We start from the raw sequence: 230,686 nt of genomic DNA on the forward strand, positions 1-230,686 counted from the left end.
CTCCTTGGGTATCAATTAAGGGTCCTTTTCGCTGATCAGCTTTGGACACCTCGTATCATACCAAGGGGGCTCTTTTTTGTTCAAACCCCAAATTTCTTTCTTACAGGAATGCTCCTTTTTCTGTTTTAATGTGTAATCTGGATATGCTGTATCATACAGAATAAAATCGCCCAATCCGGACGATTTTATTCTTTTGTCTTTTAATTTAGTCGTGTCTTAAAGTACGGCTTGTCCAGGCTTCCAGTTTGCCGGGCAAAGACCGCCTGTCTGAAGAGCCTGCAGAACACGGAGAGTCTCGTCAACGTCGCGTCCAATATTGTTGTGGTTCACGACAGAGTACATTAGCTCGCCTTCCGGGCTGATGATAAACAATCCTCTGAGAGCTACGCCTTCTTCTTCAATAAGGACACCATAATCGCGGGCTACCGCGTGATTTGTATCTGCTGCAAGAGGATAATTTAAATCACCCAGTCCGTTGTCATCACGGTCTGTATTGATCCATGCAAGGTGAGTGTGCACGGTATCAGTAGAGACACCGATTACTTCTGTATCTAAGTCTTCAAACTCATCAAATCTGTCACTGAGAGACGTAATTTCTGTCGGGCATACAAATGTGAAATCCATTGGGTAAAAGTAGAGGACTGTCCACTTGTCATTCTTCATGTTTTCTTCTAAAGAAACTTTTTTAAACTCTTTATCTGGCATTACGGCATCCATTTCAAATCTTGGAGCCTGTTTAGCAACCATACGCTTGTCTGACATAATAAAATCTCTCCTTGTTTTTAATAATAATTATTACTTTGTACAAATTCTATTTTACATGAATGAAAATTCATGTCAAGTGAAATTATTCACTTTGAATTTCATCCAAAAACTATTATAAATAAAGAGGTGATCAGAGGGCAAGTGAAATGCTTAGCCATATCTATTCTCAATAAACATAATAAATTCTCACTTGCTTAAAAACTTATGATTTACCCATCCAATAAGCTTTTCTTTACTGATTTCAGGGTTTTCCAATTGTTTTATATCTACCTCAAGAAGAATTTCTTTGAAATACGGGCCGGGCTTGAGGCCCAGTTTTTTCAAATCATTGCCGTCAACTTTTCTTGTTAGCTTTTCCCGAGTGAGCAGATAGTTAAATAGCTTTTCATTCTGACCTGGAAATTTTATCGCAAAGTAGCCAAATAAAGGTTCAGGTTTCATGGTTGCAAGGTTTACATGGATATCCCTGATTGGTAAAGAAGGATCAATGGAACGGGACTGATGGCTGATCAGCAAATTATAAAGATCGTTCAGCGTTTTGACATCTTCTTTAGTCAGGCAAAACCCTTCGAGACCTACTTCACCGTTTACCCTTCCTGTCGTTAAAGAAAACATGTAGGCCATCCAGATAGAACGGTTTACAGCAATGCCCTGCTCTTTAAAAACTGAATGCCAGTAGTAGATGCAATCAATACGCTTCTGTACAGGTTCGTCATCACCCGGACTTGTAAGCAGGTACTTAATAAGGGTAAGTCCCCGCATTCTCTTTACGCCTTCGGAGGCGTTTTCTTCAGTGAAAAGTCTGATTAACTCACTTGATAATCTCGGTTTAGAAACTGACAGAAGATTATTGGCAGACTGAACAGCAAGTCTTTCAGTTTGTTCATCCATGGAGAAATTAAACCGGCTTTCAAACCTGACGGCCCTTAAGATTCTCGTGGGATCTTCTACAAAACTTAAGTTATAAAGAACTCTCAGCTTTTCTTTGTTAAGGTCTTCGTATCCATGGAAATAATCAAGTAATTCTCCGAATTCCTCCTGATTAAGGCAAATCCCCATCGCGTTAATTGTAAAATCCCTTCTGAAAAGGTCCTCTTTAATCGTAGAGAGTTCTACTTTTGGCAGAGCGGCCGGGAAATCATAGTATTCTGTACGGGCACTTGTTAAATCGACTTTAAAACCCGACGGATGTTTCCAGGTGGCAGTACGGAATTCATCGTGTTTACGCACTTTTCCTCCGTAAAGCTTCTGTAAATGAAGGGCAAGTGATATACCGTCCCCTTCCACTACAATATCCATATCCTCATTATCTCTTTGAAGCATCAGATCGCGAACCATTCCCCCTATAAGGTAAGCTCTCATAGACAGATACCCGGCTTCTTCACCTATTAGTTCTAAAAGCTGGAAGATAGTCGGCGAAAGGTATTTTCTCATCGTTTCAGTCATCTGGCGCTTCAGAGGCAGAGCGGAACGGGAGGAATAGGAAAGGTTGACTCCGGTCTTGCCGTGCATAGCTTGAATAACGTCTGTACGGGAGACTATTCCTACGAGCTCACCATTGTCTATTACAGGGAGCCTGCCAACATGGTCTTCAATCATTAACTCACGAATTGTTTCAATTTTCTCATGAAGTCCAATAGCAATAGGGTTATGGCTCATATATCCTTTAACAGGCGCGTGGCCGAGCTTGTGGTGAAGCGCCTTGTCCACGTCCCGGCGTGAAATAATCCCTCTCAGCTTCTCATCTTCTACAACAGGAAACCCTGTATGCCCGTACCGGTAAAGCATTTTAGAAACTGTTTCAATGCTTGTTTCGGGCGCAACGACCCTAACCGGACTTGACATCATATCTTTCGCTGTAAGCGATGGCCGGACGATAAGAGAGAGGTTTTCTTTAATTGTTTGAACAGTTTCACTGGAGGACTGCTTATTGATCGTAGCTGAAGCTGCCTTTTCATGTCCGCCGCCATGGAACATGTGAATAACAGGCAGTGCGTTAATTCGTTCACTCACCACTCTGGCAGTTACAAACGTCTTTTTACCCATTTCAGCTACGGAGAAAGCGGCATCTGCTCCGGTAACCTGGAGAAGTTTCCGGGTTACCTGTGCTAAGTGGCCGGTATAATCAGGCTGCCTGTGTGAGGCTATCAATATATCTACTCCATCTACTGAAATGATTTCACTGTTGTCGAGCAGCTTTTGAAAGAGCTGCTGCTGGACTTCTGTTAAAGAAGATTCACGGAATTGGTCAATTACTTTTAAGTTGGCTCCCTGCTCAAGAAAGAAAGCAGCAGCTGATAAATCCCGTGCGGTCGTATGGTCATATGTAAAGGCGCCGGTATCAGAATATACCCCTAAAGAAAAAACAGTGGCTTCGAAAGGCGAAACTGGCAAGTTTTTTTCTTTAATAAGTTCAGAAAGAATAGTGACCGCAGCGCCTGTTTTTTCAATCTTTCCTTCGTGAAACTGTACCGTTTCTTCTGTTTCAGGGTGATGGTCATAGACGGCGTATTTTACAGCATGGGGCAGGTGCTGACGGATATCCCCAAGCCTGCTGGGCGAATTTGTATCTACCATGATGACTTCCTCAACACGTTCCCAGTCTGTATCTTTGAGACGTTTAAAGGGAAAGGTGTCTTTATAGATAGCAAGGAAGTGATTGACTTCGGAAGAGACTTTGGATGGCATGATAATTTCGGCTTCCGGATACAGTTTTTTAGCAGCGATCATGGAAGCGAGCCCGTCAAAGTCTAAATTTGTATGAGATACTATCACTTGCATAGTGTTCATCCTCCATCATTATAAGTTATACCTTTTAATGTTAAAATTCGTCTCCCTTGGGAGGAAGACGAATGATTTTACACCTTTTTTACCCTGAAATGACTGATCATAAGCAGAGATAATGTTAAAATAATAAACATCATGACAGGAGGGGCCGTTACTTTAAATAAATAGCTTAATGTCAAAAGACAGCCGGCTGCTGTGATGGGCAGTCCGATAAAGAAACCGCTTTGCTCACTGATATTAAAGCGGGCAAGTCTGATGGCGCCGCAGGCAATAAATATAATAACAGCCATTGAACCGGGCATCCCGAAATCCTGGAGGGTGGAATGATAGACCAGGAGGGCGGGGGCTACACCGAAAGAAATCATATCACATAATGAATCCAGCTGTTTGCCAACATCCGATTCGATGTTCATTTTTCTGGCAACTTTTCCGTCGAGAAAGTCTAAAATGGCGGCTAGACAAATAAATGCAACAGTTAAACCGAGCTGGCCTTCCAGAACAAAGAGAATGGCAAAACCTCCGAAACCGAGGTTGGTAATTGTTAACACATTTGCAGCCTGGGTACGAAAGCACTTAACTGTATTATCAACAAGGTGCTGAAAAAGGATCATGAGATCACTCCCTATGTTCTTTTAAAAAGGCCAAAATACTTCAATAGAGATAAATTATACCATATTTTGTGGTATGAAACTATACGGGGGCAAAGCATATGAAAGGAAGGATGGACAATATGAAAAAAGAATTTTACCGGCTTATGCTTGGATTAACTAATAATTCTTTTTATAATTCAATTATTAAAGAGTTTACTAATAAGAGAGTGAGCAAGATTCTGATCCCGTCTTTTTCTAAAACTTTTGGAATTAATGCAGAAGAACTGGCACGGCCATATTCCGATTATAAATCGCTAAGTGATTTCTTCAGCCGGGAATTAAAAGAGGGCGCCCGGCAGCTGTCCGAAATGGAAAATGATGTGGTGAGTCCTGTTGATGGAGTAATCTCGGAAGCAGGCACTGTCACTGAAGATATGTCTTTCCCTGTTAAAGGGAAGAAGCATTCATTGAAAACGATGCTTGGTTTGGAGGAGGCAGTTAACCGTTATGCAGGCGGAGAGTATTGCGTTTTTTATTTGTCGCCGAAAGATTATCACAGAATTCACGCCCCTTATTATGGAACTGTTTTAAGGCGCTGGGCTCTCGGTAAGTATTCTGAACCTGTAAACGCCTTAGGGTTTCACTTTGGGAAAGAACCTTTAGCAACAAATTACAGACTGGTTACCGAAATGAAGCACGATGGGGGACGAATGGCTATAGTAAAGGTAGGGGCTCTAAACGTCAACAGCATTCATCCGGTTCACGTAGACAAAGCAGTTGTTGAAAAAGGCAGAGAGATGGCCTACTTTTCTTTTGGTTCAAGTGTGGTGCTCCTTTTCGAACCGGGTACTGTGGCAATAAAGGAAGAATTAAAAGGTAAAGTCACACCGGTAAAACAGGGAGAAACAATTGGTGTGTGGAGGGGCTGACGAACGATGAAATTACTGTCATCACTCGCACAAAGAATTGTCCAAGAGGTGACTGGCATTGTCAACGAAGAAGTGATTGTAACAGATGATAAGGGAATCATTATTGCGGCAAGTGATATCCATAGAATTGGAAAGTTTCATGAAGGAGCACAGATAGCCGTATCTAATCAAGAACAGTTTATTATTACTAAAGAGGATGTCATAAGGCTTGAAGGTGTTAAAGCCGGGTTAAACCTTCCAATAATTATAGACAAACATGCCATTGGAGTGATAGGTATAACGGGCGAGCCTGAAAAAGTGGTCAGAATGGGGCAGCTTATCCAACGGATGACTGAGCTGATTATTCAGGAAGCTTATTCGAGTGAAAGGCTGGAATCTGAATCACGCGGCCTTGAAACGTTTGTTTACGAATGGGTGCACTCTGAACATCTTGACAATGACTTTATGGAGCGGGGAGAAATTCTCGGGATCTCCATCTTTGATGAGAGATTTTGTGTATTATTTGAATTGGATCATACACAAACGGATAAGCGGCGAATTCAAATGCTTGAAAGTGAAATGATGGATGAGATAAAGGGCCAGTTTTCCAGAGGCAGGGATAATATAATCGTCCGATGGGGGAATGGCAGATTTGCCTTATTAAAACATATCGGGCCGGGATTTTCATTAAACACTTTTAAAACAGAGCTTTTGGAATTCCAGCGCCGGCTGCTGCGCGAAAGGAAAGCAAACATTTACATAGGAGCAGGGAAAATGAGCAAAGACCCAGCGCGGCTGTATAAATCTTATCAAGGGGCGAAAAAGGCTCTCAGAGTTTCAAAAAAACAGCATACAGTTACTTTTTATGATGAAATGCCCTTGGATATGGCGCTTGCTGAAATAACAGATGATACGAGAAAAGAGTTAATTGAAGAAGTATTAGGGCCAATTATTCATGATAAAGAGCTGATGGAAACGTTAATGTATTATCTTTCCCATAATATGAGCATAAAAGAAACAGCAGAAGCCCAGCATATCCATATAAATACCCTTCATTACAGGCTTAGAAGAATTTACCAATTAACCGGAAAATCGGTGAAAGAGGCCGATTCACTGGTTTCTATGTATATGGCTTTGTCTTTTTATCAGGAAATTAAATGATCATACAAATTAGTAACGTTTACAGCTTATAGATTTGTATAAATCTACATAGCTGTAAACGTTTTATTTTTTTATAATAAAGTTATTACAACAATAAGGGGAGAATGTGATGTTAAATAAGGAAGTCAAGGGTAAACTTGAGAAAATCGTAGGGCAGGAAAACCTGTTGGATTCACAGCAGGATTTAATTGTTTATTCTTACGATGCGACACCCGATTATCAGGCTCTGCCTGATGCCGTGATCAAGCCCAGGCATAAAGAGGATGTAGCGGAAATCGTTAAAGTGTGCAACGAATATAAAGTGCCTATTGTTCCTAGAGGATCGGCGACGAATTTGTGTGCCGGCACGACTCCTCTGGAAGGCGGTCTTGTGATGCTCTTTAATTATATGAAAGATATCATTGAAATTGATGAAGAAAACCTTACAGTGACTGTCCAGCCGGGGGTTATTACACTGGATATGATAAAAGCCGTCGAAGAAAAAGGTCTGTTTTATCCGCCGGATCCTTCTTCTATGAAGATTTCAACTATCGGAGGCAATATTAATGAATGTTCAGGCGGGCTAAGGGGACTGAAATATGGGGTCACCCGTGATTATGTGATTGGGATTGAATTCGTGATGCCTGATGGAAGTATCGTAAAAACCGGCGGTAAGCTGGCCAAAGACGTGGCAGGCTATGATTTAACCCGATTAATGGTAGGTTCGGAAGGGACGCTGGGAATTATCACTGAAGCGACTTTGAAACTTATCCCGGTCCCTGAAACTAAAAAGACAATGCTTGCTTTATATGACAGTTTGGAAGCAGCTGGAAACACCGTTTCAAAAATTATTTCAAACAGGATCATTCCCGCCACTCTTGAATTTTTGGATCAGCCTACAATCCAGGTGGTTGAGGACTTTGCCAATATAGGTCTGCCTACTGAAGCAGGTGCGATCCTGCTCATAGAACAAGATGGACCGGAGGAAGTAGTAGAGAGGGACATTCAGAGGATGGCGGAGATTTGCGAAGAAACTAATGCGCTTTCTGTACAAATAGCTCAATCTCCGGAAGAAGGCGAGGCTCTGACTTCTGCCAGAAGGTCTGCCTTGTCAGCTCTGGCAAGGCTGAAACCTACTACTATTTTGGAAGATGCGACAGTGCCGCGTTCTAAAATTTCAGAAATGGTTAAAGCCATTGAAGAGATAGCGGATAAATATAACGTTAAAATTTGTACATTTGGGCATGCCGGTGATGGAAACCTTCATCCGACATGTATGACTGATGCGAGAAACCGAGATGAAATGCAGCGTGTGGAACAGGCGTTTGAAGATATTTTCGCAAAAGCAATTGATATGGGAGGCACAATTACCGGGGAGCATGGAGTCGGTGTCATGAAATCCCCATATCTTTCCTGGAAAGTAGGAGAGGCTGGGGTAGAAGCGATGCGCGCCATAAAAGAGGCCTTTGACCCAAACAACATCATGAACCCTGGCAAAGTGTTTGCCAAGGATGCACGTAAACGGGTGGTGGTACAGAGATGAGTGTAGAGGAAAGTAAGCGGAAGACTCAAATTGTTCAGGACTTCCAGTCAAAAATGGATTATGATGAGCTGTTAAATTGTATGAGGTGCGGCTTTTGCCTGCCTTCATGTCCGACGTATATTGAAACAGGAGGGAATGAGGCGGCCTCCCCAAGGGGAAGAATTGCTCTTATGAAAGCTGTGGTGGACGGAAAAATGGAGCCTGATAAAGATTTCGAAGATCAATTAAGCCTCTGTTTAGGATGCAGGGCCTGTGAGCCGGCCTGTCCATCAGGTGTTAAATACGGCCACCTCCTTGAAGAAGCACGTGATATTCTTCAAGCAAAGAAGAAGCATTCTCTACCTGTGAAATTTGTAAGAAGGTTCTTTTTTGATCAGGTTTTCCCTCATCAGAACAGAATGAGGACCCTCAACAGCCTGATGTGGTTCTATCAGAAGAGCGGCGTACAAAAGCTGGCGAGAGCGACAAATATGACGAGAATAGCAGGGAAAAACATGAGTACAATGGAAAAAGTGCTGCCCGCTATTCCATCTCCTTCAAAAATGAAGAACCGGCCGGAGCGGATAGAAGCGGAAAGCGCAGTGAAAAAGAAAGTGGCTTTCTTTTCGGGCTGTCTAATGGATACGATGTTTATGGAAACCAACGATGCCACCCTCTATTTATTAAAGAAAGCTAATTGCGAAGTGGTGATTCCTCAAACACAGAACTGCTGCGGGGCGTTGCATGCCCACAGCGGAGAGAAAGATACTGCCAAAGAACTCGCTAAGAAAAACATCGAAGCATTTGAAGAAGGGGATTTTGATTATATCATTTCTAATGCCGGAGGATGCGGAGCCCTCCTCGTGGAATATGACTATTTACTAAAAGACGAACCTGAATGGAAAGAAAGAGCAAAAGCCTTTTCGGATAAAGTAATGGATATTACTGAAATCCTGTATGATGCCGGGCTTCCGGATATGGAGCTTGACCCGCAGATAGTGACTTATCAGGATTCGTGTCATTTAAGGAATGTGATGAGGACGGCAGCTGCACCGAGAAAGCTTCTGCAATCGATTAAAGGTGTCACCTATATGGAAATGAAAGAAGCTGACCAGTGCTGCGGATCAGCAGGCACCTATAATATTATTGAACAGGAAATGTCGATGCAGATTTTAGACCATAAAATGGCTAATGTAGAGAAGACAGAAGCGGCAACTATTGTAACAGCCAATCCGGGCTGCCTGCTCCAAATGAAAGCAGGAGTTGAAAGAGAGGGGAAACGTGACAGCATGAGGGCGGTTCATATCGTGGACTTGCTTGCTGAAGCGGTAAAATACGGAGAAAAGTCTTTACAAAAAGCTTAACAGGGGACAACCTCACATAAAAAAGGCTCTCACCAAATGGTGAGGGCCTTTCTTTTTAACCTGATTAAGTCCAGGCGTCTAAATTTATTTAGAGCGTGACTTCAGTTTTTTTTCAGCTTCCGCAAGGTCGTCCTGTATGCTTTTATCCCACATTTTGACCTTGACGTTATACGCCGAGCGCGCAATCATAAATGCGGCAACAGGAGCAGTCAGAAACACAAAAACGATGGTTAACAGAAGTTTTCCGACAAACAGCCCGTGATAAAAGAGAAAGTAGAGAAAAACTCCGAGTATTATCGAAATAACTCCCAGTGTGGCACTTTTAGTAGCAGCGTGAAGCCGGCCGTAAACGTCAGGCAAGCGGACTATGCCAATAGAGCCAAGTACACTTAACCCGCCTCCCATTAAAAGCAAAATGCTAATGACGATCTCTGTCAAGAACCACACCTCCTTCAATAAACTTCGCAATGGCTACTGATCCTATAAAGGCTAGAATTCCAAGTACCAGTACAACTTCCGTATAAGCGACAGTATCCTGGACCAGCAGCAATATAGCAGTAAAGCCAATTAAGTTAATTCCGATCGTATCCAATGCCACCAGGCGGTCTGACATACTGGGACCGAGAATGGCACGCACGGTACAGACCAGGATGGAGAGAGCCATTAATATTAAAACGATAAGAGCCACTGTAGTTAACATTAATGAGTCACCTCCATAATTGCTTTCTCAAAAGATTCGTGGATTTCTTTTATTGCCTTTTCCTTATCAGGGACGTGAATTGAATGCACGTACAATGTTCTGCCATCTTCAGAGAAATTCATAGTCAAAGTTCCAGGTGTCAGGGAAATCAGGTTGGCAAGTAAAGTTATTTCCCAGTCAGTCCGCAATTTTGTCGGAACCGCAATGATTCCCGGCTGGATATCCATTTTAGGACTAAGAATAATCATTGTCATATCGATGTTCGATAAAATAAGTTTGTAGAAAAACAGCAAAATCAGTTTGATAAAAGCCGTAATTCTGCGGAAATAAAAATCAAAATGAAGAAAACGCCTCAAAACAAACAAAAGGCCGAGCCCTACGATGTAACCAATTATAAACTCTAAGACGGTGTATTCAGCTCTTAACAGCATCCAGATCAGAGCTAATCCGATGTTTAATAAAATTTGAAAGGCCATGGCAACTACTCCTTATTAAGCACAGAATTAATATATTCGGATGGATCCATGAGCTGCTCAGCAAGTTCTAAAGAAAACTGCATAAATGGTTCCGCAGCCACCCCTAACAGAATAGTTAAAGCGACGAGCGGAAGGATAGGGATCAGTAATGACCCAACCTTTTTATCCTTCGCCTGAGGGTCAGGCATTTTTACTTCTCCCCAGAACGAGGTCATAAATATTTTCATCATTGAAAACAGGGTTAATACGCCAGTAGCTAAACTGACAGCAATGACGAAATAATTTCCGGCATCAAAACCAGCTATAATTAAAGCAAATTTACCAAAAAACCCGCTTAATGGCGGAATTCCCGCTAATGACAGGGCAGTAATCAGGAAAAGCCATCCCACGTAAGGGTGTGTTTTAAGTAAACCGCTCATCTGTTTCAGATGCGAGGTACCGGTGATTTTCTCCGCTACGCCTGCAAACAGGAACAGGGCTGATTTAACGATAATGTTATGGGCAAGAAAGTAGAATGTCCCGGCAATAGCCAAAGGAGTGAAGATTCCTATACCCATAATCATATAGCCGACCTGACTGACTATATGAACAGCTAGAATCCGCTTGAAATCAAATTGGGATACTGCTCCAAGTACACCAATAAACATTGTCAGCCCGCCGAAAATTAACAAAATCTGAAAGACAGTCTGATCATGCGGGAAGATAAGTGTATACGTCCGCATAATCGTGTATACCCCTACTTTAGTCAACAGCCCCCCGAATAAGGCAGCGATAGCCGCCGGCGGAGCAAAGTAGGAATGGGGAAGCCAGTAATAAAGCGGGAATATAGCACTTTTAGTTCCGAAGACAAACAGGAATAATACAGCGATGACAGAGATCACACCTGTCTGTTCCAGTTCGCCGATTTTAACGGCCAGGTCAGCCATATTTAACGTGCCTGTCACTCCGTATATATAGGCAATGGCAGCGACGAAAAACATGGATGAGACTGTATTAATTATAACGTATTTTAAAGATTCACGAAGCTGATACTGCTTGCTTCCCATTGAAATCAGAATAAAGGAGGAAATAAGCATTACTTCAAAAAAGACGAACAGGTTAAATAAATCCCCTGTTAAAAACGAGCCGTTAACCCCGACCATCAGGAACAGGAAAAACGGATGGAAAAAGTTTCTTTCCCTCTCAGCCGAAAAAGTCTGGTATGCGAAAAACAAGCAGACAAGTGAGAGAAGACTCGACAGGGCCACCAGTGAACTTGACAGCAAGTCCGCTACAAGGACAATTCCAAACGGGGCAGGCCAGTCCCCTAATTCGGTAGTCTGAATACCTTCTGTATAAACAATATACGTCAGGTAAGCAGATACAGCGATCATCAGTCCGACACTGATGACACTCACTGTACGTTGAACACTTTTAGAGTCCTTGAAGAAGATTAGTATGACACCCATGAGTAATGGTATGAGTATTGGCAGAATGACTAAATTATTCATCTTCAGTTCCCCTTAATTCATCTAAGTTATCTGTTTTGTGTGCTTTGTATGTCCGATAGGCCAGAACGAGCATAAAAGCAGTGATACCGAATCCAATAACAATTGCTGTCAGAATCAGTGCCTGCGGCAGCGGATCAGTATAGGCAGACGCCTCTTCTCCCAATAAAGGAGGAGCTCCCTGTTTAAGACCTGACAAAGTCAGAAAGAGCAAGTGAGCTCCGTGTGACAAAATAACAACCCCAATGATAACTCTGAGCATACTTTTAGAAAGTATCATATACGTTGCCACAGTAAAGAGGACGCCGACTGTTAAGATCATTAAAATTTCCATCAGCTATCATCCTCCGCAACTGTAAGAATTACGAGCAGTGTAAATCCAACTACGACCAGATAAATCCCGAGATCGAAGGGAAGGGCCGATGCAGCGTGTGTTTCTCCCAAAAGAGGGATATGATAATACTCATCAAACTGTGTGAGAAACGGAAAGCCGAAAAGCATCCCGACAATCCCGGTAAGAATCGCAATGAGCAGACCGGCCCCGATTATTTTTGAATAATTAAACGGAATCACGCGTTTAATAGTTTTTAAATCAAAACTTAAATAGAGCAGGACGAGGGCAGCAGCAGTCATCAGACCTCCGATAAACCCTCCTCCTGGATTATTATGGCCTGCAAAGAAAAGGAAGACAGAGAAAGCCAGAATGATAAACGCAACGATTCGGGTAATTACATGCAGTTGAACCGGTGTATTCTTCATACGTCTTCCCCTTTCTTAGCTTTAAATTTAATTAAGACAACAACGGCGAGACCGACAATCCCGAGAACAAGTACTTCCAGTAAGGTATCCAGTCCACGGAAGTCAACAAGAATAACGTTTACGATGTTATTCCCGCCGGCCAGCGCATAAGCATTCTCAACGAAATAATCTGATATTGGACTGATTGGGTTTTCATAGCTCAATGCATGGGCACTCAATGCAGTTAATGTCACTACAAGACCTACACCAATTGAAATCACAAAATTTGTAAGCCTGAAAGCAGGTTTAAAAGTTTCTTTCTTTAATTCAGGCAGATGATAGAAAACAAGCAGGAACAGAACAACCATGACTGTTTCCACTAACAGCTGCGTTAAAGCAAGGTCAGGCGCCCTGAAAACTACGAAAAGTAAAGCAACGAGAAAACCTATGACACCCATTAGTACAATTGCAGAAATACGGCTTGAGACAAAAGGAATGACCACTGTGGCAAGTACAAGTGACAAAGTAATAATGTACATGTAAATGGAAATGTCCGCTGTATTAGCCATATCGACAGCTAAAGCGCCTGTATTCCAGAGCATATATCCCATTCCAAGAACGAGAAAGATGAACATATAAGTGAAATAGTCTCTTAACCGTCCGGTCATCTGTACATCATTAACTACAGTAGAACCTTTTATTAAACCTACAAGCCCGCTGTCATAGAACCAGTTGAGCGGGTCTCTTTCTTTGAGATAAAAGGTTGTTTCCTGCCATTTTCTATGATTCAGGAAAATCATAGACCCAAAGAAGACCACTCCCATAGTCATAAACAATTCTGTATTGAGGCCGTGCCAATGATAAATGTTTACATAGAATTGTTCACCTGGCTCGAGCAGTCCAGGTAATATAGATTGCATGGCAGGATCTATAATAGTATACGCTAATAAATTCGGGAAAAAGCCGAATATAATTACTAACGAAGCGAGAATAACAGGAGAAATAAGCATTCCTGCAGGTGCTTCGTGAGCTTCTTTTTCAAGCCTCTCAGGATGGTGCTTCCCGGTAAATGTCTTAAAAAGCATAATCATGCAGTAAACAAACGTAAAGATACTTGCTATCCAGGCGACAGCAGGAAAGATAACGCCGAGAGTCTGGACATTAAAAATATCTAACGTTGCGCTGTTAAGCGTTCCTGTGAAGAACATCTCTTTACTTAAGAAACCGTTAAATGGCGGCAAACCGGCCATTGACGCTATACCAATTAAAGAAATGGTGAAAGTAACCGGCATAATAGTCATAAGACCGCCAAGTTTGCGGATGTCCCTTGTTCCTGTTTCATGGTCAATGATTCCGACTACCATAAATAAACTTCCTTTAAAGGTAGCATGGTTAATAAGATGCAGCACGGCTGCCAGCACTGCGACAGTGTACAGGGACTGTCCATCCACCACGTCGAAGTGAACGGCAGCGGAACCTAAACCGAGGAGGCTCATAATTAAACCAAGTTGACTCACGGTAGAAAAAGCAAGTATTCCTTTTAAGTCTTTTTGTCTTACAGCAGAGACAGACCCCCACAATAATGTGAAAAGACCAAAACCCGTTACGATCCAAAACCATTCAGGCGCACCGCCGAAGACCGGGGTGAACCGGGCTACTAAATAAATCCCTGCTTTTACCATCGTGGCAGAGTGTAAATAAGCACTTACAGGTGTAGGAGCTTCCATCGCATCCGGCAGCCAGATATGGAATGGGAACTGCGCGGATTTAGTAAAGGCTCCCAGCAAGATTAAAATCATAGCAGGCAAAAATAGCGGACTGGTAACTATCGCATCGCCATAAGTAATGATTTCACGGATACTGAATGTTCCTGTCATCATATAAAGCAAAGAAAAACCAGCAAGCATAGCAAAACCGCCTGTTACCGTAATCAGCATGGATTTCTGAGCTCCGTAGCGGGATTTTTCTTTATGGAACCAGTAAGCGATTAACAAGGATGAAGCCAGGCTTGTTAATTCCCAGAAAACATAGATGACAATGAGGTTATCGGACAGGACGACACCTAACATCGCACCCATAAACATCATCAAATATACGTAGAAATTGTTTAAAGGCTCTTCTTTCTTATTAGCTATATAATAAATGGAATATAGCACCACCAATGTTCCAATACCGGTGATTAAAAGAGCAAACAGTAAACTTAAACCATCCAGAAAGACTGTAAAGTGAATATCTAATGATGGCACCCATGGAACAGATCTTTCCACTGTTTCCATTGGGCCTCCTCCAAGAGGTAAATATTGAATCAGATAAATAAACAGGATAAGCGGCAATGGTAAAATAAACCATCCTGTATGAATATGACGAAATTTAAAATAAAAGAAAGGGATAAAGATCGCCATTATAAATGGTGCTAAAGCAACTAAGTGAAGCGTTGACAAGTGATTAACCTCCTTTTATATGTGGTTATGAAACAGGGCGTTTGCTGATTTTTTACAGATACACAAATATTCATCCAGTCCCGTGTATGAAACCAAATAAAATTATAATATAAAATAGCTACCCTTGCATCCTTTAGGCGAAACGCGTCCTGGTTTTATTTTGAATACTTAAATATGAAAGAACTAAACAAAAAGTGTTAAAAATTTTTTTTAATCTGAATGACGTCTGCCTGTAAACGGCTAACCGCTCTCTTCTGAATCGTATTACGCATGATATAAAAGGTATAAAAAAAAAGCATCCGTACCAACCTGTTAGTAAGAAAGGAGGCTGGGCGGATGAAAAATAAAACAAAGTATGTAATTCTTTCAAGTATCTTTCTTGTTATATTTGCAGGAGGCGCTGCCGGGCATGTTATTGTGACAAAGGAGATAGTTGAAAGGCAGACCATTATGGAAGATGTCAGAGGAGCGGGGGCTCAAACCTTTACTGAAGACCGCAGGTTCCTGCCGCGCCAGTATATTAAGGTTATTTCTGAAAAAGGAAGAGAGCAGAATGATTGAAATCGAAAAACTGTAATCATCCTGCTCTACAAATCGATCTTTTTGTTAAATATAGAGCGGCGGTCTATTTCCATCTCTATTAAAAGAAGGAAATCACTTGCTAAGTTTAAAGTTTTTGCCTTTTCATATGTTTCTACCAGCAAATCATCCGACAAATCACTTAATGCTCCGTACCTTTTCATTAATATTACCTCCTCTTAATAAACGCTACTTCGTTTTTTATAACCCGGGTCTGTTAAAGATAAGAGTTTTTTTATGATACACTCGCTTGCAGCATAATAATAGCAGGCTTATCTGCCGGTTCACTTTCAATGGGTGGAATCGCTGATCCTCCGGCTATCCCCGCCTTCCTTTACGGGAAAATCGTGCTTTTATAAATTCGCAGTATGTGTTTATATTTAATAGGATGACTTTAATAGTTGAATAGATATTACCATGATCTGTAAATCATCTCAAATTCTGTTTTATCCACATTTGTGGTGGGTATCTTGTGGATATACTGTTTATATATGATGTTTTTTAATGGCAGGTAAGAGGGGAAAATGTGAATAAACTTATCCACATTTTGAAGGAGTGTAAGTTTCTGTCGAAATTTATTTGCCGATTTTCTTGTACTGTTTGAAATCCCTGATAAAATACAGGTATTATAAGGTAGGAATCTAAGCTAACTGCTTTAAGAAATGAGGGACATGTGTGTTAAAACAATTTATTCCTGATCAATATGTTCAATCAGTTTATGATATCTCTATTGAAAAATTGAAAGAGAAAGGGGTTAAGGGGATTATAACCGACCTCGATAATACTCTCGTCGAATGGGACAGAGCTGAAGCTACAAAAGAGCTGACTGCATGGTTTAAGAAACTGAGGGATCATGATTTTCAAATTGTAATTGTATCCAATAATAATGAGGCAAGGGTTAAAAAGTTCGCTTCGCCTCATAACATCACTTTTATTTACAGGGCAAGGAAGCCGTCGAGCCGGGCTTTTAAGACAGCCTGTAACTTAATGAATTTAAAAAGAGAAGAAACGGTAGTGGTGGGAGACCAGCTGCTGACAGATATTCTTGGGGGGAACCGTGGAGGTTTTCAAACCATCCTGGTCGTTCCCGTAGCAGAGAATGACGGGTTTTTTACTAAATTCAACCGAAGGATAGAACGCCGGGTGTTTCAGGCGATGAAGAGAAAGGGGTTAATTGAATGGGAGAAATCGGACGGGAGCAGCTGATCTGCTCAGGTTGCGGAGTAAAGATTCAAACAGAGAACAAAGGGGAATTAGGCTATGCGCCTCCTTCCTCCTTAAGCAGAGAAGTGATCATCTGCCAGAGATGCTACAGATTAAAACATTATAATGAAGTGCAGGATGTCTCATTAACAGATGATGACTTTTTGAAAATATTAACTGAATTAGGAAAAAAAGAGGCATTGATCGTAAAAATAGTTGATATTTTTGATTTTGAAGGCAGCTGGCTGCCGGGTTTACATCGTTTCGCAGGGAAAAACCCGGTACTTCTTGTTGGAAATAAAGCAGACCTCTTGCCGAAATCAGTGAAAAGCTCTAAAGTCATTCAATGGATGAAAAAAGCAGCTAAAGATTATGGTTTAAAACCAGCAGATGTTCATCTAATGAGTGCTAAAACAGGAGATTCAATTATGGAGGTCGCTAACCTTATTGAAGAGCACAGAGATGGACGGGATGTGTATGTAGTTGGGAGTACGAATACCGGAAAATCAAGCTTTATCAACCGTTTATTAAAGGAATTCGGTGCTGAGGAAGATATGTTAATTACGACATCCAACATCCCAGGCACAACTTTGGATATGATCGATGTACCGCTTGATGACGGATCTTTTCTTTACGACACTCCCGGAATAATCAATCACCACCAAATAGCCCATTTACTGGATAAAAACGAATTAAAAGTGATTTCCCCTAAAAAAGAGGTAAAACCAAAAGTTTTTCAGCTTAATGAGGCCCAGACATTATTTTTTGGCGGTTTAGGGCGTGTTGACTTTATAAGCGGCGAACCCCAGTCATTTATAGTGTATATGTCAAATGATCTGACTATCCACCGTACCAAAACAGAAAAAGCAGCCGAGCTGTACGAACAGCATCTTGGGGATATGCTGTCCCCGCCTTTTGAAAAAAACAAAGAGAGCTTTCCCGAACTCGTGAAAAAAGAGTGGAAGGTTGAACCGGGCAAATATGATCTTATTTTTTCCGGGCTTGGATGGGTGACAATCAGCGGGTCGGGAAGTGTGATTCGGACATTTGCTCCTAAAGGTGTCAACGTCAATATAAGGTCGTCCATATTTTAAAAGACGGGGCGCTTAAACAGGAAAGTAAAATACAGTTTAATTAGGAAGGGATAACAGTGAAGCAAATATACGGAGTCATAGGAAACCCTGTTGGTCACAGTCTTTCGCCCGATATGCATGAAGAAGCATTTCGGGAACTAAATATAAACGCTTCATACCATGCTTTCTTAGTTCCTGATGGCCGTCTGCAGCAAGCGGTTGACGGAATAAGAGGGCTCGGGATAAGAGGCGTGAACGTGACGCTTCCTCATAAAGTAGAGGTTATGAATTATTTAGACGAAATCCATCCGTTAGCTGAAGAAATAGGCGCCGTTAATACCATCGTTAATGAAAATGGAAAGCTTACTGGATATAATACTGATGGCGAGGGATATGTGCATGGTTTAATGCCGATCCTGCCGAAAGAATTAAAGAATATACGGGCTTTAATAATTGGCTCAGGAGGAGCTGCAAAAGCAGCTGCCGTTACTCTGGCTAAATACAATATTCATGGGCTTGTCATTGCTAACCGGACTGTTGAAAAGGCTTATGCACTGGCAAAAATATGTGAGGAGTGGACGGAATCTTCCGCTATTAATTTAGGCAGAGCTCAGGCCAGGCTGACTGAATTTGATTTAATTATTAATACAACCTCCATAGGAATGAGCCCGGATACAGGTAAAATGCCGCTATCTCTTGAAACTCTGTCTGAGGGGACCGTAGTCAGCGATTTAATTTATACGCCGGCTAAAACGAGGTGGCTTCAGGATGCTGAAGCCCGGGGGGCAATTATTCAAAACGGCCTGGATATGTTTATAAATCAGGGCGCACTTGCATTTGAAAAATGGACGGGCCAGGAAGCGCCGAGGGAAATCATGAAAAAGAAAGTTATAGGAAAACTGGGAGGTAAATAATGCTTACTGGAAAACAAAAACGCTTTTTAAGAAGTGAAGCACACCATTTAAAACCGATTTTTCAAGTTGGAAAAGCCGGAGTCAATCCGAATCTTATTAAACAAGTCGACGATGCTCTTGAAGCAAGAGAATTGATTAAAGTGAGTATTCTTCAAAACTGTGCGGAAGATAAAGATGACGCCGCCCGGGAAATAGCCTCAGGGGCAAAAGCTGATGTGGTACAAGTCATTGGGAATACTATTATTTTATATAAAGAATCGGAAGAAAATAAAAAGATAGAGCTTCCTGATTAATCTGGGGGTTATTATGAAGAAAGTTGGTCTGCTGGGGGGGACTTTTGACCCTCCGCATCTTGGACATTTGATTATGGCTGAGGAAGCCAGATTAAAGAAAAAGCTTGATGAAATCTGGTGGATGCCGAATCATATTCCTCCACATAAAAAGCTGGCGTCCGGTATTTCTGAACAAGACCGGATTAAGCTTGTTGCCAAGGCGGCAGAACTGCATCCGGCATACAGGCTTTGCACATTAGAAATGGAAAGGTCAGGTCCCTCTTATACGGTTGACACCGTCAGGCTCCTTCAAAAGGAATATTCTAATAAACAATTTTATTTTATTATGGGAGGAGACAGTTTAAATAATTTCCACAAGTGGTATAAATATGACCAATTAAAAGAAATGATCCCTTTTATTGTTATCTCACGGCCGGGCTTTTTAATATCTGATGCAGACGCACCTTCCCGCATGACTGTGCTGGATGATGTGAGTGTGGAATTATCCTCAACTTATATCAGAAAGAGTTTAAAAGAAGGGGCCATCAACCGGTTTGTGTTGCCAGAAGGAGTTTACGAATATATAAAGGAGAATCATTTATATGAATGAAGCGCAGGCGTTTGAAATTGTCCGAAAGGCTTTAAAGCCGCGGAGGTTCGAGCATACAGAACGCGTGGTCTCAGAAGCTTCCAAGTTAGCTGAAAGATTTGGCGGAAATTTGGAGAAAATAAGGCTTGCAGCTATCCTGCATGACTATGCGAAATATCGTTCTTATGATGAAATGAGATCGACTGTGTTAAATAACAGGCATCTGCCGAACAGACTTCTTGAATACGGTAATGAACTGCTTCATTCTTTTGTGGGAGCCGTGTATGTTCAGGAAGAATTGAAAGTGAATGATGATATTATATTATCTGCAATCCGGTATCATACGACGGGAAGAGCTGGCATGACAATAGAAGAAAAGATTGTTTTTTTAGCTGATTATATTGAACCTGGAAGAACCTTTCCTGAAGCCGGTCAAGTAAGAGAAACAGCCGGAACCGATTTGGATAAAGGCTGTCTTGAAGCTTTGAGGAATACGATTGTTTTTCTTTCAGAAAAGTCATTGCCTGTGTATCCTGACACGTTTGAAGCTTATAATGAGTTTGCAATAAATATGAGAAAGTATGGAGGGTAATACTTTATGGAACCAAAAGATAAACTGGACCTTGCTGTAAGAGCAGTTGATGATAAAAACGCCCATCAAATTACTGCACTGAACATGCAGGAAGTTTCCCTGATGGCTGATTATTTTGTTATCTGTCATGGTAATTCAGAGACACAGGTGGAAGCAATTGCAAGAGAAGTAAAAGACCGGGCTAATATTGCAGGACTTGATGTAAAAAGACTTGAAGGTCTCGAAGATGCCAGATGGGTTCTGATTGACCTGAATGATGTCATTGTGCACGTTTTTCATAAAGATGAGAGACCGTATTATAATCTGGAAAAACTTTGGGGCGACGCTCCTGTAATGGAGCTTGAAAACATTATTCAGCCGTAAGGCGTGATGCTGGAAAGAGAGTGATGAAATGACCCTTGAGCACTTTGCGTCCCTGTATGATGCTCTTATGGAAGATGCACCTTATGAATCCTGGATGACCTATGCCAGCAGGCATTTAAAAGAAGGCGGAAACGTAGTCGATGTAGCCTGCGGGACAGGAACGTTTACACTCATGATGGCAGAGCATGGTTTTAATATGGCAGGAGCAGATCTATCCCAGGATATGCTGACAGTAGCTGAAGATAAAGTCCGCCAAAGTTCGCAAAATATTCCTTTATATTTACAGGATATGTGTGAGTTGAGCGGTTTTACTGAATTGGACGGCGTTACTTTATTCTGTGACGGCATCAATTATCTTAATAAGGAAGAAGATGTAAAGAAAACCTTCCGAAAAATTGCCCTCGCTTTAAAGCCGGGAGGGGTTTTTCTGTTTGATGCCCATTCTCCTTATAAAATGGAACATATTTTTGACAATCAGCTCTATGGGGAAAATGAAGAATCATTATCATACATGTGGTTTTGTGAACCGGAAAATGAACCATTAAGTGTCCGCCATTCGCTTACTTTTTTTATGAAAAATAAAGAAGGTACTTATGAACGCCTGGACGAAGAGCATTACCAGCGTACGTTCCTTCCGCGGGAATATTTAAACTGGCTGAAAGAAGCAGGTTTTGATCACATAGAAATAACCGGCGGGTTTGGCGAAGAAGAACTTAAAGATGACGACGATAGAGTCTTTTTTAAAGCTGTAAAAAAGTAGTTAGCAATTTTAATAAGGTGAGGTATAATAAAAGAAGCTGGTTCAGACCAGCTTCTTTTATCTTCGCATTTTCTTCTGAATGCCTTTACGGTCTTCCTGATACTTCTTTTCTGTTTCCCTGAACAGCTTGTGAAACATATCCCCTGTTTCATTGTTTAATACTTTTAAACCCACACCGGTTACACCACCTGGCACGGTAACTCTTTTTTGTAAAGAGGACAAATCAAAATAATTTTGCTTCATCAGTTCTCCGTACCCTATAAGCATGGATTCCGCAATAGCGGTGGCAGTTTTCTCATCAATGTTCCTCTCTTCGACAGCCCCTTTAATCATTCGCTCCACAAGAAAACTTATAAATGCAGGACCGCAGCTGGCTATATCGGAAGCAACCCGTGTAACAGAAGGATCTATTAACACAGGTGTTGATATGGTTGAAAATAAGTCTCTCAAATCATTACGCATACCTTCTGTACATCTTTCACTGAATGTAATCAAAGAAGGTCCCGTAAGAGAAAGATTCACAATACTTGGAATAAATCTGGCGACCGGAATTTCCTGATTATTAACAAGTAATTCTGTTTCTTCTACTTGTAAAGGGCTGGTAATAGTGATAATAACCTGGCCTGGCTTGATGTGAGCTGATAACTTATCCAGCACGGTCACCATTTCCAATGGCTTGGTGCATATAAACAGCCATTCGGCCTCTTTTGCAATTGACAAAGCATCCTGATGAATGTGTATACCCCGGTATTTTTCCTGGAGCGCCTTTGCTTTGTGAAGACTGCGGTTTGTCACATGGAAATGATCTTCTGGTGCTCCAGCTTTTATAAATGCTTCAATTAACAGGCTCCCCATGCTTCCTGTACCGATAAAACCTAATTTTTTCACCACTATCACTCCTTATAGTCCATCTTTAAAAGATATGAAATAAAAGATATTTAATGATAAGAAAGGGGGAAAAAGATGAATGTTCTTAAAGACCTGCTTCCTCAAAAAGGCTTATTCATGGTTATCGGAGGTGCAGTCTCAGTTGCATTATTTCTAATTTTCTTTTTGCCGGCGGGTGAAAAGGGAGAAAGTGAGAAGGAGCAGCATGCGGTGTTTCCATGGGAAGAGGAAACCGGTGAAGAGGAGGTTTCTGAAAGTCAGGAAGCTTTTAAGCAGGAAACCTTCATAGTTGACATAAAAGGAGAAGTTGTAAACACAGGAATATATACCGTGGAAGAAGGTGAAAGGGTGCAGGATGCGATCTTAAAAGCTGGCGGGTTCACAGGAAATGCAAATGATAAACTAATTAATTTAGCAGAACGCTGTTATGACGAGATGGTTATTTACGTACCGTCTATGGATGAAGAATATGAAAATATCCTCCCTGCAAGTCCTGCCCAGGCGGGAACTTCTTCTCAACAGGAAGGTATCTTAATTAACTCAGCATCTGCTGAAGAACTGACTGCACTGCCGGGTATTGGTCCTGCTAAAGCTGACGCCATTATAAATTACAGAGATGAAAACGGACCGTTTAAGAGTGGGGAGGAGTTAAAAGAAGTGCCGGGCATAGGCGAAAAAACATTGGAAAATATCGTTGATAAAATAATTATCAGATAAAATGGTTAAGTGGCGTTGACGCCAGCCCTGTAACTTGTCTACACTTGTTTAAGACCTGAAGCGTGTCTTTAAAATTAATCATCCAGGAGGTTTAAATATAATGGAAAGAATTTCATGGCACCAGTATTTTATGGCGCAGAGCCATCTGCTTGCTTTAAGGAGCACCTGTACGAGGTTAATGGTAGGAGCCACCATAGTCAGAGATAAACGGATCATCGCTGGCGGGTATAATGGGTCTATTTCGGGCGGTAAACACTGTATTGATGAAGGGTGTTTTTTAATAGATAATCATTGTGTCCGTACGATTCACGCTGAAATAAATGCTTTGCTTCAGTGTGCCAAATTTGGTGTGCCTGCCGAAGGTGCAGAAATTTATGTTACTCATTTCCCATGTTTAAATTGCTGTAAATCTATTATTCAGGCAGGGATTAAGAAAGTGTATTACGCTGAAGATTATAAAAATCACGATTTTGCAGTGGAGCTTTTTGAGCAGGCTGGTGTGGCCGTGGAACAAGTGGAGCTGGAGGAGATGATTCTCGATACAAAAAACAGGGAAAAGCTCTCTTTTACAGCCCGGTTATTAAAGCAACTGGAGGAACGTGGAGCGGAGAACGAAGAAATAGCCAAATTAAAGGAAGAGGCAAACCGTCTTTATACATCTTCTACATAACAAAGGGGGAAGCAGCCAGCTTTCCCTGTCTCCTTCCCTTAAAACTGTTTTCAGGAGGCAGTCATGAAACCAAGGTTCTATTGCACCGTTTATTTTGCTGTAAGCGGATTGGCATTCTCACTCCTCGGCCTGAACTTCTGGTCCATTACTTTTATTATCTTCGGTCTTCTCCCTCACTTAAAATATATTACCCGCAGACAGACAGGCTGGACACTGGCCATATATTCTCTTACAGCCCTTTTATTCTTTACTTACGGAAGTATGTATACAAGTAAAATCGAAACGAATCTGACAGGACACGAAACAAATTTTCAAGGAGTTATTAAGTCAGTTCCCAGGCTGACTTCCTCAGAATTAAACTGGTCATTTCAGCTGAAACTGGATACTGGAGAATTCATTCAAGTCTATCTGCCTGATGAAATGGATTCTTCTGAACCTTCCCTTTATGAGACGTGCTACTTTAAAGGCAAGCTTGAGCAGCCCTCCCCTCGTAAAAATCCCTACACATTTGACTACAAAAAATATTTATATGAGCAAAAAATTCATTGGCTTGTAAAGGTTCAGTCCTCTCATGTTTATTGTGAAGAGCCGAAAGTGCCGCTGTTAAAAAACCTGGGCAGCTGGCGAAGCCGAAAAATCTCCCGTATGGCTCAAGAGGATGAGAAAGAAATTGCAGCTTTAATAACTGCTCTCGTTTTCGGAGACAGATCCTTTATAGATAAGGAAAAAATTGATTTTTATCGCCGGTTCGGTATTTTGCACCTACTCGCTGTTTCGGGCCTTCATGTAGGCCTTATTACTTTTGCTGCTTACTATCTGTTATACAGAGCAGGTTTTACAAGGGAAACGGCAGGTACAATTGTGTTATTGCTGCTGCCTGTTTATATTGTGATTGCAGGAGGAGCACCTTCTGTTATTCGTGCCTCACTAATGTGTATGTTAGTTATACTTTCGTTCAAAATGAAACTGAAAATATCAATTCTCGATATTATTTCTGCTGTGTGCCTGGCATTATTAATTTATAATCCGCTTTATTTATTTCACTTAGGCTTTCAGCTTTCCTTTCTCACCACTTTCTCTCTTCTGCTGTCTAAATCTATTCTTACTGACAGTTCCCGTCTTATTCTCCTGGCTAAAACTTCTACTATAGCCCAAATGATTTCTTTTCCACTGACTCTTTATCATTTCTATGAGTTTCCTGTCCTTTTTCTGCCCATGAATTTGCTGTTTATTCCGTTCATATCTTTTTGGATCTTACCCCTTTCATTTTTAACGGTGCTCTTACAGCCGGTTTCCGGGAAATTATCGGATTTGCTGCTCTCTATTGGTTCTGCAAGTATTCATTTGATTGACAGGCTTACTCTGTATTTTTCAGAAGTACCCTGGACTGTTGCCGTCTTAGGCCAGCCTTCTGACTTTATGCTCTGGTTAATGATAATAACAGTCGTTATAAGCCTTCTCCTGTTTGAAAGTCAGCGGATAAGCTTAAGAGTAATGGGATGCAGTCTGGTAGCTGGGATCGTCTTTCTGCAGGCTTTTATGCCATATTTTAAAGAGGAAGGGTCTGTAACTATGCTTGATGTCGGGCAGGGTGATGCTTTTGTAATTGAGTTGCCGTATAGAAAGGGGGTTTATCTGATAGATACAGGAGGCATCATGCCTTGGGATAATGGGCAAACGCTTAACAGGAATGAATCGACAGGGCCTGGGATGTATGTAATTGAACCTTTTTTAAAGGCAAAAGGAATTAAAAGAATTGACAAGCTTATTCTCACACACGGGCATTTTGACCATATTGGTGAAACATGTTATCTGACTGATAAATTTACGATAGCAGAGGCTTATTATCCCAAATCGCAATCGATACCTGAGGAAGCCAAGAATAGCCTTGAATGCCTTGTGGAAGACCGTATACCTCTTATATTTGCTGAAAAAGGAATGGGGTGGACGGAAGGAAAAGACTGGTTTTATATTCTCCATCCTGAAGGCGATGAGGATAAGGAAAATGCCCGGTCAATTGTCATTTTGGCATCAGTTAACAACGTCACATTATTATTTACAGGAGATCTGGAAGAAGAAGGAGAGAATAGGCTTTTAAGGAATTTTCCAGACTTAAAAGCAGACATCTTAAAAGTGGCTCATCACGGCAGTTTATCTTCTTCACAGGAGGAATTTCTGGCACAGGTAAGCCCGCATGCCGGCTTGATTTCCGCAGGAGAGAACAATCGTTACGGCCATCCCCATACTGAGGTCACAAATTTGATGGACAGTAAAGAAATACTTATTTTCAGAACTGATAAACACGGAGCGGTGACGGTGAAATTAAAGGATGGCGATTATACAATTACTCCTTTTTTATTAGAAGAGCAGTAAGCGGGCACTTTAAATCTTATTAAGAGCGTAACGTAAAAAATCTGTTTGGAAAACAAATAAAAAACACACCCTTAAAAAAGAGTGTGCTGTTTATAGGTTTTATGTAGCCTTAAAACTTATGTTAAAAGATCAATTACCTGGGCGATAATGAAAATCGTTGCAAAGAAACCGAAAACAACTACGAATCCTACCGCACTGTCAATAAAATCATTTCTTTTTGTCTGGACATCTTTTTCGAATTCGTTCATTCTTTATCCCTCCTGTCACTTAAATAGTATAGTCGATTCCTAAAAAAAAATCCAGATATGAAATTAAGTCAGCATGTGATTTTAACCAAGGAAAATGTGTTCCACTTTTCCTAATAGTTGTCACCTATATAATTGGCTGGCATAGGATAAGATATCATTACAAAAGAATGTAAGTTGATTATCGTCACCGGTGATTATCCTAGGTGTTTCACTGGAGGCGTTTATCATAAATGGGGAGCGGTTTTATAACCGTTTCCCTTTTTCCTTTCCTTTTGCCGGTATGGTAAAATACATTGAAGAAAGTAAGAGGAGGAGGGACAGTTGTGTCTTATGTCCAAATGTTAAAAGAGTTAAATAAAGGGGATTTGGCTCCTTTGTATTTATTATACGGATCAGAAACATACTTAATTGAAGATATTTTAAACAGGATTGTTTCCAAAGCATTATCTCCGGAAGAACAGGAATTTAATTTATCGCGTTTTGATATGAATGAACACTCCGTGGATCTGGCTGTGGAAGAGGCCTACACCTTTCCTTTCATGGGAGGGCGCCGTGTTGTCTTACTTAAGGATGCCTATTTTTTTTCCACACAAAAACAAACGGATAAAGTGGAGCATAATCTAAAAGCACTGCTCGCTTACATAGAAGAACCTGCTATGGAAACAACAATGATTGTACACGTGCCTTATGAAAAGCTTGATGAAAGAAAAAAACTTGTTAAAACACTTAAAAAACAAGGTAAGGTTATGGAAGGAAGGCCGTTGGAAGAACGGGAGCTGAGGCAATGGATTACTGAAAAGGCAAAAGAGTTCCACGTCCAGTTTGATCAGGAGGCTCAGGACAGTCTTCTCATTCTAACCGGTGCAGACTTAATGGTGATGGCTTCTGAAATTAATAAGCTTGCGATTTACGCTGGCGAAGGAGAGACAATTCAAAAAAAGCATGTAGAAGACCTTGTCGCCAGGTCGCTTGAGCAGGATATATTCAGCCTGGTAGACGCTGTCGTAAAAGCCCGGGTCCCACAAGCTTTAAAAATTTATAAGGATCTCCTTAAGCAGAAGGAAGCGCCTCTTAAAATAATGGCTTTAATGGTCAGACAGTTCCGTATTCTTTACCAGGTGAAACAGCTCAACAAACAAGGGTACAGTGAAAAAGTCATGGCCTCCCAGCTGAAACTTCACCCTTATGCAGTCAAGCTGGCAGCAAGACAGGTTCAGCGTTTCAGGGAGGATGAATTACTGCAGTTAATTAATCAGCTGGCGGATCTGGATTACCGTATAAAAACAGGACAGATCAATGATCAGTTAGGGGTTGAGCTGTTTTTGCTTAAAAGGCAAGCAGGGAGAAAACAGCCGATTTAGATATTGGGAAGCCGAATGCAAGCAGAGAGGCTGGACAAAAAATAATAGTCATCAAAGGAATCCGAACAAGTAGCCGGTATTTGTTCGGATTTTTGCTTTTGTACATAAAGAAGATTAATTCTGACACAGACAAAAGTAACATCTGAGTCCGCCAGGTAAACGCTTGCTCAATAAATAACGAGACGCCTGAAGGAAAAAGCACTCTCGACAGGAATTGTCGGTGAGCCAAGTTTTTTTATGGAGAATTTTTATTTAAATTGAGCAAAATAAAAAGGCATATCACTAACATAAGTGACTGCCTTTTACTGTTACGCAGAAAGTTCGTTTAAACGCTTTTGTAAACGTGACTTCTGGCGGTTTGCTGCGTTTTTATGGAAAATACCTCTGTTTGCAGCTTTATCAATTTTCTTAGTAGCTGTAAGGAATGCTTCTTTAGCACCCTCTACATCTTTTTGATCAGCTTTTGTGTTAAAAACTTTGATTGATCTACGAAGGTCGGATTTAAATGAAGCATTCTGAGCTCGTTGCTTTTCAATAGTTCGACCACGTTTGATAGCAGATTTAATGTTTGCCATCTGTTTCACCTCCTCGATGCAACCGTAATAACGTTTCGTTTTGCGTGCAACAATAAGGATTGTACCAAAATGAAATTTAATTTGCAATAACATTTTCCAATGTTAGCAAGACATCAGTATTCTCAATAAGAAAGGGTTGAAGCAAATGCCGGATTTGGATTTATCCCAATATCAGGTCAGAACAGATTTAGCTGTAGAAGCTCATTCATTGGCAAAGGAAAAAAAAGAGAGACAGGAACCGGCTGAACAGACAGGAGTAGACATTCATGAAAAAGAGGTGGATGGCGTAAGTATTACGTATGTAACGATAGACGAGACTGTTTCTGAACAATTAGGGAAAAAAGCAGGAAAGTATATTACTTTGCAGATTGACGGGATCAGACAGAAAGACACTGAACTTCAGAGAAAGGCACAGGAGGTTTTTGCACGGGAGTTTGCCGGGTTTCTAACCTCATTGGGTATAGAGCCTCACCATACGTGTCTTGTCGTCGGACTGGGAAACTGGAATGTGACTCCGGATGCACTTGGTCCGCTTGTGACTGAAAACCTTTTAGTGACAAAGCATCTGTTTGAACTGCAACCGGAAAACGTTCAAGAAGGTTTTAGGCCGGTTAGCGCGATTTCACCGGGAGTCATGGGGCTGACAGGCGTGGAAACAAGCGATATCATTTTGGGGGTCGCCGGTAAAGTCAAACCGGATTTTATTATTGCGCTTGATGCATTAGCTGCGAGGTCTATTGAAAGAGTGAACACAACGATTCAGATTTCAGACTCTGGTATACATCCGGGCTCTGGTGTCGGCAATAAAAGAAAAGAAATTTCAAAAGAAGTTCTGGGTGTCCCGGTTATAGCCATCGGTGTCCCGACAGTTGTAGATGCTGTGTCTATAACAAGTGACACTATTGACTTTCTGTTAAAACATTTTGGCAGGGAGATAAGAGAAGGAAACCAGCCGAAGCGTGCCCTCGCCCCTCCCGGCATGACATTTGGTGAAAAACGAAAGCTTACTGAAGATGATTTGCCGGGGGAAAAAGAAAGAGAGCTTTATATGGGAATAGTGGGAGGGCTGGAAGACCAGGAAAAGAGGCAGCTGATTCAGGAAGTGTTAGCTCCACTCGGTCACAATTTAATGGTTACCCCAAAAGAAGTAGATGAATTTATAGAAGACATGGCCAATTTACTGGCGCAAGGTTTAAATGATGCTTTGCATAATAATGTTACAAATCAAAATTCCGGCTCTTACACCCATTAAAAATAGGTTCTTCATCCTCTCTTAAAGCATAGTATAGAGTAAGGACAGGCTATAAGAGAGGGTGGGAACGTTGAAAAAGCCTTATACATATGGAAGGCGTCCCGTCAACAGACACTGGAAAAGGACAAGCTTTCAAAAAACATTCGTCTCACTTGTGTTAGGCGTTATTTTTATTTTTTTTACAACAGCTACTTTAACAGCTCTGGGACCCGGCTACACGATGACATCAGCCTCAGTTAACAAAATGAGTGAACATATACCTCTTGAAACTCTCGTCTATGTTTTAGGGAGGGAAAACCGTTATTTTCAGCAGGCGCTTTCGGAAGGTCATGAACCGCCTTCCATGACTCCTGTGTTCTTTGAACTGGCGACTAACCTCAACCCTGATGATCCAAGAAGTCTTCTTGGGAGGGAATTGCCGGGTTTTTCATTATTTGACGGTAGAATCATTACAGCTGGGGAGGGGGTTGATTACACAAATATGCCGATTGAATCGTCTCCTCCAATGGAAGTCCTTTTGGCCGAAAGAGAGGCGTCTACGGAGAGAATAGAAGAACTGGCTGATTTAAAACAGTCAGTAGCTGAGACGGAGAGTGTAGATGACCTCCCTGTCACTGTTCATATTGTTCATTCGCATAACCGTGAGTCTTATCTCCCTGAATTACAGGATGCTTCAGACCCGTTCCATGACACTGTAAATATTACACTTGTCGGCGAAAGACTGGGCATAGAGCTGGCTAAACACGGCATTCGGGCGGAAGTGGATACGACCGATATTGGTGCCAAACTGAATGAACGGAATTGGCATTTCAGCCAATCCTATGAGGTCTCCCGTGAAATAGTGGAAGAAGCGGTGAGCACAGATGAAGATATCCAATTCTTTTTTGACTTACACCGTGATTCACAGCCAAGAGAAGTCACAACAGTGGAAATGAACGGGGAAAAATACGCAAAAACATTATTTGTAATAGGCGAAAACAATCCGAACTATGAAAAAAATGAAGCATTGGCGCTTAAGCTGCATCAGAAATTGCAGAACCAGTATTACGGATTAAGCAGAGGAATATTCGCCCCGCCTGTAAGCGCAAGTGGCCGTAACGGTGTGTACAATCAGGATCTCTCCTCCAACTCTCTGCTCGTGGAGTTTGGCGGAGTTGAAAATACACTGGAAGAAGTATACAGATCAGTGGAATTATTTGCTGAAGTATTCAGCGAATTGTACTGGGAGCAGCAAACTGAAGAATAAATGACAGGGGGTGGTGGTATGAGCCAGATATTCGTACGGGGGATTATGTTGTCAGCTGTTCTGATGTTTGGATTTATACTTGGTGTTATTTATTCCGACCAGGAGACAGACTTTACAGCTGACCGGTTTAATGTCATTAAAACAGAAGAAAAACCAGAACCGGAACAGGAAGGAAAAAAGGTTAAATTCAAAGTGAAGGAAAACAGCCCTAATATTATTGAAATGGAAGAAAGTGAAGGTCTTGTAGTTTATAAGAATAACAGCCACGAAGAGATTCAGGACCTTTTGGATGAGCCCATGCCTCTTTATGTCGAAAAATCAGACACCGATTATCCAAAGAGAGAGCCAAGCCCGTTATTTTCCGAGTTAGGTATAAAAACAGCTGAGGCATTCGAGCAGGCATTCAGCAAAATGTTTTCCCTGATTGACTAATAGGTAATTCCCCTGTTCATTCGATTGATTATATGTAAAGTTGAACGTTTGCTGTCATTCTTGCTATAATAAAAGATAGTGCATTTATCGGAGTATGGTAGGAGTGATAGTGAAATGAAACCTCAAGATAGAATACAAAGACGGGATAAAATTAGAAACTTCTCGATTATTGCTCACATTGACCATGGCAAATCAACGTTAGCTGATCGTATATTAGAAAAAACAAGTGCGCTTACCCAGCGTGAAATGAAGGATCAGATGCTTGATGCGATGGACCTGGAGCGGGAGCGGGGAATTACTATTAAATTAAACGCTGTCCAGCTGACTTACAAAGCTAATGATGGCGAAGAATACATTTTTCATCTGATAGATACACCGGGACACGTAGATTTTGCTTATGAAGTCTCCCGCAGTTTAGCTGCTTGTGAGGGCGCGCTCCTTATAGTGGACGCAGCCCAGGGAATTGAAGCGCAGACACTTGCCAATGTTTATTTAGCGCTGGATAACGATCTGGAAATTCTTCCGGTTATTAATAAAATAGATTTACCAAGTGCGGAACCGGACCGGGTAAAACAGGAAGTAGAGGATGTTATCGGTTTGCCTATGGATGACTGCCTTCTTGCTTCAGCTAAAAATGGAATAGGTATTGAAGATATTCTTGAATCTGTTGTTAAACATGTTCCTGCACCTGACGGGGACCCTGAAGCGCCTCTTAAGGCTATGATCTTTGATTCACTTTATGACCCTTACCGGGGAGTAATTGTCTACATGCGTATTGTAGAAGGAACGGTTAAACCGGGAGAAAAGATTAAAATGATGGCCACTGGAAAAGAGTTCGAGGTTCAGGAAATTGGTGTCTTTACACCAAAGCCGGTATCAAAAGAAGAACTGACTGTTGGTGATGTTGGCTTTATGATAGCTTCCATAAAAAATGTCAGCGACAGCCGGGTAGGGGATACTGTTACTCACGCTGAAAAACCGACAGCGGAGCCTCTGCCGGGTTACCGAAGACTCAATCCAATGGTTTTCTGCGGTCTTTACCCTGTTGATACAAATGACTATAACGGGTTGCGGGAAGCTTTGGAAAAGCTTGAACTTAATGATGCCGCCCTGCAATTTGAGGCTGAAACATCCCAGGCACTTGGCTTTGGCTTCCGCTGCGGATTTTTAGGTTTGCTTCATATGGAAATTATCCAGGAGCGTATTGAGCGTGAATTTGATATTGACCTTATAACCACCGCGCCAAGCGTGGTGTATGAAGTACAATTAACGGATGGCGAATCAGTCAGAATAGACAATCCTGCTGAAATGCCTGATGCCCAGAAAGTGGAGAGTGTCCAGGAACCTTATGTTAAAGCGGAAGTAATGGTCCCTAACGACTTCGTCGGGCCGGTAATGGAATTGTGCCAAAAAAAACGCGGGGACTATGTAGATATGAAATATCTTGATGCCAACCGTGTAAACATCGTCTATGAACTTCCGTTATCGGAAATTGTTTATGACTTTTTTGATACATTAAAATCAAGTACAAAAGGATATGCTTCTTTCGATTATGAATTAATCGGTTATAAAGAAAGCCGGCTTGTGAAAATGGATATACTGCTAAATGGAGAAAAAATTGATGCCCTGTCGGTGATTGTCCATAGGGATACGGCGTATGATAGAGGTAAAAACATCGTTGAGAAATTGAAGCAACTGATCCCGCGCCAGCAGTTTGAAGTGCCTGTCCAGGCCAGTATTGGACAAAAAATCATCGCCCGATCTACCATAAAAGCGATGCGTAAAAATGTTCTTGCTAAATGTTACGGGGGCGACATTTCCCGTAAACGGAAGCTTCTTGAAAAGCAGAAAGAAGGAAAGAAGCGGATGAAGAATGTCGGGAACGTGGAAGTTCCTCAGGAAGCGTTTATGTCCGTTCTGAGTATGGATGAAAATAAGTAGACACGCCCAGACCGCAGAATCTCTGCGGTCTGTCCGTTTTGTTTAAAGTGAGGTGAATAACAGTGCCAAAGTCTCTATATGTTCATGTGCCTTTCTGTGAACAGATTTGCCACTACTGTGATTTTAATAAGTTTTACCTTAAAAATCAGCCTGTTGATGAATACCTTGAGCTTTGCAGACAGGAGATGGAGCATACAATCAGCACATTTCCCTCCGGACCTGTATCTACTATTTATGTGGGCGGGGGAACTCCTACCTCTTTAAGCACTGAGCAGCTGAAGTTTCTTCTTGAATCAATCAAAAATACTTTTCCTTTAGAAGCTGACCCTGAATGGACAGTTGAAGTGAACCCGGGGAGTGCAGAGGAAGAAAAACTGGCAATGATGCAGGAAATAGGGGTTAACCGGCTGAGTATAGGGGCGCAGACATTTGATAAAGATTTGCTAAAAACGATTAACCGCGACCACCAGCCAGGGGATATCGAAACAACGGTAGAGTTAAGCCATAAAGCAGGGATACACAACTTGTCTGTAGATATGATGTTCGGTCTTCCAAACCAGACAATGGAACAGTGGACAGATTCGCTGCTTGAGATCACACGTCTTCCTATTCAGCATATAAGTGCGTATTCGCTTAAGGTGGAAGAAAAAACGGTGTTTTATCAGTTATTAAGAAAGGGTAAACTTCCATTGCCTGGAGAAGAGTCAGAAGCCGCTATGTATGAATATATGCAGGAAAAATTGCAAGAACACCAGTTTGTTCATTATGAGATCAGCAACTTTGCAAAGGAAGGTTATGAGAGCCGCCATAATCTGACGTACTGGAACAATCAGGAATATTACGGAGCAGGGGCTGGTGCACACAGCTACACGGAAGGTGTCAGACGGGTCAATCATGGGCCTCTCCCTAAATATATGAAAGCTGTATCTGAAAAGAGACTTCCTTATCTTGAAGAGCACCCCGTCTCGATTAAGGAACAAATGGAAGAACAGATGTTCATGGGACTTCGAAAGTTGGAAGGCGTCTCATTAAAAGAGTTTCACAACAGGTTTGGCAGACAGGTTACAGACGTTTTTGAAGGTCCCGTTCAAAATCTGATTAACCGCGGCCTGCTGGAAATAAGCGGGGGCAGAATAAAACTGACTAAAAACGGTCTTCTCCTTGGAAATGAGGTGTTTGAACAGTTTCTTCTAACTGACTGAGTTGTTTTTTTCTTAAGAATGAACTCTCTCCGTTGACAACAGGAATCCTTCTTTGGTAACTTATATTATAGATTTAGCACTCGGCATCCAAGAGTGCTAACAGGGGGGATTTAAATGTTGACAGAGCGTCAGTTGATGATCCTTAAAGCGATCGTAAATGACTATATTACGAATGCGGAACCTGTAGGCTCAAGAAGTGTTTCAAAACGGGAAGATATTAATTATAGTCCCGCCACCATCAGAAATGAGATGTCTGACCTTGAAGAACTTGGTTTTTTGGAGAAACCGCACAGTTCTGCAGGGAGAATACCTTCTCAAAAGGGATACCGTTATTATGTTGACCATCTATTATCTCCGTCCAAGCTGAGTAAGAGAGATATGTCAGATATTCAAACGATGTTAACAAACCGGTTTAATGAATTTGAGCAGGTTATTCAGCAGGCAGCAAAAGTACTGTCCAACTTAACGAGTTATACGTCTATCGTGTTGGGCCCTGAAGTATTTGAGTCTACTTTAAGGCAGATTCAGCTCATTCCAATTTCTGACAATCAGGCTGTTGTTATCATTGTGACGGATACAGGGCATGTGGAAAACCAGACTGTGCATTTTCCGGGTACTCTTGAAAGTTCTGAACTCGAAAAAGTAGTTAATATATTAAATAAACGTCTGAGAGGCGTCCCGCTGGTACAATTAAAAGAAAAGCTTACAGAAGAAATTTCAAGTATTTTAAAACAGTACATCAACCAGTACGAATCTACGGTTGAGATGCTTCTTGAAGTCTTCCGGACACACCAGAATGAAAAAGTTTTCTACGGCGGGAAAACCAATATATTAAGCCAGCCTGAATTTCATGACGTAGAACGAGTAAGGAATATCCTTAACATTTTTGAAGAGGATGCTCTCGTTTCTAAGCTTTTCCGTTCTGATGACCACGGACTGACAATTAAGATTGGAGAAGAAAACCATTTTGAGCCGTTTGCTGACTGCACAATTATTACCGCAACCTATTCCTTGGACGGTAAGCATATGGGTACTGTTGGTATTTTAGGGCCTACCAGAATGGAATACCCCCGAGTAATAAGTATTATGGATTATTTGTCCAAAGATATGACTAAGCTGTTAACAGCATGGTATCAGAAAAACAGTTAATGACCTCAAAATGAGCGGCTCCTTCCTCATAAAGATGAAGGGGCTCTTACAGTGATTAATTAAGGAGGTGAGAACCTTGGGTAACGAAACTAACCGTGAATTTGATGATGTTACTTATGAAGAAAAACAGACACATGAAGAGGTGTCTCAGAAAACCTCTGAAGAAGAAGGTTCAGAGGAAGAGTTGAAACAGGACGAACAGCATCAGGAAGAAGTGGATTCTGCTGAAGAATCTCAGGATTCTGAAGTGAAGCAGCTTGAACAGAAGCTTGAAGAAGCGACAAACAGAATGTTACGTATTCAGGCAGACTATGATAATTTCCGGCGCCGTACGAAACAGGAGAAAGAATCGGCTGCTAAATATAAATCGCAAAGCCTGGCGGAGAAACTCCTGCCTGCTTTGGATAACTTTGAAAGAGGAATGGCAATCACTCCTCAGGAAGAAGAAACAAAGAGTTTATTAAAAGGAATGGACATGGTTTACCGTCAGATTAAGAATGCATTAGAAGAAGAAGGCATTACTGAGATTGACGCTGTTGGTGAGCCATTTGACCCTCACTACCATCAGGCGGTGATGCAAGTCGAAACGGATGAGTATGATTCAAATATCGTCGTAGAAGAAATGCAGAAAGGCTATCAGCTTAAAGACCGTGTCATCCGGCCAGCTATGGTAAAAGTTAATGCATAACTACATATGCAATGAATAGGAGGAATTTTTAATGAGTAAAGTAATTGGAATTGATTTAGGAACAACTAACTCTTGTGTGGCTGTAATGGAAGGTGGAGAATCTACTGTTATTGCCAACGCAGAAGGTGCGAGAACGACCCCGTCTGTCGTTTCATTTAAAGACGGTGAGCGTCAGGTTGGGGAAGTAGCTAAGCGTCAAATGATTACCAACCCTAACACGATTACTTCTATTAAGCGTCATATGGGCTCTGATTACAAAGTGGAGGCTGAAGGAAAAGAATACACACCACAGGAGATTTCGGCAATTATTCTTCAAAAATTAAAAAGTGATGCTGAAGCTTACTTAGGGGAAACTGTTTCAAAAGCTGTTATTACAGTTCCTGCTTACTTCAATGATTCCCAGCGTCAGGCAACGAAGGACGCGGGTAAAATCGCCGGTCTGGAAGTAGAAAGAATCGTTAATGAGCCAACAGCAGCAGCATTAGCTTACGGCCTTGATAAAGAAGAAGACCAGACGATCCTCGTTTATGACCTTGGCGGTGGAACGTTTGACGTTTCAATTCTTGAACTTGGGGACGGCTTCTTCGAAGTAAAAGCAACCTCCGGAGACAACAAATTAGGCGGAGACGACTTTGACCAGGTTATTATTGACCACCTTGTCGAAGAGTTCAAAAAAGACAACGGTATCGACCTTTCACAGGACAAAATGGCTCTTCAGCGTCTTAAAGATGCGGCTGAAAAAGCGAAGAAAGATTTATCCGGTGTTTCCCAGACTCAAATCAGTCTGCCATTTATTACTGCGGACCAATCCGGACCTAAACACCTGGAACTTAATTTGACACGCGCCAAGTTTGAAGAACTCTCTTCCCAACTTGTTGAAAGAACAATGGGACCAACACGCCGTGCTTTACAAGATGCCGGACTATCTGCTGGAGAGGTAGATAAAGTGGTTCTAGTCGGTGGTTCTACACGTATTCCTGCTGTTCAGGAAGCAATTAAGAAAGTAGCCGGCAAAGACCCTCATAAAGGGGTGAACCCTGATGAAGTGGTCGCGCTAGGTGCGGCTATTCAGGCAGGTGTTCTCACAGGGGATGTAAAAGACGTTGTTTTATTAGATGTTACGCCGCTTTCTCTTGGAATTGAAACTATGGGAGGCGTCTTTACAAAACTGATTGAAAGAAATACAACCATCCCTACAAGTAAATCGCAAACTTTTTCAACTGCAGCTGATAATCAGCCATCTGTAGATATCCATGTGCTTCAGGGTGAACGTGAAATGGCTGCAAATAATAAAACTCTTGGCCGTTTCCAATTAACAGATATCCCGCCGGCACCTCGAGGCGTGCCTCAGATTGAAGTAACATTCGATATCGATGCGAACGGTATTGTTAATGTCCGGGCGAAAGACCTTGGAACTAACAAAGAACAGTCTATTACTATTACCTCTTCTTCCGGTCTGTCAGACGAAGAAGTAGAACAAATGGTTAAAGACGCTGAAGAAAACGCTGAAGCCGATAAGAAACGCCGTGAAGAGGTAGATCTTCGCAATGAGGCTGACCAGCTTGTCTTCACTACTGAAAAAACATTAAAGGATCTTGGAGAAGACAATGTAGATCCTGCTGATAAAGAGAAGGCTGAGGCTGCCAAAGAAAAAGTGAAAGAAGCTCTTCAAGGTGAAGATATTGAAGCGATCCGATCAGCAAAAGACGAGCTTCAGGAAGTCGTTACACAGCTTTCCACAAAACTTTACGAGCAGGCTGCACAGCAGGCTCAGGAACAGCAAGGTGGAGAAGGACAAGAAGAGAGCGCTGACGATAACGTAGTCGATGCAGATTATGAAGAAGTTAATGAAGACGACAAAAAACAGTAATTTCTAACGAAGCAGAGTGAAAAGTCAAAGTCAGGAGTTCCTTGGCTTTGACTTTTTTCACGACTGGAGGGCAGGAAGAAGTCTGTCTGATCTCTTGCCTGTTTGACTGGTGAATGATAAGATATTCGTTATGGATTAAACTCGGGAGTGAGAAGCATGAGCAAGCGAGATTTTTATGATGTTCTTGGGGTTGATCAAGGAGCATCCGATGCAGAAATAAAGAAAGCGTACCGGAAGCTGGCTCGGAAATACCACCCGGACGTTAATAAAGAAGCAGACGCGGAAGATAAATTCAAGGAAGTTAAAGAAGCTTATGATACATTAAGTGATTCGCAAAAACGTGCCCACTACGACCAGTTTGGACATACAGATCCAAACCAGGGATTCGGTGGAGCAGGCGCAGGGGATTTCGGCGGATTTAGTGATATATTCGATATGTTCTTCGGCGGAGGAGGAAGAAGAGACCCGAATGCGCCTCGCCAGGGAGCGGATATGCAGTATACTATGACCTTGGAGTTTAAAGAGGCAGTATTCGGCAAAGAAACAGATATTGAGATTCCGCGTGAAGAAACATGCGAAACATGTGATGGATCCGGTGCAAAAGAAGGCACCTCTCCGGAAACCTGTCAGCATTGCGGGGGATCCGGACAGATGAACGTGGAGCAGAACACTCCTTTCGGCCGTGTCGTTAACCGCCGTGTATGTCACCACTGCAGCGGTACAGGCCAATTTATTAAACATAAATGCCGTACGTGCGGCGGTCAAGGGAAAGTGAAAAAACGAAAGAAAATACATGTTAAAATTCCTGCCGGCGTGGACACAGGCCAGCAAATACGTGTCGCAGGACAAGGCGAGGGTGGAGTAAACGGAGGTCCTCCTGGAGACCTGTTTGTTGTCTTTAACGTTAAATCGCACGAATTCTTCAAACGGGACGGCGACGACATTTTCTGTGAAATGCCAATTACTTTCGTGCAGGCAGCGCTTGGCGACGAGATTGAAGTGCCTACCTTGAAAGGGAAAGTTAAATTAAAAGTACCTGCAGGTACCCAAACAGGCACAAATTTCCGTCTGCGCGGAAAAGGCGTGCCGAATGTCAGAGGAATGGGGCAGGGTGATCAGCATATCCAAATGAAAATTATCACCCCTAAGAATCTTACTGAACGCCAGAAAGAGCTTCTTCGCGAGTTTTCTGACATAAGCGGAAATGAAGCACCAGATGAACAGAACCATAATTTTTTTGAGAAAGTAAAAAGAGCTTTTAAAAGCTTCGGATAATTAATAGACAGAGAGGGCTGGTTTGATGAAATGGTCTGAAATATGCATTCATACAACCCAGGAAGCGGTGGAACCTGTGAGCCATATTCTCCATGAGGCTGGAGCAAGCGGAGTGGTCATTGAGGATCCGGACGACCTTAACCGCGATTGGGAAACAACATATGGAGAAATTTATGAGCTGTCACCAGATGATTACCCTGAAGAGGGGGTATTACTCAAAGCTTACCTTCCTGTGAACAGTTTCTTAGGTGAAGCTGTGGAAGAAATTAAAGAGGCCATTAACCAGCTCCTCGTCTATGATATTGATTTAGGAAACAATAAAGTGACTCTAAGCGAGGTAAACGAGGAAGAATGGGCCACAGCCTGGAAGAAATATTATAAACCTGTTAAAGTTTCTGATCATATTACGATCACTCCTACATGGGAGGACTATTCGCCGGTTCAGGACAGTGAAATTATTATTGAACTGGACCCTGGAATGGCTTTTGGAACAGGAACTCACCCGACGACAGTACTTTGCATTCAAGCGCTGGAACGCCACTTAAATCAAGGCGACACGGTTCTGGATGTAGGAACCGGTACAGGTGTCCTCAGTATTGCCGCAGCAAAACTGGGAGCCTCCCAGGTTGATGCCCTTGATCTGGATGAAGTAGCGGTTAAATCAGCTAAAATTAATACTAAACTTAATAAAGTGCACGATAAAGTGAGCGTCAGACAAAACAATTTACTTGAAAACACTGACCATTCCCCCGATTTAATTGTTGCCAATATCCTGGCAGAAGTCATCAGAGGGATGAGCGGGGAAGCTTTCACTTCGTTAAAACCAGGTGGGAAGCTTATTACTTCCGGCATTATTCAGACGAAAAGGGAAATGGTGAGAGAGGCACTGCAATCTTCAGGTTTTTATATTGAAGAAATTATTGAAATGGAAGACTGGCTTTCTTTCACGGCCAAAAAACCGGAGTAGATCGTATGCAAAGGTATTTTTTAAGTAATCAGCATTTTAATGATGAATATGTTATGATTGATGGCGATGAAGCCAGGCATATCAGCCGGGTAATGAGAATGCGGGCAGGCGATCAAGTTATATGCTGTAACGGGGAAGGTGTCTGTTTTGTCTGCAGCCTTGAAGAGGTCTCTATCGAAAAGGTAAGAGCATCTCTAGTTAAAAGGATTGAACACTCAGCAGAACTTCCTGTCCACGTTAGTCTTGCTCATGGTCTGCCTAAAGGTGACAAACTGGAGCTTGTTATTCAGAAAGGGACCGAACTGGGAGCAGGCGGAATCATTCCGTTTGAAGCAGAACGGTCTGTAGTTAAATGGGATAAGAAAAAAGAGAAGAAGAAACTGGAACGATGGAACAAAATTGCTAAGGAAGCGAGTGAACAGTCCCACCGCAGTCTTGTGCCGCATGTAGAATCTGTTCATTCTTTCAAGGAACTTCTTAACCGCTTTGCTTCATATTCTTATGTCATAATCGCCTATGAAGAAGATGCGAAGACTGATGAGAAAAGCCAATTCCGTCAAATGCTGGAACTAGTAAAGCCGGGGGACCGTCTTTTGCTTGTTACCGGCCCTGAAGGGGGTTTTTCTGATCGGGAAGTACAAGTGATGAAAGAAGCAGGGGCAATCAGCTGTGCTTTTGGCCCGCGCATACTGAGGAGTGAGACAGCTCCATTTTACGGCTTATCAGCCATATCTTATCATTTAGAATTATCGGGGTGAGTTTAATGCCAAGTGTCGCTTTCCATACATTAGGATGTAAAGTTAATCATTATGAAACAGAGGCTATCTGGCAGCTGTTCCATAAGGCAGGTTATGAAAAAACTGAATACGAGCAAATTGCAGACGTATACGTGATCAATACGTGTACGGTGACTAATACCGGAGATAAAAAAAGCCGTCAGGTTATTAGACGGGCAATCCGCAAAAACCCGGATGCGGTAGTATGTGTGACAGGATGCTATGCACAAACCTCCCCGGCTGAGGTTATGGCTATTCCCGGCGTTGATATTGTTGTCGGCACGCAGGACCGTCATAAGCTCATTGATTATATTGAGGAGTACCGTGTCAGCAGGGAGCCGATTAATGGCGTAGGGAACATAATGAAGGCAAGGGTGTACGAAGAACTGGACGTGCCTTCTTTTACCGACAGAACAAGGGCTTCCCTGAAAATTCAGGAAGGGTGCAATAACTTTTGCACATTCTGCATTATTCCTTGGGCGAGAGGCCTGATGCGCTCAAGACAGCCTCAAGATGTCCTTGAGCAGGCTGAACAGCTTGTGCATGCAGGATACAAAGAAATTGTACTGACTGGCATTCATACCGGCGGCTACGGGGAAGACATGAAAGATTACAGTCTTGCTGATTTATTAGCCGACCTGGAGAAGGTGGAGGGCTTGAAAAGGATCCGTATTTCTTCAATTGAAGCCAGCCAGATAACTGATGATGTTATACAAGTTATAAATGACTCAAACAAAATTGTACGCCATCTCCACGTCCCGCTTCAGTCAGGGTCGGATACTGTATTAAAACGTATGCGCCGTAAATACACGGCAGAATTCTATAAAGAGCGAGTTGACAGACTGAAGAAAGCTTTGCCGGGGCTTGCTGTAACATCTGATGTCATCGTTGGTTTTCCTGGGGAAACGGATAAGGAATTTAACGAAACAGCTGATTTCATCAGAAAAATCGGTTTCTCGGAACTTCACGTCTTTCCTTATTCAAAACGTACCGGCACGCCTGCTGCACGAATGGAAGATCAAGTAGATGACCAGGTAAAGAATGAGCGGGTCCATTACTTAATCGAGCTGTCTAATCAGCAGGCGAAAGAATACGCTTCTCTTTACGAGGGGCACGTTCTGGAAATGATTCCAGAAGAAAAGGACAAAGAAAACCCGGATTATCTAACAGGTTACACAGATAATTATATGAAAGTAAAAGTACCTTTGGATACCTCAATGATTGGTAAAATTGTAAAGGTTAAAATCGATCGTGCAGGCTACCCTTATAACATAGGTTCTTTTGTCAAAGCAGAAAAAGATTTACGCGCAACCGTGAATAGTTAATAGTCAGGCAGGAGCTGTCCCAAAAGTATCACTTTTGAGGATGGCTCTTTCAATTATATTAACAGCCCATTTTGACGGTCCGGCGAGGAGTCAGCAACGGGTATCGGCAGCACCTGCAATTGAGGAAACGGTTGATCTCATTTTAAAATAGAAAAACGGACTGATAAGTTAACGAATATGGCCGTGTATTTTTTGAACGATATACGCAAGATGTCCGGCAAACGGCAGAAAAAGCAGCGAGCTGGCGGCATTAAAAAGGAAAGCAGCATGTGCGAGCTGCTGAGCAGGAGAAGGGCTTGTCAATGAGACAATCGCCGAAAACCAGTCAATGAACGGCAAAATGAGAAGGACGCCAATAATATTTACCCATATATGCGCATATGCTGTGAGCTTTGCTTCTTTTGATCCTCCAAAGCTTGCAAACCAGGCGGTGATGCAGGTGCCGATATTAGCGCCGAGCATAATAGATATGGCAGCAGGAAGCCCTAAGATGTGTTCATTCATAAAACTCATCGCCATAGCAGTGACGACGGAGCTTGATTGAACAACACTGCTTAAAATGATGCCGGCTAAAATACCGATATGTGAATTGTCACTTGTTGAAGTGAACCAGTTATAAACAGAAGGAATGGATGACAGCGGATAAGCCAGACTTTCAAATCCTTGCATAGCGATGATCATTGTGGCAAAACCAAAAAAAAGACAGCCGAGAGCAAAATTATTCTCTGTCTTGGAAAATAACATAATAACACCAATCACTAAACACGGCATTATAAAAGATGACAGATCATAAGCGAGAATTTCAAGCGTCGCTACAGTACCTATATTAGCCCCAAGCATAATTCCAACAGAATGCTTAAAAGACAATATGCCTGCCGCTACGAGCCCTACAGTTATAACCATAACTGCTGAACTGCTCTGGACCACTGTAGCAACAAGCGTCCCGGCAATTAAGCCTTTCCACGGCCGGTCTACAAACCTTGTTAGAATTTCCGGCAGAGAAGACCTGAAGCGGACCATTAATCCGTGTCTGAGTACTGTCATACCGAATAAAAAAAGAGCAAGATATATTGCAAATAAGGTGATCCATTCATTCATTTTCTCTCCCCCTCAAAACCACTATATGGGGAAAGGTGGACAAGGATGACTAATCACTTATTTTAAATTTTTAACATCTATTTAGTGCTCATAAGTTGACCATAAGTTCCCATTCGTATATAATCAACAAAGACATGCTAATTTCGCATGTTTCGATTGGTTGTTCGGAGGGAGGGATACAGAATGGCAGAAACTCGTGTACGTAAAAATGAGTCTATCGATGCTGCTCTTCGTCGCTTTAAGAAAACGATGTCTAAGGAAGGTACGATGGCGGAAGTTAAGAAGCGAAAGCATTATGAAAAACCGAGCATTAAGCGTAAGAAAAAGTCTGAAGCAGCTCGTAAACGTAAGTTCTAATGAGAGGGTGTCAGTTCTTTGACTATTCTTGATCAGCTTAACGAAGATATGAAAGAAGCGATGCGGAATAAAGAGAAGCAACGCCTCTTGGTTATTCGTTCGGTGAAATCTTCTATACAGAATGAATCAATTAATAAGGGAAAAGAACTTACTGAGGATGAAATCTTAACGGTTCTTAATCGTGAGATGAAACAACGTAAAGAATCCCTCCATGAATTTGAACAAGCAAACCGTCAGGATCTTGCTGATAAAACCAATGCTGAAATTCAGATATTAACTGAATATATGCCGTCACAGCTGACTGAAGAGGAGCTCCAGCAAGTGGTTAATGAAACTATTGAAGAAGTTGGGGCTGAATCGAAAGCAGATATGGGAAAAGTGATGGGCGCTATTATGCCTAAAGTAAAAGGCCGCGCAGATGGTTCAAAAGTAAAAGAGCTTGTCCAACAGTCTTTATCATAATGTACGAAACGCCTTGTAATATACAGGGCGTTTTTATTTTTGGGTAACTGCAGTGGATAGTTCATCACAATCCCCAAATCCATAAATGAATTTTTCAGGTGTCATAGCGGGCATCTTTTAATAACGGTGGAAGCAAGATGAATATTTTTTGCCAATTAAGGGTATCTACATCTATGACTTATGATGAAGGAGGATACCAATGGCTAAAAAGTTATTTTACGTAGCTTGGCATGGTGGAAGCTATATCAGACTTCAACCGGTAAAAACTGATACAAGAACTGTCCAGTATGAAGTTGAGGCAGATGAACAGGAAAAACAGCAACTGGAACAGTTAATAGCTCAGGTGAACAAGAACGATGTGATACAGGAGCATATTTTTGTAAGGCCGTTTGATGAGTATCAGGATGACATGGATAAAAATGAATTTCAAGATGAAGTAAGAGAGTTATTCCAGTTGATTTACGAGCTGGGGACAGAAAAAACGAGAGACTATTTAAAAAATCTTGATGATGCCAATTAATTACACAAGAAGCTGGCCGCTGCGTCAGTTTCTTTTTTTTAGGCCTTCCCGAGCCGTCCTCTGATTATTCAACTGGATTATTTGTTTGTAAAATGAAGCTTTAAGAGTATGTTTAAGCCCTGTTGATGATTGGCAGTTTGTCACTGAAAACGAGCGGGGCGACACAGGGTGAAATAATTATAAAATACATCATATTATTTTTAATTTAAAGACAAAATAGGTAAAATAACAGAAAGAGACAGATGTTTCTTAAAAAATGAAACTTTAAATAATACTGGTACGTAAATGTATCATTATATCTTTATTAAGGACATCTCTAAAAAGGGGGGAGTCAAATGATGAACTTTCGAATCTTCGTTTACGCGGCTTTGATTATCTCAGCTTTTGCTTTGTTTATTAGTGGACCATTAAGTGCGGAAAGCGGAGGAGAAGGGGAGCTTGTTTATTTTATTCCGGTTGAGAAAGAAGTGGAGCGGGGACTGGAAGCTTTTTTAAACCGTTCAATCCAAACTGCGGAGGAAGAAGGAGCAGATCATATAGTTTTTGAAGTTCATACACCGGGCGGTTTTGTAGATGCGGCTGGTAATATTGCATCTTTAGTAAGGAATGCAGAAACACCGACGACCGCTTTTATAGTGGGGGATGCTTTGTCTGCAGGCGCTTATATTTCTCTGAATGCCGATGAGATAGTTATGGCTCCTGGAACGAGGATGGGTGCAGCTGCTGTTATTGATGGAACAGGAAGTGCGGCTGATGAAAAAGCGCAGTCGGCTTGGCTGGCCAGCATGAGAGAAGCGGCAGAATTAAATGACAGAGACCCTGAATTTGCGCTCGCCATGGCTGATTCCAGAATAGATCTCCCGGAGTATGGCGCGGGCGAAGGAGAACTCTTAACGTTGACACCAGGCCAGGCTCTCGAAGCAGGCTATGCAGAAGCAACAGCAGAGAACCGCGAAGAGCTTCTTGATTACCTTGGCATGGAAAATGCGGAAATTAAAGAAACGGAAGTAAGTTTTGCTGAGCAGCTTGCCCGATTTGTGACTCATCCTGTGGTCATACCTATCCTGCTCTCTATTGGAAGCTTAGGTCTTGTGCTTGAGCTGTATTCTCCCGGTTTTGGCATCCCGGGTATTATGGGGGCATCTGCTTTATTTCTATTTTTCTTTGGTCATCTTGTAGCAGGTTTTGCCGGCTGGGAAGCCGTCATTTTATTTGGGATCGGAGTCATCCTGATACTCGTGGAAATATTCTCGCCGAGCTTCGGAATCTTTGGCATTCTTGGAATAGGAGGCGTGGTGGGAAGTTTAGTTCTTAGCTCCTATTCCACTGTAAATATTATGATTTCAGTCACGATCGCGTTAATTATAACAGTGATAGCCTCAGTTATTTTCTTTAAATATGCAAGTTACAAGGGGCCATTCAGAAGAGTAATTTTAAGTGATCAGACGAAAACTGAACTCGGGTATGTCTCTAACGAAAACAGAGAAGAAATTATAGGGCAGACAGGAGAAGCTTTAACTGTCCTTCGACCTTCAGGAACTGCGATTATTAATGACGAACGACTTGACGTTGTATCCGAGGGAGGATATATTGAACAAGGAAGGAAAGTTAAGGTTATTTCTATGGCAGGATCACGTATAGTTGTCCGGGAAATTTCCGAAAAAAATGATGAGTCGAATGAGAAGAAGGAGGAAAACACATGATTACACAAGAAATAGGGATCTGGATAGGGCTCGCCCTTATCATTGTTGCTTTTGCAGTACTATTTACTTTTGTACCTGTGGCTTTATGGATCTCAGCATGGGCAGCAGGAGTAAAAGTTGGTATTTTCCAGCTGGTTGGGATGAGGCTCCGCCGTGTTATCCCGCACAGGGTTGTCAACCCATTAATCAAGGCGGTTAAAGCCGGACTTGATATTAGTACGAATAAACTGGAAGGCCATTACCTGGCCGGAGGTAACGTGGACAGGGTCGTAAATGCATTAATTGCAGCCCAAAGAGCCAATATTGATTTAACATTTGAACGATGTGCTGCCATTGACCTGGCAGGGCGGGATGTCCTTGAGGCCGTTCAAATGAGCGTTAACCCAAAAGTAATCGAAACACCGTTTATTGCAGGTGTGGCAATGGATGGTATTGAAGTGAAAGCTAAAGCACGTATTACGGTCCGTGCGAATATAGACCGTCTCGTCGGTGGTGCCGGTGAAGAAACAATTATTGCCCGTGTAGGTGAAGGTATTGTCTCGACAATTGGTTCGGCTACTAATCATAAAGAAGTTCTTGAAAACCCGGATATGATTTCACAGACTGTCTTGAAAAAAGGCCTTGATGCGGGTACAGCATTTGAAATCTTATCAATTGATATTGCGGATATTGATATTGGTAAAAATATCGGAGCCGGTCTTCAAACAGACCAGGCAGAAGCAGATAAGAAAATTGCCCAGGCTAAAGCCGAAGAGAGACGCGCAATGGCTGTGGCTCAAGAGCAGGAAATGAAAGCCAGAGTTGAAGAAATGCGCGCCAAAGTTGTAGAAGCTGAAGCTGAAGTACCTATGGCAATGTCTGAAGCGTTACGGTCCGGTAACCTTGGTGTTATGGATTACATGAACTTTAACAATATTAAAGCCGATACAGATATGAGAGACTCAATCGGTAAAGCGACTGATGATGGTGAGGACGAAGAAGGGACAAACCCTGTAGACCGCCGCCGCCGTTAATCACGTTTGGCACTCCCCTTTTGGTCCTTTAAGGAAAGGAGCGTTATAAATGGAAGGATTATTTAATCTGCTGCTGGAATCACCGCTCCTTCTCTTTTTCATAATCGCCGCTATTTTGAGTTTTATTCAAGGACGCGGGAGAAGTGAAGAAGAAGAAAAAAAGGGGCCGCGACGGCCTCAGCAGCAAAGAGACCAGTCATCACCTGAATCGGCTCCTTCCAGGAGAGAAAACGAAGTAGACTGGAAAGACATTTTCAGGCAGGAAGAGCGGCCTACTCAGCCTCAGCCGACGGTCACCCGCGGAGGAGAAGAAAATAAAAGAGAGGCGGAGAGAAGGGTGTCTTCCCTTCCGAGAGATGCTGAAAAAGAGCTCAGCAGATCTAACCGCGAACTGCACGAAAGGTATGAAAGAATACAAAGCCGTAAAAAACGTGCATCAGAGCAAACTGATAAAATTGAAAATTCACCGATTTTTGAGGGTGATTTAACGCGCGGGAAAGAGAAAGTCCGGCTGGACTTCAGTAATGTTTCACGTGAAGAAGCAATAAAAGGTGTTATATGGGCAGAAATTTTAGGGAAACCTAAAGCCCGAAGAAAATAAACAATTTATTAAAAGGGACTTGTACTGGCTAATCAGTGCAAGTCTCTTTTTTAGTTTGGTTTTGTAAAAGGTAAACCAGTGCCTGTCCTCTGAAAAGGGAGCATCTCGGAGCAAAAATTAACAATAGAGTTTACCGCCATTAATTTAAATAACGCTAAACTTTATAAAGGGTTTAAAGGTGAAATTAAAACCTCCTGAGGCGGGGACAAAAGAATAGTTACCATAAAGAAAGCCGAACAAAATTAGAAAATTTTGTTCGGCTGTTCTTTTTTGAGAAAAGAAGTGATTTCAGCCGCCAGGCGGACTCTTGCCCAGGGGCTCGTCTTTAGCTAAATTCAAGTCAGCCTGGAGCTTCGTTGAATTGGATCTTCAGCTTGCGCTTACTCCCTTGGGCGTCGCCACCTTCTGTCCTTCAATCAATAAAGCTGAGCCTATTTAATATTGGTAAAGTGACCCACGTTATAAAATGTCTAATAAAAGTTTTGTCCCATTCTCTTGTTATTTCACCGTATTATTTCAGTCAGGCTTGTGCCCTTATTTTACCCAATATTTTAGGTGATAGCTTACCAGACACAGTCATACATATGAGTGAAGGGGAGGTTCAGCATGAAAAAATTCCAAACATGGATTAAAAAATGGATGGTAGACCAAATGGACCTGCCTGCCGATGTAGTAATGGATTTACCAAGGCTGACAATGGTAGGTCATCTTCATGTTTACATTGAGAATCACCAGGGCGTCATTCGGTTTACAGATAAAGAACTGAGACTGGCTATGACTGAAGGGCAAATTATTATTCAAGGCGAGGGATTTATTATTAAATCGATTTTACCTGAAGAAATTTTGCTTGAAGGAGTTATTAATCATATTCATTATTCAGATAAGCCTAATTGAATTTTTCTGAAGCGGAGGTAATTATGAGAAACGAATGGGTGCACCGAGCTGCAGGTTATATGAAAATCAGAGTATCCGGTACAACAGCTGAATCATTTATTAATGAGTGTACAGAACGCGGTGTAATAATATGGGGAATTCAGTTTGAGACTGACAGCATGTTTACTGCTAATGTTATGTTAGCAGATCTTTCCAAACTTAAAAAATTGGCCAAGCACTTCCCTTGTAAGATTTATTTTATAGAGAAAAGAGGCGCCCCTTTTATACTCAAAAGAATTACAAAGCGAAAAGGGATGCTGGCAGGTCTGGCTGCTTTTATTTTCGCTCTTATTCTGCTTTCAAATATGGTGTGGAGTATAACGATAGACGGGGCAGAGCCGCATCTGGAACATGAATTAAGATCAGCCATAAGTGATATGGGTATTAAGAAAGGAAAACTGCACTATTTTCTCCCGCCCCCTGAAAAAATCCAGGAAAATATTATGAATGAACTTGATAAAGTGACATGGGTGGGAGTCACTAAACAAGGCTCTGCCCTTCATTTTCAAGTAGTGGAGCGGGAAATTGTAGAGGAAAAGCAGCGATCGGGACCAGCGCACCTCGTAGCAGCACGTAAAGCTGTTATTCATGATTTATTTGTAGAAAAAGGAAAGCCGATGGTGGAACCTAATCAGTTTGTGGAAAAAGGGGACATCCTTGTCTCAGGCTTAATTGGAAAAGAAGACAACTACAAACGGGTGGCTGCAGAAGGAAGGGTCAGGGGAGAGTCGTGGTATAAAATAAATGTTAAGGTGCCGCTTAACTTAGCAGTAGAAACTGTAACAGGTGAAATACAACGGAAACATGCCTTAAAACTGTGGGACGTGAGAATCCCATTTTGGGGTTTTAAAGGACTTAAATCGGATAATATATATGAAGACACACTTGTAAAAAAGTGGGAGCCTTTTGGAATCAGTCTTCCGCTTGCTTACGAGATCCGTAATCAGTATGATTTGCTGGAAGTAGAGGAGCGGAGGGCAAAAGAAAAAGCAGCCGATATTGCTAAAGAAGAAGCTGTTAAAACCCTTCTTCAGCGTTTATCTGAAGAAGCAGAAATCAAAGATGAAAAAGTTTTGCACCAGACCGTAGAGGGTGGTAAAGTAAAAGTATTATTACACTTTCGGGTAATAGATGATATTGCGGTTAAACAGCCGGTTATTCAAGGAGACTGAGACGATTGAAAGATACTAATTTAACTATTGAATTACCATTACAAGAAGCGAATGAAGTACAAGCGTTATTCGGACCGAATGATAAACACTTAAAAAGGCTGGAAGAAACTTTTTCAGTCTCTATTTTAACACGCGGCGAAGAAGTGACCATTTACGGTGAGAATGATGCCATTGAAAAAGTGAAAAATATCCTGAAAATGCTGTTAAAACTGATCCGAAACGGAATATCCGTAAAAGAACGCGATGTAGCTTATGCTGCCCAGCTTGAAGACAGGGGCATGCTGGATGAAATGGCTGATTTATATGAAGATAAAATAACTCTTACGGCAAAAGGGAAACCTATTTTAGCAAAAACGCTTGGGCAAAGGCATTATGTCGCTGCTATTCGTAAAAATGATGTCGTTTTCGGAATAGGTCCTGCCGGAACAGGAAAAACCTATTTAGCTGTTGTCCTGGCTGTCCACGCTTTAAAAGAAGGGCAGGTCAAACGTATCGTGCTGACACGTCCGGCAGTGGAGGCAGGGGAAAGCTTAGGATTCCTGCCAGGAGATCTTAAAGAGAAAGTAGACCCTTATTTGCGCCCTTTGTATGACGCCCTGCATGATTTATTGGGAGCAGAGCATACAGAGAGGTTAATTGAAAGAGGAACAATAGAAATTGCTCCATTAGCTTATATGAGAGGAAGAACACTTGACGATTCATTTGTTATACTGGATGAGGCCCAAAACACTACTTCAGAACAAATTAAAATGTTTTTAACACGACTAGGCTTTGGTTCGAAAATGGTGATCACAGGAGATTTGACTCAAATTGATCTTCCTAAAGGAAAAATGTCGGGATTAAAAACGGCATTAAATATCCTTAAAAACGTGGACGGTCTTTCTTTTATTCATCTTGAGTCTTCTGATGTGGTCCGTCATTCACTCGTTCAAAAAATTATAGATGCTTATGAAGAAGAGGATGAAGGATGAAAATATGAATAAATAAATATATTTCACAGGTGTCTCTGGCTATTCAGCAGGCACCTTGCGCTTTTTAAGTCAATTGGCGGTTAAAGGTGAGCCTGTAAAAAAGCTGTTGGTAAGCTGGGAAATCATACTAAATACCGAAATGTATCAGCTCAGTCCATAGGCAAGTCTGGACAAGACGTGCAGGCTGGTCTGAAAGCAGGAAGGACTGTTAAACTAAGGGACAGACTGGAGCCGGCTAGCCTTTGGAAAGGAAAAACAGGAGGGGCTTGGCGTCTTATTAAAAATGTTTACACAGGGGCTAAGAGAAAAGTGGGTGGGAATGATGGCTAAAAGGTTTTCCATTGATCATCAAGGCTGGTGGAGGAATTTAAAAAAACACCGGTATATTCGGATTTTTTTATTTGTTTTATTAGGTATGCTTACATATGGATTGTTAGTGAGTAATGTAATGCCGGAAACTCTGGAAGTGGAGCAAGGGGCAATTTCAGAGCAGGATATACGTTCTCCTCTCACAATAGAAAATAAACAGGAAACCGAACGGCTGCAACAGGAAGCATATGATGCTGTAGACCCTGTTTATTCAACTAAAACAAGGTATGCTCAGAATCAAATAGAGCGAATACAGGATATTTTCAGCTCAGTAGAACAAGTTCAGCTTCAAGCTGCCGGCAGTGAAGACGAGTTTAACGAGGAAACGATAAATGAGAATGAGCCGGACTCTGTAACTGAAGATATGTCACTTGAAGAACAGCTGGATAGATTAAAGGAAATGCTTCCTGGAGAAACGGTCAACAATCTTTCTGATACTGCCCTGTTATCGCTGTTAGATGCTTCACCTGAAGATCTGCAAATGGCTCAGGAAACGACTGCCAGTGCTGTCTATGATGTTATGAATGATGAAGTGCAGATGGATGAAGTTGATGAAGCAAGAGACAGAGCAGAAAGAAAAGTTGATATTTCAGCAGTTGATCCCCAGCTTTTAAGAGCCATGGCAGAAATTGCCCGGTTTGGCATCACCGCCAATTATATGCTGGATGAAGAAGCCACAGAGGACGCAAGGCACACAGCGGCAGAAGTGGTTGAACCAGTTATTATCAGGGAAGGGGAGCTCCTGGTTGAGGAAGGCCAGGTTATTACGGCAGAGATATATCAAAAGCTCTCGTTAGTAGGATTAACCGAAGAAGTGCCGATGGTTTACCCATATATTGGATTGGGAATTATTATAGTATTATTAATATCTATGCTTGCTTTTTATTTAAATGATGCTAAAACGACTCTCCAGTCTAATAATACTCATTTACTGATGTATGGAGTTATTTATGCGCTGACTTTGGTAATTTTAAAAGTGATTAGTCTTATGCATGGAACGGATGTCCACGGACTTACGTTTATAGCACCTGTAGCGATGGGCACGATGCTTATTACGACGCTCCTTCAGTCCAGGGTGGCGTTATTTTCGAGTATTATCTTTGCTATAATCGCCAGCATTATGTTTAATCAGGAAGCGGCAGGTGTGGTAAATTTTACTCACGGCATATATATCTTTTTCAGCGGGGTCGCAGGTGTTTTCTTTTTAGGCAAGTCCCAGCGTATAATCAGAATGCTGCAGACCGGCTTCTTTGTAGCTGTTATTAACATTTTGGTAGTGACTTCCATTTTGATGCTTAAAAATGCTCAATACAGCTGGATGGAAATCAGCTCTAACCTGGGCTTCGCTGCCTTAGCCGGGTTTTTATCGGTGGTCCTGGCGCTTGGTCTCCTGCCTTTTTTTGAAACGGGTTTCGGCATTTTATCTACGACTAAATTAATTGAACTGTCAAATCCTAACCATCCTCTTTTAAGAAAAATCCTGCTGGAAGCTCCAGGAACTTACCATCACAGCGTCATAGTTGCAAATTTGGCCGAGGCTGCTTGTGAATCAGTTGGGGCGAATGGTTTACTTGCAAGAGTGGGAGCCTATTACCATGATATAGGAAAAACAAGACGTCCTCATTTCTTTATAGAAAACCAAATGAAAATTGAAAACCCACATGATAAAATATCACCGCAGCTAAGCAAGACGATCATTATTTCTCATCCGTATGATGGTTCGGAAATGCTAAAACAATACAAACTTCCTAAAGAAATTATTGACATTGCTGAACAGCATCACGGTACGACGTTATTAAAATATTTCTACCATAAAGCTGCCAAGGAGTCTGAAGATAAAGTTAAAGAAGAAGATTTCAGATATCCCGGGCCTAAAGCCCAAACGAAAGTAGCAGCTATTGTAGGTCTTGCAGATTGTGTGGAAGCGGCAGTCCGTTCCATGCCGAATCCGACAAAAGAAAAAATCGAAGGACTGGTTAAAAAAATTATGCTGGACCGGCTGGAAGATGGGCAGTTTGATGAGTGTGATGTTACCTTTAAAGAGCTGAAAACAGCTGCTGCTACTATGTGTGAAACATTGCAGGGGACGTTTCATTCACGAATTGAATATCCGGTTGACGATCTGGAGGAAAAGGAGGCCAATTCATGAACGAGTATGTTATTGATATGATCGATGAAACGGAGCTATTATCAGAGGAAGAACAAAAATTGGTTCAAAGTGTTTTGGAAACCGCCCTTAATTATGAAAGTATAGGCCGGAATACAGAAATTTCAGTTACTTTCGTCTCCGATGAAAGGATTCAGGTGCTTAATAAAGAATACCGTGACAAAGACCGTCCTACGGACGTGCTGTCGTTTGCTTTGGATGAAGGAGATGAAACTTTAGACCATCCGGAAGCACCCAATCTTTTGGGGGATATTATTATTTCTTTGCCGCGCGCTAAAGCTCAGGCTGCGGAATATGGCCACCAATTCGAAAGAGAACTTTGTTTTTTGGCTGTTCACGGGTTTTTGCATTTAATTGGATATGAGCATGAATCAGAAGAACAGGAAAAACAAATGTTTACTAAACAAGAGGATATTCTTCAAAAACATGGCCTCAAAAAATAACAGGCCTTTTGTCTCCTGGACGCGGCTGAAAAAAAGCTTTTATTATGCGTGTAAAGGAATACAGCATACATGGAAGCACGAACAAAACTTTCGTATTCACGTACTGGTTGCTGCCGCAGTTTTTATATCAGCTCAATTACTGCAAATACCAATAGAGCAGCAGGCTGTTTTAGCTGTGGTTATTGGGGCGGTCATTGGCCTGGAGCTTATAAACACTGCTGTAGAGCATTTAGTGGACCTGATTGTACAAACTTATGATGAGCGGGCAAAAGTTATTAAAGATGCAGCAGCAGGCGCCGTTTTTGTTTTTGCTTTAACTGCTGTGGCAACCGGGGCTATGATCTTTATCCCTCACATCATTAAACTGTTTTTTTAGCGTATTAAATATTAATTGAGGTGATAGCTATGAATAAAGAACAATTATTATCAGAAGCGGTCGAATCAAGAAAACAAGCTTATGTGCCATATTCACGTTTCCAGGTAGGAGCAGCACTGCTTTCAAAAGACGGGACGGTGTACAGGGGCTGCAATATAGAAAATGCTGCATACAGTATGTGTAACTGTGCAGAAAGAACAGCTATTTTTAAAGCTGTTTCTGAAGGGGTCCGCGAGTTTGATGCTATTGCTGTTGCAGCTGATACAGATGGACCCGTCTCTCCGTGCGGGGCGTGCCGCCAGGTGATGTCTGAGCTCTTGCAGCCTCATACAAAAGTTTTTCTCACTAACTTAAAAGGAAACACGGCAGAATGGACAGTAGAAGATTTACTGCCGGGGGCTTTTTCACCGGAGGATCTGCATGACTAATCAGTCTCTGACACAAAAATCAGGGTTTGCTGCGTTAGTCGGGCGGCCTAATGTAGGTAAATCAACCTTGTTAAATCAGGTTTTAGGACAGAAGATTGCTATAATGAGCGATAAGCCCCAAACAACAAGAAACAGAATTCAAGGGGTTTATACGGAGGAAAGAGGACAAATAGTATTCATTGATACGCCTGGGATCCATAAACCTAAACACCGTTTAGGAGACTTTATGACACGTGTAGCTCAAAACACTTTTCGGGAAGTGGATGTCGTTTTATTCCTTGTTGATGCCAAAGAGGGGAAAGGGCGCGGAGACGAATTTATTATTGAGCGCCTTAAAAACATTGACACGCCGGTTTTTCTCATTATCAATAAAATTGATGAAATCCACCCGGATCAGCTTCTCCCGCTTATTGAGGAATATATGAGCTTATTTCCATTTAAAGAAGTAATCCCTGTTTCTGCGTTACAAGGGAATAATGTTCCAGCATTGCTGGAGCAGGTTTATGCTTATCTTGAAGAAGGTCCGCAGTTTTACCCGGAAGATCAGGTTACCGATCATCCGGAAAGGTTTCTAATGTCTGAAATGATTCGTGAGAAAGTGCTTCATCTGACTCATGAGGAAATCCCGCATTCTATTGCTGTTGAAATTGAGCAGATAAAGAGAAGAGAAAACAGTGAAACCGTGTATGTGGGGGCTGTTATTGTAGTGGAAAGATCCTCACAGAAAGGTATTATTATCGGAAAACAAGGCAAAATGCTGAAAGAAATAGGCAAGCTGGCGAGAGAAGATATTCAAAATATTCTCGGTTCCAAAATATTTCTGGAACTGTGGGTGAAGGTAGAAAAAGACTGGAGAAACAAACCGAAGTATTTAAAGAATTTTGGCTATGATGAAGAAGAATACTAAGGTCTGCTACTCTCAAAAATATACCTCAAACCAGAAATTAAAACTGTCAATATTTCCTTGACATTAAAAAAAGCGCAGCAGGTCATCATAACAGGTAAACAATTACGTCTGTACAAAGAAAGGTGGAGCATTCCTATGCGGCAGTTATCCTGGCATGTATTCTCCAAAACAGGCAACGTGGAATCTTATCTGTTATATAAAGAAATGTCCCAAGAGGGGGACGAAAGCGCATTACCGGAAGATGAGATTTATTCTGAAGAGAATGAGTCACTCATTCATTAATGACCTTTGCTCACCTAGAAATGGCAGGTGGCGGATTTGTTAAAAAAAATAGAAGGAATAATAATAAGAACGAACGATTACGGCGAGACAAATAAAATTCTTACTGTCTATTCAAGGGAAAACGGAAAGACAGCACTAATGGCCAGAGGAGCAAAGCGGCCGAAAAGCCGCTTTGCTTCTGTCTCGCAGCTTTTTGTGTATGGCACTTTTATTTACCAGAAGTCAAAAGGTATTGGCACGTTGAATCAGGCTGATATTATAGATTCATTCAGAGATGTGCGAAGCGACCTCATGGTAACAGCATATGGCGCAGTGATGGTCGAACTGATAGACAGGCTTACTGAAGATCAGGATAAAAACCCTTATCTCTTCGAATTGCTTTATCAGCTGTTACATCACCTGAACGAAGGCGATGACGGGGAAATTCTGCTTCGGATTTTAGAAACAAAAATGCTCACTTATTCAGGCTCTTCACCCACCCTTCATGAGTGTGCCAATTGCGGAAATACAGATTTGCCTTTTATGTTTTCTTTAAGGTTTGGCGGAGCCCTTTGTACACAATGTCTCGCTAATGATGACTATCATTTGAGAGTTTCGCCAGCTGTTATGAAGCTATTAAGGCTGTTTCAGCAAATAAACCCCGCAAGGATCGGGCAAATTTCTGTTAAAGAGCAGACAAAAAAACAGCTTAAAGAAGTTCTGGAGTTATATTATCAGGAATACGTGGGTATTAAACTTAAATCTAAACGGTTTTTAGATCAAATGACGCGATTTTCGCAGCCGGACGTTGACAGTTAAGCGGTTTTTGAGTAAGATTTGTAAATAAGCAAATCAGATAATAATTAATGCGTTGAAGGAGAGTAGTACTTATCCCCTCAATATAACTGGTTAAGCGAGCTCAGGACGGTGGAAGCTGAGCATATTGATGATAAGGAAGGCGTTCCGGAGCATAGTATTAAAGCGGCACTTACAGATCTGTCAGTGCAAATAGGGTGGAACCGCGGGTAACTCTCGTCCCTATATCCTTTAAGGGTATAGAGACGGGAGTTTTTTATTTATGTGTGCTAATAGCAATACGGAGTTTAAAAACTGATTAATAACATGGAGGGAAGCAAATGAATGTTCAAGAGATGATTCTCACATTACAAAAGTTTTGGGGAGAACAAAATTGCTTAATTTTACAGCCTTATGATGTTGAAAAGGGAGCAGGGACGATGAATCCCATGACCTTCCTGCGGAGTATTGGGCCTGAACCTTGGAATGTAGCCTATGTGGAACCGTCCAGAAGACCGACTGATGGAAGATACGGGGAAAACCCAAACAGGCTATATCAGCATCACCAGTTTCAAGTCATCATGAAACCTTCACCGGATAATATCCAGAAGTTATATTTAGAAAGCTTAAAACAATTGGGCATTAAACCTGAAGAGCATGATATACGTTTTGTAGAAGACAACTGGGAAGCCCCTACGCTGGCTGCCTGGGGACTGGGTTGGGAAGTCTGGCTAGATGGTATGGAGATTACCCAATTTACATACTTCCAGCAGGTTGGAGGCCTTGATGCGAATCCGGTCTCTGTTGAAATAACTTACGGGCTTGAAAGGCTCGCTTCTTATATTCAAGATAAAGAGAATGTGTATGATCTTGAGTGGGTTAATGGATTCACTTACGGCGATGTCTTTTTGCAGAATGAATATGAACAATCTAAATATTCTTTTGAAACAGCTGATGCAGCTATGCTGTTCCAATTGTTTAACATGTATGAAAAAGAAGCTCAAAGAGCACTGGATGACAAACTGGTTATTCCGTCTTACGATTATGTACTTAAGTGTTCCCATGTCTTTAACTTACTTGATGCTCAAGGGGCTATTTCAGTAACTGAAAGAACGGGCTATATTGGCAGAGTCAGAAATTTGGCCAGAAATTGCGCCAGACAGTATTACAGCATAAGAGAAGATCTTGGATTTCCAATGTTAAAAGTAAAGGAGGCCGATTTGAATGAATAACCGATCAATGCTCGTCGAAATAGGTCTTGAAGAAATGCCTGCAAGATTTGTAACAAAAGCTTTAAACGAATTTCAGGAGCGGACAGAACAGTGGCTTAACCAATCCCGTCTGAGCTTTGATAAAGTAGAAACCTTCGCTACACCGAGAAGGTTGGCGGTTCTTATCCACGCTTTAGTAGAAAAGCAGGAAGATAGTGAAGAAGAGGCAAAAGGACCTTCCAAAAAAATAGCACTGGATGAAGCAGGAGAATGGTCTAAAGCAGCCCACGGGTTTGCAAGAGGCCAGGGAGTGACTGTAGAGGACCTTTATTTTAAAGAGGTTAAAGGCGAAGACTATGTGCATGTGAAAAAGTTTACAGCAGGAGAACCTGTACAAAATCTCCTTCCTGAATTAAAAGATGTCATTTTAAGCATTCCATTTCCGAAGAATATGAAGTGGGGTACTAATGAGCTTAGGTTTGTACGCCCGATCAAATGGCTTGTAGCCTTATACGGAAATGAAGTGATTCCTTTTGAGATCACGAATGTTAAAACCGGAAATACGACGTACGGGCATCGTTTTCTTGGTTCAAAAGTGGAACTGCAAGAAGCGTCCGACTACAGCCGTCAATTATTGCAGGAACACGTTATCGTTCAGCCCGAAGAAAGAAAACAGGCGATCCGCACGCAAATAGAACGGCTTGCAGATGATGAAGGATGGACCATTCCAATTGATGAAGAGTTACTTGAAGAAGTTAATAATTTAGTTGAATACCCGACTGCTCTATACGGGGCATTTGATGAAAGGTTTTTGAAAGTACCTGACGATGTCCTCATCACTTCAATGAGGGAGCATCAGCGTTATTTTCCGGTGAAAAATGATGCAGGAGATCTTCTTCCTTATTTTGTAACTGTCAGAAACGGGGACCACCGTCACTTGGAAAATGTCCAAAAAGGAAATGAGAAAGTTTTGCGTGCCCGCCTCGCAGACTCAGAATTTTTCTACCAGGAAGATTTAAAAAAGCCGTTTGATTCATATTTTCCGCGTCTTGAATCGATCGTCTATCACGAAGAGTTAGGATCGGTTGCTGATAAAGTAAGAAGAATTGAAATTCTTGCAGTAAAAATAGCAGAGAAAGCCGGTGCGAATAAAGAGGAGCTCGAATATACAAGGCGTGCTGCCCACTTATCGAAAGTTGATTTAGTGACTCATATGGTCAATGAGTTCCCTGAACTGGAAGGGAGAATGGGTGAAGAATATGCTCTTAAATCAGAAGAACCTGAAGAAGTAGCTGCCGCTATTCGTGAACATTATCTGCCTAAACAATCAGGAGACAGAACCCCTTCTCATTCAATAGGGGCTTACGTCAGTGCAGCTGATAAAGTGGATACTCTTGTAACGAGTTTTGGTATAGGAAATATTCCAACCGGGTCACAGGACCCTCATGGTCTGAGACGCCAGACTGCAGCCGTATTACAGGTTTTTCTCGATCAGAGTTGGGAAACTGATTTACTTGGGTTTATGGAAGAAGCTTTAGACCTTGCTTCCGGGCTGGGTATCATTAAACGTCCTAAAGACGACGTACTGAAGGATCTGCTTGAATTCGTGAAATTAAGATACAAAAATCTATTACAGGATAAAGGCATACGATATGACGTTGTAGACGCCGTCTTAAAAAGTAATGCCGGAAGAGTAGATACAATCGTTCAAAAAGGCCAGTTTTTAATGGAAACCTTGGCTTCGGAGACGTTTAAAAAAGATGTGGAAGCTTTCAGCAGAGTAACAAACATATCCAAAAAAGCAGCTGGCCAAAAAACAGCTGTAGATTCTTCACTTTTAACAGAGAGTCAGGAAAAAACGCTTTATGATCTTGCTGAAAATAAAAAAGGATCTATAAGCGGTTTGTTAGAGGAAGGCAAAGTAGAAGAAGCATATGAAGAATTACAGGAATTTGCCCCGGTCATTCATAATTATTTTGACCATATAATGGTAATGACCAGCAATGAAGAACTAAAACAAAATCGTTTAGCCCAAATGGCAATGGTTTCTGACATCATTACATCATTTGCCGACTTCAATGCGATCGTATTTCACTCGGAAAGTTAGAACCGTTTTCGAAATGTTACCGGTTAAGGTATAATAAAACATACCAGGTTATTAATAAGTTTGCCTTAATGTAGAGGACGGTGAAGGCATTGGAACTGAATGAAAGACAGGAACAGATTTTAGAAATTGTAAAAGAAAGCGGGCCGATTACAGGAGAGCAGATTGCAGAAAGGCTCTCCCTCACCCGGGCTACACTCAGACCTGATCTTGCTATCTTAACGATGTCAGGGTTCCTGGATGCGAGACCGCGTGTAGGCTATTATTATACAGGGAAAACAGGTGGTCAGCTTTTTAATGAGCGTATGAAAAAACTGACGGTGAAAGAATTTCAGTCTATTCCAGTAGTAGTGAATGAATCAGCTTCTGTCTATGATGCAATATGTACGATGTTTCTTGAAGACGTGGGTACTTTATTTGTTGTTAACAAACAAGCGCACCTTGTTGGAATCCTCTCCCGAAAAGATTTGTTGAGAGCAAGTATGGGTAAGCAGGATCTGGAATCCGTGCCGATCAGTATTATTATGACCAGGATGCCGAACGTGACGACTTGTAAACCGTCTGATTCTATGCTGGAAGTGGCTAATAAACTGATAAACAAACAGATTGACGGACTTCCCGTGGTCCGGGAAGTAGAAGATAACGGCACAGTTAATCACGAAGTCATAGGGAGATTAACTAAAACGAATGTAACAAAAGCTTTCGTTTATATTGCGAACGATGATATCCATACTTAAAGAACGAAACTTTATATAGCAGGAGGCTGGATGATGAATTCACTAAACCATTCTATCGTGTATGTTATTTCAGATTCAGTTGGGGAAACTGCTGAACTGGTAGTTAAAGCCGCTCTGAGCCAATTTGATGAAGATAAGACTGTCATTCGCCGCATTCCTTATGTAGAGGACCTGAGTACAGTGGATGACGTAATTGCCCAGGCGAAAGACAATAAAGGAGTCATCGCCTTCACAGTTGTTTTGCCTGAAGTGAAGAATCATTTAATTAAACAAGCAGACAAAAATAATATACCTGTCTATGATATTTTATCTCCGCTTATTAATATCATGCAGGAGCGGCTGAATGATGCCCCTAAAAATGAATCCGGATTGATGCATACGTTGGATGAGGATTATTTCCGCAAAGTGGAAGCGATCGAATTTGCTGTTAAATATGATGATGGAAGGGATCCTCGCGGTATCTTAAGAGCGGATGTTGTGCTCATAGGAGTTTCCAGAACATCTAAAACACCTTTATCCCAATATTTAGCTCATAAAAGGCTTAAAGTGGCGAATGTTCCGCTTGTACCGGAAGTGGAACCGCCGGAGGAATTATTTTCAATATCTGCTGAAAAAGTTATCGGCCTGAAAATCAGTCCCGAGAAATTAAATGGGATTCGGACAGAAAGGCTAAAAGCACTGGGATTAAAAGAGAAGGCTAATTATGCTGCCATAAGCAGAATTGAAGAAGAATTGAGATACTCTGAGAAAATTATGGAAGATATCGGCTGTCAGGTAATTGATGTTTCTGCGAAAGCGGTGGAAGAAACGGCTAACCTTATTTATCAGCTGGTCCACAAAAACAATAATAATTAGTTAATGGAAAAAGCCATGGTAAAAAAGTAACCTTCAAGGCTAGGCTGGGACAAAAAATAGAAATCATAAGAAAGCCGGACAAATCAGATAATTTTGTTCGGTTTTTCGCTTTTGTACTTAAATATTATAAATAGTAATGGCAGTAATTTCAGTCCGCCAGGCGGACGCTTGCCCAGGGGCTTGGAGACAAGTCCCGGGTAAAGAAAATACAGCGAACTTCCACACGGATGTGGTTACTTTGGCGTTTTCACAGGACGTGAAACGGCATATAAAAAAACTCCCTATGGAATCCCTGCCTTCTTTCCAGTATTTTAAAATTTCGCCTATCAAATTAATTTTAAACAAATTTATAGCGTAAAAAGCAATTTTCCTTTATAATGAAGTATTGTGACTTGATAATTTTATAAAATTACTAACATAAACCCCATGAGAACGAATAAATTGTAAAAGTCAAGACTTTTTTTGATTTTTTTGGTAAAGATAGTAAGGGCAGGTATTGGGAAACAAGAAGTTATATAAAAAGTAAGCAGAAAAGAAGGATTATTGAAAAGGGTGTAGAATTATCAATTGATGCACACAAAAAATAACAAGATTTTTGTCGATGGAGACGGATGTCCTGTAACGTCAGAAATTTTATCCAGTGCAATGGCGTACGATATTAACGTAGTATTTGTTTCTTCTTACGCCCATTCCAGAAAGAAGTCTTTCCCGCCAAATGTAAAAGAAGTAGTCACGGATCCGGACAGGGAAGCAGTAGACCTGGTTATTTCTAATCAAGTGAGCCCGGGCGATATAGTGGTCACTCAGGATCTGGGCTTAGCAGGGCTGCTTCTCGCTAAACAGGTAACTGTCCTTACTCCGAGAGGGACAAGGGTCTCTGACCTTGAGATTGACTTTTTACTGGATAGAAGGCACGCCGATGCAAAAAGAAGAAGGGCGGGGAAAAAAACGAAAGGCCCTAAAAAGATGCTGAAGGAAGATAGGGAATTTTTTCAGTTCCAACTCGAAAAAATTTTATCTGACCGGCAGGAAATTTGATTGGGGAGGCGAAAGGATATACGCCATCCTTTAAATAAAAGGGAAGAAAGTTGGTGAGAAATGTGACTCAACGTATTCCCGAAGAAAAAATCGAAGAAATTCGCCAGGCATTAGATATAGTAGACGTCGTTAGCGAATATGTTCAATTGAAAAAGCAGGGGAGAAACTTTGTGGGTCTGTGCCCTTTTCATGGTGAAAAAACGCCTTCTTTCTCTGTGTCACCTGATAAACAGTTATATCACTGTTTCGGCTGCGGAGCCGGGGGCAATGCATTCTCTTTCATTATGGAAACAGAGGGGATCAGCTTTATAGAAGCGGTAGAAAAGTTAGCATCACAAACAAATGTGTCCTTGCCTGTACTTGAGACGGAAGCCGGGCGCAAGCCGGAACTTTCTGACAAAATGAAGCACTGGTATGAGGGCCACAAATTTGCGGCTAAACTTTATCACCATATCCTTACGGTTTCAGATGAAGGGAGAGAAGCACGTGAATATTTAAGGAAAAGAGGGTTTACCAAGGAAATGATTGATCATTTCCAGATTGGTTATGCTCCGAATTCATGGGATTTTCTTTCTCAATTCTTAAAAAAACGGTCTTTTAAAATGGAGGAAATGGCTGAATGCGGCCTCGTAGGTTTGCGGGAATCGGATGGTCAGCCTTACGACCGGTTCAGAGACAGAATTATGTTTCCGATCTGGGACCGCCGTGGTAATATGATCGCTTTTGGCGGAAGGGTGTTAAACGAAGGCCACCCTAAGTATTTAAACAGTCCCGAATCGGAAGTTTTTAATAAGAGTGACAATTTATATTTTTTTCATCAGGCCAGGCCTTCGATCAGAAAGAAAAATGAAGCAGTGCTTTTCGAAGGGTATGTCGATGTTATATCCTCCTGGCGAGCGGGTATAGACAACGGCATAGGAGGTTTGGGGACTGCTTTGACAGAGAACCAGGCCAAAATGATTCGCAGAAATGCTGACAGAGTGATTCTCTGTTACGATTCTGATGAGGCAGGGATGAATGCGACTTATAAAAATGCCCGGATTTTACAAAATACCGGAGCAGAAGTGGTTATAGCCAGTCTTCCTGAAGGATATGATCCGGATGACTACATTCAGAAACATGGGCCAAAAAGATTTTTGCAGGATGTCATTTCAAATTACATGACATTTACAGCATTTAAATTCAGGTATTACCGGCGGGGTAAAAATCTTCAAAATGAAGGAGACCGTCTGAATTATATAGAACAAATGGTTAATGCTGTAAGTCAGCTCCCGCGTGCTGTTGAAAGAGACTATTATTTAAGGCAGCTTGCAGATGAGTTTTCTCTATCTCTTGAAGCTCTGAAGCAGGAGCAGACTGAAGTTATTAAATCACAGCAAAAAAAGCAAAAGCGTCAGGTTTACCAGGCCGTGCAGACGAAAAGCCTTAACGTGGCCAAAAAAATGCTTTCCGCCCATGAGAATGCTGAAAGGGAACTTATCGCCCTTATGCTTCAGTCCCGGTCAATTGCGGACCAGGTACAGAAGGAAGTGGGCGGCGAATTTCATTACGATGCTTATCAGGCTATTGCTGCACTTATCTATAGTTATTATGGAGAAGGCTATGAACCTGATCCCTCTCATTTTATAGAACGTATAGAGGATAAACATCTACGGAAAATAACCACTGAACTTGCAATGAAGAAGGTTAATATTGACCTTTCTGAGCAGGAGCTGAACGATTACTTAAAACAACTCCGTCAATTTCCGAAAAGAAAAGAAATTGAGCAGTTAAAAATAAAGCAAAAAAAAGCTGAAGAAGTCGCAGAATATAAGGAAGCAGCTTTGATTGCAATGGAAATAGTCAAAATCAATAAAGAGTTGAAGGAACAGTAATAGACATTTCGGACATTGTTGTGAACTTTAGGAAGGAGGGGTCGTATGGCTGAGAAACCAATTCGCCCGATGGCGGAAGGTGATTTAACCATCGATCAAGTTAAGGACCAGTTAGTAGAATCAGGGAAAAAGAGGGGGACCTTAACCTACGCAGAAATCACCGAGAGGTTAGGTGCATTTGATCAGGATTCAGATCAAATGGATGAGTTCTTTGAATACCTTGGAGAGCAAGGTGTAGAAATATTGAATGATAATGAGACGGTGCCAAGTCTCCAGCAGGTCGAAAAGGAAGAAGCTTTTGATTTAAATGATTTAAGCGTGCCTCCAGGAATAAAAATTAATGATCCGGTGCGTATGTACCTTAAAGAAATAGGGCGTGTCCCTTTGCTTTCTGCTTCTGAAGAGATTGAGCTGGCGAAGAGGATTGAAGATGGGGACGAAGAAGCTAAACGACGCTTAGCAGAGGCAAACTTACGTCTTGTTGTTAGTATTGCTAAACGCTACGTTGGCCGTGGAATGCTCTTCCTGGATTTAATTCAGGAAGGAAACATGGGACTGATTAAAGCGGTGGAAAAATTCGATTATAATAAAGGATACAAATTCAGTACCTATGCAACCTGGTGGATCCGTCAGGCGATCACGCGTGCGATTGCCGACCAGGCGAGAACAATCCGGATCCCTGTTCATATGGTGGAAACGATTAATAAATTAATCAGAGTCCAGCGCCAGCTCTTACAGGATCTGGGAAGGGAGCCGACACCAGAAGAAGTATCTAAAGAAATGGAATTGACCCCTGATAAAGTAAGGGAAATATTGAAAATAGCCCAGGAGCCGGTTTCTTTGGAGACACCAATTGGTGAAGAAGACGACTCTCACTTAGGGGATTTTATCGAAGATCAGGAAGCTCTTGCCCCTTCAGATGCAGCGGCATACGAATTACTGAAAGAGCAGCTTGAGGACGTACTTGACACACTGACAGACCGTGAAGAGAACGTTTTGCGTCTCCGGTTCGGATTAGATGATGGGAGAACCCGGACCCTTGAAGAAGTAGGAAAAGTATTCGGAGTAACGAGGGAACGGATTCGCCAGATTGAAGCTAAGGCGTTAAGAAAGCTGCGCCATCCGAGCAGAAGCAAACGTTTAAAAGACTTTTTGGAATAAACGCTTAAATGCCACAATATCGTCATCGGACAGGCGGCTGTTAACTCATTATTTGTGCTATGCTCAAGTCAGATAATATAATAGTGAGGCTTGGAGAAAAGGAGAAAGCCATAAAAGCTTAGCGGGGATACTTGCCTCTTAAGCTTTTATGGCTTTTATTTTATTTGTTATGTTCATTCATTCACAAATCGCTTCTCTATTAGCTTTCAGGGGGGATCAGAGTGAGGGAAAAATTCGAAACAGAAGTGGTAATTATAGGAGGCGGCATGACAGGCACCGGGCTCCTTCGTGATCTGGCATTAAGGGGAATTAAAACCATTCTTGTTGAACAATTTGATTTGGGCCACGGAACTTCTACAAGAAATCATGGGCTTTTGCATTCAGGGGGAAGATATGCTGTTAAAGATAAAGAGGCAGCAATAGAATGCTACCGGGAAAATATTATTCTTAAGAAGACAGTGCCGGGTTCTATTGAACATACTGGAGGTCTATTTGTAAAAATCCCTGAAGATCCCGATGATTATGTCAATAAATGGGTGAATTTGTGCAAAGAAACAGGTATTCCTGTTGAAGAGGTCTCTTTAGAAGAGGCTTTCAGGCAGGAACCATATTTAAATAAAAGAGCAGAAGCTGTCTACAGAGTGCCTGACGCTTCTGTAGACCCTTTTACTATGCTGACAGATGTAGCCGCTGATGCTTTAAATAGGGGAGCAGGTTTACTGACTTATCATACCGTCAGCCGAATTGAAACTAAGAATGCAGAGGTATCTTATATTGTGGCCAGAGACCGTTATACAGGCGTGGAGAAAGAAATCCATGCGCCTATTATTGTAAATGCCTCAGGCCCATGGGGGGCGGAAATTGCAAAACTTGCCCAGATTCCTTTAAAAGTGATTAACAATAAAGGAATGCTTACTGTTTTAAATCACAGGATAAATAAGCAAGTTATAAACAGGCTGCGTATGCCGGGTGATGCTGATATTTTTGTGCCGGCCCATGACGTCACCATTTTTGGAACAACAGGCCGAAATGTGGAGAAACCTGATGACACCTCACTAGAAAGAGAAGAATTTGAACAGATGGTGGAAGAAGGAAAGGCATTGGTTCCAAATCTTCCTGACATACGGTCGATCAGAGCATTCAGCGGCAGCAGGCCGCTGTTCGAGGAAGAAGGAGAAAAGGACTTAAGCGGGCGTAACGTGACGAGGGGAATGGCTTTGCTTGATCATGAGAAGCGTGAAGGTCTAAAAGGGTTTATTACAATTACCGGGGGAAAATTAACTACTTTTCGGTATATGGCTGAAAAAACGGCGGATTTAATTTGTGAAAAAATTGGACTGCACCAAGGCTGTCTCACTCATGAAATTGCCGTCCCCCCACGTCAATCCAAAGAATTTCTTAAGCATCCGAGTTTACCGGCTCTTGCTAAACAGAAACTCTGTTCATGGGCAGGAATTAACAGCAGCCAGATTCACTCTAACTTAGAAGAGGATAACAGAGTAGTCTGTGAATGCGAGCAAGTCACGTGGGCCGAAATACAGGTATACCTTAATCAAAGTAACCATTTTAACCTGGAAGACCTTCGGCGCAGAACGAGACTGGGAATGGGTCCATGCCAAGGGAGCTACTGCTACCACAGGACAGCGGCTCTCGCAGTGGAAAAAGAGGCCACTTCCAGGAAGGAAGCGGCAGAAGCTTTAACAGATGGAATGGATAAAAGAAAAAAGGGAATGAATGTGGTTGCGGACGGGGCGACAGACAGGCAGTTAAAAATGATGGAAGGTGTAACTGCTGTGTCTCTTGGTATTAAGAAAGGCGGGAAAGCTCATGTATGATGTCGTCGTCATTGGTCAAGGGCTGGCAGGACTGCTGACAGCAATACGCGCTAAAGAGAATAATTATCATGTAGCTGTGGTCTCCAAAGGGAGCGGCAAAATCATTCAGTCCACCGCATTTATGGATTTGCTTCCGGGCAGATCTGAAAACCTCACAGGTGCCCGGCTATTTTTCGAAAATGAACAAATTTCTGATTCGCTAATGTCAGAAGCGGCTGACTGGTTCAAAGCGTTGACTGGCAAATTAGGCATTCCTTATAGAGGTTCTATTGATAAACTTACACCTGTAGTAACAGGGGCTGGGTTTATAAAAGAAACTGCCCTCTATCCGCATACAGTCAGCAAAATACCTGAAGAAGGAGACGTAATTATAGCGGGGATAAAAGAGATCATCGATTTTCAGCCTCGCTACGTCAAAGAGAATCTGCTCACAGAGTATCCCGGTTTGTCAATTTCATCTCTTACTGCAGATTTAGGCCTGAAAGCCGGGAGAGTACTTTCCCAGGCAGATGTGGCCAGACAGCTTGACGAAGCTTCAGGAAGAGCGGTCTTAATATCTGCCCTTAAGAAAGAAATGAAAAAAAAGAATGTTAAGTCGTGCGATGTGATGGTTTTTCCATCCTGTCTTGGAATCAAAAACTCCCAGCTCGTTATGCAGGAGCTGGAGGAGGCATTTAGCTGCATTGTAACAGAGGCGCCCGGGCTTCCTCCTAATGCGGCGGCTGTCCGTTTATATTCCGCTTTAAAAAAATATGCGGTAACCCAAGGGATTCGATTTATAGAGAATAAGACCAGCCATTCAGTCCACGTGAAAAATGACAAAGTGACAGAACTATTTACAGAAGGTGCAAACGATGGGATCAAGCTGAAAAAACTTGTTATAGCTACAGGAGGGGTCATTGGGGGCGGACTGGAACTGACAACTGACGGGCTTAGAGATACGACTATAAATCAGCCGGTAAATAAAGATGGAACAAGTAAACATAAATTAAGAAATGTATATTATGCAGGAGGGACAAAAAAGGTTCCTTGGACAGATACTTGGATAGCAGGAGGAATCTATACGATTTGTACAAGCTATTCAGTTCCTTTATCAAAAAAGACGCCAGGAGGGGAAAAGCATGCCGGAATGGAGCGTAATAGATAATTCTTTCGATAAGTGTCTTAAATGTAATGCCTGTACGGTAAATTGTCCGGTTTCCGGTGTTTCATTGGATTTTGGAGGGCCGAAGCATCTGGGACCTGAATTTAAACGGTTAACTGATAATCAAATAACTGTAAACGAACCGTCAATTGAGCTGTGTACTCTTTGCGGAACATGTGACAGGTCATGTCCGGAGGGAGTCCATGTCTCTTTGTTAACGGCATACGGCAAAGCGGCACACGCTGAAAATTCGGGTATGAATTTACGTGATTTAACACTGAGCAGGGCCGAGCTTGTAGGAAAGCTTGCTTCGGCATTTGCCCCTGTAACAAATAAAGTGATGAAAATAAAACCTGCGAGAAAGCTGATGGAGTGGACTATGCACATTCCCGCTGAAAGACAATTTCCTGAATACAGATATAATCATTTTAAAAAGAAATATAAAAAGAAAGTAGCAACGACGGAGAGAAAAGTGGCTTTTTTTTCAGGATGTTACACCACATATAATGCTCCCCACGTTGGAGAAGCTTTTATAAAAGTGATGGAGTACAACGGTATAGAGGTTGCTTTGCCGGAACAGAAATGCTGCGGAGTTCCTATGTTTGCGAACGGCCAGATGAAGCAGGGGCTGAAAAATGCCTTTAGCAATACAGATTCTTTACTATCATACGTTAAAGAAGGTTATGATATCGTCACAACATGCTCAAGCTGTGCCAGCTCGTTAAAAAAAGATTACCCTGCGTTCCTAAAAACAGAAGAAGCTGTCAAAGTTTCTAAGAATATTTACGGTTCTGAAGAGTATCTGAGAAAGCTTTATGAAGAAGGAGAACTGAACATGTCATTAGCTTCTCTGAATGAGAAAGCCGGTTATTTTTCTCCTTGCCATATGAAAGGCCAGGGAGTGGGCAGCCCTGCTATGGATGTACTGGAGCTTATTCCGGATTTCAAGATTGAAGATATGGATGCCGGGTGCTGCGGGCAGTGCGGCACATTTGGTTTTAAGAAAGAAAAGTACCCATTGTCTATGAGAATAGGAAACGAAATGAGGCAGACTATTTCAGAAAGCACAAAAGATTATATTGTAACTGAATGCGGAATGTGTAAGAACCAGCTTAATCAGCTGGCTGTTGATAAAGTAAAACACCCCATTGAGATTATAAAAAAATCATATGAATCAGTTTAAGTAAAAGACCGCTGTGGCGGGTCTTTTTTTTTTACTGTACCTCTATATTGCGATATGGATTGTCACCGGTTGGCGTTTCCGTTACCATTATTTATATACAGCCGGCAGGAGAGGGGTCTTTTATATACCGCTCTGACCCTAACCGGTATATAAAGCGGGAGGACGAGGAGAATAAGAATGAAAATTATTGCCCACCGGGGAAACAAACGTTATACCCCTGAAAATACAATGGCAGCTTTTATTTCGGCATCGACTTACCCTATAGACGGCATTGAATTTGATTTGCAATGGACAAAAGACAAGGTTCCGGTTGTTATTCATGATCCTGCAATTGACCGGACGACAAATGGACGCGGGCCGGTTAGAGATTTTACTTTAAAAGAATTAAAACAATTTGACGCAGGAAGTTTTTTTCATGAGCAGTTCCGTGGAGAGAAGATCCCTTCTTTTACTGAAGTACTTGAGTGGGCCGCAAATTTTAGTTTTGATTTACACGTGGAGCTGAAACAGCAGACTGCCTTGCCGGAACACTTTGTTAAAAGCTGTTTAACAGAAATTGAAAACTTCAAAGTCGCTCACAGGATAATCATTTCTTCTTTTCACCATTCTTACTTAAGTGAGGTTAAAAGGCAGAACCCTGAAATTCAAACAGCTTTCCTTACAAAAGTCCCTATTTTCAGGGTAGCATCCTATGCAAAAAAAGTCCAGGCGGACGCAATCCATATCCGGCATAGTTTTCAAGCGTCGAGGTATTACCGTAAATGGACTAAAAAGGGCCTGCCTGTGCGCGCTTATAACGTACACAGGGAAAGAGATGCTAAAAGGTGTGCCCGCTTAAATGCGGATGGGATCATAACAAATGATCCCAGGTTAATGACTGAGCTTTTTAAAAATAAATAAAAAAAGAACAGCTGAAACCGCATATATTTTCCTTTTCTATTAAATGATTTTCATATACAATGTAATAGAGCTTTAAAATACGTTGGGGATACCATCTAGAGAAATGATAAGGGAGGTACATAAAGATGAGAGGAAAACCCCTTTACCCTTTTGCTCTAACGGCCATCTTGGGGATTGGCCTGATTATCATTTTATCCTTTGTCGGTGTTAATATTGGTCCAGACACCGCTACAGAGAATGGGGAAGAGAATGAGGAAGAGCAGGAGTTTGACGATCCTATTGAATTAGGGGAAAGCGTCTATCAGCAAAATTGTGCATCTTGTCACGGCGGTGATCTAGAAGGTGCATCCGGGCCCGCTTTAGATGACGGAGGATATTCAGAAGAGGATATTCTGACGGCTATTTCAGAAGGACCTGGAAGTATGCCTGCTGATCTGGCGACAGGCGAAGATGCCGAAGCTGTAGCAGAGTATATATTATCAGAAAACCAATAATACTTACGAAGAGAAGGATCGTGTATCCTTCTCTTTCTAATATATTGAAATAGAAATTCAGGTGAAAACGATGAAAAAAGATAAATTGTCAAAACGATTAGAAAAAGTGAGTCATTTTATAAAAGAAGGAGCGATAGTGGCGGATATAGGATCTGACCATGCTTATTTGCCTGTTTATTTAGCAGACACTGGGAAGAGCCCTTTTGTGATAGCAGGTGATGTCAATGAGGGGCCCCTCTCATCAGCACAGGACCAAATAACAAAACACAACTTAAAAGATAAAATTAAGGCAAAACTGGGGAGCGGGTTATCTGTCCTGGAGGGAGAGAGTGTTGACACAGTAGTGATCGCCGGGATGGGCGGCCCTTTAATAGCTTCCATCCTTGATAATGACAAAGAGCAGCTGGAAGGAGTGAACAGGCTGGTTTTGCAGCCGAATGTCGCTTCTGATCATGTCCGAAAATGGCTCTTTGACAACGGTTGGAACCTGGTTGACGAAGCGATACTTGAAGAGGATGACCATGTTTATGAAATTGCAGTTGCCGAGAAAGGGAACGCTCGTCAAAATTACAGCTCAATGCTGGAAAAGGAACTGTGGATGGGGCCTTTTCTGTTAAAAAATAAAAACTCTGCTTTTGAAAAGAAGTGGAAAAGGGAATTAGCTCAACTAGAGAAAATTGATAAACAATTGGCAACAGCGGCAGACCGGCCGGGATTAAAAGATAAAAAGCAGGAAATCAGATTAAAAATAAAGTGGCTGAAGGAGGAATTAGCTTGATGAAACCAGCAAACGGACAAACGATTATACAGTCTTTTGAACAGTTTTCTCCTAAGTCTTATGCGGTTGAGGGAGATAAAATCGGCTTACAGATAGGAACTTTAAATAAAAAAGTGAGTAAAGTGATGGTAGCACTGGATGTGCTGGAGCCGGTGGTTGATGAAGCTGTAGAAAAAGAGGTTGATTTAATTATCGCCCACCATCCGATTATTTTTAAACCGCTAAAAGCGTTAAGAACAGACTCGGCTTACGGCCGTACAATTGAAAAACTGATTAAACATGATATAACTGTATATGCTGCCCATACGAACCTGGATGTCACTCCGGGAGGGGTAAATGACATGATGGCAGAAGCTATCGGTCTGCAGGATGTTGACGTACTGGTAGAGACGGTGAATGACCCTCTAAAAAAGCTCGTTGTCTTTGTTCCTGAGGACCAGGCAGGAGAAGTCCGGGAAGCAATAGGAGAAGCAGGGGCGGGCCATATTGGAAATTACAGTCATTGCAGTTTCAATTCAAAAGGAATGGGTGCTTTTAAGCCTGGAGATGGTGCGGATCCATTTATTGGGGCGCAAGGTGAAATGGAATACGTGGATGAAGTGAAAATCGAGAGTGTTTTTCATGAAAGTATAGAAAAGAAAGTCCTGAACGCTATGAAAAAAGCTCATCCTTATGAAGAAGTTGCGTATGATCTTTATGAAATGGCCTCTCCGGGTAAAGTGCATGGTTTAGGAAGAATTGGTTACCTGGATCAAGCTCTTTCACTCGATGACTTTGTACAAAGAATAAAAAAAGCCTTTGACGTTAAAGGTGTGCGCGTAGTTGGAGAAGGAGACCGCCAGGTGAAAAAAGTAGCGGTTCTTGGAGGAGACGGTAATAAATATACCTCTGCTGCGCTCTTTAAAGGAGCAGATGTATATGTGACGGGCGACTTATATTATCATGTGGCTCATGATGCTATGATGGAAGGGTTGGCAATGGTTGACCCGGGGCATAACGTTGAAAAAATAATGAAAGAAGGCGTCCGAAGAAAAATTAAAGAGTTTGTCGATAAAAACAATTACAGTACAGAGGTTCTTGTTTCAACTGTTCATACTGACCCGTTCCGATTTATGTAAAGAAGCTGGCTTTCTAAAGAAATCAACAATTTTTTATTTGCAAATGATATAAGATGAGGCTGGAAATAAATATGGCAAAAAAGAATGGCTCTCCTCTGAGGGCCATTCTTTTTTGTTAGCTAGTCGGGGAACAGTCCGGCTAGCTGAAGCTCTTGTTCTCCGTTTTTTTCTTTTTAACTTTCGGGAGAATCTTTGTCAGTTTCACACTGCTTGTAGTATCCCACGTATGCGGGTCATCTTCATCAAATTTTTCTAAGAAAGCGATAACTTCTTTTGTAACAATAGTAGGTGTGCTTGCGCCTGAAGTGACCGCTACTTTATTGATGCCTTTCAGCCATTCCAGGTTTAATTCATTAACATTGCTTATACGGTACGCTGGTGTACCTGTGATTTCTTTAGAGACCTGCGCCAGCCGGTTAGAGTTATTACTTTTAGGATCCCCTACAACAATCAGAAGGTCAGCTTCTCCGGCCTGTTCGGCTACCGCTTCCTGACGCACTTGTGTAGCCATGCAAATCTCATTATGAACTTCTGCTTTAGGGTATTTTTTTAAAGCTGCATTAATTATATGGGAAACGTCCCATTGACTCATTGTGGTCTGATTCGTAATGAGTATTTTATCGCTTTTAAGTTTCAGGCTGTCAACATCTTTTTCGGACTCTACAAGATGAACAATATCAGGAGCAACGCCAATAGCCCCTTCAGGTTCAGGATGTCCACTTTTGCCCACATAGATAAATTCATATCCTTCATCTTTTTTGTCCCTGATCAGGTCATGGGTCACATTTACATCAGGGCACGTGGCATCGACTGTGGTAAGTCCTTTTTCTTTTGCAAGCGCCCTGACTTCAGGTGAGACACCGTGAGCTGTAAAAATCACTGTCCCTTTATCAACTTGTTTAAGAATTTCCAGTCTGTTTTGCCCGTCAAGTGTAATGATGCCTTCTTCTTCAAAAGCATCTGTGACATGTTTGTTATGAACGATCATGCCTAATATATATATTGGGCGGGGCAATTCAAGGTTGGCAGCTGCCTGCTTAGCCATAACCATTGCGTCTACAACCCCATAACAATATCCTCTTGGTGAAATCTTCATTACTTCCATGGAATCCTCCTTGGTAAACGAATAAGCCTCATACAGTGTCTTAACCTTTATTCTGCTTACTCTCACATGAGACACATATTTATTATAAAGGCTATAGCCGCCTGTGACAAACAAATGAACAGCCTTCGGTATAAATGTCATCTATGCACGCAAAAACGGATACCCTTAAAGGCATCCGCAGTATTTGACGGCTGTTTATGTAGCCTCAGCATGCTCATCGATAAAGCTCAAAGCTTCATCTTCTGACATCTCTTTAACTAACATAAGTTCACTGATAATAAATTGTTTTGCACGGTCTAAATTTTTCCTGTCTTCCATATGGAGACCGTTATTTCTGGCTCCTTTTTTTGAAGTCAGGTTAGCGATCACACTGCAGGCATCCAAAATGCATCCTGTTTTCAGCAGTGTTTCATTTTCTTTAGAGTATGGTCTTGCTGCTTCTTTTTTAACGGGTGCTTCGCAGGCTTTGAGAGCATTTGCTACCTCTTCCAGCTGCTCCATGGCAATTGTTTTACGCAGTCCGGATTCCCCGATTCGGTTTTCAGGAAGCATTAAAGTGACGTGGTTCAAAGGAAAATAAACAACATAATACGTCATTTTTTTACCTAATATATCTTTTTCTTCCATATCCTTTATTTTGCCAGCCCCGTGGTACGGGTAAACAACAGTGTCTCCCACATTAAACATGGCCATCCCTCCAAAGTAATATTATACCCAGTATAGCACAAATGGAAATAAATTTAAAATTTTACTACGATATGAGAAAATAGTCAATGGAAATGAGAGAAAAACCTCTTGATAATTAGAGGTTTTTATTCAAATATATAACTTTGGTTTAGGAATATTATCTGCTCCCTCCTCTTTTTTTATCCGTCTTTTTTTAGAGGGAGGCTGATTTCCGGAAGAGCGGGCTGCTTTTTTTCTTTTGGTTTTAGGGGCGGTCTCGGGTTCAGTTGTTTTTTTAGAGGAAGAAGCAGGGCTGTTATCCCGTTCTGTCTCTGGCTCCTCCTTTTTTATCTCTGAGTTCTGTTCTTCGTTTACTGAGCTATTTTCCTCACTTTTTTCTTCATCTGTAATTTCAGATGAATTGTCATCTTCAGGACTGTCATTCTCAGCACTGGCAGTGTTGGCGGTACTGCTTTCACTCGCTCTTAAAATTTGCATTAACTGGGGAAGAGACTTAATTAAAGGACCATACTGCTGAACGATAGGACCGACCGTCTGGACAGTCTGGATCACTTTTTGCGCATTTTGAACCATACCAAGCATTTGACCTAAATTTATTCCCTGTCCTGAAGATAAACCGTTTACAGCAGATGTAACATTATTAACAGCAGCATTTCCGCCGAAAAGTTTTGATAATAAGCCTCCGCTTTGCCCAGGTGCAGGAAATGGATACTGGCCCATCCCTTGAGGCGGCGGCCCGGATGGAAATGATGAAAAAGGCGGAGGCTGCATGGTATTCGGCGGAAAAGGACGCGGACCGAACATATGATGATCATCCTTTCAAACATGACCTTCTCTTCTTAGTGATATGCAAAGCTCAAAAAATTGTATGGGCGCTTATCATGGAAGGCAAGCTAAATAAACTGGCAAAAGATACATTTTTCATGATAAAATGAATAATTAGCGTCAACCATCATTAAAAATAATGGAAGACTCAAGACAGAAAGTAGGAAAAAGAATGAAACATAATTTTGATCGTTTTCAATTAAAACCATTTCTAATTCAAACGTTAGAACAGCAAGGTATTTCTTTGCCGACAGAAATCCAGGAACGTCTTATTCCGTCAATTAGAAACGGACAGGACGTAATTGGCCGTTCACAGACAGGGACGGGAAAAACTCTGGCCTTTTTACTCCCAATTTTAGACAGGGTGGAGACAGAAAAGAAATCAACCCAGTTTGTTATTACTGCTCCGACAAGAGAGCTGGCTCTCCAGCTTTATGAAGTGTTTAAAATATATGCTGAACAAAGTGATGATTCCATTACTGCACAGCTGGTAGTAGGCGGTACTGACAGACTCCGAATGATCGAGAAAGCTCAGCAGCAGCCGCATATCGTTATAGGAACGCCGGGGCGAATACTTGATATGCTTAACGAGCAGGCGTTAAGGCCGGCTTCAGTAAAGGCGTTCGTTGTTGATGAGGCTGATCAGATGCTGGACATGGGATTTCTGGAAGAAGTGGACAAGATTGCCTCGCGGATGAGCGACGAGTTGCAGCTACTTGTTTTTTCAGCAACTATTCCTGAAAAACTTAAGCCGTTTCTAAGGAAATACATGAAAAATCCAAAACAAGTAGAAGTAGAAGCACCGGGAGCCTCGCCTGAAAATATCGCCCACTTTCTTGTTCCTGACAGAGACAGGGATCGAAAAGACATTCTTCTAAAAATCACCTCCTCTCTCCAGCCGTTCCTTGCGATAGTGTTTGTTAATACTAAAGAAACAGCCGATGAGATTCATGAAGTTATGAGGGCAGAAGGAATGAACGTCGACTGTATCCATGGTGATATGCCTCCGCGCCACAGGAAAAAAGTGCTTAAAAAGCTTCAGGATGCGGAGATTCAGTACCTTGTTGCGACTGACCTCATAGCGAGAGGGATCGACGTTAAAGGTGTCAGCCATATAATTAATTATGAGATTCCTAAAGAACTGGAGTATTATGTGCATCGTGTAGGGAGAACGGCTCGTGCCGGGTGGGATGGGACAGCCATCACAATTTACGGCCGTTCAGATCAGACAAGCATTGAAAAACTTGAAAAACAGGGCATCGCATTTGAATACAAAGAAGTGAAAAAGGGAGAATGGGTTACAGTTGAAAAGCGGAACTTCCAACAGCGAAAGACATCTTCTGACCAAACCGTGAAAACGGGAAATATTAAAAAACCGAAAAAAGTAAAACCGGGGTATAAGAAAAAATTTAAGCAGAAAATGGAAGAACAGGCGAAAAGGCAAAGAAGAATAAACCGCCGTAAAGGCTAGCTGCCAGAGGGAAAGGGGAAAGTGGTATGTTATTAGGATCACACGTATCTATGAGCGGAAAGAAAATGCTTCTTGCTGCCAGTGAAGAAGCGGCTTCCTACGGTGCATCTACATTTATGATTTATACAGGTGCTCCGCAAAATACACGCAGAAAAGCAATCGAGGATTTAAATATTGAAGCTGGACATGAACATATGAAAGCACATGGTATTTCAAATATGGTCGTCCATGCTCCCTATATAATTAACATAGCTAATACGACCAAACCGGAAACTTTTAAGCTTGGTGTAGATTTTTTAAAAAGTGAAATTGACCGGACAGAAGCTCTTGGCTCTAAGCAAATAGTTCTTCACCCGGGGGCTCATGTAAGTGCAGGAGCCGAAAAAGGAATCAGTAAAATTATTGAAGGGTTAAACGAAGTGCTGGACCCTGAACAGGATGTCCAGATTGCCCTTGAAACAATGGCAGGTAAAGGCTCTGAATGCGGCAGGACATTTGAGGAACTGGCCGCTATTATAGATGGCGTGACACATAATCATAAGCTTTCCCTCTGTTTTGATACTTGCCACGTTCACGACTCAGGTTATGACATTATAAATAATCTCGATGGGGTCTTGGAAGAGTTTGATAAAATTATTGGGTTGGACCGCATTAAAGTTCTTCATGTAAATGACAGCAAGAATGAGTGCGGAGCGAAAAAAGACCGCCATGAAAATATAGGCTTTGGACATATCGGTTTTGAAGCCATTGACAGGATTCTTTATCATGACGTATTCTCGACTGTTCCAAAAATTTTGGAGACCCCTTATGTAGGCACAGATCAAAAGAACAAGAAGCCTCCTTATAAAAAAGAGATCAGTATGTTGAAGGAACGTCAATTCAATCCGTCGTTAAAAGAAGAATTACTGGGCCAGCCAGCAGAATAACAAAAAGGGTGTCTCAAGTCTGACTTGGGACACCTTTTTTGTTTACCTTAATAGGAGCGGGAATTCTCCAGCTTAATGCTCTTCCTGGAAAAGGAGAGCTGCCGGGTGAGGCGCGGCAAATCACATTTATACTCCTATAATTAATCTAAATAATGTTCATATTGCTTGAACAGGGCCAAGGCTGACTGAGAATGTTTAGGAAATTCTTTTTGAAGCTTTTGTTTCAGTTCTTCCACTTTCTTTTTATCTGAAATGTCAAAAGGCTGTTGATGGATAATCTCCAGCACTTTTTTTCCTTCTTTTACTGTAAGCGGAATTCCTTCCTGATGGCTCAGTCTTATAAGGTCTTTTAAAGTCAGGGAATTAACTTTCTTATTAATAAGGTCTTTTATCACAGGGTTCAAAGGACAGCCTCCTTATTGTAATAATTTATGGCAGCATCTTTTTAATTTATGATTTTGGGGGAAATTTGTTCCTTCTTGATGTATAATAATGGATGGATTATTAAAGTCTGAGAATTTGTTCCAATTTAAATATATAATTAATCACAAGGGGAGCTTTTACGTGAAGAAAGTCAACGAAGGTTCACTCAATAAAGAAATTTATCAGGCAATCATTCATTTATCTTCAGATTTTAGCCTTATATTGAATGAAACGCTGGAAACTGAAGATGTTGTCTTGCAGGATAGCAGCCTTCTGAAGTTGATTTCCGAGCCTTATCAAAATTTTTTTCCCCGCGGGAAATTTGAGGAATTCATTTTCACTATTGATAAAGAAGAAAAACCGGCAAAAGAGATATTTTCCCTGTTTACCAGTGATCAAGAGATACTTGTGGAGTGCAAAGGGATAAAAATAAAAGGGAAAATAATAATAGTTGGCAATAAACGTACGTCACTTGTTAAAAGACGGATAGACCTGATGGAAAAAGTACCGATTCCGGCCTTGCTTCTGGATGATAAAGGCTATATTGTCACATGTAACACCCACTATAAAAAGCTGCACACACAACTGGGTCTGCCGGCGAAAATCTGCCCATCTGTTGAAGCTGGAAAAGAGCTTCATCCAGTTTATTATATTTATGAAAGAATGTTAAAAGAACTTGTCAACACGAAGAGGGACGTGACTAAGGAGTACCGGAGGGAAGAAGTCCGGCTGGTCATTCAAGGTGTGGTGGACGGGGACCATTATATTATTATGCTTAAAGATGAAAGTTTTCAAAAACGCTTTGAACAGCTTTTGACATATCAGCAGCAGATGCAGGCGGTCTCTCAAATAGCGGCCGGAGTGGCGCATGAATTAAGAAATCCACTTTCAGTAATTAAAGGTTTTATCCAGCTGTCCAAACTGTCAAACAGCTTGACCACTTATTATGATACGATTTATTCAGAAATTAACAGGATGAACCAGATCATCGAAGATTTCCTGTCTATTTCCCGGAAAAAAATTGATAAACGCTATATTCAGCCAGAGGACCTGATTGAGTCTATGTTAATGATTTTCCGTTCGGAATGTACACTTCATGACGTGGAGTTTACTTATCATATTCAGGAAAGTTCCCATTATCTGTACGTGAATGAGCAAATGATAAAACAGGTATTGATTAATGTAATGAGAAACGCGATTGAGGCATACGAAGGTCAAACAAAGAACAGATCGTTCCTTTTAACGACATTTATAATTAAAGAAAGTTATTTCATTCAGCTTAAAGATGAAGGGCCGGGTATTCCGGCGGATCTCATTGACAAAATTAACGAGCCCTTTTTTACAACAAAAGATAAAGGGACAGGGATCGGCATTCCTCTTGGGAAACAGATATTGGAAGAGCATAAGGGAGAATTTATTATTAATAGTGAACTTGGCAAAGGGACAGTCATTACCCTCCAGCTTCCGCTTTTCTCTTATAAAGATAATCACGAGTAAGGAATAGATCCGGCTCCCGCCTAAGGCGGGGGCTATTTTTATGCCTTGGTAATCCCCCGGTTACTCTGCTCATATTTTCTTAAGAAGCGAATTTACTGTAACAAAAATGCCGGACTTCAGATGAGTAAGATTGAAAGATACAGAAACTTCATTTATAATTATTACTAAGCAAAAAGTTTACCTAGGGAAAGTTTTTAAATTAGACACAACTTTTTCATCGGGTTGCACAATAATTGTGCGTAAGCATATATTAGAATGACCTTTTCCTATTCAGATTTGAACGTAAGGTGTTATTGAAGGAGGAAACAGAATGGCAGATGAACGATCGATAAAAGTTGACCGGCTGTCTGTTCATTATCATGGGCAGACAGCTATCCGGGATATAACATTTACCGTCTCTAAAGGAATGATTGTAGGGGTTATCGGACCGAATGGCGCAGGAAAATCTACTTTAATGAAAGCTATGCTTGGGCTTGAGAAAAGCAAAGGCGAAGTTTTATTCTTCGGGAAGAAAATCAATGCCATAAGAAAACAAGTGGCCTATGTGCCGCAGAGAAATTCCATAGACTGGGATTTCCCGGTCCGTGTAGAAGATGTAGTGCTGATGGGAAGGTTCATGCACATTCCTTGGTATAAAAAAACAAGCAGGGAAGACCGAAGCCGTGCCCGTGAAGCCCTCGAACAAGTCGGGATGCAGGACTATTCAAACCGGCAGATAGGAGAGCTTTCAGGGGGGCAGCAGCAGCGTGTCTTTATTGCGAGAGCCCTGGCCCAGGATGCGGATCTGTTTTTCCTTGATGAACCGTTTGTCGGAATTGATATTGAATCGGAGAAAATAATCGTTGAACTTCTGCATCAATTAAGTAAAGAAGAGAAAACAATATTTATTATTCACCACGATTTAAGCAAGGTGGAGAAATACTTTGATGAGCTCGTATTGCTCAATCAGACGCTTATTCAAGCAGGAAACGTAAAAGAGGTATACAAACCGTCATTTTTGAAAGAAGCTTACAGAGGGAGTGCTGCTGTCATTAACGAAGGTAATGAAATGGTGGTGGTCGGACCTTGATTGAAAATATAAATTCATTTATTTTTCAGCTCATGAATTATCCATATTTACAAAATGCCTTGTTCGCTGCTGTGTTAGTAGGCATAATATGCGGTGTGATTGGCTGCTTTATTATCCTTAGAGGAATGGCTTTAATGGGGGATGCCATCTCCCATGCTGTTCTGCCCGGTGTAGTCATTGCTTATATGCTCGGCGCGAGCTTTTTTGTGGGAGCAGTCATTACCGGTGTACTAACAGCTTTGGCAATTGGCTTTATCTCCCAGAACAGCCGTATAAAAGAAGATTCTGCTATTGGAATTATGTTTACGGCTATGTTCGCCGCAGGGGTAGTACTGATTACCGCTCTTCAAGGGACGAGCGTGGATTTATGGCATATTTTGTTCGGAAATGTATTGGCTGTATCCAGAACAGATTTATATTTTACTTTAGGAATCGGTATTTTTGTTTTAGGGACCATTGTTATTTTCTACCGTCCTCTTTTATTAAGTACTTTTGATGAGACAATGGCTAAAGCAACGGGTCTTCCTGTAAAGTGGATTCATTATATGCTTATGCTTTTGCTGTCCTTCGTTACGGTAGCTTCCTTGCAGACAGTTGGAATTATTCTCGTTGTCGCTATGCTTATCACCCCCGGGGCGACTGCTTATCTCTTAACAGAAAGGTTCTCAGTGATGCTTTTCCTTTCTGCTTTTTTCGGAGTTTTCTCAGCCGTTACCGGACTGTTTTTTTCAGTTATTTACGATGTCTCTTCAGGGGCGTCCATTGTACTGGTTGCTTCAGTTCTGTTCGCCATTGCATTTTTCTTCGCACCAAAGCAGGGCCTGGTTTTCAAAATGCTCAAGAAACCTAAAAATGAAACTGTAGCGCCTTAAATAAGGGTTATATGAAAAAGTCTTTACTAGATGATGGTAAAGACTTTTTCTTTTTAGGTTTATAATTTGCAAGAAGAGGTTATATGAGGTATGATGCTGTCTTGTACATGAGAGGTGTACAGTTTAAAAAGGAGGGACAATCAGATGCGTATAAGAACGCTTATAATGATTGTTGCCATTGCTGCCCTTGCAGGCTCCTCTATAGTCTTAGCAAATGAATATAGGCAAACAAAAGAAAAAATAAAAGATTTAGAGGTGGCTAAGGAAGAGCAAAGGAAACAGCAGGCACGAGATTTGGAAATTGAGCGCATGAAACGCTATGCAGGCCAACTGCCCGAGGATTATGAAGTGAGCGGGTATGAGAACTGGAATGAAGCAAAACAAGTCGCCGATTACCTTTACGAAGACAGTGGCGGACTGTTTAAAGAAGAGTGGGGGCTTTTTCTGGCCCTTGAAGCCCAAAAAAAAGAAATCAATCCTTTTCTTGTTTATGAATTACTTAAAGTAGAAACAGGAGGGCAGTTCGACCCTGAAATGGTCGGCCCCGAAACAAAATATGGACATGCTTACGGAATGGCTCAGTTTATGAAGAACACCGGTCCGTGGATTGCAGAAATGGCCGGTCTCCAGTATGAAGATGATATGCTGTTCGATCCGCACTATTCTATTCAATTATCTATCGTATATTTAGATTATCTTTATGAACAATATGGAGACTGGGACCATGCCTTGACTGCTTACCATCGGGGGATGTACGGGCTTGAGCAGTATATTAAGGATAACGGCGACGCAAAGAGCTGGTATGCTGTTGAAATTCAGGAAAATGCTCAGGAATTTGATTTAGTTGCCTATGAGAATTAGGAATAAAAAAAACTCTCACCTCTGGTGAGAGTTTTTTCAGGCTTTTGAGAAAGTATTCCCAACAGCCTTTTTTGAAAGAAAAGTAAGATATCTCACGATTTCATCACTACCGGCGGTCGCTTTCCCTGGGGCTTGTCTTCAACTAATTCTGACTCAGCGAGGCATCGTCAGAATAAATTTTCAGACTGTGCTCCTGCGGTTACTCGTCGCAGGGAAAAGATCGCTGCTCCCACCGGAGTCGCCGCCTTTCGTTCTTCAATTACCGTTCCAATTCACTTTTTATTTATAGGCCGGTACGACTGGTTCTGATTAGATCAGTTATCTTCAAAAAACATAGCAGCCTGCTGTGAGAAAATTTCCTGGCTCTGGATAATAGTATCGCCTTCATCCCTGGTTACATAAGTATATTTTCCATCAGACTGCTGAACGCGAGCTTTTACATTATCCTGCAGAGTGATCGTAAGAACGTTTTTTATCCGGTCTTTTATGTGAGGCGAGTGAATAGGGAACAGGATCTCAATTCTTTTTTCCATATTTCTCGTCATCCAGTCTGCAGAAGAGAGATATGTCTTTTCTGCCCCGTTGTGGTAAAAATAAAAAATTCTGCTGTGCTCAAGAAAACGGTCTATAATACTTGTTACCGTAATATTCTCGCTTACTCCTGGTATACCAGCTTTAAGGCAGCAGATGCCTCTGATAACTAAATCGATTTTTACGCCTGCCCTGCTTGCTTCATACAGTTTTAAAATGATCGGTTTATCAGTTAAAGAATTCATTTTAGCTATGATGTGCCCGTTGTTATACTTTTGCTGATAACTGATTTCGTTATCTATGAGATGAATAAAAGATTCTCTCATTTCAAAAGGAGAAGTGGCAATTTCTTTCCAATTAGGTTTTCTTCTGTAACCGCTAAGGTGGTTAAAAAAGTTAGTGGCATCTATGCCAAAAGTTTCAGCTGATGTTAAAAGCCCCATATCCGTATATAATTTAGCTGTGCTATCATTGTAGTTTCCTGTGCCGAGGTGTACGTATCTCTGAATGTGTTCACCTTCTTGACGGATAATGAGTGTAATCTTACTGTGAGTTTTAAGCCCGGTAATACCGTATATAACATGCACCCCGGCTTTTTCCAGCTTTTTGGCCCACTGAATATTTTTTTCTTCATCAAACCGCGCTTTCAATTCCACGAGAACCGTCACTTGTTTGCCCGCTTCAGCAGCGGTAGCCAGAGCTTTAATAACGGGGGAGTCCCCGCTTACCCGGTATAAGGTCTGCTTTATGGCCAGAACATTCTCATCTTCCGCTGCTCTGGAGATCAGTTCCACCACAGGCTGGAAAGATTCATAAGGGTGATGGAGGAAGATATCGTTTTCCCTTATCGCTTTAAACAAGTCTTCTTTATTCCACAAATCCGCAGGAGGCTGCGGGATAACTGTTTCATTTACAAGGTGTTCAAAATCATGGGCTGCTTCACTGTAAAAAGCTGAGAAAAAGGATAAATCCAAAGGTCCTGCTACCTCATATAGATCGTGATCTTTTAATTCGAGAACGTCAGTTAAAAAAGATAATACCTTTTCATCCATACGGTTTTTTTGCATTTCCAAACGGACAGCTGCGCCCCATTTCCTTTTCTTAAGTTCTTTTTCTATTTCCCTCAGTAAATCCCTCGATGCTTCTTCATGAATTGTCAGGTCAGCATTTCGGGTAATTCTGAACGGAGAAACAGATTTAACTTTATTACCTTTAAACAACTTGCCTATAAAATGGCTAAGAAGATCCTCCATCAGGATATATTCCTTGGAAAGTTTCGATGCAGGCAACGGCAGCGTTCGTTTTAACACTCCTGGGACCTGCACGATAGCCAGTTTATGATGAGGATCATCTTCCTCATTTTCAAGTACTACTGCTAAATTTATACTTTTGTTAAGCAGCATAGGAAAAGGCCTGTAAGCATCGATAGCCATCGGTGTCAAAACCGGCAGGATAAAGTTATTAAAGTGACGTGATATATAGTTATACTGGCTTTCACTTAATTCATCCACCTTCAGGAATTTAATGCCTTTTTCTTCCAGCTGAGGTTCTATTGAAGAACGGAACAGCTCATCCTGTAAATGAACCAGCCTGTGAGTTTCTTCAGAAATCTTCGAAAGCTGTTTTTTCGGGGTGAGACCAGCTTTATTTTCGGGTTTGTTATAACCAGCCTTCACCTGATCTTTCAAGCCTGCCACCCTGACCATGAAAAATTCATCAAGGTTGGAACTGAATATAGCTAAAAATTTCAGCCTTTCCAATAAGGGATTGCGTTCATCAAATGCTTCCTGTAAAACACGTTCGTTAAACCCCAGCCAGCTCAGTTCTCTATTATTATAAAAAGAAGGGTCATGCAAATTAATATCTATACCGTTATGAGTCAATTAGTTTCCCTCCATAAAAGCAAATATTTTTAGCCTGATTTGTAACTGCCGGTTAATTCCTGTCAGACCATTCATTTATAAGTCATGACATCCAATAATGGCTGAAACTCTCCCATTATTGGATGTCCGGGGAGACACCAAGTACTTCACTCAGACGAGGAACCTATTGTTATTTTCATATAAGAGTTTAACAAATGAGTATTAATTTTTTGTAAATGTTTAATGGCTATCTGTAAAGTTCAAAGTAATTGACTTCTTAAGACTTCTCTCCAGATGTTTTTTATACTTATTTGCATGAAAGGATTCGAAATATGGATCACCTTCATATGAGATATTCACTTTAAGGGATTTACTTCCGGAAGTACTCAGTTCCACTTTTTTAACAATACCTCTCTGAGAAATATCCAAGCCGTAACAGAGTTTAATAATTGCACCCATAAGTTCAAATTTATTTAACTCGTCTTCAGTAACCCAGTGTCTGAAAGGCTTTATATATTGTTTAAGCTGAGACTTGGACTTAAACGAAGATATAAAAGCAACAGACAGACGGTCTAAATGTCCAAGGCCGTCAATCGACTGGTTAGTAAGTAAGTAAAAAGTATGCTGGCTTTGTGACTCAGGATGGATCGCACTTCCCAGGTAAAAAAGCTGTGAGCTCCATTGAAGCAGCTTTAATTCTTTGTTAGTTATATAAGTTTCTTCAAGCTTGTTCAGTTCGTTTACGAAATAAGATGATAAAATGGCGATCCGTCGCTGGTGTTCTTCGTCATCCTGGTAAGTTTTAACTAACTGGTAAATACTTTCCTGAGTGACGTCAGGGAAATGGGTAATTTCTATATTATTTAAAAACTTTTCGTAAAATAAGCCGTCCCTGAGTCCTTTGTTGCTGACAATAAAGGAAGACGTGTTGACATGAGCAATAAGTTCTTCAATCGCGGCGGCTGCTGGTAAAATAATGTCCGCTCTGTCTTTAGATAATCCATCTACTTTTTCTCTTTTTTTCATGGGCAATGAGGCTAATTTATTTTGAATGGCCCATACATCTTTGTTTGTCATTTCATACTGGTGCAAACCTGAAAGAGGATAATCGATCTCGTTTTGGTGTACAAGCGCTAAGTTACGAGCTGATCCTCCTATTCCAATGACAGGGGCGTTTTTTTCTTTCAGCCAGGGAAGGGAGGCATAATTTTCCCTGAGAAAAGCCCGCAGTTCTTTCCATTCTGCTTCAGTAGGGGTATCGTTTTTGACAAACTGTTTTTTTAGCGTAAGGGCTCCGAAAGGGAAACTGAAGGAATGCACAAGGCGGCGGTCTTTAAAATAAGTCACTTCTGTACTTCCTCCGCCAATATCAATAGTGACACCTTCATTATAATTAGTAGAATTAGTAATAGCTAAATACCCGTAATAAGCTTCTTCCTGCTCTGAGAGGATCTGAATTTTAAATGCTCCGTGTGTATTAATGGCTTCAAGGATTTCTTTGCGGTTGCCAGCATTTCTGACAGCGGCAGTCGCAACGCCTCGTACGTCGTCAATACCAAATTTATCGGCCACTTTTTTAAATTTTGTTAAAGTATTAAGGATTACTTCTATTCCTTCACTTGTCATATGGCCTTCTGTATTAATATATGTACTTAGGCGTGCAATTACTTTTAAGTTTTGAACTTCCTTATAACAGGCATGGCGGTCGACCTCATAAATGACAAAACGTACAGAGTTTGACCCCATATCAATGATACCTATTTTTTGAGGTTCCATTTATCATCACTCCTTAAGAGGACTTTTCCCTATTATATAGTTCATAATCCGGATAATCGAGTCATACTGCTGGGAAACTGAATGATTTACAAAAGAATATAGCTCATGTATACTACGATGAGGTATTAAATCGGAATCATTCTTATAAATTTTTAATGAGGGATCAATTATGAACACCCATACAAACACACCAGCTGTAGAAATAGAAAACCTTTCATTTGCTTACAGAAACCAGAACGTTTTAGAAGACATCAGCCTGAAGGTTCCCCATGGCTCTTTTCTTGGGCTGGTAGGCCCCAACGGTTCGGGGAAATCTACTCTTATTAAGTGTGTATTAGGGCTTCTTACGCCGGATAAAGGAGAAGTTAAACTAAATGGCGTTCCGGTAAAGAAATTTGACAAATGGAGTGAGATTGGTTTTGTCTCACAAAAGGCAAACAGTTTTAACAGCGGATTCCCGGCTACTGTTTTTGAAGTAGTCTCAATGGGGCTTTATGGAAAAGTAGGACTCTTTCGTTTTTTAAGAAAGCAGCATAAGGAAAAGGTTAGGGAAGCGATTGCCCAAGTCGGTATGGAAAAGTATGCTCAGGCAAATATCGGACAGCTGTCGGGAGGGCAGCAGCAGCGGGTATTTATTGCGAGGGCGTTAGTCAGCGACCCTGCTATCCTTATCCTGGACGAGCCTACGGTCGGTGTCGATGCAAAATCAGTGAACAACTTTTATACCATGCTTAGAGAGCTTAACAATGAGAAGGGAATGACCCTGATTCTTGTTACGCATGATATCGGTGCAATGTCTGAATATGTGACAGATGTTGCCTGCCTGAATAAGTGCCTGCACTTCCATGGCGATAAGCAGGTGTTTGAAGACAATAAAGAGGAAATGATGACAGCTATGTATGGCCATGAAGTAAATCTTCTCGAGCATAATCATGACCATGGACACCACCATCACCACCATGATCATGACGACGCAGGGAGAGAACAGGCATGATAGACGTTTTTTTCCAATATGATTTTTTACGTTATTCTCTATTTACAGGCTTAATGATTGGATTTCTCGCTCCTTTTTTAGGTGTATTTCTTGTGGTCCGGCGATTGTCCCTTATGGCTGATGCTTTATCCCATATTACATTAACAGGAATTGCTTTCAGCATGCTGCTTGGGAGACATGTGACGTTTTTTACAGCTTTAAACCCGGTCTACATGGGAATGGTCTTTTCAGTCGCCGGCTCACTTCTTATTGAAAGATTAAGGTTTGTGTACAGGTTTTACAAAGAACTGGCTATTCCAATCATTTTATCAGCCGGAATAGGGTTGGGGGTAGTTTTTATCTCTCTTGCCGACGGCTTTAATAATGACCTGTTTAATTATTTATTTGGAAGTGTCGTCGCTATAAACCAGACAGATTTTTACGTTGTAGTTAGTTTAACAGCCGTGGTCACCGGACTGATTATACTCTTTTATAAAGAACTGTTTTTTTTGAGTTTTGATGAAGAACAGGCTGTGATCGCAGGGATTCCTAAAATGCCTCTTCATTTTCTCTTTATGGTTATGGTTGCTCTTGTCATAGGCATTTCCATGCAGATAGTCGGTATCCTTCTCGTATCTGCTTTAATGACATTGCCGGTTGCATGTGCAATGAGACTTGCAAGGGGATTTAAGCAACTGTTCTTTTACGCTGTACTGTTTGGAGAAATTTCTGTCGTTACAGGGCTGGTAAGTGCCTTCCACCTTGATCTTGCGCCGGGAGGTACGATTGTAATGGCAAATATTCTTTTGTTAATCGGAACAATCATTTTGACGAAAAAGCAGTCTTTGTGACAAAGAATTAGGTGGGAAAAATGATAGAATTATTGCAGCAGTTAACATTTTTGGAAAGAGGGGTCATAGCCGGTTTTATTATTGGTTTGATCTGCCCTGTCATTGGATCATTCCTTCTCGTAAGAAGGATGACCATCATTTCCGAAGGGTTGTCCCATATTACGTTAACAGGTATCGCAGCCGGTGTTTTTTTAAGCCAGAGTGTTGTTTATCTGGGATTTATAAACCCCTTGTATACCGGGCTTATATTCTCTTTAGCAGGTTCTCTTCTTGTTGAAAAATTAAGGCAAATATATAAGCATTTTCAGGAGCTCGCCATTCCGATTATTTTATCTTCGGGGATCGGATTAAGTGCCATTTTGATTAGTGTCACCCCGAGTAATACGACAGAATGGTTCAATTTTTTATTCGGAAGCATCGTGACAGTATCCCTTTCAGATTTAGGTTTTATTTTTTCGACGGGAGTTATAATGCTTGTGCTCCTGGGGATGTTTTATAAGGAAATGCTGTCCATTTCATTTGATCAGGAATTCGCAGCCACCTCAGGAATTTCAGTCAGAAAGATGAATTTTTTATTTGCGGTTTTAATAGCACTGGTGATATCAATGTCTATGAAGGTCATTGGGATTTTGTTAGTAGGAGCCATGGTGACTCTTCCAGTGGCTGCCAGCATTCAGTTTGCGAAGAGCTTTCGCCAAGTCGTGCTAATTGGTATTCTTATAGGTGAACTGTCAGTTCTCGGAGGAGTTATGTTATCCATTTATTTCAACATAGCAACCGGAGGAATGATTGTTGTCACGGGTGTCTTTTTATTAATTTTGACCATGCTTATAAAAAAAATAACACGATATGCCTCAGGATTTCGTCTAAGCCAGTCTTAGGAGGGACTAATTATGAATGTGGACAAGGCAATGGAAAAACTGAAAGAGGAAGGGTACAAGTATACAGACAAACGGATGGATATGCTTCAGCTTTTTAAAGATGAGAGCAGATATTTAGCCGCAAAGGATGTGCTTGAAGCGCTCAAAGATAAATATAAAGGTTTAAGCTTCGATACCATTTACCGAAACCTCTCTCTTTTCTCTGATTTGGGAATATTAGAAACGACAGAGCTTGCCGGTGAGAAGAAATTCCGGTTTACATGTTCAACAGATCACCATCATCATCATTTAATTTGTCTTGAATGCGGGAAGACGAGACATATAGATGAATGTCCGATGGATGTATCACCTGTTTCAGCAGAAGGATTTGCTGTTACAGGCCATAAATTTGAAGTTTACGGATATTGTAATGAATGCCAGGAATCATAAGTTAAAAATAAGAGGCTGGAACAATCCAGTAAACAAAAATGGCTCTCACCTTAATGAGAGCCATTTTTATTTTCCAAACTTTTGATTCAGCAGCCTGAGGCTTTTAAAACAGCTTTTCTACAATTTGTTTAGCATGATTCCAATGGGAAGCCCGGTAAACATTATCAGGAACGGGCGCCTGATTGTATGGCGTATCCATTAGGATAACCGGAATACGGGCGTCTTCTGCTATATTACACGCATTGTCATGTTTATCTTCAAAAAAAAGATCGAGCTGATGTTTTTTTACGGCTTCCAGTTTATTGTGCTGTCCCAGAAGTTCTATATGGTCGTAAGGGACTGTGTTTTCATGAAACCAGTTAATTGTCAGTTCGTGGACATGCTTTGGCCTGGCGCTAATATAAAACAGCTCGTACTGTTTTTTCCATTCTTCCAATATTTCTTTCACAAACTTGGCGAGGTCAGCCTGTTTGTAAATAGAAGGCTCATGTACCTGCATCCATTTCCACAGTTCTTTTTCACTGACTCCTAAAACACCAGTTAAGTCGTATTCTACGATATCCTCGATCGTTAAATCCTTATTAAAATGTTTATTTAAATATGGAAGGAAAGTGGCAGGATCTGTCACTGTTCCGTCGATATCAATCCCAAACCTGTATTTTCCCATTATTTATTCACACCTTTTACCAAATGTTTAATGTTTCCTCTTATGCTTTTATTGTCTCATACTCATACTATTTGTACAGCCTTGTATTAGAAGGAGAGGGTTTAAAATGAACGACGACAGACATAACTACAATGATGACCGCTCGTTTCAGGGAGCGGAAGAGAATCCGTTTGCCCGCGAAGATGACAATGAATTCCGGGAAGAAACGTCCGCAGAATTCACTCCAAACCCGGGTCTGGCAGGAGGACGGGGTCCAATTGAAGTCACTTCAGACAGGACAAGAGAAATTGAAAGCGAGCCTCATACGGAAAGAGAGACTGGTGAGGAAGAAGAAACCCAAACTCAAGGAAGAGGAGTCGGATCACTCGGAATCGCATTTTCACTTGTCTCACTATTCTTCCTGCCTCTGATTTTTTCAGTTACAGGGATTATTTTAGGAGCTGTTGCAGTAAGAAGGGAGCAGCGCGGGCTGGGTTATACCGCAATTGCCATCGGAGCTTTTACTTTAGTGATGAGTGTATTCTTTGCTCCATTTGTCTCATGAAAAAGCGAAGGGGAATGCCCCTTCGCTTTTTATACTTTTTCCTGCTCCTGCTTTTGTTTTTCTTCATGTTCAGCAGCAAGTTTGTCAATTTCTTTTTTCAGCTCTTCAACCATTGATTCCTCAGGTACTTTACGGATTGTTTTGCCTTTCCTGAAGAGAAGGCCTTCTCCCCGGGCACCTGCGATACCTATGTCGGCTTCTTTTGCCTCTCCTGGTCCATTTACTGCACATCCCAGAACTGACACTTTTATTGGTGCATTAATCTTTTGAATATACTCTTCCACTTCATTCGCAATGCTGATCAGGTCAATCTCAATTCTTCCGCACGTTGGGCAGGAGATCAATGTAGCAGCATTTGCAGCCAGTCCAAAAGTTTTCAGCAGTTCTTTGGCTACTTTCACTTCTTCTACCGGATCAGCGCTTAAAGAGATTCTGACTGTATTTCCGATGCCTTTATCAAGCAGAATACCGAGTCCGGCAGAACTTTTAATAGTACCGGCAAATAAGGTGCCTGACTCAGTTATTCCGAGATGCAGAGGATAATCGAAAGCTTGAGAAGCTTTTTCATAAGCTTCTACTGCTAAGCGGACATCTGACGCTTTCATAGAGACAATAATGTCATGGAAATCAAGATCTTCTAATATTTTTATATGATGTAAGGCACTTTCCACCATCCCATCAGCTGTAGGATATCCGTACTTGTCCAATATACGCTTTTCAAGTGAACCGGCATTGACTCCTATTCGGATTGGAATGCCTTTTTCCTTGGCTGCATTAACAACTGCTTCTACTTTTTCCCGGCGGCCGATATTGCCTGGGTTAATCCTGATTTTGTCTGCGCCGCCTTCAATTGCTTTTAGAGCCAGTTTATAGTCAAAGTGAATGTCAACAACCAGCGGGATATTAATCTGCTTTTTAATTTCAGAAATCGCTTCAGCATCCTTCATTTCAGGGCATGCTACGCGTACAATCTGGCAGCCGGCCTCTTCCAGCCGGTTAATTTCTTTAACAGTTGCTTCAACATCATGCGTTTTGGACATTGTCATACTCTGGATAATGACCTCGTCATTTCCGCCTATTGTTATTGGCCCTACTTTAACAGGCCGTGTATCTTTTCTATGAGTTCCCTGGGTCACCATTAATCGCCCCTTTAGTCAGCTTTGATTTTACTTGTCTCAATTAACCTTCACGATGGTTTCTTTCATCGTATTACATTGTAACAATCAGGGGACAATTGTGGCAAGGACTATTAACTATTCGGGGTTTTCGTTTCGTAAAGAGGGAATTTATATGTTTCGCCAGCCAGTAAGTGGTGCGGTGAGATGTCGGGATTTAAAGCTTCAAAATCTTCTAAAACTTCATGGAGGGGAATGTTGAATAGTTCCTCCCCGTGCAGTCTCTGGACAACCCCGTAAACTGTCTGGCCGGGTTCCACAATAACTTCCTGATAAGGAAGAGGGGAAGAGGGTTCTTCCGGTTCTTCCGGTTCTTCCGGCGGATCCGAATATTTATCGTTCATCTCTCCCGTTTCCTCCATACCGGCTGATTGCTGGAATGGGATGGTTCCTGAAGTCAAATCAATTCTGACACTGACTATAACTATAATTAGTATAACTAACAATACTATAGGCCGCATATCTATTCCCCGTTTCTATTATTGTCTACTTTACTATATGTTTGTCTACTAGCGTATATGACACATTTACGAGGGAGAGGAGAAAGTCTCTTGAATAATTACAAGGGAAAAGTAATGGCAATCGGTTCGTTAACTTTTATAATGATCTTTGGCAACTCCATGTTTGTGCCTGTCCTGCCCGATATGCAAATTCAATGGGACCTTTCCTCTGGACAAGCTGGGTTGATATTGACTGCTTTTTCTTTAGCGGCAGCTGCTGTCATTCCTTTAACCGGCTATGCTGCAAATCTGTTGGGAAAAAAACGTCTTGCTTTTGCTGCTTTGATGTTTGTCAGTTTCGGCTGTGTCCTTGCTGTCCTTTCCAGTTTGGAGTTTTTTTCAAATTATGCCTTTTTCGTGCTCATGGCAGGAAGAGTATGCCAGGGGGTGGGAGCAGGGCTTATTTCCCCGCTTCCTTTTATGTTTACAAGTGATATATTCTCTAAAGAGCTTCGTCCGGGAGTGCTGAGCCTTATTGAAGTATTTAACGGACTGGCTAAAGCAGCGAGCCCTTTTGCAGCCATTCTTGCTGTTCAGCTGGGCGGAAACTGGCTGTTTTTCATCTATTTAGGTCTGGGAGCCTTGTCAGCTTTGCTCATAACGCTCAATATTCGAGGGCAAAAAAGAATGAAAAGGAACCTGGGTGTCAGAGGATTGAACGGAACCAGCCGAAGAGTTTTTACAGCATTCAGGAAAGTCTTCCCTTACCTGGTATTAGGAGGAGTTACGATGTGCCTTCTGTTTGGAATGCTGACATATTTTTCATATAAATTAGAATGGATCTACGGAATTGATGGGATAGTTAAAGCCGTATTATTTTCTCTGCCTCTCATTGCTATGACCGCCGCTTCATGGCTGACAGGAAAATACTTGAAAGGCAGACTTTTCGGCAGCTCTTTACTGATTAACGTGAGCACCGTGCTCTCGGTTTCTGTTCTGACTGGAGGCTTACTTAACCAATCACTGACAGCTTTAGTCACTATAATGGTACTCTTTTCAATATCGTCAGGGATATTTTTAGTTTGCTGTAACCTTTTAATAACTGAAAACGTCTTAAAGAAAGATAGAGATCTCATTCTTTCTTTTTACAGTATGATTCGTTTTACGGGCGTGGCAGCTGGGCCTCCGTTGTTTGCAATCTGGATGTATGAAGAGGGACTGATGTTTGCGTTTTCAATTTTGGCAGTGGCAGGGGTGAGAGTCATCTTATTAAAGAATGAAATAAAGAAAAACACGATATGGCAGGGTGAACCCGGAAGATAAATTTAGCTCTTTTGTCCCTTTCTTTTTTTCTCATAATAGTGTTTTCTGTTAATGTAGTTCTGCAATTTAGAAATGAAAAGAGGTAGGAAGATGAAAAACTTATATAAATTATCAATAGCCACCTTGGCAGCGTGGATGCTTCTTGTATCAGTCAGTTTTGCAGATGCGGCCCCAGGTGATGAAATTGTTACATTAGGGGAGGACTTATCTCCGCAGCAGCGCGAATCTCTCTTAAATGAAATGAATGTGGATGAAGATGATGTTCTTATTGTCACGGTAACAAATGAAGAAGAGCACGAGTATCTTGGCGACTATATTAGTGCAGCAGTCATTGGCAGCAATGCTTTGTCTTCTTCTAAGATCACGATATTGGAAGAAGGGCGCGGCATCGATGTAGAAACAAATAAGATTACCTGGGTTTCTGAAGGAATGTATGCAAATGCTTTAATAACAGCTGGGGTGAAAGATGCAGATATTTATGTAACTGCTCCTTTTGAAGTTTCCGGAACGGGAGCTCTTACCGGTTTAATAAAAGCTTATGAAGCGTCAACAGATGAGGTTATTCCTGAAGAGCAGAAGCAGGTAGCGAATGAAGAACTTGTTAAGACAGCTGAACTTGGGGAGGAATATGGTGTTGAACAGGCAACAGAGCTGATGGCCCGGATTAAGGAGGCCATCTCTGAAGAAAACGTTGAGACAGAAGAAGATTTACGCAGCTTAATTCAACGGGTGGCCAATGAGCTGGGTATGACCCTGACAGATGAAGAATTAAATGGACTGGTTTCTTTATTTGAACGGATGAAAAACCTGAATATAGACTGGGACCAGGTACAAAACCAGATCAGCCACATCCGCGATAATATCGGTGACTTTTTAAATAGTGAAGAAGGGCAGGGATTAATTCAGTCAATCCTTGATTTCTTTAACAGTTTAATTGATAGTTTACGCGGATGGTTCAGTTCCTCGAATTAATTAACAGAAAAGGAAAAGTTTAGAGGTTGGGACAAAACTAAAGACAAGTATGTAATAGACGAAGCTCAGCCCCCTGGGCAAGCGTCTGCAGGGCGGACTAAAACCACTCATTTTTTTAAAAATAACAGCCGAACAAAGCTTAAAATTTTGTTCGGCTTTGTTTATGATTATTATTCTTTTGTAACAGTCGTTATTTTCGTACTTTTTTTGAAACTTTTTAAAAACTGCCGCGTAAATAAACACATAAGAAAATATTTGCTATAATAAAGAAAACTGAGGTGTCCGGAGAGGAGTGAATATCTCATGGAATTTTTAGATTATCCGGTTTTTGGATTTTTTGTTGTATTTATAGCTACCCTGTTTATATTTGGCGAGGTAATGGTAAGAGTTAAAGGGGTATTTGGAATTATTGGGATAGTCATTATGGCTATTTATTTTTCTTACCATTTAACAGCCGCTGACAGTTTATGGGTAGTCGTATTATATTTAATCGGCTTGTCTCTTATTATTTTTGATGGAAAAGTAACGACAGACGGAACGATTGCTGCAATCGGTATTCTGTTTATGGTGCTGGGTCTCGCACTTCCTGCGCCAGGAATTACTTATGGGGTACTGGTAGCCATGGCTTTTATTCTCGCAGCGCCGGCTTCCTACTTATTCACCAAGGTTTTCCCAAAAAGAAATATGTGGGATAAAATGCTGCTTAAGGATAAACTATCTTCGGAGCATGGTTATAATTCCATGAATGAGACTTACCAGGACTTAGTGGGGAAAACAGGTCTTACTAAAACGCCTTTTCGGCCGATCGGAACAATTGAAGTGGATGGGAAGCTGTACAGTGCGACAGCTGACAATCAGTGGCTTAAAGAAGACACAAAGGTAAAAGTTATCTCGGTGGATGGAACCCGCATCGTGGTCGTGCCTGAGCAGTAAATAGAATTAACCAGCCGGTTTAATTTACGGCTGGTTTTTAATATATTTTAAAGATGTCGAAAGAACACGCCAAAATAAGGCTTTAGAAGTGTTTTGAATATGTTGACAATTTTCATCACAAAAATACACTAATAAAATTCTATAATAAAGTTGTCTTAGTTCTTTAGATAGACTAATTAGTCGTCCGGACTGGTTTCTTCTAGTCAAAGGCAAATTTATTGAAAAATAAAGACGCAAAGTTACAGATCTAAGGGGAGTGAAGGTTTATTCACCCCTATGATGGCTGAGCTGCCTAGCAGGCTTTGATTGGTTTTTACGGGAGGGGGCTCAAATGTTCAATATGGATAACAGCCATACGAATAAGGATGATTACAATGATTGGGTGGAACTTATGAAAACAGCAAGAGAATCAGGTCTGACTGTAAAGCAGGTAAGAGAGTTTCTGGCAAAGAAAAAAGCAATGTTTAGTACATAAGAGAAAGCTTCTTCAATTTATTTGAAGAAGCTTTCTCTTATAGATTTATACGGTAAAGGTATTACATTTTAAGGAGAATTCTTTTTTTTTTAGGGTGTCTTCGGCAGCCGTCTCCTGGTAAAACAATGGAGTAAGTGGAAGATCCAATGTGAGAAATATTCTTTTCACAATCTCAATAGACGGGTTCTTTTTCATATTCCTTTCTAAATAGCTTAAATAAGACTTGGACACTCCAGTTTTCCTTGAAAGTTCTGACAAAGTGAGCCCCTTTTCTTTTCTCCTGTGCCGTATCATATCTCCAAGCATACCTACCTCCTCCTTCATCAATAAATGAACCCATTTCGTTCATTATAACGCACAAAAACATTTTTGGAAAAAACAAAAAATGAAGATAAATTGAGTATATACGATATATAGAACGTATTTTGTTCATTTAATAGGAGAAACAGCTAATTTTAAGGGTTTTATTGCTAATTAGCTGGTATTTACTCTTATTTTGTTTCGCTACTTAGATTTTCACTGGGATGAATAGCATTAGTTTGCATAAGCAGAGGCAGAGATTTAATTTCCTTGAGTGCATATGACAGGTAAGACAAAAAATAAACGTTGCCTCCTGCCTCCACCACTTTTAGTAAATGGTGAAGGCAGTAGAGAGGCAACGTTTATTTCTGCTGTATTTTCCACTTGTTAAATTCAAGAAATTCTTTAAATTCTTCTTTAGAAACCCCCGATTCCATTGCTTCTTTTACAAGGGATTGCCATTCATCGTCCAGCTGGTTATATGAATTATCTGATCCGCTGGATTGGTCGTTTAACAGTTGGTCCATATTTACTTTCAGTACTTGGGCAATTTTTTCAAGAAACTGGATAGACGGGTTTGTCTGTATGTTTCTTTCCAGAGCGCTCAGGTAGGATTTTGCAACACCTGCTCTGTCAGCAAGCTCGGTCAATGACATACCTGCATCTTTTCTATATTTTTTCACTCGTTCTCCAATCATCGCGGGTATCCTCCTCTGCGGAACAAAAGTGCATTAGCGTATAATACACTCTTCATCAAGCTGTGTTCGTTATAACGCTATATAAATAATATATCACAATTTTTCTGCTTAAACCCTAATTTCAAAAAATTTGTGACTATTTACAGGTAAAGCGATAATTCCGTTAAAAGAGAATTGCCGCTTGGAACAGCCGGATAAATTAATTGGTTTCTTCAGCTGCCTGCCTCGGTGCAGGAATGTTTTTTAATACAAGATTCATCATTACAATAGCTATTACCCAGTAAATAGCAAAAGAGAAAGGCAGGTTAAAGCCGATTCCTTCAATAACTGCAAACAGAACAGTTGGAAGCGTTACTGCATAAGCCGATAGAATCCAGCCTTGTTTGTAAGTCAGCTGGTCAGCAACCTTTCGTTTCAGTAAAAGTGTGATCACTGACAGTGTAAATATACCAAGAAACTTTAAAGCAGTCGTAAATAAATACATTATCAGAATAACCACCGTAATAATTAACGGCATTAAGTCGCCAACTGTATTGACGAGGTCATTCAATTGGTCTTTAGTAAGGTCAAGACCGAATTCCTGGTAACCGAAAGTCTGAGGGAATCCATCTGTATTCAGGACGGCTTCCCGTTCTAAAAGAGCAAACGCATTATCAAACTGGGCTGTATCTGCAGGTGTATACTCTCCTGTTGGATCGAATATAAGAGTGGTATCCTGATCATCAATAATGACGGGTTCATCTGTTTCTGACTGCAGGACACCGTTCTGTATATGGAAGTCAGGAAAAGATTCTGTTAAATGGGTATCAACGTCCTGGTAAATATTATTTAAGTTGCTTCCAATCACCACAGCCATTGGAATAGAAGTAATGAGCATAAGAAAAAAAACATAAAGAATTGTTTTGCCTATTTTTTGGAAGCGAAATTTTGCAATTGTTTCCGGTGAATGTAAACTTTTAATAAATTGTTTGACGATATTCATTTCTCCACTCCTTGGTTCCATTGTTTTTTTGTTTTAATGAATTTTATTCCAATATTAATTGTAAATGAACAGAGGAAACGGAACAAGGATATCCAAATGTTAATAATTAATTCTTTTTGTGAACGGTTTTTTAAAAACTTAATAAAATCTTTACAATACATTAACAAATAATTAATAATGGAAGCGTACGATGGGGAACGGTGATACATATTATCGAATTTTAAAAGAATCAGGGGGACGAAGGCTTGGAACTGGAATTAAGAGATCTGCTGTTTATGTTCTTTGGCGGACTGGCCATTTTTCTTTTTGGAATTAAGTATATGGGGGATGGCCTGCAGAAAGTAGCAGGCGACAAACTGAGAGATATTCTTGATAAATTTACGAGTAATCCCATCATGGGGGTGCTTGCCGGCGTGGTCGTTACCGTACTCCTCCAGACGAGTACAGGAACCACCGTTTTGGCTATTGGGCTGGTTAATGCCGGTTTTATGACTTTGCGTCAATCTATAGGAGTGATAATGGGCGCAAATATTGGTACTACGATAACTGCATTTATTATCGGTTTGAAAATATCTGATTATGCCTTGCCGATTATTGCTATTGGTACATTTTTAATCTTTTTCCTGAAAAATAAAAAAGCAAATAACATTGGGCAGGTGTTCTTTGGTTTCGGGGCTCTTTTCTACGGATTGAACCTTATGGGAGAAGGGCTTTATCCATTAAGGGAACTTGAAGCATTTGCTGAATTAACTGTCAGTATGAGCCAGAATCCGCTGCTCGGTGTTTTGATTGGAACCATTTTCACAGTGAGTGTGCAGAGTTCCTCCGCCGCTATCGGTTTGCTTCAGCAGCTGTTTGCCCAGGGAGCCCTTGACCTTAGTGCAGCGCTTCCCGTTTTATTTGGTGACAATATTGGTACAACTATAACAGCTGTACTGGCAGCTTTAGGTGCCTCAATTGCAGCTAAACGTGCCGCTTTAACTCACGTGATCTTTAACCTGGTAGGTACGATTTTAGTATTAATTGTCATCCAGCCTTATATTTCCATGATGGCTTATTTACAACAGGCGATGAATTTAAATGCGGAAATGACTATAGCGGTAGCTCACGGTATTTTTAACTTTACGAACGTTGTTATTCAATTGCCTTTTGTTGCTGTTCTCGCTCTCATAGTGACAAAGCTTATACCTGGTAAAGAAACAGTTATTGAATATAAAGCCCAGCACCTGGACCCTGTGTTAATTACCCAGTCTTCGTCCATTGCGCTAGGCCAGGCTAAGAAAGAGACACTCAGGATGGCAGAGTTGTCTAAACAAGGTCTTGAAGAAGCGTCTAAGTTTGTAGAAACAAAGCAGAAAAAACACGCTGAATTATGTTACCAGTTTGAAGACGCTGTAAATAATCTTGACAGAAAGATAACTGATTACTTAGTTAGGATTTCAACAAACTCATTAACTTCAGCGGACTCCCGCCTCCATTCCATGCTGATGGGTACTGTCAGGGATATTGAAAGAGTTGGGGATCATATGGAAAATATAATTGAGTTGACAGAATACCAAGTGACGAATAAAGTTAAAATGTCTGAAATGGCTATGGAAGATTTAAGAGAAATGTTTAACCTGACGGTGGACACTCTTAACCAGGCTGTCAAAGCACTTGAAGAAGATGATATGATAGCAGCACGGTCAGTCGTATTAAAAGAAGAACAAATAGATAAAATGGAAAGACAGCTGCGGAAAAAACACATTCTGCGTTTGAATGAAGGCAAATGTGAAGGCTCTGCAGGAATTGTCTTTGCTGATATGGTCAGTAACCTGGAAAGGATCGGCGACCACTCCGTTAATATTGCGGAAGCGATCATTGGTGAAGATTGATTTTGCTGAAAATATATACCAGGGTGTAAAGCATTTACTCCCTGGTAAAATATTTTTGCAGAAAAATAAAAATCTGTATTGACTTATGATCTTATATCATGCTAAGATAGTCATTGTCTTTGAGAAAAGGTTAAACGAAATGGCGGTGTAGCTCAGCTGGCTAGAGCGTACGGTTCATACCCGTGAGGTCGGGGGTTCGATCCCCTCCGCCGCTACCATAAATATTTTCTTATATTAAAACATGGACCCTTAGCTCAGTTGGTTAGAGCAACGAGCATAGCTTCCTGAAAAGACAGCGAGTTGTCCCGACGGATGATCTCCGAAGCAGAGCTGGAAGAGGAAGGGACAGACGGGGACGTCCACTGCAAGAAAAATTATAAAAAATGATTTTAAACATGGACCCTTAGCTCAGTTGGTTAGAGCAGACGGCTCATAACCGTCCGGTCGTAGGTTCGAGTCCTACAGGGTCCACCATGTTATACGGAGGAGTACCCAAGTCCGGCTGAAGGGATCGGTCTTGAAAACCGACAGGGGCTTTGCGGCCCGCGGGGGTTCGAATCCCTCCTCCTCCGCCATAATTTTAACGTTCACACTCACTGGTAAATTTGCCAGTGAGTTTTTTTGTATTCTGGTATGTTAAAATACGCGTAGATATCACTGAATAAAACTTTTTAAGGTTTGTTAGGAGTGTGGAAATGATACTTGAAGTTACAAAAAGAGCGCAAAATAAATTAGAAGAACTGGGCTTCAAACCAAATGAAAGTGTTTTATTAATTATATATGAAACAGACGGATGCGGATGTGCGGTCAACGGAGTAAGCAGACTGCAGGAAGTTAAACCAGAGACACTCACAGAAGAGGAAAAAATGGTAGAGACAGAATCTTCACCTTACCGTACTGCTATTCAAAAGAGAGCAGAGTGGGCGTATGATGAGAAATTAAAAATTGATTTCTCTCTGTCTGCAAATACTTTTCAATTAAAGAGTCCGAACGAAATGCTGAACCCAAGAATGAGTTATCAGCCTTCAGTATAAAATTATTATGAGGCGAACTTAACATTTCAAAAAGAGAGGCTCAAAGCTTTATTAAACAGAGATAGATGGGAGGGTGAGCGCTCCTTTTTTGACGAGGGTGTAATAGAATTACCCGAACAAACTTAGTGATTTTTTAAAATTCAAAGGTTTATCGTTTGAAAGGAAAGGGTAAATTTGATAATGTAAAAATTGTACAGGATAAAACCTTTTCCAATAGTGGAAAAGGTAGTATCTGTGTGGGATGATTTTCCGTTCATCGGGGAATCACAGTCCTACATAAATTAACCAAGGAGGAGATATGAATGGCATTTTCTTTACCAGAACTACCGTACTCACACGACGCACTTACACCTCACATTGACGAAGAAACAATGAAAATTCACCATGGCAAGCACCATAATACGTATGTAACAAAGTTAAACGCTGCACTTGAAGGTCACAGTGACCTTGAAGGAAAAAGTTTAGAAGACTTACTTACTAACCTGGATGCACTTCCTGAAAGCATTCGCGGTGCTGTAAGAAACAATGGTGGAGGACATTATAACCACACATTATTCTGGCAAATCATGTCTCCGGATGGCGGCGGAGCCCCTACTGGCGAGCTTGCCGATGCAATTAACGAAACTTTCGGAAGCTTTGAGAAGTTCAAAGAAGAATTTAAAAATGCTGCTTTAACCCGCTTTGGTTCAGGCTGGGCATGGCTTGCCGTTAACAATGGCAAACTGGAAGTTACAAGCACATTAAACCAGGACACTCCTATTATGGAAGGTAAAACTGGAATTCTTGGTGTAGATGTTTGGGAGCATGCTTACTACTTGAAGTATCAGAACAAGCGTCCTGAATATGTTGACGCGTTTTTCAATGTTATTAACTGGGAAGAAGTTTCCAAGCGTTACGCTGAAGCAAAATAAGTTGAAAAAGGTACCGCCAACTGTTAAGTTGTGCGGTGCCTTTTTTATGTATGCAGCTAAAAAATGCAGTACAGATTCCCTATTGCCTTAAAAGAAGCGAATATCCTTTTACTCTCGTGACACACTACGTTATGGGAAGGTAAAAGGAGAGTTAGCATATGAAAAAATGGGTCCAGACGATGGTCGGAGATGTAGAACTGAATAAAGATATCCAATTGCTGCTTGTTATAGGCGGCTTGTATGCTTTGAGCATAGCCTTATCAAATACATTTGTTAATGTCTATTTATGGAAGCAGTCCGAAGAGTTTGTCAAGTTAGCGGTTTATAATTTGTTTATAGTTATTATGCAGCCGCTGACTTTCATACTTGCCGGGAAATGGGCGAAGAAAATAGACCGGATAATTGTACTCCGCCTGGGTGTTATATTCCTCTCAGGTTTTTTCTTAACTGTCTTAATGATGGGGGAGAATGCGGGAAAATATTTAATCATTCTTGGTATCTTACTAGGAATTGGCTATGGGTTTTACTGGCTGTCTTTTAATGTTTTAACGTTCGAAATTACAGAACCTGAGACAAGAGATTTTTTTAACGGATTTTTAGGACTGCTGACTTCCTTTGCGGGCATGATTGGTCCAATTTTCGCAGGGACGGTTATTACATATATGGATAAGCTGACTGGATATAATGTTATTTTCTCCATATCTCTTGGCTTATTTGTATTGGCAGTGATTTTAAGTTTTTTCCTTAAACGCCGTTCCGCTCAGGGAAGTTACCATTTAAAAGATGTGTTTAACCTCCGGGAAGAATACAAACCGTGGAAAAATGTACTGAGGGCAAATTTCTTTCAGGGGTTAAGAGAAGGAAGTTTTATATTTGTAATTGTCGTATGGGTGTTTGTCACCACAGGCAGTGAACTGGCTCTCGGAACTTACGGTTTAATTGCCTCAGGGACCGCGTTTATTTGTTATTATCTTGTCGGAAGATTTTTAAATAAAAAATTCAGGAAAAGAGCGATTCTTATAGGTGGAATTATCCTTTACGCTGCTGTTTTCCTGATCGTGTTTGAGCTTAGTTTTGCAAGGCTGATCACTTACGGAATATTTGTTTCTCTGGCCTATCCTTTACTGCTTGTCCCTTATCTGTCTTTAACATATGACGTGATCGGGAGCGGCTGGAAAGCCGGTGAAATGCGGATTGAATATATTGTTATCAGAGAGCTTTACTTGAATGCGGGGAGAATTGTTTCCATACTTTTTTTATTGGCAGCTATTTATCTTCTCGGGGAGAAAAATGGCATCCCTGCCGCATTAGCCGTATTAGGCGCAGGCCATTTATGCATTTACGGATGGATCAGATCTATAGAGCTTCCTTCGGCAAAGGAACAAGAGACCTTTACAGCTTTGAAAAAAAGATAAATTATTGTCTGTTACTGCTTTAATAATCAACTCTCCCTATGATATAATAAATCTAAATTAAAGATGCCTGCGGTGTTGGTGAACTTCGAGTTTAATTCGAACCGAACACCAATTCACTTGGGAGCCTTAAATTAAAACACCGACAGCATGCCTGTAAGGTTCAGGAAGCTGAAAGTGTTTTTGCGGGCACCCACCTGCCTAAGGCGGGTTCGTGAAATCTGGAAGATAACCGCACATGCGGGCACACTTTTAGGCACCTTATTCTTTAAGATAAGGTGCCTATTCTTGAGCCTGAAGCTTAAAGCGAACGTGCTATTTTATATAGAGAGGGTCATATTATGAACGATAAAAAACATCAGAAACCTCATTTGCCTGTCAGGTTAAACATCCTTTTCTTCCTTGTTTTTCTGCTGTTTTCAGCCTTGATTTTGCGGCTGGGGGTTGTCCAGATTGTGCAAGGTGAGGAGTACCAGGAAGAGTTGGAAAGAACAGTAAACATCAGCCAGCCGGTCGATGCGCCGCGAGGGCTAATGTATGACCGTTACGGCAATCTGTTAGTAGATAATGACTTAAATTTGACTGTTACATATACTAACCGGAACACTCCGCAGGATGAAATGATTGAGGTTGCAAGCCGTTTAAATCAATTTATTACGCTTGAGTATGAAGGAGACCTGGAAGGGCGCTTTATAAGAGACAGACGTGAATACTGGGCGCTTTTAAACGAGGAAGAGTTTCTGGACCTTCTTACTGTCGAAGAAGCGAATGAAAAAGGGCTGAGCGATTCAGAGGCACATGTTGAAAGGCTTGAGCAGATAAGTGAAGAAGATTTAGGACAGCTTTCACAGGAAGAAATAGAAGTATTTTTTATATGGCGGGAGTTTAATTCAGGCTATAACAATCTTCCTCATAAAGTTAAACAGGGGATCGAGTATGAGGAAGCAGCCCAAATAATGGAGCATATGGAAGATCTGCCAGGCGTCGATATTATCCGTGATTCCGCCAGAAAATATGTCTACGGTGATACGTTGCGCTCTTTATTCGGAGGAGTAGGAGCTATCCCCAGAGATAACTTAGCGGACTTTTTATCAAGAGGGTATGAGCGGAATGAAGAAGTGGGCCGGAGCTATTTGGAAGCCCAGTATGAACAAGTATTGAGAGGCAAAAAAGGCCAGATAGATAACTTTATGGATCAAAGCGGGAATCTGTTAAGAAATCCGGAACAAAAAGAGGGCAGCAGAGGAAACGACCTGGTTTTAACGATCGATATGGAACTTCAGCAGAGAGTACACGAAGTTATTGAAGACGAGTTGTCCAGCACGAGTTCGAGATTTATAGAAGAAGAAGACGCCTTCGTCGTTTTAAAAGATCCAAATAACGGTGATATCTTTGCCATGGCAGGTTATAACAGTGATCTTGGAACTTTCACTCAGGCGTATGAAGTCGGGTCTGCCATGAAAGGGGCTACCGTGCTGGCTGGGTTTGATACAGGAGTCATGTCGCCCGGGCAGGGTGTGTATGACCGTCCTTACTCTTTGCCCGGCTCGCCGGATATCAGGTCAGTCAGACCGCTTGGCTACGTGGATGATCTGTCAGCTCTTGAACGCTCTTCAAATATTTATATGGTCGAAGTTGCGATGAGGCTCGTAGGCTATACGTACGGTATTTCAGGATCAAACTGGGGTGACGTGACACCTGGCTTAAATACTTTGCGTTCCTATTACAGACAGTTCGGTTTAGGTGTAGAAACGGGCATTGATCTACCAAACGAAATGGAAGGGATAGAAGGAAGGTTGCTCTCTGGTGAAGTCGGCCCTTACCTTTTCTTATCATTTGGGCAGTTTGATACGTATACGACGTTACAGCTGGCCCAATATGCGTCTACGATAGCAAATGACGGGTACCGGATTGCTCCGCGTCTAGTGAGAGAAATACGTGACCCTAACGAAAATAAAGAAGAACTGGGAGCTTTATCCCAGCAGTTTGAACCGAAAATATTAAATTATCTCGATGTGGATGAAAATTATATGAAAAGGGTTCAGCAAGGTTTTCACAGAGTTGTTAACGGCAGTCAGGGAACAGCTAGAAGCTATTTTCAGGATATTGATTATGAAGTAGCTGGAAAAACAGGTACGGCCCAGGTTAGTGTTAACGGAACCGATGCGAATAACCAGACATTTGCTGGTTACGCGCCTTACGATAACCCTGAGGTAGCCGTGGCTGTCGTAGTGCCCGGCACAGAAAGAGAAGATAGTGCGGGTGTTGCGAACCGTATCGCTGAAGGTGCTCTTGAAGCCTATTTCGAATTAAAAGAAAAACGCGACGGGCCTGCCCTTCCTGATGACGGGGCGGAAGTAGATGAACTGGAGAATGAACTTTCAGACTAAGGTTTTAAACTAAAAAGGCGTAAGACAAGGGATTCCTTGCTTACGCTTTTTTTAATGGTCGTAACCTGCAGTCAATATAGCCCCCAGGAAGGCAAAAACTACAATTAATATGAGCAGGAATTTAGGAAAGTAAAACATTTGCAGCAACGGCAAAACCGCTATGTAATGAATGGGGATGATTAAAAAAGCAAAAGTGACCAGGAGTATTAAACCGAATGTTTTCAAATTACCCCCCCTTTTACAGTAAACTTAGGGGTAGTTTATCCATGGACGCTAAAATTCATTCTATCAGCTTTTACTCAGCTGATTATAACCGCTTTTGTTCAGCGATCCCGGTTCAGTTTGCCAGTAAATCTTCTATATGCTCCGTATCTTTTTCTGTCATAACAGCAATATCTTCTATTGAATAACCCTCTTCATACATAGATAAAACAACATCCCGGGTGACGGTGTACGGGGCTCTGGCTGCTGTTTGTGCCTCGGGTCCTGTCCTCTCAGCCTCAATCATAAATTCTTCTTCCAGGAGTTTCGTTTTTTTCTTTAAATAGTAGATCTCCTGCATCATCTGTATCGACGTATTTTCAATTTGTTTTTCCAGTTCTTTATAAGGTTCCTGCTTAAAAAAAGATAAAATAAATAATATGGCAGCCAGGCTGAATAAACCTGTAATAACCCATTCCATCTCGTTTCCCCCTAACCTTTGTAAAAATCAGCTTATATTATATTACCAGAAACTAGATTACTTTTGGTAAATAGTTATTATAAATGCAATGATATAGGCAAATCATGATCATAAATTCACAACAAATATTAACAATAATATAATAAGAAAATTGTCTAATAGAAGGAAGTTAAGGAGAAAGGTACAGGTTTACACCCTTAAAAGTTAATTTTCAGGAAAAATTAATTAAACGTTTCCCTGCTAATTCAGAGCTTTACAAATAGTGACAAAATAACCACCTTGTTCAAATTGATATTCCCTTATACGATAGGTTTAGAGTAACAATAAGAGAAGGGGAGTTTTTAATGGGACATTTAAAACATGAAGGAAGGCCATTTGTTAACGAATACCTGCTTACTGGTCTGTCAGACAGCTTACTGACTTTAAAGCCGTCTGGCAGTGATCACTTTTTGGAAAATTATACGACGGGTGTTGAAATAAAATGGATTCATTTACCCGGGCATGCAGAAGGGACAAGGCTTCATAAGCTTTTATTCCGGAATTTAACGCCGTTAACTGCTCACATACAAGTAAGAATTCATTATAATGTCTTAGATTATCAAAGTGTGCCTTTTGTATATTTTTCCCCTCACAATGAAGCAATGATGCTGTGCCATGATAAATCTTATTACTTAATTGGAGGATTAGGGCCTTCCGGAGGACCTTTACAGTATCAGACGAATGAGACTGATTTAAATAACAGTTTGAAGTGTTCTCCTCCTCACACTTTTTTTCAGCCTGTTTCTCAAGAAAGCTCTGCATGGGGAATGATGTATGAGATTCAACTCGATCCTTACGGATATGCTCATTTATATGACTGGGAAGTTTCCCATGATAATCTTTGTGCATTAGAGACAAGCCACGAATCACTGAGAAATTTATTAGGGAAGAAAAAGGCTCCAGTTAAAGAAGTTTTAAAAAGATAGCAGTGACTTGACTGTTCCTCTTGAATGTCTTTGCAAACTCTGCTATTATTTTTAAGGTATGAGTAAGTATAGAGTTTGGAGGGGAAAATATGCGTGTACAAGTCACTTTAGCTTGCACTGAGACAGGCGACCGTAACTACATTACGACAAAAAATAAACGTACTAACCCGGACCGTATGGAGCTGAAAAAATACAGCCCGCGTCTAGGCCGTCACACGTTGCACCGTGAGACAAAGTAATAAGAGTAAGAGCGACCGGAAACCGTCTTAATACGTGTTCCAGGTCGCTCTTTTATTTTTTGGGTCCCGGACAGGATTAATAAGCAAAAAATTATAACCGCCCTTCATTTAAACAATGTCTTTATACACGCCATTTGTTAAAATATAAAGGGTGCATTAAGTTAGATAATACTTCAGGGGAAGGGAATGTAATATGGATAAGAAAGTATGGCGGAAAGAAATGAAAGAAACTCTTGGCAGCCTGGATCCATCAGTTAAAAGAGAGGCCATGTCCCGTATTTACTCTTCTCTCTTTTCTTTGGAAATTTGGAAGCAAAGCAAAACGATAGGGATTACTGTGAGTGTAGGAGACGAGATAGATACGTGGCCAATCATAAAAGAAACGTGGGAGCAAGGAAAACAAGCAGCTGTGCCCAAATGCGTCCCTAATCAAAAAGAATTATCATTTTACATACTGAATGATATAAGTCAGCTCGAAAACAGTTTTTACGGTTTGAAAGAACCTGATCCAACCAAATGTGAGCTTTTTGACAACAGGAAAATCGATTTACTGATTGTTCCCGGCCTTGTTTTTGATAGGAAAGGCTACAGGGTTGGCCATGGCGGCGGCTATTATGACCGGTTTCTGGCATCCAATCCACTTGAAACCGTTTCTCTCTGTTATGATTTTCAGGTGGTTAATGAACTGCCTGCAGAAACGCATGATATTCCAGTTAAGTGGCTTGTCACACCAACAGAACTAATTTATGCCGACTGTCATAACAGCCCGGAAAAGTTATTTGGAGAGCTGGGAGAATATGAGTGATTTTTTTCTTTTGTCAGGCGTTTTGTTATTGGCATTTGCCGCCTGGAAAGCACACTCCCTGACCCCAGGGGGTGCAGCGGCCAGTGCAGTTATTGGGGCAGTAATAACCTTAGCCTTTTCCATAAATGGTCTGTTGCTTCTTGCAGGTTTTTTCATTTCCTCTACATGGTTAGGAAGATATTATTCGGGTAAATCTACATCGAAAGAAGATTTTGAGGATAAAGGAGAAAAAAGAGATGCCAGCCAGGTACTGGCCAATGGCGGATGGGCAGCCGCGGCGGCTTTAATGTTTATTTTAACTGAGCAGTCCTATTGGATCGCTGCGTACATAGGTTCACTGGCAGCTGCTAACAGCGACACATGGGCTTCCTCAATCGGAAAAAGCAGTCCGGTTCAGCCGGTTATGGTCATTACGCGGAAGCCTGTATTTCCTGGGCAGTCAGGAGGAACTTCTGCAAAGGGGACTATAGGAGCATTAGCTGGAAGTTTATTTATTGTTTTGCTGGCTTATATTCTTTTCGGATTAGCAGATTCTTTTGCTGCCATGTGGCTAATTTGGCCATTTCTTTTATTAACAGGATTTATTAGTCAGTGGCTTGACGCGTTTACTGGTGCTTTTTTTCAGGTATTATTTAAGTGTGACCGATGCGGGATACTAACTGAAAAGCCGTACCACTGCCAGCAGCGGACGAGGACAGTAAAAGGGTGGAAATGGATAACTAACGATACTGTCAATCATATTTGCACGTTCTCCGGTATGATTTTAGGAGGAGTGTCAGGTGCGATTTTTTACGTGTAGAAAGGAGAAAACTGGATGGAAGAAATGTGGGGACGTTATTCACGACAGATGCTTTTTAATCCAATTGGGGAAGAAGGACAGAAAAAATTAGCTGAATCAAAAGTGCTTATTATCGGAATGGGGGCGTTAGGGACAGTGGCTGCCAACCATCTGGCCCGCGCTGGAGTCGGACACCTTGTCTTTTGTGACAGGGATTACGTAGAATTAAGCAATTTGCAGAGGCAGACACTATTTGATGAAGATGACGTTGAAAACTATCTTCCTAAAGCAGTTGCAGCAGAAAACAAACTAAAAAAACTAAACAGTAATATCACAGTGGAAGGACATGTCACTGATATCTCTTCTAATAACCTGGAAGAGTTTATAGACGGAGTGAACGTCATTGTGGATGGAACAGATAATTTTGCGACTAGATATTTAATTAATGATGCAGCCTATAAATACAACATTCCGTTTATATACGGGGGAGCCGTTAGTTCAAGGGGAATGGGCGCGGTTTTTATTCCAGGCAAAACGTGTTGTCTCCGCTGCCTGTTCCCTGCTCATGATGCCGCTGGACAGACATGTGATACGATAGGTGTTCTCTCACCGGTGGTGGACATTGTAGCAAGTCTGGAAACCCTTGCCTGCATAAAACTTCTGACAGGAAACAGCCATGAGATTCCGGAAGAACTGACTACTTTTGATGTTTGGAAAAACCATCATTTTTCAATGAAACTTGGGAAAGCTAATGAAAAGTGTCCAACTTGCCAGTTAAAAGAATTTCCGTCATTAAACCAGCCTGAAAGCGATCAGGTAACCACATTATGCGGCAGGGAGACTACGCAAATCATCAACCCTTCTTCTTATAACCTGGAAGAATGGGCAGAAAAGCTTCGCCCCAGGGCCGAAACTATTAAGAAAACTCCCTTTCTGCTCAGAGTACAGGTGGAGGAAGGCGAAACACTCGTTCTGTTCCCTGATGGACGGACGCTGGTGCAAGGGACGGAAGATCCATCCCGTGCAAAAACGATTTTTTCGCGTTATATAGGGATGTAAATCTAAACACTGTGATAATGTAACAAAATTGACAATCTGTATTCGCTTTCAGAGGTTTTAATACGTTTGAATTACTGTACAATTGGAAACAGATCACATATTATTAGATATTCATTTGAAAGGTGGCAATATTTTATGTACGGATCAAAAACGTCTCGAGTAGTTATTATTGGAACTGGTTTTGTAGGCTCAAGCTATGCCTTTTCACTAATAAACCAGAATATTACTGATGAAATGGTGCTTATTGATTTAAATAAAGAAAAAACTGAAGGGGACGCCATGGACCTGAATCACGGCATTCCGTTTGGTTCCCCAACTAAAATCTGGGCCGGAGACTATTCAGATTGTAAAGAAGCAGATATTGTTGTTATAACAGCAGGAGCAAACCAGAGGCCCGGGGAAACAAGACTCGATTTAATCGGCAAAAACGTAAAAATATTTAAAAACATTGTTGGTTCTGTTATGAACAGCGGATTTAACGGAATCTTTATTGTAGCTACCAACCCTGTAGATGTTCTTTCTTATGCTACATGGAAATTTTCCGGTCTTCCTATGGAGCGGGTTATCGGTTCAGGAACAATACTGGATACAGCTCGTTTCCGATTCCTGCTAAGCGAGTACTTTGATATTGATGTACGAAACATTCATGGATATATTATGGGTGAGCACGGCGATACAGAGCTGCCAGTTTGGAGCCAGACACGAATAGGCTCAGAACCAATAAAGCGCTACATGTCTAAATATAAACCGGAAGGTAAAGACGAAGACCTGGATGAAATTTTTATAAATGTACGTGATGCGGCTTATCACATTATTGAGAGAAAAGGCGCCACTCATTACGCAATTGCAATGGGACTTGCCCGGCTCACAAAAGCGGTGCTAAGAAATGAACATTCTATTTTAACAGTATCCACCCTTATGAAAGGTGAATACGGGTTAGAAGATCTTTACATCGGCGTTCCCGCCATCGTTTCCGAACGAGGAGTGGAGAGAACTGTGGAGATTGATTTGTCTGAAAAAGAAATGGAACAGCTTCACCATTCTGCTGAAGTTTTAAAAGAAGCGATGAAACCGGTTTTTGACGAAAGTTAACGGTTTGAATAAGTATTAATCAAGAGCATTTTAAAGGTTTTCCTTTACCTTTAAAATGCTCTTTAGTTTTTGGATAAGGAGTCTCTTTTTGTCTCATTCTAACTATTAAGGAGTGATGACAAAATGAAGTGGTTAATGTATCTTGTTGTTATTTTTTTAGCAGGGATGCTGATCAGAAGAAGGTACCGTGTAATTAATAGACTTTTATCCAATCGGTGGATCCGAAAATGGGGTGTCTCTATGGTCATGAGAATTCCAGCTGTAAGGGAAAGAATGATTTATGAAACCTTCCGGTAATGGGACGGTTTAAGGTAATAAAAGTAATGGATTTTCTTCTTATCCGGGAAGGAAATATCATTGCTTTTTATTTTTGGGTTTGTTTGCTCTTATACAAGGAAGGGAATCATGTTAAATACAGGTTTTATAACCAATTTGATATAATAAATTCCGGGGTGAATTGGCAGATGGATTGGAAAGCCGTTACTTTTGATTTAGACAATACATTATTCAGCCATGAAGAAGCATTTAAAAAGGCAATAAAAGAATGTTTCAAGACATTTAGCGATAAATATATAAATGAGGCGCACGAAATTACTTATGAACAATTTTTTCCGGTATTTAAACTGAACTGCGACAGATACTGGGACAAATATGAAAGCGGGGAAGTGGACGGTAAAACGTATCGGCGTATCCGATTTAACGAAACAATGAAAGACCTGGCTCTTCCTTATGGAAATAATTACGCTGATTTTTTCCATGATCATTATTACAGCATTGTAGATGAGTACAGTGAGCCTTTTGAGGGTGTACACGAGCTGTTTGAAGTACTAACAGAGCATGGGGTTAGAATTGCAATTGTATCTAATGGGTCTGCAGACACCCAATATAATAAAGTGAAAAAATTAGGCATCAATAAATGGGTCTCCGAAGAACATATTTTTATCTCTGAAGAAGCAGGGGTTTCTAAGCCTGATAAAGAAATATTCAAACTGGTGGAAAAAAAACTGAATCTTCCTTCTCATGAGATTGTATTTGTAGGAGACTCCTGGGCCCATGATGTAGCCGGTCCTATAGACGCCGGGTGGGAGGCTATTTTTCTTAATACGCGTAAGGAAGGTAAACCTACTGAACATCAGCCTGCCGCAGAATTTGAAGAATTTACCCATTTAAAGGACGAACTGATAAAAATGGTCAGGGAAAGGAGGGCCTTATGAATGCGTTGACCCAATCAATCAGGTTTTGGGAAACCCTTCACCATTTAATTAACCGGGAAGGGATGAGACTTGTTCACCTTAATGAACGTGAAGAAACAGCCTGGATCGAAGATGACCGTCAAAAACCTTATCATTTGATTAGGCTGGCTCTAAAAAACTATGACTGGAGCAACCAGCTGCAAAGGGATATAGAAAAAATTAAAGAAAGAGCACAGCAAGTGAGGAAGCGCCTTGGTTTAAGACAGGCTAACGTCACAAATGTTATCTTATCAGCTTATCTGCCTGTAGATGATTATGAACGGTACACGAATGAAGCACTTCCTTTTACGGCCGGCGGAAAGAAGCAGTTTCGCACCCTGATTCTCCCATTGGGTGATTTAAAGAACCGCTTCTTCCCTATTGCTACAGAGTGGAAACTTAAGGAAATGCCACCTTATTTGCCTGAAAGTTATATTGAAGACAGCGAGCAGGAAGAACATTTACTCAGGACACTTAAATACAATGTGAAACAATCGTTACGAAAACAGGAGGAAAAAGAAAAAGGCGTTTTTCTTTTCGGGAAGCCATATTTTACTTTCCTTTTATTAAGCATTATTTTAGTTATTTTTGGTCTTGTGGAAATGGCAGGCTCGACAACCAGTACTCTGAGTTTGATACAATTCGGTGCCAAGTTTGACCCTCTTATATTAGAAGGGGAATGGTGGCGGTTTTTCAGTGCGATGTTTTTACATATAGGTTTCTTGCATTTATTTATGAATTCCCTTGCTTTATTTTACTTAGGAGGGGCAGTGGAACGAATCTTTGGAACGAGCCGTTTTATCATAATTTATTTTTTAGCAGGGTTTATAGGATCTGTTTCAAGTTTTGTATTTAATGATAATGTATCAGCAGGGGCGAGCGGCGCCATTTTTGGCTGTTTTGGGGCTCTCCTGTATTTTGGCCTGATTCATAAGCGTCTTTTTTTCCGTACGATGGGGATGAATGTAATCGTTATTCTCGTTATTAATCTTGCCTTTGGTTTTTTAGTGCCGATGGTGGATAACGGCGCCCATATTGGGGGATTAATCGGCGGGTTTGCAGGTTCGGCTATAGTCGGGCTGCCTGGACAAAAAGGAGCCAGGTCTAAAATGCTTGCACTTCTGGCAGCGGTCACAGGTTCGGTCATTCTGCTGTTTGCCGGGTACACCCAGGATGCGGAATCGGAGAGGATATATGTCATTTACTACCAGATGGCCCGTGAAGCTGCAGAAGCTGGAGACTATGACACAGCTCTTCACTATCTTAATCAATTCGAAGAAGGCACTCAGTATATAACGGATGACAGAATCATGAGAGATGCAGCTTTTTTACTATCGTATACACAAATTCAAACGGGAGAGATTGATGAAGCTAAAGGTAATCTTGAACAACTGGTCAACGATTATCCGGAGTTTCATGAAGCTCAATATAATCTCGCTTTAATTTACTATGAGGAAGGATCATACGAAGAAGCTTTAGAGAGGGTAGAACAGGCCCTGGAGGCCGATCCTGGCAATAATGACTACCAGGATCTAAAATCTGAACTTGAAGATCTTAATCAATCATCCTGATCAGATGCAGGTTCTTCTTTTAGTATCATCTGCAGAAGCTGCTGACGGGACCCATCTTTTGTTTCATAAAGAACTAAAAGGTGGGTTCCTTCTTTATGAAGTAAAATATGAGGAATACTGTTGCCCTCGGGGGAGTAACTTTCCTCAGTAAATGTATTGATTCCTAAAATATAGTACCTGTATAAGCCTTCCCATAAGCGTCCCAGTACGGCGAAAGTCTCTTTTTCTGTTAAACCTGGAAGGGGGGTATTTAAATAATCCGGTAAATCGAGCAGGGTAAACAGGTGATAATCTTCTGCAGAAATCTGAAACTCTTCCAATAAGCCCTCCAGTACATAGCCCATTTGCTGGTCAATGATCGAATCCAAAATTTTCTTGCTCTGGGCATCTTCTTCAGTTTCCGCTTCTTTAAATGAATATAATGGAGTCAGCGGGGAATCAATCACATAAAGCTGGTCTTTACTCCATGTATGTTTGCTTTTATAAATGTCTTCAGGGTAATGAAGTTCAGCATGATGAAATGTTACGGCATTATACCTTCCGCTGTCTTCACCTTCAAAAGTGCCCGCCTCTTCTATAAACAGCTGATCTTTTAATGACTGTTTTCTCGCCCCTGCAAATACTCCATTGTCAAAGAGTATAGACATATCTTTCCTTAGAAAAGCAGGCTTATTTGTTTCAGAGGCGAACGACCATTTGAGTGTGTATTCGTCATCATCCTTTTTGCTTAGCAAGTCTAATTCAGTTTTGGCTTCCCTGAAAAAAACCTGCTCATCTTCAGGGAAAAAAATAAATACTTCATTCATAAATGGCCATTGGGAAAAGGATGTAAAAGAAAGAATGACGGCAGCCGTGAATGATAAGAAAAAAATTTTATAAAAATGTTTGTTCATTTTTTTAAACATAAATTATCCTCCTTGCAGACAAGCACATCTATTTTTTTATATGCTTCAGGAGAATCATTTATGTCTTTCACCATTGGTGGTTCGGTATAATGATGGATTGTTTTTAGGGAAATAAAAAGAGAACCCTTTGAGGGTCCTCGCTTTTTTGAATTAATCGCCCATATCATCCTTATAAAGATCGTCAATGATAAACATATGATCTTCATTATTAACGGCTGAACGTTCTGATGCCAGAACAATCCCTAAAGGGGAATTTTGCCCATCATTCACAATAGTAAAAGGAATGGAATTTTTATTAGCTGCCTGGATATATTTACTGTAATACTGGTAATTAAGGCCCCCGTTAATAAATAAATGGGCGTCTTTTTTCGTTTGCATCGTCTGTTCAGCTTTTGCATAAATTACTCTATGTCTGACTTGGGATTTAGTTAGTGCTAAATAAACTCTTTCTGAATACGTGCTTAAAAACAGTTTTTTCTCATCAGGCCGTATTTGGGGTGAGCCATAGATGCCTTGTTTAAGAATATCTTCTAATTTCTGTTGAGACATAATTTGTTCCCTCTTTCTCTCTATTAGACTTCCTGTATGTTCAAACAGTATATCAAGTGAAAACCCTTTCTATCAAATGAAATGACAGTCCTTAATTAACCTTTTAGGACATACATTAGAAATTAAGGAGGGTTTGTGCTATGTTACAATTTTTTGGAGAAATATTTACCATTTTTTTAGCGTGCTTCATTATTGGTATGCTTCCGGCTGCAAAAGGGAGGTCCCCATTCCCTGTGTTAATGGTTATTACAGGATGTATTTCAATACTTCCTTTAATATTCGGGTTGGTCATTGGAGCCGCATTTTTTTTCTGGCTCCCTGTGCTGTTATTTAAGATTTTACTGTTTGTCATGTGTTTTGTGATAATTTTACTTCTTTTCAGTCTGCATCACCCGTCCTACGGATACCTTCCTTACAAGAAGCATATCCATTTAATCGTAATCGGGGTATTTTTTTTCCTGTTAGGGATGGAATTCGCCGCTTTTGGTTTTTCTGCCTGGTTTATTTTACTGCTTGTTCCTTTAGGAGTGGCTGGAATGATCGCTGGCTTCCTGTTAATGATTAAACTGTTTATTTCATTCAAATACGTTGCTTTTATTCATTTTCTGCCTCTTATCCTTTTATTATTATTAGCCGTTCTAAAACTGTTATAATAAGTAAAGCGGCCGGGAAAATTCCCTGTTAATGAATGAACGGTTAGGAGCCTTTAATATGACTTATTTTGAACTTATCCAGCATATAAGAACATACCGTGGATATATTTATACAGGCGATAAGGAAGCCGATCTGGACCTGATTGAAGAAGAAGTGCAGGAATTATATCGGCTTGGTCTGGTTGATGCCCGGTTTTACAGGGACGCAAAACTTGTCATAATAAAAGAACGGTCACACGGAAAAGACCAATAAATGTTTAATAAATGTTCACCACATACAGGGTGGCGTGCAGGAAGCCATGGTACAATAGAGCCGTAGAAAAAGTTGAGAAGGATGATATGACAATGAAAAAACCTTTATTTATTGGTGTTGATATTGGCGGAACAACTGTAAAATTAGCTTTCATCACAGATGAAGGGAACATTACAGACAAATGGGAAATTACCACTAACCGAACAGACAATGGAAAATATATTATTAAGGAAATCGCAGAATCAATTCACCACAGGGCTGAAGTTCTCGGCTTTACTCCTGAGCAACTGACTGCGGCGGGTGTCGGAGCACCAGGCTACATAGATGTAGAGAATGGAGTAATTATTGAAGCAGTGAATTTAGGGTGGAAAAATTACGGAATAAAGAGCGAACTTGAAACACTGTTACATATACCGGTAATCGTGGATAATGACGCTAATTTAGCTGCTGGAGGAGAGAAATGGAAAGGGGCTGGCGAAGGAGCTGACAATCTGCTTGCGGTTACACTTGGTACTGGTGTTGGAGGAGGAATTATTGCCGGTGGTGAGATCATTCATGGCGAAAGCGGGTTAGCCGGGGAAATCGGGCATATAACTGCAGTTAAAAGCGAAGGTGCCCCGTGTAATTGCGGAAAAAAAGGCTGTCTTGAAACTGTGTCTTCTGCTACCGGAATTGCAAGACTCGGGCGAGAAGCTGCGGAAGAATCTAAAACAGGATATTTAAATGATGTTTTAACTGAATCAGGAACAGTGACGGCAAAAGACGTGTTTGACGGAGCTAAAAAAGGCGATGAAACAGCTCTTAAAGTAGTGAAAGAGTCAAGTACACATTTAGGTTTTGCACTGGCCAATCTTGCCAATGCCCTAAACCCTGAAACGATTGTCCTGGGAGGAGGCGTCTCCAAAGCCGGCTCCATTTTAACTGATAATGTGATAGAAGCGTTTAAACAGTTCTCAATTCCGAAGATAGCAGCTGAGACAAACATAAACATTGCCACTCTTGGGAACGATGCCGGAGTCATAGGTGCAGCATGGCTGGCCAGACAAAAAACCACATCTTTATAAATGTCAGGAGAGGATTGGAGCGGGTTTTCAATTCTCTCTTTATTTTATATACGATTGATTTAATGAAGGGGTGTCTAGCTTATGGGTTCTCCTATACCTGTTTTAAAAGCGTCAAACGTCCAATCGGACTTTCTGAGAAACATTGATTTTAAAGTGTCGGAAGGTGAGATCATTACTTTAATCGGTCCTTCCGGTGCAGGTAAAAGCAGCTTGCTTAAGCTATTAAACCGTCTTGCGGATCCTGAATCCGGCCAGATTTTTTTCTATAATAAAAATATAAAAGAATACAAAATTGAACAGCTTCGCAAACGGATAGGGATGGTTTTTCAGTCGTCGTCTTTGTTTGAAGGAACAGTAGAAGACAACTTAAAATTCGGGCCTTCCTTATTCAATGAATGGAAACATGAAGAGGGAGAAAAACTGTTGGAAATCGTGAAATTACCTTCTGACTTTCTGTCTAAAGACGTGAGAGAATTGTCTGGAGGGGAGCAGCAAAGAGTAGCATTCGCAAGAACCCTTGCCAACCGGCCTGAAGTCCTGCTGTTAGACGAAGTGACAAGTGCCCTTGATGTTAAAAACGTGGAAGTCATTGAACAATTTATAAAAGGTATTGTTTCCAGAGAAGTAAAAGCTGTTTTAATGGTAACTCATGATATAAAACAAGCGAAAAGGCTGGGAGACCGTACATTTTTCATGTGTAACAGGGAGATTGTGGAACAAGGTGATACAAGGCGTCTGTTGACTGACCCGCAAAGCAGACGTCTTCAAGCGTTTTTAAAGGAGTGAATAAAGTCTGATGGCACCGGAAATTTCTAACCTGTCCATGTTTTTTCTAATATTTTTTGTTCTGATTCCAGTTTCTCTCTCTTACTTATATTCGTTAGGATTAAGTGGATCCATCCTTTGGTCTTCCTTCAGAGGGATCGTTCAGCTGTTTCTTATTGGTTATATTCTTACATATTTATTTTCATTGGAGCCCCTGACTGGTATTACCATTATGCTGACTGTTATGATACTCGTCGCAGCTTTTCATGCAAGTAAAAAAGGGGCTGGCATTCCTTATGTCAGGCCCATCACCCTATGCATTATTGTTATTATTGAAATATTCGTGCTTGCGATTTGGCTCGGTTTTCAGATGATTTCATTTCAGCCTGATCAGGTTATTCCAATGAGCGGGATGGTGCTCGGCAACAGTATGGTGGCAATAGGGCTGGCATTGGAAAGAATGAAAAGTGAATTCAAAGAGGGAGAAGGTAAGATTACGGCCGCCCTTGCTCTCGGGGCTAAACCGGAACAAGCTTCTAAAATACTTGTAAGGAAAATTGTTAAAGCTTCGATGATACCAAACGTGGATGGCCTTAAGACAATTGGCCTCGTTCAATTGCCTGGAATGATGACAGGCCTTATACTTGGAGGGGTGGCGCCTATTGAGGCCATAAGGTTTCAAATTGTTATATCATTAAGCATATTCGCTTCAGTTTCTCTAAGCGCCATGTTCGTAACTATTATTTTTTACCGGTTTTTCTTTAATGAAAACCAGCAGATGATAAAGATTGAGGAAAATTAAAGGAGTTTTTTAATTATGAAAGAAAATAAGATTGTTCTATTGCTACCTTTCTCAGTTATGATAGGTTTATTTATTTTCGGTTATTTAAGCCTTGGCGGGACAGAGACAACCTCAAATGAGAATTTAAAAAACGCTGTCTCTATTCATATGGAAAAAGTGGAGGAAGACACGGTTAAAGTCGACTGGAAATGGAATGATTTTCCGGAAGACGGGCTTCATGGCAATGATTATATTGAACTTGTATTCGAGGACGGTAACAACGAAGTAATCCATTCGGAAACGACTCTTTCTCAAGGGGATGCTCATGTATATGAAGGAGAAGAGTGGTTTTTTTCAGCGGAAGGCGCAGTTGCTGTTTTTCCAAATGAAATGCAGGATAACAGAATGCTGGGACCAGCTGGAACTGTCACGTTTCAATTTTCCGAGCCTGTAACGGATGACGTTGTCGTGAGGTATTACCACACGTGGACTGAGCACGAATTGGCAGGGGACGAGACCTCTCGTCTGAAGGATCATTTCGAAGAGGAGCAGATTCAAAGCTACTGGGTATTGGAAATTGAAGGATAAGGAGGCACGCATTTATGGTAAAAGGCCTCTCCTTTCAAAAAGGCATTATATTTATTGGGAGAAAATACGCAGCTTGTTCATACAATGACAATGGAATAGAGCGGCTGTGGATAAAACCGGTTACTCCGAAAAATATGCTCTATACAGGAAAGTTAGTCTTTTTATCGATGCCTTTATGGTTTCATCTCATTTTAGGTGTTTTAGTTTTATTAATCACCCTTCCATTTATTTTTAATCTTTTTGGAAGAACGCCGGGTGTCAGCCTCCCATGGTATGTGCTTGTTTATTTTCTGTTCGGGACTCATTTCTGGTTTCCTAAAGAATTGAGGAAATACCACGGAGCCGAACACAAAGTTTTCAGTTATAAAGATAAAGTATCGGTCAGGCACCTTAAAGAGATTAAAAAGGCGAATATTACTAACCGTTATTGTTCTACAAACGTGATCATCCTTTTTTTTATACTCGCGGCTGCGCTCACATTATTATTCTTCCTGTATGGGGTGGAGTGGGGCGTCTCAGTGGAAAGGGCGACTTACGGAGCGCTGTTGATGCTCCCTTTTATGACTTACTGGCTTCACAGGACAAAAGAAACAATCGTCCATAAATGGCTCATTGCTTTGTCAGGCTATTTACAAAAACAGGTGACGACTTCTGAACCTGACGACCTGCATGTGAAGACCGCCATAAGGGCTTACCGGAAACTGGCATTAAAAGAGTTTCCGTATAAAATCAGAAAAACAAGACGAAAGAGAGAGGTGAAACATATGGCTATTGCCGATATTACTATTATGCCGCTTGGTTCAGCATCTACAAGTGTATCTGAAGTAGTGACAGAGGTGCACCGGATGTTAAAAGAAACCAAGCTGCCTGTAACTTATGAACTCACACCTATGAGTACAATTATTGAGGGTGATATTAAGGATTTATATGAATTAATGAAAGAAATCCAGGAAGTCCCCTTTAAGCTGGGCCATAAGAGGGTAGCAACAAATATACGGATCGATGACAGAAGGGACAAACCTTCTTCCATGAAAGCAAAAATGGAGACGGTAAATAAAAATTTGGAGATAAATAAAGAATAAATAAAAAAAACCTGTCCGGAGATCCGGACAGGTTTTTTTTATAAACCCGGCTTAACCGACAGTTCCGCCGCCTCCGTAAAGAATGACAGCTAATAACGTACGGATAGAAAACCAGCCAAACACAGCTACTGAAACGGCCGCAAAGCCTACTCCAAAGAAGTTTTTGCGTTTTAATTCAACATACCCGCCAAGTAAAGATAAAATTGTGACTAACAGTGTGATGATCCCCAATATCATCTCATTTACCTCCTTTAAATAAATACTGTGACAGTTTATGTAGTTTATTTTCATTTCTGCCACAGTATAACCTGATCTGCAAGCATAAGTTCATTCCTTATTTTACTTTTTTTTTTCATTTTTGTCGAGCGAATGAATGAAAAATATATTCAGTTATAACTGCCTTTGAAAATTTTACTCTTTCCATAGTACAATAAAAGCAGACAAGGAGGGGATAAATATGAAATGGAAACGATTATCTTTAGGTCCATTGCAAACAAACGGGTTTGTTATATATAACGAATCAAACAAGGCTTTAATGGTCGACCCTGGAGGGGATGATGAGAAGCTGCTGAAATGGCTGCAAAGTGAGGGGCTTTCCGTAGCGGCTGTCATTTTAACTCATGCTCATTTTGATCATATTGGAGCTGTAGAAGCAGTCAGACAAACGTTTGATTGTCCGGTGTACATACATAGGGCTGAAGCAGAATGGCTTACAAAACCGGAACTGAACGGTTCGGGTCTTTTCATGGGAATAGAGCCGATTTCCTGCCGTCCGGCTGACTTTTATTATGAAAAAGAAGGTGCCGTGGAAATAGAAGGTTTTGAGTGCGAACTGTATGAAACCCCGGGCCACTCCCCGGGAAGTGTGTCTTTTTATTTTCCGGACAATAAAGTCGTTTTTTCCGGCGATGTGCTTTTCAGGGGAGGAGTTGGGCGAACCGATCTTCCAGGAGGGGACCAGGAAACACTTATGAATACGATTCATAATGTGATGCTGAATCTGCCGGATGATACAATTGTCGCCAATGGGCATGGCCCGGAAACAACGATAGGTGAAGAAAAAGAAACAAATCCGTTTATCAACGGTTTTGGCTGGTAAGCTTCCTGTTTTTCTATGAATATTCCTAATTAAATGATTCACAATAGGAATATAAAAGGAACAGGAGGCAGGATAATGAACCATGTTCAGCTGCTCGCGTCTATGACTGTGCAAGCATGGGTATTATTAATAACTATGCTTAGCTTGTCGGGGGCTGCCATACTGATGTTTGTCTGGGGCAAACGGACCGGCCAGTTTAATAATACGGAAGACATTTCAAGAAAAATTTTAGAAATTGAAGAAGAAGAAGAGAGTTATTAAGCAGGTTTATTGCTGTTGTATCATTTCCTATTTTTGAAGAAGTGATATGACAGCAATTACTGTTTTTTGACAAAAAAATGACCTTCCATGGGGAACATAGAAGGCCGTTTGGGGAGTTAATCAAGTATCAATGAACTTTGAGGGGGGAGGGGGAACTCCCGAAGATCATTGTTCTACTGACATTTTCATTATAATTCGACATTAACACTATGTCAACAGTGTTAAAATAATTTTTTTGGGGGAGAAAAGCTGCATGAATGAGTTGATAGCTAAGCTTAAAGAGAAATCGACACCGCCTTGGAATTTTGCATTTTTTATGAATACAGCTCTTTATGATCCGGAGGCTGGTTATTATACTAACAACCGTTTAAAACTTGGAAAAGAAGGAGATTTTTATACCAGTAACCATGTTCATCCCGTCTTTGCTGAAACGTTTGCCCGTTTTTTTTCAGATGTGTTTGTTAAAGAAAAGATCCAGACCGCCATATGTGAACAAGGGGCAGGGGATGGGGCGTTCGCTTATCATACACTTTCATACTTAAATCGAGAGAAACCTCATGTATTTAAAGACCTGCGTTACTATATAATTGAATCCAGCCCCTATCACCAACGGATACTTTTAAACCGTCTGGACGAATTTAAAGAGCGTGTCGAAATCTATGCTTCTCTCGGTGATTTAAAAGAGAAAGTTACTCATTTTGACGGAATTTTCTTCAGTAATGAGCTGCTTGACGCATTTCCTGTACATATTGTTGAACAGAGTGAAGAGGGACTGAAAGAAGTTTATGTTGAACCCGTAAACAGTTCCCTTCATGAAAAGGTTTTACCGTGCAGAAACGAAGAAGTTATTAATTGGATCACCACGTTTGGGCCTGATCTTCCTCCCGGTTTTCGTACAGAAGTGAGCTTAGAAATGGAGAACTGGATTAGGGAAACAGCCGGGTGGATTGATAAAGGAATGCTGGTCACTGTGGACTATGGGTACAGGAACGAGGAATTAATACGGCCTGAAAGGAAAGAAGGGTCGATACGGGGGTACTATAAACACGAGATGGTTAACGACCCTTTAAAAAGGCCGGGAGAAATGGATCTTACCTCACATATTCCTTGGGACGCTTATGAGAAAATCGTTTCGGAGGAAGGGTTAAACTTCGTCTGCCATGAGCGGCAGGACCATTTTTTATTAAAAGCAGGATTGTTTTCTTTTTTAAAAGAGCCGTCTGAAATGAATCCTTTTTCAGAAGAATTCAAAAAAAACAGGGCGATACAGTCTTTAGTTCATCCCGGCGGCATCAGTTCATCCTTTCAGGTAAATATTTATGGAAGGAACCTGAAGGAAGCAGAAAATTACAGCTTATTCCATGAAGATCCTTATCAGATTAAAAAACCTTGACTTTTAAAAGTCAAGGTTTCAGTGAGGTCTTTAATGTCCGCCAATTTCAGGCACCATAATAAATGTGGTGTAATACGTAAACCCAACAAAAAATAACGTTAAATAAGCACCAAAAATATAGACATATACGCGCTCTGAAAGCTTTAAGTAACTGAGTGCAATAAACATTCCTGTTTGACCGAAGAATAATATTGCTGCTGCATGCATATCCCCAACCATAAACAATACAGCGAAAATCCCGGTCCAGAACCCGAGCACTCTAAACATGCGATCCACGACTTACCCCTCCTTTATATGTAGCGTAACAAAAAATATGAACGTAAGTCAGTTCACCTTATTATAAATCGAATAAGCAACTTTGTAAACAAAGAGCAGGAAAGCTCTGTCAGTAGAAATATTATATATCACCACCTAAGCCTTCGGACAAGAGCAGTTCTGGTGATAATAATAAATATTAATTTGAGGTGACAGAGCCCGTCCTGTTAATATAGAGAGGAATTCAAAGTAAATCGTATTAAGTCTGGCTGTTAAGTACGACTGTTGTATACGTACAGGCCATTTCATTTTTCTCAAACATATTGGATTGTTCCTGCAGATTCACGTCATCGAAGAAGAAACGGAAAATCCCTTTTATAAGAGCATGGTGCATATGGCAAACGCCTTGATTTGAGGGAGCAATTTCCTTAAAAGTGCAATTGAAAATACGGAAAATGACTTCGTTTTTTTCTTCATCGTAATGAATCTCCGGGTTAAGCCCCTGGTTTAAAGCGATTTTCTCAATAAATTTAATTTTTTCTGCGACTGCCATATCATCAGGGTTTTGACCGAGGGATGAGACAAAATCTTTGGCAGATTCATATCCGAACCGGTCTCCTGTCTGAACGAGGGCTTCTTTTCCTGCTTCCCCGAGGGAACTTAATGTCTGAATGGCAATTTCAGAAAGTCGCTGATAATCCCGGTAAGGGAACTGAAGACTTACGACTTCATTTGATAATCTGTAAAATCTGCTTGGTCTGCCGCCTTTTCCGGTTTTTTTTGTATCTGAAACTAACATGTCCACATCCTCAAGCTTTGACAAATGAAGGCGGGCCACGTTTGCATGAATCCTGAATGTATCAGCTATTTCCTGAACAGTCACATCCCGGTGCTGCCTGCTCACATACTGGTAAATTGAAAATCGTGTTGGATCTGATAAAACGCCGGTGATCTTTAAAGTTTGCTGTTCCATACCGATTCACTCCCAAGTTCTAGTCTATATTTATTATATTACAGCAATATGTATAAATAAATGTATTTTCAAGCTAATAATGTGACTAAACTGGTAAAATGTAATAAATACTGAGAATAAGGAAAAGGAAAAATTTTCACGTTTTATTTTTTTGAAAAGAAGGAATAAGTTTAACAGCGTAGAAAAAGTACATATTACCAAATTGAAGGAGGATGTTTTAAATGAGTAAAATGGATACAAAAGATTTTATTATAGGAGCAGTGGTAGGTTCCATTGTTGGAGCTTCAACTGCCATGTTATTTGCACCTAAGTCTGGTAAAGAACTTCGTACAGACATTAATTCAAAGGCTAATGAAGCCAGAGATAAGACAGTGGAAGTGACAACTGCTGCTAAAGAAAAAGGAACTGAATACAGCCAGTTGGCAAAAGAAAAAGGAACTGAATATAGCCAGCTTGCAAAGGATAAATCAGATGAGTGGTCTAAGCTGGCAAAAGACCAGTGGGGCAAAGTATCTGAAAGAACTGGTAAAATTACCAATAAAGCGACAGAAATGGGAGAAGATCTTGCTTCTGATGTGAAAGATCTAATGGATACTGAGAAAGCTGAAGGCGAAGAACTTGCTGAGCAGGTAGTAAAAGAAATTGAAGAAACAAAAGAAAAGCTTAGAGATGATGTTGAAGAGCTTAAAAATAAATAATCAAGAGGCTGTCTCGTAAGAGGCAGCCTTTTCTATATGTGATAAGGATCGAAGAGGTTTGGCAGTGAGAGGAAGGCCTGTGACAAAAATAGTCTAAGACATGTTAAAGATATCCGTACAGGTTTTTTGGACGCCTGCCCAGGGTTTTGTTTTCAGCTGACTTTTTCATAAGGATTGCTTCGGGATGCTGATCCCCCTTGGTGTCCTCGCTTCTTTCACCCGAAGAATTTACTTTTTATGGTTTGCGGCCCCGTGCATAATTTTAAATTTATTTTTAATATAAAGAAGGAATTTAGCTGCAAGTGTCGAATGTATGTTCTGTACGTAATTTTAATTAAGGTGGTGGTAGATGAAAATGGACGTCATAACCAAAACAAAAAAAATTGTAATGGAAGGTTTGTACTGCGGAGCGTCAGATATCCATCTTATTCCTCAGGAGAAAGGCTCTTTCGTCCGGTTTAGAGTGGACGGCAGGCTGATTGTGATGGAGCGTGTGCCGCAAATAATGATGAAAAAGCTCATTTCGCATCTGAAGTTTATTTCAGGAATGGACATTGGAGAAAGACGCAGACCGCAAAACAAAGGACTTGAAATGAAATTTGAAAGAAAAAGAGTTTTTATGAGAATTTCCACTTTTCCTTCGCCTTTATCAGAATCCCTCGTAATCAGACTTTTTCCGCAGAAGTCATCCGGAAGTCTGAATTCCCTTTCCTTATTTCCTGCCCAATCTGAACAGCTTGAAAAGCTGATGAATAATACAGCAGGGCTGATTATCGTTTGCGGCCCTACAGGAGCAGGTAAAACAACAACTCTGTATTCCCTTTTAAAACAAAGAAAAGAAGCCAGGCATGAAAATATCATTACTATTGAAGACCCTGTAGAACAGAGGGAACCTCATTTTTTACAAATGGAGATTAATGAAAAAGCTGGCATCACTTATGCGGCCGGCCTGAAAAGTTTGCTTCGCCATGATCCCGATTTAATTATGCTGGGGGAAGTGCGGGACAGTGAAACCGCTGAAATGGCTGTAAGGGCAGCTTTAACCGGCCATTTGGTTCTAACCACGTTACATAGTGCTTCTGCCCAGGGAGCTTTAAAAAGACTGAATGATTTAGGGATTTCCAAGTCTGATTTAATGGAAGTCGTTCGTGGCATCGCTGCCCAGAGGCTTATTGATCTTTTATGTCCTTATTGCGGGGAAGACTGCAGCCTGTACTGCCGAAAAAGAAGAGCCCGGCGAAGAGTTGCGATATTTGAAATTTTGAAAGAGGAGGAGCTGAAGAAATGTATTTATAATTTGGATTTACCCATCGGGAGCCAGTATCCTGCTTATTCTCTGAACAGAGGTTTAAAGAAGGCTGCAGCTTTAGGCTATATCCCTTTTAAAGAAATAGAACGTTTTGGAAAGGGAGGCTGGTAATAGGATGAAGCGTTTATTCAGACATGACGGGTCACGCAGTGATTTTTTGCATCAGCTGGCCTCTTTGCTGGAAGAAGGGTATACATTGTCGGAAGCTGTACAAATGTATATGGGCTTCACTGAGGGTCATAAGAAGAAATGGGTAAGTGAAATATTCGAAGAGCTAAATGCAGGTAATCCTTTTGCTGAACAGCTAACAGGAGGAGATTTCCCAAAAGAACTTGTGAGCTACTTATCGTTCAATGAAAAATACGGGGATCTTAAGCAAAGTTTACGGCAGGCTTCGGATATTCTGAAAAAGCGTTACGAGTTGAAAGTAAAGCTGAGGAAAATAATTCATTACCCTTTATTTTTACTTATGGGTTTGATTATTATGGGTTCCGTTATGATCGAAGGTGTGCTGCCGCAGTTTAACCAGTTTTTCAAGGCGATGGGGCAGGATTTGCCGTGGATCACAAGAATGATGCTCGGATTTTCCCAGTGGCTGAGGCTTCCTGTTTTACTGGCTGTCTTTGCGGGTGCTCTTTTCTTTTTATTATGGTTTAAGCGAAAACCTGTGTTCGAGCAGGTTAACTTATTACTTAGATTTCCATATATTAATGTTTACCTCCGCTACCTTCTCACCTATTATTTCACTTCACAAGTAGCCCCTTTACTTAAAAATGGCTTCTCCTTATATGATACGCTGCAAGCTGTGGAAGAAGATTCCCTGCTTTTATTTTTTCAGACTGACGCTGCCGGTTTAAAAGAAGGCTTAAGGGCAGGAAATGACTTGTCAGAATTATTAAGGGAGAGAAAACACTATTTGCCGCAATTAGCTTCAGTTATTGCATTAGGAGAATCAAAAGGAAAATTAGGAGAGGAGCTTGATCGTTTTTCTGTGTATTTGTTTCAGCGCATGTATGAAAGCATCTACCGGATTATGAGCGCCTTTCAGCCTGCCTTTTTGTGTGTTACAGGATTTTTTATTCTAATACTGTTTCTGTCTATGATGCTGCCAGTATTTTCTATTCTTGATGCCTGGTGAATAAAGACAGACTTACCTTTCAGCCTCGTATGACTTTCCGCATGTTTCTGAAGCTTCTTTTTTACTTAGCCATATTACGAGTTCACGTTCTTTGTTATCTAAAAGCCGTCCCAGTTCTATTGTCAATTTTCTCATTCTGGACTTTGTGGTTTGGCTGTCTGATGATATCAAAAAATTACCCCCCTGCATAAATTCTCTCTGTATATTAAAAACTTCATTACCATTATAAAGGAAAATTGCACCCAATAACAGGAAATTTGGAGGGGAAGAATTCTGGAAGCTATTAAAGGAGGATAAAAATATGAATAAATTAAAAAAGCTATTAAAGGGAAAATCCGGGTTCACACTAATTGAGATGATGATCGTACTCGTCATTATATCGATACTGCTGTTAATTGTAGTGCCTAACTTAACTAAAAATCAGGAAGTCGCTTCAGACAAAGGATGCGAAGCAACTATTGAAATGATAAAGACTCAGGTTATCGCATATCAGGTAGAGCATAATAAACTCCCTGCTACCATAGATGATCTGAAAGGCGAATATGTAGAATCCACTGTATGTCCAGATGGGACGGCATTGCGTCTGTCTGGTGATAAAGTTCTAAAGGTAACGCCGTGAGTGTCAATGAGGAGGCTGAAAGGTCTTCTAAAGGTTATTCATATATTGAATTGATGATTACTTTGCTTGTTTTATCAATTGTTCTTATGATAAGCATACCTTCCTTTCAGACCTCTGCAGAAAAAATGGAATACAGGCATTTTCTGAAAGATTTGGAACAGGACCTTTACTATTATCAGATGTATGCGATCTCTAACGGCAGAAGCGTAAGAGTGATATTTTCGGCCAGCAAGCCTTCTTATGTTGTTTTGGAAGGTGTTAAGGTGATCCATGAAAGAGAAGGCCCGCAAGGAGTCGAGTTTGTTCCGGGTACATTGGCTTTAAACGAATTAAGATTTCTTCCATCCGGAGGTGTACAGAAATCCGGTACTATCAGAATTTCGCATGGAGAGGAACGATGCTGGCTTGTTTTTCACTTTTTAAGGGGGCGGTTTTATTTTGACTAATTCAGAAAAAGGCTTCTTCCTTTATGAAACTGTATTATCGTTACTTGTTTTATCAATTATTATGACTGCCATGTTTCCTGTAATTATACAGGTTCAAACTGAAAGGATGATGATAAGGGAGCAGAGAGAAGCTGTTATGCTCGTCCGGAAGGAGATGCTTAAGCAGTATGAAGATCCTCAGTCTGATTTTCCTGAAAAGCTGGAAGGAGAGGAGCAAATATATCCTCTTACAGTAAATAACAAAGGGGCACATGTGCTGGAATATTGCCTTAACTGGGAAGGGAGGAATTCCCGTGCTCAAACATACTGTCTCTCGTTATATCTGCCGTAATGAGCAAGGGGTCACTCTTCTTGAACTAATGATTGGCATCGTTATCTTCCTTTATATGACATCTGTGTTTTCATTTATGTTCCATTACTGGACAGCAGCAGGCGGTAAATACAATGATTTTTCCTATGAAGAGTTATTGCTTTTTGTAAACCATTTGCAAACGGAATTCAATGGAACAGAGCTTTACTGGACTGATAAGCATAAGCTCTACCTCCTGAAGCCGGAAGATCAGTCGATTGTCCACTATGAGCACTATAATGATAAAGTCAGGCGTCAAGTAGGGGGAAGAGGGCATGAAGTTTTTCTTCAAAGGGTAGAGACATTTCATGTATATGAAAAGCCTTATGGAATTGATATTGTAGTATCAAGCAATAAACAAACTTGGGAGAAGTCGCTGATCCATCCCTCTTTCTCTATAGGCAATGGTAGAACTGAGGAGGAGAGACAGTGAATCAGCAGGGATTTACTTTATTTATTGTATTATTACTCCTTCTGTTTTTTTCCATGTTCACTATTCATCTTGTAGGATTATACAAATTTGAGAAGCAGTTTTCAGCCCTTGAATTTGAGCAATATAAGCTTGAACAGCTAATGTTGAACGGAAAAATTGAAGTCACTGATATCATTGAAAATAATTCTATCGGCAGCCGCCTGTCCGGCAGCTCTGTATATTATGAGGGGACGGTGTTCTATGAAATAGAACAACCGTCACCTGAAATGGTTTCTGTTTCTTTAAGAGCCCAAACCCATACTGCCTATGCAAAGTCAGTTACTTTCATTTATAATACAGAATCAAAGACATTCGAACAGTGGACTGAATTGGGAGGATAATATGGCTGGTAAAAATATTTATTTAATTGGATTTATGGGAGCTGGAAAAACGACAGTAGGGAAAGAACTGGCAAAAAAGACAGGCTACGTTTTTATAGACCTTGACGAGTATATTGTTGAAAAGACCGGAGAAACCATTCCGGCTATTTTTGAAAAACATGGAGAAGAAGAATTTCGCAGGTTAGAAAAGGTGTCGCTTGCTGAATTGACGGAGTCAGGATGTATTATTGCTACCGGAGGAGGGATTGTTGAAAGTCAAGAGTCGGTATCTTTGATGAAAGAAAAAGGCTTTACAGTTTATCTTGAATCCCCGTTTAATACGCTTTATGACAGAATTAAGGAAGACACTAACAGGCCGCTTACAGCCCAGGGGGCAGCCGCTTTGTCTGCACGGTTCAACCACCGTCTTCCGCTATATGAGCAGGCTGAATATACAGTACATACTGAAAAGCTGGGGGTAGACGAAATTGTCGAGATGATATGCAGACGATACGATGGTTAGTTTGTCCCGTATATGGTTATACTATTTGTTAAACAACGTTTAGCGCAGGTGATAAGAGTGAAAACAAATGATTACGTAAAATTCATGACAGAGCAGTTTGTTTCGTATGTAGATCAGCCGGCAGAAGAGAGAAAGGCAAGAAGAGAAAAAAAGAAACAATACAGGCCTCCGGTTTCGTACAGGTTATTCGGGATGATCCCATTTGCGGTTGAACTGTTCTTCAACAAAAAAAGTAACTGACTTTTCAACAAAGGGACTGCCTGAAAAATCTTATAATTAAGCCATGAGAGCTTTAAAAACAGCTGGAAAATGGCATGCAAAAAATCACCTCCTTAGTGTTTGCTATAGGATAAGGTGATTTTTTGTGCTATATATATTTTTTAAAAGTTCCACAGTGGGGGGAGGGTTAAGCTATAAAGTTCTGACCGGCCTCTTTTTATTCCTCTAAGGAAAAGCCTGTTAACGGGTGATTGTGCAAATGAAAAATGCCTCCATTAATAATTTCCAACTGGATTGAAGGAGCATAAAGCCCGGTAATTGATGCTTTTTCTTTTTCATATGAAGGAGGTTTCTCGGCAGTCCCTGCATAAAACCTTTCCAGGAGTGCAAGTTCTTTATCCATTTTACACATTGCTTCTTCAGCCCATTGATGGTTCTCTTTCTCGATCGTATGAAACAGATACTTGTGGATGCGCTCAATGCCGGAGACCGGTTTTATCAAAGGAGTTAAAGTAAAACAAAAATCCGGAATAGATACTTTTAAAGAGCCGCCTTTAACAAGAGAATGAAATTCTTTTAACATTTCCCCGGTTATCAGACTGAGTCCAATCGAAAAAATTTCTTCTTTTTTCTGATGGCAATGATAAACAATTTTTCCATTGAGACATAGCCAGGGTTTTAAAGGCACTGTATTTCCTTCAGGAGGGACAGGTTCAAAAAATTGGCCGAACCTGCCTTTTTCAATGACATAGGAAAAAATTTTATGAAGCCGGGGAGAGCCGAAATGGATTAATTCTCCCTCTTCTTCATTTGGATCTGTTTTTAAGCTTAATGTGGAGAGGTTTGGCTGACCTCCCATTTTTTCTATATAGTGCCAGTAGAAAGGCCTGTTCATAAGCGCTTTATCAAGTTCTTCTGTCAGCTGGACCTGAATCGAATATGGAGAAGTCTCAGTGATTGCACAGCCGTTTTCAGAGAAAAAAACTTTCAGGAATTTGCATATTTCAGTTTGTTGCATGGGTAGCCTCCTCGTTTTCTTCTTCTAATACGATTGAACTCAGGTGATCCAGTTTTATTCGCATCTCCCCTTCAGACTCAGACTGGGAAAATATCGATGATAAATGGCTTTGAATATGGTTTGAACCGAATTTTTCTAAAATATGGTCAAGTTCACCTATTACCCCTTCAAACAAACCTATTTTTTTATAAAGGAGTTTAAGAATGTGGTCCTCTATCGTATTTTCTACTGCAAGATGATAAATATTGACGTCTTTCTCCTGTCCAAGACGGTGAAGCCGGCCAATCCGCTGCTCAATCCTCATTGGATTCCAAGGTAAGTCATAATTTATAATACGGTGGCAGAATTGCAGGTTTATTCCTTCCCCGCCTGCCTCTGTCGCTATAAGAACCTGTGCCTGGTTTTGAAAAAGCTGTCTCATCCAGTCTTTTTTACTTCTTTTAAATCCTCCTCTGAAAGGCACTGATCGAATACCGTGCTGTCCTAAAAACCATTGCAGATAGAGCTGGGTAGCCCGGTACTCTGTAAAGATGACGACTTTCTCATCTTTTTCCCATGAATTTATCAGGTCCAGGACCTTATCGGCTTTAGGATGGGAAGGGAGGTGATTTAATGATGTCATCATATTAAGAAATTCCTGGTTCATCTGTTCAGATGGCATCTCCCTTTTTTCAACCGCATTTTTTAAAGTCATAAACACAGCTTCTCTGCTCGAGCAAAATTCTCTTTGCAAGGTCAATACAAGAAAACCTGATTGGGGAGATAGGTACTCTTCTTTCATTTTCTGCTTTAACTGGCAGATTTGCTGATATACAGAATGATAGTCAGAAGAGAAACGGACAGGAACTGTCTGGACGATCCTCTTTGGCCAATCCATTTCTGTTTCATCACGTCTGTTCCTGATCATCACTTTTTTAATAAGTTCCTGAAGCTCCCCGTAATGCTCACCTCGTTGAAAATAGTCATTAAAAGCTTCTTCGTCTCCCAGGTAGCCTGGTTTCAGTAAAGAAATTAAATGAAACAGCTCCGATAATTTGTTTTGCACAGGTGTAGCTGTTAACAGAAGACAGAACTTTTTTTTAACTTCCCGGACGAATTGGTAGTTTTTAGTTTTTTTATTTTTTAATTTATGAGCTTCATCAATAATGACCATATCATAGTCAATGTTTTTAATTATTTCAGCGTGATTCCCGCGTTTAGCTGTATCAATTGAAGTAACCATAATATCAACCGTTTCCCACTGCGGTTTTTTTCGCTGTTCCACGGCCGGGATATAAAATTTGGAATTAAGTTCAGCACACCACTGAGTTACGAGGGAAGCAGGGGCTAATATTAAAACTTTTTTGACAAGGCCCCGAATCATGTATTCTTTTAAAATTAAACCCGCTTCAATTGTTTTACCAAGCCCTACTTCATCCGCTAAAATAGCTCTGCCGTTCATTTCATTTAGTGCTTTACGGGCTGCATCGTACTGGTAATCGTGGAAAGTTAATTGAGGAAGCTGTTTAGGGGCTTCCAGCGTTTGAAAATCTGAAATCATATTTTTCTGCGCCGTTTCAAAAGCCATATTATACTGTTTCCAGCTGGACAAAGATTTTTGAAGGTTAAGTGCCTCTGTAAATTCTTCAATCCATTTATTATCGGTTAAAATAGGAGGCTGCAAAGCAATCTTCCTTTCTTTGTAGACTTAATATTACCGGACTGGCCTTGCCTTTATAACGTTTTACGCCATTTTTAAAATTGCCCATCACTATTAATAGAGCTTAATAGTAAAAAAATCTGAGTAAATGAATTTTCTGTAAAGTGACAAAAATGAAAACTTGGTTATTGCTTTAAAAAAAAGAAAGATGGTAACATAAGAGTAGTCAAAGATGCTTTAAGTAGTATGTGCACTTTTTTAAGATTTACTATATATCTGAAAATATTTATCTGTGCGAATGATAATAAGGGGAGAGAACGTTTGATTTGATAAGGTTTCAAATGAAACGTCGCCGAAGGAGCAAGCGCATGACGTGAATCTCTCAGGCAAAAAGACTCTTATTGGACGCGGCTCTGGAAAGTATCTGCTTTCAGCAGAACACCCATGGGGACACCTGAACTGCAGGGCTTTCAATTTTTGCGGCCTGCCCTGCATGTTAAGGGAAACTCTCAGGTACTCAAGACAGGGATATGCCAGTTTAAAGGCATATCCCTGTCTTTTTTTGGTTATGGTGTTGGATAACAGTGTATAAAAAGCATCTTTTTGTTGTTTTAATGAAGTACATATTAATGTGGAGGTGGAGTCATTGGCAGGTAAGCAGACACCATTATATGAGGTTTACGCAGAGTCAAATGGCAAGACAATTGATTTTGGGGGATGGGATCTTCCAGTCCAGTTCTCTGGAATTAAACAAGAGCATGAAGCAGTAAGGACGAAAGCAGGTTTATTCGATGTCTCTCATATGGGAGAAATTGAAGTTAAAGGCAAAGGCACCCTTTCTTTTCTTCAAAAGGTTCTAACAAATAATGTTCTTAAAGCAAAAAACGGTGCATGTCAATATACAGCAATGTGTTATGAAGACGGCGGGACAATTGACGACCTTGTACTCTATAAACGTGCAGATGATAATGTTCTTCTTGTCGTCAATGCCTCCAATATTGAAAAAGACTTTAAATGGTTAAAAGAGCACGCCACTGAAGATGTAGAGGTGGTAAATGTTTCTGAGGCGTATGCTCAATTATCTGTTCAGGGGCCGAAAGCTGAAGAGATTTCCCAGAGACTGACTAATGAAGACCTCTCTGAGATTACCTTTTTTAAATTCAGAGAAGGAGTGTCGTTCGCTGGAAAAGATGTCCTCGTTTCCCGAACAGGCTATACGGGAGAAGATGGATTTGAAATTTACTGCAAGCCTGAAGATGCTGTTCATTTATGGCGCAGCATCCTGGAAGAAGGGGAATCAGACGGGCTTTTGCCATGCGGACTGGGAGCCAGGGATACCCTCAGGTTTGAAGCTAAGCTTGCTTTATACGGCCAGGAGCTTTCTAAAGATATTACCCCGATTGAAGCCGGTATCGGGTTTGCAGTAAAAACGGATAAAGAAGAAGATTTTATTGGAAAAGAAGTCCTTAAAAAACAGAAAGAAGAAGGTGCACCACGGAAACTTTCAGGTCTGGAAATGATTGATAAGGGAATTCCTCGTACAGATTATGAAGTATTCAAAGATGGGGAAAAAATAGGTTTTGTAACGACGGGCACCCAATCCCCTACTCTGAAAAAGAATGTAGGGTTAGCTATGATTGATTCAGAGCATGCGGAACTTGGGAATATTGTGGAGGTACAAGTCAGGAAACGGCGTTTAAAAGCTGAAATTGTTAAAACACCTTTCTATAAAAGAGGCTAAGGGGGAAAGAGATATGGATAAATTTCGTTATCTGCCAATGACTGAAAAAGACCAGCAGGAGATGCTGGACACCATTGGGGTCAGCCATTTAGAAGAGCTTTTTGAAGATATTCCTAATGAGATTCGGTTTAAGGGAGATCTTAATATTGAAAAAGCGCTGGATGAAACAAGTCTCGTAAAGGAAATGACGAGACTTGCAGAAAAGAACCGCCACTTGAAAGAGTATCCATCTTTTTTAGGGGCTGGTGTATACGAGCATTATATTCCGTCTGTGGTGAACCATATGCTTTTAAGATCTGAGTTTTATACTGCTTACACACCTTATCAGCCTGAAATTTCACAAGGTGAGCTGCAGGGAATTTTTGAATTCCAGACTATGATCTGTGAGCTGACAGGTATGGAGATTGCCAACTCATCAATGTACGATGGACCTACGGCTCTTGCAGAAGCAGCTATGATGAGTGCAGGCCAGACTAAAAAGAAAACCATTCTTGTTTCCAAGACTGTTCATCCTGAGGCACGGCAAGTCTTAAAGACAAGTGCCAAAGGGCAGAACCTGACGGTAATAGAAATTGATGAAAAAGACGGTGTGACCGACTTAGATCACCTTAAGTCAGAGTATAACGATGATACGGCGAGTGTCATCTTGCAATACCCTAATTTCTTTGGACAAATTGAAGACCTTGAGGCCGCTGAAAAAATTGCTCATCAAGGGAAATCATTGTTTGTTGTTTCTTCGAATCCATTAAGCCTTGGAGTTCTTCAACCGCCTGGAGAGTACGGGGCAGATGTTGTGGTAGGGGATGCTCAGCCGTTTGGAATTCCAACCCAGCTTGGCGGGCCTCACTGCGGCTATTTTGCTGTGACGAAAAAACTGATGCGCAAGGTGCCGGGCAGGCTGGTCGGACAGACGACAGACGATCATGGCCAGCGGGGATTTGTCCTGACCCTTCAGGCAAGGGAGCAGCACATCCGCAGGGATAAAGCGACGAGTAATATATGCTCTAACCAGGCATTGAATGCACTTGGTGCTTCAATCGCAATGAGCGCACTCGGGAAGAATGGCCTGCGCGAGATGGCTGAGCAAAACGTTCAAAAAGCTCATTATGCCAGAAAACAACTGGAAAAGAACGGAGTAGAAGTGGTCACTGAAAAACCTTTCTTCAATGAATTTGTTGTCCGGCTTCCGAAACCTGTAAAAGAAGTAAACGAGAAGCTTATGGCCGAAGGAATTATTGGCGGATTGGACCTTTCCAGGTTTTACGAAAATAAAGAGAATGACATGCTCGTAGCAGTGACTGAATTAAGAACTAAAGACGAAATCGATAAATTTGCTTCAGTATTGGGGGGAGTCCAATGAATGAAAAAAACCAGGCCTTAATTTTTGAACTGAGTAAAGAAGGGCGTACCGGGCACAGTCTGCCTGAGCTGGATATTGAAGAAATGGATATGGATGAATTAATTCCTTCACAGCACAGAAGAAAAGAAGAACCAGAGCTTCCTGAAGTATCTGAGCTGCAAATTGTCCGCCACTACACCGCACTTTCAAGACGGAACCACGGTGTGGATTCAGGATTTTACCCGCTCGGTTCATGTACGATGAAATACAATCCTAAAATAAATGAAGATATGGCGCGCCTGTCTGGATTTGCTCATTTGCATCCATACCAGGAAGAGTCAACAATACAAGGGGCTCTTGAGCTTATGTATAAACTCCAGCGTGCTCTTGAAGAAATAACCGGGATGGACCAGGTGACACTCCAGCCAGCTGCCGGAGCTCATGGAGAATGGACTGGTCTGATGCTTATAAGGGCTTACCATGAGGCGAACGGCGACCATCAGCGGACAAAAGTAATAGTTCCTGACTCGGCTCATGGAACAAATCCAGCGTCTGCTGTGGTAGCTGGGTTTGAATCAGTTACCGTAAGATCGAATGAGCGTGGGCTGGTGGACCTTGATCACCTTCGGGAAATAGCGGGAGAGGATACAGCGGCTCTAATGCTGACTAATCCGAATACCCTGGGGTTATTTGAAGAGCAAATAGTAGAGATGGCAGAAATTATACACGAAGCCGGAGGCAAGCTTTATTATGATGGAGCTAACTCAAACGCGATTCTGGGTATTACCAGACCAGGAGACATGGGCTTTGATGTCGTCCATTTAAATCTTCATAAAACCTTTACCACACCTCACGGGGGAGGTGGACCGGGGTCCGGCCCTGTCGGAGTCAAACAGGATCTTGTACCATATTTGCCGGCTCCATTAATCATTCAGGACAAGGATAAGTACCGATTTGATTATCACATTCCTGAGTCAATCGGCCGGGTTAAACCGTTTTACGGAAATTTCGGCATTAATGTAAGAGCGTACACTTACATCAGAACAATGGGACCTGGAGGGTTGCGTAAAGTTTCTGAGTATGCGGTGCTGAATGCCAACTATATGCTCCGTCGCCTTGAACCGTATTTTGACGCTCCTTACACCCAGCATTGTAAGCATGAGTTTGTACTGTCCGGCAAGAGACAGAAGAAACTGGGAGTCCGGACCCTTGATATGGCCAAAAGGCTGCTTGATTTCGGCTATCATCCGCCTACTATTTACTTCCCAATTAACGTGGAAGAATGTTTAATGGTGGAACCTACTGAAACGGAATCCAAAGAAACGCTTGATGAGTTTTGTGATGCAATGATCCAAATTGCTAAAGAAGCTGAAGAATCTCCTGAAGTGGTCCAGGAGGCGCCTCATCATACAGTCATTGACCGTCTGGATGAGACCACAGCAGCCCGTAAGCCGGTTCTCCGCTATCAAAAAGAAGCATAGGGAAGATTGACACAAAAAAGGCCTTGTCTGCAAAATAAATTGCAGATAAGGCCCCTTTTATTTTAAAAATAATTTAACTCTGTTAAATTTAAGGCTTTCGCCTGAACATGATGTTTATTTTTTTATTTTTCCGGTCCATTTACGAAATCCGCCTTTTAGCTGGTTTAAATCTTCGGCGTTTCGTTTCTTCTTTAGAATTCTTGCTGCCTGTACCGTTCTCGTGCCATTCTGGCAATAGAGATAAACAGGCTTATCCGGCCTGATTTCGGTCGCACGCTGTCTTAACTGAGATAAAGGAATGTTTCTGGCGCCAAGGATATGGCCAGTCTTAAACTCCTTTTCTTCCCTCACATCAATCAGCTGAGCTTTGCGGTAATTCTGTTTAAACTCTTCCTGTGTGAGAGTGGTTAAATATTTCGGCTTTTTCATCCGGAGCACAAGAACGACAACAAGTGCTGCAGTTAAAATGATTAATAACCATGTACTCATATGGCCCCTCCTTTAAACATCTGCATTTAAAAACCCGGCTGCAAAGCCGGAGCTTTTCTGTCCCATATAAATGATAAACTGAAAAGGTTAAGTTGGCAACGGTTGATATTTATTGTTTTGAGTTTGAACGATGAATTCGGTATGATATACAAATGGAAAATATAATACGGACAGGAGAGATAGAATGGAAACCTGGTATTTTATTGATTCAAAAGACCAGTCGCCCGCCTATAATATGGCACTGGATGAGAAGCTGATGGACTGGCACAGAGAAGGGACTATTCCTCCGGTGGTCAGGTTTTACGGCTGGAATCCGCCGACATTATCAGTTGGCTATTTCCAGCATATAGAGAAAGAAATAAATATGGAGGCAGTTAAAGCCCATGGTCTCGGTTTTGTCAGACGGCCAACAGGAGGAAGAGGCGTTCTTCATGATGATGAACTGACATACAGTGTGATTGTCTCTGAATCCCAAAATGCTATGCCTGACACAGTAACAGAAGCTTACCGTGTTATTTCCCAGGGTCTTCTTGAGGGTTTCAGAAACTTGAACCTTCAGGCTGAATTCTCGATTCCCAGATCAAAGGAAGAGAAAGACAGACTAAAGCGCCCTCGTTCTGCTGTCTGCTTTGACGCTCCATCATGGTATGAAATGATAGTAGAAGGCAGGAAAGTCGCAGGAAGTGCACAGACAAGACAAAAAGGGGTCATTTTACAACACGGGTCGATCATCAGGTCAGTAGACGTTGATAAATTATTTGATTTGTTTCTTTACAAGAGTGACAGGGCGAGGGAACGGATGCAAAAAGGGTTTCATAAAAAAGCGGCAGCTATTAATGAATTAACTGAGGCCCCTGTCTCAATGAATGATATAAAACAGGCGTTCCGGAAAGGTTTTGAGAAAGGTCTCGATATCCACTTGAAAGAGTATGCTCTTGAAGCCGGCCAGAAGGAGCAGGTAAAAGACCTGATGGAAAAGAAATATGACAGCGAGGCATGGAATTTTAAGTGGTAACATCGATTTTATTATTGTTGCCGGGTAAAAAAACTGGTAATATATTTTCTTGTGCAGAGTAACTTAAAAAGACTGCAAAAGTTGTCGATATTTCTTATTGGGCAGCAAATGCCTCTATAAAGGTCTTTTTATTCCATGAATCCTGCAACTGACAAAATTCGCCGATTTGTATGTTTTTAATAGCGAAATAAAGGTTATTCTTAACTATACTGTCTTTTACAGCAATTTTTAAAGTTGACAATTTCATATTTTTTTGTCCAATAATCAATATATAGTATGTAAAACATTTTCATGAGCACTATATATTGAATATTGGAGATCGCTATGATATATTGAAACAAGCATAGACGAAGCTTTATTCATAGAAATAAAGCTTCGTCTTTTAAATCAAAACAAACAACAAGAAGTATAGCATTCAATGAATTTTATACAAAGGAGCGGAAGCCAGTGACCACCTTTATGTCAGAAAAGGGAATAAATATTGAGCAGCTCAACCGTGATATTGAAGAGTTCCCTCAAGTTTTTCCCGTCACACCAGACATGAACCGCAAGCAAAGCGGCGTGTCCCGGCTAGTTATGCTGGATCGTTACACGTTTAAAGACACTGAAAAAAAGACGCTTAAAAAAGGGGACTTTGTTGTACTGACAGTTAAAGCAGACCCTAAATTCCCGGCAAGAGGCTATGGCTTTGTTACAGACCTTGACTGGGATGAAGGCAAGGCCAAAATTCAAGTAGAAGAAGAATTTCTTGCAGTCCTTGACGATCCCGAGGAGAAAAAAACAGGTATTGTTGAGCGTACGCTGGACACGATTGATAAACCGCTTGAAGTCTATTATGAACAAATAGCAAAGAGAAATGCCAGAGGTCTGGCGGAAGTGGAAACTGATCCTGAAAAGCGGGAAGAATCGTTTGAAAAGTTTTACCATGAATTAGTTAATATGAATTTCGTTCCAGCCGGCAGGGTGCTGTATGGAGCAGGGGCAGACACAGATGTGACGTATTTTAACTGTTATGTTATGCCGTTCGTGGAAGATTCGAGAGAAGGTATTTCAGAACACCGTAAACAAGTCATGGAAATCATGAGCCGCGGTGGCGGTGTGGGAACTAACGGGTCTACACTGCGCCCGAGAAACACGCTTGCCAGAGGTGTAAACGGAAAGTCTTCAGGCTCTGTTTCCTGGCTGGATGACATCGCAAAGCTTACCCACCTCGTTGAGCAAGGGGGATCCAGAAGGGGAGCTCAGATGATTATGCTTGCGGACTGGCACCCGGATGTATTGGAATTTATTATTTCTAAAATGCAGAATCCGCGTATTCTCCGTTATCTTTCTGAAAACACAGAGGATACACAAATTAAACGGCTGATTCAGGAAAAATTAAAGTTTACTCCTTTAAGTGAACTGGAAGAAGCAATGTATCAAAGTATTGTGAATTATAAAAGTATCGAGGGCCAAGGCGGCTTTGACCCTAAAGTCATTGTAGAAGCTGAAGACAAACTGCGTACAGGCGGCACTTATTCTGTAAATAATCCCGATTTCTTAACAGGCGCCAATATTTCGGTCTGCATTACGAAAGAATTTATGGAAGCTGTCGAAAACCAGTCATACTATGAACTCCGTTTTCCTGATGTTGAAAATTATACTGCTGAAGAGATGGAAGCATATAATCGGGAATGGCAGCAGTACGGAGATGTACGTGAATGGGAAGAAATGGGTTTCGGTGTCAGAACATACAGAAAGATTAAAGCTGAAGAACTTTGGAATTTAATTAATATATGTGCGACGTATTCGGCAGAACCAGGCATTTTCTTTATTGATAACGCAAATGAAATGACAAATGCGTCGGCTTATGACCAAAAAGTCGTAGCAACAAATCCATGTTTCCACCCAAATACGCGCATATCAACAGAATTTGGCTTGATGAAAATTGAAGATTTATATAATAAAGTCGGTAATCAATCATTTATGACTGCCACTGATAACCGACTCACAAATCAGTTGCAACTTGTTAATGGTAGATATTACGAAAAGCCAGGTCTAACACATCGAAAAGCAACTGTATTTCCAACTGGGGAAAAACAAACGCTGCTCCTTTCTCTTAAAAACGGAATGGAATTAAATGTGACACCTGATCATCGTATTTTTACTCAACGAGGATGGGTTGAAGCAAAAGATATTGATCGGAATGATCTGATATATATTCAGTCTGGAGAAGGTGCTTTCGCTTCTGAGGATAGCATTGGAGAGAACGCAGCAATGTTCTTAGGCTGGTTAACTGGTGACGGCTGGGTTGCAAAGGACGGACGCATCGGCATGGTCTTCGGTAAAGATGACAAGGAAGTTATACCTGAAATGATTAAAGCGGGTGAATCTCTCAGCGGTTTAAAGGCGAAGGTTTTTGAACGCGAAAATGGAACGTTCCAGATTAGTTATAATAGAGCAGCATTCACTGAAAAAATTAAGCAATTAGGAATGGATTCAAAAAGGTCCTTTGAAAAGCGTGTCCCTGAATCGATCTTTACAGGTACTAAAGAGACTGTTACTACCTATTTACAAGCTTTGTTCTCCGCAGATGGAACGATATATACTAAAGATAAAAATCACCGTTCTGCGCGATTGGCTTCCTCTTCAAAAGAACTTTTGCAAGATGTTCAATTGCTTTTGCTGAACTATGGAATTCACGGTAAAATTTACGCACGGCCTAAAACAAATCAGGCAAAATTCAATTATATAACAATTAATGGTGAACATAAATCATACGAAAGTAAATTATTCTATGAGCTGATTCTGTCAGGAACGAATTTATCTCAGTTTAAGGAGAAAATTGGGTTCAGGTTTATAGAACGAAAAGAAAGAGCTCTTGATCTTGTCCCTGAATCTTCTAGAAAAAAAGAGAAATTTATTACTCAATTAGATACTGTAAGTCATGGTGAAACCGTAACTGTTTATGACATTACTGAACCAGAGACACATTCACTTATTGCCAATGGTTGTGTTGTTCATAACTGTGGTGAACAACCTCTTGCACCATATAGTGTCTGTAATTTAGCAGCAGTAAATCTCGCTGAAATGGCAGATAAAGAGAATAAAGTCGTTGATTTTGATAAGCTTGAAAGAACAGTAGCAACCGGTGTGCGTATGCAGGACAATGTCATTGATGCCACTCCGTATTTCTTAAAAGAGAACACTGATCAGGCTCTCGGGGAACGGCGTGTCGGCCTTGGTGTAATGGGTCTTCATGACCTCCTTATCCACACTGAAACCGTATATGGTTCAGATGAGGGTAATGAACTTGTAGATCAAGTCTTTGAAACCATTGCTACGACTGCTTACAGGACAAGCATTGAACTGGCTAAAGAAAAGGGAAGCTTTCCGTATCTTACAGGTTCAAACGACAACGAAACTAATCATCTGAGAGAAAAATTCACGCAAACAGGATATATGGAAAAAATGCCTGAAGATATTCTTGAAGGGATAAAAGAGAACGGAATTAGAAACTCTCACCTTCTTACCGTGGCGCCAACAGGCTCCACAGGAACAATGGTAGGCGTCTCAACAGGGCTGGAACCATACTTTTCTTTCTCTTACTTCAGAAGTGGCAGGTTAGGGAAGTTTATCGAAGTAAAAGCGGAGATTCTTCAGGATTACTTGAACAAGCATCCGGAAACAGATCCGAATAACCTGCCTGAATGGTTTATTTCAAGCATGGATCTGACTCCTGAAGCTCACGCTGATGTCCAGTGCGTTATTCAAAGATGGGTAGACAGCTCTTTAAGTAAAACAGTAAATGCCCCTAAAGGGTATACAGTTGACCAGGTAAAGAGTGTTTATGAACGCCTCTATAAAGGCGGGGCAAAAGGCGGAACTGTTTACGTAGATGGAAGCCGTGATTCGCAGGTATTGACGCTGAAAGCTGAAGAAAACGATGAGTATGCAGTTGACCTTACGGGTGGAGAAGCAAAGGATGAGCAGAAAAGTAAAGTGGTCCTAGTTGATACAATTGCAGACCTCAGATCTACTTCTGTTACTTACGGGAGTGAAGTCGGTGATACGTGTCCTGTCTGCCGTAAAGGGACAGTTGAAGATATTGGCGGATGTAACACTTGTACTAATTGTAACGCCCAGTTAAAGTGCGGTTTATAAAATGAGTCTTGTTCCTGAGGACTTTTAATTGAACGGGTCATTCATAAGGAACAATTTGATTTATAACAGTTAGACAAACGAATAAAAGCAGTATAAAGCACCTCCAATTTTAGACAGGTTCTAAAATCAGGAGGTGCTTTTACTACACGCGGAGTGTACCGTGTACCGGCAGATAGTAAATAAACTCAGCCTAAGTTAATAAGGTCTCTCCATCTGAATCAAGATATTTTTTGCATAGCCACTTTCAGGCCTGCTTAAGGAAGATTATTCTATTGTTTTTCCTGCCCTGGTAGAGAGTAAAGGTTTTTTATAGTATAATTCTAACTGCACTGCACACTATTAATCACTATATGCCGAATTGATTTTCTGGAGGGGACTCTCATGCCTACACCTAGTATGGAAGACTATTTAGAACGTATTTATATGTTAATTGAAGAAAAAGGATACGCCAGGGTTTCCGATATAGCTGATGCCCTTGAAGTGCATCCGTCCTCTGTTACTAAAATGGTTCAGAAACTCGATGCAAAAGAGTATTTGATATATGAAAAGTATCGCGGACTTGTTCTAACTGCTAAAGGAAAGAAAATTGGTAAAAGACTTGTTTACAGGCATGAATTACTGGAAGAATTCATGAAGATTATAGGAGTAAATGAGGAAGGTATTTATGAAGATGTTGAGGGAATTGAACATCATTTAAGCTGGGATGCGATTGACCGCATCGGGGATTTAGTTCAGTATTTTGAAGAAAACCCGAAAAGAGTTGAAGATCTCAGGCTTGTCCAAAAACAAAATGATGAGCTGAATGAATAAAGCCGGCCGCATTGAATCAGACCGATTCAGTGTGGCCGGTATTTTTTTGTTAAAAATAAATACACATGAATAAGAGAAGGAGGGGTTTGATGAAAGTGGACGCTGTGTTTGCGGGGGGCGGGGTTAAAGCTTTGGCTTTTACCGGGGCAATGGAAGCCATGTCGTCAAAAGGCATTTCCATAGAAAGGGCAGCCGGGACGAGCGCAGGTGCTATTACTGCCGCTTTTATTAAATCAGGCTATAAAGCAGATGAAATTTACAATTTGTTTAATGAAATAGATGTTAAACAGTTCCTCGATCCGGGCCCTGTCGGGACAATTTTTCCTTTTTTAAGGTGGCTTCGTTTATACAGTCAAATGGGCCTTTATAAAGGGGAAGCATTCGAAGAGTGGCTGCAGGACGCCTTAGCTAATAAAGGAGTCAGAACGTTTGGAGATTTGCCTGAAGGCTGTTTAAAAATGGTAGCTTCGGACATCACCAATGGCCGGTTTATTATCCTCCCGGACGACTTGCCGAAATATGGAATTGACAGCGGTAGTTTTTCTGTAGCGAAAGCAGTCAGAATGAGCTCCAGCCTTCCTTTTTTCTTCGAACCGGTAAAAATAAAAAACCAGAAAGGAAACGAAGCTGTTATAGTGGACGGCGGTGTCCTCAGTAATTTTCCGATCTGGCTGTTTATAAGAAAAGGAGAAATAAAAAGAAAAAGGCCTGTATTAGGCCTGCGGCTGTCTCCGGAATATGAAGAGACACCTCATAATAAAATAACGAACAGCCTCTCATTGCTTCACTCCATGTTTGATACAATGAGAACTGCCCATGACCAGCGGTACGTCGCGAAAGTCCATGCTGAAAATATCATTTTTATTCCGGTAAAAGGGGTTTCCACCACTCAATTTCAAATGACTGAGCAAGAAAGAAAAGACTTAATTAACCTTGGCAAAAAATCTGCAATGAATTTTCTCTCTAAATGGAGTTATTAGCCAAGCCGTTAAAAGATTTCACGGCTTTTTCCCTGCTGTTCATATACTTTAGTTACGAGCAGGAGCAGAGGTACGAAAAAGGTCAGCCAAAGGCCTGCAAATATGCCGGCGACCAAGGTCATAAATGGAAAATTGAAAGGCCCGAATGAATAAATTAAATATCCCATTACAAGGCCAAAACCGCCTAATAATAATGAAAGCAGTTTAGCCGTCATATTCCCCGGCTTGATTTTGGCACGAACTTTGAACTGCTCTAAAGTGACTCCTGTCCCTGCTCCTAATAGGATTCCAGGGAGCAGGAGAAAGCCTGTTTCAGGATAGATTAATCCTCCAAGGAATAATGGAAGAATAATTGAAAAAGCAAATAAATAAGGTTCCGGCATAGCGCCCATCCAGTCAAGGCTCCGGTAATACATATAACTTATAAAACCGCCAATCAGTATACCTCCAACAATTGAAAAAACCGGCGTATTCTGGATAAACAGATAACTCACACTGATTACAAGGGGCGGGAAAAGGCAAAGCATCACTTCTACCCGTCTTTTAACTAATGGAATGAAAAAAGAAAAAAGAGTCATGGAAGCCTGTATATGCGGGTGAGTTAAAGGCAAGAGCTGCTCTTCAGTATATAAGTAGGGAAAATACATAGTAATAATAAACCCGAAAGAAAGTGAGAGAACGGTTAAATAAAGCACTTGAAAGCCTAAGCGTTTACTGAGTGTCCAGTAAATAACCCCTGTAATGATCATAAAACTCAGTAAAAGCCACTCCGACCATACCCCTTGTGTTAAATAGGGGCTTGCCATATCGCTCAGCATACACTCACTCCTTTCGTTCAGTAAAATGGTATTTTATACGGCAGAAGGAAAGAAAAAAACCAAGCGTTTAAAACAATGCTCGGCTCTTTTTCTTCTGTTTGTTCTTTTTACCCTCAATTACCGTAAGTTTAACATCTGACTGTCGTTTAACAAGGGGCCGGTTGATTGACTTCTTCTTCTCTTTCTTTTTGTTTGAAAAGGAGATGGGTTTCTTTTTCTTCGGCTGTCCCTGGTAAGCATGCATGCCCTGCTGGTGGGCAAACGATGCTTGGCGACGCATTAGTCTGGGCATTATAAAACTTTTAAACAACAGAAGAATTAAAGCGACTATTCCGACAGTGACAAGAATCTGTGTGACAAATGCCCCCGGATTAGTAAAAAGCCTGAATCCGATCCCAATCACTGCCAGACCCATGATTGTTAAAATCACAGGGTGGTAAGAATTACGAAACATATCCACACACCTCCAATCGTTAATATGACTAACTTTCTAACAAGTATGTGCTTTATAAGTTTTTTTATTTAAAAACATGAGTGAAATTATAACATCTGTACCCTAACTACTTAATACTATTCTACATAAAAAGGTTCAATCCCTCTATTTAAATAAACCCGTTATATTACTATTCCCCTATCTCTAATGGTTTACACCTGACATTTGAACCCCATAATAAATTTATACTTTCTGGACATAATGTATATGAGGTGAGATTAAATGGAAAAAAAGACTGATAATTATTCAAATGAAAACACGTCATTCAATTCTGCAGTTGCTGTCACCGGGTTTGCTGGGGGAATAATATGGAGTGTGATCGGCTACATTGCCTATTTTTTTAATTTTATTTCTTTTGGGCCTGCAATTGTACTGATGCCTTGGGCCTTGGGAGAATGGAAAACAGGCCCGTTAGGCCAATGGATAGGGATTGTAATTATAGGTGTTTTATCAATCGGTTTAGCATTTTTGTATCGTTTGTTATTTGCAAAAATAAACAAATTCTGGCCTGGTCTCCTGTTTGGAGGCGCCTTGTGGCTGCTGGTTTTTTTTATAATGAACCCCTTATTTAAAGGAATAAACTTTATACCTGTGCTGGATTTTAACACTTTAGTAACCTCATTATCACTATATCTTATTTACGGGCTTTTTATCGGTTACTCTATATCATTTGACTATTACGAGAGGTCCAGGCAAAACGAGGCAACTGTTCAAGAGTAAGGACGTGTGATAGAATGTTCTGTGGAACATTCTTCTTTTTTATTCTTTTTAGAAAATTAAAACTTAAGGCTTTTGTCATGGACTGACGGAGTTTCTGAGGTTTAAAAATCTTTCACAGTAACAAAACTGCAGCTAAAAGAGTATGATCGGAGGAAAGTGCCATGGATATCCTCATATTAAACGGTCCAAACCTGAACCGTCTGGGGAAAAGAGAACCGGATATTTACGGAACAGTAACATTAAAAGACATAGAGGAAAAAACAGCAGATTACGGAAGCAAAAAAGGAATAACAGTAACATGCAAACAGTCTAACTGGGAAGGGCAGCTGATCGACTGGATTCATGAAGCTGCTGAAAAAATGGACGGGATTATTATTAATCCGGGAGCGTTTACCCATTACAGTTATGCTATCAGAGATGCTGCGGCAAGTATAGACATTCCTGTAATAGAAGTCCACATTTCTAATATCCATGCCAGAGAAGATTTTAGAAAGAACTCAGTTATAGCCCCTGTTACTGGAGGTCAAATCAGCGGATTCGGCCCTGCAGGCTATGAAATGGCTATTGATTATTTGGTGAGGAGGAAAAATATATGACACGTTTAAACGATTTACGCCAGCAGTTTAAGAAAAATAAAATTGACGGTATGCTTGTAACAAGCCAGTATAACCGCAGGTATTTAACAAATTTCACAGGAACTGCAGGAGTAGCTTTAGTATCAGAGAAAGAAGCTAAATTTATTACTGATTTTCGTTATGTTGAGCAGGCTGAAGCCCAGACAGAAGGATTTGAAATTGTAGAGCATACCTCTCCTATTCATGAAGAAGTGGCAAGGCAAGCGAAAAAAATGGGAATAGCCTATCTCGGATTTGAAAAAGATTATCTTACATACAGTCAATATGATGTCTATCAAAATACTTTAAAAGCAGAGTTTGTCCCAGTGAGCGGTCTTGTGGAAAATATGAGACTTATTAAAACCCCTCAGGAATTAGAGGTCATCCAGGAAGCGGTCGATATAGCGGACGCTGCTTTTACTCATATCCAATCTTTTATCCGTCCAGGCGTTAAAGAAATAGATGTCTCCAACGAACTGGAATTCTTTATGAGAAAACAGGGAGCAGTTTCATCTTCATTTGATATCATTGTCGCTTCCGGATACCGGTCGGCGCTCCCTCATGGCGTAGCAAGTGAAAAGGTTATTGAAAAAGGGGAACTGGTCACTCTGGATTTCGGAGCTTACTATAAAGGATACTGTTCAGATATTACGAGAACGGTAGCAGTCGGTGAGCCTGGCGAAGAATTAAGAAAAATATACAATATTGTACTGGAAGCCCAGCTAAAAGGTGTAAATGGGATTAAAGCGGGAATCACAGGTAAAGAAGCTGACGCTCTTACCCGGGATTATATTAAAGAGCAGGGCTACGGTGAATACTTCGGCCATTCAACCGGTCATGGAATGGGTCTTGAAGTACATGAAGGACCAGGGCTTTCCTTCAGATCGGATAAAGTATTAGAGCCGGGCATGGTGGTCACAGTTGAACCAGGTGTTTATGTTGCCGGTAAAGGCGGTACAAGAATAGAAGATGACATTGTAATTACTGAAAACGGAAATAATATTCTTTCTAAATCTACAAAAGAACTACTCATTCTCGGAGAATAAATAACTAATTAACTTATCTTTTAGGAGGACATCAGATGATTTCAGTAAACGATTTTAAAACTGGATTAACAGTTGAGGTTGACGGCGATATTTGGCAGGTTATAGAATTCCAGCATGTTAAGCCAGGTAAAGGGGCGGCTTTTGTCCGTACTAAACTTAGAAGCATGAGAAACGGAAGCATTCAGGAAAAAACTTTCAGAGCTGGTGAAAAAGTGGCTAAAGCTCATTTGGAAAACAATAAAATGCAATATTTATATTCCAGTGGAGAGACTCACGCATTTATGGATACAAGCAGTTACGAGCAAATTGAACTTACGAGTGACCAGATCCGTGAACAGCTGAAGTACTTAAAAGAAAATATGGAAGTGCAAGTGCTCCAGTATCAGGATGAAATACTCGGAGTAGAAGTCCCGGTTACTGTTCACCTTACTGTTACGGAGACTGAGCCTGGAATTAAAGGTGACACCGCTTCCGGAGGAACTAAACCTGCGACAGTGGAAACGGGGTTAACAGTGCAAGTGCCTTTCTTTGTAAATGAAGGGGATGTCCTTGTCATTGACACGAGAGAAGGTAAATACGTTTCAAGAGCCTAATACAATGATAACCATCGAGAAAAGCCGAAGATGTATCTTACGATATTTCTTCGGCTTTTTCCTTTTGTACTTAACAAAAATTATTGTGACTAAGTATAAAGGCAGTTATTTCTCTCCACGGACGAATATTCTTTTATAAGTTGTGGTACAGAACTTATAAAGGATCTGTAATTCAGCCTCTATATTTTTGCAGAAAAAAAAAGAGCAAAATACTTTTAGAATTTTCCGAAATCATGTAAAGTTATCTTATAAAAGGAAAGGGTGGTTTGAGTGGAAAAGAAATATTTAACTATTTCTGATGACGTGACAGCAGGCTATTACTATTTTTCCGAGTATGTTATTTGTGTAGAAGTCACAAAACAAGGAAAGTCTTTAGGGTCTTTTTGTTCTGACATTAGTCAATTTGAAGAATGGGATGAAGAAGAAGTGGCTGAACTGGTTAAAAATCACGTACATCAAGTAGAAAATGCTCAAACTTATCAGCCGGACCGCTCGCACGTGCTTAATGGAGGTATGGAAATTAAATATCATCAGCACTGGGAAGACTTTTATTGTGTAGAGGTGTATGAAAAAGGGAAAGAAATTGGATCATTTTGCGCTGACAGAGCCTCTTTTGAAGAGTGGATGGAAGATGACCAGCATCTTTCTGAAGTCGTCAGATCCCAGCTTCAACGGTAAAAAATACCTGTAAATGAAGATCCGTAAGGCCTGATCTAACCGGCCTTTCGGGTCTTTTTTTGTGCTTAGAGATAAATAAAAGCTTACAAGCAATAAAAAGGTGCTCTCTGTTGAAAGTGTCATAAATAGGACAGGAGTACATATATTTTTCTTAGACAACCATTATGGAACAAATGACTTGTCTGAAAAGAGGTTGGGAAAATGGATGAAATCTTAAGAATCGTGCCTGAGACGATTAAAAAATACTTAAATATTGGTACTCAGGAAGACTGGATGTGGATAGAAGAAATAAGATTACGGATCGGAAAGCCTGTAGAAGTTGTCAGTACAAAACCCGTGTCTGGCTATAACGGTCCCCCGCCGGTGTTTTCTGAAAAGGAAGCCGCTTTGATGATGTCCTTATTAAGCCAGCATTCGTTATACCGTCTTGAGGAAGAACTGAGAAGGGGATACATTACCATTTCCGGCGGTCACCGGGTCGGGATTGCCGGGCGGGTCGTGGTTGAAAAAGGGGAGGTTAAAGGTCTTCGGGAAATCAGTTCCTTTAATATCCGAATTGCAAAAGAAAAGCTTGGTGTCTGTTCCCCTTACATTCAGCACATTTATCAAAAAGGCCGATGGATGAACACACTCATAGTCGGTTCGCCCAAAACAGGTAAGACGACTCTCCTTAGAGACTTGGCTAGACAGATAAGCACGGGCATGCCGCAAAAAAGTATCCCGCCAAAAACAGTAGCTATAATCGATGAGCGTTCCGAAATAGCCGGATGTGTGAGAGGAGTCCCCCAGCATCATTTCGGGACGAAAGTAGATGTTCTTGATGCTTGTCCTAAAGCGGAAGGCATGATGATGATGATACGATCCATGAGCCCGGAAGTGATCATCGTGGACGAAATTGGGCGGGAAGAAGATGTCAAAGCAGTAATGGAAGCTGTACACGCCGGTGTAACAGTCATTTCCACAGTGCATGGGCATTCTGTCAGCGATGTAAAAAGAAGACCTGCAATTAAAACGTTAATAGAGCAGCATGCTTTCGACTCCCTGATAGAACTGACGGGAATTGGGAGAAAAGGGAACATCAGAAAGCTAAACGGCGAGAGGCTGTCAACAAACGTGGTGATTACCCAATGATGTGGGCAGGAGCCACACTCATAATTCTTGCTTCAGCCTGTGCCGGATGGGAGCTTTCCGGCAGGCTTGAACGAAGAACTAAACTGTTAAGGCATATAAAAGTAGCTCTGGAAACACTTGATACTGAAGTCGCTTTTGCAATGATTCCTTTATCCCAGGCTTTAAATCAGGTTGCCAGACAGCTGCCTTCTCCAGCAAAAGATTTCTTTTTGCAGGTGGCTGAACGTTTGGAAACGAAGCGGGAGCCGGCAGCTGAAGCATGGGAACAGGAATTGGATTTATGGAAATCCCGTGTTGATCTCGATGAAAAAGATGTAGAGATTCTGAGACAGTTTGGCCAGTCACTTGGACAACAGGACATCCAGGGTCAAAGAAAGCAAATTCAGCTGGCACAATCTTATTTAAACAATATGGAAACCATGGCGTGGGAAGCGCAGCGTAAATATCAGTCAATGTACAGGAGCTTAGGTATTCTGGGAGGATTATTGCTCGTTATTATGCTGCTCTAATGTAAGAGTAAGGGGGAAATCCATGAATTATGATGTGGGCTTGATCTTTCAGATTGCAGGGGTAGGAATTGTAGTGGCTATGATTCATACCGTCTTAAAGCAAATGGGAAAAGAAGAAATTGCAAACTGGGTCACTTTAATTGCTTTTGTGGTCGTCTTGTATATGGTGGCAACCGTCATCGATGATCTGTTTCAGAAAATCAGAAGTGTTTTTCTATTCCAAAGCTGAGGGAGGACGAACATATGGAAATCATTCAAATAGTAGGTTTAGGAATGATTACCACCTTCCTTGCTTTAGTTGTGAAAGAGCATAAACCGGTGTTTGCATTTCTTCTCACTGTATTTACCGGTATCATTATCTTTTTATTTCTAATAGACAAAATAGCCATAATGATTCAGATGATAGAGGAGCTCGCTGCTAATGCAAATATAAATCTCGTATATGTGCAGACCATCTTTAAAATAATCGGCATAGCCTATATCGCCGAGTTTGGTGCACAAATTGCACGGGATGCCGGACAGGGAGCTATAGCCACTAAAATTGAACTGGCAGGAAAGGTATTGATAATGATTATGGCCATCCCTATCATTTCAGTAATCATTGAAACTATATTAACGCTGATACCGGCAGCTATGGGGGATCTGTCATGAATAAACTCTTTATTGTTTTTCTTTTGGCTTTTTTCTTTATCCCCGGAGGGACAAGCTCAGCGGAGGAGCAGGATCATTTAAGTGAAAAAGACCTGATGGAAAAGCAGATGACCGAGCTTAATTTAGAAGAAATCAGCGATTTTTGGGATGAGGTAAGGATAGAATATGACGGGTTTCTGCCGGAAATACAAAAGGAGAGTTTCACTGACCTTTTTAACAGTAACGAAGGTTTTTCAATAAAAGAGTGGACGCTGGGTTTTGTGAAATTCTTTTTTCATGAATTACTCGCTCATGGGAAGCTGCTTGGAACATTAATACTGCTCACAGTGTTCAGCATGGTATTGATGAATCTTCAGCAGGCTTTTGAAAAATATAAAATCAGTAAAGTCGCTTACGCGATAACATATATGGTGCTTCTCATTATCGCATTAAACAGTTTTTATGTCGCCATGGGGCTGGCAGAATCAACCATAGAAACAATGAGCCATTTTATGGTTTCTTTAATCCCTTTAATACTTGTATTGATGGCAACAGTGGGAAGTGTCACTTCTGTCGCGCTCTTTCATCCGATCGTCATGTTTATTGTCCATAGCAGCGGGCTGTTTATCCAGTATTTCATTCTTCCTCTTTTATTATTATCTACCTTATTAGCCATTGTAAGTACGATGACTGACCATTATAAAGTTTCAAAACTTGCAAATTTACTTAGAAATATCGCAGTGGGAGGCCTGGGAATCTTCTTAACTGTTTTCCTTGGAGTCCTGTCTGTGCAAGGAGCCACGGCCGCAGTGACGGATGGCATCGCGGTGAAAACAGCGAAATTCATCACCGGCAACTTTATACCGGTTGTAGGGCGGATGTTTACTGACGCTGCGGAAACCGTTATGGGTGCTTCTTTACTGTTAAAAAACACCATAGGCGTCCTTGGGCTGCTCGTTTTACTTATCATATGCATTTTCCCAGCGTTAAAAGTGCTGGCGATAGCTGTCATTTATTCATTTTCAGCGGCTGTTCTTCAGCCTCTCGGGGGCGGCCCGATCATTGATTGCCTCTCAATCATTGGAAAGAATGTTTTATTCATTTTTGCAGCCTTAGCAGCAGTTTCTTTAATGTTCTTTTTATCTGTCACAATCATGGTAATATCAGGCAATTTATCTGTCATGCTCAGATAACAGCCTAAAACGGGAGGGGAGAGCATGGGAGTTGTCACCAGCTGGATCAGCAATATAATAATGCTAGTTTTATTTGCTACGATACTTGAACTTATGCTTCCCAGCTCTTCTACGCACCGGTATGTCAAGCTGGTTGTCGGGCTGATGATTCTCGTTGTGATGCTCCAGCCTGTATTGGCAATTTTCAACAAAGATGCAGAAAATATAGTGAAACAAATTGATAAATGGGGGCAGGAAGTCAATCTTGAAAAAGGGGATTTGGACGAACTTGAAAAAACAGAAATAGAAACAGTGTCTCTTGCATATATTTCTGAACAAGTGGCTGTCCAACTGAAGGGAGAAGCCTATTCCCCCATTCTTAAGGAATTCAAAAAAGAAATAACCGACATTGAAGTTTCTTTTAACTCGCTGCACAGCCAGCCGGATCTGGACAATTTAACTGGCATTTCTGTCACTGTTCAGTCTCCTGATGCAGCTGAGAATGAAGAAAGTGAAAGTGAAGAGGAGACAGGCATATTTATTAAGCCCATAGAGATAAAGAGTGAGGGAGCTTCATCAGAGAAAAAGGAGGATACGGAGGGGAAGAAACTCATGGAGATGCGCTTAGCAGAAATTTGGGAAGTACCAGCAGAGCTTATTCTGGTTTTAGAAAAAGGAGGGGATAACAGGTGAAGAAGAACTCATCAGAAAAGTCATTGTTCCACTCCTTTTCATTAAATAATAAAAAAGGGAAAAAGGTCCGCTTAAGCTATTTTATTGTGTTGATTCTTATCGGGGTTTTTATGATGTTGATTGGAAGTTTTTTACAAAAAGAAGAAGCGTCAGAACCCGTGATAACTGCACTGGAGGCGGAAAGTAACGGAGAGGAGGAAAAAGAGACGGCGGTTTTTAAATCTGAAAATAAGACAGAAGACAAAGGCCTGAAAGATGAGTTTGAAGCTTATTATGAAAAACAATTGAAGCAGGCTTTAGAAGAAGTGGTGGGGGTTTCAAATGTAACTGTCATGGTGAATACCGCAGGCTCCAGTAAAAATATTTATGAAAAAAATGAGCAAACAAAGGAACAGCACACTGAGGAAACAGATCGGGAAGGCGGTACAAGAGAAGTATCAGATACCTCTAAAGATGAACAAGTTGTCATTGTGAGAAGCGGAGATAAGGAAGAACCGCTGATTATCCAGCAGAAAAAACCTGAAATAAGCGGAGTGCTTATAGTTGCAAATGGAGTTGACAATATACAAGTTAAGACCTGGGTAGTGGAGGCTGTCAGCAGAGTTCTTGATATCCCGTCCCACAGAGTCTCTGTCATGCCAAGAAAACAAAAGGAGGACGTCTCATGATTTTAAAAAGACAGACAGTCTGGTTGCTTACAATGCTAAGTTTAATTATTGTTTTATCTGTATATTACATTTCAATGGATCAGATTCAGGATCCGCAAACAGCAATGACCGATATGGAAGAAGACCAGGACAGCTTAAATAGCCTGGAAGACGATCTTGGATTTGAATGGGTGGAAGGGGAGGACATTTCCTTCGTTGAAATTGAAGATGCAGAAGAGGTACTTGGTGAAGGGGCGTTAGCGCCGCAGATGAACCCGGATGAGATGTTTGACTCAATACGTCTGCAAAGACAGGATTCACGCGGCAAATTAAATGAAGAATATACTAATGTTATTATCAATACAGAAACAGACCCTGAAATCCAGGTTGAAGCACTTGAAAAAATTGAATCTCTCCAGGCGATGTCCCAGCAGGAGGAAATGATCGAAACTATTATACGTTCCAAAGGGTATGAAGACGCTCTTGTGATGGCTGACAATGATCAAGTAAATATTTACGTTAAAGCGAGTGATTTGACAACAGAGCAGGTAGTGGAAATAAACCAGCTCGCCTATGAACATTTAGGTATTGAAACTGTCAGAGTCGGCTTTCACCCTGGGAATGAGTAAAAGACACTTTTAAAAATAAATTAAGAAAGATGCCTTGGCGTTAATCGTTCCCGTCTAAGGCATCTTTTTTTAACTTTAGGGAAAGGGTTTACCGGTTATTTTAAAAATAATATCTACTTCTCAAAGTTTAAAGGCGCTATAATAAAGTATACCGTTAAAAGCTGAAGTCTCCAGGAGGCAGACAGCATGTCTATTTTATTGTGCTGATTAACGTGGGGTTGGCAAGGGAAGAGTGAAAGTATATGTTAGTTAAAGGAAAAAATGATTTTTGTCTCAGCAGGTGGTATAATACCCAATTGAATAAAAATTTTAAGTAATTGATTTTCTAAGGAGAGATTTGAATGGAATGGTCAGAACTTACTGAAGGTGCAAAAGCTGTTTTAGAACAAACGAGAAATATAAAAAATGACAAAATCCAGATCGTTGAATTTGATGTCGGTTATAAACAATCGGAAGAGGAAGCAGGGGATGGAGAGCCTGTCTCAATTCAGGAGGAAGATTATCAGAGTTTAAAGAAATTTACTGCTGAAAACGAGTATAATGAAAAGTATCACATGGCAAGAAATAAAAATACTGTTAAAATTATACTTATGGAAAATGGAAAAATTCCTGAGAACCTTTCAGACTTTCCAGTATTCAGAGAGTATAAAATTACGGAAGAATAACTTTCTGAAAGGAATTCTTCCGTACCAGCTGCCTGGCAAGGAGGGCTTTTCCTGATCTGTCGGGGGACAGCCAGGAACCAGATAAAAAAAGGTTCCCATTTACTAAGATTTGCGGTAGCATATTTTTTAGGACTACGTCATAAGACATGCCTTAAGTAGATGGAATTTTCCAACTTTTATAATCATTATTTAAAAATTTAGCAGATTTAATTGCATGTTGGCTTTACTAAATGTACAACACTTTTGACGCTTCCAGCTGAAAAGTGAGCGACTGCTTAGCAAGCCCTGGATAAGCCGGAATAAATGCAGATAAAGCTCCCTGCTGGTTCAAAGTGTACCGTATATTAAAAACAACACGTCTTCAACAGAGCTTAAAAATTATGAATGGAGTGTGGAGTATGATGAAAATTCAGGAAATACGTGAATTAATTAAGCTAATTGATGAATCAAGTATTGACGAATTTAAATTTGAGCAAAACGGCTCGAAAGTAACTATGAAAAAATATTCTGAACAGCCACTCAGTCAGAACGTTTCCCTGGCAGAGCCAGTAAAACCCATACCGTCTGAAGTGCCTCAGGCAGAGTCGCCTGTGAAGCAGGAAGCAGTAGAAAAACCAGCCGCTTCTGAACCAGCTGCAAAGAATGATGAGAAAACGGCAGAGCCTGATGAAAATTTACATACGATTACATCGCCGATGGTAGGGACTTTTTATGAAGCACCTTCCCCTGATTCTTCTGCTTATGTTAAAAAAGGAGACAAGGTGAACCAGGAAAGTGTCGTTTGTATAGTTGAAGCAATGAAGCTTATGAACGAAATTGAATCTGAAGTAAACGGCGAGATTGTCGATATCCTTGTAGAGAATGGGCAATTAGTAGAATACGGCCAGGAACTGTTCTTAGTGAAGCCGGAGTAGGAGATGACGTCCATGTTAAAAAAAGTTCTTGTTGCAAACAGGGGAGAAATAGCAGTCCGAATTATACGTGCTTGTAAAGAGCTGGATATCGAAACAGTAGCGGTTTATTCAGAAGCAGATCATGATGCGCTTCATGTCAGGATGGCAGATGAAGCATATTGTATTGGCCCTGTATCTGCCGCATCCAGTTACCTTAATTTTACAAACATTATGAGTGTAGCAACTTTAACGGAAGTAGATGGAATCCATCCTGGCTATGGTTTTTTAGCAGAAAACGCCGATTTTGCAGAAATATGCGCGGCGTGCAACATCACGTTTATCGGTCCGAGCCCGTGGGCAATCAGCCAGATGGGAACTAAAGATGTCGCTAGAACGGTGATGAAAAAAGCAGGAGTTCCGGTTGTTCCAGGCTCTAAAGGGATTATTGAAACCCCTGATGACGGGGTGAAAATAGCTGAAGAGATCGGATACCCCGTGATAATTAAAGCAACTGCGGGAGGCGGAGGAAAAGGAATACGGGTTGCTCATAATGAGAGTGAGCTTCGTAAAGGTATTTCCGTTACCCAGAAAGAAGCACAGGCTAATTTCGGAAATCCAGGTGTCTATCTTGAAAAATACATTGAAGATTTTCGTCACGTAGAAATTCAGGTATTAGCAGATTCCCACGGAAACGTCATCCATTTGGGTGAACGGGATTGTACAATTCAGCGGAGATTGCAAAAACTGGTAGAGGAAACGCCTTCCCCTGCTTTGGACCAGAATATCCGGGAGGAAATGGGACAGGCTGCTGTCCGTGCTGCTCAAGCTGTAGAATATACAGGGGCAGGGACAATTGAGTTTATATACGACCATATAGAAAAGAAATTTTACTTTATGGAAATGAATACAAGAATTCAAGTTGAACATCCTGTAACTGAAATGGTTACTGGAATAGACATTATTAAAGAACAACTTTTAGTTGCTTCAGGAGAAAAGCTTTCCTATACTCAAGATGAGATCACCTTTAACGGGTGGGCTATTGAATGCCGTATTAATGCAGAGAATCCGGATAAAAACTTTATCCCTTCGCCAGGAAAGATTACGATGTATCTGCCTCCTGGAGGCTTGGGAGTAAGGGTGGACAGTGCGGCCTTCCCCGGGTATACAATTACTCCTTACTATGATTCAATGATAGCTAAAGTCATTACGTACGGAAAAGACCGGAAAGAGGCTATGGCAAAAATGAAAAGAGCCCTCGAAGAATTTGTAATAGACGGGGTTGATACAACCATTCCGTTTCATTTACGCCTTTTTAATCACGAAGTGTTTGTCGGGGGCGATTTTAATACAAAATTTTTAGAAACTTATTCGTTAAAAGAGGAAGACAATTAACTGATAGAAGGGGGATCAATATGTCGGAAAATCATTTAATTCATATGTCGGAAGATAAAAGCGATTTAGGGAAAGTTGAAATTTCTCCTGAGGTGATAGAAATAATCGCAGGAATTGCAGCATCAGAGCTTGATGGCGTTGCCATGCTTCGGGGAAACTTTGCTTCCGGAGTCGCAGAAAGATTAGGCAGAAAAAGTTCTCATGGAAAAGGCGTGAAAGTTGACCTGGGGGATGACGGTGTAAATATAGAAGTCTTTCTCATTACAAATTACGGGGTTTCTATTCCGGACGTCTGTCATAAAGTCCAGGAAAATATTGTGCAGACTTTAAAGAATATGACAGCTATAAACGTTTTATCTGTTGATGTTCACGTGGTGGGTGTGCACTTTGAAGATAAAAATGAATCTGAAGCACCAAAGAAGGAACAAGGGACATAAAAAGGATGCCTCAAAAGTGATAAGCTTTTGAGGCGCTTTTTTTCTGAGGGCATATATTTGGATATTCTGTATTCGGCATAAAAGATATGCTATCATCTAAGAGGGCATACTATAAAGAAGTAATAATGATAAGTAAGATCGTACCATCTTGCACATTTGGTGCAATAAAAGGAGAAATTTTAATGAACCGCAGATTAGCAAGAATCAGAACTGTACAGGCTTTATACCAGATCGAAATGACAGAGGTCTCACCTGCGGAGGCGATGGCATCTGTATTGGAAGAAGATGAAGAGGATTACAGGAATAATCCTTTTTTCGAATCCCTGGTTAAAGGTACAACTACCCATTTAGAAGAAATAGACAGATTGATACAGGGAGCTTTGGAACATTGGACGCTTTCCAGGATTTCCAGAGTGGACCGGGCTATTTTACGAATGGCTGTTTACGAAATGAAATATGAAAATGACATACCTGTTAATGTAAGTATTAACGAAGCAATTGACTTAGCTAAAGGGTTCACAGGAGAAGAAGAACCAGGTAAATTCGCAAATGGTGTTCTGTCAAACATAGCAAAAATGCTTGAAAGCTGAAGACACCAGTGTTTAAGTGCCTGCTTTTCCAGCGGGAAACAGGTGAATTCAGTTTTTTATAAAAATGCCAAGGGGGAGTCTTTATGTCTGCAATAGTCATTTCAGGTAAAGAACTTGCACAGGAAAAGAGAATGGAAATGAAAAAGGAAACAGATCTTCTTAAAGAAAAAGGAGTGACACCTGGCCTTGCTGTCATTCTTGCAGGTGAAGATCCGGCATCCCAATCCTATGTACGTGCAAAGCAGCGGGCGTGTAAAGAAACAGGGATTCATTCAGAACTGGACGAAGTACCGGACACTATTTCTGAATCGGATTTGCTTGAAAAAATTGATCAGTTAAATAAAGCTGATCATATTCACGGAATCCTTGTCCAGCTGCCGCTACCGGATCATATATCTGAAAAGAAAGTCATAGAAGCCATTGATCCTGAAAAAGACGTTGATGGTTTTCATCCTATCAATATTGGACGAATGATGATCGGTCAGGAGGCATTTTTGCCTTGTACGCCATTCGGAATAGTTGAAATGATTAAATCCAAACAAATAGATATAGAAGGCAAACATGTAGTAGTGGTAGGGCGCAGTAATATTGTAGGTAAACCGGTAGGCCAGCTGTTATTAAATGAAAACGCCACTGTCACTTATTGCCATTCCCGCACTAAAAATATGAGAGAGATCACACGATCAGCTGATATTCTCGTCGTTGCTGTAGGCAAGGCTCACTTTATCACTGCAGAAGATATTAAAGAAGGCGCTGTCGTTATTGATGTTGGAGTCAACAGAAATGACGAAGGTAAACTGATTGGCGATGTGGACTTTAACCATGCCAAAGAAGTAGCTTCTTATATAACGCCTGTGCCGGGCGGGGTCGGGCCGATGACTATTACGATGCTGTTACATAATACAATATTATCAGCGAAAAGAACTGTTGAATAAGGGGCCGCTGTAATGAATCATAACTTTTTGACTGTAAGTGATTTAACCCAGAAAATTAAGCAGCTTCTTGATAGAGAAGCGGGCCTGCAGAACGTATGGATCCGGGCTGAGATCTCGAATTTTAAGCGCCATAGCCGCGGACATATGTACTTTACATTAAAAGACCAGAAATCAAGAGTGCAGTCTGTGATGTTCGCAGGGAATAACCGCTTTCTGAAGTTTCTGCCTGAAGACGGAATGCGTGTGCTCGTACGCGGGGATATATCTGTCTATGAGCCCTATGGCCAATATCAGTTTTATGTTAAAGAAATGCAGCCGGATGGCATAGGAAATCTTTACCTCGCATTTGAAAGACTAAAGAAAAAGCTGGAAATGGCCGGTTATTTTGCCAAGGAGAAAAAAAAGCAGGTTCCTGCGGTACCAAACTCAATAGCTGTTATTACCTCTCCAACAGGAGCAGCAGTAAGAGATATTATTACCACTTTGAAACGCCGTTACCCGCTTGCTAAAGTCACTTTATTGCCAGTATTGGTTCAGGGTCCTGATGCCCCTGAATCAATTGCCCGGGCGATCAGGCAAGCAAACGAAGCCGGACGGTTCGATGTAATTATTTCCGGAAGAGGAGGCGGCTCTCTTGAAGAGTTATGGGCGTTTAATGAGGAAGTCGTTGCTGAAGCTATTTTCCGGTCTGAACTTCCAATTATATCGGCTGTCGGACATGAAACTGATATTACTATAAGTGATTTTGTTGCAGATTTACGGGCTCCTACTCCTACGGCAGCGGCTGAACTTGCTGTACCTGATATAAAAGAACTGCTGACTCATGTTTATGAGAGGAAAGTCCGGTTGACGCGGGCGATGAAAACACTCATGAATCAGCAAAAAGAACGCTTGTCATTTTTAACACGCTCTTATGCTTTTCGTTATCCTAAACAATTGCTTGAACAGAAAGAACAGGATTTGGACAGAGTCCATGAAGCACTTTTAAGAGAGTCGGGGAGACTGCTGGATAAGAAAAAAGATCAGCTGGAAAGGCTGAACCAGCGCTTAGTTTCTTTACACCCTGAAGACAGAGTCAGACAGGAGGCAAAGCAGCTCAGCCAGTTGGAAGAGGCTTTAAAAAGAGGCGTCTCAGAACAAATAAAAGAACAGAAGCATCGTCTCTCTCTCCAGATATCCAAACTGGACGTTTTAAGTCCCTTAAAGATAATGGAGCGAGGATACAGTCTTGTATATGATGAAGAAAATAAGCTTGTCAAGCATATTAATCAGGCTCCTGTACATTCCAGCTTGTCCGTTCAACTGGCGGATGGAAAACTCCAGTGTGAAGTTAAAAGCCAATTACCGGGGAAGAATATGAATGATGGAGGAATTATAAATGAATGAGAAAGAAACTTTAACTTTTGAAGAATCAATGAAGAGCCTGGAAGAACTCGTCGAAAAGCTGGAAAAAGGCGATGTCCCTTTAGAGGAAGCTATTTCGATGTTCCAGGAAGGGATGAAGCTGTCCAAGGAGTGTCATGACCGGTTGCAGAAGGTTGAAAAGCAGATGACCGAAGTGCTTTCGGAAGATGGAGAAATTAGTACTTTTCAAGTGGAAGAGGAGTCGTAAACCTGTGAAGAGGCCATTATCTATGCATCAATTCATCCAAAATGAAAAACAGGAAATAGACAAAAGGTTAATATCTTTTATTGAGCAGCTGAATGCTCCTGCTTCTTTGAAAGAAGCAATGATCTATTCATTGGAAGCTGGAGGGAAAAGAATCCGGCCTGTCCTGCTTCTCGCTACTATGCACGGGTTTGGTAACGTCAGCGAATCCGGCTATAAGGTTGCATGTGCAATTGAAATGATCCATACATACTCACTTATTCATGATGATTTGCCTGCTATGGATGATGACGATATGCGGAGAGGCAAGCCGACAAACCATAAAATTTTCGGGGAAGCTCTTGCAATTCTCGCCGGGGATGGATTATTAACTCACAGCTTTAAAGTGGTGGCAGACTTAAAAGATGTGGATTATAAAGAAAAAATAAAGCTCGTAAGTATCATTTCTGAGGCTGCGGGGCCTTCAGGGATGGTTGGCGGACAGGTGGAAGATATGGAAGCTGAAGGAGAAGAGCTGGAATTAGAGCAGCTGCAGCAGATCCACCACAGAAAAACTGGAGATCTTTTGGCTCTTTCACTTGAATGCGGCGCGATACTTTCAAATGCTACCGACAAAGAAGTCGAAGAGCTTAAGTTTTTTGGGAAACATCTTGGTTTAGCTTTCCAAATTAAAGATGATCTGCTCGATGTAGAGGGTGATGAGGAAAAGATAGGAAAGCCGACAGGAAGCGATGAAACGAACGATAAAAATACGTATCCGAAAATATTAGGCTTAAATCAAGCAAAAGAAAAGTTAGCTTACCATTTGGATAAAGCCAAGTCCCACCTCGAACAGGTGAATATGGACAAAACAATCCTTAAAGAGCTGGCCGATTATATCGGGACGAGAAGCAACTAAGATCTGAGAATTAATGGCTCAACTGACAAAGGCCTGCAAGTTGTCTGACCTGTGCAAACATGGTATAATTATTTAGGTGAGTGGTGCAGTATTCTAGTCGGTTCTCCATTCTCGAAAGCGGGCCTAAAAATCCGCTAAAGGGCACATCGATGAAGTTCCTAGTCTTGGCTTGAGGCGCCCAGCCTTGGGTCCTGACTGGGAGTAAAGGCTGTAGGGCGATCCACAATGGCATGTGGGCGATGACCCTGCAGCCGCGGAGGCCCTTCCATGTGGTCCCGCACCCGGCGGCGGCTATGTGTAAGGGTATGAACCTGCATTCGCAAGTATGGGAACTTGTGAGCAGCGTAGCCTGCCTTGAGTGGAAAGTGAGGGGATTATGGATGCTAGGTTGTATAGCAATCATCCATATGAAATCATTTCTGCAAAAGAGGATAGAGAATGTATAAGAACTGCCGAGGAAAACTCCTAGACTGTTCCACAGGACATTTAAAGGGGATTATAGTGCGTTCTAAGTGGTAATCCAGTCTGGCGCCTGGCGACAGCGCCAAGGCGGGTTTAAAGGGAAACCGCCCCCGCGGCGACGCGGGAGTATCCGCTTGGGAAAACCTACTGGACCTAAGACGCAGTTTTTACTCTTTGAATGACCACTCGCCGTTTACATATTAGGAAACAGGGTATAATTTATATGGAAGAGAACAGTGTTTGTTCAGAAATTTCAATTAAATAAAACAAAGGCCGCATGTTAATCTTTATAAGCAGAAAGACGTTGATTATAGATGAGAAATTCAATGAAAAAATCATTGCACTGGAGTTTAATTATAGCCGTTATCACCTTTGTGCTGGCGGCTATTTTTTCAATTGTCTCCACTGCCCTGCTGAGCGGTGTAGCATGGGGGGCAGGCATGCTGATTGTCTTTGTTATCGTATTGACAGGGGTCGTTTCCGACACGATAGGAGTAGCGGCCACTGCAGCAGATGAAAAGCCGTTTCACGCTATGGCCTCCGAAAAAGTTCAAGGGGCAAAACAGGCTATGTTAATTACGAGAAATGCAGATCGTTTTTCCAATTTTACAAATGATGTCATTGGGGATATTGCGGGTATAATCAGTGGTACAGCTTCAGCATATGTCGTTCTTCACCTTGCTTTGCAAATGGGTTATGGAGAAGGATCCACAGTACAGTTTGTTATCTCTGTGCTGTTTACCAGCGTAGTAGCAGCCCTCACTGTCGGCGGGAAATCTGTCGGTAAAACCTTGGCCATACAATATTCTACAGAGATCATTGCCTATGTGGGTAGATTATTTTACTTTTTAGAGGTAAAATTGAGAATAACTATTTTTAAAGGAAATAAACGAAAAAAGAAGAAAAATATCAAAAAATAACAGAAAGTGAGGGTTTTTCTTGGATTTGCTAAGCATAAAAGAACCTACCTTTTTAAAAGAATGCAGCAACAAAGATCTGGAAGACCTTGCTGAAGAGATCAGAAGTTTTTTAATTAAAAACCTTTCTTCTACAGGAGGACATCTGGGGCCGAACCTTGGAGTGGTAGAACTGACGCTTGTTCTTCACCAATTATTTGAAAGTCCGAAAGACAAGTTTATTTGGGATGTGGGCCACCAGGCATACGTTCATAAAATTTTGACTGGCAGAGCAGGCCAGTTCGACAAGCTTCGCCAGTATCAAGGCCTGTGCGGTTTTCCGAAACGCTCTGAAAGCATACATGACGTTTGGGAAACAGGCCACAGTTCAACCTCGTTGTCCGCAGCAATGGGCATGGCCCTTGCCAGAGACTTAAAGGGTACTGATGAAAGTGTTATACCTGTGATTGGCGACGGTGCTTTAACCGGAGGTATGGCATTGGAAGCGCTTAACCATATTGGGCATGAACAAACTGACATGGTTGTCATATTAAATGATAATGAAATGTCGATCGCTCCAAACGTAGGGGCAATTAATACAATGCTCGGCCGCATGAGGACAGCAGGTAAGTACCAAAGGGCAAAAGATGATCTGGAAATGCTCATTAAGAAAATCCCTGCTTTTGGAGGCAGGCTTGCTGCAACGGCAGAGCGGGTTAAAGACAGCTTAAAATATTTACTTGTTTCAGGAATGTTTTTCGAAGAACTGGGATTTACTTATTTAGGTCCTGTTGACGGTCATGATCTTGAGGATTTAAAGAGTAATATTACTTACGCAAACAAAACGAAAGGTCCTGTGCTTGTCCATGTTATTACGAAAAAGGGTAAAGGCTACGCCCCTGCAGAAAATGATGCGAAAGGGACATGGCACGGCCTTGGTCCATACAAAATTGAATCAGGCGAAGTCGTGAAAAAACCCGGGCCTCCAAGCTACAGCGGCGTATTTGCTAATACACTTAAACGAATTGCTAAAGATGATAAACGGGTCGTAGCGATTACAGCGGCAATGCCCGGGGGCACAAAACTCGATACATTCGCTGCTGAGTTTCCCGATCGTATGTATGATGTAGGGATAGCTGAACAGCATGCCACTACAATGTCTGCAGGGTTAGCCACTCAGGGGATGAAACCTGTGTTTGCAGTTTATTCAACATTCCTGCAGCGGGGGTATGACCAGCTGGTACACGATGTCTGCCGCCAAAACCTGAATGTATTCTTTGCTGTTGACAGAGCAGGCCTGGTTGGAGCGGACGGTGAAACGCATCAGGGAGTATTTGATATTTCATATTTACGGCACCTTCCAAATATGAAAATACTTAATCCTAAAGATGAAAATGAACTGCAGCACATGATTTATACTGGTGTCATGCACGATGATGGACCTATTGCAGTCCGTTACCCGAGAGGGGGCGGTTTTGGAGTGAAAATGGATGAAGAGCTGAAACAAATTCCTTTAGGAGAATGGGAAGTTCTAAAAGAAGGAAGCGACTTGTCTATTCTTACTTTTGGTACGATGATCCCTGTAGCAATGGAAGCTGCTGAACAGCTTGAGAAAAAAGGGATTAATGTTGAAATAGTAAATGCCCGGTCAATTAAACCATTGGATGATGCCAAACTGACGGAACTGGCCAAACAGGAACGCCCTGTGCTGACTTTAGAAGAAACGGCATTACTGGGCGGGTTTGGCAGTGCGGTACTGGAGTATTTCCATGAAAACCATTTCCATTCGATGGTAGTAGAACGCATGGGCATCCCGGACAGGTATATTGAGCACGGCAGTGTGCCGCAATTGCTTGAAGAAATCGGGTTAACTTCCCAGAATGTCGCATCTGCCGTGGAACAGATGCTTCCCAGAAAGAGGCAGCGGGCATAATCTTATGAAAAAAGAGCGTATAGATGTATTACTTGTGGAAAAAGGCTTAATTGAAACGCGTGAGAAGGCAAAACGGACAATAATGGCTGGATTAGTGCTGGCGGACGGTGAAAGAATAGACAAGCCGGGTACAAAAGTCAGTGCTGATACAGAACTCAGGTTAAAAGGCCAGGCTTTGCCTTATGTGGGCCGCGGAGGCTTAAAACTCAAGCGGGCCATTGAGGCATTCGGACTCGACTTAACGGATAAAGTTATGCTTGATATCGGCGCTTCAACAGGAGGTTTTACGGACTGTGCCCTTCAGGAAGGGGCACGTCTCGTTTATGCCCTGGATGTCGGGTATAACCAGCTTGCCTGGAAATTAAGGCAGGACGAACGCGTGATAGTAATGGAAAGAACGAACTTCAGGTATGCTGAGCCAGAACATTTTATTAAAGGCGTGCCTGACTTTGCAACTATAGATGTCTCCTTTATCTCATTAAAATTAATTCTTCCTGTATTAAAAAAGATTCTGGCAGAAGACGGCCAAATTGCCGCTTTAATCAAACCCCAATTTGAAGCCGGACGGGATGAGGTCGGGAAAAAGGGAATTATTAGAGATAAAAAGATTCATCTTAAAGTAGTTGAAGAAATGGTCCGTTACTGTGAACAATTAAATTATTCAGTTAAAGGGCTGACTTCCTCCCCTATCCGTGGAGGAGAAGGAAATATTGAATTTCTGATTCATTTATGCGGCACTAATGAACCAGGTAAAGAACTTTCGGAAGAGGAAATTAAAGAGGTTGTTTCCCGCGCGCACCAATAGCCAGGAATTTGAGGCAGAAGGCTTTATCGGACTGCCTCTTTTTTATGGGCAAAACTAACAGGATGTTTAATGAAGGAGGTTAAAGGAAAACAACTATGTAAGCGGCATCCTGTGACCATGTTCACTAATTTGTATTATACATGAATTGTATATTTATAAGGCATCCTTTATAATAACAGTTAGGAAACAACAACAATTAGTGGAGGAAAAGCATTTATGAATAAAGGACAGAGACATATTAAAATCAGAGAAATTATTGCCAATCAGGATGTAGAAACTCAGGATCATCTCGTTGATCAGTTAAGGTCTGCCGGTTATAATGTCACTCAGGCGACTGTGAGCAGAGATATTAAAGAACTGCATCTTGTAAAAGTTCCTATGATAGATGGCAGATATAAATACAGCTTACCGTCAGATCAAAGGTTTAACCCTCTTCAAAAATTAAAGAGGGCCCTCATGGATTCATTTGTGTCTATCGACCATACGAATAACATGATTATATTAAAAACGCTGCCCGGGAATGCGAATGCCGTAGGAGCGTTAATTGATAATTTAGACTGGGAAGAAATAATGGGAAATATAAGCGGAGATGATACTATCCTGATTATCTGCCGTGATGAAAAGGATACGGAACCAATTAGTGAGAAATTCTTACAAATGCTATAAATGACTCAGCATCGACAACCCAGTTTAAGAAGGTGAATAGAATGTTGATGGAATTATCAATTCGGAATTTTGCAATTATAGATGAAGTGTCTGTCTCCTTTGACGAAGGGCTGACTGTTCTAACGGGTGAAACAGGTGCTGGAAAATCGATTATTATTGACGCGATAGGACTGCTGATCGGCGGCAGAGGATCAGTTGATTTCGTCCGTCATGGAAGTAAACGGGCAGAAATAGAAGGTTTATTTTCAGTGGAGTCATCTGTGTCCAGTGAATTATCTGACTTGCTGGCTGAATTGGGGATCAGGCCTGAGGAGGAAGAAACGGTTGTATTGCGCCGTGAAATTACTACCCAGGGCAAGAGCATCTGCCGGGTTAACGGGAAGCTTATTACTTTAGCGGTATTAAGGGAAGTGGGACAGATGCTTGTTGATATTCATGGTCAGCACGAGCACCAGAAATTACTTCAGGCGGATAAGCACCTTTCCTTTTTGGATCGTTATGCCGAATCGTCTCTTGATAAGCCTAAGAAAGAGTATGAAAGGCTTTATCAGCAATTTTTAAAAAAGCGGGAACAGCTTCTTCAAATTACAGAAAATGAACAGCAAATGGCTCAGCGGCTGGACCTGATTCAGTACCAGTACAATGAAATTGAAAAAGCTGCTTTACAGGCTAATGAAGACGAAGCGTTGGAAGAAGAAAAAAAACGGCTGGATAATAGTGAAGAGCTGTACAGAACTGTCCATGGGACCTACGAGTCTTTATACGGAGACGGCAAGGGTCTGGAGTGGATAATGGCTGCAATGAATCAGATTGAAGAAGCGGCAGCGCTGGATGAGAATTTACATACACTTAAAGAAACGGTCACAAACTGTTATTATCTCCTTGAAGAAACGTCTTTCTCTTTAAGGGACTACTACGAAAATATTGAGTTTGACCCTGACCGTTTAAATATTATTGAAGCCAGGTTGAGTGAATTAAGCCAATTAAAAAGAAAATACGGTGAGTCGGTAAATGACATCCTGGAATATGCCTCTTCGCTGGAAGAGGAAATTGATACTTTGACAAACCGGGAACAGCGGCTTGCAGAATGGGAAAATGAACTTGTATCAATTGCAAAAGATTTGGTGGTAGAAGCAGAGCATTTAACAAAATTGCGGAAAGACCATGCCGGTAAATTGAAAAAAGCGATACAAAAACAGCTCAAGGACTTGTATATGAAGGACACTGTTTTTGAAATTGATTTTAAAAATCCAAATACTGGCCTTATTTCAGATGTTCAGCACTTATTGAAATCTTTCCCTTTTAGCCGGTCAGGAATGGACACTATTTCCTTTATGGTCGCCACAAATAAAGGTGAACCTTTAAAACCGCTGGCGAAAGTTGCTTCTGGCGGTGAAATTTCCAGAATGATTCTCGCTCTGAAATCAATTCTCGCCCGCCATGAAGGGGTTACTTCAATTATTTTTGACGAAGTTGATACCGGAGTAAGCGGCAGAGTGGCTCAGGCCATTGCTGAAAAAATACACCATGTATCGATCGGATCGCAAGTTTTATGCATTACTCATCTTCCACAAGTGGCAGCTATGGCAGATACTCACCTTTTTATTTCAAAAAGTGAGAATAAAGGCAGAACGAGTACAAGCGTGCGTCCGTTAACTCTGAAAGAACAAACAGAAGAAATCAGCAGGATGATTTCAGGTGTGGAAATTACTGATTTGACCAGGCAGCATGCAACAGAATTACTTAAACAGGCAGAAAGGTCAAAAAATAATTGAATTTTCCATGAAAAAACTAACCAAAAGAGGTTAGTTTTTTTCTTTGCTTAAAGTTATAAATGATCGGTTTAAAGGCAAAATTAGTATTACAGCCATGGTGGAGGTGAAGGTTAGAGACGAGGAGAGTGAATAAGTTTGAACTTTGGATGGGTACGAAAAACGACAGGAATACTTCTCCTTGCTATTTTGTTCTCTGCTGCATTCTATCCGCCTTTACAAAATTATCTCCAGATCCCGCATAACATTGCAATTTTTGAAGGGCAAACATACGATATCCCAAATGCGGTGTCCGTTTTGAATTATGATGATTCTTCTGTTGCTATATCAAATAAAGAAGACAACCCTGTGATGGAAGCGTTAAGTTCATCAGAAAGCACCGTCAGCATGGGAATAAAAGGGCTGCCATTAAAAGCAATGGATGTGTCAGTTTACCCTGAATTGAAAGTTATTCCCGGCGGTCAGTCAATTGGAGTAAGAGTGAAAACGGATGGAGTATTAGTAGTAGGCCATCATTTAATGGATACAGATGCAGGTAAAGTATCTCCTGGAGAAGCTTCAGATATTCGTGTAGGAGACAGCATTATAGAAATGAATGGGATTAATATCAGCAGTATGAATGATATACAGCCGTTAGTTCAGGAAGCGGGCGAACAGAATAAGCCGATTTCTTTTAAAATAAAGAGGGATGGCAAAATAATGAAAAAAGAGCTTACTCCCGTAAAAGGTAAAGGAGACCCTCGGTTTCATCTTGGATTATTTATAAGAGATTCCGCTGCTGGAGTAGGGACACTGACTTTCTACGAACCGCAATCAGGAAATTACGGAGCCTTGGGCCACGTCATATCCGATATGGAAACAAAGGAACCGATCGAAGTAGGGAATGGAGAAATAATCCGCTCGGATGTGACTTCGATTGAAAAAGGATTAACTGGAGAGCCGGGCGAGAAATTAGCAAGATTTTCTAATGACAGAAAAGTGTTAGGTAATATTACTAAAAATACAAGCTTTGGTATTTTTGGAAAGATGCATGACGAAGCACGTAACGAAGAATGGATGGATCCAGTGGAAATAGGATTAGCTCACCAAATAGAAGAAGGGCCTGCAGAAATTTACACCGTTGTTGAAGGTGAGGAAGTACAACGTTTTAATATTGAAATTATAAGCAGTACCCCTCAGCAGTCTCCAGCGACTAAAGGGCTCGTCATAAAAGTAACCGACGAAGAACTTTTGGAGAAAACAGGAGGAATTGTCCAGGGTATGAGCGGAAGTCCTATTATTCAAAACGGGCGTATAGTGGGAGCGGTGACACATGTATTTGTTAACGACCCGACATCCGGTTACGGCTGCCATATAGAATGGATGTTAAAAGATGCAGAAATTGATTTAGAAAAGAACGAAACGAAAAAAGCAGGTTAAATATAGTGGTTAAAAAAAGCATCACCTGAGGTGGTGCTTTTTTTATAATATTTAGACGTCTTTACAGATAAATTATGGTATAATACAACCAAATAATTTTCGACAAATCAGCAGGCATTATACGTATTTAATAGCGATTAGACTCGAATTTAGGAGTATACGTGAATAAATAAGAGTAAACTAAAGATTAACTTGAAAAATTCTAATAATTAAAAGGATTTCATAAGGTGTTGTCGAATAAGGAATATTAAGTTATTTAAACCATAATTTCGGGGAGGAACTTAGTGTGAAAAAAGTTAAAGTTTGTGTGGCCGACGACAACCGTGAATTAGTCAATTTACTTGAGGATTATATTCTTTCTCAAGAGGATATGGAAGTTGCTGGAAGGGCTTATAATGGACAGGAATGTTTAAATTTAATAGAGGACACGGAGCCTGACGTTTTAATTCTTGATATTATTATGCCTCATTTAGACGGGCTGGCAGTTTTGGAAAAGCTCAATGGGATGCAGTTAAATAAACGGCCTAATATCATCATGCTGACCGCTTTTGGACAGGAAGATGTGACTAAGAAAGCAGTAGATCTGGGTGCATCTTATTACATTTTAAAACCTTTTGATATGGATACTTTAATGAATAAAATCAGAGAAGTTTCAGGAAACCAGAGCAATTCCTATATTCAGCGCCCTGCAGCTTCAGCGGCGGATATGAGGCGCGAAAATAAACCGATGAACCTGGATGCAAGTATTACGAGCATTATCCATGAGATCGGGGTGCCGGCGCATATTAAAGGATATATGTACTTAAGAGAAGCTATTACGATGGTTTATAATGATATAGAACTGCTCGGATCTATTACAAAAGTGCTTTATCCTGATATTGCAAAGAAGTTTAATACCACTGCAAGCCGTGTGGAGCGGGCTATTCGCCATGCGATCGAAGTAGCATGGAGCAGAGGCAACATAGAGTCCATCTCCAAGATGTTCGGTTATACAGTGAATGTATCCAAAGCAAAACCGACTAATTCTGAATTTATCGCGATGGTTGCCGATAAGTTAAGGATTGAACATAAAGTAAGCTGAAAATAATAAAGCTGCCTTTTGTCAGTACATCTGATAAAAGACAGCTCTTTTTTATTTTGTATTTTTCTGGAATTTAGGGGCTACTTTATTATTTTTCCGGTCTCTGTGTAAAATAAACCCTCCAATAAACCATACACCGATCACCAAAGAGATTATCCCTGCTAAAAATTGTAAATAGTAGGAAGGGTAGGGACTGTTTAATATTTGAAACAGAGTATCTCTCATAAGCTTGATGCCGTAACCGGCAATGAAAACCGGAATAAGTAAAATGACAAGGGCTATAAAACGCTGAACAGTCATAGGTCCATTCCTTTCTTAATGAAACTCTCCTTTATTCTATACTATAATACTTTTTCAGTCGAGCAGAATTGGCCATGCAGATTATGATGTGAAAAAACCTCACTGTTTCCTTTAATTTATTTTAAAAAAGTGTATAGTTAAAGGCAGGTATGAAATTTATTGCAGGGTGATTTTAAATCTCCAAAAAGGCGGGCATGAATGATGAAAAAAGTTCTGATCATTGGCGCCGGGGAAGGCGGGGCCTCGTTACTGGAAGTTTTATCAGCTACTGATCAGCTGGCAGTGACAGGTGTGGTGGACAAGAATCCTGCCAGCAAAGGTATTATTAAAGGAAAAGAAAAGGGCATCCCAGTATTTGATGATTGGCAGACAGCTGTATCTGAAATACCTTCGATTGATGTCATTATAGAAGTGACAGGTGAGGAAAAGCTGTATGAAGAAATAAAGGGATATTTTTTAAACAAGCCTGTTACGGTGATTCCAAGTTCTGTAGCGTCCATTATGTTCTTTTTAATGGAAGAGAAAGAGCTGTTGATTGATGAAGTAAAAAATCACAACAAAAAGCTGGATAATATTGTTAATTCTACTCATGATGGAATGATTGCTATTGATAAAGAGGAAAAGATTACTTTAATTAATAAGCGTGCTGAAGAAATGACCGGCCTGAATTATAAATCCGTCATGGGCAAGAAAATAACGGATGTAATGCCTACAAGCCGTCTTCCGAGAGTTTTAAGGACGAAAAAAGTGGAACGGAACCGCCGGCAGGTCATTTCGAACCAGCATAAAATTATTACTACACGGGTACCTATGATAGGAGAAAATGAAGTCATAGGGGCTTTGGCTATTTTTAAGGACATTACAGAAATAGTAAATATGGCTGAAGAAGTAACAAATTTAAAAAGTATTCAGACCATGCTTGAAGCAATTATTAATTCGTCAGATGATGCCATTTCTGTGGTGGATGAAACGGGAAAAGGTTTGTTAATAAATCCTGCTTATACGAGGCTTACAGGTCTTACAAAAGAAGAGGTTATCGGAAAGCCGGCTACTACCGATATTTCTGAAGGGGAAAGTATGCACTTGCAAGTTTTGGAAACAAAAACACCAGTCCGCGGGGTCAAAATGAAAGTAGGGCCCTATCGAAAAGATGTCATTGTGAATGTAGCACCAGTTATAGTGGATGGGCATTTGAAAGGGAGTGTCGGCGTCATTCATGATATGTCTGAAATGGAGGCACTGACTAATGAACTTGAAAAAGCTAAACAGATTATCCGTACCTTGGAAGCAAAGTACCGGTTTGAAGATATTTTAGGTGCTTCAGAAGAATTAACGTTTGCGATTGAACAGGCGAAAGTAGCGGCCGTGACTCCGGCTACTATTCTTTTAAGGGGCGAATCAGGCACAGGTAAAGAATTGTTTGCCCACGCCATACATAATGAGAGTAACCGAAAGTACAATAAATTTATCCGCGTAAACTGTGCAGCAGTATCTGAATCTCTGCTTGAGAGCGAACTTTTTGGGTATGAAGAAGGCGCTTTTTCAGGAGCTAAGCGGGGAGGCAAAAAAGGCCTTTTTGAAGAAGCGGACAAAGGAAGTATTTTCCTGGATGAAATAGGTGAATTGTCACCGCAAATGCAGGCTAAATTGTTAAGGGTTCTTCAGGAACATGAAATTGTCCGGGTTGGAGGAACCGCTGCTATTCCTGTAGATGTGAGGGTCATTGCTGCTACTAACGTAGATATAGAGAAAAAAATAGAAGAAAAAGAATTCCGGTCTGACCTGTATTACCGGTTAAACCGTATGCCGATTTATATTCCGCCTTTAAGAGAACGGAAAGGCGATTTGCCGGCATTGTCTCTCCACATTATTTCAAAATTAAATCAGGATTATGGACGAAATGTGATAAAGGTTTCTGAAGCTGCATTAAAAGAACTTGAAAATTATCATTGGCCGGGAAACGTCAGGGAATTAGAAAATATCCTCGGGATGGCGATGATTCATATGCACTATACAGAAAAAGAAATCAAAGTGGGCCATCTCCCTGTCTTAAATAAACCAGCTCCCGAACAAGAACCATACAGGGAGTTCAGTGTGCAGCTAAATGGAGAGAAAACATTACAGGAACTTATGGATGAGCAGGAAAAGCATTTTTTATTGGAAGCGTTAGATATAAATAATGGAAATAAAACAAAAACTGCTAAAATGCTGGGTGTTTCTATACGCAGCTTGTATTACAAACTTGAAAGATACAATATTTAACAACTATGAATAACTTTGCATGCAAAAAAATGCAGAGTGTGCAAAGTTATGCAAGGTTTAATGAAGTGGAAATACTGGTATGAAAGCGTTAACTTTATTTTTCCATCTTGGCATCTTTCTTGCATTAATTATAGAGCGGAGCCATTGGAATTTATGAAAGGTGGAGCATCATGGATCTAAACACATTATTCCATAAAATAAAAAACCAGGAATCACAAACGATAGCAGTTGCCCATGCAACAGACCCTACTGTGTTTGAATCCGCAGAAAAGGCACTGGAGAAAAACCTGGCCTCCTTTATTTTTACCGGGCCGGAAAGTGAAATGAAAAAGGCGCTTAATGAAGCTTCCTTTACGTTTGGGGATGATACCCGGGTATCATTTATTAACACGGAAAGTGATAAAGAATCTGCCCAGACAGCAGTTGAGATTGTAAAACAGGATAAAGCGCGAGTATTAATGAAAGGGATGGTTTCAACCTCATTGCTTTTAAAAGCTGTCCTTAACAAAGAAAATGGCTTAAGAACCGGAAAAATTCTCTCCCATCTTGCGGGCTTTTCATTGCCCGGCAGAGACAGTCTTATGTTTATTACTGATGCTGCCATGAATATTTCTCCTGATTTAAAGGAGAAAGTCCAGATTATTGACAATGCAGTTGATGCAGTAAACAAAATGGGAGTAGATAAACCAAAAGTCGCTGTCATTGCGGCTGTAGAAACAGTTAATCCTGCAATGCAGGCTACATTGGATGGAGCGGCATTAACACAGATGAACCGCAGAAACCAAATAAAAGGCTGTGAGGTGGATGGCCCGTTAGGTTTCGATAATGCTGTTTCCAGGACTGCAGCCAGCCAGAAAGGGATTACTTCAGAAGTTGCCGGGAATGCAGATATCCTTCTCGTGCCAGGAATAGAAACAGGAAATGTTCTTTATAAGTCTTTAACTTATTTTGGGCAAGCAGTTGTAGGAGGAATGATTGTAGGGGCAAAAGCGCCGATTGTGTTAACATCGCGCTCAGATTCTGCAGACAGTAAATTATTTTCAATGGCAATGGCTTTAAGTACTACAAAATAATTTGACTTTTTAGGGGGAAGAATCATGGAATTATTTAAGTATATGGAGAAATATGATTACGAGCAGACAGTAGTATGCCAGGATAAAGAATCCGGGTTAAAGGCTATTATTGCAATCCATGATACAACATTGGGGCCGGCACTCGGGGGCACCCGGATGTGGACGTATAACAATGAAGAGGAAGCATTTGAAGATGCATTAAGACTGGCTAAAGGCATGACATACAAAAATGCGGCGGCCGGACTAAACCTGGGAGGGGGAAAGACGGTTATTATCGGCGATCCCCGCAAAGATAAAAACGAAGCAATGTTCAGGGCATTCGGACGCTTTATTCAAGGGTTAAACGGCCGTTACATCACAGCAGAAGATGTTGGGACCACAGTGGAAGATATGGATTTAGTTTATTCCGAAACTGATTATGTTACCGGAATTTCACCTGCCTTTGGCTCCTCTGGAAACCCTTCCCCTGTTACCGCTTATGGGGTATATGTAGGAATGAAAGCCGCTGCAAAAGAAGCCTTTGGAGATGACTCTCTCGAAGGGAAAACTGTCGCAGTACAAGGAGTCGGCAATGTCGCTTATAACTTATGCCGCCATTTGCATGAAGAAGGAGCCCGGTTAATTGTAACAGATATTAATAGAGAAGCTGTTCGGAGCGCCGTTGAAGAATTCGGGGCAGAGGCTGTCGATATTAATGATATCTACAGCGCAGACTGTGATATTTATTCCCCATGCGCTTTAGGAGCGACAATTAATGATGAAACAATTCCACAGTTGAAAGCAAAGGTTATTGCAGGAGCAGCAAATAATCAGTTGAAAGAAAGCCGCCATGGAGATATAGTGCAGGAAAAAGGTATAATCTATGCGCCTGATTATGTCATCAATTCAGGAGGAGTCATTAATGTAGCTGACGAACTTATCGGTTATAACCGGGACCGCGCAATGAAAAAAGTAGAGACTATTTATGACAGCATTACGAAAATTTTTGATATTTCCAAGCGCGATAATATTCCATCTTATCTTGCAGCCAATCGTATGGCAGAAGAAAGAATTGAAATTATGAGAAAATCACGCAGACAATTTTTAACTAATGAAATGAGTATTTTAAGCCGTGGAAGATAATAGGCCTTAACCTGCTCTTTCAAGACAGGAGCAGGTTAAGCAATGGTTTTATTGAATTTGGAGGGAAGCAGAGTGGAACATCAGGAGTTTAGAATATTATCCATAAATCCAGGCTCCACTTCTACAAAAATAGGAGTTTTTGATAACGATAAAGAAGTCATGATTGAAACGATCAGGCATGACCGGGGAACATTAGGCGCTTTCGATTCAATTATTGATCAGTATATGTTTCGAAAAGAAATGATTCTGGAAACCTTGGACCAAAGCGGAATCAATCTGTCAAAACTTTCAGCTGTGGTAGGCCGGGGAGGATTACTTCGGCCTATCTCGGGCGGGACTTATCATGTAAATGAGGACATGCTTAAAGATCTTCGAGACGGTTATTCAGGGCAGCACGCTTCAAACCTGGGAGGCATCATCGCCTATGAGATTGCTGACCAGTTAAATATTGAAGCCTATATAGTAGACCCTGTAGTCGTTGATGAAATGGATCCGGTAGCCAAAGTGTCGGGTTTTGCCGATTTCGAAAGAAAAAGTATTTTTCATGCTCTAAACCAGAAAGCAGTAGCGCGGAAAGTAGCCTCTGAGCTTGGAAAACCCTATGAGCACCTGAATTTAATTGTCGTACATATGGGGGGAGGAATTACGGTCGGCTCTCACAAATCGGGGAGAGTGATTGACGTAAATAACGGGCTGCATGGCGAAGGGCCTTTCTCTCCTGAAAGAGCTGGAACTGTCCCTGCGGGAGACCTTGTTTCGCTTTGTTTTTCCGGCGAGTATTATGCAGATGAGGTTATGAAAAAGATGGTCGGCCAAGGGGGACTTGTCGGGCATCTTGGGACCAATGATGCTGTGGAAGTGGAAAGCCGGATTTCCAAAGGGGATGAAAAAGCTGAATTGGTTTACGAAGCAATGGCTTATCAGGTTGCTAAAGAAATAGGCAGTCACGGGGCAGTTCTGGGCGGAGAAATAGACGCCATTATTTTAACAGGCGGTTTAGCTTACGGAAAAGAATTTGTCCAGAAAATCGTCTCTCGTGTAAAATGGATGTCAACAGTCATTATTAAACCGGGTGAAAACGAAATGCAGGCACTCGCAGAGGGAGCATTAAGAGTTTTGCACGGTGAAGAGGAAGCAAAAACTTATAAGGTAAACTAAGGTGAAAATCAAGCTTTACGTCAGGAGGGATTTCTTATGGCTAAAGAATATGATCTGGTCATATTAGGAGCTGGTACAGGTGGTTATGTGGCTGCTATCAGAGCTTCCCAACTCGGCTTAAGTGTGGCTGTAGTCGAGAAAGGAAAACTTGGAGGCACGTGTTTACATCAGGGATGTATTCCGAGTAAAGCTTTACTCAGAAGTGCTGAAGTGTATAAAACTGTGAAACAGGCAGAAGAATTTGGTGTCACGGCGGAGAAAACCGCATTAAACTTTGAAAAAGTTCAGGAAAGAAAATCCAGGATAGTTGACCAGCTTTATAAAGGTGTTCAGCACCTTATGAAAAAAGGGAAAATCGATGTGTATGAGGGATTTGGCCGTATATTGGGCCCATCAATTTTTTCCCCGACCTCGGGTACGATATCGGTAGAACGAAGCGACGGTACGGAAAATGATATGTTAGTTCCTAAAAACGTATTAATTGCTACAGGCAGCAGACCTAAATCTCTTCCTGGCCTGGAAATAGATGAAGAGCACATCCTTTCCTCAGACGGGGCATTGAGGCTGGAAAAGCTCCCTGAATCTATCACAATAATCGGCGGAGGAGTCATTGGGATAGAATGGGCCTCCATGTTTGCAGATTTTGGTGTAAAAGTAACCGTTCTTGAATATCTGGATCGTATTCTGCCTCTTGAAGATGAGGAAGTCTCAAAAGAAATGCAGCGTGCAATGAAGAAAAAAGGTGTCAAAGTTATCACTGGCGCCAAAGTGCTTTCCGACCAGGTTAAAAAAGAAGGCAATCAGGTTCATGTCACTTACGAACATAGAGGGAAATCAGTTCAGGCCAGTGCAGAAAAGGCCCTTGTATCAGTCGGAAGAGCAGCGAACATTACCGATATCGGGCTGGAAAACACAGACATTCAAGTGAAAAATGATGTCATAACAGTCAACAAAAATTACCAGACAAAAGAATCCCATATTTATGCTATTGGAGATGTGATCGGAGGCCTTCAGCTGGCTCATGTTGCTTCTCATGAAGGAATCGCTGCAGTCGAGCATATGGCAGGGGCAGTAGCACATCCAGTTGAGGAAGAGATGGTTTCAAAATGTACTTACTCATCTCCAGAAGCGGCAAGTGTAGGCTTGACTGAAAAAGCTGCCAAAGAGAAAGGGTATCGTGTAAAAACAGGCAAGTTTTCATTCAAAGCTATTGGAAAAGCGTTAGTTTACGGTGATACAAGCGGTTTTGTGAAATTTGTATCCGATGCAGATACAGACGATTTACTGGGAGTTCATATGATTGGACCGCATGTGACCGATATGATCTCCGAGGCAGCTCTGGCAAGAGTCCTTGATGCTGCCCATTGGGAGGTAGGCCAGACCATCCACCCGCACCCGAGCTTGTCAGAAGCAATAGGCGAAGCTGCTTTAGCGGTAGACGGAAAAGAGATACACGGCGGGTAAGCTGGTTCTTCCGATTTAAGAATAATGAAAGGTTAATAAGGAGGTTTTACTATGAGTGAACTTCGTCATCATACGATAGGTCTCACAGATGATGATGTGCTGAAAATGTATGAAACAATGCTTTTAGCACGAATGATTGATGAAAGAATGTGGCTGCTGAACCGGGCGGGCAAAATAGCGTTTGTTATTTCCTGCCAGGGGCAGGAAGCTGCTCAAGTTGGGGCTGCTATGGCTCTTAACAATGAGAAAGATTACGTCCTTCCGTATTACCGGGATATGGGGGTAGTTCTCCAATTTGGAATGACACCTAAAGAATTGATGCTTTCAGGATTCGCTAAAAAAGAAGATCCTAATTCCGCAGGGCGCCAAATGCCAGGCCATTTTGGACAAAGAAAAAACAGAATTGTGACCGGCTCATCCCCGGTTACTACCCAAGTCCCTCACGCAGTAGGTTTTGGACTTGCAGCGAAAATGAAAAAAGAAGACTTTGTCGCTTTTACTACTTTCGGTGAAGGTTCTTCCAACCAGGGAGACTTCCATGAAGGAATTAATTTTGCAAGTGTACATGACCTGCCTGTAATTTTTATGTGTGAAAATAACAAATACGCGATTTCTGTGCCTCTTGATAAACAATTAAATATTGAGAACGTATCAGACAGAGCGGTCGGTTATGGAATTCATGGCGAGTCTGTTGATGGAAATGACCCTCTTGCAGTGTATGAAGCAGTTTCCAAAGCTAGAGAGAGAGCGTTAAATGGAGGAGGCCCTTCATTAATTGAAACAGTATCCTACCGTCTGACTCCACATTCAAGTGACGATGATGACAGTGTTTACCGAGCTAAAGAAGAAGTTGAAGCAGCCAAAAAGATAGATTCCATTCATACGTTTGGTTCTTATTTAAAGGAAACAGGTGTTTTATCGGATGAGAAAGAGGAAGAAATCCGGGCAAGACTCCGTCGGGAAATTGATGAAGCAACAGATTACGCAGAAAAAGCGCCATACGCAGAAGCAGAATCCTTAATGGATTATGTTTACGGAGAGGAGTGATCGTATGCCTGTTATGTCATATATTGAATCCATTACTCGTGCAATGAGAGAAGAAATGGAACGTGATGAAGATGTATTTGTACTTGGAGAAGATGTAGGGAAACGTGGGGGCGTTTTCCGTGCCACTGACGGACTATACGAACAGTTCGGTGAAGAACGTGTCATTGATACTCCATTAGCAGAATCCGCTATTGCCGGTGTCGGTATTGGAGCTGCCATGTATGGTATGCGTCCTGTGGCAGAAATGCAGTTTGCTGATTTTATTATGCCTGCAGTCAATCAGATTGTCTCTGAGGCAGCTAAAATACGTTACCGTTCAAACAACGACTGGATTTGCCCTATTACCATCCGTGCACCTTACGGAGGAGGCGTCCACGGAGCGTTATACCATTCACAGTCTGTAGAGGCACTTTTTGCCAATATACCGGGATTAAAAATTGTCATGCCTTCTACGCCGTACGATGCTAAAGGGCTTCTTAAAGCAGCAATCAGGTCAAATGATCCCGTTTTATTTTTTGAACATAAACGTGCCTACCGTTTGATTAAAGGCGAGGTCCCAGAAGAGGATTACACTCTTCCTATTGGAAAAGCCGAAGTGAAACGTGAAGGAAAAGACATCACTGTGATCACATACGGCCTTTGTGTCCACTTTGCCCTGCAAGCTGCGGAGAACCTTGAAAAAGAAGGGTATAACGCCCATATTCTTGACTTAAGGACAGTTTATCCTCTTGATAAAGAAGCGATTATTGATGCTGCTAAGAAAACTGGAAAAGTCCTTCTCGTCACAGAGGATAACAAAGAAGGAAGTATCATGAGTGAAGTAGCAGCTATCATCGCAGAGCATTGTTTATTTGATCTGGATTCGCCGGTTCAGAGGCTTGCAGGTCCGGATGTTCCAGCTATGCCTTATGCTCCGCCAATGGAAAAAAGGTTTATGGTAAACGCAGATAAAGTAGAGGAAGCCATGCGGGACCTGGCGGAATTTTAACCTGTTTTTCAAGTGATTTATACTAAGCCCGGACTATACACTGAAGGAGGATAATTGGATGGCTACAGAAATTACGATGCCTCAATTAGGCGAAAGTGTTACTGAAGGAACGATTACTAAATGGCTTGTTGCTCCTGGAGACCAGGTTAATAAGTACGATCCTATTGCAGAAGTAATGACTGATAAAGTAAATGCCGAGGTCCCGTCTTCATATACAGGAACAATTAATGAATTGATTGCTGAAGAAGACCAGACAATAGAAGTGGGAGAAGTCATTTGTACGATGAACATAGAAGGCGGTGAGGCTGTCGAGAGTAAAGAGGAAACAGGCTCTCCTGCTGTTCAGCAAGCTGAATCAACTGACAGCGGGCAGCCGGAAAGCTCCTCTTCAGATACTTCCTCAAAAAAACGTTATTCACCGGCTGTACTCAGGCTCGCGCAGGAAAATAATATCGATCTTAACCAGGTGGAAGGCTCAGGGCGGGGAGGGCGCATTACCCGTAAAGATCTAATGGCAATTATTGAAAGCGGCGATGTGCCTGGCCAAGACACCGGTTCTGCTTCTCAAAAAGCGCCTGAGGCAGTTAAGGAAGCGAAACCTGCGGACATGCCGTTAAACGGCAGGGAACAGGAGAGAACAGACGTAAGCAAACCTTCCGGGGGGACAACGAGCGGGAGAGCAGAGGAAGTCCCGGTAAGCGGTGTGAGAAAAGCCATTGCACAGAATATGGTGAAATCCAAGCATGAAGCTCCGCATGCCTGGATGATGATTGAAGTGGATGTCACTGATCTCGTCCGTTTCCGCGAAAAGGTGAAAAATGAATTTCAGGATAACGAGGGTATTAAATTGACTTTCCTGCCTTTCTTTATGAAAGCTGCAATCGATGCACTAAAAAAGTACCCGCAAGTGAACGCTAAATGGGACGGGGATAAAATTATACGTTATAAAGATGTCCATTTATCGATGGCCGTGGCCACAGAGGAAGAATTGTTTGTACCGGTCATTAAGCATGCGGATGAGAAAAACATTAAAGGCCTTGCCAGGGAATTAAATGATATTTCCCGTAAAGTCAGATCAAACTCTTTAAAGCAGGAAGATATGCAGGGAGGGACCTTTACACTCAATAACACCGGGTCTTTTGGGTCTGTACAGTCCCAGCCGATTATTAACACTCCTCAGGCAGCCATTTTATCTGTTGAATCGATTGTTAAACGCCCGGTTGTTCTTGAAAACGATGCAATTGCGGTAAGGCATATGGTAAATCTGTGTATGTCACTCGACCACAGAGTGCTGGACGGCCTTATTTGCGGCAAGTTTATGAATCATATTAAACACTCATTGGAAAACATGAATGAAAAGACGGTATCCATATACTAAGTCAGACAGTCTATAAATAAAATTATGAAGTAATCTGCCTGGTTTGCAGCATTACATGTGTTTGAATTTTCCGGCCCTGTATTGTGGGCCGGTTTTTTTCATGTTTTTAGAAAAGGTGTTCATAATAACTATTAAAGGAGGTATATAACCAATGTCTTTAATGCTCGTATTTTTATTAGCGGTCCAAACAGCAGTGGGATTTCCGTGCGGCGGTTCGGACTACACAGATTATAACGAGAATAGTAATGCTGTCATGTATGAAACGTCTGCGTTAAAGCCTCACTTTAATTATTATTATGAACTTTTATTTGAAAAACACAGACCGGATTTAATGGAAGAGTGGAAAGAGGTGGAAAGAGAGAGGGAAGCACTCACTAAAAAGCTTAAAGAATTTAATAAAGAAAAACGGACCAACTTATGCGACAGCATTCCAGATGAGTGGTATGAACATCATCAGCTCGCCCAGGAACGGTTTCTTCAGTCCGTTAAAGAAAGAGAAACGTCTAAAATAAAAATTAGCTTATATCATTTACTTGCTGTAAAAAAAACCTGGAATGAAGAGATGAAAGAAGCGTTAAAAAAATCTTAAGAGTTATTTGCTTTAATCGTAATGATTTTGGTTTACAAAATAAAAAAACTAAGCTATAATCCCTTTTGTACTAATAAAACGTAATTATTACGAAAGGGGATTGCTATGTTTAAAAAGTTATCGATTACTTTTTCATTAATGCTGGCTGGAAGTACATTTTTAGCTGCTTGCGGCGATAATACCAATGAAGAAGTTAATCTTGGAAATGAATCTGAGGAGAACAGTAATGCTGAGTCCGAAGCGGAGGATATTGAACCCGTTCATATTATGACTACTCTTTATCCAATCGAAGACTTTGCCAATCGAATTGGCGGGGACTTAGTAGAAGTAGATAATATGGTTCCTGTAGGAGCCGATGCCCATACATTTGAACCGACTGCAAATCAGATGATCGAAGTAGCAGAAGCAGAATTATTTATTTATAACGGTGCGGGGTTCGAAGGTTTCGCGGAGAGTATTAAAGACACTGTGGAATCACATGATGTGGAAATAGTTAAAGCAACAGATGGAATTGAGCTGATTGATTACCACCACGACCACAGCCATGATCATGACCATAATGACGATCACGGCCATGAAGATAACGACCATGACCATAATGACGATCACGGCCATGAAGATAACGACCATAACCATGATCATAATGATGACCACGGACATGAAGACAACGACAATAACCATGATCATAATGATAATCACGGACATGAAGATAACGACCATAACCATGATCATAACGATAATCACGGACATGAAGACAACGACCACAACCATGATCATAATGATAATCACGGACATGAAGACAATGACCACAACCATGATAATAATGATGATCACGGTCATGATCACGATCACGGTGATGAGGACCCTCACGTATGGCTCGATCCGATTCGTTCAATTGAATTAGCGGAAAACATAAAGAACGCGCTTATTGAGGCGCGCCCGGATGGAGAAGAAGAATTTACAGCAAATTTTGAAGAATTAAAAGCAGAATTAGAAACGTTGGATGAAGAATTCATGGAAATGGCTGATAATAAAGCAAAAGATACTATTATTGTATCCCATGCAGGATACGGTTACTGGGAAGACCGATATAGTATTCACCAAATTGGAATAGCAGGTATTTCACCTACAAATGAGCCATCCATTCAGCAAATTCAGGAAGTAATCGCTCATATGGAAGAGAATGATATTAATTACGTGATGTTTGAGCAGAATATCCCTACTAATATTGCTGAGACAGTGCGGGAAGAAGCAGATGCTGAAGATTTATGGCTTCATAACCTGGAGGCGTTAACAGAAGAGGATATTGAGAATGGGGAAGATTATTTCAGTCTTATGAGACAAAATATTGAAGTTCTTGAAACAGCGCTGCATTAAGGGGAGTTTAAGGCGGTTAAGAAGGCGTTTTGCCTTGTTGACCGTCTTTTTTATAGCATAAGACCGTATTTAAAGCAGAAGAAAATTCGATGGTACTGCTAAAACTTTATGGTAAGCCATGTTTTCCTAATAGTTTATATTGGTAAACAAGCTTTATACGTTGTAAAATAGAATTACAGTCTAATCAGAAAGGGTGTCTTTTTGTGGAATTCCAAATGTTTATGAATGATGTAGTGCAAGCTGCGCGTAACGATATGGTTGAAGCTGGCTATCAACAGCTGACAACCCCTGAGGAAGTAGAGGAAGTCTTCAATAAACCGGGAACAGCTCTCGTGCTTGTGAATTCAGTCTGCGGGTGTGCTGGCGGAATAGCAAGGCCTTCTGCAGCTTATATGAAAAACTATGAAGTCCAGGCTGACCATTATGTCACTGTCTTTGCAGGCCAGGATAAAGAAGCGACTGAAAAAGCGCGCTCTTACTTTACCGGTTTTGCGCCATCGTCTCCTTCATTTGCTTTATTAAAAGACGGAGAAATTAAAATGATGCTTGAACGCCACGAAATTGAAGGACATGAGCCAATTGAAGTGGTTAAAAGACTCGAAGAAGGTTTCGATACGCACTTCAAATAAAAAGAGTTAATAAATAAGGGGGAGGCGGTGGAAGCCTCCTCTTCTTTATGCTATAATGCAGTTTGTCATTATTTATATACATAAGTTTTATTATAAATATAATAGGGGGAAAGAGTTGTGAACGAACTTTATAAACAAATTCATGTTTATTTAAATATGGACGAAGAAATTCCTTTTGATGAATTTGAAAAATATTATAAAAAGGTATTAAAATATTTTAACGAACAGGCAGACCAGTTTGAGGAAGAAGATGTATGGAAAGCCTTATTTATTTCTGAGAACGTCATGTCTAATGCAGAAGGGCGTGCAAAAGAGGAAAAAGGAAATAAAGCGAAAAAATATTCAAGAATGGCACAAAGACTTACTTTATGGGCGCAGAATTTTGCTGCCCGTCTGGCTGAAATGGGATATAATAAAGACCAGATGAATGAACGTTTTGAAAAAATGTTTGAAGATGATACAGAATAAAAGATTTTTAATATAAGTCTTGATTTTTTGTTTGAGGATTGTTATACTCCTATAGTGCGGATGAAACGTTCCGCCTTTTCTTTGCGCCTGTGGTGAAATGGATATCATACGAGATTTCGGCTCTCGCGTTCCGGGTTCGAATCCTGGCAGGCGCGCCATAATTATACATATTAATCTTCAGCTTCCTGCTGAAGTTTTTTTTGTTTTAAGGCACTTGAACAATTTGTGCTGAGCAGTTTCAATTCAGCAGCCGCAATAAAGTCTAACTGAAGCGAATTGATCATTATTTCACAGAAATATGTTACGATAAGGAACATAATATTGTTGGAAACAGGTGAACTTTTATGTTCAAAATTGGATATAGAACACTAAAAACAGCTATAGGAGCTGCTCTTGCAACCTTTATTGCACAGGCGCTTGAACTTGATTTCTTTGCTTCTGCCGGAATTATTGCAATACTTTGTGTACAGAAGACAAAGAGAAAATCGGTTCAGGATTCCTGGGCGCGCTTTTTAGCCTGCATAATTGGAATGGTTTACGCGGTACTGATCTTTGAGTTTATCGGTTACCACCCTCTGTCTATTATCGTTTTACTCCTTTTATTTATTCCTACGACGCTTGCGTTAAATATACAGGGAGGGATAGTCACCAGCTCAGTTATCAATTTTCATATTTACACGGTTGCTGATTTGAGCCTCGCCCTTATTATTAATGAACTTGCTTTAATTATTATAGGAATAGGTATAGCTTTAATAGTAAATATGTATATGCCGAGCAAAGAGGACCAGCTCGATCATATGCAGACAGAACTTGAAAGTTATTTTTCAATTATTTTTAAGGAATTCGCCGGCTATATCCGCAAAGGTGATAACAATTGGGACGGGAGAGAAATTACGAAAGCAGCTTCTTTACTCGTAAAGTCAAAAAACCAGGCTTTATTAAATCTGGAAAACCACATTTTACGATATGAAGATGTTTATTACCATTACTTTAAGATGCGTGAAAAACAGCTGGATATTATCGAAAGGATGATGCCCCTCCTTACCTCCATTGAACATCACGTGGAGCAGGCTGACATGCTTGCGGATTTTCTGGAGGAACTGGGAGAAGGCGTCCATTCCAGCAACACAGCACATATATTTATTAATAAACTTGATAAGTTAAAGAATTCTTATAAAAATATGCCATTGCCGGCGACACGTGAGGAGTTTGAAGCCAGATCCGCCCTTGCTCATTTAGTCCGTGAACTTGAGCAGTATCTTGCGATAAAACACCAATTTAAACCGAAAAAAGAATATAAGGTGTTTCGTTGAATAAGCTTCCCAGTATAAACACACTCTAAAGAAAAAGAACGGAGTGGTCGGGGATGTTAGCATTATTTCTCTCGATACTTTCGATAGTATCTCCTGTATGGCCTCTCGGGGACAACCCTTTGCCGGGGGATCCTTATGTCATTGTGAATACTTCTATGAATGAGATGGCTTATATTAATGAAGGTGAAGTAAAACAGACTTTTAAGATAGCCACAGGGAAAAACGGGGAGGAGACACCTGAAGGCGAGTATAATATTATTGTCAAAGCAGTTAACCCCTATTACCGGAAGTTGGATATCAAAGGTGGGGATAAAAAAAACCCCCTTGGCACAAGATGGATGGGTTTTGATGCAGACGATACTGACGGCCGGATATATGGCCTCCACGGGACAAACAGGCCTGAATCGATCGGCTTTAATATTACAGAAGGATGTATCAGGCTTAAGAATTCAGATGTAGAAGTATTGTATGACGAAATACCACTGGGGACTAAAATTCTCATTACCTCCAGCGGGGAGTCATTTGAAGAGCTCGGGGAAATATACGGAGCAATTCCAAATAGCGGTGAATAGAAGTTTGAAGGGCAGCCCGATTCGGGCTGCCCTTTTGTCACGCTTTATAAATAAAATTTGTGAGGAATAGAAGTTTAGGGAGAGGAGCTATTAGAAATAAGCGACTCCTGTTAAGACTGTTCCTAAAAACATTATAACGATCATCATATATACTATTGCTTTACGAAATTTACGGGGCATGTTTTTTCCCTCCTCCTGCAATTCTCTAACTCTATTTTAAATTGTTTTTACACGCTTTTCAACTCTTTTAAAAAGGGCTTGTAAACTTTTATGAGGTATATACTTCCTCCTGTGGGCATGCCTTCACAAAGGACAATTCGTGAGCCTTCCGGAATGGAAGAAAAGTAGAAAGTTTTTAAGAACTGGAGAAAAAAAGGAATTCCTTCTATGGGTAAGAAAGATATGGTATGGTATATTATATTCAGATCATTTTGTAATTTAACTAAATTCTTACTAGTTAATTAATGAAGATAAAGCGGGAGGAGATGACGGTATGAACGAAAATGACCAAGCTTATGACAGATGGAAGAAAAAAGTAGAGGAAGAATTAAGTAAACGTCCTGAAAGAAAAGAAAGCTTTCAAACGTCTTCATCAATCCCTGTCGAAAGGGCTTATTTTCCAGAGAAAATTGACAACGCTTACATAAAATCATTAGGTTTTCCCGGAGAATACCCTTATACGCGAGGCATCAGAAGTACCATGTACAGGGGTAAACACTGGACAATGAGGCAGTATGCCGGTTTCGGTTCAGCAAAGGAAACAAACGAAAGGTTCAGATACCTGCTTGAACAGGGGCAAACGGGTTTATCGGTTGCTTTTGATTTGCCGACACAGATCGGTTACGACTCAGATGACACAATGGCTTTAGGGGAAGTTGGTAAAGTAGGAGTAGCTATAGATACGCTCGAAGATATGGAAATTCTTTTTGACGGCATTTCTCTGGATAAAGTAAGCACCTCTATGACAATTAATGCCCCTGCTGCTGTTTTGCTTGCCATGTACATTGCTGTAGCCGAGAAACAGGGAGTCCCTCAGGATCAGATCAGGGGAACCATTCAAAATGATATATTAAAAGAATATATTGCGAGAGGGACATATATTTTCCCGCCTAAACCTTCCATGCGGATAATTACAGATATATTTGCCTATTGCTCTGAACATGCCCCTTCATTTAATACGATCAGTATCAGCGGGTATCACATTAGAGAAGCAGGTTCTACAGCCGTTCAGGAGCTGGCTTTCACGTTATCGAACGCAGTGGCCTATGTAGAAGCGGCATTGGAAGCAGGACTGGATGTAGACCGTTTCGCTCCAAGGCTTGCCTTCTTCTTTAATGGACATAATGAATTTTTTGAAGAAGTGGCAAAGTTCCGTGCAGCAAGACGTATGTGGGCAAAAATAATGAAAGAGCGTTTTAAGGCAAAAAACCCGAAAAGCTGGCAGCTTAGGTTCCACACACAAGTAGCCGGTTCCACACTGACAGCCCAGCAGCCCGAAAATAATGTCGTGAGAGTCGCTCTGCAAGCATTAGCTGCTGTAATGGGTGGCACACAGAGCCTTCATACAAATGCAAAAGATGAAGCGTTATCGCTTCCAACCGAAGATTCAGCAAGAATTGCTTTAAGAACACAGCAGATTATTGCGCACGAAACTGGTGTTGCTGACACAGTCGATCCGCTCGGAGGCTCTTATTATGTAGAGTCACTGACAGATCAGCTTGAAGAGCAGGCTCAGAAGTATATGTCTCAAATTGATGAGATGGGCGGAGCGGTATCTGCGGTAGAAAAACAATATATGCAGCGGGAGATCAGGCGAGCAGCTTACGATTCCCAAAAAAGGCTCGAAAACGAAGAAGACATCGTAGTGGGCGTAAATAAATTTCAGGTTGGGGAAGAACAGGCTCCGGATTTGTTAAAAGTGGATGAAGCATTCGTAGAGGCTCAAAAAGACCGGCTGAAACAAATACGTTCTGAAAGAGATGAAGATTATGTACACAGTGTCCTGGAGAAGTTAAAGCAGACAGCACAAGACAATGGGAATCTTATGTACCCGATCATAGAGGCGGTAAAAGCGTATGCCACAGTCGGTGAGATTTGCCACAGTTTACGGGATGTATTTGGAGAATATTAGAGAGCTGGAGGTAGCCATTATGGATAAAATACGAGTACTAATTGCAAAGCCCGGTTTAGATGGGCATGACAGGGGAGCGTTAGTTATTTCGCAGGCATTAAGAGATGCAGGGATGGAAGTAATTTATACCGGGCTTCGCCAATCCCCGAAGCAGATCGTCCGCGCTGCTATTCAGGAAGACGTCGATGTGATTGGGTTATCCAGTTTATCGGGAGCCCATAATGTTCTTTTTCCTGAAGTGCTGAAAGAATTAAGAAACAAAGAAGCAGAAGATATTCTTGTATTTGGAGGCGGAGTTATTCCTCTCGAAGATGTTAAATCTCTTGAGGCTCAAGGCATTTTAAAAATATTCACGCCAGGCACCCCGACAAAAGTCGTCGCGACATATATTGAAACGGCCGTAGCGGAGCACAGAGGTGAGAAGGAATCTCACGTGCTGGAACCGCCGAAAAAAGTTGATCATATTGGTATTGCCGTCCATTCGGTGGAAGAAGCCGCATCCTTTTACTCCAATCATTTTCATTTAGTGATAGATCAAGTGGCAGAAGTGCCTGAGCAAGGGGTGAAAGTAGGTTTTCTGCCTTTAGGAAACTGCAAATTGGAACTGCTGGAACCGTTAAACAGTGACAGTCCGATACAGGCTTTTCTTGATAAACGGGGAGAAGGGCTTCATCACGTAGCGTTTGCAGTTGATAATATTCAACAGCGGCTGGACCAGTTAAAAAAAGAGGGGCTTAAACTAATTGATGAAGAGCCTAAAACAGGCGCATCAGGTCACCCTATTGCATTTTTACATCCTAAAACAGCTCATGGCTCATTAATTGAACTTATAGAAACAGAGGAGTAGAAAGGAGGCCTGCAACGAATGGATATGTATGAAAAAATTAATGAACTTTACGATAAACGCAGGAAAATTGAAATGGGCGGCGGCGATAAAAGGATTGAGAAACAGCATCAGAAAGGAAAATTAACTGCAAGGGAACGGATTGACCTGCTGGTAGACGAAGGGACCTTCGTAGAACTGAATGCCTTTATGGAGCACCGGTTTGATGAACCTGGAATGGAAAAAGGATCCGCTCCCGGAGAAGGAGTGGTAACCGGTTATGGAGAAGTGAACGGGCGGATTATATTCCTCTTTGCACAGGATTTTACCGTTTACGGAGGAGCCCTTGGCGAAATGCATGCAAAGAAGATTGCCCACGCCATGGATTTAGCTGTTAAAAATAAAGCTCCTTTTATCGGACTGAATGACTCTGGCGGGGCGAGAATACAGGAAGGTGTTCTATCGCTGGACGGATATGGCCATATCTTTTACCGTAACTCAATATATTCAGGAGTTATTCCTCAAATTTCGGTTATTATGGGACCTTGCGCAGGAGGTGCTGTCTATTCACCTGCCATTACGGATTTTGTCTTCATGGTGGATAAAACCAGTCAAATGTTTATAACCGGCCCAAAAGTAATTGAATCAGTTACCGGAGAAACAATTTCGTCAGAACAATTAGGAGGTGCTTCGGTCCACAGTACAAAAAGCGGCAATGCCCATTTTGCCTGTCAAACAGAAGAAGAGGCCCTCTCTCAAGTGCGTGAACTGCTCAGCTATTTACCGCAGCATCAGGAGGAAAGCCCTCCTGTTAAATCTGTTGAGAAAGACGCGGATGACTTTCTATACGATTTGCTGGACCATATTCCGGTAGATCCCTCTAGGCCATATGATGTTCGTAAAGTTATTAACCAAGTCGTTGACGCAGGAAGCTTCATGGAGGTTCACCGGCAGTTTGCTAAAAATGCCGTGGTTGGTTTTGCCAGACTGGGAGGCATGTCTGTCGGACTGATTGCAAACCAGCCAAAAGTGATGGCCGGAGGGCTTGATATTGATTCGTCAGATAAAATATCCCGATTTATCCGCTTTTGCGACAGTTTTAATATTCCTTTAATCACTTTTGAAGATGTGACAGGATTCCTCCCGGGAGTTCAGCAGGAGCATGGCGGGATTATCCGGCACGGAGCTAAAATTTTGTATGCTTATTCTGAAGCTACTGTTCCAAAAATAACAGTCATTACGAGGAAAGCATATGGAGGCGCCTATGTGGCACTTAATAGTAAGGCAATAGGCGCTGATCTCGTATTCGCCTGGCCGAACGCAGAAATTGCCGTCATGGGGCCTCAAGGAGCCGCCAATGTCATTTTTGCGAGGGAAATTAAAGAAAGTGATAATCCGGAAAAAGTCCGTCAGGAGAAAATTGAAGTGTACCGTGATAAATTCGCCAATCCTTATATTGCAGCGGCCAATGGAATGGTGGACGATGTGATTGACCCCCGTGAAACAAGAATCAGATTGATCAAAAGTTTATCAATGTTAGCCAAAAAAGAGGAACAGCGTCCTGCTAAAAAGCATGGAAATATTCCATTATAGCGGATAAACAAGGATAAGCTGGGACTATCCAGATTTATTTGCTACAATAGCGTGGTAGGATTAAATAGCAATGGAGGAACAAACTGATATGGTTAATGAACAAAGGCTTATTGATGAATTTATCGAACTTGTGGAAATTGATTCTGAAACACGCTATGAAAGAAAAATAGCGGACGTTCTGACGAAAAAGTTTGAAGAACTTGGCGTAACAGTTAAGGAAGATAACTCAGCTGCTGTGACAGGACACGGGGCCGGAAACCTGATTTGTACATTGGAAGGTTCAGCTCAGGCTGATCCGGTTTATTTCACTTCGCATATGGATACGGTTGTCCCTGGTAAAGGTGTAAGCCCGGTTATTGAAAACGGTTATATAAAATCGGATGGTACAACAATTCTCGGAGCGGACGACAAAGCCGGTCTTGCTGCTATGTTTGAGACTGTGCGTGTTCTTAAAGAAAATGGAATTGAGCACGGCACAATCCAGTTTGTTATTACGGCAGGAGAAGAGTCTGGGCTTGTAGGGGCTAAAGCCTTAAACCCGGATGATATAAAAGCTAAATATGGATATGCTCTGGACAGTGATGGGGAAGTAGGGAATATCATTGTGGCAGCGCCTAACCAGTCAAAAATCAGAGCTGTTATTCACGGAAAGACAGCTCATGCGGGAGTGGCACCTGAAAAAGGAGTCTCTGCAATTACAATAGCTTCCAAAGCAATTGCCAATATGCCGTTAGGACGAATTGATGAAGAAACAACCGCCAATATCGGACGATTTGAAGGCGGCAGCCAGACTAACATCGTTTGTGACCGGGTTGATATACTTGCAGAAGCACGCTCTCTTATAAAAGAAAAAATGGAGACACAAACAGCTGCAATGAAAGAAGCGTTCGAGACAGCTGCCGAAGAGATGGGCGGGCGAGCAGATGTAGAAATTAAAGTTGCTTATCCCGGGTTTAAACACGGAGAAGAAGACCATCTTGTAGCTGTGGCTAAGGAAGCTGTCAGTTCAATAGGGCGTTCACCGTCATTAAAACAAAGCGGAGGCGGGAGTGACGCAAATATTATCGCAGGACATGGCATTCCCACTGTTAACTTAGGAATCGGTTACGAAGAGATTCATACAACCAATGAAAAAATACCAGTCAAAGAGCTGGTCAAGGCCGCTGAACTGGTTCTGGCCATTATTAAAAAAACTGCCCAGTAAAGAAATGCGGCGAATAAAGAGACAAAAGAATAGTAATCATTAATAGAGGCTGGGACAAAACTAAAGACAAGTTTGTAAAAGACGAACAATGGTTTTATCAGACATTTTAAAACGTGGATCACTTTTAGTTTTACCAATTATTAAATAGCCTCAGGTTCTTTTGATTTAAGGATAAGGACAGAAGGCGGCGATGCCCAAGCCCCTGGGCTAACGGCCACCTGGCGTCCTGAAATCACTTCTTTTCTCAAAAAGAACAGCCGAACAAGATTTTCAAATTTTGTTCGGCTTTCTTTATGATTACTATTCTTGTGTCCCAGCCCCTTTCTCTTAGGTTATATATCAAACACCATTTGGAGAAATATGGTAAGATATACATGGCAAACAGTGTGAGAAGGAGGTATTATCGTGATGAAAGTAAGTCATGAGGATCATTTATTATTAAATTATATTAGAGGACTGGGAAAAGTTCTTGAAGAAGAATGGCAAGTAAACGCCCATACTTTAGGTATTACGTCTGCTGAGCAGCACGTCATGTGGATAGTGCATACTAAAGGTAAAATATCAGTATCAGAGATTGCCAGAATCGGTCTGTGGGACCGTTCAACAGTTATGCAAATGATTAAAAGGCTCTCGAAGAAAAACTTAATACATTTATCAAAAGATAAGAAAGATTTAAGGCTCACTTATGTGTCTCTTACGGATGATGGTAAAAAGAGGCGGGAGGAATCTGAGCGGAAAGACTTTAAATTGTTCAAATTTATAAAATCTTATTCAGAAGAGAACGAAGGGTTTATAGAAGAGTTAATCCACTTTCACAGAGAGGCCAACCTGCATTTTCACGGAAGGGATTTTGTTGAGTGGGTAGAAAGTTCGTCTAATGAATCGATTTTATCCCTTGAAAAAGGAGAACATACATAAAAAAGGTAATAATACGTATGATTTTATTTTTTAATGCACTAAACATTCGTGTTTAACCTTGCTTTACTCAATGTCCTTTTGGTAAGATATACATGGTCAAAGTAAACCAAAAGGGAGAGATCCTTGATGAAGCATTATGATGTAATTGTAGTAGGGATGGGGCCTGCAGGTATATTTACTGTCTATGAGCTTACCAATCAGCAGCCTGATTTAAATGTCCTGTTTATTGATAAAGGCCATGCAATCCATCAGCGGCGCTGCCCTATTAATGAAAAGAAAATTGAAAAATGCCCTCCGCCAGCAGGCAGGAAAGACTTTACCGGCTGTCTGCCTGCATGCTCGATAACAAGCGGTTTTGGAGGCGCAGGAGCGTATTCAGATGGAAAATTTAATATTACCACTGCTTTTGGAGGATGGATGCAGGAGTATTTATCACCTTCCGAAGTTATGGAGTTAATTAAATATGTGGACCAGATTAATTTGGCACACGGAGCACCTGAAGAATCTACAGATCCGACTACAGATGCTGTACGGGACATTGAACGTCGCGGAATGGGTGCCGGACTGAAATTGCTGAGGGCATCTGTTCGCCATCTCGGAACAGAAGTCAATTTGCAGATTTTAACCAGCATTTATGAAACGCTGACAGAACGATGCGATTTTATGCACCGCTCTGAAGTTGAAGATATTCTGACCGAAGAAACGGAAGCAGGATGCCGGGTTACCGGAGTGAGGCTTAAGAAAAAAGAACAGGAAATAACCGCAGATCAAGTCGTTATAGTGCCAGGAAGGGACGGATCTGAGTGGCTGGGACGCCTGCTTAGAAAACGCGGCTACCGAATGGTAAACAATCAGGTTGACATAGGTGTCCGGGTAGAAACCTCTGATGTCATAATGGAGGAAATAAACAGGCATCTATATGAAGCTAAGTTTGTGTTTAATACATCAGTAGGAACGAGAGTACGTACGTTTTGTTCCAACCCTTCCGGCCACGTTGTTGTAGAGAACCATAGCGGGATCATGACAGCCAATGGCCATGCTTATAAGGATCCGGAACTTGGAAGTGAAAATACGAATTTTGCTCTGTTAGTCTCGCATACTTTCACGGAACCTTTTGATAAGCCTAATTCTTATGCCCAGGAAATCTCCGAAAGGGCGAACGATCTCTCTGACGGTTCGGTTATTGTGCAGAAATTCGGCGATATTATGAAAGGCAGACGATCTACCCGCAAACGAATTAACGAAGGATTTCTCGAACCAACTTTGAAGGAAGCAGTACCGGGAGATCTTGGCCTTGTTCTCCCTTATAATACAATGAAAAGTTTAGTCGAAATGGTAGAAGCATTAGATCATGTTACTCCTGGAATTGCTTCAGAGCATACTTTATTTTACGGTGTAGAAGCTAAATTTTATTCTTCCAGACCAGTTTTAACTTCAGAGTTTGAAACAGAAATAAGCGGATTGTATGCTGGGGGAGACGGCGGAGGAGTGACAAGAGGATTAGCCCAGGCGGGAGCGAACGGCGTCCATATTGCAAGGTCGATACTGAAGCGGCGCAAGCAAGCCCCTTCCACACCTAAAAAAGAGCCTTTCCCTGCTTATTGAAGCAAGGAAACAGGCTCGGTGTTTCCAAATTCCAGAGATTCAAGAATGGACTCTTCTGAATAACCGGTACTATATGAAAGTTCCTTAATCGTCGGTGGAGGCCAGTCATTTCTTTCATGGGTGGCTACTACTTGAGTCACTAATAATAAGATGACATTATAATAGGCAGGCTGATCACGGACAATGAATTGCATCATATACAAGACCACCTCTCATCTTTAATACCTTCCATTTTAACATAACATTAAGGTAAATGTATCAACAACAAGTGACAAAATGTGTAAAAATAGTTAAAAACCTCTGATTCTCAGAGGTTTTTTATTATATTTATTGTGTTTTTTTCTTAATAAGGCCACAATGGTCTTTATTACAGGATTAGTATATTATTTTTGGAACAGACGTTCGTTGATTTTTCTTATTGTAAAAGGCATTATAGTAGTTAGAGAAGAGATGTAGAAAAGGGTGTAGGATTATGGGGAAAGGCCGAATTATTTTCCACGTGGATATGAACAGTTTTTATGCTTCTGTGGAAGCAGCTTATGACCCTGAGCTTAAAGGAAAACCGCTTGCCATTGCTGGTAACGCTAAGGCTCGCAGGGGAATTGTCGTTACAGCCAGTTATGAAGCCAGAGCCAGAGGAGTTAAACCGCCTATGCCTCTTTGGGAAGCGTTAAGGGAGTGTCCCGAACTTATTGTGCGGGAGCCCAACTTTGACAAGTACAGACAGGCCTCTTCCCGTATGTTTCAGCTGTTATATGAATATACCCCTCTGGTTGAACCCGTATCAATCGATGAAGGCTATATGGATGTGACCACTGCTCATACTTCCCAATCTGCTTTGGATCTCGCTAGCCACATTCAAATACGGATAAACAAGGAATTAAATCTGCCGTGCAGTATAGGAGTGGCCCCGAATAAGTTTCTGGCAAAAATGGCCAGTGACATGAAAAAGCCAATGGGGATTACAGTTTTGAGAAAAAGAGAACTGGCCGATAAACTATGGCCTTTGAAAGCTGTAGAAATGCACGGTGTAGGGAGTAAAACAGCAGAAAAACTTGAAAAGTTAGGTATATATACGATAGGTGATATCGCTGAGGCAGACAGGTATATGCTTCAACGCCATTTAGGAGTCTCAGGACTGAGGATATATGAAAAGGCTAATGGAATTGACAACAGAATTGTCGATCCCGAGGCTGTAAATGAATTCAAAAGCATTGGCAATTCCACCACTCTTCCTGAAGATACAACGAGCGGAGTTTATGTGAAAAAGGTATTAATGAACTTGAGTGATTCGGTAGGAAGGCGACTGAGAAGGAAAAATGTTTACGCAGGAAATATCCAGTTGACAATCCGTTACCATGACAGAAAAACGATCACACGGTCGAGCAAATTACCTTATCCAGTTTTTACTCACGAGGATATCTTTGCGGCAGCGTGGAATTTATGGGAAGAATACTGGAACGGGGAACCCATTCGCCTGCTTGGTGTGACAGGGATGGATTTAGTAGAGAAGGGACAGGCTTATAAACAGCTGGACCTCTTTTCCACTGAAGAATATGAGAAAGGTGAACGGTTAAGTGGAATAATAGACGAGTTACGAAATAAATTCGGAGAAGAAGCCTTATTAAAAGGCACACAAGTAACCAACAAAGACAGAAGTGATGCTCTTCGCGATAAAAAAAGAAGAGGAACAAGCCTCGAGAAAGACTTTCTCAGAGACAGACTTTTTGATAAGGAGCAGGAGTAGCTGAAAGCTGCTCTTTTTTATTTTTATAAATATAGAATAAGGATCCTTACTGTATCCTGCAAGAGAAATATTCAGGTTTTATAGTTCAGCCTTTCTCAACTTTTGAGGAAGATAACCCGATATAAGTTTAAGAGTAATAAAGTGGGAGGAGAGGTGTTGAGTGGAAATACATAACCAGCAAGTAAACATACAGTCAAACACCACTGGCCGCCTTGTTCAATTAAAAACAGGCGATATATACAGAGCGAATGTAGAATCGCGGATCTCTGACAGAGAAGCGCTCATATCTGTTCGTGGGCAGCTGGTCCATGCAGAATTTGAAGGGAAAGTTCCTGAAAAAGATATTATTAATATCCAGGTTCGGGAGAGAACAGGGGAAGGAGTGAGAGTACGAGAAATAACCGGGGAATTTCAACAGGCTAATAATCGGCACAGTGAACATCTTTCAGGGAACAGTCAATCGGCAGAAAGGGTGCTTCGCGAGCATGGTTTCCATGAATCTGGGAAAGCGCTGAAAGAAGCTGTTCAACGGATGATGGACCGGGGGGTCCCATTGACGAAAGAAACTGTTAATGATTTAAAAAGATATGTTGAATCCGGAAGGGGAACAGAACAACAGCGCAGACACACGATTGATATGATGGTCTCAAAACGACTTGAACCAACGCGGAACCAGCTTCAGGCGATTCACGCATCGCTCCACGGGCGCAACTCCTCTGCACAGTTAAAAGAAATAGCCAGAGGAGTAAACACAGAGATGAATGGTAAAGGATCAGCCGGAACAGAAGTTAACCGGACACCGACCAGTAGCGGAGAGTTTATAAGAGCGGTCGAACAGGTTCAAGACAGCTTAAGGGAAGGCCGAAATGTTCGTGAAGCGATAGAATATCTTCAGCAATTAACAGGGAGAACCGGAAATGAAGCGGTTCGAGAGCTCGTCAACCAGACCCTTAGGGAGATGCTTCAGCTTCAGGCCACCCAAGGCCGCGCTGCGGCTGCAGACAGGATGCAGGAGCTCGCCCGCATGTTAACAGGCAGCAGTTTAAAGACAGAGCATGGACAACAGCCGGTGGCAGCAAGCTATAATGCAGTTTCGAGCAGTGGAATCAAGAGTGCTGGTCAGACAGTGACTGGTAACTGGGCAGCCCTGTTACAAAACGAAGCAGACATAAACCGTGTGGTTGAGACTATACGTGAAGAACTTCCTTTTTTAAATATACCTGCTGATCAAATGGGATCAGTCAACCGATTGATAGAAGAAGCTCAGGAGCGTCTTAACTCAGGCAGAGAGTTAAAAGCACGGCAGCTGATAGTTAATTCAATTGAGCAGATTAGATCAGTACTTCCTCCTGAACAGTCCGCCCGGTTGGAAGCAGGAGCTAACTCAGACATCCAGCAGTATATAAAAAATGATATTTTGCAAACATCCGGCCTCTCAGCTAAAAACGTTCTTATCACTGAGGTGACGGAAAGGCTCGCCAAAGCGACCGACCAATTTAAAGTTTTTCAGAAAGATGTAACCAAACAGCTTGCGAGAATAGAAGTTATGGTTCAGCAGTTCAGACAACAGGCGGTTAAACAAACCCGTCCTATGCTTGAAAATGTAATTAAACAAATTGACAGAGCCATAATGAAAAGCGACTGGATGCTTTATGCAGATATGAAGACAGAACGTAAAATGCTTGGAGCGACCAGCCGGCTCGCTGAAGCAAAAAAAATACTAGCAAAAGGAAATTACCAGGAAGCACGTCTCATTGTAAGAGAAGTACAAAAAAGTATGCAGCAGATCAATTTTAAGCCATCTAATCAACGAGTGCAGCATTTTCTAACCCAAGAGCAGGGATGGCGTGAACAAAAGACGCCGGCCCATCGTCTGGCACAGCACTTTGACCAGACTGCGAGAGGTTTTACAGGCCATGAAGGCTCTTCACGGCAATTATTTGAAGGATTGCGAAGCATGGGTTTCAACAGAGAGACCGAACTGGCTCAAATGCTTGCTTCGGGCAGGGACTTAAGTCAGCGGGATCAGCAGCAGAATATGAAAGCCCTGCTTCTGCAAATGGCACGTGGAGGCGAAGAGGAAGGAAGCAGACAGCAGCAGGCCCAACAGGCTTTACATAACCTGACTGGACAACAGTTGATGAGCCGGACAGAGAGTCAGCAGAACTTTCAGATGGTTCAGTTTCAAATTCCCTTGATGTTAAAAGGGGAGGCAGAAAACCTCCAAATCTATGTGAAGTCTCGTAACGAAGGCGATCACATAGACTGGGAAAACTGCCAACTGTATTTTCATATTGATACGAAAAAACTTGGGCCACTCGGGATTGGTCTGAATGTAGTGGATCGATCTCTCAGCATCTCTCTTAAAAATGATTCAGCGAATTTTTCAAAAATAGTTGAACCGCTGGCACAAAAATATATAGAGAACTTGAAAGAAGTAGGTTTTAATGTAAATGGAATTAATTCAGGTCCAATGAGCCCAGCCGCTAATGGAGCGAATCAAAGTGAAAAGAAAACGGATGACGTAGCTATTCCAGTCATCACCAAAGAAGGGTTTGATTATAAAGTATGAGGGTTTCCAGGCACATTAATCAAGTGAACAGAAGAAAAGTAAATGGACCTTTTGCAGCTGTCATCCGTTACGATGAAGCTTCAGGAGAAGAGCCTGCAGTGGTCGCACAGGGAAAAGGCTATGTCGCTCAAAAAATTATTGAACTGGCTAAAGACAATAACATACATATTGAACAAGACACACTGCTTCTCGAAAATTTACTCGATATGGATCTTGGCGACAACGTGCCACCGCAGTTATACGCTGTTATAGCAGAAATTTTATTATTAATAGAAGAAATGGAAAGAAGTTATTAATAAACACCGGTAGGTTACCGATAAAAATAATAGATCCCCGGGGCGGACTCAATAAATAGAAGTGCTGATTCTACGGAGGTGAGAAAAATAATTTCAAATAAAGCTCTGCATGAAAAAACTTCTCAGGAAATTACCTCTTTATTATACGAAGCTCTGCTGGAAAATTTGGAGATGGCAGTCAGCGCATTAAAAGATAAAGATTATTTGATAGCTAATGTTAAAATGCAAAAATCAAATGACATTCTTTTCCGGCTGGGCGCAGGACTTAATTATGAGGCAGGCATTTTAGCCGACCAGCTTGATCACTTATATAACTATTTAAGCGACAGGCTTATAAAGGCTAATTACAATAAAGACATTTTAATCGTTGAGGAAGTTATCCGGCATATAGAAACAATATATAAGGCATGGAATGAACTATTAAAAAAATCAAAAGAAGAGTCTCATGAACTGAAGATTGTAAAGTTGCAAAAGGTAGCCTATGAAAAAAACTCTGCCTTTGAATAAAACAGGGAGTTGTAGCTTATGAAAATTAATAATAATATCCAAGCTCTCAATGCTTACAGGAATTTAAATCAAAACCAGTTTCAAACCTCTAAAAACCTTGAAAAACTTTCTTCAGGTCTTCGTATTAACCGTGCGGCTGATGATGCAGCTGGACTAGCGATCTCTGAAAAAATGCGTTCACAGATCCGCGGTTTAAAGCAGGCAGAACGTAATGCCATGGACGGTATCTCCCTTATCCAGACGGCTGAAGGAGCATTAACTGAAGTACACTCAATGTTGCAGCGTATGCGGGAACTCGCAGTACAGGCAGCTAACGATACTTATACTGATGAAGACCGGGAGCAGATTCAAAACGAAATTAATGAGCTTGTTGAAGAAATAGACAGTATTGGTCAAAAAACAGAATTTAATACGAAAACATTACTTGCCAAGCTGGATGAAAATGGTGGCTTTGCAGCTGCAGATGAAGAAGGTCTCACTTTTATCTTTCAAATAGGAGCAAATGAAGGACAGAATGTAAAAGTTCAGATTAAACCCATGCATGCTGAAGCCTTAGAACTTAGAGATGGTAATGGGGAAAACTCAATTTCTATTGATGTAAAAGATGGTGCAGACGACGCTATATTAAAAATTAATGAAGCCATCGAAAAAGTCTCTAACGCACGTTCCCAGCTGGGAGCCATGCAAAACCGAATGGAACACACGATAAATAACCTGCAGGTCACCCATGAAAACTTAACAAGTGCCGAATCCCGTATTAGAGATGCTGACATGGCACTTGAAATGACAGAGTTTACGAGAAACAATATTTTAAATCAGTCAGCAACTGCCATGCTTGCCCAGGCAAACCAGCTGCCTCAGGGAGTGCTTCAGCTCCTTCAATAGCGGTAAGCTTTAAGAAAGGCTGCTTCTGCAGCTTTTCTTTTTAGCTATGTAGAGTCCTCTGTTAGCTGAATTCCACAGAAAGTTTAGAGGTTTTCGGTTGAATTGGAACGTGCTTATATTTTATGAACTTCTTTAGGGTTTGTAAATCATTCCTTTATTTCCAAGTAAAAGTTCACTATAATTAATTGTAAGCAGTGACGAAAGGAAGAGTAGTGTGGACATACAAAAAGTCGGGCGAACCGGAGTAAATAATGTAACTACGAAAAAAAACACCGGGACCGAGGCAAAAGTATCTTTCCAGGAAATTATGCAGCGTGGACGTGACTCAAGCCAGTACGAACGGCTCGGACATCTGCTGCAGAAAATTGATGATCAGGGGAAGACGCTTTCTGAGTCAAGGACTGTTGAAGAACTTCGAAAGTATAAAGCTCTTGTTAAAGAGTTTATTGATGATGCAGTAAAACTGGGGCTTAGTCTGGAAGAGCGGAAAGGATTTAACCGCCGCGGAAGAACTAAAGTTTATAAGATCGTCAGGGAAGTAGACCGAAAACTGCTCGATTTAACCGATGCAGTTATTAAAGAACAGAAAAATAGTCTCGATATCCTTAATATGGTGGGAGAAATTAAAGGATTACTTGTTAATATTTATGCTTAGAAAACCTTACAGGCTATTGCAGCCTGAAAGGTTTTTTCTTTATCTGCTAAAAATATCTATAATTTTTTTCTCACTCCGCTTAGCCTTCATGGTTTATTGGACGAACGGTTATGTCCTGTCAGAGGGGTGGTACCAGGCATGATTGTCATAAAACGAATTAAAAATAGCTGTGTGAACTTTATAAGAAGTATATGTTAAACGATTGACATAGTTATTACTCCTCATTATAATTTAATTTATAGTTATGAAAACGTTACCATATTATTTATCACTTTTAAATTGAGAGGAGAAGAAAGAATGGGGATTAAAAATGAAGTGATGCTGATTACATATGCTGACAGTATGGGGAAAGATTTAAAAGAACTGAATGAGGTCCTCACGAAACATTTTCAGGATTCAGTAGGAGGAGTGCATCTGTTACCCTTTTATCCATCTTCGGCTGACAGAGGATTTGCTCCAATGACTTATAAAGAGGTTGATAAACCATTTGGCACTTGGGAAGATGTAAAAGCCTTATCAGATAATTTCTATTTGATGTTTGATTTCATGGTCAATCATATTTCGAGAAGTTCTGAATATTTTCAGGATTTTATTAATAAAAAAAATGAGTCTGAGTATGCTGATTTATTTATTCAATACAAAAACTTCTGGCCAAACGGTGAGCCGACTCAGGAAGATGTAGACAAAATTTACAAGCGGAAACCGCGTGCCCCGTATATTGATGTGACATTTAATGATGGGTCTGAGGAAAAAATATGGTGCACGTTTGACGAGGAACAAATTGATTTGAATGTCTATCATGAGCGGACTAAACAGTTTATTAAAGAGAATTTACACTATTTAGCTGAAAAAGGTGCCTCTATTATTCGGCTTGACGCATTCGCGTATGCAACTAAACAGCCGGGGACAAATTGTTTCTTTATTGAGCCTGACACGTGGGAGATGCTGGATGAGATTAAAGCGCTTCTTGATCCCTGCGGTGTAGAAATTCTTCCTGAAATACATGAACATTATTCTATACAGATGAAGCTGGCTGAAAGAGGCTACTGGGTGTATGATTTTGCTTTACCAATGCTTGTTCTGCACGGTTTGTACAGCGGACGTGCTGACCGTCTTGCCAATTGGCTGAGAATGTCCCCGAAAAAGCAATTCACCACGCTCGATACGCATGACGGCATCGGGGTGGTGGATGTGGCCGATTTGCTTACAAGTAAAGAGATTGAAGAAACAAGAGATGACTTGTTTTCAAAAGGAGCTAATGTTAAGCGGGTATATAATACAATGGAATACAACAACCTTGATATTTACCAGTTAAACTGTACTTATTATTCAGCTTTGGGAAACAAAGATGATGCATACGTTCTTGCGCGTGCTATACAATTCTTTGCCCCGGGTATTCCTCAAGTTTATTATGTAGGGCTGCTCGCTGGAGAAAATGATATTGAACTTCTTGAAAAAACTAAAGTGGGCAGAAATATTAACCGCCATTATTATACAAAAGAAGAAATTGATGAGACGATGAACCGCCCTGTGATGTCCCATCTCATTAATTTAATGAAATTCAGAAATTCCTATCCTGCTTTTGAGGGTGATATTGAGGTCATTGAACAAGAAGGTACTTCATTAATAGAAATTATCAGGACAGCAGGAGAGCACCGGGCAGTTTTAAAAGCGGATCTTGCCACGTACGACTATGAGGTGACATATTATGATCCGGATCTTAGAGAAACAAAGAATTTAGAAGGAATAAAATAATCATTTTAACGCACCTTCATCCCAGGTGCGTTTTCCCAATAAATGGGGGGACAGACCCCCCAGTAATTACCAGGGGGGCAAGATGGCTACTATAAAGGATATTGCGGTAAAGGCAGGAGTTTCTGTCACAAGTGTTTCAAGAGTGCTTAACAGGAGGGGGTATTTAAGCGAAGAATTAATTAATAAAGTGCATCAGGCAATGGAAGAGTTAAATTATCAGCCTAATGAAGTAGCCCGGTCGCTGCAAAAGAAGGAATCCCGGATTATAGGGCTTATTTTACCGGATGTCTCCCATCCTTTCTTTGGTGAATTAACCCGTGCGATTGAATCTTACGCCTTCAGCAGGAAGTATAAACTGCTTTTGTGTAACTCGCAGCTTGATCCCCTAAAGGAAAAAGATTACTTGAGTATGCTCAAGGCAAGCCAGGTAGATGGCATAATTATGGGCAGCCATACAATAGATACTGAGGAGTATTTACACATTGCCCAGCCGCTTGTCACAATTGACCGCCGGATTTCCAGCCGCATTCCTTACGTTAGTTCCGATAATTTTCAGGGGGGTATTTTAGCCGCTGAAAAGCTTATAAAGAAAGGGTGCAAGCAAATCGCATACATCGGCGGTAATGTGGAACTCGATCTTCTTGCTAAGAAACGGTATGAGGGCTTTAAAAAAGAAATTGAACAATCCAAATGTAAACTCCATTTTTTCCAGACTAATATTAATGGTTTTAACTATGAAGAATACGAAGAGCTGGCAGCCGGTATATTCAGGGAATGCCCGGAGATAGATGGTATATTTGCAAGCAGTGACATTATAGCAGCAGCCATCCTGAAAGAAGCAGGACGGCTTAACAGGCGTGTGCCTCAAGAGGTGAAGGTCATTGGATATGATAATGTGCAGCTTAGTCGAATTATAAGTCCTCCACTTACGACGATCGGCCAGCCGATCAAAGAGATAGGAGAAAAAGCAGTGGATCTGATTATCAGCCAGATTAGAAATGAGAGGGTTGCAATGGAAACTGTCCTGCCGGTTCAGCTTATTGAAAGAGATACTGTATAAATTTCCGGAGAGAAAGTGAAGAGGCTGGGACAAAAGAATAGTAATCATAAAGAAAGCCGAACAAATCTTATAATTTTTGTGCGGCTTTTTGCTTTTGTACTTAATAAAAAAACTCTGTTAAATAGTAATTGGAGTGATTTCAGTCCGCCAGGCGGGCGCTTGCCCAAGGGCTTGTCCTTTTAATTTGCCGATTCACTCTCGGCGAAGGCTTACACCACAGGCATAAGTGCAACATAGGTCATTAGGAGCTTCGGCTAACCCCTTCACGTCCTGTGAAAACGCCGAAGTCACCACATCCGTGTGGAAGTTCGCTGTGTTTTCTTTACCCGAGGGCTTGTCTTCAACTAACTTTCCCGAAGGACTCCTTCGGGAAAGTGGATTTTCAGACTTCGCTTATCCTCTGGGTGTCCTCGCCTTCGTTTATCGGATTATTAATATATTTAAGGGGTGAGTTATTTCTGCATGATTGGCTAAAATTCAACTCAGTCTGGAGCTTCGTTGAATTGGATCTTCAGACTGCGCTTAATCCCTCGGGCGTTGCCGCCTTCTGTCCTTCAATCAAAAAGCAGAGGCTATATAATAATTGGTAAAACTAAAAGTAACCCACCTTATAAGATGTTTGATAAAATTATTGTTCGTCCTTTACAAACTTGTTTAGTTTTGTCCCGGCCACTGTAAAATGGAATTATACAGAAGTGAAAGGTTTTATTTCTTTAAAAATATACGTTTTAGTTGCATTAAGCCGTTTCTCGAAATTGTCGAAAGCCAAAATAGGATGGACTTTTTTCATTTTAAGAGAATATAACGTTTCTCTGTCTATTTTCAGGCTGTAAATATACTGGTCCTCTTCGTGGCCTGTAGCAGGATCTACAATTTGATTATAGCCGGAGATAGTTATCGTCTGTAGAGGAGGCAGATAAGCAAAAAAGAAGCTTGCTAAGTAAAACGCGGTTCCCCCTGCCATCAGAGCATAATGTTCACGGTGATCCCGGTGTGTTTTATTTTCAACTTTCAGTTTTCCTGACTTCAGAAGTCTGGCCTCCTGTAACGGTACCTCTTCTAACTTTGGTAAATTTATATCAGCCAGAGCACAGGTGGAAGAAGAGATCTTAAAGTCCACATCTGTCTCAAGAGGAAAGTCCAGTTCGTCCAGGAACAGACTGACCCATTCTTCCATCGCTTCAGGCAGGCCTTCCTTTACCTTCTTCGCTAGGTCGAGTCTAAAGTCTGTTTCTTGCTGAAGGGATTCTATTTCCTCATTATATTCACGTAAAGCTTCTTCAAAATTATTTTCCGCGAGCTTTTGGATCTTTTCTTTAAACGCTTTCCTGTTGGCAGGGAAGAGTAATATAAATTTTTGGAAGAAGGTCAGCTTGCTTTTTTCAGCATCGTGCAGTTTTTGGTAAATGTCATCTTCATCAGGCTTATTTAAAAGCGGGTCAGGAGATATACGAGCAGCCTTTTCTAACGACTCCATTGGCTGAAAGAGATTGTGGTGGAGATCCAAAAGACGTTCAGTTTGACTATTTATTTCTGTTTCTTTTTCCTTGTAAATATCTAACAGATAATTTTTATATTCCCGTCTTACCTTTCTTTCTTCCTGCTCAGTTAACGGTTTACCGTCACTTTTTTCAAAACGCACATCATGCAGTTCTTCATCCCATATAAGTTCAACAGGCTGGGTGTGGGACCCGCGGTTAGTATTTGACTGTGTGACTCTTCTTTTCCCGTTTTTGTCTAATTTCGTTCTGTATGACATCCCTGTCCCCGGAAGGCCGGCGTTCCCGTATAAACCTCTTCTGCCCATAGTTACTGACGCTCCGCGGCGGCCGACGGACGTGCTGATCCCTCTTTTGCTGAAATTCAAACGGACTCCAGGCGCTACTCTGACTCTCTTTTGAAAGCGGAAACTCATAGAAAAACCTCCTTGAAAAAGCTCATTATCTTGTATGTTTGTTATTCCAGAATTAAAATAGGATAAATGAGACAGAAAGGGTGATCCTGTGTTCAAACATACTTTTTATTACAAAACTGATATTCCGCAGCCGCTTGAAACAATTTGGCCGTTTTTCCAAACTAATGAAAATCTCGCTGCTATAACAGGCTTTCCTAAAATTAAAGTTTTAGGAGACAAAGAAGTATTTAAAGGGTCGGCTGTTCATCTGGAGCTGAATTTCTTTATAGTTAAACTTAATTGGAAAGGAGAAATTACAGAGACAGCAGACAGAAAATACTTTATAGACGAAGGACTAAAGATCCCATTTCCTTTTAAATCATGGCGCCATGTACACGCCTTTAAAAGATTAAATAGTAATGGAACAAGAATGATTGATCGTGTGGAATATACCTCTTTCCTGCCGCCCTTTATAGTGAACCTCCTGCTCAAAGGCATGTTTGCAGACCGTAAAAGGCATCTCAAAAAAACGTTTGGCTCATTTTAGCAAGCCCGCATATGCCGCTTTTCTAATGAATTCCATTACCATGCGGGCTTGTACTGTTCCGGTCCATTAATTTCTTCTCCTAATTCTTCAGCGGCAGTGCGCGCCCAGTATGGGTTTCTTAACAGTTCTCTGGCAAGGAAGATCAGATCAGCCCTGTCATTTTGGAGAATTTCTTCTGCCTGAAGGCCTGAAGTAATCATGCCTACCGCCCCGGTAGGAATAAAAGCTTTACGTTTAATCATCTCAGCATGGCTAATCTGATAACCCGGATAGACATTAATCGGTGTTCTCACGATTCCGCCCGTACTGCAATCGATGAGGTCCACACCGAGCTTTTTCATTTCTTTCGCATAAAAAATAAAATCTTCAGCCTGGTTTCCCTCAGAGTGATATTCATCTGCAGAAATTCTTACAAATATAGGTCCTTCCCATTCCGTCTTAACTGCTTCCAAGACTTCTTTTAAAAATTGAAAACGATTTTCTCTGGCTCCCCCATACTTATCTTTTCGTTTGTTAGCTAATGGTGATAAAAACTGGCTGATTAAATAGCCATGAGCAGCATGAACTTCAATAATATCAAAACCGGCTTCTCTTGCCCGTCTTGTACCGTCTTTAAAAGCATGGACAGTGTTCTCAATATCTTTGTCTGTCATTTCAAGCGGGATTTTACCTTGGTCATCAAAAGGAAGAGCTGAAGGGGCGAGAATTTCTCCTTTGTAAACCGCTTTTCTGCCGGCATGTCCGAGTTGAATTGCAGTTTTAGATCCATGGGCTTTTATTCCCTCAACGAGCTTTTTTAAGCCGGGCACCTGTTCGTCACTCCAAATCCCTAAATCACGCGGAGAAATCTGTCCCTGTCTTGTAACCGTTGTTGCTTCTACCATAATAAGGCCGACCTGACCGACAGCCCTGCTGATATAATGTGTCATATGCCAGTCATTCACTTTTCCGTCTTCATTTGCTGAATACATACACATAGGAGACATCGTAATACGGTTTTTTAATGTTACACCTTTAAAGGTCATCGGAGTAAAAAGTTTGGCTTTCATTTATATGGCTCCTTATATTTTTTTATTTGGTTTTTATAGAAGAATAGTGCTTCAACTTTACCATACCTCTGTTTGTTTTGTCAGACGAAACGGCATAGAGAATCCTTTACTGATGCACACTAATGCTGAAAACCTGGTGAGGGGAAGGATGAATGTTAGTGAAGGTGTTGTATGCAGTATTAATTAAATGGTTGTTTCAAATAACCGTTCTGTGGCTTGTATTTACTTTTTATGGCTTCTCGCTGTTTTTTTTAGTGATGTTCGGATTAATAATGTCTCTCATTACTTTAGGTATCAGCGATTACGTCGCCTTTTCTTTTATAGGGAACTTACCGGCAGCTATCGTGGATGGAATAATTGTCTTTCTGTCTATGCTGATTTGGCTGTCATTAACCACCGGACTCGACTTCGGTATACTTGCTGCTTTACTTCTTTATAGCAGCTTAGTGATTTCGGGAGAGTGGTTTATTCACCGGTATGTCATCTATCCCGTCCGGCGAGGGGGAGGCGGGGACCGTCATGCAGGATACGAATAAAAAAACAGGTGCCGGGATTTTCTGGCACCTGTTAAACGGTTGTGTTAGTCGCGTGTGTTTTTTCTTTGCTCGTGAAAATAGCCATTAATATAAGCTAAAATTTTGCTGCGGGGAATTATACCAAGAAAAGCTCCCTGAGTATTTTCTACACATACAAACGGGTGATTGATAGACAAAGACAAAACTTTTTCAAACGGCTGATCATCATTCACACAAGCGATATTATCTGTCATAACCTCTTTTACTTTCCATTCGCCAAGTTTTTCGTGTTCGATACGCTCAATTCCAAGTATCGAATCAAGAATTTGCGCTTTACTGATTAGTCCCTGGAGTTTAAAATTCGTATCCAAAACAGGGATAGCGGTATAGCCGGACTTAACTAATACGAGTAGAGCGTGTTCAAGGTTATTGTCTGGCTGAACATGAGCGACCTGATCAGCAGAAATTAAAAAGGTGGTAATAGAACGGTTTAATACATCTTCTTTTAATTCAGGCATTATCATGCACACTTTCTTTGTTAAGATTTTACAAGTGATCTTATTCCACAAAATGTTAAACTTGAAACCATTTTTTAAAAACCCATTATTTGCTTCCCATATTAATGTTAGACGGAGGACAGTAAATTGTCAAATGTAATGTAAACGCTTTCAACTATAAAATATGATGGCCGGAGGGAAGGTGTGTGTCTTTTTAATTAAGTGTTAAACCCCAGTCAGGTCTAATGCGTTTGTGATACTTATTGTCCAGGGCGTGCTATTTGTTTAAAGGTTTATTCTTCTAGCCATACTGTAAAAAAAGGAGGTAAATTTATGCATAGTAAACAGACAGTCCGATACTTTTGTGAAAAATATCCTTCTGGTAATTGCTATTATTATAAACAGGAAATGATAACCTTTAAATCATGGAATGAGCCGGGCTCCTTGCAATGGGGAAGAAAACGCCCTGTAACAAAACAGACATTTATGTTGAGAAAAAAAGAAGGTTATAAATGCCAGACGGTGTTCTGCCATAAACCTCCTGCAGCTATACTTCCATTTAGAAAAGTAAAAACCTGATCATAAAGAGGGATTTTATCCTCGTAGAACGAACCATTATTTATAGACAATTTAATGGCCTTTTATTAAACCTGGAGGGGGGGTAAATGATGACTAAATGGCAGAGTAAAGAACAATTAACAGAACTGACCATTTCTTTAGTTGAATACGCCAGTGTAACCGGTTCGGAAGAAGAAATCGGTATAATGGAGTTTATAGAATATGAGCTCTCTAAAATTGGTTATTTTAAAAATTATTCGGATCATTTACATACTCATTATACTGAGGATGGAAGAAAGTTTGTTACGGCTCTCGTGAAAAGCAAAAAGCCGACTGGCAAAACCATTATTTTAATGGGGCATTTAGATGTGGTGGATATAGAAGGCTACGGAGAATGGAAGCATTTAGCCTTCAGACCCCGTGAACTGACCAAACAAATGCTGGAGCAGGCGTATCAGCTGCCAGCCACCGTACAGGAAGATTTAAAAACGGATGAGTGGCTATTTGGGCGCGGGACGATGGACATGAAAGGCGGAGTGGCTTTGTGCCTGTCAATGATAGAACTTGCCGCTGAAGGCTATTTCGAAGGCAACCTTTTATTTGTCGGCGTTCCGGATGAGGAAGTAGATTCAGCAGGAATGCGTTCAGCTACACCTGTACTTGTTGAATACGAAGAAAAATACAATTTAAAGTATATACTTTGCTGGAACACAGAGCCGGGTTTTTCAAAATACCCGGGTGATAATAGTTATTATATCTATCAAGGGTCTATAGGAAAAATGCTTCCGGGGTTCTACTGTTACGGAAAGGAAGCTCATGTGGCTGAACCTTTTTCCGGCTTAAACGGAAACTTTATGGCTTCTGTTCTGACAAGTATAATAGAACTGAATCCTCTTTTGACAGAGCAGGCAGGAAATGAAAGGACGCCGCCCCCAAGCACGTTGATACAAAAAGATTTGAAAACAGACTATTCCGTTCAGATCCCTCTGACTGCTGTGTCTGTTTATAATTTGCTAACAATGGAAAAGTCAGTAGACGAAGTCACAAATGATTTATTAAAGGTTGCAAGATCAGCAGCTAAAAAAATGCTGGCTATTTATGAAGATAGAGAAAAAGCTTTCTCCAACAACCTGGATTATGAACCGGAAAACAGGAAAGTAAATGTAATGACCTATAAAGAGCTGTGGAACCAGGCGCTTAGAATTACAGGCAAGGAAGATGTAGAAAGACTGATTTCTTTAGTACACTCAACAGACGCTCTTGCAGATGAGAGACAACGAACAATTCAGATTGTTAACCATATTGCAGCTTTATGTAAGGAATTAACACCTATGATTGTACTGTTTTACGCTCCACCATATTACCCGCCTGTGAGTTCGAAAAAAAACACATTTGTAGAAGAGTTGACCCGCAAATTAACCCATATTGCAAAGCAGGAGGGGAATGTGAATCTGGAAACCGTTCAATATTTTCCCGGCCTGTCGGATTTAAGTTATACATCTTTGGAAGAGCCGGCTTCAAAGCTGAACACATTAATTGAAAATATGCCAGTATGGGGGCAGGGGTATAACTTACCTTTAGAAGCGATGGAAAAATTGAATATGCCGGTGATTAACTTTGGGCCTGCTGGAAAAGATCCACACAGTTGGACTGAACGTTTGAATATCACTCAATCGTTTGGCAAATTTCCTGAAATTATGAAGAAGGGGCTTGAAGAAGCGTTTAAATAAACAGTTAAGAAACAGCGTTGGTGCTCACAAAAGGCGAACGCTGTTTTTTTAATAAGTTAGGGGTAAAAGTGCCTTATTTAAATACAACCGAACGAAGTTGAATGCAGGATATAAAATTAATTAATTGTTGACACATAAATAAATACCCCGTATAGTATATTTATACCCATTGAGGTATTGACAAAAAGAGAGGATGAAAAGGAAAGATGATGAAATTATACCATTTTCCTCAAAAACACTTATTAATCGTCGTCCCGATAACATTAATTTTCAGCTTTATAGCAGGCTTGTATGTTGATACGTCACTTTTGAGGCCGACCATTTTAATCGCTACAATCCTCATGATTTTTGCGACAATGGTGGGGTTAAGAATTCAGGAACTTACAAAACTGAAAAATGAAACAAAAATGATCGGCGCCTCATTTTTAATTAATTTTATTATGATTCCTTTAATAGCATTCTTTATTGGAATGATTTTCTTTTCAAATGAACCGCTTATGTTTGCCGGCCTGGCCCTGGTAGCTCTGCTTCCGACAAGCGGTATGACTATTTCCTGGACTGGTATCCAGAAAGGGAATGTACCTGGAGCGGTAAAACTTACAGTATTCGGCCTTGTTGCAGGTTCATTGCTGACTCCGTGGTATTTATTAGTTATGGTTGGCCAATACGTAAACATTAATGTCATGACCACAGTTCAAACTATTCTAATGGTTGTATTTGTCCCTTTAGTATTAGGGCAGATCACCACAAAGCTGTTATTAAAAAAATATTCAAAAGAACATTTTCAAAAGAAAATAAAGCCTAATATGGCTCCTCTAAGCATCTGGGGGCTGCTTTACGTCGTTTTTGTAAGTACCAGCGCCCGGGCTGAAATGATCGTGGCAAACCTCCAATTAATACTTACTGCTTTAATTGCTTTGATAATATTTTATTTGCTTAATTATATGCTTGTCACATTTATTGCTTTAAAATTCTTCAATAGGAATGATGGTATTGCTCTTGTAAATGGAACAGTGCTGAGGAATCTGTCAATTGCGGTAGGGATTGCTGCAACTGCTTTTGGCGGGGAAGCAGCCTTGCTTGTAACAATAGCGTTTATGCTTCAGTACCAAAGCATTACTTATTATGCCAGGATTGCAGGGAAACGCTGGTTTAAGGAAATCACACAAAACAATGTAAAACCGGCATCCGTGCAGGTGCAAAATTGATTATTAGAGTGATTTAATTACTCAATAAAATAAACTGTTATTTTAAGAAAGGTGATTGAAATTGATGAAATTTAAAGTAAATGGAACAACTGAAGGTTTAAAACTTAATGCAACAGCAGGTAAACATAATTTTGTGTTAGACGAGGGGAGCCAAATGGGGGGAACTGATCAAGGCCCCAATCCGCTGCAAGCCTCACTTGCAGCATTAGCTTCATGTGAAAACGTAACGGCAAGAATGGCAGCTAAAGAAATGAATTTTGATTTAAAAAATATTAAATTTAATATCACCGGTGAATTTAACCCTAAAGGTTTTATGGGAGAGCCAGGGGTCCGTCCTTATTTTGAGAGAGTAGAGGTAAAGGCTTTTGTGGAGACAACTGAATCAGAAGCAAGGCTGAAAGAATTACAGGAAATGGTAGAAACCCGCTGCCCAGTCTACACTATGATGAAAGCAGCTGACATTGACATGTCTGATACTTGGGAAAAAGCGGAATAAATAGTGATGCGAGTCTGGGGCAAAAGAAAGTAAACACAGGACATTTCTTCAGACTTTCGCTTTTATACTTGAAGAATAAGTGATTTTAGGCCGCCAGGTGGTGCTTGCCCAGCGGCCTTTAACTAACTTTTCTGAAGGGTTGCTTCGGGAAGTCAGCGAGGACTTTTCTTCCTGATATGATCCAGGGGAACCACCATCTCTTTGAATCGCCATAGTCTCTTTTCAGGGATTATGGTTTTTTTTTCTCAAAGAAACTAGAGGCTGACCTCAAGCCTTTGAGAAAAGCTTTCTAATCTTGCCAGAAGCCGTCGAAGTCCTCGTCTATTTCTGTTTCAAGTAATGAAGAGGCAGGAACAATAGTCACGTTATTTTCTTCAAAATATGGTACCGCCTTTTGAATTCCCATATAAGTTTCTTTTCCTTTTATTCCCACATGGCCTATTCCAATCGCTTCTCCATTTGCTTCTGCCAGGTCTGCCAATTTTTTAGCCATTTTATAAACATGGTTTGAAGAGGAATGGGTGTTATCTAAAAAAATATCTCTCTCATCAAACAGCAGGCCGTATTTCTTGGAAACTGAAGGGAGGCAGGATTTAGGGTTAGTACCGCTGTCAATCACATAAAAGTCGTGCGCTTTTGCTACAGAAAGAATTTCATTAATGATTTCTTTGTTTTCAACAATTTTGGATCCCATGTGCTGGTTAATTCCTTTAGCATGAGGCACATCCTCAATAGCCGCTTTAACCCGGTCATGGACTTCTTCCGCAGTTAAATTGGAAAGAATAGGATTTGGGCCGAGCCAGGAAACTTTTCCTTTCTTTGGTTCCATAGGCAAGTGAATTATTACTTCAAAACCCAGTTCATTTGCCCGTTCAGCAATTTCAGTGGAATGTTCCATGAAAGGCATGATTGCTACGGTAACAGGAATATTACCAGCTAGAAATTCTTCTGTCCCTTTGCCTGTTCCTCCGAAATCATCAATAATAATAGCTGCTTTTCCAACTGGCCAGTCGTCATTTGCTTCAACTACACTTTCAGTTAAAAAAAGAAAAAATAAGACACAGACCCAAAATACTTTTAATGGCTTGGCAGTCATTTTAATACCTCCCGAAAATTTAGCTGTCGTTTTAGTATGTAACGGATGGATAAAATAAATAAATAAAAAACCTCCAAATCCGGAGGTTTTTTTATTTGCGTATTTTAAAAGCAGCATTTAGCTGCCCGCGCAGCATTTTATCTCTTATATCAGACTTTTTCATTTCTTCTTTTCTAATTTCAAAAGTCTGCATTCCATCTTCCATTTTATTGGCCACATCAACCAGCCTCTCCACGTCAGCAAAAGAATATTTTCTCGTGCCCCCTTTACTGCGGTCAGGGAAAACGAGCTTCCTTTCTTCATAATAACGGATCTGCCGCTCGGATAAGCCTGTTAACTCACTAGTTATACCGATGCTGATTACCTTTTTGTCTTTATAACTAAATGACAAAGCCATCCCCTTCTTTCTCCACAAAAAATAACTTTTTTATAATATATCATGGATTAAGAAAGGATATTGAATTTTTGTAAGAAAATCTGACATAGATCAAAAAGTTACTTATTTACTACCTGGCGTTCAAGCAATTCTTTTAGCTCCTTGACTTCTTTTCTCAGCTCTTTGACTTCCTCATGCGTATTTTCTGCTTCTTTTTCGTCATGATCAGCTTTTTCAACGTTGTTAACAATTACGCCTATAAAAAGGTTGAAAACAACAAAGGTACCAACGAGAACAAAAGCTACGAAATAGAGCCACGCCCATGGAAGTTCCGCAAAAATGGGCCTCATCACATCACTTGCCCAGGATTCGAGAGTAACAACTTGGAAAAGTGTGAGAAGAGACAGCTGCAGACTTCCAAAATATTCAGGTGCTGTAGACTGAAAAAGCATCGTACCGATAACTGCGAAGATGTAGAATATAATACCCATAAGAAGCATAATGTTTCCGAGAGCCGGAATAGTCATTAACAATGCATCAACAAGCTTTCTTAAAGAGGGGATAACTGAAACGGCTCTAAAAACCCGTAAAACCCGTAAAATCCGAAGAACAGTTACAAAATAGGCTCCTACAAACAAATGACCGGCAGCAACAATAAGAAAATCAAACCAGTTCCAGCTGTTTTTAAAAAAGTGCTTAATCGTTCGTGCGGCCAAGAGTCTTAATGCTATTTCGATTGTAAAAATCCATAACAGAATTTTGTCAGCTGTCCAAAAAAAAGACCTGTATTCTGAATATAAAGCTGGATAAGTTTCCAGGCCAACTACGACAGCATTTATCAGAATAAGGGTAATAATAATACCTGTAAACCATTTATGCTCAACAATTGAATGCAGCTTTGATTTCCATTCAGGCGGCAGCGTCTTTTTTCCCATTGTTAAAACCCCTTCAGCATACTTTTAATAATCAAATCTGTTAAACTCGCAAATAATACGGTTTTATATAAATTCTATACTATTCTACTAAAAACATAAGCCAGAAGAAACCTCCAATGATTAATCATTGGAGGACGTTTTTAAGCACCTTTTGTAGCTGTACTTTTATTTAATATTTTACGGCTGACCTCATAGGCGCTTGAAAAGGACAGTTCTGACAGCTGGCCATACCCTTGGCACCAGTCACCAGCAAAATAGACATTTGGGAGACTGGTGAAGTGAGTAGGGAGGCCGCGCTGATTCATAGCCCATCTAATGGCCTGCAAAACCGGTTTTTTGGAGGCGCGGGGAATGGCTAAATGTTTCCGCCATCCTTCAAAGTGTTTATCATAAAACTCTTCCATTCTTTCTCTCATTTGATCATGTGCTTCAGGATCATTAATTTCATTTTGCTTTAAGTATCCCACAGCCTGTAGAATCTGGCCTCCGGGCGGGGCTGCTTCCATATCGTAATAAGAGATATCCGTAATGAAAATCTGTCTGTTTTTATCGAAGATATAAGTGTAATCAGACTCAATACGTTTTTTAAGCCCGATGTCATAAAACATCACGTAAGTCGGTTCATAATCAGTGTATCTTTCCAAATCTGATTTAATCGGCGACTCCCTGAATAATTTCTGAAGTTCTTCAGGAGGAATGGCGAAAATGAAATGATCAGCGGAAAAGGAATGCTTTTTAGTTTGTACTTCAGATACACGTTCGCCCTCTGTAACAAGGTTTGTTATCTTTGTTTTTTCAAGTATCTCTCCGCCATTTTCTTTAATAATCCTTTTGAACTCATTGATAAGCACGATCCATCCGCCTTGGATGAAGCTCACAGGAATACTTGTTTTAAACAAGCGCCTGTAATAATCAAAAAATACATCAGACGGGATGCTGTCAGGATCTCCAGAAAAAAAGTTGGTAGTAGCCAGGTTAAGCATCATTTCCTTGACTGCCGGACTGATTTTTCTAAGTTCTATCCATTCCTGTATAGATAAATTAGGGTCGCCTTTTTCAATGCCAAGCGTGGTAAAAAGCATATGATAAGCAAAACGGAATTTATCCATTCCTTTTAATAGTTTTGTCTGCAGCATTCCTCCTATATTGGAAGGAATAACGGAAGTATCCTCACCCATATCATATTTTGCTTTCAATTGGGTGTAATCTTCCCAATGTATGTTTAATCCGAGTTCCTTTTCCATTTTGGTCAGGTAAGAAGTGTCTCTTGCATAAATGGCGTGAGCTCCAAAATTAAACTGGTAGCCTTTAAGTTTTATAGTCATGGCTCTTCCGCCAAGTTTTCCCCGCTCTAATAGCGCCACTTTTTTGCCGTGATAGGCGAGGTAAGCGGCTGAGGATAAACCGGCGAGCCCGCCTCCTACGATAACGGCATCGTACTGGCTCTTTCTCATTTTGTTACCTCCCGATAATAGTGAGAATATGTCTTAATCTGTGTGTGTAAATGCTGTTTAAGTGCTGTAATTATTATATCTTACTAAAGAGGGCTTTTAAAGCAAATAAAATAATTCCCGGTCCCTTTAAGAAAAGGGCCGGGAAATACTGGCACTATAAATGATTTTTATTGAAGGCCAGTTCATTCGTTTCTGATCCACCTAATTCTTTTGACCTCTCAAATGCTCTGTGAATACAGTTTATCAAGATATCTTGCATACCCTGTTCTTTTAACACTTTAAATCCTGCTTCTGTGGTGCCGCCGGGGCTCATAATCTGCTGATACAGGATGGAAGGAGAAAGGTCATTCTCCTGCACTCGAAGTCCAGCTCCAAGTAATGTTTGTGAAACAAGGTGGCGTGCCAGCTTTTTATCAATTCCTATTTCTTCTGCTGCCATTTCCATTGATTCCATTAAATAATAAATGTATGCGGGCCCTGTGCCTGTTAAGGCAGTCATCGCATCCATTGATTGTTCAGAGACTTCGGCTGTATCGCCTACCAGCTGAAACAAATGGTTTATGGAGGTTTTTTGGTCTGCGGTCACCCACTTCCCTGCTGCATAAGGCGTCATAGATGCATTTACAACGGCAGAAGTGTTAGGAATTGTGCGCATAACAGGAACCTGGGTTTCAGGAAAAAAATCTTCCATTGAATTAATTGTTACACCCGCCATAACGGATACTAAAGGAGTTGCCGGGTTTAGAAAGTTTTTAAAAGGTGCGAGTGCCTTTTGCCAGTCTTTCGGTTTACAGGCAAGGATGAATATATCTCCATGGGCGTAAATCTTTTGTGGAGACCTGGAGGTTATTATTCCGTAAGTCTCTGCAAGCTCCTTAAGACGCAAATCATTGGAGCGGTTCGAGGCCAGTATATTTCCGGGAGGTACTTTTCCGCTTCTCACCCAGCCAGCTGTAAGAGCTTCAGCCATAGACCCTCCGCCTAAAATTGATATGTTTACCATTATTTACTCCCACCTTATCTATTATCTTTTAATTTAGAATATTTAAAATTTCTCCCATTATGAATCTCAATGGCTGAAAAGTCAACCAGAAATGATAACATTTTTTTACCTCGATCCCATATGCCGTTATAATGAGTACAGACGTTTGAAAGAGAGGGATACTTTATGAAAAAAAGTTTACATAACGAACGGGTCATAATCACTGGAGCTTCCAGCGGAATAGGAAAAGAAATGGCTATAGAAGTTGCTGCGAGGGGAGGCGAGCCGGTCCTTTTAGCCAGGTCCGTCGGCAAGCTCGAACACCTTTCCCGGCAAATATACGAAAACACAGGTGTTAAAGCCCCTTATTATAAGCTGGATGTTACGAGATCTGCAGAAATCAAATCTACTTTTAATCATATTTTTAAAGAAGCTGCAAAACCAACGACGCTTATTAATAACGCTGGGTTTGCTATTTTTGATTATGCGGAAAATGCCACTGAAAAGGATATTGAAGACATGTTCCGGGTGAATGTTTTCGGAACGATTGCCTGTACACAGGCAACTATTCCTTATATGAAAGAAAATAATTATGGGCAAGTGATTTTTATCGCCTCTTTGGCGGGTAAAATGGCGACTCCTAAGGCAAGCGTCTATTCGGCAACAAAACACGCTGTTTTAGGGTTTGCTAATGCTCTGAGAATGGAAATGAAGGAGACGCCGGTTCACGTAAGCGTGGTGAATCCAGGCCCTGTAAGAACGAATTTTTTCCAGACTGCTGACTCAACAGGAGACTACGAGAAAAATGTTGAAAAAATGATGCTGGAGCCCGGCTATGTTTCTTCAAAGATCGTTAAACTTGTAGTTAAACCTAAGAGAGAGATAAACCTGCCTGGCTGGATGGGAGCAGGCGCTAAATTATACCAGCTTTTTCCGGGAGTAGTAGAGAAACTTGCAGGTAAAAGATTGAACAGCAAATGACAGGAGACTTCGTTCATTTAATGCGGTGAACCATAATATATACGAATTGTAAACGGGAATGTTTGTTCCTGCTAATGTCAGATCCGTGATAACCTTTGCTGGAACTGAATTCTTATTCATTTTATCCTTAAAAATGTAACCTAAAGTTCACAAAAAGTTCACAAATTATTTTCCCAAATAGTGTATAGTAAAGCATGTAATCAATAAATTCCGTGATTGATTTCACAAACATTTCACGGAAAAAAAGAGAGGAAGTCTAAGTTGATCGTAAAAGATTTAGTGGAGACGAGAGAACTTTTAACTGACGAGACAAATGAAAATGTTTTTGTAGTGTATGAACGCTTTGAGAATGTGGATTGCCAGTGTGACGGCCGTAATTTGGAAGAAATTGAGTGTGATCCCGAAGAAATGGTTCAAATCCTGCTTGGAAATCCCGAATCTGCAGACTCATTAAAGAGTGTAAAAACATACCAGGTTGGTGAAACATTCAGTTCAGTCGACGCGATCATTAAAGATATTTATACAAATTACAGCGATTATTTAAAAAAAGATGACGTCCTGGTGCCTCTTGGTTAATCCAAGAGGTTTTTCTTTGTCATTTTCTAGTCTATAATTGAAACAGAGCACAAAAAAAGGAGAGAAATCTATTGGTAAATGTATTGTTTGTATGCTTAGGGAATATTTGCCGTTCTCCTATGGCTGAAGCCGTCTTTCGCACTGAAGTTAAAAAAGCGGGTCTCGATCACCTGATTTATACTGACTCAGCAGGGACAGGAAACTGGCATATTGGAAAGCGGCCTCATGAAGGAACGCTGGAAATACTTGATAAAAACCAGGTCGATCATACAAAGATCACCGCCCGGCAAGTTGGGGAAAAGGATTTAACGGATTTTGATTATATTATTGCTATGGATGCCTCAAACTTAGGAAATCTGAATCGCTTAAAAGGCAGCAATAAGTCAGGGGAGCTTTTCAGGTTACTTGACTTTGTACCGGAGGCTATTACAGAAGATGTCCCCGACCCGTATTTTACCGGCAATTTCAATGAAGTCTACGAAATGGTAGAAAAGGGATGCGCCAACTTGCTGACATACATTAGGAAGAATGAAAACATTTAGCTGAAGACAAGCCCCTGGGCAAGCGTCCGACTGTCGGACTGAAATCACTCCTTTTCTCAAAAAGAAAAGCCGAACAAAATTCAAAAATTTTGTTCGGCTTTCTTTATGATTACTATTCTTTTGTCTTAGCCCCTTTAAATAAATAAGTGTTGGAATTTATATGGCTCGAAGGATGAATTAAATTAAAAAAGCAATTTCCGTTGCATCTGGTTTAACAATTTTACCGTAAGGGAAATATTCTTTACAACGATTGGAAAAGGAGAGGAGTGGAACCTGGTGAGTGAACTGAACCGGTTTATACATGCCAGACACTGGATGAAAAGTAATGAGAATTTTTTAACGACCTGGCATGCACATGTAGGATACAAATTAGACTTATTTCACCACTTCGCTGAAAACACCTCTGTCAGCCAGGTTGCAGATCAGTGCAGTATTGACTTGCCGCTGTTAATTAGATGGGTTGAAGTAGGCTTGGAAGTAGGCCATTTGAAAAAAAGTATCAGAGGTAAAATTAAAGCAAAAAAGAAAATGGTGAAGTACGCTTCAGCTCATAGTTCTGAGTCTGTCGGAATATTACTGAGAGAAATGATGGAATTACATATTCCCGCATTACTCGAGTATCCGGAGTTGATGAAAACGGGTGAGCGAATTACTTACTTAGAAGACAAATTTGCAGAAGTGGTAGCTGAGACGTCGACTCTATTAGAAAAAGCGGCAGTGCCGCCTGTATTGAAATGGATAAAAAAAGAACAGCCAAATTCTATTGTTGATATGGGCTGCGGTTATGGAGGCTATTTAAAAAATATTCATGACCGTTTTCCTGATATTGAATTGCAGGGCGTAGAAATTAACAAGCAGGTTTGTGAGAAAGCTGAGGCTGCATTAAATGGAGCAGTACCGGTCTACAATGGAGATATGGTAGAGTTTATCGAGTCATTTAATAATAAAGTTGATTTGGTCATGGCGCATAATCTGCTTTATTATTTCCCTAAGGAAGAAAGAGAAGAACTTTACACGAAGATATCACGAATTTTAAATAAAGGCGGATCAGTTACATTTATTACTCCAGTCATGGAAGCAAAATATGGCCAGACCTTTACCACAGCTTTTAATACATTTATGACTGTCCACGATAATTTATATCCATTGCCCACGCTCGATGAAATAAAACGAGACAGCAAAAAAGCGAAACTTAAAGTGAAAGAAGTGACACCGCTTATAAAGGAAGGCGGCTGGTATCTGGTTACTTTGAGAAAGACAAAGTAAACAGCAGCTCTCCCTCTTTAAAAAAGTGTATAAAGGACATCCCTCTCTGAATATCTTTATTGTACAACTGACTTTAGTTTCAATTAAGAGGAGAGGGATATTCTATGTGTGGTATTACTGGCTGGGTTGATTTTAAACGAACGTTGGCTCAAGAAGAAGAAAAAGTAAAAAGAATGGCCGGCACACTCTCCAGCCGCGGCCCTGACACCAGTACCACGTGGACAATGAACCACGTGGTTTTTGGTCATACGAGACTTATTGTAGTTGATCCTTCCGGAGGCGGCCAGCCGATGACACGTTATAAAGATGGGGACTTATTTACGATTTGTTATAACGGAGAATTATATAATACTGAAGATATTAGAAAAGAACTTTTATCTTATGGCTACTCCTTTCAATCATACTCAGACACAGAAGTGCTGTTAACTGCCTATATACACTGGCGTGAAAAATGCGTTGAAAAACTGAATGGCATATTTGCTTTTGCAGTATGGGATTCAGAAAGGAACTGCCTGTATTTAGCCAGGGACAGGTTAGGAGTCAAACCTTTATTTTACTACATTCTCGACGGAGGCCTTTTGTTCGGCTCTGAAATTAAATCACTCCTTGCCCACCCGGCTGTTAAATCAGAGGTAGATGACGGGGGGTGGAGAGAAATATTTGGTCTAAGCCCTTCCAGGACACCTGGACATGGTGTTTTTAAGAACGTGAAGGAGCTGAAGCCTGCACATTGGCTCATAATGAATGAAAGCGGAATAACGTCAAACAGGTATTGGCAGGTAAAAAGTTTTGTCCATCGAGGAACGATTGATGAAACGGCAGAACAGATACGCATTTTATTAAAAAGGACAGTGGAAAGACAGATGGCTGCTGATGTGCCTGTTTGCACCTTCTTATCAGGCGGACTCGATTCCAGTGCTATCACGGCATTTGCAGCAAACTATTCAGAAACTAATAATTTACCTAAGCTTAAAACCTTTTCAATTGATTATGAAGAAAACGATCTTTACTTTAAGGCAAATAAATTCCAGCCTAATGAAGATGCTCCTTGGATAAAGAAAATGTCTCAAGCTTTCAATACAGATCATTACCAGGCGATTATTACACAAACTGACCTTTTTAATTATTTGAAAAAAGCAGTGAGGGCGAGGGATTTGCCTGGGATGGCGGATATAGATTCTTCTCTTTTGTGGTTTTGCGGAGAAGTCCGGAAAAAGGTTACAGTCGCTCTGTCCGGCGAATGCGCAGATGAAATATTCGGCGGTTACCCGTGGTTTCATGATAAAAAGTTTCTTTCCGGAAACAGCTTCCCGTGGATGACCTCGATTAATGAACGGGAACAGCTGTTGAGGCCGGAATGGAGAAAAAAACTTAACTTAAAAGAATACGTCGATTTACGTTATAAAGAAACTGTTAGAGAGACACCGTTATTAAACGGAGAGAATAATACAGAAGCGGCACGTCGAAGAATGTTTTACCTGAATATCAACTGGTTTATGTCAACGTTGCTTGACCGTAAAGACCGGATGAGCATGGCGGAAAGCCTGGAAGTGAGGGTCCCTTTTGCAGACCATGAGTTAATTGAATATGTATGGAATATTCCATGGGAAATGAAAATGCTCGAAGGCAGAGAAAAGGGAATATTAAGAAAGGCTTTAGAAGGAATGCTCCCTGATGATGTCCTCTATAGAAAGAAAAGCCCTTATCCAAAAACCCATCATCCGGTCTATAAAAAATTAGTCTCAAATTCAATGAAAAAAATTGTCGAGGAGAAAGATTCCCCGCTTTTCGATTTCTTTAATTATGAAAGTTTGAAAGATCTGGCCGAGACAGAAGGTCATTCTTTTCAAAAACCTTACTTTGGCCAGCTTATGACTGGGCCGCAGCTGATCGCTCATTTACTCCAAGTGGACACGTGGATGAGAGAATACAGTATCAAAAAAATTTAATCAGTTTATGGCCAGTCTTCTTATATTAATTCTGTATCTATCGGACAAATCACTCCCTTAAAAAGAGGAATTTTCCAGTTATGCAGAGAATGTATTCTATTGTAGTTAAATCTAATTGGGGAGGTATCTTCATGGAGCTCGGAGGCTATAAAAATCACGAAGCCTGGGTAAATTTGTCGGAAGGTACAATTCAGTATCGGAAGTTAAACGAAGAAGACCTTAAAAATTATGTCGGTGCGAGGGGGTTGGGGGTAAAATACCTGGTAGATCAGGGAGTTTATAATGTTGATGCTTTTTCCCCTGACAATATTCTTGCGGTCATGACAGGCCCGCTGACAGGAACCAGAATTCATATGAGCGGGCGATTATGTACGGTGACACGGTCACCTTTAACTGGCACAGTGACAGATTCTCATATGGGCGGATGGACGGCAGCCCGGTTAAAATGGGCGGGATTTGACAATTTAATTTTTACGGGAAAAAGCGATAAGCCAGTGTACTTATATGTAGAAGACGGAAAAGCAGAATTGAAAGATGCCTCTTCTTTATGGGGAAAGGGCGTAAGGTCAACTGTAAAAGCTCTCGAAGACCTTTATGGAGCTAAAGATACCAGTATTATGACCATCGGCCAAGGCGGTGAAAACCTCATTCGCTTTGCAGGCTGGATGAATGAAGATGACCGCGCAGCAGGAAGGGGAGGAACAGGGGCAGTAGCAGGTTCAAAGAATTTAAAAGCGATTGTCATTAAAGCATCCCAGCGGGGGAATATGCCTGAACCTGCCCGTCCGGATGAGTATAAGACAGCAGTGAAATCAGGCTTGAAAGCGATTAATGAGGGAGCTCTTACAGCGCCGAATAAAGGCGGGCTTTCAGTATACGGGACGAACGTCCTTATGAATATTATTAATGAGTCGGGCGCATTGCCGACAAATAACTCCCAAACAACCGTATCAGAGCATGCGGAAGCTGTTAGCGGTGAGACAGTAAGAGAAGAAATTCTGGTCAGCGAACCGACTTGCCATGCCTGTCCGGTAGCCTGTAAAAAAGAGGTGGAAGTCACGGTAGGCAAGTATAAAGTAAAAGTGGAAAGCTTTGAATTTGAATCCGCCTGGGCGCTGGGGCCAAACTGCGGAACCGGAAATAAAGAAGCTGTCGCTTATATGATAGACCGATGTAATGAATACGGAATAGATACTATTGAACTCGGCCACGTTTTCTCCGTCGTCATGGAAGCCTATGAGAAGGGCCTTATTAAAGAAGGGCTTAATTGGGGAGACGAAGACAGGATGATCGAATGGATTGATAAGATTGTCCACCGCGAAGGCGTCGGAGATCTACTGGCGGAAGGTCCGTCTCGTGCGGCGAAAAATTTTGGAAACGCTGACTTGGCGATGGTAGTTAAAGATCAGGCAATCCCAGCTTATGATCCTCGTGGAATTCAAGGGATCGGGCTGGGATATGCGACAAGTAACCGGGGAGCCTGTCATTTAAGAGGATATACGGTATCGGCAGAAATAGCCGGGCTTCCTGAGCCGGTCGACCGGCTGACAGTAGAAGGAAAAGGAAAACTTTTAAAAGTATTTCAAGACCTGCATGCTTTCTCAGACTCCCTCGACCTTTGCAAATTCTCAGCTTTCTCTGAGAGTGCTGATTTATATGCCGAACAGTATTCTGCTGTAGTCGGTATTGAGTTAACAGGCGAGGATATTATGAAAATAGGAGAAAGAGTCTATAACATTGAAAGATATTTTAATAATAAGGCAGGATTTGGAGGGAAAGAGGATACTCTTCCGAAGCGCTTCCTGAACGAAAAAGCAGGCGGAAACTCAGAAGGATCTGTTTCCCACCTCCCGCAAATGCTCAACGAATATTATGAAGCACGCGGCTGGAAGGAAGGCATAGTCACACCGGAAAAGCTTAAAGAACTTAACATTGAAACGAATGTAGGAGCTTAAAGTAATAAAAAATGACCGGATCTGTTTTTCGGGAAAATTAACAGGAGCTAAAATAGCACGGGGGCATCTCAAAAGCCAAACTTTTGGGACGCCCTCTTATTTTTTTGAATTTACTGCATCCATCTTAACGGTTTAAAAGGCATACTAAGAGGGAATGTGTCCTTCATTAGTCCCGTAATACGCTTGGTCTGCTCTTAAAAATGCCATACAGCAGCTAACCGCCTGCCCTAAATGTTTTAAGGCGGAATTTTTTTAATATATTTTCCAGTTCCTGTTCTTTTTCAGCTTCAAATTTCACAATGACGACCGGAATTTCTGAATGCATAAACATAACAGGAGGTTTACTAATTAATAGACATAACCAGTTCTTATGCCTGACGACTGCTCGGCCGTTCTCAACCTTGCCGGCTATACCTCCTAACTGAGTCAGATAGGAAATCAGTTCGGTTTGGGATATACCCCGGTTCTCTATTGTTTCAATAACAGTCATGCTTATCCACCTGCAACAGGGGGGAAGAGAGCGAGCTGGTCATCAGGTTTTACTATCGTCTCTAACCCGTGTAAATGAATAATATTGCGGCCGTTAATAAAGACATGGACATGCTGTTTTACTTGCCTGTCCGTTGTAAAAATTTCTTTCTCCATAGCCGGAAACTGGCTGATGACCTCATCCAGCAGATCACCGATACGACTGTTATCTTCATAATCCACTTGAATGGTTTTCCCGCCGCAAATCTCTCTGAAAGTGGCAAAAACTTTTATTATCACCGGCACATCACCTCTTTCTCTTATTATGGAGTGAAATGAAGTAATTTACAATCCTGTTTCAGGATTAATTAATTGCAAAAATAACAAAATGGATATACAATTTGTATAACTTTTGTTTAGGGGTTATACAATGAGGGAATAGTTTTTAAAATACACCGGTATAAAGAGGTGGGAAAAATGCCGCAAAGAAAAATAGCAATTATCGGAGCCGGTCCTGGAGGACTCGCAGCAGCAATGATGCTTTCTGCCAAAGGCTTTCAGGTCCAGATTTTTGAAAAACAGGATTACGTGGGAGGCCGAACCTCCTCATTTACTAAGCAGGGTTATACATTCGATTTAGGTCCTACTTTCTTCAGTATGCCATTTATTCTGGAAGAGATATTTGAATCTTCAAATCGCAGATTAGAAGATTACGTCACGTTAAAAAAGCTTGACCCTATGTATACATTATCTTTTGATGATTTAACAATAAAGGCTAGTTCTGATCCTGAAAAAATGAGACAGAATATCGAGAAACATTTTCCAGGGTTCGGAAAAAACTATGACAGGTTTATGAATGATACGAGAAAGAAAATGAAGGCCCTGCTGCCTGTTCTGCAGAATAAACACGCGTCTCTTTTTGATTATTTACGGCTAAGGAGTCTAAAAGCTCTACCCCAGCTGGAGATTGGGAAGTCGCTTCACGACGTCTTGTCAAAATACTTTGATGACGAACGGCTGAAATTATCTTTTACATTCCAGTCAAAGTATTTAGGTATGTCGCCTTGGGACTGCCCCGGCGCTTTCAGCATTCTCTCTTTTATGGAGCACGAATATGGAGTCTTCCATCCTGCAGGAGGTTTAAACCAGTTAACTAAAGCCATGGCTGAAGTTGTCAGGGAGCACGGAGGAGAAATCCATACAGGCACGGGAGTTAAGAAACTCATACTTAATGGCACGAGGGACATAAGCGGTCTTGAATTAGATAATGGCGAGACAATTGATGTCGATGATGTGGTTATGAATGCGGATTTTGCTCAGGGAATGAGCCAGCTGGTGGATGATGAAAAACGGCGAAAATATAAAAATATTAAGTTGCAGAAGAAAAAATATTCCTGCTCCACTTTTATGATTTACGCAGGTATTAACAAGCCGGTGGACCTTGATCATCATACCATTTTGTTTTCCGAGGATTATAAAAGAAATGTAGAAGAAATTACGAAGTCGAAAATTATGTCTGATGACCCATCTGTTTATGTGCAGAATGCGTCCATTACAGATCCTTCTATGGCTCCTGAAGGTAAATCTTCTCTTTATATTCTGGCGCCGGTGCCCAATAACTTCAGCGGGATAGACTGGCATCAGGAAAAAACAGACTTCCGTGATTTAATACTGGATCAAGTAGAGAAAAGAGCAGGTTTGACCGATATAAGAAACAATATGGAAGTTGAAGAAATCCTTACACCTTACGAATGGGAATTTGACAAACATGTTTATAAAGGGGCTACTTTTAACCTCGCTCATAACCTTGGACAGATGATGTATTTCCGTCCTCATAACAAGCTGCGTGAGATGAACAGGTTATGGCTTGTTGGCGGAGGAACGCATCCGGGAAGCGGATTGCCTACCATATTCGAATCTGCGAAAATCACAGCTGATCTAATTGCACGAGCCTACGGAGTGAAGGAGGAGAAAGCATGAAGACAGCTATTATTGGGGGAGGCCTCGGGGGAATGGTTTCCGCTCTGTATTTACAGCAGAAAGGCGAAGACGTAACGGTTTATGAGAGACACAATAAACTAGGAGGCCGTCTTGCTTTTTTGGAAAGGGACGGTTACCGGATAGACGAAGGCCCGACTATTGTCCTTCTTCCTCACATGATTAAAGATATTTTAAAAGAATTAAACATTGACCTTTCTAAACTGGAAATGGTCAAGATTGATCCTATTTATCCTCTTCATTTTAAAGATGGAAAAAAACTCCTTAAGTGGAGTGATAAACATAAGCAGGCTGAAGAAATTGAAAGGCTGTTTCCAGGTGAAAGCGATCATTTCCACGAGTATATGGATAGCATGAGAGAGCGCTTTGAAAAGGGAAAAGAAGCCTTTCTTGACCGGCCGTTTGTTAACCGGCGCTCGTTCTGGACTAAAAATAACATTAAGACTCTGATGAAACTCAAAGCTTATCAGACTGTAAGACACCAGACTAAAAAGTTTTTTAAGTCTAAACAGCTCCAGGAAGCTTTCTCACTGCAAACATTATATATTGGCGGATCTCCTGAACAAACGCCGGCTATTTATTCACTGGTGCCTTTCAGCGAGCATGAACATGGAATCTGGTATATTAAAGGCGGCTACGCGCATCTAGCAGAGCTGCTGGAGGAAGAGCTGTCAAACCGCGGCATTAAAATTGAATATAAGGCAGAAGTCGAACGAATTGAAACTGCCGAAAACCGGGCCATCTCTCTGTCAGTTAATGGAAATGATTTTTCGTTTGACCGTTTTATTTTAAATGGAGACTTCCCTGTTGCCGAAAAGCTGCTGCAAAAGAAATCCGGCAGATCTTACACTCCTTCGGTGGGTACTCTTCTTATCTATCTTGGTATCGAAGGCACGCTAACTACCAGTCATGTGCATCAATTTTTTATGGGAGAAGAGCTGGACAGCCAAATGAAAGAGATATTTGTTAAAAAGACACTGCCTTCAGACCCTTCCTTTTACTTGTTTAATCCGTCGTTAATAGACGCGTCACTAGCCCCGCCGGGTAAAAGTGCCGCCTATCTGCTTATTCCGGTACCGGCCTCGGAAGAAATTAAGAGAGAAGAATATC

General features: G+C 41.1%; 239 protein-coding genes, 4 tRNA genes, 1 other RNA gene, 2 riboswitches and 1 other annotated feature (1 of these 247 cut by a window edge). Of the genes, 191 read left to right on the plus strand and 53 right to left on the minus strand.

Features of this window, described 5'->3' with window-relative positions; translation table 11 throughout:
- Positions 1–216: 216 nt before the first annotated feature.
- The 3 genes from K8O68_RS17395 to pssA all read right to left on the minus strand — a co-directional run bounded on the left by K8O68_RS17395 (position 217) and on the right by pssA (position 4,163).
- A complete protein-coding gene (locus K8O68_RS17395; protein ID WP_230898058.1) occupies positions 217–762 on the minus strand; it encodes a peroxiredoxin in 546 nt (181 codons plus the stop codon).
- 189 nt (positions 763–951) lie between these two features.
- Positions 952–3,546, minus strand: a complete 2,595-nt coding sequence (locus K8O68_RS17400; RefSeq protein WP_230898059.1) for a CBS domain-containing protein — start codon at positions 3,544–3,546, stop codon at positions 952–954.
- Between the two features lie 77 nt (positions 3,547–3,623).
- The gene (pssA, locus tag K8O68_RS17405; RefSeq protein ID WP_230898060.1) at positions 3,624–4,163 is read right to left on the minus strand and encodes a CDP-diacylglycerol--serine O-phosphatidyltransferase; all 540 of its coding nucleotides are present in this window, start codon (positions 4,161–4,163) and stop codon (positions 3,624–3,626) included.
- Positions 4,164–4,261: 98 nt separating this feature from the next.
- On the opposite strand from pssA, the gene K8O68_RS17410 reads away from it, so the two are divergent.
- The 4 genes from K8O68_RS17410 to K8O68_RS17425 all read left to right on the plus strand — a co-directional run bounded on the left by K8O68_RS17410 (position 4,262) and on the right by K8O68_RS17425 (position 9,076).
- On the plus strand, positions 4,262–5,071 hold the full coding sequence (locus K8O68_RS17410) for a phosphatidylserine decarboxylase (protein WP_230898061.1): 810 nt from the start codon (positions 4,262–4,264) through the stop codon (positions 5,069–5,071).
- A 6-nt stretch (positions 5,072–5,077) separates the two neighbouring features.
- Positions 5,078–6,211, plus strand: a complete 1,134-nt coding sequence (locus tag K8O68_RS17415) for a CdaR family transcriptional regulator (protein WP_230898062.1) — start codon at positions 5,078–5,080, stop codon at positions 6,209–6,211.
- A gap of 109 nt (positions 6,212–6,320) precedes the next feature.
- Positions 6,321–7,733: a glycolate oxidase subunit GlcD gene (gene glcD, locus K8O68_RS17420; RefSeq protein WP_230898063.1), complete on the plus strand. Its 1,413-nt coding sequence runs from the start codon at positions 6,321–6,323 to the stop codon at positions 7,731–7,733.
- Complete coding sequence (locus tag K8O68_RS17425; protein WP_230898064.1) at positions 7,730–9,076, plus strand: (Fe-S)-binding protein; 1,347 nt, start codon at positions 7,730–7,732, stop codon at positions 9,074–9,076. The genes glcD and K8O68_RS17425 overlap by 4 nt, the downstream gene beginning before the upstream one ends.
- Before the next feature lie 84 nt (positions 9,077–9,160).
- On the opposite strand, the gene mnhG is transcribed toward K8O68_RS17425, so the two are convergent.
- The 7 genes from mnhG to K8O68_RS17460 are packed head-to-tail and all read right to left on the minus strand — an operon-like array spanning position 9,161 to position 14,918.
- The gene (gene mnhG / locus K8O68_RS17430; RefSeq protein WP_230898065.1) at positions 9,161–9,514 is read right to left on the minus strand and encodes a monovalent cation/H(+) antiporter subunit G; all 354 of its coding nucleotides are present in this window, start codon (positions 9,512–9,514) and stop codon (positions 9,161–9,163) included.
- Complete coding sequence (locus K8O68_RS17435) at positions 9,495–9,776, minus strand: Na(+)/H(+) antiporter subunit F1 (RefSeq protein ID WP_093047919.1); 282 nt, start codon at positions 9,774–9,776, stop codon at positions 9,495–9,497. Before K8O68_RS17435 ends, mnhG begins: the two co-directional genes overlap by 20 nt.
- The gene (locus K8O68_RS17440) at positions 9,776–10,252 is read right to left on the minus strand and encodes a Na+/H+ antiporter subunit E (protein ID WP_230898066.1); all 477 of its coding nucleotides are present in this window, start codon (positions 10,250–10,252) and stop codon (positions 9,776–9,778) included. The genes K8O68_RS17435 and K8O68_RS17440 overlap by 1 nt, the downstream gene beginning before the upstream one ends.
- A gap of 5 nt (positions 10,253–10,257) precedes the next feature.
- Positions 10,258–11,742, minus strand: a complete 1,485-nt coding sequence (locus K8O68_RS17445; protein WP_230898067.1) for a Na+/H+ antiporter subunit D — start codon at positions 11,740–11,742, stop codon at positions 10,258–10,260.
- A complete protein-coding gene (locus tag K8O68_RS17450; protein ID WP_093047912.1) occupies positions 11,735–12,073 on the minus strand; it encodes a Na(+)/H(+) antiporter subunit C in 339 nt (112 codons plus the stop codon). Before K8O68_RS17450 ends, K8O68_RS17445 begins: the two co-directional genes overlap by 8 nt.
- Positions 12,073–12,498, minus strand: coding sequence for a Na(+)/H(+) antiporter subunit B (locus K8O68_RS17455; RefSeq protein ID WP_093047910.1), 426 nt, complete (start codon positions 12,496–12,498; stop codon positions 12,073–12,075). Before K8O68_RS17455 ends, K8O68_RS17450 begins: the two co-directional genes overlap by 1 nt.
- Entirely contained in the window at positions 12,495–14,918 is a 2,424-nt protein-coding gene (locus tag K8O68_RS17460; RefSeq protein ID WP_230898068.1) for a Na+/H+ antiporter subunit A, read from the minus strand. The genes K8O68_RS17455 and K8O68_RS17460 overlap by 4 nt, the downstream gene beginning before the upstream one ends.
- Positions 14,919–15,254: 336 nt before the next feature.
- Here K8O68_RS17460 and K8O68_RS17465 point away from each other — a divergent pair, with 336 nt between their 5' ends.
- On the plus strand, positions 15,255–15,479 hold the full coding sequence (locus K8O68_RS17465; RefSeq protein WP_230898069.1) for a hypothetical protein: 225 nt from the start codon (positions 15,255–15,257) through the stop codon (positions 15,477–15,479).
- A 26-nt stretch (positions 15,480–15,505) separates the two neighbouring features.
- Here K8O68_RS17465 and sda read toward each other — a convergent pair whose 3' ends face one another.
- Complete coding sequence (gene sda / locus K8O68_RS17470) at positions 15,506–15,661, minus strand: sporulation histidine kinase inhibitor Sda (RefSeq protein WP_230898070.1); 156 nt, start codon at positions 15,659–15,661, stop codon at positions 15,506–15,508.
- A 511-nt stretch (positions 15,662–16,172) separates the two neighbouring features.
- Here sda and K8O68_RS17475 point away from each other — a divergent pair.
- From K8O68_RS17475 to K8O68_RS17510, 8 genes are read left to right on the plus strand one after another with little or no spacing between them, the layout of a single operon-like run.
- Complete coding sequence (locus tag K8O68_RS17475; RefSeq protein WP_230898071.1) at positions 16,173–16,703, plus strand: YqeG family HAD IIIA-type phosphatase; 531 nt, start codon at positions 16,173–16,175, stop codon at positions 16,701–16,703.
- A complete protein-coding gene (gene yqeH / locus K8O68_RS17480) occupies positions 16,676–17,794 on the plus strand; it encodes a ribosome biogenesis GTPase YqeH (protein WP_230898072.1) in 1,119 nt (372 codons plus the stop codon). The genes K8O68_RS17475 and yqeH overlap by 28 nt, the downstream gene beginning before the upstream one ends.
- 56 nt (positions 17,795–17,850) lie before the next feature.
- Complete coding sequence (gene aroE / locus K8O68_RS17485) at positions 17,851–18,687, plus strand: shikimate dehydrogenase (protein ID WP_230898073.1); 837 nt, start codon at positions 17,851–17,853, stop codon at positions 18,685–18,687.
- Entirely contained in the window at positions 18,687–18,980 is a 294-nt protein-coding gene (gene yhbY / locus K8O68_RS17490; RefSeq protein ID WP_230898074.1) for a ribosome assembly RNA-binding protein YhbY, read from the plus strand. The genes aroE and yhbY overlap by 1 nt, the downstream gene beginning before the upstream one ends.
- A gap of 13 nt (positions 18,981–18,993) precedes the next feature.
- The gene (locus K8O68_RS17495) at positions 18,994–19,569 is read left to right on the plus strand and encodes a nicotinate-nucleotide adenylyltransferase (protein WP_230898075.1); all 576 of its coding nucleotides are present in this window, start codon (positions 18,994–18,996) and stop codon (positions 19,567–19,569) included.
- Positions 19,562–20,140 (plus strand): bis(5'-nucleosyl)-tetraphosphatase (symmetrical) YqeK, encoded by a 579-nt coding sequence (gene yqeK, locus K8O68_RS17500; RefSeq protein ID WP_230898076.1) that lies wholly within the window; start codon positions 19,562–19,564, stop codon positions 20,138–20,140. The genes K8O68_RS17495 and yqeK overlap by 8 nt, the downstream gene beginning before the upstream one ends.
- Positions 20,141–20,146: 6 nt before the next feature.
- Positions 20,147–20,503, plus strand: a complete 357-nt coding sequence (gene rsfS / locus K8O68_RS17505) for a ribosome silencing factor (protein ID WP_230898077.1) — start codon at positions 20,147–20,149, stop codon at positions 20,501–20,503.
- Positions 20,504–20,531: 28 nt separating this feature from the next.
- A complete protein-coding gene (locus tag K8O68_RS17510) occupies positions 20,532–21,263 on the plus strand; it encodes a class I SAM-dependent DNA methyltransferase (protein WP_230898078.1) in 732 nt (243 codons plus the stop codon).
- 57 nt (positions 21,264–21,320) lie between these two features.
- Here the strand turns inward: K8O68_RS17510 and comER are convergent, their stop codons facing one another.
- Positions 21,321–22,151: a late competence protein ComER gene (gene comER / locus K8O68_RS17515; protein WP_230898079.1), complete on the minus strand. Its 831-nt coding sequence runs from the start codon at positions 22,149–22,151 to the stop codon at positions 21,321–21,323.
- A 75-nt stretch (positions 22,152–22,226) separates the two neighbouring features.
- On the opposite strand from comER, the gene K8O68_RS17520 reads away from it, so the two are divergent.
- The 3 genes from K8O68_RS17520 (at position 22,227) to K8O68_RS17530 (ending at position 25,911) form a co-directional block, all read left to right on the plus strand.
- On the plus strand, positions 22,227–22,868 hold the full coding sequence (locus tag K8O68_RS17520; RefSeq protein WP_230898080.1) for a helix-hairpin-helix domain-containing protein: 642 nt from the start codon (positions 22,227–22,229) through the stop codon (positions 22,866–22,868).
- A gap of 100 nt (positions 22,869–22,968) precedes the next feature.
- The gene (locus tag K8O68_RS17525; protein WP_093047884.1) at positions 22,969–23,538 is read left to right on the plus strand and encodes a ComE operon protein 2; all 570 of its coding nucleotides are present in this window, start codon (positions 22,969–22,971) and stop codon (positions 23,536–23,538) included.
- Between the two features lie 63 nt (positions 23,539–23,601).
- Positions 23,602–25,911 carry a DNA internalization-related competence protein ComEC/Rec2 gene (locus K8O68_RS17530; protein WP_230898081.1) on the plus strand — a complete coding sequence of 770 codons (2,310 nt, stop codon included), beginning with the start codon at positions 23,602–23,604 and terminating at the stop codon, positions 25,909–25,911.
- A 116-nt stretch (positions 25,912–26,027) separates the two neighbouring features.
- On the opposite strand, the gene K8O68_RS17535 is transcribed toward K8O68_RS17530, so the two are convergent.
- Positions 26,028–26,159: a YqzM family protein gene (locus K8O68_RS17535; protein ID WP_093047881.1), complete on the minus strand. Its 132-nt coding sequence runs from the start codon at positions 26,157–26,159 to the stop codon at positions 26,028–26,030.
- A gap of 323 nt (positions 26,160–26,482) precedes the next feature.
- On the opposite strand from K8O68_RS17535, the gene holA reads away from it, so the two are divergent.
- Complete coding sequence (gene holA, locus K8O68_RS17540) at positions 26,483–27,520, plus strand: DNA polymerase III subunit delta (RefSeq protein WP_230898082.1); 1,038 nt, start codon at positions 26,483–26,485, stop codon at positions 27,518–27,520.
- Positions 27,521–27,828: 308 nt separating this feature from the next.
- Here holA and rpsT read toward each other — a convergent pair whose 3' ends face one another.
- Positions 27,829–28,095: a 30S ribosomal protein S20 gene (gene rpsT, locus K8O68_RS17545; protein ID WP_093047877.1), complete on the minus strand. Its 267-nt coding sequence runs from the start codon at positions 28,093–28,095 to the stop codon at positions 27,829–27,831.
- A 145-nt stretch (positions 28,096–28,240) separates the two neighbouring features.
- Between rpsT and gpr the strand changes: the two genes are divergently transcribed.
- The 12 genes from gpr to mtaB all read left to right on the plus strand — a co-directional run bounded on the left by gpr (position 28,241) and on the right by mtaB (position 42,218).
- On the plus strand, positions 28,241–29,347 hold the full coding sequence (gene gpr / locus K8O68_RS17550; RefSeq protein ID WP_230898083.1) for a GPR endopeptidase: 1,107 nt from the start codon (positions 28,241–28,243) through the stop codon (positions 29,345–29,347).
- 70 nt (positions 29,348–29,417) lie between these two features.
- Positions 29,418–30,593, plus strand: coding sequence for a stage II sporulation protein P (gene spoIIP / locus K8O68_RS17555; RefSeq protein WP_230898084.1), 1,176 nt, complete (start codon positions 29,418–29,420; stop codon positions 30,591–30,593).
- An 18-nt stretch (positions 30,594–30,611) separates the two neighbouring features.
- Positions 30,612–31,025 carry a hypothetical protein gene (locus tag K8O68_RS17560; RefSeq protein ID WP_230898085.1) on the plus strand — a complete coding sequence of 138 codons (414 nt, stop codon included), beginning with the start codon at positions 30,612–30,614 and terminating at the stop codon, positions 31,023–31,025.
- Between the two features lie 114 nt (positions 31,026–31,139).
- Positions 31,140–32,966 carry a translation elongation factor 4 gene (gene lepA, locus K8O68_RS17565; protein WP_230898086.1) on the plus strand — a complete coding sequence of 609 codons (1,827 nt, stop codon included), beginning with the start codon at positions 31,140–31,142 and terminating at the stop codon, positions 32,964–32,966.
- A 62-nt stretch (positions 32,967–33,028) separates the two neighbouring features.
- Entirely contained in the window at positions 33,029–34,168 is a 1,140-nt protein-coding gene (hemW, locus tag K8O68_RS17570) for a radical SAM family heme chaperone HemW (RefSeq protein ID WP_230898087.1), read from the plus strand.
- A gap of 114 nt (positions 34,169–34,282) precedes the next feature.
- Positions 34,283–35,317, plus strand: a complete 1,035-nt coding sequence (hrcA, locus tag K8O68_RS17575; protein ID WP_230898088.1) for a heat-inducible transcriptional repressor HrcA — start codon at positions 34,283–34,285, stop codon at positions 35,315–35,317.
- A 76-nt stretch (positions 35,318–35,393) separates the two neighbouring features.
- Positions 35,394–36,005, plus strand: a complete 612-nt coding sequence (gene grpE / locus K8O68_RS17580) for a nucleotide exchange factor GrpE (protein ID WP_230898089.1) — start codon at positions 35,394–35,396, stop codon at positions 36,003–36,005.
- 31 nt (positions 36,006–36,036) lie between these two features.
- Complete coding sequence (dnaK, locus tag K8O68_RS17585) at positions 36,037–37,875, plus strand: molecular chaperone DnaK (RefSeq protein ID WP_230898090.1); 1,839 nt, start codon at positions 36,037–36,039, stop codon at positions 37,873–37,875.
- Between the two features lie 156 nt (positions 37,876–38,031).
- Complete coding sequence (gene dnaJ / locus K8O68_RS17590; protein ID WP_230898091.1) at positions 38,032–39,150, plus strand: molecular chaperone DnaJ; 1,119 nt, start codon at positions 38,032–38,034, stop codon at positions 39,148–39,150.
- A gap of 25 nt (positions 39,151–39,175) precedes the next feature.
- Positions 39,176–40,117 carry a 50S ribosomal protein L11 methyltransferase gene (gene prmA / locus K8O68_RS17595; RefSeq protein ID WP_230898092.1) on the plus strand — a complete coding sequence of 314 codons (942 nt, stop codon included), beginning with the start codon at positions 39,176–39,178 and terminating at the stop codon, positions 40,115–40,117.
- A gap of 5 nt (positions 40,118–40,122) precedes the next feature.
- The gene (locus tag K8O68_RS17600; RefSeq protein WP_230898093.1) at positions 40,123–40,875 is read left to right on the plus strand and encodes a 16S rRNA (uracil(1498)-N(3))-methyltransferase; all 753 of its coding nucleotides are present in this window, start codon (positions 40,123–40,125) and stop codon (positions 40,873–40,875) included.
- A gap of 5 nt (positions 40,876–40,880) precedes the next feature.
- Positions 40,881–42,218 (plus strand): tRNA (N(6)-L-threonylcarbamoyladenosine(37)-C(2))-methylthiotransferase MtaB, encoded by a 1,338-nt coding sequence (gene mtaB, locus K8O68_RS17605; protein WP_230898094.1) that lies wholly within the window; start codon positions 40,881–40,883, stop codon positions 42,216–42,218.
- Between the two features lie 168 nt (positions 42,219–42,386).
- Here mtaB and K8O68_RS17610 read toward each other — a convergent pair whose 3' ends face one another.
- Positions 42,387–43,316 (minus strand): Na/Pi symporter, encoded by a 930-nt coding sequence (locus tag K8O68_RS17610; protein WP_230898095.1) that lies wholly within the window; start codon positions 43,314–43,316, stop codon positions 42,387–42,389.
- 183 nt (positions 43,317–43,499) lie between these two features.
- On the opposite strand from K8O68_RS17610, the gene rpsU reads away from it, so the two are divergent.
- The 30 genes from rpsU to K8O68_RS17760 all read left to right on the plus strand — a co-directional run bounded on the left by rpsU (position 43,500) and on the right by K8O68_RS17760 (position 73,226).
- Positions 43,500–43,673 (plus strand): 30S ribosomal protein S21, encoded by a 174-nt coding sequence (gene rpsU, locus K8O68_RS17615; protein WP_093047857.1) that lies wholly within the window; start codon positions 43,500–43,502, stop codon positions 43,671–43,673.
- Positions 43,674–43,691: 18 nt separating this feature from the next.
- Positions 43,692–44,135: a GatB/YqeY domain-containing protein gene (locus K8O68_RS17620; RefSeq protein ID WP_230898096.1), complete on the plus strand. Its 444-nt coding sequence runs from the start codon at positions 43,692–43,694 to the stop codon at positions 44,133–44,135.
- A 199-nt stretch (positions 44,136–44,334) separates the two neighbouring features.
- Positions 44,335–44,655 carry a hypothetical protein gene (locus tag K8O68_RS17625; RefSeq protein WP_230898097.1) on the plus strand — a complete coding sequence of 107 codons (321 nt, stop codon included), beginning with the start codon at positions 44,335–44,337 and terminating at the stop codon, positions 44,653–44,655.
- 335 nt (positions 44,656–44,990) lie between these two features.
- Entirely contained in the window at positions 44,991–46,358 is a 1,368-nt protein-coding gene (locus K8O68_RS17630) for an NfeD family protein (RefSeq protein WP_230898098.1), read from the plus strand.
- On the plus strand, positions 46,355–47,371 hold the full coding sequence (gene floA, locus K8O68_RS17635) for a flotillin-like protein FloA (protein WP_230898099.1): 1,017 nt from the start codon (positions 46,355–46,357) through the stop codon (positions 47,369–47,371). The genes K8O68_RS17630 and floA overlap by 4 nt, the downstream gene beginning before the upstream one ends.
- 49 nt (positions 47,372–47,420) lie before the next feature.
- Positions 47,421–47,972: a hypothetical protein gene (locus tag K8O68_RS17640; RefSeq protein ID WP_230898100.1), complete on the plus strand. Its 552-nt coding sequence runs from the start codon at positions 47,421–47,423 to the stop codon at positions 47,970–47,972.
- A gap of 606 nt (positions 47,973–48,578) precedes the next feature.
- On the plus strand, positions 48,579–48,866 hold the full coding sequence (gene yqfC, locus K8O68_RS17645; protein WP_230898101.1) for a sporulation protein YqfC: 288 nt from the start codon (positions 48,579–48,581) through the stop codon (positions 48,864–48,866).
- 23 nt (positions 48,867–48,889) lie between these two features.
- On the plus strand, positions 48,890–50,077 hold the full coding sequence (gene yqfD, locus K8O68_RS17650; protein WP_230898102.1) for a sporulation protein YqfD: 1,188 nt from the start codon (positions 48,890–48,892) through the stop codon (positions 50,075–50,077).
- Between the two features lie 5 nt (positions 50,078–50,082).
- Positions 50,083–51,048, plus strand: coding sequence for a PhoH family protein (locus tag K8O68_RS17655; protein WP_230898103.1), 966 nt, complete (start codon positions 50,083–50,085; stop codon positions 51,046–51,048).
- 319 nt (positions 51,049–51,367) lie between these two features.
- Entirely contained in the window at positions 51,368–53,566 is a 2,199-nt protein-coding gene (locus K8O68_RS17660; protein WP_370640543.1) for an HD family phosphohydrolase, read from the plus strand.
- Positions 53,563–54,027 (plus strand): rRNA maturation RNase YbeY, encoded by a 465-nt coding sequence (gene ybeY, locus K8O68_RS17665; RefSeq protein WP_230898104.1) that lies wholly within the window; start codon positions 53,563–53,565, stop codon positions 54,025–54,027. The genes K8O68_RS17660 and ybeY overlap by 4 nt, the downstream gene beginning before the upstream one ends.
- Positions 54,011–54,403 (plus strand): diacylglycerol kinase, encoded by a 393-nt coding sequence (locus K8O68_RS17670; RefSeq protein WP_230898105.1) that lies wholly within the window; start codon positions 54,011–54,013, stop codon positions 54,401–54,403. Before ybeY ends, K8O68_RS17670 begins: the two co-directional genes overlap by 17 nt.
- Positions 54,404–54,432: 29 nt before the next feature.
- The gene (locus tag K8O68_RS17675; RefSeq protein ID WP_230898106.1) at positions 54,433–54,831 is read left to right on the plus strand and encodes a cytidine deaminase; all 399 of its coding nucleotides are present in this window, start codon (positions 54,433–54,435) and stop codon (positions 54,829–54,831) included.
- Positions 54,824–55,738, plus strand: a complete 915-nt coding sequence (gene era, locus K8O68_RS17680; protein WP_230898107.1) for a GTPase Era — start codon at positions 54,824–54,826, stop codon at positions 55,736–55,738. Before K8O68_RS17675 ends, era begins: the two co-directional genes overlap by 8 nt.
- 135 nt (positions 55,739–55,873) lie before the next feature.
- A complete protein-coding gene (locus K8O68_RS17685; RefSeq protein ID WP_230898108.1) occupies positions 55,874–56,020 on the plus strand; it encodes a YqzL family protein in 147 nt (48 codons plus the stop codon).
- A gap of 36 nt (positions 56,021–56,056) precedes the next feature.
- Entirely contained in the window at positions 56,057–56,818 is a 762-nt protein-coding gene (recO, locus tag K8O68_RS17690; RefSeq protein WP_230898109.1) for a DNA repair protein RecO, read from the plus strand.
- A 43-nt stretch (positions 56,819–56,861) separates the two neighbouring features.
- Positions 56,862–57,042: a binding site (T-box leader), on the plus strand.
- Between the two features lie 93 nt (positions 57,043–57,135).
- Positions 57,136–58,026 carry a glycine--tRNA ligase subunit alpha gene (glyQ, locus tag K8O68_RS17695; protein WP_230898110.1) on the plus strand — a complete coding sequence of 297 codons (891 nt, stop codon included), beginning with the start codon at positions 57,136–57,138 and terminating at the stop codon, positions 58,024–58,026.
- Complete coding sequence (glyS, locus tag K8O68_RS17700) at positions 58,019–60,112, plus strand: glycine--tRNA ligase subunit beta (protein ID WP_230898111.1); 2,094 nt, start codon at positions 58,019–58,021, stop codon at positions 60,110–60,112. The genes glyQ and glyS overlap by 8 nt, the downstream gene beginning before the upstream one ends.
- 89 nt (positions 60,113–60,201) lie before the next feature.
- The gene (ccpN, locus tag K8O68_RS17705; protein WP_235788546.1) at positions 60,202–60,846 is read left to right on the plus strand and encodes a transcriptional regulator CcpN; all 645 of its coding nucleotides are present in this window, start codon (positions 60,202–60,204) and stop codon (positions 60,844–60,846) included.
- A gap of 30 nt (positions 60,847–60,876) precedes the next feature.
- A complete protein-coding gene (locus tag K8O68_RS17710; protein WP_370640544.1) occupies positions 60,877–61,701 on the plus strand; it encodes a pyruvate, water dikinase regulatory protein in 825 nt (274 codons plus the stop codon).
- A gap of 570 nt (positions 61,702–62,271) precedes the next feature.
- Positions 62,272–62,739, plus strand: coding sequence for a DUF188 domain-containing protein (locus K8O68_RS17715; RefSeq protein ID WP_230898284.1), 468 nt, complete (start codon positions 62,272–62,274; stop codon positions 62,737–62,739).
- Between the two features lie 53 nt (positions 62,740–62,792).
- On the plus strand, positions 62,793–64,613 hold the full coding sequence (dnaG, locus tag K8O68_RS17720; RefSeq protein WP_370640545.1) for a DNA primase: 1,821 nt from the start codon (positions 62,793–62,795) through the stop codon (positions 64,611–64,613).
- Positions 64,614–64,658: 45 nt separating this feature from the next.
- Complete coding sequence (gene rpoD / locus K8O68_RS17725; protein WP_230898113.1) at positions 64,659–65,774, plus strand: RNA polymerase sigma factor RpoD; 1,116 nt, start codon at positions 64,659–64,661, stop codon at positions 65,772–65,774.
- Between the two features lie 221 nt (positions 65,775–65,995).
- Positions 65,996–67,609, plus strand: a complete 1,614-nt coding sequence (gene glpA / locus K8O68_RS17730; protein WP_230898114.1) for an anaerobic glycerol-3-phosphate dehydrogenase subunit GlpA — start codon at positions 65,996–65,998, stop codon at positions 67,607–67,609.
- Positions 67,602–68,756: an FAD-binding protein gene (locus tag K8O68_RS17735; protein ID WP_230898115.1), complete on the plus strand. Its 1,155-nt coding sequence runs from the start codon at positions 67,602–67,604 to the stop codon at positions 68,754–68,756. Before glpA ends, K8O68_RS17735 begins: the two co-directional genes overlap by 8 nt.
- Positions 68,731–69,936, plus strand: coding sequence for an anaerobic glycerol-3-phosphate dehydrogenase subunit C (locus K8O68_RS17740; protein WP_230898116.1), 1,206 nt, complete (start codon positions 68,731–68,733; stop codon positions 69,934–69,936). Before K8O68_RS17735 ends, K8O68_RS17740 begins: the two co-directional genes overlap by 26 nt.
- Before the next feature lie 177 nt (positions 69,937–70,113).
- A complete protein-coding gene (locus K8O68_RS17745; RefSeq protein WP_230898117.1) occupies positions 70,114–70,836 on the plus strand; it encodes a glycerophosphodiester phosphodiesterase in 723 nt (240 codons plus the stop codon).
- Positions 70,837–70,961: 125 nt separating this feature from the next.
- Positions 70,962–71,330: a c-type cytochrome gene (locus K8O68_RS17750; RefSeq protein WP_230898118.1), complete on the plus strand. Its 369-nt coding sequence runs from the start codon at positions 70,962–70,964 to the stop codon at positions 71,328–71,330.
- Between the two features lie 70 nt (positions 71,331–71,400).
- The gene (locus K8O68_RS17755; protein ID WP_230898119.1) at positions 71,401–72,108 is read left to right on the plus strand and encodes a tRNA (adenine(22)-N(1))-methyltransferase; all 708 of its coding nucleotides are present in this window, start codon (positions 71,401–71,403) and stop codon (positions 72,106–72,108) included.
- Entirely contained in the window at positions 72,105–73,226 is a 1,122-nt protein-coding gene (locus K8O68_RS17760) for a Nif3-like dinuclear metal center hexameric protein (protein ID WP_230898120.1), read from the plus strand. Before K8O68_RS17755 ends, K8O68_RS17760 begins: the two co-directional genes overlap by 4 nt.
- Before the next feature lie 139 nt (positions 73,227–73,365).
- Here the strand turns inward: K8O68_RS17760 and K8O68_RS17765 are convergent, their stop codons facing one another.
- From K8O68_RS17765 to K8O68_RS17775, 3 genes are all read right to left on the minus strand, one after another.
- Positions 73,366–74,331 (minus strand): 4-hydroxy-3-methylbut-2-enyl diphosphate reductase, encoded by a 966-nt coding sequence (locus tag K8O68_RS17765; RefSeq protein ID WP_230898121.1) that lies wholly within the window; start codon positions 74,329–74,331, stop codon positions 73,366–73,368.
- 195 nt (positions 74,332–74,526) lie between these two features.
- A complete protein-coding gene (locus K8O68_RS17770; protein WP_093047806.1) occupies positions 74,527–75,018 on the minus strand; it encodes a CarD family transcriptional regulator in 492 nt (163 codons plus the stop codon).
- A 129-nt stretch (positions 75,019–75,147) separates the two neighbouring features.
- Positions 75,148–75,822: a YqfQ family protein gene (locus tag K8O68_RS17775; protein WP_230898122.1), complete on the minus strand. Its 675-nt coding sequence runs from the start codon at positions 75,820–75,822 to the stop codon at positions 75,148–75,150.
- A gap of 193 nt (positions 75,823–76,015) precedes the next feature.
- Here K8O68_RS17775 and K8O68_RS17780 point away from each other — a divergent pair, with 193 nt between their 5' ends.
- Positions 76,016–77,314: a DEAD/DEAH box helicase gene (locus tag K8O68_RS17780; RefSeq protein WP_230898123.1), complete on the plus strand. Its 1,299-nt coding sequence runs from the start codon at positions 76,016–76,018 to the stop codon at positions 77,312–77,314.
- Between the two features lie 26 nt (positions 77,315–77,340).
- On the plus strand, positions 77,341–78,240 hold the full coding sequence (locus K8O68_RS17785) for a deoxyribonuclease IV (protein WP_230898124.1): 900 nt from the start codon (positions 77,341–77,343) through the stop codon (positions 78,238–78,240).
- Between the two features lie 140 nt (positions 78,241–78,380).
- On the opposite strand, the gene K8O68_RS17790 is transcribed toward K8O68_RS17785, so the two are convergent.
- Entirely contained in the window at positions 78,381–78,635 is a 255-nt protein-coding gene (locus tag K8O68_RS17790) for a DUF2624 family protein (protein WP_230898286.1), read from the minus strand.
- A 169-nt stretch (positions 78,636–78,804) separates the two neighbouring features.
- On the opposite strand from K8O68_RS17790, the gene K8O68_RS21670 reads away from it, so the two are divergent.
- The 4 genes from K8O68_RS21670 (at position 78,805) to K8O68_RS17810 (ending at position 82,962) form a co-directional block, all read left to right on the plus strand.
- On the plus strand, positions 78,805–80,160 hold the full coding sequence (locus tag K8O68_RS21670) for a two-component system sensor histidine kinase NtrB (RefSeq protein WP_230898125.1): 1,356 nt from the start codon (positions 78,805–78,807) through the stop codon (positions 80,158–80,160).
- A 310-nt stretch (positions 80,161–80,470) separates the two neighbouring features.
- Complete coding sequence (locus tag K8O68_RS17800; RefSeq protein WP_230898126.1) at positions 80,471–81,229, plus strand: metal ABC transporter ATP-binding protein; 759 nt, start codon at positions 80,471–80,473, stop codon at positions 81,227–81,229.
- Between the two features lie 32 nt (positions 81,230–81,261).
- Positions 81,262–82,101: a metal ABC transporter permease gene (locus K8O68_RS17805; protein WP_230898287.1), complete on the plus strand. Its 840-nt coding sequence runs from the start codon at positions 81,262–81,264 to the stop codon at positions 82,099–82,101.
- Between the two features lie 144 nt (positions 82,102–82,245).
- Positions 82,246–82,962 carry a transglycosylase SLT domain-containing protein gene (locus tag K8O68_RS17810; RefSeq protein ID WP_230898127.1) on the plus strand — a complete coding sequence of 239 codons (717 nt, stop codon included), beginning with the start codon at positions 82,246–82,248 and terminating at the stop codon, positions 82,960–82,962.
- Positions 82,963–83,276: 314 nt separating this feature from the next.
- Here the strand turns inward: K8O68_RS17810 and K8O68_RS17815 are convergent, their stop codons facing one another.
- Together K8O68_RS17815 and ppx are read right to left on the minus strand one after the other, a co-directional pair.
- Positions 83,277–85,376, minus strand: a complete 2,100-nt coding sequence (locus tag K8O68_RS17815; protein WP_230898128.1) for an RNA degradosome polyphosphate kinase — start codon at positions 85,374–85,376, stop codon at positions 83,277–83,279.
- A gap of 219 nt (positions 85,377–85,595) precedes the next feature.
- Positions 85,596–87,131, minus strand: a complete 1,536-nt coding sequence (ppx, locus tag K8O68_RS17820) for an exopolyphosphatase (RefSeq protein ID WP_230898129.1) — start codon at positions 87,129–87,131, stop codon at positions 85,596–85,598.
- 169 nt (positions 87,132–87,300) lie between these two features.
- Between ppx and K8O68_RS17825 the strand changes: the two genes are divergently transcribed.
- Genes K8O68_RS17825 through K8O68_RS17840 form a run of 4 tightly spaced genes read left to right on the plus strand, consistent with a single transcriptional unit; the run spans position 87,301 to position 90,265 of the window.
- Complete coding sequence (locus K8O68_RS17825; protein WP_230898130.1) at positions 87,301–88,125, plus strand: metal ABC transporter ATP-binding protein; 825 nt, start codon at positions 87,301–87,303, stop codon at positions 88,123–88,125.
- Positions 88,122–88,955: a metal ABC transporter permease gene (locus K8O68_RS17830; RefSeq protein ID WP_230898131.1), complete on the plus strand. Its 834-nt coding sequence runs from the start codon at positions 88,122–88,124 to the stop codon at positions 88,953–88,955. The genes K8O68_RS17825 and K8O68_RS17830 overlap by 4 nt, the downstream gene beginning before the upstream one ends.
- Positions 88,956–88,975: 20 nt before the next feature.
- On the plus strand, positions 88,976–89,836 hold the full coding sequence (locus K8O68_RS17835) for a metal ABC transporter permease (protein ID WP_230898132.1): 861 nt from the start codon (positions 88,976–88,978) through the stop codon (positions 89,834–89,836).
- A 12-nt stretch (positions 89,837–89,848) separates the two neighbouring features.
- Entirely contained in the window at positions 89,849–90,265 is a 417-nt protein-coding gene (locus K8O68_RS17840) for a Fur family transcriptional regulator (protein WP_230898133.1), read from the plus strand.
- Between the two features lie 103 nt (positions 90,266–90,368).
- On the opposite strand, the gene K8O68_RS17845 is transcribed toward K8O68_RS17840, so the two are convergent.
- On the minus strand, positions 90,369–90,932 hold the full coding sequence (locus K8O68_RS17845) for a hypothetical protein (RefSeq protein ID WP_230898134.1): 564 nt from the start codon (positions 90,930–90,932) through the stop codon (positions 90,369–90,371).
- 106 nt (positions 90,933–91,038) lie between these two features.
- On the opposite strand from K8O68_RS17845, the gene K8O68_RS17850 reads away from it, so the two are divergent.
- Positions 91,039–91,476 carry a hypothetical protein gene (locus K8O68_RS17850; RefSeq protein ID WP_230898135.1) on the plus strand — a complete coding sequence of 146 codons (438 nt, stop codon included), beginning with the start codon at positions 91,039–91,041 and terminating at the stop codon, positions 91,474–91,476.
- 29 nt (positions 91,477–91,505) lie between these two features.
- Here K8O68_RS17850 and ispG read toward each other — a convergent pair whose 3' ends face one another.
- A complete protein-coding gene (gene ispG / locus K8O68_RS17855; protein WP_230898136.1) occupies positions 91,506–92,615 on the minus strand; it encodes a flavodoxin-dependent (E)-4-hydroxy-3-methylbut-2-enyl-diphosphate synthase in 1,110 nt (369 codons plus the stop codon).
- A 110-nt stretch (positions 92,616–92,725) separates the two neighbouring features.
- Positions 92,726–93,112, minus strand: a complete 387-nt coding sequence (locus tag K8O68_RS17860) for a hypothetical protein (RefSeq protein ID WP_230898137.1) — start codon at positions 93,110–93,112, stop codon at positions 92,726–92,728.
- Between the two features lie 90 nt (positions 93,113–93,202).
- Here K8O68_RS17860 and K8O68_RS17865 point away from each other — a divergent pair, with 90 nt between their 5' ends.
- The 4 genes from K8O68_RS17865 (at position 93,203) to K8O68_RS17880 (ending at position 96,794) form a co-directional block, all read left to right on the plus strand.
- Positions 93,203–94,414, plus strand: coding sequence for an MFS transporter (locus K8O68_RS17865; RefSeq protein ID WP_230898138.1), 1,212 nt, complete (start codon positions 93,203–93,205; stop codon positions 94,412–94,414).
- 90 nt (positions 94,415–94,504) lie between these two features.
- A complete protein-coding gene (locus K8O68_RS17870; RefSeq protein WP_230898139.1) occupies positions 94,505–95,386 on the plus strand; it encodes a DUF1002 domain-containing protein in 882 nt (293 codons plus the stop codon).
- A 303-nt stretch (positions 95,387–95,689) separates the two neighbouring features.
- Entirely contained in the window at positions 95,690–96,319 is a 630-nt protein-coding gene (locus tag K8O68_RS17875; protein WP_230898140.1) for an NfeD family protein, read from the plus strand.
- A gap of 198 nt (positions 96,320–96,517) precedes the next feature.
- A riboswitch (cyclic di-GMP riboswitch) is annotated at positions 96,518–96,615 on the plus strand.
- A gap of 35 nt (positions 96,616–96,650) precedes the next feature.
- The gene (locus K8O68_RS17880; RefSeq protein WP_230898141.1) at positions 96,651–96,794 is read left to right on the plus strand and encodes an anti-repressor SinI family protein; all 144 of its coding nucleotides are present in this window, start codon (positions 96,651–96,653) and stop codon (positions 96,792–96,794) included.
- A gap of 45 nt (positions 96,795–96,839) precedes the next feature.
- Here the strand turns inward: K8O68_RS17880 and K8O68_RS17885 are convergent, their stop codons facing one another.
- The 3 genes from K8O68_RS17885 to K8O68_RS17895 all read right to left on the minus strand — a co-directional run bounded on the left by K8O68_RS17885 (position 96,840) and on the right by K8O68_RS17895 (position 98,774).
- Positions 96,840–97,100, minus strand: coding sequence for a helix-turn-helix domain-containing protein (locus tag K8O68_RS17885; RefSeq protein ID WP_230898142.1), 261 nt, complete (start codon positions 97,098–97,100; stop codon positions 96,840–96,842).
- A gap of 356 nt (positions 97,101–97,456) precedes the next feature.
- Complete coding sequence (locus tag K8O68_RS17890) at positions 97,457–97,792, minus strand: helix-turn-helix domain-containing protein (protein ID WP_230898143.1); 336 nt, start codon at positions 97,790–97,792, stop codon at positions 97,457–97,459.
- A 199-nt stretch (positions 97,793–97,991) separates the two neighbouring features.
- Positions 97,992–98,774: a DUF1189 domain-containing protein gene (locus K8O68_RS17895; protein ID WP_230898144.1), complete on the minus strand. Its 783-nt coding sequence runs from the start codon at positions 98,772–98,774 to the stop codon at positions 97,992–97,994.
- A gap of 251 nt (positions 98,775–99,025) precedes the next feature.
- On the opposite strand from K8O68_RS17895, the gene K8O68_RS17900 reads away from it, so the two are divergent.
- The 9 genes from K8O68_RS17900 to K8O68_RS17940 all read left to right on the plus strand — a co-directional run bounded on the left by K8O68_RS17900 (position 99,026) and on the right by K8O68_RS17940 (position 106,395).
- A complete protein-coding gene (locus K8O68_RS17900) occupies positions 99,026–100,648 on the plus strand; it encodes a Na/Pi cotransporter family protein (protein ID WP_370640546.1) in 1,623 nt (540 codons plus the stop codon).
- A gap of 141 nt (positions 100,649–100,789) precedes the next feature.
- Positions 100,790–100,866, plus strand: a tRNA-Met gene (locus tag K8O68_RS17905).
- Positions 100,867–101,045: 179 nt separating this feature from the next.
- Positions 101,046–101,122 (plus strand) — tRNA-Ile (locus K8O68_RS17910).
- 8 nt (positions 101,123–101,130) lie between these two features.
- Positions 101,131–101,223 (plus strand) — tRNA-Ser (locus K8O68_RS17915).
- 120 nt (positions 101,224–101,343) lie between these two features.
- Positions 101,344–101,682 carry an iron-sulfur cluster biosynthesis family protein gene (locus tag K8O68_RS17920; protein WP_230898146.1) on the plus strand — a complete coding sequence of 113 codons (339 nt, stop codon included), beginning with the start codon at positions 101,344–101,346 and terminating at the stop codon, positions 101,680–101,682.
- Between the two features lie 302 nt (positions 101,683–101,984).
- A complete protein-coding gene (locus K8O68_RS17925) occupies positions 101,985–102,593 on the plus strand; it encodes a superoxide dismutase (RefSeq protein WP_230898147.1) in 609 nt (202 codons plus the stop codon).
- 158 nt (positions 102,594–102,751) lie between these two features.
- Complete coding sequence (locus K8O68_RS17930; protein ID WP_230898148.1) at positions 102,752–104,008, plus strand: MFS transporter; 1,257 nt, start codon at positions 102,752–102,754, stop codon at positions 104,006–104,008.
- 61 nt (positions 104,009–104,069) lie between these two features.
- Positions 104,070–104,256, plus strand: a non-coding RNA gene (ssrS, locus tag K8O68_RS17935) — 6S RNA.
- A gap of 90 nt (positions 104,257–104,346) precedes the next feature.
- Positions 104,347–106,395 carry a peptidoglycan D,D-transpeptidase FtsI family protein gene (locus tag K8O68_RS17940; protein ID WP_230898149.1) on the plus strand — a complete coding sequence of 683 codons (2,049 nt, stop codon included), beginning with the start codon at positions 104,347–104,349 and terminating at the stop codon, positions 106,393–106,395.
- Positions 106,396–106,446: 51 nt separating this feature from the next.
- Here K8O68_RS17940 and K8O68_RS17945 read toward each other — a convergent pair whose 3' ends face one another.
- Together K8O68_RS17945 and K8O68_RS17950 are read right to left on the minus strand one after the other, a co-directional pair.
- Positions 106,447–106,620 (minus strand): hypothetical protein, encoded by a 174-nt coding sequence (locus K8O68_RS17945; protein WP_230898150.1) that lies wholly within the window; start codon positions 106,618–106,620, stop codon positions 106,447–106,449.
- Between the two features lie 112 nt (positions 106,621–106,732).
- Positions 106,733–107,077 carry a hypothetical protein gene (locus K8O68_RS17950; protein ID WP_230898151.1) on the minus strand — a complete coding sequence of 115 codons (345 nt, stop codon included), beginning with the start codon at positions 107,075–107,077 and terminating at the stop codon, positions 106,733–106,735.
- Positions 107,078–107,421: 344 nt separating this feature from the next.
- Here K8O68_RS17950 and K8O68_RS17955 point away from each other — a divergent pair, with 344 nt between their 5' ends.
- From K8O68_RS17955 to K8O68_RS17995, 9 genes are all read left to right on the plus strand, one after another.
- Entirely contained in the window at positions 107,422–108,042 is a 621-nt protein-coding gene (locus tag K8O68_RS17955; RefSeq protein ID WP_230898152.1) for a hypothetical protein, read from the plus strand.
- 89 nt (positions 108,043–108,131) lie between these two features.
- Positions 108,132–108,281 (plus strand): 50S ribosomal protein L33, encoded by a 150-nt coding sequence (gene rpmG, locus K8O68_RS17960; RefSeq protein WP_093047744.1) that lies wholly within the window; start codon positions 108,132–108,134, stop codon positions 108,279–108,281.
- A gap of 193 nt (positions 108,282–108,474) precedes the next feature.
- A complete protein-coding gene (locus K8O68_RS17965) occupies positions 108,475–109,086 on the plus strand; it encodes a 5-formyltetrahydrofolate cyclo-ligase (protein ID WP_230898153.1) in 612 nt (203 codons plus the stop codon).
- Positions 109,079–109,885 carry a DUF92 domain-containing protein gene (locus K8O68_RS17970; protein ID WP_230898154.1) on the plus strand — a complete coding sequence of 269 codons (807 nt, stop codon included), beginning with the start codon at positions 109,079–109,081 and terminating at the stop codon, positions 109,883–109,885. The genes K8O68_RS17965 and K8O68_RS17970 overlap by 8 nt, the downstream gene beginning before the upstream one ends.
- A gap of 15 nt (positions 109,886–109,900) precedes the next feature.
- Complete coding sequence (locus K8O68_RS17975) at positions 109,901–110,923, plus strand: ThiF family adenylyltransferase (RefSeq protein ID WP_230898155.1); 1,023 nt, start codon at positions 109,901–109,903, stop codon at positions 110,921–110,923.
- Positions 110,924–111,058: 135 nt separating this feature from the next.
- On the plus strand, positions 111,059–112,015 hold the full coding sequence (locus K8O68_RS17980; RefSeq protein ID WP_230898156.1) for an L-lactate dehydrogenase: 957 nt from the start codon (positions 111,059–111,061) through the stop codon (positions 112,013–112,015).
- Between the two features lie 123 nt (positions 112,016–112,138).
- Positions 112,139–112,312 (plus strand): sodium:proton antiporter, encoded by a 174-nt coding sequence (locus tag K8O68_RS17985; protein WP_230898157.1) that lies wholly within the window; start codon positions 112,139–112,141, stop codon positions 112,310–112,312.
- Positions 112,313–112,479: 167 nt separating this feature from the next.
- Positions 112,480–113,229, plus strand: coding sequence for an HAD family hydrolase (locus K8O68_RS17990; RefSeq protein ID WP_230898158.1), 750 nt, complete (start codon positions 112,480–112,482; stop codon positions 113,227–113,229).
- Complete coding sequence (locus K8O68_RS17995; protein WP_230898159.1) at positions 113,226–114,818, plus strand: rhomboid family intramembrane serine protease; 1,593 nt, start codon at positions 113,226–113,228, stop codon at positions 114,816–114,818. Before K8O68_RS17990 ends, K8O68_RS17995 begins: the two co-directional genes overlap by 4 nt.
- Here the strand turns inward: K8O68_RS17995 and K8O68_RS18000 are convergent.
- Positions 114,806–115,723 (minus strand): hypothetical protein, encoded by a 918-nt coding sequence (locus tag K8O68_RS18000; RefSeq protein WP_230898160.1) that lies wholly within the window; start codon positions 115,721–115,723, stop codon positions 114,806–114,808. The two genes, K8O68_RS17995 and K8O68_RS18000, sit on opposite strands and share 13 nt — an antisense overlap.
- Before the next feature lie 150 nt (positions 115,724–115,873).
- A complete protein-coding gene (locus K8O68_RS18005; RefSeq protein ID WP_230898161.1) occupies positions 115,874–116,272 on the minus strand; it encodes a YueI family protein in 399 nt (132 codons plus the stop codon).
- Positions 116,273–116,412: 140 nt separating this feature from the next.
- Here K8O68_RS18005 and K8O68_RS18010 point away from each other — a divergent pair, with 140 nt between their 5' ends.
- The 7 genes from K8O68_RS18010 (at position 116,413) to K8O68_RS18040 (ending at position 121,458) form a co-directional block, all read left to right on the plus strand.
- Positions 116,413–116,925: a hypothetical protein gene (locus tag K8O68_RS18010; RefSeq protein WP_230898162.1), complete on the plus strand. Its 513-nt coding sequence runs from the start codon at positions 116,413–116,415 to the stop codon at positions 116,923–116,925.
- Positions 116,926–116,983: 58 nt separating this feature from the next.
- The gene (locus tag K8O68_RS18015) at positions 116,984–117,178 is read left to right on the plus strand and encodes a YqgQ family protein (RefSeq protein ID WP_230898163.1); all 195 of its coding nucleotides are present in this window, start codon (positions 116,984–116,986) and stop codon (positions 117,176–117,178) included.
- A 92-nt stretch (positions 117,179–117,270) separates the two neighbouring features.
- Positions 117,271–118,242, plus strand: a complete 972-nt coding sequence (locus K8O68_RS18020) for an ROK family glucokinase (RefSeq protein WP_230898164.1) — start codon at positions 117,271–117,273, stop codon at positions 118,240–118,242.
- Positions 118,243–118,323: 81 nt separating this feature from the next.
- Positions 118,324–119,028, plus strand: coding sequence for an ABC transporter ATP-binding protein (locus tag K8O68_RS18025; protein ID WP_230898165.1), 705 nt, complete (start codon positions 118,324–118,326; stop codon positions 119,026–119,028).
- Positions 119,029–119,038: 10 nt separating this feature from the next.
- Positions 119,039–119,809 (plus strand): ABC transporter permease, encoded by a 771-nt coding sequence (locus K8O68_RS18030; protein ID WP_230898166.1) that lies wholly within the window; start codon positions 119,039–119,041, stop codon positions 119,807–119,809.
- Between the two features lie 15 nt (positions 119,810–119,824).
- Positions 119,825–120,376 (plus strand): hypothetical protein, encoded by a 552-nt coding sequence (locus K8O68_RS18035; RefSeq protein WP_230898167.1) that lies wholly within the window; start codon positions 119,825–119,827, stop codon positions 120,374–120,376.
- 14 nt (positions 120,377–120,390) lie between these two features.
- Positions 120,391–121,458 carry an MTH1187 family thiamine-binding protein gene (locus K8O68_RS18040; RefSeq protein WP_230898168.1) on the plus strand — a complete coding sequence of 356 codons (1,068 nt, stop codon included), beginning with the start codon at positions 120,391–120,393 and terminating at the stop codon, positions 121,456–121,458.
- Between the two features lie 51 nt (positions 121,459–121,509).
- Here K8O68_RS18040 and K8O68_RS18045 read toward each other — a convergent pair whose 3' ends face one another.
- The gene (locus K8O68_RS18045; protein ID WP_230898169.1) at positions 121,510–121,695 is read right to left on the minus strand and encodes a DUF2759 domain-containing protein; all 186 of its coding nucleotides are present in this window, start codon (positions 121,693–121,695) and stop codon (positions 121,510–121,512) included.
- Positions 121,696–121,915: 220 nt separating this feature from the next.
- Between K8O68_RS18045 and K8O68_RS18050 the strand changes: the two genes are divergently transcribed.
- The 3 genes from K8O68_RS18050 (at position 121,916) to K8O68_RS18060 (ending at position 124,211) form a co-directional block, all read left to right on the plus strand.
- Positions 121,916–122,557 carry an MBL fold metallo-hydrolase gene (locus K8O68_RS18050; protein WP_230898170.1) on the plus strand — a complete coding sequence of 214 codons (642 nt, stop codon included), beginning with the start codon at positions 121,916–121,918 and terminating at the stop codon, positions 122,555–122,557.
- A gap of 75 nt (positions 122,558–122,632) precedes the next feature.
- Positions 122,633–122,818 carry a cbb3-type cytochrome oxidase assembly protein CcoS gene (gene ccoS, locus K8O68_RS18055; protein ID WP_230898171.1) on the plus strand — a complete coding sequence of 62 codons (186 nt, stop codon included), beginning with the start codon at positions 122,633–122,635 and terminating at the stop codon, positions 122,816–122,818.
- Positions 122,819–123,071: 253 nt separating this feature from the next.
- Positions 123,072–124,211, plus strand: a complete 1,140-nt coding sequence (locus K8O68_RS18060) for a class I SAM-dependent methyltransferase (protein WP_230898172.1) — start codon at positions 123,072–123,074, stop codon at positions 124,209–124,211.
- Between the two features lie 30 nt (positions 124,212–124,241).
- On the opposite strand, the gene K8O68_RS18065 is transcribed toward K8O68_RS18060, so the two are convergent.
- Together K8O68_RS18065 and K8O68_RS18070 are read right to left on the minus strand one after the other, a co-directional pair.
- The gene (locus K8O68_RS18065) at positions 124,242–124,487 is read right to left on the minus strand and encodes a DUF2626 domain-containing protein (protein WP_093047725.1); all 246 of its coding nucleotides are present in this window, start codon (positions 124,485–124,487) and stop codon (positions 124,242–124,244) included.
- Between the two features lie 238 nt (positions 124,488–124,725).
- Complete coding sequence (locus K8O68_RS18070; protein WP_230898173.1) at positions 124,726–125,439, minus strand: helix-turn-helix transcriptional regulator; 714 nt, start codon at positions 125,437–125,439, stop codon at positions 124,726–124,728.
- A gap of 221 nt (positions 125,440–125,660) precedes the next feature.
- Between K8O68_RS18070 and K8O68_RS18075 the strand changes: the two genes are divergently transcribed.
- The 3 genes from K8O68_RS18075 (at position 125,661) to comGB (ending at position 128,584) form a co-directional block, all read left to right on the plus strand.
- Positions 125,661–126,137: a YtxH domain-containing protein gene (locus K8O68_RS18075; RefSeq protein WP_230898174.1), complete on the plus strand. Its 477-nt coding sequence runs from the start codon at positions 125,661–125,663 to the stop codon at positions 126,135–126,137.
- Positions 126,138–126,486: 349 nt separating this feature from the next.
- Positions 126,487–127,557 carry a competence type IV pilus ATPase ComGA gene (comGA, locus tag K8O68_RS18080; RefSeq protein WP_230898175.1) on the plus strand — a complete coding sequence of 357 codons (1,071 nt, stop codon included), beginning with the start codon at positions 126,487–126,489 and terminating at the stop codon, positions 127,555–127,557.
- A gap of 4 nt (positions 127,558–127,561) precedes the next feature.
- Positions 127,562–128,584 (plus strand): competence type IV pilus assembly protein ComGB, encoded by a 1,023-nt coding sequence (gene comGB / locus K8O68_RS18085; protein ID WP_230898176.1) that lies wholly within the window; start codon positions 127,562–127,564, stop codon positions 128,582–128,584.
- A 12-nt stretch (positions 128,585–128,596) separates the two neighbouring features.
- Here comGB and K8O68_RS18090 read toward each other — a convergent pair whose 3' ends face one another.
- Positions 128,597–128,755, minus strand: a complete 159-nt coding sequence (locus tag K8O68_RS18090) for a hypothetical protein (protein WP_230898177.1) — start codon at positions 128,753–128,755, stop codon at positions 128,597–128,599.
- Positions 128,756–128,885: 130 nt separating this feature from the next.
- Here K8O68_RS18090 and comGC point away from each other — a divergent pair, with 130 nt between their 5' ends.
- Genes comGC through K8O68_RS18125 form a run of 7 tightly spaced genes read left to right on the plus strand, consistent with a single transcriptional unit; the run spans position 128,886 to position 131,553 of the window.
- Complete coding sequence (gene comGC / locus K8O68_RS18095; RefSeq protein ID WP_230898178.1) at positions 128,886–129,203, plus strand: competence type IV pilus major pilin ComGC; 318 nt, start codon at positions 128,886–128,888, stop codon at positions 129,201–129,203.
- Complete coding sequence (comGD, locus tag K8O68_RS18100; RefSeq protein WP_230898179.1) at positions 129,200–129,649, plus strand: competence type IV pilus minor pilin ComGD; 450 nt, start codon at positions 129,200–129,202, stop codon at positions 129,647–129,649. The genes comGC and comGD overlap by 4 nt, the downstream gene beginning before the upstream one ends.
- On the plus strand, positions 129,642–129,980 hold the full coding sequence (locus K8O68_RS18105) for a type II secretion system protein (RefSeq protein ID WP_230898180.1): 339 nt from the start codon (positions 129,642–129,644) through the stop codon (positions 129,978–129,980). Before comGD ends, K8O68_RS18105 begins: the two co-directional genes overlap by 8 nt.
- Positions 129,943–130,431 (plus strand): competence type IV pilus minor pilin ComGF, encoded by a 489-nt coding sequence (locus K8O68_RS18110; RefSeq protein WP_230898181.1) that lies wholly within the window; start codon positions 129,943–129,945, stop codon positions 130,429–130,431. The genes K8O68_RS18105 and K8O68_RS18110 overlap by 38 nt, the downstream gene beginning before the upstream one ends.
- Entirely contained in the window at positions 130,428–130,811 is a 384-nt protein-coding gene (gene comGG / locus K8O68_RS21365) for a competence type IV pilus minor pilin ComGG (RefSeq protein WP_230898182.1), read from the plus strand. The genes K8O68_RS18110 and comGG overlap by 4 nt, the downstream gene beginning before the upstream one ends.
- A gap of 1 nt (position 130,812) precedes the next feature.
- A complete protein-coding gene (locus K8O68_RS18120) occupies positions 130,813–131,313 on the plus strand; it encodes a shikimate kinase (protein ID WP_230898183.1) in 501 nt (166 codons plus the stop codon).
- Positions 131,314–131,370: 57 nt separating this feature from the next.
- Positions 131,371–131,553: a YqzE family protein gene (locus K8O68_RS18125; RefSeq protein ID WP_093047352.1), complete on the plus strand. Its 183-nt coding sequence runs from the start codon at positions 131,371–131,373 to the stop codon at positions 131,551–131,553.
- Between the two features lie 196 nt (positions 131,554–131,749).
- Here the strand turns inward: K8O68_RS18125 and K8O68_RS18130 are convergent, their stop codons facing one another.
- Together K8O68_RS18130 and K8O68_RS18135 are read right to left on the minus strand one after the other, a co-directional pair.
- Positions 131,750–132,550 carry a YqhG family protein gene (locus tag K8O68_RS18130; protein WP_230898184.1) on the minus strand — a complete coding sequence of 267 codons (801 nt, stop codon included), beginning with the start codon at positions 132,548–132,550 and terminating at the stop codon, positions 131,750–131,752.
- On the minus strand, positions 132,537–134,213 hold the full coding sequence (locus tag K8O68_RS18135; RefSeq protein ID WP_235788551.1) for a DEAD/DEAH box helicase: 1,677 nt from the start codon (positions 134,211–134,213) through the stop codon (positions 132,537–132,539). The genes K8O68_RS18130 and K8O68_RS18135 overlap by 14 nt, the downstream gene beginning before the upstream one ends.
- A gap of 274 nt (positions 134,214–134,487) precedes the next feature.
- A riboswitch (glycine riboswitch) is annotated at positions 134,488–134,597 on the plus strand.
- Positions 134,598–134,835: 238 nt separating this feature from the next.
- Here K8O68_RS18135 and gcvT point away from each other — a divergent pair.
- The 3 genes from gcvT to gcvPB are packed head-to-tail and all read left to right on the plus strand — an operon-like array spanning position 134,836 to position 138,750.
- On the plus strand, positions 134,836–135,930 hold the full coding sequence (gcvT, locus tag K8O68_RS18140; RefSeq protein ID WP_230898185.1) for a glycine cleavage system aminomethyltransferase GcvT: 1,095 nt from the start codon (positions 134,836–134,838) through the stop codon (positions 135,928–135,930).
- A 13-nt stretch (positions 135,931–135,943) separates the two neighbouring features.
- Positions 135,944–137,290 carry an aminomethyl-transferring glycine dehydrogenase subunit GcvPA gene (gene gcvPA, locus K8O68_RS18145; RefSeq protein ID WP_230898186.1) on the plus strand — a complete coding sequence of 449 codons (1,347 nt, stop codon included), beginning with the start codon at positions 135,944–135,946 and terminating at the stop codon, positions 137,288–137,290.
- On the plus strand, positions 137,287–138,750 hold the full coding sequence (gene gcvPB / locus K8O68_RS18150; protein WP_230898187.1) for an aminomethyl-transferring glycine dehydrogenase subunit GcvPB: 1,464 nt from the start codon (positions 137,287–137,289) through the stop codon (positions 138,748–138,750). Before gcvPA ends, gcvPB begins: the two co-directional genes overlap by 4 nt.
- Positions 138,751–138,864: 114 nt before the next feature.
- Here gcvPB and K8O68_RS18155 read toward each other — a convergent pair whose 3' ends face one another.
- A complete protein-coding gene (locus tag K8O68_RS18155; protein WP_093047310.1) occupies positions 138,865–139,239 on the minus strand; it encodes a rhodanese-like domain-containing protein in 375 nt (124 codons plus the stop codon).
- A 184-nt stretch (positions 139,240–139,423) separates the two neighbouring features.
- Here K8O68_RS18155 and K8O68_RS18160 point away from each other — a divergent pair, with 184 nt between their 5' ends.
- The 4 genes from K8O68_RS18160 (at position 139,424) to K8O68_RS18175 (ending at position 146,187) form a co-directional block, all read left to right on the plus strand.
- Positions 139,424–140,254: a lipoate--protein ligase family protein gene (locus K8O68_RS18160; protein ID WP_230898188.1), complete on the plus strand. Its 831-nt coding sequence runs from the start codon at positions 139,424–139,426 to the stop codon at positions 140,252–140,254.
- Between the two features lie 459 nt (positions 140,255–140,713).
- Entirely contained in the window at positions 140,714–144,397 is a 3,684-nt protein-coding gene (locus K8O68_RS18165; RefSeq protein ID WP_235788561.1) for a vitamin B12-dependent ribonucleotide reductase, read from the plus strand.
- A gap of 381 nt (positions 144,398–144,778) precedes the next feature.
- Positions 144,779–145,207 (plus strand): transcriptional regulator MntR, encoded by a 429-nt coding sequence (mntR, locus tag K8O68_RS18170; RefSeq protein ID WP_093047307.1) that lies wholly within the window; start codon positions 144,779–144,781, stop codon positions 145,205–145,207.
- Between the two features lie 89 nt (positions 145,208–145,296).
- Entirely contained in the window at positions 145,297–146,187 is an 891-nt protein-coding gene (locus K8O68_RS18175) for a patatin-like phospholipase family protein (RefSeq protein ID WP_230898190.1), read from the plus strand.
- Between the two features lie 8 nt (positions 146,188–146,195).
- Here the strand turns inward: K8O68_RS18175 and K8O68_RS18180 are convergent, their stop codons facing one another.
- Positions 146,196–147,005 carry a hypothetical protein gene (locus tag K8O68_RS18180; protein WP_230898191.1) on the minus strand — a complete coding sequence of 270 codons (810 nt, stop codon included), beginning with the start codon at positions 147,003–147,005 and terminating at the stop codon, positions 146,196–146,198.
- Between the two features lie 67 nt (positions 147,006–147,072).
- Positions 147,073–147,459, minus strand: a complete 387-nt coding sequence (locus tag K8O68_RS18185; RefSeq protein ID WP_230898192.1) for an SA1362 family protein — start codon at positions 147,457–147,459, stop codon at positions 147,073–147,075.
- Positions 147,460–147,720: 261 nt separating this feature from the next.
- Here K8O68_RS18185 and K8O68_RS18190 point away from each other — a divergent pair, with 261 nt between their 5' ends.
- The 29 genes from K8O68_RS18190 (at position 147,721) to spo0A (ending at position 173,013) form a co-directional block, all read left to right on the plus strand.
- The gene (locus tag K8O68_RS18190) at positions 147,721–148,218 is read left to right on the plus strand and encodes a YqhR family membrane protein (protein ID WP_230898193.1); all 498 of its coding nucleotides are present in this window, start codon (positions 147,721–147,723) and stop codon (positions 148,216–148,218) included.
- Positions 148,219–148,379: 161 nt separating this feature from the next.
- Positions 148,380–148,814 (plus strand): type II 3-dehydroquinate dehydratase, encoded by a 435-nt coding sequence (gene aroQ, locus K8O68_RS18195; protein WP_230898194.1) that lies wholly within the window; start codon positions 148,380–148,382, stop codon positions 148,812–148,814.
- Positions 148,811–149,878: a M24 family metallopeptidase gene (locus tag K8O68_RS18200; protein ID WP_230898195.1), complete on the plus strand. Its 1,068-nt coding sequence runs from the start codon at positions 148,811–148,813 to the stop codon at positions 149,876–149,878. Before aroQ ends, K8O68_RS18200 begins: the two co-directional genes overlap by 4 nt.
- Before the next feature lie 35 nt (positions 149,879–149,913).
- The gene (efp, locus tag K8O68_RS18205; protein WP_230898196.1) at positions 149,914–150,471 is read left to right on the plus strand and encodes an elongation factor P; all 558 of its coding nucleotides are present in this window, start codon (positions 149,914–149,916) and stop codon (positions 150,469–150,471) included.
- A gap of 270 nt (positions 150,472–150,741) precedes the next feature.
- Positions 150,742–151,149 (plus strand): hypothetical protein, encoded by a 408-nt coding sequence (locus tag K8O68_RS18210; RefSeq protein ID WP_093047299.1) that lies wholly within the window; start codon positions 150,742–150,744, stop codon positions 151,147–151,149.
- A gap of 201 nt (positions 151,150–151,350) precedes the next feature.
- Positions 151,351–152,280: a stage III sporulation protein AA gene (gene spoIIIAA, locus K8O68_RS18215; protein ID WP_230898197.1), complete on the plus strand. Its 930-nt coding sequence runs from the start codon at positions 151,351–151,353 to the stop codon at positions 152,278–152,280.
- Positions 152,277–152,789, plus strand: a complete 513-nt coding sequence (gene spoIIIAB / locus K8O68_RS18220; RefSeq protein ID WP_230898198.1) for a stage III sporulation protein SpoIIIAB — start codon at positions 152,277–152,279, stop codon at positions 152,787–152,789. Before spoIIIAA ends, spoIIIAB begins: the two co-directional genes overlap by 4 nt.
- Before the next feature lie 22 nt (positions 152,790–152,811).
- Positions 152,812–153,018, plus strand: a complete 207-nt coding sequence (gene spoIIIAC / locus K8O68_RS18225; RefSeq protein WP_078577011.1) for a stage III sporulation protein AC — start codon at positions 152,812–152,814, stop codon at positions 153,016–153,018.
- 14 nt (positions 153,019–153,032) lie between these two features.
- Positions 153,033–153,440 (plus strand): stage III sporulation protein AD, encoded by a 408-nt coding sequence (gene spoIIIAD / locus K8O68_RS18230; RefSeq protein ID WP_230898199.1) that lies wholly within the window; start codon positions 153,033–153,035, stop codon positions 153,438–153,440.
- The gene (gene spoIIIAE, locus K8O68_RS18235) at positions 153,437–154,612 is read left to right on the plus strand and encodes a stage III sporulation protein AE (protein WP_230898200.1); all 1,176 of its coding nucleotides are present in this window, start codon (positions 153,437–153,439) and stop codon (positions 154,610–154,612) included. The genes spoIIIAD and spoIIIAE overlap by 4 nt, the downstream gene beginning before the upstream one ends.
- A gap of 24 nt (positions 154,613–154,636) precedes the next feature.
- Complete coding sequence (gene spoIIIAF, locus K8O68_RS18240; RefSeq protein ID WP_230898201.1) at positions 154,637–155,284, plus strand: stage III sporulation protein AF; 648 nt, start codon at positions 154,637–154,639, stop codon at positions 155,282–155,284.
- A complete protein-coding gene (gene spoIIIAG / locus K8O68_RS18245; RefSeq protein WP_230898202.1) occupies positions 155,281–155,952 on the plus strand; it encodes a stage III sporulation protein AG in 672 nt (223 codons plus the stop codon). The genes spoIIIAF and spoIIIAG overlap by 4 nt, the downstream gene beginning before the upstream one ends.
- Positions 155,949–156,560 carry a SpoIIIAH-like family protein gene (locus K8O68_RS18250; protein WP_230898203.1) on the plus strand — a complete coding sequence of 204 codons (612 nt, stop codon included), beginning with the start codon at positions 155,949–155,951 and terminating at the stop codon, positions 156,558–156,560. The genes spoIIIAG and K8O68_RS18250 overlap by 4 nt, the downstream gene beginning before the upstream one ends.
- A gap of 341 nt (positions 156,561–156,901) precedes the next feature.
- Positions 156,902–157,225, plus strand: a complete 324-nt coding sequence (locus tag K8O68_RS18255; protein WP_230898204.1) for a hypothetical protein — start codon at positions 156,902–156,904, stop codon at positions 157,223–157,225.
- A 398-nt stretch (positions 157,226–157,623) separates the two neighbouring features.
- Positions 157,624–158,139, plus strand: a complete 516-nt coding sequence (accB, locus tag K8O68_RS18260; protein ID WP_230898205.1) for an acetyl-CoA carboxylase biotin carboxyl carrier protein — start codon at positions 157,624–157,626, stop codon at positions 158,137–158,139.
- Between the two features lie 12 nt (positions 158,140–158,151).
- Positions 158,152–159,510 (plus strand): acetyl-CoA carboxylase biotin carboxylase subunit, encoded by a 1,359-nt coding sequence (gene accC, locus K8O68_RS18265; RefSeq protein WP_230898206.1) that lies wholly within the window; start codon positions 158,152–158,154, stop codon positions 159,508–159,510.
- 20 nt (positions 159,511–159,530) lie between these two features.
- Positions 159,531–159,947, plus strand: a complete 417-nt coding sequence (locus K8O68_RS18270; RefSeq protein WP_230898207.1) for an Asp23/Gls24 family envelope stress response protein — start codon at positions 159,531–159,533, stop codon at positions 159,945–159,947.
- Between the two features lie 182 nt (positions 159,948–160,129).
- Entirely contained in the window at positions 160,130–160,537 is a 408-nt protein-coding gene (gene nusB / locus K8O68_RS18275; protein ID WP_230898208.1) for a transcription antitermination factor NusB, read from the plus strand.
- 83 nt (positions 160,538–160,620) lie between these two features.
- Positions 160,621–161,472 (plus strand): bifunctional methylenetetrahydrofolate dehydrogenase/methenyltetrahydrofolate cyclohydrolase FolD, encoded by an 852-nt coding sequence (gene folD / locus K8O68_RS18280; RefSeq protein ID WP_230898209.1) that lies wholly within the window; start codon positions 160,621–160,623, stop codon positions 161,470–161,472.
- A 12-nt stretch (positions 161,473–161,484) separates the two neighbouring features.
- Positions 161,485–162,858, plus strand: a complete 1,374-nt coding sequence (xseA, locus tag K8O68_RS18285) for an exodeoxyribonuclease VII large subunit (protein WP_230898210.1) — start codon at positions 161,485–161,487, stop codon at positions 162,856–162,858.
- The gene (locus K8O68_RS18290; protein ID WP_230898211.1) at positions 162,851–163,084 is read left to right on the plus strand and encodes an exodeoxyribonuclease VII small subunit; all 234 of its coding nucleotides are present in this window, start codon (positions 162,851–162,853) and stop codon (positions 163,082–163,084) included. The genes xseA and K8O68_RS18290 overlap by 8 nt, the downstream gene beginning before the upstream one ends.
- A gap of 22 nt (positions 163,085–163,106) precedes the next feature.
- Complete coding sequence (locus tag K8O68_RS18295) at positions 163,107–163,979, plus strand: polyprenyl synthetase family protein (RefSeq protein WP_230898212.1); 873 nt, start codon at positions 163,107–163,109, stop codon at positions 163,977–163,979.
- Between the two features lie 776 nt (positions 163,980–164,755).
- Complete coding sequence (locus K8O68_RS18300; protein ID WP_230898213.1) at positions 164,756–165,361, plus strand: CNNM metal transporter family protein; 606 nt, start codon at positions 164,756–164,758, stop codon at positions 165,359–165,361.
- A 19-nt stretch (positions 165,362–165,380) separates the two neighbouring features.
- Positions 165,381–167,270: a 1-deoxy-D-xylulose-5-phosphate synthase gene (dxs, locus tag K8O68_RS18305; RefSeq protein ID WP_093047283.1), complete on the plus strand. Its 1,890-nt coding sequence runs from the start codon at positions 165,381–165,383 to the stop codon at positions 167,268–167,270.
- Positions 167,271–167,274: 4 nt separating this feature from the next.
- Positions 167,275–168,075, plus strand: a complete 801-nt coding sequence (locus K8O68_RS18310; RefSeq protein WP_230898214.1) for a TlyA family RNA methyltransferase — start codon at positions 167,275–167,277, stop codon at positions 168,073–168,075.
- Positions 168,076–168,291: 216 nt separating this feature from the next.
- Positions 168,292–168,741: a transcriptional regulator AhrC/ArgR gene (ahrC, locus tag K8O68_RS18315; protein WP_093047281.1), complete on the plus strand. Its 450-nt coding sequence runs from the start codon at positions 168,292–168,294 to the stop codon at positions 168,739–168,741.
- Between the two features lie 41 nt (positions 168,742–168,782).
- The gene (gene recN, locus K8O68_RS18320) at positions 168,783–170,516 is read left to right on the plus strand and encodes a DNA repair protein RecN (protein WP_230898215.1); all 1,734 of its coding nucleotides are present in this window, start codon (positions 168,783–168,785) and stop codon (positions 170,514–170,516) included.
- A gap of 135 nt (positions 170,517–170,651) precedes the next feature.
- The gene (gene spoIVB, locus K8O68_RS18325; RefSeq protein ID WP_230898216.1) at positions 170,652–171,932 is read left to right on the plus strand and encodes a SpoIVB peptidase; all 1,281 of its coding nucleotides are present in this window, start codon (positions 170,652–170,654) and stop codon (positions 171,930–171,932) included.
- Positions 171,933–172,218: 286 nt separating this feature from the next.
- On the plus strand, positions 172,219–173,013 hold the full coding sequence (gene spo0A / locus K8O68_RS18330; RefSeq protein WP_093047278.1) for a sporulation transcription factor Spo0A: 795 nt from the start codon (positions 172,219–172,221) through the stop codon (positions 173,011–173,013).
- Positions 173,014–173,064: 51 nt separating this feature from the next.
- Here spo0A and K8O68_RS18335 read toward each other — a convergent pair whose 3' ends face one another.
- Positions 173,065–173,313, minus strand: a complete 249-nt coding sequence (locus K8O68_RS18335) for a DUF2627 domain-containing protein (RefSeq protein WP_230898217.1) — start codon at positions 173,311–173,313, stop codon at positions 173,065–173,067.
- A 201-nt stretch (positions 173,314–173,514) separates the two neighbouring features.
- Between K8O68_RS18335 and K8O68_RS18340 the strand changes: the two genes are divergently transcribed.
- The 15 genes from K8O68_RS18340 to K8O68_RS18410 all read left to right on the plus strand — a co-directional run bounded on the left by K8O68_RS18340 (position 173,515) and on the right by K8O68_RS18410 (position 188,753).
- Positions 173,515–175,575: a sigma 54-interacting transcriptional regulator gene (locus K8O68_RS18340; RefSeq protein ID WP_230898289.1), complete on the plus strand. Its 2,061-nt coding sequence runs from the start codon at positions 173,515–173,517 to the stop codon at positions 175,573–175,575.
- 170 nt (positions 175,576–175,745) lie between these two features.
- Positions 175,746–176,648 (plus strand): phosphate butyryltransferase, encoded by a 903-nt coding sequence (gene yqiS, locus K8O68_RS18345; protein WP_230898218.1) that lies wholly within the window; start codon positions 175,746–175,748, stop codon positions 176,646–176,648.
- Positions 176,649–176,672: 24 nt separating this feature from the next.
- On the plus strand, positions 176,673–177,770 hold the full coding sequence (bcd, locus tag K8O68_RS18350) for a Leu/Phe/Val dehydrogenase (protein WP_230898219.1): 1,098 nt from the start codon (positions 176,673–176,675) through the stop codon (positions 177,768–177,770).
- Between the two features lie 72 nt (positions 177,771–177,842).
- On the plus strand, positions 177,843–178,928 hold the full coding sequence (gene buk / locus K8O68_RS18355) for a butyrate kinase (RefSeq protein ID WP_230898290.1): 1,086 nt from the start codon (positions 177,843–177,845) through the stop codon (positions 178,926–178,928).
- A 36-nt stretch (positions 178,929–178,964) separates the two neighbouring features.
- Entirely contained in the window at positions 178,965–180,392 is a 1,428-nt protein-coding gene (gene lpdA, locus K8O68_RS18360) for a dihydrolipoyl dehydrogenase (protein WP_230898220.1), read from the plus strand.
- Positions 180,393–180,443: 51 nt separating this feature from the next.
- Positions 180,444–181,439 (plus strand): thiamine pyrophosphate-dependent dehydrogenase E1 component subunit alpha, encoded by a 996-nt coding sequence (locus tag K8O68_RS18365; RefSeq protein WP_230898221.1) that lies wholly within the window; start codon positions 180,444–180,446, stop codon positions 181,437–181,439.
- Positions 181,440–181,443: 4 nt separating this feature from the next.
- Positions 181,444–182,427, plus strand: coding sequence for an alpha-ketoacid dehydrogenase subunit beta (locus tag K8O68_RS18370; protein WP_230898222.1), 984 nt, complete (start codon positions 181,444–181,446; stop codon positions 182,425–182,427).
- Positions 182,428–182,485: 58 nt separating this feature from the next.
- A complete protein-coding gene (locus K8O68_RS18375; RefSeq protein ID WP_230898223.1) occupies positions 182,486–183,805 on the plus strand; it encodes a dihydrolipoamide acetyltransferase family protein in 1,320 nt (439 codons plus the stop codon).
- Positions 183,806–183,956: 151 nt separating this feature from the next.
- A complete protein-coding gene (locus tag K8O68_RS18380; RefSeq protein WP_230898224.1) occupies positions 183,957–184,394 on the plus strand; it encodes a hypothetical protein in 438 nt (145 codons plus the stop codon).
- 105 nt (positions 184,395–184,499) lie between these two features.
- Positions 184,500–185,771, plus strand: a complete 1,272-nt coding sequence (locus K8O68_RS18385) for a metal ABC transporter solute-binding protein, Zn/Mn family (protein WP_230898225.1) — start codon at positions 184,500–184,502, stop codon at positions 185,769–185,771.
- Positions 185,772–185,986: 215 nt separating this feature from the next.
- Positions 185,987–186,400 (plus strand): BrxA/BrxB family bacilliredoxin, encoded by a 414-nt coding sequence (locus tag K8O68_RS18390; protein WP_230898291.1) that lies wholly within the window; start codon positions 185,987–185,989, stop codon positions 186,398–186,400.
- A gap of 117 nt (positions 186,401–186,517) precedes the next feature.
- Complete coding sequence (locus tag K8O68_RS18395) at positions 186,518–186,868, plus strand: hypothetical protein (RefSeq protein WP_230898226.1); 351 nt, start codon at positions 186,518–186,520, stop codon at positions 186,866–186,868.
- A gap of 83 nt (positions 186,869–186,951) precedes the next feature.
- A tRNA-Arg gene (locus K8O68_RS18400) sits at positions 186,952–187,026 on the plus strand.
- A gap of 186 nt (positions 187,027–187,212) precedes the next feature.
- Positions 187,213–188,181 carry an aromatic acid exporter family protein gene (locus K8O68_RS18405; protein ID WP_230898227.1) on the plus strand — a complete coding sequence of 323 codons (969 nt, stop codon included), beginning with the start codon at positions 187,213–187,215 and terminating at the stop codon, positions 188,179–188,181.
- Between the two features lie 53 nt (positions 188,182–188,234).
- Positions 188,235–188,753, plus strand: coding sequence for a L,D-transpeptidase (locus K8O68_RS18410; protein WP_230898228.1), 519 nt, complete (start codon positions 188,235–188,237; stop codon positions 188,751–188,753).
- A 90-nt stretch (positions 188,754–188,843) separates the two neighbouring features.
- Here the strand turns inward: K8O68_RS18410 and prli42 are convergent, their stop codons facing one another.
- A complete protein-coding gene (gene prli42, locus K8O68_RS18415; protein ID WP_177174149.1) occupies positions 188,844–188,933 on the minus strand; it encodes a stressosome-associated protein Prli42 in 90 nt (29 codons plus the stop codon).
- A gap of 313 nt (positions 188,934–189,246) precedes the next feature.
- On the opposite strand from prli42, the gene K8O68_RS18420 reads away from it, so the two are divergent.
- The 6 genes from K8O68_RS18420 (at position 189,247) to K8O68_RS18445 (ending at position 197,027) form a co-directional block, all read left to right on the plus strand.
- Positions 189,247–190,884 (plus strand): acyl-CoA mutase large subunit family protein, encoded by a 1,638-nt coding sequence (locus K8O68_RS18420; protein ID WP_230898229.1) that lies wholly within the window; start codon positions 189,247–189,249, stop codon positions 190,882–190,884.
- Between the two features lie 19 nt (positions 190,885–190,903).
- Entirely contained in the window at positions 190,904–191,731 is an 828-nt protein-coding gene (mce, locus tag K8O68_RS18425) for a methylmalonyl-CoA epimerase (protein WP_230898230.1), read from the plus strand.
- A gap of 18 nt (positions 191,732–191,749) precedes the next feature.
- Positions 191,750–193,300 carry an acyl-CoA carboxylase subunit beta gene (locus K8O68_RS18430; protein ID WP_230898231.1) on the plus strand — a complete coding sequence of 517 codons (1,551 nt, stop codon included), beginning with the start codon at positions 191,750–191,752 and terminating at the stop codon, positions 193,298–193,300.
- 88 nt (positions 193,301–193,388) lie between these two features.
- A complete protein-coding gene (locus tag K8O68_RS18435; protein WP_230898292.1) occupies positions 193,389–194,504 on the plus strand; it encodes a M20/M25/M40 family metallo-hydrolase in 1,116 nt (371 codons plus the stop codon).
- A 408-nt stretch (positions 194,505–194,912) separates the two neighbouring features.
- Positions 194,913–195,422: a MarR family transcriptional regulator gene (locus K8O68_RS18440; protein WP_230898293.1), complete on the plus strand. Its 510-nt coding sequence runs from the start codon at positions 194,913–194,915 to the stop codon at positions 195,420–195,422.
- Between the two features lie 126 nt (positions 195,423–195,548).
- On the plus strand, positions 195,549–197,027 hold the full coding sequence (locus K8O68_RS18445) for an NAD(P)/FAD-dependent oxidoreductase (RefSeq protein WP_177174148.1): 1,479 nt from the start codon (positions 195,549–195,551) through the stop codon (positions 197,025–197,027).
- On the opposite strand, the gene K8O68_RS18450 is transcribed toward K8O68_RS18445, so the two are convergent.
- Positions 197,021–197,224, minus strand: a complete 204-nt coding sequence (locus K8O68_RS18450; protein WP_230898232.1) for a hypothetical protein — start codon at positions 197,222–197,224, stop codon at positions 197,021–197,023. The two genes, K8O68_RS18445 and K8O68_RS18450, sit on opposite strands and share 7 nt — an antisense overlap.
- A 275-nt stretch (positions 197,225–197,499) precedes the next feature.
- Between K8O68_RS18450 and K8O68_RS18455 the strand changes: the two genes are divergently transcribed.
- From K8O68_RS18455 to K8O68_RS18490, 8 genes are all read left to right on the plus strand, one after another.
- Positions 197,500–198,774, plus strand: coding sequence for a DNA polymerase IV (locus tag K8O68_RS18455; protein ID WP_230898233.1), 1,275 nt, complete (start codon positions 197,500–197,502; stop codon positions 198,772–198,774).
- 160 nt (positions 198,775–198,934) lie between these two features.
- Positions 198,935–201,346: a hypothetical protein gene (locus K8O68_RS18460; protein ID WP_230898234.1), complete on the plus strand. Its 2,412-nt coding sequence runs from the start codon at positions 198,935–198,937 to the stop codon at positions 201,344–201,346.
- Positions 201,343–201,642, plus strand: a complete 300-nt coding sequence (locus K8O68_RS18465; protein ID WP_230898235.1) for an EscU/YscU/HrcU family type III secretion system export apparatus switch protein — start codon at positions 201,343–201,345, stop codon at positions 201,640–201,642. The genes K8O68_RS18460 and K8O68_RS18465 overlap by 4 nt, the downstream gene beginning before the upstream one ends.
- A 78-nt stretch (positions 201,643–201,720) precedes the next feature.
- Complete coding sequence (locus K8O68_RS18470) at positions 201,721–202,149, plus strand: flagellar export chaperone FliS (RefSeq protein WP_230898236.1); 429 nt, start codon at positions 201,721–201,723, stop codon at positions 202,147–202,149.
- Between the two features lie 18 nt (positions 202,150–202,167).
- On the plus strand, positions 202,168–203,034 hold the full coding sequence (locus K8O68_RS18475) for a flagellin N-terminal helical domain-containing protein (RefSeq protein ID WP_230898237.1): 867 nt from the start codon (positions 202,168–202,170) through the stop codon (positions 203,032–203,034).
- Between the two features lie 214 nt (positions 203,035–203,248).
- A complete protein-coding gene (locus tag K8O68_RS18480; protein WP_230898238.1) occupies positions 203,249–203,689 on the plus strand; it encodes a YaaR family protein in 441 nt (146 codons plus the stop codon).
- Positions 203,690–203,986: 297 nt separating this feature from the next.
- Positions 203,987–205,444, plus strand: coding sequence for a sucrose phosphorylase (gene gtfA / locus K8O68_RS18485; protein WP_230898239.1), 1,458 nt, complete (start codon positions 203,987–203,989; stop codon positions 205,442–205,444).
- An 82-nt stretch (positions 205,445–205,526) separates the two neighbouring features.
- Entirely contained in the window at positions 205,527–206,504 is a 978-nt protein-coding gene (locus tag K8O68_RS18490; protein ID WP_230898240.1) for a LacI family DNA-binding transcriptional regulator, read from the plus strand.
- A gap of 685 nt (positions 206,505–207,189) precedes the next feature.
- Here K8O68_RS18490 and K8O68_RS18495 read toward each other — a convergent pair.
- Entirely contained in the window at positions 207,190–208,419 is a 1,230-nt protein-coding gene (locus K8O68_RS18495) for a DUF4236 domain-containing protein (protein ID WP_230898241.1), read from the minus strand.
- An 88-nt stretch (positions 208,420–208,507) separates the two neighbouring features.
- On the opposite strand from K8O68_RS18495, the gene K8O68_RS18500 reads away from it, so the two are divergent.
- On the plus strand, positions 208,508–208,945 hold the full coding sequence (locus tag K8O68_RS18500; protein ID WP_230898242.1) for an SRPBCC family protein: 438 nt from the start codon (positions 208,508–208,510) through the stop codon (positions 208,943–208,945).
- A gap of 35 nt (positions 208,946–208,980) precedes the next feature.
- Here the strand turns inward: K8O68_RS18500 and namA are convergent, their stop codons facing one another.
- Positions 208,981–209,994, minus strand: coding sequence for an NADPH dehydrogenase NamA (namA, locus tag K8O68_RS18505; protein WP_230898243.1), 1,014 nt, complete (start codon positions 209,992–209,994; stop codon positions 208,981–208,983).
- Positions 209,995–210,146: 152 nt separating this feature from the next.
- Here namA and K8O68_RS18510 point away from each other — a divergent pair, with 152 nt between their 5' ends.
- Positions 210,147–210,530, plus strand: coding sequence for a DUF2512 family protein (locus K8O68_RS18510; protein ID WP_230898244.1), 384 nt, complete (start codon positions 210,147–210,149; stop codon positions 210,528–210,530).
- Positions 210,531–210,574: 44 nt separating this feature from the next.
- Here the strand turns inward: K8O68_RS18510 and cbpB are convergent, their stop codons facing one another.
- Complete coding sequence (cbpB, locus tag K8O68_RS18515) at positions 210,575–211,027, minus strand: cyclic-di-AMP-binding protein CbpB (protein ID WP_230898245.1); 453 nt, start codon at positions 211,025–211,027, stop codon at positions 210,575–210,577.
- 312 nt (positions 211,028–211,339) lie between these two features.
- On the opposite strand from cbpB, the gene K8O68_RS18520 reads away from it, so the two are divergent.
- From K8O68_RS18520 to K8O68_RS18535, 4 genes are all read left to right on the plus strand, one after another.
- Positions 211,340–211,585, plus strand: coding sequence for a hypothetical protein (locus tag K8O68_RS18520; RefSeq protein WP_230898246.1), 246 nt, complete (start codon positions 211,340–211,342; stop codon positions 211,583–211,585).
- 86 nt (positions 211,586–211,671) lie between these two features.
- Positions 211,672–213,294: a M20/M25/M40 family metallo-hydrolase gene (locus tag K8O68_RS18525; RefSeq protein WP_230898247.1), complete on the plus strand. Its 1,623-nt coding sequence runs from the start codon at positions 211,672–211,674 to the stop codon at positions 213,292–213,294.
- Positions 213,295–213,500: 206 nt separating this feature from the next.
- Positions 213,501–214,502, plus strand: coding sequence for an arsenic resistance protein (locus K8O68_RS18530; protein WP_230898248.1), 1,002 nt, complete (start codon positions 213,501–213,503; stop codon positions 214,500–214,502).
- Positions 214,503–214,566: 64 nt separating this feature from the next.
- Entirely contained in the window at positions 214,567–214,998 is a 432-nt protein-coding gene (locus K8O68_RS18535; protein ID WP_230898249.1) for an OsmC family protein, read from the plus strand.
- 289 nt (positions 214,999–215,287) lie between these two features.
- On the opposite strand, the gene K8O68_RS18540 is transcribed toward K8O68_RS18535, so the two are convergent.
- The 5 genes from K8O68_RS18540 to proC form a co-directional block, all read right to left on the minus strand.
- The gene (locus K8O68_RS18540; protein WP_230898250.1) at positions 215,288–216,094 is read right to left on the minus strand and encodes a divergent polysaccharide deacetylase family protein; all 807 of its coding nucleotides are present in this window, start codon (positions 216,092–216,094) and stop codon (positions 215,288–215,290) included.
- A gap of 91 nt (positions 216,095–216,185) precedes the next feature.
- A complete protein-coding gene (locus tag K8O68_RS18545) occupies positions 216,186–216,491 on the minus strand; it encodes a MerR family transcriptional regulator (RefSeq protein ID WP_230898251.1) in 306 nt (101 codons plus the stop codon).
- Between the two features lie 98 nt (positions 216,492–216,589).
- Positions 216,590–217,405, minus strand: coding sequence for an ion transporter (locus K8O68_RS18550; protein ID WP_230898252.1), 816 nt, complete (start codon positions 217,403–217,405; stop codon positions 216,590–216,592).
- A gap of 140 nt (positions 217,406–217,545) precedes the next feature.
- Positions 217,546–218,859: a phytoene desaturase family protein gene (locus tag K8O68_RS18555; RefSeq protein ID WP_230898253.1), complete on the minus strand. Its 1,314-nt coding sequence runs from the start codon at positions 218,857–218,859 to the stop codon at positions 217,546–217,548.
- A 154-nt stretch (positions 218,860–219,013) separates the two neighbouring features.
- Positions 219,014–219,862, minus strand: a complete 849-nt coding sequence (gene proC, locus K8O68_RS18560; protein WP_230898254.1) for a pyrroline-5-carboxylate reductase — start codon at positions 219,860–219,862, stop codon at positions 219,014–219,016.
- Between the two features lie 165 nt (positions 219,863–220,027).
- Here proC and K8O68_RS18565 point away from each other — a divergent pair, with 165 nt between their 5' ends.
- The 6 genes from K8O68_RS18565 to K8O68_RS18590 all read left to right on the plus strand — a co-directional run bounded on the left by K8O68_RS18565 (position 220,028) and on the right by K8O68_RS18590 (position 227,110).
- Complete coding sequence (locus K8O68_RS18565; RefSeq protein WP_230898255.1) at positions 220,028–220,822, plus strand: SDR family NAD(P)-dependent oxidoreductase; 795 nt, start codon at positions 220,028–220,030, stop codon at positions 220,820–220,822.
- A 261-nt stretch (positions 220,823–221,083) separates the two neighbouring features.
- A complete protein-coding gene (locus K8O68_RS18570; protein ID WP_230898256.1) occupies positions 221,084–221,398 on the plus strand; it encodes a hypothetical protein in 315 nt (104 codons plus the stop codon).
- 71 nt (positions 221,399–221,469) lie between these two features.
- Entirely contained in the window at positions 221,470–221,940 is a 471-nt protein-coding gene (locus K8O68_RS18575; protein WP_230898257.1) for a low molecular weight protein-tyrosine-phosphatase, read from the plus strand.
- 276 nt (positions 221,941–222,216) lie between these two features.
- Positions 222,217–223,206 (plus strand): class I SAM-dependent methyltransferase, encoded by a 990-nt coding sequence (locus K8O68_RS18580; protein ID WP_230898258.1) that lies wholly within the window; start codon positions 222,217–222,219, stop codon positions 223,204–223,206.
- A 104-nt stretch (positions 223,207–223,310) separates the two neighbouring features.
- Positions 223,311–225,155: an asparagine synthase (glutamine-hydrolyzing) gene (asnB, locus tag K8O68_RS18585; RefSeq protein WP_230898259.1), complete on the plus strand. Its 1,845-nt coding sequence runs from the start codon at positions 223,311–223,313 to the stop codon at positions 225,153–225,155.
- 131 nt (positions 225,156–225,286) lie between these two features.
- Positions 225,287–227,110, plus strand: a complete 1,824-nt coding sequence (locus K8O68_RS18590; protein WP_230898260.1) for an aldehyde ferredoxin oxidoreductase family protein — start codon at positions 225,287–225,289, stop codon at positions 227,108–227,110.
- A 214-nt stretch (positions 227,111–227,324) separates the two neighbouring features.
- Here K8O68_RS18590 and K8O68_RS18595 read toward each other — a convergent pair whose 3' ends face one another.
- Together K8O68_RS18595 and K8O68_RS18600 are read right to left on the minus strand one after the other, a co-directional pair.
- Complete coding sequence (locus K8O68_RS18595) at positions 227,325–227,600, minus strand: MoaD-like domain-containing protein (protein WP_230898261.1); 276 nt, start codon at positions 227,598–227,600, stop codon at positions 227,325–227,327.
- Positions 227,601–227,602: 2 nt separating this feature from the next.
- Complete coding sequence (locus K8O68_RS18600; protein WP_230898262.1) at positions 227,603–227,878, minus strand: ubiquitin-like small modifier protein 1; 276 nt, start codon at positions 227,876–227,878, stop codon at positions 227,603–227,605.
- A gap of 177 nt (positions 227,879–228,055) precedes the next feature.
- On the opposite strand from K8O68_RS18600, the gene K8O68_RS18605 reads away from it, so the two are divergent.
- Both K8O68_RS18605 and K8O68_RS18610 read left to right on the plus strand, forming a co-directional pair.
- On the plus strand, positions 228,056–229,558 hold the full coding sequence (locus K8O68_RS18605) for a phytoene desaturase family protein (protein WP_230898263.1): 1,503 nt from the start codon (positions 228,056–228,058) through the stop codon (positions 229,556–229,558).
- Positions 229,555–230,686, plus strand: the 5' portion of a protein-coding gene (locus K8O68_RS18610) for a phytoene desaturase family protein (RefSeq protein WP_230898264.1). 332 nt of this gene lie beyond the right edge of the window; the window shows 1,132 of its 1,464 coding nt (coding positions 1–1,132); its start codon is at positions 229,555–229,557; the stop codon falls past the right edge of the window. The genes K8O68_RS18605 and K8O68_RS18610 overlap by 4 nt, the downstream gene beginning before the upstream one ends.

It is taken from the genome of Salipaludibacillus sp. CUR1 (assembly GCF_021028955.1).
Taxonomy (GTDB): domain Bacteria; phylum Bacillota; class Bacilli; order Bacillales; family Salisediminibacteriaceae; genus Salipaludibacillus.

Coding starts and splice junctions, on each gene's coding strand:
- K8O68_RS17395 (WP_230898058.1), bottom strand. CDS start 762: ATGTCAGACAAGCGTATGGTTGCTAAACAGGCTCCAAGATTTGAAATG.
- K8O68_RS17400 (WP_230898059.1), bottom strand. CDS start 3,546: ATGCAAGTGATAGTATCTCATACAAATTTAGACTTTGACGGGCTCGCT.
- pssA (WP_230898060.1), bottom strand. CDS start 4,163: ATGATCCTTTTTCAGCACCTTGTTGATAATACAGTTAAGTGCTTTCGT.
- K8O68_RS17410 (WP_230898061.1), top strand. CDS start 4,262: ATGAAAGGAAGGATGGACAATATGAAAAAAGAATTTTACCGGCTTATG.
- K8O68_RS17415 (WP_230898062.1), top strand. CDS start 5,078: ATGAAATTACTGTCATCACTCGCACAAAGAATTGTCCAAGAGGTGACT.
- glcD (WP_230898063.1), top strand. CDS start 6,321: ATGTTAAATAAGGAAGTCAAGGGTAAACTTGAGAAAATCGTAGGGCAG.
- K8O68_RS17425 (WP_230898064.1), top strand. CDS start 7,730: ATGAGTGTAGAGGAAAGTAAGCGGAAGACTCAAATTGTTCAGGACTTC.
- K8O68_RS17435 (WP_093047919.1), bottom strand. CDS start 9,776: ATGTTAACTACAGTGGCTCTTATCGTTTTAATATTAATGGCTCTCTCC.
- K8O68_RS17440 (WP_230898066.1), bottom strand. CDS start 10,252: ATGGCCTTTCAAATTTTATTAAACATCGGATTAGCTCTGATCTGGATG.
- K8O68_RS17445 (WP_230898067.1), bottom strand. CDS start 11,742: ATGAATAATTTAGTCATTCTGCCAATACTCATACCATTACTCATGGGT.
- K8O68_RS17450 (WP_093047912.1), bottom strand. CDS start 12,073: ATGGAAATTTTAATGATCTTAACAGTCGGCGTCCTCTTTACTGTGGCA.
- K8O68_RS17455 (WP_093047910.1), bottom strand. CDS start 12,498: ATGAAGAATACACCGGTTCAACTGCATGTAATTACCCGAATCGTTGCG.
- K8O68_RS17465 (WP_230898069.1), top strand. CDS start 15,255: ATGAAAAATAAAACAAAGTATGTAATTCTTTCAAGTATCTTTCTTGTT.
- sda (WP_230898070.1), bottom strand. CDS start 15,661: ATGAAAAGGTACGGAGCATTAAGTGATTTGTCGGATGATTTGCTGGTA.
- yqeH (WP_230898072.1), top strand. CDS start 16,676: ATGGGAGAAATCGGACGGGAGCAGCTGATCTGCTCAGGTTGCGGAGTA.
- yhbY (WP_230898074.1), top strand. CDS start 18,687: ATGCTTACTGGAAAACAAAAACGCTTTTTAAGAAGTGAAGCACACCAT.
- K8O68_RS17495 (WP_230898075.1), top strand. CDS start 18,994: ATGAAGAAAGTTGGTCTGCTGGGGGGGACTTTTGACCCTCCGCATCTT.
- yqeK (WP_230898076.1), top strand. CDS start 19,562: ATGAATGAAGCGCAGGCGTTTGAAATTGTCCGAAAGGCTTTAAAGCCG.
- rsfS (WP_230898077.1), top strand. CDS start 20,147: ATGGAACCAAAAGATAAACTGGACCTTGCTGTAAGAGCAGTTGATGAT.
- K8O68_RS17510 (WP_230898078.1), top strand. CDS start 20,532: ATGACCCTTGAGCACTTTGCGTCCCTGTATGATGCTCTTATGGAAGAT.
- K8O68_RS17520 (WP_230898080.1), top strand. CDS start 22,227: ATGAATGTTCTTAAAGACCTGCTTCCTCAAAAAGGCTTATTCATGGTT.
- K8O68_RS17525 (WP_093047884.1), top strand. CDS start 22,969: ATGGAAAGAATTTCATGGCACCAGTATTTTATGGCGCAGAGCCATCTG.
- K8O68_RS17530 (WP_230898081.1), top strand. CDS start 23,602: ATGAAACCAAGGTTCTATTGCACCGTTTATTTTGCTGTAAGCGGATTG.
- K8O68_RS17535 (WP_093047881.1), bottom strand. CDS start 26,159: ATGAACGAATTCGAAAAAGATGTCCAGACAAAAAGAAATGATTTTATT.
- rpsT (WP_093047877.1), bottom strand. CDS start 28,095: ATGGCAAACATTAAATCTGCTATCAAACGTGGTCGAACTATTGAAAAG.
- gpr (WP_230898083.1), top strand. CDS start 28,241: ATGCCGGATTTGGATTTATCCCAATATCAGGTCAGAACAGATTTAGCT.
- K8O68_RS17560 (WP_230898085.1), top strand. CDS start 30,612: ATGAGCCAGATATTCGTACGGGGGATTATGTTGTCAGCTGTTCTGATG.
- lepA (WP_230898086.1), top strand. CDS start 31,140: ATGAAACCTCAAGATAGAATACAAAGACGGGATAAAATTAGAAACTTC.
- hrcA (WP_230898088.1), top strand. CDS start 34,283: ATGTTGACAGAGCGTCAGTTGATGATCCTTAAAGCGATCGTAAATGAC.
- dnaK (WP_230898090.1), top strand. CDS start 36,037: ATGAGTAAAGTAATTGGAATTGATTTAGGAACAACTAACTCTTGTGTG.
- dnaJ (WP_230898091.1), top strand. CDS start 38,032: ATGAGCAAGCGAGATTTTTATGATGTTCTTGGGGTTGATCAAGGAGCA.
- prmA (WP_230898092.1), top strand. CDS start 39,176: ATGAAATGGTCTGAAATATGCATTCATACAACCCAGGAAGCGGTGGAA.
- K8O68_RS17600 (WP_230898093.1), top strand. CDS start 40,123: ATGCAAAGGTATTTTTTAAGTAATCAGCATTTTAATGATGAATATGTT.
- mtaB (WP_230898094.1), top strand. CDS start 40,881: ATGCCAAGTGTCGCTTTCCATACATTAGGATGTAAAGTTAATCATTAT.
- K8O68_RS17610 (WP_230898095.1), bottom strand. CDS start 43,316: ATGAATGAATGGATCACCTTATTTGCAATATATCTTGCTCTTTTTTTA.
- rpsU (WP_093047857.1), top strand. CDS start 43,500: ATGGCAGAAACTCGTGTACGTAAAAATGAGTCTATCGATGCTGCTCTT.
- K8O68_RS17625 (WP_230898097.1), top strand. CDS start 44,335: ATGGCTAAAAAGTTATTTTACGTAGCTTGGCATGGTGGAAGCTATATC.
- K8O68_RS17630 (WP_230898098.1), top strand. CDS start 44,991: ATGATGAACTTTCGAATCTTCGTTTACGCGGCTTTGATTATCTCAGCT.
- floA (WP_230898099.1), top strand. CDS start 46,355: ATGATTACACAAGAAATAGGGATCTGGATAGGGCTCGCCCTTATCATT.
- K8O68_RS17640 (WP_230898100.1), top strand. CDS start 47,421: ATGGAAGGATTATTTAATCTGCTGCTGGAATCACCGCTCCTTCTCTTT.
- yqfC (WP_230898101.1), top strand. CDS start 48,579: ATGAAAAAATTCCAAACATGGATTAAAAAATGGATGGTAGACCAAATG.
- yqfD (WP_230898102.1), top strand. CDS start 48,890: ATGAGAAACGAATGGGTGCACCGAGCTGCAGGTTATATGAAAATCAGA.
- K8O68_RS17660 (WP_370640543.1), top strand. CDS start 51,368: ATGATGGCTAAAAGGTTTTCCATTGATCATCAAGGCTGGTGGAGGAAT.
- ybeY (WP_230898104.1), top strand. CDS start 53,563: ATGAACGAGTATGTTATTGATATGATCGATGAAACGGAGCTATTATCA.
- K8O68_RS17670 (WP_230898105.1), top strand. CDS start 54,011: ATGGCCTCAAAAAATAACAGGCCTTTTGTCTCCTGGACGCGGCTGAAA.
- K8O68_RS17675 (WP_230898106.1), top strand. CDS start 54,433: ATGAATAAAGAACAATTATTATCAGAAGCGGTCGAATCAAGAAAACAA.
- era (WP_230898107.1), top strand. CDS start 54,824: ATGACTAATCAGTCTCTGACACAAAAATCAGGGTTTGCTGCGTTAGTC.
- K8O68_RS17685 (WP_230898108.1), top strand. CDS start 55,874: ATGCGGCAGTTATCCTGGCATGTATTCTCCAAAACAGGCAACGTGGAA.
- glyQ (WP_230898110.1), top strand. CDS start 57,136: ATGAATGTTCAAGAGATGATTCTCACATTACAAAAGTTTTGGGGAGAA.
- glyS (WP_230898111.1), top strand. CDS start 58,019: ATGAATAACCGATCAATGCTCGTCGAAATAGGTCTTGAAGAAATGCCT.
- K8O68_RS17710 (WP_370640544.1), top strand. CDS start 60,877: ATGATGAATTCACTAAACCATTCTATCGTGTATGTTATTTCAGATTCA.
- K8O68_RS17715 (WP_230898284.1), top strand. CDS start 62,272: ATGCACACAAAAAATAACAAGATTTTTGTCGATGGAGACGGATGTCCT.
- rpoD (WP_230898113.1), top strand. CDS start 64,659: ATGGCTGAGAAACCAATTCGCCCGATGGCGGAAGGTGATTTAACCATC.
- K8O68_RS17735 (WP_230898115.1), top strand. CDS start 67,602: ATGTATGATGTCGTCGTCATTGGTCAAGGGCTGGCAGGACTGCTGACA.
- K8O68_RS17740 (WP_230898116.1), top strand. CDS start 68,731: ATGCCGGAATGGAGCGTAATAGATAATTCTTTCGATAAGTGTCTTAAA.
- K8O68_RS17745 (WP_230898117.1), top strand. CDS start 70,114: ATGAAAATTATTGCCCACCGGGGAAACAAACGTTATACCCCTGAAAAT.
- K8O68_RS17750 (WP_230898118.1), top strand. CDS start 70,962: ATGAGAGGAAAACCCCTTTACCCTTTTGCTCTAACGGCCATCTTGGGG.
- K8O68_RS17755 (WP_230898119.1), top strand. CDS start 71,401: ATGAAAAAAGATAAATTGTCAAAACGATTAGAAAAAGTGAGTCATTTT.
- K8O68_RS17765 (WP_230898121.1), bottom strand. CDS start 74,331: ATGGAAGTAATGAAGATTTCACCAAGAGGATATTGTTATGGGGTTGTA.
- K8O68_RS17770 (WP_093047806.1), bottom strand. CDS start 75,018: ATGTTTAATGTGGGAGACACTGTTGTTTACCCGTACCACGGGGCTGGC.
- K8O68_RS17775 (WP_230898122.1), bottom strand. CDS start 75,822: ATGTTCGGTCCGCGTCCTTTTCCGCCGAATACCATGCAGCCTCCGCCT.
- K8O68_RS17780 (WP_230898123.1), top strand. CDS start 76,016: ATGAAACATAATTTTGATCGTTTTCAATTAAAACCATTTCTAATTCAA.
- K8O68_RS17785 (WP_230898124.1), top strand. CDS start 77,341: ATGTTATTAGGATCACACGTATCTATGAGCGGAAAGAAAATGCTTCTT.
- K8O68_RS17800 (WP_230898126.1), top strand. CDS start 80,471: ATGGCAGATGAACGATCGATAAAAGTTGACCGGCTGTCTGTTCATTAT.
- K8O68_RS17805 (WP_230898287.1), top strand. CDS start 81,262: ATGAATTATCCATATTTACAAAATGCCTTGTTCGCTGCTGTGTTAGTA.
- K8O68_RS17810 (WP_230898127.1), top strand. CDS start 82,246: ATGCGTATAAGAACGCTTATAATGATTGTTGCCATTGCTGCCCTTGCA.
- ppx (WP_230898129.1), bottom strand. CDS start 87,131: ATGGAACCTCAAAAAATAGGTATCATTGATATGGGGTCAAACTCTGTA.
- K8O68_RS17825 (WP_230898130.1), top strand. CDS start 87,301: ATGAACACCCATACAAACACACCAGCTGTAGAAATAGAAAACCTTTCA.
- K8O68_RS17830 (WP_230898131.1), top strand. CDS start 88,122: ATGATAGACGTTTTTTTCCAATATGATTTTTTACGTTATTCTCTATTT.
- K8O68_RS17835 (WP_230898132.1), top strand. CDS start 88,976: ATGATAGAATTATTGCAGCAGTTAACATTTTTGGAAAGAGGGGTCATA.
- K8O68_RS17840 (WP_230898133.1), top strand. CDS start 89,849: ATGAATGTGGACAAGGCAATGGAAAAACTGAAAGAGGAAGGGTACAAG.
- K8O68_RS17845 (WP_230898134.1), bottom strand. CDS start 90,932: ATGGGAAAATACAGGTTTGGGATTGATATCGACGGAACAGTGACAGAT.
- K8O68_RS17850 (WP_230898135.1), top strand. CDS start 91,039: ATGAACGACGACAGACATAACTACAATGATGACCGCTCGTTTCAGGGA.
- ispG (WP_230898136.1), bottom strand. CDS start 92,615: ATGGTGACCCAGGGAACTCATAGAAAAGATACACGGCCTGTTAAAGTA.
- K8O68_RS17860 (WP_230898137.1), bottom strand. CDS start 93,112: ATGCGGCCTATAGTATTGTTAGTTATACTAATTATAGTTATAGTCAGT.
- K8O68_RS17870 (WP_230898139.1), top strand. CDS start 94,505: ATGAAAAACTTATATAAATTATCAATAGCCACCTTGGCAGCGTGGATG.
- K8O68_RS17875 (WP_230898140.1), top strand. CDS start 95,690: ATGGAATTTTTAGATTATCCGGTTTTTGGATTTTTTGTTGTATTTATA.
- K8O68_RS17880 (WP_230898141.1), top strand. CDS start 96,651: ATGTTCAATATGGATAACAGCCATACGAATAAGGATGATTACAATGAT.
- K8O68_RS17885 (WP_230898142.1), bottom strand. CDS start 97,100: ATGCTTGGAGATATGATACGGCACAGGAGAAAAGAAAAGGGGCTCACT.
- K8O68_RS17890 (WP_230898143.1), bottom strand. CDS start 97,792: ATGATTGGAGAACGAGTGAAAAAATATAGAAAAGATGCAGGTATGTCA.
- K8O68_RS17895 (WP_230898144.1), bottom strand. CDS start 98,774: ATGAATATCGTCAAACAATTTATTAAAAGTTTACATTCACCGGAAACA.
- K8O68_RS17920 (WP_230898146.1), top strand. CDS start 101,344: ATGATACTTGAAGTTACAAAAAGAGCGCAAAATAAATTAGAAGAACTG.
- K8O68_RS17925 (WP_230898147.1), top strand. CDS start 101,985: ATGGCATTTTCTTTACCAGAACTACCGTACTCACACGACGCACTTACA.
- K8O68_RS17930 (WP_230898148.1), top strand. CDS start 102,752: ATGAAAAAATGGGTCCAGACGATGGTCGGAGATGTAGAACTGAATAAA.
- K8O68_RS17940 (WP_230898149.1), top strand. CDS start 104,347: ATGAACGATAAAAAACATCAGAAACCTCATTTGCCTGTCAGGTTAAAC.
- K8O68_RS17950 (WP_230898151.1), bottom strand. CDS start 107,077: ATGGAATGGGTTATTACAGGTTTATTCAGCCTGGCTGCCATATTATTT.
- K8O68_RS17955 (WP_230898152.1), top strand. CDS start 107,422: ATGGGACATTTAAAACATGAAGGAAGGCCATTTGTTAACGAATACCTG.
- rpmG (WP_093047744.1), top strand. CDS start 108,132: ATGCGTGTACAAGTCACTTTAGCTTGCACTGAGACAGGCGACCGTAAC.
- K8O68_RS17965 (WP_230898153.1), top strand. CDS start 108,475: ATGGATAAGAAAGTATGGCGGAAAGAAATGAAAGAAACTCTTGGCAGC.
- K8O68_RS17970 (WP_230898154.1), top strand. CDS start 109,079: ATGAGTGATTTTTTTCTTTTGTCAGGCGTTTTGTTATTGGCATTTGCC.
- K8O68_RS17975 (WP_230898155.1), top strand. CDS start 109,901: ATGGAAGAAATGTGGGGACGTTATTCACGACAGATGCTTTTTAATCCA.
- K8O68_RS17980 (WP_230898156.1), top strand. CDS start 111,059: ATGTACGGATCAAAAACGTCTCGAGTAGTTATTATTGGAACTGGTTTT.
- K8O68_RS17985 (WP_230898157.1), top strand. CDS start 112,139: ATGAAGTGGTTAATGTATCTTGTTGTTATTTTTTTAGCAGGGATGCTG.
- K8O68_RS17990 (WP_230898158.1), top strand. CDS start 112,480: ATGGATTGGAAAGCCGTTACTTTTGATTTAGACAATACATTATTCAGC.
- K8O68_RS17995 (WP_230898159.1), top strand. CDS start 113,226: ATGAATGCGTTGACCCAATCAATCAGGTTTTGGGAAACCCTTCACCAT.
- K8O68_RS18000 (WP_230898160.1), bottom strand. CDS start 115,723: ATGTTTAAAAAAATGAACAAACATTTTTATAAAATTTTTTTCTTATCA.
- K8O68_RS18005 (WP_230898161.1), bottom strand. CDS start 116,272: ATGTCTCAACAGAAATTAGAAGATATTCTTAAACAAGGCATCTATGGC.
- K8O68_RS18010 (WP_230898162.1), top strand. CDS start 116,413: ATGTTACAATTTTTTGGAGAAATATTTACCATTTTTTTAGCGTGCTTC.
- K8O68_RS18015 (WP_230898163.1), top strand. CDS start 116,984: ATGACTTATTTTGAACTTATCCAGCATATAAGAACATACCGTGGATAT.
- K8O68_RS18020 (WP_230898164.1), top strand. CDS start 117,271: ATGAAAAAACCTTTATTTATTGGTGTTGATATTGGCGGAACAACTGTA.
- K8O68_RS18025 (WP_230898165.1), top strand. CDS start 118,324: ATGGGTTCTCCTATACCTGTTTTAAAAGCGTCAAACGTCCAATCGGAC.
- K8O68_RS18030 (WP_230898166.1), top strand. CDS start 119,039: ATGGCACCGGAAATTTCTAACCTGTCCATGTTTTTTCTAATATTTTTT.
- K8O68_RS18035 (WP_230898167.1), top strand. CDS start 119,825: ATGAAAGAAAATAAGATTGTTCTATTGCTACCTTTCTCAGTTATGATA.
- K8O68_RS18040 (WP_230898168.1), top strand. CDS start 120,391: ATGGTAAAAGGCCTCTCCTTTCAAAAAGGCATTATATTTATTGGGAGA.
- K8O68_RS18045 (WP_230898169.1), bottom strand. CDS start 121,695: ATGATATTGGGGATCATCACACTGTTAGTCACAATTTTATCTTTACTT.
- K8O68_RS18050 (WP_230898170.1), top strand. CDS start 121,916: ATGAAATGGAAACGATTATCTTTAGGTCCATTGCAAACAAACGGGTTT.
- ccoS (WP_230898171.1), top strand. CDS start 122,633: ATGAACCATGTTCAGCTGCTCGCGTCTATGACTGTGCAAGCATGGGTA.
- K8O68_RS18060 (WP_230898172.1), top strand. CDS start 123,072: ATGAATGAGTTGATAGCTAAGCTTAAAGAGAAATCGACACCGCCTTGG.
- K8O68_RS18070 (WP_230898173.1), bottom strand. CDS start 125,439: ATGGAACAGCAAACTTTAAAGATCACCGGCGTTTTATCAGATCCAACA.
- K8O68_RS18075 (WP_230898174.1), top strand. CDS start 125,661: ATGAGTAAAATGGATACAAAAGATTTTATTATAGGAGCAGTGGTAGGT.
- comGA (WP_230898175.1), top strand. CDS start 126,487: ATGAAAATGGACGTCATAACCAAAACAAAAAAAATTGTAATGGAAGGT.
- comGB (WP_230898176.1), top strand. CDS start 127,562: ATGAAGCGTTTATTCAGACATGACGGGTCACGCAGTGATTTTTTGCAT.
- comGC (WP_230898178.1), top strand. CDS start 128,886: ATGAATAAATTAAAAAAGCTATTAAAGGGAAAATCCGGGTTCACACTA.
- K8O68_RS18120 (WP_230898183.1), top strand. CDS start 130,813: ATGGCTGGTAAAAATATTTATTTAATTGGATTTATGGGAGCTGGAAAA.
- K8O68_RS18130 (WP_230898184.1), bottom strand. CDS start 132,550: ATGCAACAAACTGAAATATGCAAATTCCTGAAAGTTTTTTTCTCTGAA.
- gcvPA (WP_230898186.1), top strand. CDS start 135,944: ATGGATAAATTTCGTTATCTGCCAATGACTGAAAAAGACCAGCAGGAG.
- gcvPB (WP_230898187.1), top strand. CDS start 137,287: ATGAATGAAAAAAACCAGGCCTTAATTTTTGAACTGAGTAAAGAAGGG.
- K8O68_RS18155 (WP_093047310.1), bottom strand. CDS start 139,239: ATGAGTACATGGTTATTAATCATTTTAACTGCAGCACTTGTTGTCGTT.
- K8O68_RS18160 (WP_230898188.1), top strand. CDS start 139,424: ATGGAAACCTGGTATTTTATTGATTCAAAAGACCAGTCGCCCGCCTAT.
- K8O68_RS18165 (WP_235788561.1), top strand. CDS start 140,714: ATGTCAGAAAAGGGAATAAATATTGAGCAGCTCAACCGTGATATTGAA.
- mntR (WP_093047307.1), top strand. CDS start 144,779: ATGCCTACACCTAGTATGGAAGACTATTTAGAACGTATTTATATGTTA.
- K8O68_RS18175 (WP_230898190.1), top strand. CDS start 145,297: ATGAAAGTGGACGCTGTGTTTGCGGGGGGCGGGGTTAAAGCTTTGGCT.
- K8O68_RS18180 (WP_230898191.1), bottom strand. CDS start 147,005: ATGCTGAGCGATATGGCAAGCCCCTATTTAACACAAGGGGTATGGTCG.
- K8O68_RS18185 (WP_230898192.1), bottom strand. CDS start 147,459: ATGTTTCGTAATTCTTACCACCCTGTGATTTTAACAATCATGGGTCTG.
- K8O68_RS18190 (WP_230898193.1), top strand. CDS start 147,721: ATGGAAAAAAAGACTGATAATTATTCAAATGAAAACACGTCATTCAAT.
- aroQ (WP_230898194.1), top strand. CDS start 148,380: ATGGATATCCTCATATTAAACGGTCCAAACCTGAACCGTCTGGGGAAA.
- K8O68_RS18200 (WP_230898195.1), top strand. CDS start 148,811: ATGACACGTTTAAACGATTTACGCCAGCAGTTTAAGAAAAATAAAATT.
- efp (WP_230898196.1), top strand. CDS start 149,914: ATGATTTCAGTAAACGATTTTAAAACTGGATTAACAGTTGAGGTTGAC.
- spoIIIAA (WP_230898197.1), top strand. CDS start 151,351: ATGGATGAAATCTTAAGAATCGTGCCTGAGACGATTAAAAAATACTTA.
- spoIIIAB (WP_230898198.1), top strand. CDS start 152,277: ATGATGTGGGCAGGAGCCACACTCATAATTCTTGCTTCAGCCTGTGCC.
- spoIIIAC (WP_078577011.1), top strand. CDS start 152,812: ATGAATTATGATGTGGGCTTGATCTTTCAGATTGCAGGGGTAGGAATT.
- spoIIIAD (WP_230898199.1), top strand. CDS start 153,033: ATGGAAATCATTCAAATAGTAGGTTTAGGAATGATTACCACCTTCCTT.
- spoIIIAE (WP_230898200.1), top strand. CDS start 153,437: ATGAATAAACTCTTTATTGTTTTTCTTTTGGCTTTTTTCTTTATCCCC.
- spoIIIAF (WP_230898201.1), top strand. CDS start 154,637: ATGGGAGTTGTCACCAGCTGGATCAGCAATATAATAATGCTAGTTTTA.
- K8O68_RS18250 (WP_230898203.1), top strand. CDS start 155,949: ATGATTTTAAAAAGACAGACAGTCTGGTTGCTTACAATGCTAAGTTTA.
- K8O68_RS18255 (WP_230898204.1), top strand. CDS start 156,902: ATGGAATGGTCAGAACTTACTGAAGGTGCAAAAGCTGTTTTAGAACAA.
- accB (WP_230898205.1), top strand. CDS start 157,624: ATGATGAAAATTCAGGAAATACGTGAATTAATTAAGCTAATTGATGAA.
- accC (WP_230898206.1), top strand. CDS start 158,152: ATGTTAAAAAAAGTTCTTGTTGCAAACAGGGGAGAAATAGCAGTCCGA.
- K8O68_RS18270 (WP_230898207.1), top strand. CDS start 159,531: ATGTCGGAAAATCATTTAATTCATATGTCGGAAGATAAAAGCGATTTA.
- nusB (WP_230898208.1), top strand. CDS start 160,130: ATGAACCGCAGATTAGCAAGAATCAGAACTGTACAGGCTTTATACCAG.
- folD (WP_230898209.1), top strand. CDS start 160,621: ATGTCTGCAATAGTCATTTCAGGTAAAGAACTTGCACAGGAAAAGAGA.
- xseA (WP_230898210.1), top strand. CDS start 161,485: ATGAATCATAACTTTTTGACTGTAAGTGATTTAACCCAGAAAATTAAG.
- K8O68_RS18290 (WP_230898211.1), top strand. CDS start 162,851: ATGAATGAGAAAGAAACTTTAACTTTTGAAGAATCAATGAAGAGCCTG.
- K8O68_RS18295 (WP_230898212.1), top strand. CDS start 163,107: ATGCATCAATTCATCCAAAATGAAAAACAGGAAATAGACAAAAGGTTA.
- K8O68_RS18300 (WP_230898213.1), top strand. CDS start 164,756: ATGAGAAATTCAATGAAAAAATCATTGCACTGGAGTTTAATTATAGCC.
- K8O68_RS18310 (WP_230898214.1), top strand. CDS start 167,275: ATGAAAAAAGAGCGTATAGATGTATTACTTGTGGAAAAAGGCTTAATT.
- ahrC (WP_093047281.1), top strand. CDS start 168,292: ATGAATAAAGGACAGAGACATATTAAAATCAGAGAAATTATTGCCAAT.
- recN (WP_230898215.1), top strand. CDS start 168,783: ATGTTGATGGAATTATCAATTCGGAATTTTGCAATTATAGATGAAGTG.
- K8O68_RS18335 (WP_230898217.1), bottom strand. CDS start 173,313: ATGACTGTTCAGCGTTTTATAGCCCTTGTCATTTTACTTATTCCGGTT.
- K8O68_RS18340 (WP_230898289.1), top strand. CDS start 173,515: ATGAAAAAAGTTCTGATCATTGGCGCCGGGGAAGGCGGGGCCTCGTTA.
- yqiS (WP_230898218.1), top strand. CDS start 175,746: ATGGATCTAAACACATTATTCCATAAAATAAAAAACCAGGAATCACAA.
- bcd (WP_230898219.1), top strand. CDS start 176,673: ATGGAATTATTTAAGTATATGGAGAAATATGATTACGAGCAGACAGTA.
- lpdA (WP_230898220.1), top strand. CDS start 178,965: ATGGCTAAAGAATATGATCTGGTCATATTAGGAGCTGGTACAGGTGGT.
- K8O68_RS18365 (WP_230898221.1), top strand. CDS start 180,444: ATGAGTGAACTTCGTCATCATACGATAGGTCTCACAGATGATGATGTG.
- K8O68_RS18370 (WP_230898222.1), top strand. CDS start 181,444: ATGCCTGTTATGTCATATATTGAATCCATTACTCGTGCAATGAGAGAA.
- K8O68_RS18375 (WP_230898223.1), top strand. CDS start 182,486: ATGGCTACAGAAATTACGATGCCTCAATTAGGCGAAAGTGTTACTGAA.
- K8O68_RS18380 (WP_230898224.1), top strand. CDS start 183,957: ATGTCTTTAATGCTCGTATTTTTATTAGCGGTCCAAACAGCAGTGGGA.
- K8O68_RS18385 (WP_230898225.1), top strand. CDS start 184,500: ATGTTTAAAAAGTTATCGATTACTTTTTCATTAATGCTGGCTGGAAGT.
- K8O68_RS18390 (WP_230898291.1), top strand. CDS start 185,987: ATGTTTATGAATGATGTAGTGCAAGCTGCGCGTAACGATATGGTTGAA.
- K8O68_RS18405 (WP_230898227.1), top strand. CDS start 187,213: ATGTTCAAAATTGGATATAGAACACTAAAAACAGCTATAGGAGCTGCT.
- K8O68_RS18410 (WP_230898228.1), top strand. CDS start 188,235: ATGTTAGCATTATTTCTCTCGATACTTTCGATAGTATCTCCTGTATGG.
- prli42 (WP_177174149.1), bottom strand. CDS start 188,933: ATGCCCCGTAAATTTCGTAAAGCAATAGTATATATGATGATCGTTATA.
- K8O68_RS18420 (WP_230898229.1), top strand. CDS start 189,247: ATGAACGAAAATGACCAAGCTTATGACAGATGGAAGAAAAAAGTAGAG.
- mce (WP_230898230.1), top strand. CDS start 190,904: ATGGATAAAATACGAGTACTAATTGCAAAGCCCGGTTTAGATGGGCAT.
- K8O68_RS18430 (WP_230898231.1), top strand. CDS start 191,750: ATGGATATGTATGAAAAAATTAATGAACTTTACGATAAACGCAGGAAA.
- K8O68_RS18435 (WP_230898292.1), top strand. CDS start 193,389: ATGGTTAATGAACAAAGGCTTATTGATGAATTTATCGAACTTGTGGAA.
- K8O68_RS18440 (WP_230898293.1), top strand. CDS start 194,913: ATGAAAGTAAGTCATGAGGATCATTTATTATTAAATTATATTAGAGGA.
- K8O68_RS18445 (WP_177174148.1), top strand. CDS start 195,549: ATGAAGCATTATGATGTAATTGTAGTAGGGATGGGGCCTGCAGGTATA.
- K8O68_RS18450 (WP_230898232.1), bottom strand. CDS start 197,224: ATGATGCAATTCATTGTCCGTGATCAGCCTGCCTATTATAATGTCATC.
- K8O68_RS18455 (WP_230898233.1), top strand. CDS start 197,500: ATGGGGAAAGGCCGAATTATTTTCCACGTGGATATGAACAGTTTTTAT.
- K8O68_RS18465 (WP_230898235.1), top strand. CDS start 201,343: ATGAGGGTTTCCAGGCACATTAATCAAGTGAACAGAAGAAAAGTAAAT.
- K8O68_RS18475 (WP_230898237.1), top strand. CDS start 202,168: ATGAAAATTAATAATAATATCCAAGCTCTCAATGCTTACAGGAATTTA.
- gtfA (WP_230898239.1), top strand. CDS start 203,987: ATGGGGATTAAAAATGAAGTGATGCTGATTACATATGCTGACAGTATG.
- K8O68_RS18490 (WP_230898240.1), top strand. CDS start 205,527: ATGGCTACTATAAAGGATATTGCGGTAAAGGCAGGAGTTTCTGTCACA.
- K8O68_RS18495 (WP_230898241.1), bottom strand. CDS start 208,419: ATGAGTTTCCGCTTTCAAAAGAGAGTCAGAGTAGCGCCTGGAGTCCGT.
- namA (WP_230898243.1), bottom strand. CDS start 209,994: ATGAAAGCCAAACTTTTTACTCCGATGACCTTTAAAGGTGTAACATTA.
- K8O68_RS18510 (WP_230898244.1), top strand. CDS start 210,147: ATGTTAGTGAAGGTGTTGTATGCAGTATTAATTAAATGGTTGTTTCAA.
- cbpB (WP_230898245.1), bottom strand. CDS start 211,027: ATGCCTGAATTAAAAGAAGATGTATTAAACCGTTCTATTACCACCTTT.
- K8O68_RS18520 (WP_230898246.1), top strand. CDS start 211,340: ATGCATAGTAAACAGACAGTCCGATACTTTTGTGAAAAATATCCTTCT.
- K8O68_RS18525 (WP_230898247.1), top strand. CDS start 211,672: ATGATGACTAAATGGCAGAGTAAAGAACAATTAACAGAACTGACCATT.
- K8O68_RS18530 (WP_230898248.1), top strand. CDS start 213,501: ATGATGAAATTATACCATTTTCCTCAAAAACACTTATTAATCGTCGTC.
- K8O68_RS18535 (WP_230898249.1), top strand. CDS start 214,567: ATGAAATTTAAAGTAAATGGAACAACTGAAGGTTTAAAACTTAATGCA.
- K8O68_RS18540 (WP_230898250.1), bottom strand. CDS start 216,094: ATGACTGCCAAGCCATTAAAAGTATTTTGGGTCTGTGTCTTATTTTTT.
- K8O68_RS18545 (WP_230898251.1), bottom strand. CDS start 216,491: ATGGCTTTGTCATTTAGTTATAAAGACAAAAAGGTAATCAGCATCGGT.
- K8O68_RS18550 (WP_230898252.1), bottom strand. CDS start 217,405: ATGGGAAAAAAGACGCTGCCGCCTGAATGGAAATCAAAGCTGCATTCA.
- K8O68_RS18555 (WP_230898253.1), bottom strand. CDS start 218,859: ATGAGAAAGAGCCAGTACGATGCCGTTATCGTAGGAGGCGGGCTCGCC.
- proC (WP_230898254.1), bottom strand. CDS start 219,862: ATGGTAAACATATCAATTTTAGGCGGAGGGTCTATGGCTGAAGCTCTT.
- K8O68_RS18565 (WP_230898255.1), top strand. CDS start 220,028: ATGAAAAAAAGTTTACATAACGAACGGGTCATAATCACTGGAGCTTCC.
- asnB (WP_230898259.1), top strand. CDS start 223,311: ATGTGTGGTATTACTGGCTGGGTTGATTTTAAACGAACGTTGGCTCAA.
- K8O68_RS18590 (WP_230898260.1), top strand. CDS start 225,287: ATGGAGCTCGGAGGCTATAAAAATCACGAAGCCTGGGTAAATTTGTCG.
- K8O68_RS18595 (WP_230898261.1), bottom strand. CDS start 227,600: ATGACTGTTATTGAAACAATAGAGAACCGGGGTATATCCCAAACCGAA.
- K8O68_RS18605 (WP_230898263.1), top strand. CDS start 228,056: ATGCCGCAAAGAAAAATAGCAATTATCGGAGCCGGTCCTGGAGGACTC.